Here is a 224343-nt window from a genome sequence, read left to right on the forward strand (position 1 = left end):
GAAGCCTTCCGGATCCTGGCCGGGCGGCCACGGCTGGATCTGCTGATCACCGATTTCCGTCTGCCCGACGACGTGTCCGGCGTGATGATCGCCGAGCCGGCGCTCAAGCTGCGCCCCGACCTCAAGGTCCTCTTCATCAGCGGCTATCCCGCCGAAATCATCGACACCGGTTCGCCGTTGCTGGGCAAGGTCCCGCTGCTGACCAAGCCTTTCTCGCTCGAGCGTCTCCACCTCCAGGTGCAGAAACTGCTCGGCGCCTGATCCTCGCCATCGCCATAGATCGTTTTCCTGCCTGGGCAGTCTATTGATCAGGTGCGACCAGTCCGGTCGCCTCAGGTTGGAGACATCGGCGTCCATGGCTATCAAGCATTTCGATCATCACGAAGCGATCTCGTCTGCCGTTCCGGCTGAACAGGGTTTTGAAGCGGTCATCGCCGTCAAGGCGCGGCGCGATGACGCCCGCCCGACCTTTCACAAGGTCGCTACCGAGCGGCATTTCGATCTGGCCTCGGAAGCGGAAGAAGCCGCTGATGCCGCGCTCAATCGGGTGACGGAAATCGGCGAGAACGATGAGCTTCTCTGGGACGAGCAGGCCGTCTGATGAAGAGAGACCAGGAGCAGGGCGAAGAACCTCGACAGACCCAGGAATCCACTCCGGAAGATCCGGAGCTGAGTCGTGAAGAAGAGGAGGATGTCGGCGAGAGTCAGCTGCCTCGCGCGGTGGTTCTCCACGAGATCATCCGCACCCAGGGTGATCATGAACTGGAGCGGACGATCGCAGCGTTGTTCTGGTCGGCACTAGCGGCCGGTTTGACCATGGGCCTGTCGTTGATGGCGATGGGATTGCTCAATGCCAACCTCCCCGAGGGTGGCTACAGCAAGGTTATTGCCAGCTTTGGCTATTCGGCCGGCTTTCTGGCGGTGATCCTGGCTCGTCAGCAGCTGTTCACCGAAAACACGCTTACGGCAGTCCTGCCGGTGATGAGCGAACCAACGCTGCACAACTTTGGCCGTCTGGCCAGGCTGTGGAGCATCGTGTTGGTGGGCAACCTGATCGGTACCATCCTGGTGGCCTATGTGGTCCTCCACCTGCCGCTGTTCGACGCCAAGACCGACGCGAAATTTCTGGAAATCGGCACCCATGTCATGGAGAACGACGCCTCGGCGATGTTTGCCAAGGGCATAGTGTCGGGCTGGATGATCGCGACCATGGTCTGGATGCTGCCAGCAGCAGAGAACGCCAGGATCTGGATCATCGTGCTCATCACCTACCTGATGGCCCTGGGTGACTTCACCCACATCGTGGTGGGTAGCGTCGAGGTGGCCTATCTGGTCTTCGCAGGTGAGGCGAGCTGGAGCGATTTCCTGCTGACCTTTGCCGGGCCGACCCTGGCCGGCAACATCGTCGGCGGCAGCCTGATCTTCGCGCTGATCAGCCACGCCCAGGTACGCAGTGATACCTGAACGCAAAAGGGCCGGCAAATTGCCGGCCCTTCGCAGTGATCAGGCAGCTGCCGCGATTACTCGTCGTCGTTCAGCTGACCCATGGCGGTGGTGTTGAAGCCACCGTCGACATAGAGGATCTCGCCACTGATGCCCGACGCCAGGTCGGAGCAGAGGAAGGCGCCGGCATTGCCGACTTCGTCGATGGTCACATTGCGACGCAGGGGCGTCTGACGCTCGTTTGCGGCTAGCATCTTGCGGAAGCTCTTGATGCCCGAGGCGGCCAGGGTGCGGATGGGACCGGCGGACACGGCGTTGACGCGGGTGCCTTCCGGGCCGAGGCTGCCGGCCAGGTAACGGACGCCGGCCTCGAGGCTGGCCTTGGCCATGCCCATGACGTTGTAGTTGGGCATGGTGCGCTCGGCGCCCAGGTAGGACAGGGTCAGCAGGCTGCCGTTACGGCCGCGCATCATCTCGCGACCGGCCTTGGCCAGGGCGACAAAGCTGTAGGCGCTGATGTCGTGGGCGATCTTGAAGCCGTCACGGGTGGTCACGGCGGTGAAGTCGCCGTCCAGCTGGTCGCCCGGGGCGAAGCCGACCGAGTGGACGATGCAGTCCAGACCATCCCACTTCTTCGCCAGCTCGGCGAACACGGCTTCGATCTGGGCGTCGTCGGCAACGTCGCAGGGGAAGCACAGCTCGGGATTGGAACCCCAGCCCGCGGCGAATTCTTCGACGCGACCCTTGAGCTTCTCGTTCTGGTAGGTGAAGGCCAGCTCGGCGCCTTCGCGGTGCATGGCCGCGGCGATGCCGGAGGCGATGGACAGCTTGCTGGCGACGCCGACGATGAGAACGCGCTTACCGGCGAGAAATCCCATGGTTTTTTCCTCTTCTGTGTTGATTCCCGGGCAGCAGCCTTGGGCTGAGGTCCGGGTTGGGCAGGGCTCTGCGCAGGTCAGAGCGAGATCTTGGCCTGACTCCGCTAGGGGTCAGGCACGGGTGGGGCGGTAAGGTAGCAGGTCGATACCCGGGACAAAAGCGCTGGTTGACCGCTGCGGTGAGCGGTCGCGCCTCAGTTGAGGAACAGCGTCAGGGTCTGACCGGGGGTCAGGGCGGAGGCGATGCGCGGATTCCAGTCCTGCAGCGCCTGCACGCCGATGTTGTAGCGCTTGGCGATCTGGTAGAGCGAATCGCCGGCCTTGACCCGGTAGTAGGTGGGCGCGGCCTTGGCGGTCTTGGTCGTCTTGGCGGCGGCCTGGGTGGTCTTGACGGTATAGGACGCCGGCATCGCCACGGCGGTGGCGGTGCTGCTGCCCGTGCCGTGCAGCTTCAGGGTCTCGCCGACCTTGAGGCCCCGCTTGCCGAGATCGTTCCAGCGCTTGAGGTCGGCCAGTTCCACCTCGTTGGCCCGGGCGATGGACCAGAGGCTGTCGCCGGTCCGCACCTTGTAGGTCCGCACCACGGGCTCTTCGGCCACGGCGATGGTTTCCAGCGGGGTGGTGGTCTTGCCGGTCTCGCGCCGCGGGATCATCAGTTCCCGGCCTGCGGACAGGCGGCTGCTGCTGCTGAGCTTGTTGAGGGCGGCGAGCTGCTCGACGCTCACGCGATTGCGCTTGGCCACGCTGCGCATGGTATCGCCGCGGCGCACCCGGTATTCCTGCCACTGCACCACGGCGTCGGGGGTGATGTTGGGCAGGGTCGCAACCAGGCGCTTGGCCTTTTCCGCCGGCACCAGCAGGTGCTTGGGGCCGTCCATGGTGACGCGCTGGGTGTAGGCGGGATTCAGGCGATAGAGTTCGTTGGCATCCAGGTCCGCAAGCTCGGCCACCCGGGCCAGGTCCAGGTGCTGCTTGATGTCCACCACTTCGAAGTAGGGCTCGTCCGGGATGGATTCCAGGGCCAGGCCGTAAGCGTCCGGGTTGCGCACGATCTGGGAGACGGCGAGCAGCTTGGGTACGTAGTCCTGGGTTTCCGGCGGCAGCGACGACAGATTCCAGTAGTCGGTGGGCAGGCCAAGCGACTGGTTGCGCTCGATGGCGCGGCTGACCGTGCCTTCGCCGGCGTTGTAGGCGGCCAGCGCCAGCAGCCAGTCGCCGCCGAACATGTCGTGCAGCTTGCTCAGGTAATCCAGGGCGGCATTGGTCGAGGCGGTGATGTCGCGACGACCGTCATAGAAGCGGGTCTGGCGCAGATTGAAGTACTTCCCCGTGGTGGGGATGAACTGCCACAGCCCGGAGGCGGCGCTGCGTGAGAGGGCATTGGGGTTGAAGGAGCTTTCCACCACCGGCAGCAGGGCCAGTTCCAGCGGCATGTTGCGCTCTTCCAGGCGCTCGACGATGTAATGCAGATAGGGCGCACCGCGACTGCAGGACTGCGCAAGGGCGGCTTCGTGGCTGGCGTACCAGAGGCGCTGGCGATCGATGCGCGGGTTGGTGCCGTTGTCGCCGGCGCCCTGCAACTGATAGCCGTCCCGTACCCGGTCCCAGATGTCGCCACTGGTCGCTGCCGCGGTCGGCGCCTTGCGCAGCCATTCCGGCGGGCGCTGGATCTTGCTGGGCGTCATGTGCAGATCGGCCTGGTAGGCACGATTATCGGGCTGCTGATTGCTCTGACAGCCGGCGAGGAAGACGGCGAGGCAGAGCGCCGAGACTTTGAAGGAGGTGGCCAGCACGTCTATTTCGCGGGTTTTCGGCGTCGCTGGCGGCATCGGTCTGGGCTTTCCGGGAGCTGAAGGATGGGCGATTCTAGGAACCGCATCCCGGGGGGTCAAGGAACAACCCCTTGGCCTGTGACCTGTACGACGACCGAAAACCCTGGGTTTCAGCGCTCTGGCAGGATCTGGGCAATAGGTGTCAGAACGTGTCCTTCCAGCCGCGCAAGGCGGCGAAATAGGTATCCTCCGACGCCTCGGCCGGCACCGCGCGTTCTTCCTGCAGGCGTTGGCGCACGCTGCTTTCGCCGGTTCTCAGGAAGGGGTTGATCTGGCGTTCGCGGCCCAGGCTGGAGGGCAGGGTGGGGCGCTGGGTTTCCCTGAGTTGCCGGGTCTCGGCCAGGGCCTCCCGGACCGCGGCATTGTCCGGCTCCACCGCCTCGGCGAAACGCAGGTTGTTCAGGGTGTATTCATGGCCACAGTAGATTTCGGTGGCGTCCGGCAACTCGGCCAGGCGCTGCAGCGAGCCGAGCATCTGGCTGGGCGTGCCTTCGAAGAGGCGGCCACAGCCGGCCGAGAAGAGGGTATCGCCGCTGAACAGCAGGGGCCGCTCGCCAGGGACATGGAAGGCGATATGGCCGGCGGTATGGCCAGGCACGCGCAGGACTTCGAAGCGCGTACCCAGCACCTCCAGTTGCTGGCCGTCGGTCAGCGGCAGATCGACCGCGGCGATGCGTTCGTCGGCTGGCGCGCTGACCCGGGCGCCGCTGCGCTGCTTGAGGGCGGCGATGCCACCGGTGTGGTCGTTATGATGGTGGGTGATCAGGATGTCGGAGAGGCGCCAGTCCGGATGGGCGTCGAGCCAGGCCAGGACGGGGGCGGCATCGCCGGGATCGACCACGACCGCCTGTCTTGTCGCGGCGTCCTTGATCAGCCAGATGTAGTTATCGTTGAAAGCGGGCAGCGGAAGGATGTCGAACATGGATGGGCTCTCTGGTCGGACGGCTGGCCCCTAGGGTAGCAGTCGGTGGAAGGGCTTAGGCTTCAGTATGAGAGGACCAGACGATGCACGATGAATTCTCCGCCCAGGTCGATCCGCGCTGGCTGAAATTGATGAGCTCGGCACGGGAATGGCTGGCCGGCCCGCTGGGCCAGTTGCTGCTGGAGCAGGAGCGGGTGCTGATCGACGAAGAGCTCAAGCGTCACTTCGGCAGCTATCTGATCCATTACGGTCCGCACCCCGAGGCGCCGGCCAATTGCGGCCAGCTCCGCCATGCGGTGCGCATCGGTCCGCCGCTGGGAGATGTCGACATCGTCTGCGAGGAGGGCGCCTGGCCGCTGGGTGAGCACGCCGCCGACGTGGTCCTGCTGCAGCACGGTCTCGATTTCTCCCTGGCGCCCCATCGGCTGTTGCGCGAAGCGGCTCTGAGCGTGCGCCCGGGCGGGCATCTGGTGGTGGTGGGCATCAATCCCTGGAGCCTCTGGGGCATGCGCCATTACCTGGCCCGGGATGCCCTGCGCAAGGCCCGTTGTTTCGGCCCCAGCCGGGTCGGCGACTGGCTCTCGGTACTGGGCTTCGCGCTGGAGAAACGTCGCTTCGGGTGTTATCGTCCGCCGCTTTCATCCCCCAAGTGGCAGCAGCGGCTGGCCTGGATGGAGCAGGGTGAGGCCGAACCCAACTGCGAACAGGCGGCGGGGGCGGGCTTCTATCTGCTGTCGGCGCGCAAGCTGATGTTCGGCCTGCGCCCCGTTCCCCAGGCGCGCAAGGAACCGCGTGGCAAGCTGGTGCCCATGCCGGTGGCCAAGATCAGCCGCCGCGAATCGAGTGAATCCAATGAGTGACGATATCGTCGAGGTCTTTACCGACGGCGCCTGCAAGGGCAATCCCGGCCCGGGCGGCTGGGGTGCCTTGCTGAAATTCAAGGGTGCGGAGCGCGAGCTCTGGGGTGGCGAAGCCAACACCACCAACAACCGCATGGAGCTGATGGCGGCCATCCAGGCGCTGGCGGCGCTCAAGCGCCCCTGCCAGATCCGCCTGACCACCGACTCCGAGTACGTGATGAAGGGCATCACCCAGTGGCTGGTGAACTGGAAGAAGCGCGGCTGGCAGACCGCCGCGCGCCAGCCGGTGAAGAATGCCGAATTGTGGCAGGCCCTGGACGAGCAGGTTCAGCGCCATCAGGTCGAGTGGCGCTGGGTGCGCGGCCATACCGGCCATCCCGAGAACGAGCGGGCCGACCAGTTGGCCAACCGCGGTGTCGATGAAGTCCGGCAGGCCAAGCAGGCCGCCAAGGCGTAACCAGCCAAGAGGTTAGCGATGAGATACGTAGTTCTGGATACCGAAACCACCGGCATGCCGGTGACCGATGGCCATCGAATCATCGAGATCGGTGGGGTGGAGGTCATTGGCCGGCGGCTGACCGGGCGGCACTTCCATGTCTATCTCAATCCGGATCGGCAGATCGACGAAGGCGCCATCGCGGTCCACGGCATCACCGACGAATACGTGGCCGACAAGCCGCGCTTCGCCGAGATCGCCGACAGCTTTTTCGAATTCATCGAAGGCGCCGAACTGGTCATCCACAACGCACCCTTCGACGTGGGCTTCATCAACATGGAGTTCGCCCGGCTGGGCGCCCATCCCGAGCGGGCCGACATCACCAAGCACTGCTCGGTGCTCGACACCCTGGTCATGGCCCGCGGTCGGCATCCCGGGCAGCGCAACAGCCTGGATGCGCTCTGCAAGCGCTATGGCGTAGACAACTCCAACCGCGAGCTGCACGGCGCCCTGCTGGACGCCGAGATCCTCGCCGACGTCTACCTGGCCATGACCGGTGGCCAGACCAGCCTGTCCCTGGCCGCGCACGGCCAGGAAGGCAATGGCGATGGCAACTACGTCATGCCGATCAGGCGGCTGCCGGCCGATCGCCAGCGCACGCGCGTGATCAACGCCAGCAGCGCCGATCTCGATGCCCATGCGGCGCGGATGGCGGCCATCGAGAAGAGCTGTGGCCGGACCCCCCTCTGGCTGGCGGGCGCCGGAGCCGAATAACGCCTTCCTCCCTTCTCCCCAGCGCCCGGTCAGTGCCTGACCGGACGTTCGCGTTCGTCCGAATAAGCTGAAAGACCTCACAATTTTCAGCTATTGTTCAACTAAGATGCTGCAGGCTGGTCATTTGAGCCCGCATGAAGCCTCGAATTTCGAATTGCGCGGAACTTTATTGGTTCCTGAAAATCATATGACGATTCGGAATTATCGCTTCGCTTTTGTGGATTTACAGGTCTAGCGTTCCAGAGCAAGGTTCCCTGGCGTGGCGTGAGGTCGAATCCCCGTCCGCCTGGAATGATTAGTGTGGCCCGGTCAGGAAGACGCAGGTACCTAGGCTCCAGTTGGAATAGCAAGCCTTTCTTCCCGTTTTAAAATGGCGTTGGCGAGGTTGTAATGGCGCAGGAGGCGTAAGGCACTATGGTGACCGGAGCAAGAGCTTTGAGCTTGGTCCGCGAACAGCTGTTCGCGACCATAGAGGAAGCTGAATCCCATCTTGAACGATTCATCGTCGAGCGGCACTGCAGCAGCCTGTTGCAACGCGCGGTCGAGAGTATCGGCCAGATTCGCGGCGCCCTGACGCTGATCGAGCTGGCAGGCGCCCAGTTGCTCGCCCATCAGACGCTGCAGATTGCCAACGACATCCCGGCCGGCGCCGGTCCCGAGCATGACGAGCACCTCATGGCGATCTGCCGTGGGCTGCATGTCCTGCGCCGCTATCTCGAACAGCTGCGCAGCGGCCAGGACGAGATGCCCGAATTGCTGCTGCCGGCGATCAATGCCCTGCGCCTGGCGGGCGGCGAACCCGAACTCCCGGAAAGCTATTTCTTCAGTGTCCGCCTCGACCAGCGCCCGCTGATCAGCGCCACCACGCGCCTTGGCCTGCGCGAGCGTCAGGCCCAGGCACGCCGGATGCGCCAGATGTACCAGGTCGGCCTGCTGGGCTTCCTGCGCGACGTCAATGGCGTAGCCAGTCTGCGCCTGATGGCGCGGGCGCTGGAGCGCTCCGCGGCGCTGCTGCACGATCAGGTCGGCGGCTACCTGCCCTGGGTCGCCGCGGCTACCGTCGAGGGCTTCGCCCAGGGTCGCCTGACTGCCACCCGTGAACGCAAGCAGCTGTTCGCCCGGGTGGATCGCGAATTGCGCCAGATGCTGGGCAACGAATTGCACGAGCCCGCGCGCAGCACTCTCAAGGAGTTGCTGTATCTGCTGGCGCTGGCCGGTGTCGAGGGCGCCCATCCACAGGAAGTCATGAATGCCTACGGTTTCGAGCGACTCGGTTTCACCGACGCCCAGCTCGAAGCCGGCAAGAAGCGTCTCGCCGGTCCGGGCCATGCCGTGATGCATTCGCTGTCGGCCGCCATCCGCGAAGAGCTGGAGACGGTCAAGGACCTGATAGATCTCATCGAAACCGAATTGCGCAACGGCGCCGAGCAGAATCGGCTGCCACGCTCCGACAACTTCTCCCGGCTGTATGTCCAGGTCGGCCTGCTCGGCAAGACGCTGGAGATGGTTGGCCAGGAGAATGCCGGCCAGGTCCTGCAGCAGTGCCTGCCGAATATCTCCCAGTTCCGCGACAAGTCCCTGGTGCTGGACGATCTGGCGCCCCTGGCCGATGCCCTGCTGCTGGTGGAAAGTCTGCTGGGCCAGCCCGAAGGGCAGGGCTCGCTGATCGACGTGCCGCTGGAAGCCGATGGCGTCCAGGTCAGTGTCGCCAATTACCAGCTGGGCGAAGCCCAGGCGCTGTTGCATCGGGAAGCCTACAAGGGCCTGACCGACGCCAAGCGCGCCATCGGTGCCTTCCTCGATTCGCGGGGCGACGCCCTGCACCTGGCCACCGTGCCGGCGCTGCTGGATACCGTCCGCGGGGCGTTGTTCTTCCTGGGCAATCCCCGGGCGGCCGAGCTGGTGCGTGCCTGCACCGGTTACATCCAGCGCTGCCTGATCGAGGGCGGCCAGGCCTGTGAGCCGGCGACCCTCGAGGTGCTGGCGGATGCCCTCAGCAGCATCGAATTCTTTGTCGAAAGCGGTGGCACCGAGAGTCAGGACGGTACCCCGGAAATCCTCGATATCGCCGCGCAAAGCATTCGCGCCCTGGGCTGGACCTCGGCTGCGGCATGAGTGCCTGGCAGCCCGGCTGGTTCCAGACCGCCCAATCCTCTGGCGGTTGGCTGGTCGTCCATAGCGGCCAGGCGTTTCTGACCTCGGGTGCGGACGTGCTCTTCGCCAGCGACGATCCGCGGGTGCAGGGATTCGAAGGAGAGCGCCACGGCCTTGGCCAGTGGCAGGCCCAGCCGGTCACCCTGCTCGAACTGGACACCCCGCCGGACATCGAGGGCTGCGTCTGGCAACCCTTGCGGCCGCTGATGCTGCAATCGCCCCATGCGCTGTTCAAGTTGCTGGGCTATGCCAATCAGATCGGGACCTGGGCACGCCAGCATCGCTTCTGCGGACAGTGCGGTACCCGCACCTTCGCCCTCGATGGCCAGCGCGGCCTCAAATGCCCGAATTGCCAGCTCACCCAATATCCGCGCCTGTCGCCGAGCATGATCGCCCTGGTCACGCGCGGCGACGAGGTACTACTGGCGCGGTCGCCCCGTTTCGCGCCCGGGGTCTTCAGCACCCTGGCCGGCTTCGTCGAGCCGGGCGAGTCGGCGGAGGCCTGCGTGCACCGGGAGATCATGGAAGAGGTGGGCGTTTCGGTCACCAACCTGCGCTATCAGGGCAGCCAGAACTGGCCCTATCCGCATTCCCTGATGCTGGGCTATCACGTCGATTACCTGAGCGGCGACATCCGGTGCCAACCGGATGAAATCGAAGATGCCCGCTGGTTCCACCTGCGCGAGTTGCCGACGCTGCCGCCGGCCTTTTCCATCTCGCGCTTTCTGATCGATTGCTATCGGGTCGAGCGCCTAGGCGGCGCTGAACCAGTGCTGCCAGATTAGCTTGACGGTCAGCGCCAGCACGACGCAGATGAACACCGGGCGGATGAACTTGGCGCCGCCGGCGATGGCGCTGCGCGCGCCCAGGTAGGCCCCGAGGGTCAGCGACAGACCCATGGTCAGCCCCAGCACCCAGAGCACCTGTCCCAGGGCGATGAACATCACCAGGGCGACCCCGTTGCTGACGAAATTCATGGTGCGCGCCACGCCGCTGGCCTTGAGCAGATCCAGGGGATAGAGCAGCAGGCTGCTGACCGTCCAGAAGGCGCCCGTGCCTGGCCCGAACAAGCCGTCGTAGGCACCCAGCGTCAGGCCCTGGGGCCATTGGCGCCGTTGCGGCACGGGCGCATCGCTGAGCACCGGTGCCTTGGGCGTGCCGCCGAACAGCAGATAGAGGGCGCAGCTGAACACCACGACCGGCAGCAGCTGATTGAGGAAGTCCGCGGAGAGATGGTGGGCCACCAGGGCGCCGATCCCCGCACCGAGGGCGGTAGCCAGCAGCGCATGCCGCCACTGACGGGGATGGAACAGCTTGCGGCGGTAGAAGGTGTAGGCGGCGGTAGCGCTGCCAAAGGTCGAGCTGAGCTTGTTGGTGCCGATCGCCAGATGGGGCGGCACGCCGGCCATCAGCAGCGCCGGCACCGTGAGCAGGCCGCCACCGCCGGCGATGGCGTCGATGTAACCGGCGAGGAAGGCGACCCCGGCGAGCAGCGTCAGGGTCATGGGGTCCAGGGCGAATTCGAGCATGAGGGTAGGGCGCCAGGTGGAACGGGGGCGCCATCATGCATCAGACGCGCAGCCGTCACCACCTGCGGGCGACCTCGATCAATCCAGGGCGGGGAAGGGCAATCCGACGTAGTTTTCCGCGAGAGTGGTGCGACCCGCTCTGGAATCGAGCAGCGCCTGGAGTTCGGCGTCCTGCACCCGCTGGGTGAAGGCATCGGTATCCGGAAAACGGTGCAGGGCGGTGGTCATCCACCAGGAGAAGCGCACTGCCGCCCAGATCCGCTTCAGGCAGAGCGCCGAGTAGCGTTCGAGGCAGCTGGCGTCGCCGTTGCGATAGGCGCGTTCCAGCAGCAGGTGCAGATTGCGCACGTCGCCCAGGGCCAGGTTGAGTCCCTTGGCGCCGGTGGGCGGGACGATATGGGCGGCATCGCCGACCAGGAACAGCCGGCCGTATTGCATGGGTTCGACCACATAGCTGCGCAGCGGGGCGATGCTCTTTTCCAGCGAGGGACCGGTCACCAGCTGGGCCGCCGTCTCGGCCGGCAGGCGCGCCTTGAGTTCCGCCCAGAAACGCTCGTCCGACCAATTCTCCACCGCGTCCCCGGCTTCCACCTGCAGGTAGTAACGACTGCGGGTCGCGGACCTCATGCTGCACAGGGCGAAGCCTCGCGGGTGATTGACGTAGATGAGTTCGTCGGCGGCAGGCGGGGTGTCGCTCAGCAAGCCCAGCCAGCCGAAGGGATAGACCCGCTCGTATTCGGTGAGCACGCCGTCCGGGATGCTGCGGCGCGAGACGCCACGGAAGCCGTCGCAGCCGGCGATGTAATCGCAGTCGATGCGCAGCGTCTCACCGGCGACCTGGCAGGTGACATGAGGGCGCTCGCCCTTGAGTTCGTGGGGCTGGACCTCGCTGGCCTGGTAAAAGGTAGGGGCGCCACTGGCCTGGCGGGCGGCCATCAGGTCGCGGGTCACCTCGGTCTGGCCATAGACGGTGACGCAGCGTCCGCCCAGCAGATCGTTCAAGTCCAGTCGCTCGCGCTTGCCGTGGATGGCGAACTCCACGCCTTCATGCACCTGGCCTTCCTGTTCCAGCCGCTCGGCGACGCCGGCCTGGCGTAGCAGATCGACCGTGCCCTGTTCGAGCACGCCGGCACGGATGCGGCTGAGTACGTGGTCGGCGCTCTGGCGCTCGACGATGACGTTGTCGATACCCGAGCGGGTGAGCAGCTGGCCCAGCAGCAGTCCGGAAGGGCCCGCGCCGATGATGACGACTTGGGTGCGCATGGAGTCTGTCCTCTTGTCTGGCGTGAACGCCGTTTATTATGGGGCTCCGGTATTTTTGGACGGTTTCCGCCGGTATCGACAGCGACCTTTGCGATACTTTCTGGTACTTTTCAATGATTCGTGCGGCTATCGCCCAAGGACTGACGATGACCACTGCCTTGCCACCCATCTTCAAGCTGTATGGCGAGGCCCAGGCTTGGCCAGCGCCGGACCTGCTGCACTGCGAAACCATCGAGAGTCGCAGTCGGCTGCATGCCTGGCATATCGAAACCCATCGTCATGCGGATCTCGCGCAGCTGCTCTATGTGCGCCAGGGCGGGGTGCGCCTGCAGCTGGAAGACTGGCAGGGCGAAAGGACCGGGCCGCTGCTGGTGGTGCTGCCGGTGTTGTGCGTGCATGCCTTCGAATTCGAGCCTTCGGTGGAGGGCTTCGTGGTCACCCTGCCGGTGCCTCAGCTGGAGCGCCTGAAGCAGCGCTGCCAGAGAGCCGGGCAGGGACTGTTCCTGGCCGCCGGGTGCCTGGACCTGAGCGGACCCGACGCCCCCTGGATCGACCAGTTGATCGGTCAGCTCGTCGCCGAATACGAGGGCCACAAGCCGGGTCGCGAGGTCATGCTCGAAGCCCTGCTCGACAGCCTGGCGATCTGGCTGTTGCGGCAGCATCGGCCCGAACAGGGCGCGACCCTGCCACGACGCGCCGAACAGCACCTGGGACGCTTTCTGGCGCTGGTGGAGCAGCACTATCGCGAGCACTGGAGCCTGGGGCGCTACGCGGCGGCGCTCGGGATCTCGGGAGTACACCTGAACGGCCTCTGCCGGCAGCTGGCCGGAGCCTCGGCGCTGGCCATCGTGCACCAGCGCCTGCTGCTGGAGGCGCGCCGCACCCTGACCTACACCCAGGCATCGGTGGGCGAGATCGCCGATGCCCTGGGCTTTGCCGATCCGGCCTACTTCGCCCGCTTTTTCCGCCGCGGCACCGGCCAGAGTCCGCTCAGTTATCGCCGTCTTGCGGGCCAACAACCGCCGAGCTGAGGGGCAGGGGATCGGCTGCCAGGGTTTCGCCGACGCGCGTGGCCAGGGCGTCGAGATTGAAGGGCTTGGTGATCAGGGTCATGCCGGGGTCGAGATAGCCTTCCAGGTGGGCCCCCTCGGCATAGCCGGTGGCGAACAGTACCTTGAGACCGGGCCGGCGCTGCCGCGCGATCTCGGCCAGCTGGCGACCGTTCATGCCCGGCAGGCCGACATCGGATAGCAGCAGGTCGATGGGGCGGCCGCTTTCCAGCAACGGCAGCGCGCTGCGCGCGTCTTCGGCCTGCAGGGTCGCGTAGCCCAGTTCGCGCAACAGATCCACCACCATCTGCCGGACCACGGGTTCGTCTTCCACCACCAGCACGGTCTTGCCGGCGCTATGAGCGGTGACCGTAGGGGAGGCTAGCCGCGGCGGTTCCACATCGGCGCCCAGGTAGCGGGGCAGGTAGAGGCCCACGGTTGTGCCCTGGCCGGGCAGGGAATCGAGCCGGACATGCCCCTTGGACTGCTTGGCGTAGCCGTAGATCATCGACAGCCCCAGGCCGGTGCCCTGGCCGATGGGTTTGGTGGTGAAGAAGGGGTCGAAGGCGCGTGCCATGACCTCGGGCGGCATCCCGGTGCCGTTGTCCGCCACCAGCAGCGCCACGTAGTCACCGGCGCTCACGGCGTCCAGGCCATTGCCACTGTCGCTGAGATAGACATTGCGCGTCTCGATGCGGACGGTGCCGCCATGGGGCAGGGCATCGCGGGCATTGATGACCAGATTGAGCAGGGCGCTTTCCAGTTGGTGGGCATCGGTGAGCGCCTGCCAGAGTCCGGCGTCCAGCTCGAGCTGCAGGACGATATCGCCGCGCAGACTGCGTAGCAGCAGCTCCTCCATGGAGCGCACGCAGTCGTTGACGTGAATGGGCTGCAGATCCAGCGCCTGGCGCCGGGAAAAGGCCAGCAACCGCTGGGTGAGGGCGGCCGCGCGCTGGGCGGAGGTCAGCGCCGAGTGCAGATACTGGTCGAATTTGTCCTGGCGACCGGCCTTCTGGTGCCGCTGCAGCATGTCGAGACTGCCCATGATGCCGGTCAGCAGATTGTTGAAGTCGTGGGCGATGCCACCGGTGAGCTGACCCACAGCTTCCATCTTCTGCGCCTGGCGCAACTGCTCCTGCAGCTCCTGCTGCTCGGTGACGTCGCGCCCCACGGCGTAGATCAGCTCGTCTTCGGCGCTGGCGGTCCAGTCGAGGATGCGATAGCTGCCATCGCGGCCACGCAACCGCGCCCTGAGATTGGCCGAGCCCTGCTGGCGGCCCAGGCTGCGCAGGGTATCGAAGACCTGGCGCTGATCGTCGGGATGGATGAGTTCAGTGAGCTGGATGCTGGCCAGATCGGTCTCACGCCGTCCCAGCAGGCGGGTAGCGGCGCTGTTAACCGTCTTTACCTCGCCATCGGCGCGGCAGATCACCATGAGGTCATGGCTGATGCGCCACATCCGGTCACGCTCGCGGGTGCGCAGTTCGATCTGTTGCTCCAGCTCCTGGCGCGAACGGGTGAGGACCTCCCGCGCATCGACGATGCTCTGGATATCGGTGCAGGTGCCGAACCATTGCTCGATGCGGCCCTTGGCGTCACGCACCGGTTGCGCCCGGCCGAGCACCCAGCGGTAGCGCCCGGAGCGATGCCGCAGGCGGTATTCGATGTGGTAGGGCTCGCCGGTGCTGAGGCTGTGGTGCCAGACCTTCCAGGTGCGCTCCTGGTCGTCCGGGTGGAAGACGTTGGCCCAGCCTTCGCCCTCCGTGGAGCCTTCCGGCACTCCGGTGAACTCGTACCAGCGGTTGTTGAAATAGAAGTGGTGGCCATCGGGGCGGGTGGCCCAGACCATCTGGTCGATGGAGTTGATGATGGCGCGCAGCTGCGCCTCGTTGCGGGCCAGCTCCTGAGCCTGGCGGCGATGATTGCTGATGTCGATGAACAATACCGCGAAACGGTCGCCCGGCAGCTTGTGGGCGCGCACCTCGTACCAGTGTTCATGCTGCAGGTGCAGCAGGATGTCGAACTGGGTGAATTCGGCATCGCCGTTCATGAAGTCGACATAGGCGGGCAGCAGATCGGCTTCCAGCTGCGGCAGGGATTCGCGCAGCGTCCGCCCCAGGACCTGATCCAGGGGGATGCCGGTGAGGGTGGCGAAGACCGGATTGACCTCCAGGAAACGGAAATCCTCCATCCGGCCAGCGGCATCGCGGATCGCCTGGGCCATGTAGAAGCCCTCGCGCATGCCGTGGTACAGCTCCTGCAGCCAGAGATCGCGTTCGGTGATGGCGGCTTCGTTGAGCTTGCGCTCGGTGATGTCGTAGCACACGCCCAGATAGCGGCCGCCGCCCTGGCTGGTCATCAGCTGGCCGCGTCGACCGAGCCAGCGCTCCTCGCCGGTGTCGGCACGGCGAATGCGGTATTCGAGATAGTCGAGGGCGTCGTCGTCCGGCGCCGCGGTCAGGGTTCGCAGGCTGGAGACGTCGTCGGGATGCAGCTGCCGGATCAGCTCTTCCAGGGGATAGCTGCGGCGGACCGGCAAGCCCCACAGCTGGCAGAACCCCGAGGACACCAGCAGTCGGGCCTCGCCGGGTAACAGCTCGAAGGTACCGACGCGCCCGACCTCCTGGGCCAGTCGCACCCGCTCCTCGGCTATCAGCTGATCGGTCCTGTCCTGCAGCACATGTACGAAGCCGAGCGGGTCCTCGGCGTCCTTCAGAGCGGTAGTGGCGATCTCCACCCAGCGTGGCGTACCGCCCTGCACCGTGATCCAGCCGGCGCCCTGGCCGTGCTCGTCGACCAGCGCCTGATGCAGGGCGGTGGTCAGGAAGGCGGCGTCCCGACCCGACGTCAGCAGATCAGCGAAGCGCTGGCCCCGGGCTTCGCTGGCCGGCCAGCCACACAGCAGTTCGGCCCCGCGGTTCCAACGCTCGATGCACCCGTCGCGGTCGGTGATGACCAGAGCGTGGGAGGTCAACTGCAAAAGCGCCTGCTGTTCGAGCAGAGAGGTCGACATGCGTGGATTCCATTCAGCGAGCGGGCGTGTGACGGGCGTTACCTAGGCTTCGATACCCTCGCTCAGCTGGACGTTCAAACTGCGCAGGGCATTCCAGTACTCAGGATAGGTCTTGCCGACGCATTCGGGGTCCAGAATGCGGATGCCTGCCACCCTCAGGCCGGCCAGGGCGAAGCACATGGCGATCCGGTGGTCGGCGTGGGTCTCGATCACGGCATCGGTCCGGGTACCGGCCAGGGCAGGATCGGCCGCCACCAGCAGGTCGTCACCCTCGACGCTGGCGAGACCGGCGCGAATGGCGTTGAGGCCGTCGTGCAGGGCCGCCACCCGGTCGCATTCCTTCACGCGCAGATTGGCCAGGCCCACGAAGCGCACGGGGGTTTCGTTGAAGGCTGCCAGGACCGCCAGGGTAGGAATGGCATCCTGCATCTGCGAGCCGTCGATGACCGCCGGCAGCCGAGGGAAGGCGGCGATGTGGTCGAGGGCCTTGGCATCGGGCTGGGTAAAGGCGTCGTCGGCCACCCCCAGGTCGATGGTTCCGCCGGTGAGAGCCTGGGCTGCCCAGAGATAGGTGGCGGCGGAGGCGTCCGGCTCGATGAAGTAGTCCCGTGCGACGTAGCCGGTCGGGGCGACCCGCCAGGTGGCGGCGTCCAGCTGCTCGACCTGGGCGCCGAAGGCGCGCATCGCCTCGACGGTCAGGTCGACATAGCCGCGGGCACCGATGTCGCTGCCGCGCAGGGCGACGTCCACCGGTTCGCTGCCGAGCGCGGCCAGCATCAGCAGGGCGGAGACGTACTGGCTGGACAGGCCGGCATCCACCTCGAAGCGGCGCGCGGTGAGACGGCCCTGGCCGGTAACGGTCACCGGCGGGCAGCCGCTCGGCGCCTCCACCTGGATGCCATTGGCGCTCAGGGTCTCCAGCAGGGGACCGATCGGCCGCTTCTGCATATAGGTGTCACCGGTCAGGGTGACGGCGCCGTCAACGGTGGCCACCGCCGCGGTCAGGAAGCGCACCGCCGTGCCGGCATTGCCGAGAAACAGCGGTGCTTTCGGTTGCTGCAGGCGCCCGGAGCTGGTCACCACGAAGGTAGTGGCGTCGGGTTCGTCGACGGTGACACCCATCTGCCGCAGCGCCTCGGACATGTGCCGGGTGTCATCGCTCTTGAGAGCGCCGGTCAGGCGGCTGGTGCCCTTGGCCAGCGCTGCCAGCAGCAGGGCGCGGTTGGTGATGGACTTGGAACCGGGTGGGGCGACCCGTCCATGTAGCGCGACGTTGGGCGGGGTGACGGTGATGTAGGGTCTGGCGGACATGGGGGCTCCAAGCAACTTCGCGACGGCCACAACGGCGGATCGTAATGGGGGCGCCATGATGCCATTTCAGACCGCCCAGGCCAAAGCACCCGTACTTTAATACCACCCCTATAGGGACCGTGGCTTTCACCTGATACCTCTATTGTCACGAACAGGTCATCAAGGCGGGGTAGTGCTAGCCTTTTTCCGCCAGAGGCCGTTGCCATGTCCCTTATCCGTCCCGATCGTCGTCGCGTTCTGCAAGGCCTGGGTGCCACGCTGCTGTTGCCCGCCCTGGGCCAGCGAACCTGGGCCGCACCGGCAGGGCGCCCGGGAATACCTGATGGGGTCCAGGCGGGGGATGTCACCGGCGGGCAGGCGCTGATCTGGAGTCGGACGGATCGTCCGGCGCGGATGCTGGTGGAGTGGGATACCCAGGAGAGCTTTCGCTCCCTGCGCAAGGCGACGGGTCCCGTCACCACGGCGGCCCAGGACTACACGGCCCGCATCGACCTGGCCGGGCTGCCGGCCGATCAGCGCATCTTCTACCGCGTGCGCTTCGAGGACGTAGACAGCGGCACGCTCAGCGAGCCCGTCATCGGCCACCTGCGCTCGGCGCCCAGCCAGCGCGGCGATATCCGCTTCGTCTGGGGCGGCGACACCGTGGGGCAGGGCTTTGGCATCAATCCCGACATCGGTGGCATGCGCATCTACAACGCCATGCGCGAGCGGCGGCCGGACTTCTTCCTGCACAGTGGCGACACCATCTATGCCGACGGCCCGGTCCCGGCCCAGCTGACGGTGGAAGAGGGCCGCATCTGGCGCAACCTCACCACCGAGGCCAAGAGCAAGGTGGCGGAAACCCTGGACGAATTCCGCGGCAACTATCGTTACAACCTGATGGACGCCCACCTCAAGAGATTCAACGCCGAGGTGCCCCAGGTGTGGCAGTGGGACGACCACGAGACCACCAACAACTGGTCGCCGAGCAAGACGCTGGACGATCGCTACCAGGTCAAGGACATCAATGTCCTGAGCGGTCGGGCCCGCCAGGCCTTCCTGGAATACGCGCCCATGCGGGGCGTCTCGGCCGACGGGGCAGGGCGCATCTATCGACGGATCGCCTATGGCCCCCTGCTGGATGTCTTCGTGCTGGACATGCGCAGCTATCGCGCCGGCAACGACAGCAACCTGGGTAGCGAGGAGGGCGGTCAGGGCGCCTTTCTGGGTCAGGAGCAACTCGACTGGCTGAAGAAGGAGCTGCAGGCGTCCAAGGCGACCTGGAAGGTGATCGCGGCCGATATGCCCATCGGGCTGCAGGTCCCGGATGGCAAGGACGCGCAGGGCCAGGCGCGCTGGGAGGCGATCGCCAACGGCGATCCCGGAGCCCCCAAGGGGCGCGAGCTGGAAACGGCCGACCTGCTGCGCTTCATCGCCCGGCAGGGGATCCGCAACACCGTCTGGCTTACCGCGGACGTGCATTACTGCGCCGCGCACCACTATCACCCGGACAGGGCGGCCTTCCAGGATTTCGAACCCTTCTGGGAATTCGTGGCGGGGCCGCTGAACGCCGGCAGCTTCGGTCCCAACCCGCTGGATGCCACCTTCGGGCCCGAGGTGGTGTTCCAGAAGGCGCCGCCCCAGGCCAACACCTCACCGCTGAGCAACTTTCAATTCTTCGGGGAGGTGGAGATCGACGGCAAGACCGCCGAATTGCAGGTCACCCTCAGGGATCAGGACGGCCGTCCGCAATTTACCCAGAAGCTACAGCCCCTAAATAGCAATACCACCCCTATAGCATAAATACAGTTAGTGATGATCCTCTGCACAGCTATCAAGAAGAGGCCCAAGTTCTTGTAAATGCTACAATCTGGTAGATATCAGGTTGGAGTTGGCCATGCACGAAGACATCAAGAGCGCGTTCGAAGACCTCAAGCGGAGCATCGCCATCTTCAATGAACGCTGGCCCGGGAAGGTGATAGCTGCCCGGGTCTGGCGGCTGCCGCTGCTGGCCCAGCAGCGGGTGCCTGACCACATCGCGGCGGAGTCCTTCGAGGGCAGCGCCGCGGTGGAACTCACCCGCGATGCCTTGCTGGCCTTTCACCTGCAACCCGGCCAGGCACCGGGTACGGTCAGCCGACTGCCCGGTTATATCGCCCTGGCCGAGCCGCTGATGGAGGAGATCCTGGCCATCAATACCTGCAAGGCCGCCTTCAGCGCGGCGATCGAGCAGACACGCCTGGAGCTGGAGCTGGCGCCGGAGGCGCGGCCCCGGATCATGCGCAAGGCCCTGGGGGGCGCCTTCAATACCAAGCAGCTGATCCGCAAGGTGCATGGCTTTCCCGATCCGGTCCGGCAGCTGACCTTTACCTGGGCCGGGCATACCGCGGGAGGAGAGCGGGTCAAGGTGGCCAAGGTGCGCGAGCAACTCAAGACCCTGGCCATGGCCCGCGCCGACCGGGAGCGGATCGCTCTGGATCGCACTCCGGAATGGCAGGAACACCAGGCACTCAATCGCATGGCGGACGATGACATCCTGGTCCGCCACAAGAAGATCGCACCGCATCCGCGGGCGATGCTCTGGTTCGGCGAGGAGAGTCGCTATGACGCCATGATCCACGCGAACCTGCCGGTGTTCGTGGTACCGGCTCAGGACGGCATGCAGGTCGTCGATCTGCGCGACTTCGACCGGACTCAGCGCGGGGCACTGCGACCCGACATCAAGCCGCGTCGCGAGGTGCTGGCCACGCGGTTGCTGTACCTGCCCACCGATAACCCGGAACGGCCCGCCGCCCAGCGCAACAACGAGGCTACGCTCAAGCGCTCGACCTACAGTCGCTGAGCCCCGATGACGTTACCGAGCGGGTGGATGTCGTAACCAGATCCTTCATGGCCGAGTGAAAAGGTAACGAAATCCTCCGCAACAGTTGCCTGCACACCAGCCTCGAATCAGAGAAACCCAGGATTTTCAACGACTTATGAATGTTGGCACGGCGAGTGCTTTATTACTGGCACAAGAACAACAAGATGCGCCGCTAACCGCCCACAACAAGAACAAGACGGCCAAGGCTCGCGAACCGATCATTTTGGAACGCTCCAGAGCAACCAAAGTAATCTGTTCACTTCCCACCTCGTTGGTGGGGCGTACTAAAGATCGATGACGTCGACGTCCGACAACAAAAACAAGAGGACAGCAGACGTACTTGAACAGGGGAGCCTCAGGGCTCCCTTTTTTCATGCCTGCAAAAAAGTCGCTGGAGGGCAGGTAATGGCCCCTGGCACAGCGCTCAGCACTCTGCTCGTGGTCCTCGCAGTACGATTTACCGTCTGGCTTTGGCGCATCGGGCATCCGTGATCTATCGTGAGCGCAGCCCATCCGCCATGGATACCTGTCATGACCCTTGCGAAGACCCTGCCTGCCCATTGGCTGAACGAGCCGACGCGCTGGTCCGATACGGACGGCCTGCTGCATATCAGCACCGATCGCGAGACCGACTTCTGGCAGAAGACCCAATACGGCTTCGAACGTGACAGCGGACATTTCCGGGGTTATGCGGCCGGCGCGGACTTCACCGTGCAGGTGCGGATCACCGGGACCTTTACCGAGCTGTACGACCAGGCCGGCCTGATGGTGCGGCAGGGCAGCGAGCGCTGGTACAAGACCGGGCTCGAGATCAACGATGGCATCGCCCATCTGGGCAGCGTCCTCACCCTGGGGCATTCCGACTGGGCCCTCGGGCCGATGCCGGATGCGGTCAGGGGATTCTGGCTGCGCATGACGCTACACGCCGAGGTGCTGCGCCTCCAGTATTCCCTGGATGGCCAGACCTGGCCGCTGTTGCGGCTGTGCCGCTTCGCGAGCGAAGAGGGCGCGGCGCTGCAGGTCGGGCCCTATTGCTGTTCGCCGCAGCGCGAGGGCCTGGAGGTCAGCTTTGCCGACCTGCAGATCGGGCCGGCGATCGTCAAGGAACTGCACGACCTGAGCTGACCGCGCGGCGATCAGCTCATCCAGTTGCCGCCGTCGACGTTGTAGGTCTGGGCCACCACGAAGTCGCTGTCACTGGACGCCAGGAACAGCGCCATGCCGACCAGGTCCTCGGCGGTTCCCATCCGGCCGTAGGGCACGGCTTCGCCGACCAGGCGCTTCTTCTCGCCCAGCGGTCGTTGCTCGTAATGGGCGAAGAGGGCGTCCACACCTTCCCAATGCTCGCCATCGACCACGCCCGGGGCGATGGCATTGACGTTGATGCGGTGCTTGATGAGGTCGAGGCCGGCCGACTGGGTCAGGCTGATCACCGCCGCCTTGGTCGCGCAATAGACGGCCACCAGGGCTTCGCCGCGGCGACCGGCCTGACTGGCCATGTTGATGATCTTGCCGCCATGCCCCTGGGCGATCATCTGCCGGGCAGCGGCCTGCAGGGTGAACAGGGGACCTGCCACGTTGATGGCGAACAGCCGGTCATAGCTTGCCCGCGAGATCTCGACGATGGGTGCCAAGTCGAACAGGGCGGCATTGTTGACCAGGATGTCGAGCTTGCCGGCAGTAGCGACCACTTGGGCGATGGCCGTGTCGATGGAGGCCTGGTCGGTGACGTCCATGGCCAGGGCGTAGGCACGCTCGCCCAGTTCCTCGGCCGTTTCGCGGGCTCTTTCGATGTTGATGTCGGCGATGGCCACCGTCGCGCCTTCCCTGAGGTAGGCCTGGGCGAAGGCCTTGCCGATCCCGCGCGCGGCGCCGGTGATCAGGGTGCTTTTTCCTTCCAGTCTGTTCATGGTCTTGGCTCCAATCGAGAGAAGCCGACCGCGCGGTCGGCTTCTTGGGGTAGAAAGGGATTACTTGAGATAGCCCGCGCGTTTCATCTCGCGGGTCGTCGAGGTCTGGGCCGCGTTGAGGGCCTGTTCGACGCTCATCTGGCCGGTGAGGGCAGCCGAGAACAGCTTGCCGACCGAGGTGCCGATGGCCTGGAATTCGGGAATGGTCACGTACTGGATGCCGACGTAGGGCACCTGCTTGGCCGAGGGATGGGCCGGGTCGGCGTGCTGCATCATTTCCAGGGTGATCTTGGCGAAGGGCGCAGCGCTCAGGTAGGCCTGGCTGTAGGTGGACTAGCGAGTGCCCGGCGGGACGTTGGAGATGCCGTCCTGCTCGGCCACCAGCTGGATGTATTCCTTGGAAGTCGCCCATGTGATGAAGGTCTTGGCCGCCTCCTTGTGCTTGGCGCTCGCCGGGATCGCCAGCGACCAGGCATACAGCCAGGACGAGCCCTTGTCGGTGACCTCATGGGGCGAGGCGGCGAAGCCGACCTCGTCCGCCACCTTGCTCTGGCTCTTGTCGGTGGTGAAGGAACCGGCGACGCTGGCATCCACCCAGAGCGCGCACTTGCCGCTGTTGAACAGGGCCAGGTTCTCGTTGAAACCGTTGCTGGAAGCCCCGGGCGGGCCGTACTTCTTCATGTTGTCGACATAGAAGTTGGCCGCTGCCGTCCACTCGGGACTCGTCAATTCGGGGTGCCACTGCTCGTCGAACCAGCGCGCGCCGAAGGCGTTGCCCATCAGGCTGAGCAGCGCGACGTTTTCCCCCCAGCCGGCCTTGCCCCTCAGGCAGAGGCCGTATTGCTCCTTGTCCGGCTGGTTGAGCTTGCTGGCGAACGCGGCGAGTTGCGACCAGGTCGGCTTGTCGGGCATCTGCAGGCCGGCGGCCTTGAACAGGTCCTTGCGGTAGTAGGTGACGGTGCTTTCGCCATAGAACGGCAGGGCATAGAGATGGTTGTTGACCGACAGCCCCTGGCGGACCGCCGGGAAGATGTCTTCGACGTCATAGCTGGCAGGCAGGTTGTCGAGCGGCTCCAGCCAGTTCTTGGCCCCCCAGAGCGGGGTTTCGTAGGTGCCGATGGTCAGGACATCGAATTGGCCACCACCGGTAGTGATGTCGGTGGTCAGCCGCTGCCGCAGCACGTTTTCTTCGAGCACCACCCAGTTGAGCTTGATGTCGGGGTGCCGTTGTTCGAACACCTGGGACAGCCGCTGCATGCGCACCATGTCGCTGTTGTTGACGGTGGCAACGGTGACCGATTCGACGGCCTGGGCAACACCGGTCAACCCGAGACCGGCCAACAGCAGCAAGGCGATAGGGCGCTTCATCTTCTTCTCTCCGTGACTGCCACAACGGGCAGCTTGTTGTTGTTATGAATGACTGGCCGCCGATATAAATCTGATCTCGACAGCGCAGCTGGAGAGGATTACAACAGCAGGGCCAAGCCGCTGGCTAACCTGGCACTGACCGATTACCGATACATTTTTGACCTGGATCGCCGAGCGCACCGATGTCAAAAAAGCATCGATAGCCAGGCCGGCCGGTGCGGGCCTACAAGAACAAGCAGAGGTGCATCATGAAGGCGACCGCCTTCCTCGAGGCGCGGCCGGCAGAGCTGGAAGTGATCTTCGCCGCGCCCGACCAGAGCTTTCGCTGGTACGAGCACGACTATCCCTACGCCTTGGCGCGCTGGAATCATCATCCGGAATACGAGATCCACCTGATCCGCCAAGGCAGCGGCCGGCTGCTGGCCGGCGACTATGTCGGGCCCTTTGCCGCAGGTCATGTGGCCATGATCGGGCCGGATCTACCGCACGACTGGATCGGTGATCTACCACCCGGCGAGGTGCTCGCTGGCCGTGACGTGGTCATCCAGTTCAACGGCGAACTGTTGCGCTCGCTGAGCGCCGTGGCGCCGGAACTGGGCGGTTATCTGCCGTTGCTTGAGCAGGCCCGACGCGGGCTGGAGTTCAGCGGCGACACGGCCCGCGAAGCGGCTGCCTTGATCGAGGCGATCGGCCAGGCCCAGGGCGCCGAGCGGCTACTCAGGCTGTTCGCCTTGCTGGGCTTACTGTCCCGGGCGCCGGGAAGCGAGAGGCTCGTCCTGGCCAGTGCCTGTTATGCGCCGGCGCTGGATGCCCGCAGTTCCGCACGGGTACATCAGGCCTTCGACTATCTGCTGAGCGAACTCACCGAGGATATCCGACTGCCGGTGATCGCCAGGCGCGTCGGCATGAGTGAGGCGGGGTTTTCACGCTTTTTCAAGAAGGTCACTGGCCACGGTTTCATCGAACTGGCGCGCAAGCTGCGCATCCAGCGGGCCTGTCGGCTGCTGCTGCAGGCGGAGCTGTCCATCGCCGCCATCTGTTTCGAGGTGGGCTATTCCAATCTGTCCAATTTCAACCGGCATTTCCGCAACGAGACCGGACGGACGCCCAGTCAGTATCGCCAGGAGCAGATCGGAACCCGGCGTCAGCAGCCGCATGGGTGAGGGCGGGCGAGGGTGGTCATGCCCTGGGCCGGTAGGCGCTCATAGAGGTAGGCGTACCTGGCCCTGGAGCGCCAGATACGCCGAACACAGCCTTATTCCGCGCTGGACGGCTTGGCCCAGAGGTTGATGTCGCCTTCGACCGCATGGGTGTCGATCTCGGCCAGTTCCTCGGCGGTAAAGCTCAGGTTGTCTAGGGCCGCGACGTTTTCCACGATCTGTTCGGGCCGACTGGCGCCGATCAGGGCGCTGGTGATGCGCGGATCGCGCAGGGTCCAGGCCAGGGCCAGCTGCGCCAGACTCTGGCCGCGGCGCTTGGCGATGGCATCCAGGGCGCGGACCCGGGCCAGGTTCTCGGCAGACAGATGGCCTTGCTGCAGCGACTGGCCACCGGGCTGATTGACCCGGGCTTCGGCCGGAACGCCATTGAGGTACTTGTCGGTCAGCAAGCCCTGGGCCAGTGGCGTAAAGGCGATCACGCCGCTGCCGATTTCCTCGGTCGCATCCAGCAGATCCTTTTCGATCCAGCGATTGAGCAGGTTGTAGGCCGGCTGGTGGATCAGCAGCGGGATCTTCCAGTCGGCCAACAGCTTGGCCATTTCCCGGGTCTTGGTCCCCGAATAGGAGCTGATGCCGATATAGAGCGCCTTGCCTTGCTGGACCGCGGTGGCCAGGGCGCTGGCGGTTTCCTCCAGTGGCGTGTGTTCGTCGAAACGGTGCGAATAGAAGATGTCGACGTAATCCAGGCCCAGGCGCTTGAGGCTCTGGTCCAGGCTGGCCAGCACGTATTTGCGCGAGCCGCCACCTTGGCCATAGGGCCCGGGCCACATGTCCCAGCCGGCCTTGCTGGAGATGATGAGTTCATCGCGGTAGGCGGCGAAATCTTCGCGCAGCAGCCGACCGAAATTGATCTCGGCGCTGCCATAGGGCGGCCCGTAATTGTTGGCCAGGTCGAAATGATTGATGCCCAGATCGAAGGCGGTGCGCAGCAAGGCGCGCTGACGATCCAGTGGCGTGGTATCGCCGAAGTTGTGCCAGAGGCCCAGCGACAGCGCCGGCAGCACGAGCCCGCTGCGACCCACGCGGCGGTAAGGAATACGGTCGTAGCGATCGGAAGCGGCTTGATAAGCCATTCAAAACTCCTCGGGATGGAATACTTGTTGGAAACCCAGGACATTCGCGCGTGGTGACACAGGCGGAGGCGCGACCATCGGGAAAGAGCTCCGGGAACGGACGCCATCCGATTAAAGCTGTCGGCGCCAGCTTGTACAAACGGCCGCTGCGGAATTTGCGCTGCAGGTGTGCGGTAAGCGGCGATCTGAATCCCTGAAGCAGTCATGTCTGGCAAACTGGCAAGGCGGTAGCGGATTTCAGAAAGCCGCCAGCGTGAAAAGGCAGACACTCGGTGCAGCGCTCCATAACCACAACTTCGCATAATGTATATTATGTTAAATTGGATATGGGCCTAGACTGACAACTGCCCTTTGCCATCCCCTCCAGTCTTTAACCTTATCCCTGATTCGGCCACCTGCTTCGACTCCGGCTTCCCTACCCTGGCCCTGTTGATCAGCGATCAGGATCTCCTTGCATGACGATCCTGAAAACGCGTCCGTTGCGAACGACGCCTTCAGGATCTCTCGACTGATCACCGGCTGCCATCGAGTCCCTAGCTCGCCAACAGCTGCTCCAGTCGCTGCAGGCGCTCCTTGTACACACGCCGTGCGGCCAGCGCGTCTTCCAGGGTTACCGCCACGAATCGCGCCTTCTGGTTGGGCTGCAGCTGGCCGATCAGATCCAGGTCGCTGCTGATGACCGTGCCGATCATGGCGTAGCCGCCACCCGACACGGCGTCTCGGTGCAGGACGATGGGTTCGAGGCCGGCCGGCACCTGGATCGAGCCGATGGGATAACAGCTGTCGACGATATTGGACGGATCCGAGCCGGCGCCAAAGGGTTGTTCGCGCGGCGTGAATTGCAACGGCCGGCCGCCCTTGAATCTGTAGCCGATGCGATCGGCTTCGGAGCCCACTGTCCAGGTATCGGCGAAAAAGGCCTCGGCGGCGTCTGCGGTCAGCCGGTGATGATAGAGCCCCGGCACGACACGCAGGGTCACCTCGCCACCGCAAGCCGGCACCAGGTCGACTGGCAACCGGATGCCAGCCTTGGCGCCTGTCGCTGGGCTTCCGACAGTCAGTTCGTCGCCCGCGGCGAGCCTTCGACCCTGGAAGCCACCGAGGCCGCCCAAGGTGTACGTCGAGCGACTGCCCAGCACCTCGGGCACGGCGAAACCGCCCGCCACGGCCAGATAGCCACGGGCGCCAGCCTTGAGGTAATCGAACTTGAGCACCTGGCCGGCGCGCACGCTGAAGGCTTCGTCCAGTGGCATTTCGGCGCCGTCCAGGCGTGGCGTCATGCGCGCGCCGCTCAGGGCGACCAGGGCGTCTTCGGTAAAGTGCAGCTCCGGGCCGAGCAAGGTGCATTCCAGGGCGGCGGCGCCGGGTGTGTTGCCCACCAGCAGATTGGCTGCGCGCAAGGCGTAGCTGTCCATGGCCCCGGACGGCGGGATGCCCAGGTGGTAGTAGCCTTCGCGACCGAGATCCTGGATCGAGGTGGCCAGGCCGGGTTTGAGTACCTTGATCATGCCGGCTCCTCCATCAGGGTGCGCGGATAGCCACGGGGATCGTCGAGAAAGGCGTCCAGGGAAAAGTCCACCGGACGGATATTCAGGGTGAAGCTACCCTCCTCTACCTCGGCCAGCATCCGGTCGTATTCGGCGCGGTCGATGGCGCGGAAACGGACGATGTCGCCGGGCCGGAAGAACACCATGTGGTCCTGCAGGTAATCTAGGCGCTGGGCCGGCTCGTAGATGGGCGCCGGCGTCACGCCGAACATCTGGTAGCCGCCGGCGCCTCGTACCGAGTAGATGCAGCCGAAGCAGCCGCCGTGGCCGAGGGTCTGCTTGGGCGTGTCGGTGCGGGGTCGCAGGTACTTGGGTACCTGCAGCTGCCGCTCGGCCTCGACCATCTGGAACATGAACGGCAATCCGGCGACGAAGCCCACCATGGAGACGAACCAGGGCGCGCCGCTGTGGGCCTCGATGAAGGCCTCGACATCGGCCAGGCCGTTGATGCGGGCGGCGTATTCCAGATCGGTAGCGGTCGGATCCTGGTGGCGATCGCGAAAGCGCATCAGCGTCTCGTGGGTCCAGGGGTCGTTGTAGAGCACCGGGATCTCGATCAGCCGCGTGGCCAGTTGGCGCTCGGCCACCGCCTGGTCTTCCACGCCCTGGACGGCGGCCAGCAGCCGGTCGGGCGGCAGGACATCGGGATCGAAGCGGATCTGGAAGGAGGCATTGGCCAGGCAGATGTCGTGGATGCCGGGCAGTTGCAGCGCCTGCACCGCACGGGTCATGGCCAGGCCACGGAAAAACGCCTCCAGGGACATGCTTTCGGACAATTCGACGAACAGGTGCTCGTCGCCGCCGAAGCTATAGCGGATCGCAGTCGTCATGCGGGAATCTCCTCGGCCAACCAGTGTTCCAGGGTACCGGTGTCGAAGCGGGCTTCGATCACCCAAGGTTCGTCCAGCAGGCGGCGATGCAGACTGGCGGTAGTAGCCATGCCGGTCAGACGCAACTGGTCCAGCGCCTGGCGAGCACGGGCCAGGGCCTCGCCGCGATCGGCGCCATGGGCGATGAGCTTGGCCAGCAGCGAGTCGTAATAAGGCGGCACTCGGTAGCCTGCATAGAGATGACTGTCGACGCGGATGCCCGGACCCTGCGGCCAGGCGAGCTGCTCGACGGTCCCGGGGCTGGGAAAGAAATTGCGCGCCGGATCTTCGGCGTTGAGTCTCAGCTCGATGGCGGCGCCCTGCAGATGGATGTCTTCCTGGCGCAGCCCCAGGGGTTCACCTCCGGCGATGCGCAACATGGCCTGGACCAGATCGATGCCGGTGACCATCTCGGAGACCGGATGCTCCACCTGGATGCGGGTGTTCATCTCGATGAAGAAGAACTCGCCGCGGGCTTCGTCGAACAGGTATTCCAGGGTGCCGGCGCCCCGATAGCCGAGGCTTTCGGCCAGGCGTACCGCGCTGGCGCAGAGAATCTCGCGCTGGGCAGCGGTAAGGACCGGCGATGGCGCCTCTTCCAGGAGCTTCTGCCGGCGCCGCTGCAGCGAGCATTCGCGCTCGAACAGATGTACGGCGCGCTGGCCATCGCCAAGGATCTGCACCTCTATATGCCGAGCGCGCTCGATGAAGCGCTCCAGATAGAGGGCGCCGCTGCCAAAGGCGGTCTGGGCTTCACGCTGGGCGATGGGAAACTCCCGCGCCAGCTCGGCGGCGTCGCGCGCCAGGCGGATGCCCCGGCCGCCTCCCCCGGCCGATGCCTTGATCAGCAGCGGATAGCCCACCGTCGCGGCTGCCGCTATGGCGGCCTCTATATCGGCCGGTTCGCCGGCAGAGCCCGGTACCACCGGGACGCCAGCCGCCAGCGCGGTGCGCCGCGCCTCGGCCTTGTCGCCCATGCGGCGGATGATGTCACCCGAAGGGCCGACGAATACGGCACCGGCCTCCTCCACCGCATCGGCAAAGGCGGCGTTCTCGGCCAGAAAGCCATAGCCGGGATGCACCGCATCGGCGCCGCTGTCTCGCAAGGCCGTGAGCAGAGCCTCTATATTGAGGTAGCTGCGATCCGCCCGCGCCGGGCCGATCACCACCACGGCATCGGCCTGGCGCGCCGCCAGCGAATCCCGGTCAGCCTCGCTGCAGGCCAGTACCGTCTCGATGTCCAGCGCCTTGGCGGCGCGCAGGATCCGGACGGCGATCTCGCCGCGATTGGCCACCAGCAGACGGCGGATGCCGCCCCCTGTCGTATTCACGAGGCGGCTCCGTTCAGGGTGGCCAGCAACTGACCCGGCTCGACCGGATCCCCGTCCTCGACGGCAAAGGCCGTCAGGGTCCCGGCGACCTCGGCGTGAACCTCGGAGAATTGCTTCATCACCTCGACCAGGCCGATCACGGTGCCGGCGGTGACGGTTTCCCCGACATCCACATAGGGCGCCGCATCGGGCGTGGGTTTGCGATAGAACGTTCCGGGCAGGGGCGAGAGCACCGAATGTTCGGCCATGACGATTCCTCTTCTAGGCAATGTTGTCGGAAAGGCAGGCGTAGCTAAGGGCAGGAGGACCCGGCGTCTTCGCGCCGGTGTCCGCATGGAAAACTAGCCGGCGCCCGGGGCGCGGATGGCGATGCCGGCGGCCTCCAGGCGCTGGCGGATGGCCTGGGCCAGGCCCAGCGCCCCGGGGGTGTCGCTGTGCAGGCAGATGGATTCGAAGGCCACCTCGACCTCGCCTCCCTCCACCGTGGCGACCCGTCCCTGCTGGCAGGCTTTGAGCACCCGGTCGGCCACCGCCTGGGGATCCAGCGCGCCCATGCGCCGGACCAGGACGATGGAGCCGCTGGCGTCGTAGTCCCGGTCGGCATAGAACTCGCGCACCAGGGGCTGGCCCAGCTCGCGACCGACTCGCCAGGTGGCCGAATCGGGCAGACAATAGAGCAGCAGCCCGGGTTCGAGCCGTTGCAGCGTCTCCACCAGCAGCCGGGCCGCCGCCTCGTCCCGGGCCAGGTGCATGAACAGCGCACCATGGGGCTTGAGGTGCTGCAGCCGCAGGCCATGCAGCCGGGCGAATTCACGCAGGGCGCCGAGCTGATAGACGATATCGGCCACCAGTTCGTCGGCAGGCATCTGCAGGGGCCGACGGCCGAACCCCACCAGGTCGCGATAGCCCGGATGGGCGCCGATGGCCACGTTGCGGGCCTTGGCCTGCTGGACAGTGCGCTGCATGAGGCCGGGATCGCCGGCATGGAAGCCGGTGGCGATATTGGCCGAGCTGACCAGGTCGAGCAGTTGGTCGTCCACGCCGTCACCCAGCGTCCAGGCGCCAAAGCCCTCGCCCATGTCGGAATTGAAATCCACCTCGATCATTGCGGTATTCCCTGGCAGCGGTGCGTTGTCCTCGACCTTAGGACTGCCCTGCCCCCTTGGGAAGATTTATTATCCAAAGCCCAGTGTTCGGAAAAATCGATACCTCAGGACAGTCGCCATGGCCCTCACCCTGCGCCAACTCCGTTATTTCACCGCGACGGCAGAACTGGGGCAGATCTCCCAGGCGGCCATCCACCTGAACATTTCCCAGTCGGCGGTAACCAGCGCCATCCAGGAACTGGAGGGCCTGCTGAGCACCAGTCTGTTCGTCCGTTCGGCGCAAGGGATGGCGCTGACCGATGCCGGTCGGCATTTCCTCAACCATGCCTATGGTATTCTGCGCGGCGTCGACGACGCCCTCAGCAGCGCCCTGCCCGATCACCGCGCCAGCGGCGAGTTGCGCATTGCCGCCAGCTATACGGTGATCGGCTACTTCCTCCCCCACCACCTGCAACGCCTGGCACAGCTCTATCCCGAGGTGACGGTGGCGGTACACGAGCAGGAGCGCCAGGCCATCGAAGAGGCGCTGCTGGACAGGCGCATCGACATGGCGGTGGTGCTGACCGCCAACCTGACCCACGAGGACATCGTCTCCGAGACGCTCTTCAATTCCGAACGCCGACTCTGGCTGCCCAGTGGCCATCCCTTGCGCGATCGACCCAACGTCAGCCTGGCGGATGTCGCCCGCGAGCCCTATGTCCTGCTGACCGTCGACGAGGCCGAACAGAGCGCCATGCGCTATTGGCGCCACGCCGGTCATGAGCCCCAGGTGCGGTTGCGTACCAGCTCGGTGGAGGCCGTGCGCAGCATGGTGGCCAACGGCAGCGGTGTCGCCATTCTTTCCGATCTGGTCTATCGACCCTGGTCGCTGGAGGGCAAACGGCTGGAGACCCGCACCCTGGTAGAGCCCATTACGCCCATGAGCGTGGGGCTGGCCTGGCATAGGGAGCATCCGCTGACGCCGGCCATGCAGGCCTTTCGCAGCTACTTCCACAGCGCCTTCCTGGCGCCCCAGCAACTGGGCGCACGACGGTGATTGCAGGGATAAATCCTCACGAACGTAAGGAATCGATCTGCATAACAGCCTGGATAGCTAAAATCCTCACGATCTTGAGGATTGCACCGGCTATCCCTTTGGCGTTAGCCTGATCCTCACGCTCGTGAGGATAAATCATGCAGGTGCTACTCAAGAATGCCGCCGACCTCGGTGCCCTCGTCCGCCAGGCGCGCAAGGCCCAGGCCCTGCGCCAGGACGACGCCGCCGGTAGCCTCGGCGTCAGTGAAAACTTTCTCGGCAAGGTCGAGCGCGGCGGCGAAACCGTCCAGTGGGGCAAGCTGTTCCAGGTACTGGAAGGCCTGGGCGTGCGCCTGATCGTGGATCTGCCCCCCGAGGTGGAAGCCCAGCCGGATACCCGGACACCATGAGGCGTGAACTCCTGGCCTGGATCGACGACCAGCTGGTGGGTCGGCTGGCTGACGAGAACGGTATCTGGTCGTTCCAGTACGAATCCGGTTGGCAGGCCTTCGGACTCTGTCCGCAATTGCCCTTGCAGCCAGAGCCGCTGATCGATGGCAGTTCGCAGCGACCGGTGCAGTGGTACTTCGACAACCTGCTACCCGAGGAAGGCCAGCGGCAACTGCTCGCCCAGGATGCGCGCCTGGAGGCCGCCGATGCCTTCGCCCTGCTCAGCTGGTACGGCGCCGAGTCCGCCGGCTCCCTTACCCTGCTCGCCGAAGGCCAGCGCCTGCCACCGGGGGATCGCCGCCCCCTGAGCGACGCCGACCTCTCCCGACGGATCAAGGCCATGCCGCAGCTGCCACTGACCCACGAGGCGCACAAGCGCATGTCGCTGGCCGGCGCCCAGCACAAGCTGGCGGTGATCCTTGATGAGCAGGGGCTGCAGGAACCCGTGGGCGCCCTGCCCTCGACCCATATCCTCAAGCCGGACCATCCCCACGAGGCCTTCGCCCATTCGGTGATCAACGAATGGTTCACCATGCGCCTGGCGGGTATGGCCGGGCTGATCGTTCCTGCCGTCGAGCGCCGCTACGTACCCGAGCCGGTCTATCTGATCGAGCGCTTCGACCGCGTCCGCACCCCGGGCGGCTGGCAGCGACGCCATGGCATCGACGCCTGCCAGGTGCTGGGGCTGGATCGTCATTTCAAGTACCAGGCAGGCAGCGTGGAGCGGTTGGCCGAGCTGGCACGGCTGTGCGAGGCGCCCGCCGTGACCCGGACGCGGCTGTTCAACTGGCTGGCGTTCAACGTGCTGGTGGGCAATACCGATGCCCATCTGAAGAATCTGGGCTTTCTGGTCTCACCGCGGGGACTCGCCCTGGCGCCCTGCTATGACCTGCTCTGTACGGCGGTATACGAGAGTCGCGCCTTCGACCAGCAGCGCTGGCCGGACGTGACCACCCTCGCCTGGCCGATCCTCGGTGAAAACCGGCTGGCGGCCGTCGACCGCGAGCGATTGCTGGATGCCGCCGAGGTGCTGGGTATCAAGCGCTCGCCGGCCGCCGCCCAGTTGCAACGCCTGCGCCAGCGCCTGCCCTCCCAGGCCCAGCAGTTGCTGGAACAGACCGAGCGGGAGAATCAGGTTCTGGCCGCCACCCGACCGGAGTTGCGGGCAGTGTTCGCCGGCGAGTTGCGCTGCCTGCGGGCGATCAGGGCGCTGATCGCCGAACAGGTCGAGCGGCTGGCCTGACGGCCACCCTTAAAGCGGCAACACCGCCAGCAGGCGCTCGCGTCTGAGCTGCTGTAGGCGGGCGACCAGCTCGCGCGTGGGGGTGCCGCTGGTGAGCCGTTGCAGGCGTTGCCCGGCGACCGATCCCAGCCATTCCAGCTCGTTAACGCCTTCCGGCTCGACCGCCAGCAGCAGGCAGTCACCGCCCAGCCGGGACAACAACCCCACGATCCGGCTGCGTGGACCCTTCGCCAGCCACTCCTCGTGCAACCCGACGGCGTCCTCCAGTTGCAGCACCGGGAGGTCGCTGCAACCGGGCAAGCCGCTGCGCAATTCAGCCGTCACGGCGGGGTCGAGATCGCCATGCAGGATGACCAGCGCCACGGCCGGTCGGAGGTCGTCTACCGCTGTCCAGGGTTGGCTCGTCATGCTGGACCTCCTCGTGACCGGTCGAAGCCTGGGCTCAGGCGAAGGCGTTGTGATAGGCGTTGAGCGCCGGTGCGCCCCCGAGGTGAACATAGAGCACCCGGCTGCCCTTGGCGATCTCGCCACTGCGCGCCATGGCGATCAGCCCGGCCATGGATTTGCCCTCGTAGACCGGGTCGGTGAGCATCCCCTCCATCTGCGCGGTGTAGCGGATGGCCTCGACGGTGGGGCCATCCGGCAAGCCGTAGTCGGGGCCGCAGAAACGCGGCTCGATGATGACGTCTTCGTCGCGGATCTCCTTGTCCAGGCCAATCATCTCGGCGGTGTTACGCGCGATTTTGGTCACCGCGGCGCGGGTCATTGCGGCGTCCGCCGCCGTGTCGATACCGATCAGGCGACGCTCGCGCTCCTGGGCGCGAAAGCCCACCACCATGCCGCCCTGGGTCGAACCGGTGCAGGTGGCCGTGACCACGGTATCGAAGAAGAGGCCCTGGTCGCGTTCCTGCGCCGCCAGCTCGTCGGCGAAATGGGCATAGCCGAGGCCCCCCAGGGGATGGTCCGAGGCGCCGGCGGGAATGGCGTAGGGCTTGCCGCCCTCACGCCGCACCTCGTCCAGGGCGCGCTCCCAGGTGGCTTTCACCGCGGTGGAATAGCCCTCGCCTTCCAACAGCGTCTGGGCGCCCATCAGCCGCGACAGCAGGATGTTGCCGACCTTGTCGTAGACCGGGTCTTCCCACTTGGTCCATTCCTCCTGGACCAGCCGGCACTTCATGCCCAGCACCGCGGCGACGGCGGCGACCTGGCGCGTGTGGTTGGACTGGATGTTGCCGATGGACACCAGGGTATCGCAGCCCTGCGCCAGGGCATCGGCGGCCAGCCATTCCAGCTTGCGCACCTTGTTGCCGCCATAGGCGAGACCGGAGGAGACGTCGTCACGCTTGGCCCAGAGTTCGATACCGAGGTCCTTCGACATGCGCTCCAGCTTGTGCAGGGGCGACGGGAAATAACCGAGCTTGAGGCGGGGAAAACGCTTTTCGAGATCCAGGGACATAGCAGCGACTCCAGTGGTGAGAGAACGCTTTCAATGCTAGGGAAAACGTTGAAAAAGGTGCTTTCGAATGAGCGGTACGAAATCTGCTTTCCTTTTGGCTACCCCGATTTCCTCCCATAGACGTTCTTCCAGAAACCACTTTTCAAGGAGAATCTTTCGATGAGCGAAGCTGCGGAACTCACCTCGGTCGAACGCAAGATCCTGCGCGCCCTGCAACAGGACGGACGGCTCAGCAATGCCGAGCTGGCGCGCCAGGTTTCCCTGAGCCCGAGCGCCTGCTGGAACCACACGCGCAAGCTGTTCGAGAGCGGGGTCATCACCGGTGTCAGGGCCCATGTGGACCCCAAGGCGGTGCAACGGGAGACCGCGGTGCTGGTGGGCGTGGTGCTGGACAGGTCGACCCCCGAATCCTTCCAGGCCTTCGAGGCGGCCGCACGCGCCCTGCCCCCGGTGCTGGAGTGCTACCTGGTGGCCGGCGACGTGGACTACTTCATCAAGCTCAGGGTCAAGGACATCGCGGCTTTCAATCGCCTGCACAGCGAGCGGCTGATCGCCCTGCCCGGCGTGCGCCAGGTGCGCACCTTCTTCGTGCTGAACGAGATCAAGACCGATGGGTTGTTGCCCATCTGATTCGGCGGGTGGCGCCTAGGGAGGGACGGGTACCGCGCGGCGTCCGTTCAGTACACCGTTGCCTGCGTGCTGTTGTTATCAGTGCCGGGCCCTGACAACCCGTTGGCCGTGGTCTCAGCCAAGAGTGCGTACGGGCCGGAACTCAGGTGATCACTCAAGAACTCCAGGCAGACCCTGATCTTCATCGACCCGGAAGCCCGAATCGTGGTGACGGCGGATACGTCAGCCGGCTGGTAATGTTCAGGTAGGACACGGACAAGCGTGCCATTTCTGATGCTCGGCGCCACGTCCCAGGTCGATGCCATGATGATGCCGAATCCTTCATGGGCCCACTCCCGAACGACATCACTGTGATTGGATGCCATTGGCCCTGTCACCTTTACCGACTCAAGGCCATTTGGCCCCTCCAGCCGCCATACACCGAAACTCTGATCCCTGCCACGGAACAATAAACAGTCGTGGCGTTGAAGGTCGCTTAGCGCGGTTGGGCAGCCTCGTTCCTTCAGATAGCTCGGAGCGGCACAGAGAATCCGTTGGCTGTCTGCAATCTTGTGAACAATCAGGTTCTGCTCGTTGACTTCACCCACTCGGATGTCGATGTCGAATTGCTCTGCAACCAAGTCAGTTCGACGGTCAACCAGCTCAAGCCAAACCTCCAACTTGGGGTAGCGTTTCCTGAGCAAGGCCAGAACAGGTGCGATGTGAAAGCGCCCCATCCGTTGGCTCGTGCTGATACGCAGCGTGCCTCTGGGTTCGACGCGGTCACCCAGCGACGTTTCAAGCATTCCATTGACGTTGTCCATGATCGTCTGTGCCCAGACAAGCATCGTCTCGCCATCCTTGGTGATCGAAACCCGCCTGGTTGTCCGGTTGAAAAGCTTGCAGCTCAGCGTCTCCTCCAGCGCCAGAACACGCTTGCTGACGTGAGCGGGAGAGATCCCAAGCTCTGTGCCTGCGGCGCTAAAACTGCCGCGTTTGGCGATCACGGAGAACAGGAGCAGATCCCTCAGGAAGGGATCATTGTTCACTAGTGGAGAATTCTGATTTTCCATGACGGACAATTATGGCATTTGGAGTTGATAGTAGCCTTGATCCTAGCAGATCGAATCGCGCCCCCAATTGCGTCGCGATTTACAACAATAACGCTCGCGAAGATCAAAGCATGTCCAAAATCAGAATTGCGGTAGCCGGTGCCGGCCTCATCGGGCGCCGCCATATCGAACTCATCAAGGCGAGTCCTTCTTGTGAACTGGCAGCGGTTGTCGATCCGCTTGAAATCGATGCCCAATACCTGGATTCACTAGGCGTCACGCACTATGCAGATCTTTCTGCCTGCCTCGCCGAAGACAAGCCTGACGGCGTGATTCTTGCCACACCTAACGCTCTACACGTCGAACAGACCCTGCAATGCATTGAAGCGGGTGTTGCCGCGCTGATCGAGAAGCCGGTGGCGCATAGCGTTGCGGAAGGTAAGCGGTTACTCGCGGTCGCCGACGCAACGGGTGCCAAGCTGCTCGTAGGTCATCATCGGGCGCATAGCCCCATCCTTGCCAAGGCGCGAGAGGTCATACGCGACGACATCCTGGGAGACATCGTTGCTGTCCAAGGCAGCGCTTTATTCTACAAACCAGATGACTACTTCGACGCTGCCATCTGGCGGCGCCAGGAAGGCGGCGGCCCCATTCTGATCAACATGATCCATGAAATAGGCAACTTGCGTTCGCTGTGCGGCGAGATTGTTGCCGTTCAGGCGATGCAGTCCAGCGCAGCGCGCGGGTTTCCCGTCGAAGATACCGTGTGTATCGGCCTGCGCTTTGAGAGTGGAGCCCTCGGTTCCTTCCTGCTTTCCGACAGTTCTGGATGCGCCCGCAGCTGGGAACAAACATCGCAGGAAAACGCGAGCTATCCATCCTACGAAGATGAGGACTGCTACGTCATCAGTGGGAAAAACGGCTCGTTGTCAGTGCCCACTATGCGTCTCAAATACTACCCAAAGGTCGAAGACCGATCCTGGTGGAAGCCCTTCCAAACAGGCATTGCTGGTGTCGAGCGCCACGACCCGCTTGAGATCCAGCTTGAGCACTTCTGCAACGTCATACGAGGCACGGAATCGCCACTGGTTTCTGTGCGCGACGGCCTGCGAAATCTCATCATCACCGAGGCTATCTCAGCAGCCGCGAAGAGCGGCTCGATCATGGAAATCGGCCCTATCTGAGTCTTTGGCATAGCGTCTAGTCATGCGCTGCCTTACGGGTACCACGGCTGTTTTCGCCGCCCTGCCAGATCTATAAAAACAATAACTGGAGCATTCAGTTGACCACGGCAACCGAGACAGAACAGCACCCTACCAAGCAGGCCAGGAAGGCCACCGCGAGTGGTTGGATTGGCTCCGCTTTGGAATGCTACGACCTTTTCATTTATGCCCAAGCAGCAGCATTGATCTTTCCCCAGCTCTTTTTCCCTTCGCCTGATCCGAGCAGCCCTAAACATTGCCAAGAACTGAAGCGGCTCGTCATCAGACCTTTACGGCCAGGGCGAGGATGGTGGCGACCAGCGCCTGGGTGCGCGGAACCAGGGTGTCGAGCACCAGGAATTCGGCATCGGTATGCACCTTGCCACCGACCGGGCCCAGGCCACAGAGGGTGGGCACACCCAGGCTTGCGGTAAAGCCGGAATCGGCGCAACCACCGGTGAACTCCCCCTCCACGCTGAAGCCAAGTGCCTGCGCCTCGCGCTGGTAGAGCGCCAGCAAGTCACGGCTCAGGTGCTCTTCCATGGGCAGGAACAGGCCGGTGATGGTGACGCTGGCCCGGGTTCCCGGCAGCTCTTCTTCGGCGACGATGGCCTCGATGCGCGCCTGCAGTTCGGGCCAGTCGGCCAGGGCGACGAAGCGCACGTCCAGGCGCGCGGTGGCACCGGGCGCGACGGTATTGCTGGAGGTGCCGCCCTCGATGAGGCCGACGTTGGTGGTGATGCCGCGCCCGTAGTCGGTCAGGGCATGCAACTTGATCACCTTGAGCGCCAGGGCCTGGATAGCGCTGGCGCCTTCGGCGTGGTTGACCCCGGAATGAGCCGCCCGCCCGCTGACCTTAATGGTGAGGCTGGCGCCCCCCTTGCGCGCCTTGACCACGTTGCCGCTGACCCGTCCGGGCTCGCAGTTCAGTACCGCCCGGGCCGCGCGCGCCGCGGCTTCCAGATGAGGACGCGCCGTGCCGGAGCCGATCTCCTCGTCACCGGTGTAGAGCACCCGTACCGGGAATGGCAGCTCGCCGGCACGCTTGAGCGCGCGCAAGGCGAAGCAACTCGCCACCAGGCCACCCTTCATGTCCGCGACACCGGGGCCGTAGGCCTGGCGGGCATCCTGGGTGAAGCCGCGGCTGGCCACGGTGCCCGGCGGAAAGACGGTGTCGCGATGGCCCAGCAGCAGCACCGCGGCGCCCGTGGCAGGCCCCACCTGGGCGACGAGGACGTCACCGAAGTCGGTCACCGGCGTCCGGACGACCTCGATGCCATCCTCGGCCAGGGCGGCGGTGAGCACGGCGCCGACGGCATCCACGCCAGCCTTGTCGTAGCTGTTGGAATCGGTATCGACCAGGCGTTGCAGCAGGCGGGTCATCGGCTCGCGCTGGGTGGCGAGCCACTCCAGGGCGGCGGTCTTGGCAAGGGACATCAGCTGCGGCTCCAGCGATCGCCCAGGTCCCAGAACAGCCCGGCCATGAGTTGCAGCCCCTGCCGCACGACCGGGGCCAGGAGATGCTCATTGGGCGCGTGCTGGGAGCAGGCGGGATAGGAATGGGGTACCCAGAGGGTGGGCAGTTCGAGGATGTCGGCAAAGATGTCATTGGGCAAGCCACCGCCGAAATTGGGCAGCAAGGCAGGCTTTTCACCCAGGGTGTGGGTCAGGGACGTCAGGGCCCAGTCCACCCAGGGATTCTCCGGGTCCAGCCGCGAGGCGTGGAGGATCTCGTCCTTGGCACGGGTGACGCGCACCGCGGCGAAACCCCGCTCGGCCAGGTGCGCCTCGATCAGCGGAATGAAGGTCGTACAGTCGCAGCCGGCGACGAAGCGGATCTGGCAGTGGGCACGGGCAGTACCAGGAATGGCATTGACCGGTGCCTCGGGATTGCCGGTGGTGAAGGCCAGCAGTTCGAAGGTGTTCCAGCCGTAGACACGTTCGGCCGGGGTCAGCCCGGGCTCGCCCCAGTGGGGATCGATGGCCGGATCGCCCGGCGCGCCGCCCACCTCGATGTCGGCCAGGGCACGGCGCACCGGTGCGGGCAGCTCGGTGGGCTTGAGCCCCGCGACCTGGATCTGGCCCTGGGCATCCACCAGGCTGGCCAGGGCATGGGCGAGGATGATGCCGGGGTTGGCCAGCAGCCCGCCCCAGTTGCCGGAGTGATGGCCGCCTTCGCGCAGGTCCAGATGCAGGTCGAAGTTGAAGGTGCCCCGGGCACCCAGGAATAGCGTGGGCCTGGATGCCGAGACCCGCGGACCGTCGGAGGCGATGAACAGGTCGGCGGCAAGGGCCTGGCGCTGCTCCTGGCAGAAGGTGCGCAGGCCGACCGAGCCAATCTCCTCGCCCATTTCCAGCAGCAACTTGACGTTGTAGCCCAGGCGTCCGCCGCGCGCGGCGATCACCTGCTCCAGCGCCGCCAGGTTGAGCAGGTGCTGGCCCTTGTTGTCGGCGGTACCGCGGCCGTACCAGCGCTCGCCCTGCTCCACCAGCGTCCAGGGCGCGAGGCCCTCGCGCCAGCGGCTGGCATCGCCGCGCACCACGTCGCCGTGGCCATAGCTGAGCAGGGTCGGCAGCGTCGGGTCCTCGATCCGCTCGGCGATCAGCAAGGGCCCCTTGCCAGCGACCGGGTTGTCCAGCCGGCGACTGGTGAAGCCGAGACTGGCCACGTAGGGGGCGATGAAGTCATCCAGGTAGCGGCCCAGCTCCGCCTGGCGCTCGGGTTCCTGGCTTTCGGTGGGATGGGCCACGGCGGTGGCGAGCCGGGCACGGAAGGCGCCGCTGTCGAAGTGCGCGGCGGCAAGCTCAAGGGCATGGGTACGGCTGGTCATGACGGACTCCGGGGTCAGGCGGGTTCGGGCAGGTGGCAGCGCTTGCTGCCGCCGGGGATGGTTTCGCGTTCCGGATAGCGCTCGGCACAGGGGCCGAAGCAGCGCGGGCAGCGGGGATGGAAGGCGCAGCCGCTGGGCGGCGAGATGGGATTGGGAAAGCTGCCGCCCAGGCCCAGCGCCGGGAGCCCCAGCGCTGGATCGGGGGTGAGCACCGCGTCCAGCAGCGCCCGGGTATAGGGATGCGCCGGCTGGGCGAACAGCGCCGCCCGCTCCCGCTCCTCGACGATCTTGCCGAGGTACATCACCGCCACCCGGTCGGCCAGGTGTTCCACCACCGCCAGGTTGTGGCTGATGAGCAGATAGGTCAGGCCGAATTCTCGCTTGAGTTCCAGCAGCAGATTGAGGATCTGCGCCTGCACCGAGACGTCCAGCGCCGAGGTGGGTTCGTCGCAGATCAGCACGTCCGGGCGCATCACCAGGGCGCGGGCGATGGCCACCCGCTGGCGCTGGCCGCCACTGAGCTGACCGGGGTGGCTGTCGGCCGCGCGGCGCGGCAAGCCCACCACGTCGAGCATCTCCGCGACCCGGCGTTGCTGCTCGGCGGGCGTGCCCAGGCCATGCACCTGGAGCGGCAGCGCCACGATCTGGCGCACCGTCTTGCGCGGATTGAGCGACGAATAAGGATCCTGGAAGATCGGCTGGATGTGCCGGGCCATGCGCTTGCGGTCCACCCCACGCAGGTGCTCGCCACCCACCAGAATGTCGCCGCTGGTGGGCGCCAGCAGCCCCAGCAGCAGCTTGGCCAGGGTGCTCTTGCCGCACCCCGATTCCCCCACCAGCCCCAGGGTCTCGCCGCGATAGAGCCGCAGCGAGATGCCATCCACCGCCTTGAGGGTGGCAGGCGGGCGGAACAGGCCGCGACTCAGGGTGAATTCGCGGCGGATGTCGCACAGCTCCAGGGCGATCTCGCGGCTCATCGCACACCTCCGACCCGGCGCAGGGGTTCGCTGGGCAGGGCGAAATGACAACGCGCCAGGTGCGCGCCCTCCTCCAGCAAGGGCACGCTGTCGGCGCAGGCCGCCACCGCCTGCGGGCATCTGTTGCGAAAGGCGCAGCCGTGCTGCTCGCCGACCAGACTGGGTACCAGGCCGGGAATGGCGCCCAGCGGCTGCCCGGGACGGGTCCGACCCGGTACCGGGATGCTCGCCAGCAGGCCACGGGTATAGGGGTGTCGCGGCGCGGCGAAGAGTTCGGCGGCCGGTGCCTGCTCGACGATCTGGCCGGCATACATCACGGCTACCCGGTCGGCGATGCGCGCTACCAGGCCCAGGTCGTGGGTGATGAAGACAATGGCCGTACCGAATTCCCGCTGCAGGTCGCGCAGCAGGTGCAGGATCTGCGCCTGGATGGTGACGTCCAGCGCCGTGGTGGGTTCGTCGGCGATGATGAGGTCCGGCTCGCAGAGCAGCGCCATGGCGATGACCACCCGCTGGCGCAAGCCGCCGCTGAGCTGGTGCGGATACTGCCGCAGGCGCTCGCCGGCGTTGCTGATGCCGACCTTCTCCAGCATCGCCTCGGCGCGGGCCCAGGCGGCCTTGCGGTCCAGCCTGCGGTGACGCCGCAGCACCTCGGCAAGCTGGTCGCCAATGCTGTAGGCCGGATTGAGGGCGGTCATGGGCTCCTGGAAGATCATCGCCAGGCGATTGCCGCGCAGGTCGCGCATGCCCCTTTCACCCAGGGTCAGCAGGTCGTGCTCGCCCAGCGTCAGGCGCGCCGCCTGGCGCCGGGCCTGGCGCGGCAGGAGGTCCATCAGCGCCAGGGAGGTGAGCGACTTGCCGCAGCCGGATTCGCCCACCAGGCAGAGCATCTCGCCCCGCTCCACCTGCAGGTCCAGGCCGCGCACGGCGTGCAGGGTGTCGTCCCCCAGAGGAATGTCGATGCGCAGGTCTTTAACGTCGAGCAGTGCCATGGTCAGTCCTCCGCTTAGTTGCGCCCGCTGGGCGCGGCCAGATCCCGGATGCCGTCGCCAACCAGGTTGATGGCCAGCACCAGCAGCATCAGGGCGACGCCGGGGATGGCGATCACCCAGGGCGAAAAGAACATGTAGGGCTTGCCTTCGGCGATCATCAGGCCCCAGGACGGCAACGGCGGCTGCACGCCCACGCCGAGAAAGGACAGGGTCGCCTCCAGCAGGATGGCGTGGGCCATCTCCAGGGTGATCACCACGATCAGCGCGCCCAGCAGGTTGGGCAGGATCTCGCCGACGATTACCCGCCAGGGCGAACAGCCCAGGGCCTGGGCAGCGGCGACGTATTCGGCGTCGCGGATCTGCTGCACCGCGGCGCGCACCACCACGGCGAAGCGATCCCACAGCAGGCAGCCGAGCAGGATCACCACCACCTTCAGCGAGCCGCCCACCAGGGAGGCGGCGGCCAGGGCCACCATCACCACCGGCAGGGCCAGGCGAGTGGTCACCAGGTAGCTCACCAGGGCATCGACCTTGCCGCCGTAATAGCCGGCCAATACCCCGAGCAGGGTGCCGATGGCGCCGGAAATGAGCGCCGCGGCCAGGCCGATGAACAGCGAGATGCGGGCGCCATAGAGCAGGCGGGACAGGTAGTCGCGGCCGAGCTTGTCGGTGCCCAGCGGATGGGCCCAGGTGCCCTTGGCCATCCATACCGGTGGTTTCATCCGCTGCATCACGTCCTGGGCATAGGGATCGTGGGGCGCCAGCCAGGGCGCGGCCAGGGCGGCGAACACGATGATGACCAGCAGCACGGCGCCGAGGGCGAAGCCGCGGTGGCCGAACCAGCGGCGCAGCTGGCGACCCAGGGTCGGACGCGGGGGCAGATAGTCGTCGAGCACGAAGGGATTGGCGACGGTCATGGGGCCTCCTAGCGCACGCGAATGCGCGGGTCGAGCAAGGCGTTGAGCAGATCGGCCAGCAGCGTCAGCACGATGTAGATCAACGCGATCAAGAGAACGATGGCCTGCACCACCGGGAAGTCGTTGCGGGCGATGGCGTCCCAGGCCAGTTGCCCGATGCCCTGGAGCGAGAACACCGCCTCGATCACCACCGAGCCGCCCAGCATGAAGCCGAACTCCACCGCGGCCAGGGCCACCACCGGGATCAGCGCATTGCGCAGGGCGTGCTTGAACAGCACCCGCGCCGGACTCAGGCCCTTGGCCCGGGCGGTGCGGATGTAGTCGGCGCCCAGCACGTCGAGCATCCCGGCGCGGGTCAGGCGCATCAGCGAGGGGGTGGCGTAGTAGCCCAGGGCGATCGCCGGCAGGATGAAGTGCTGCCAGCTGGTATTGCCGGACACCGGCAGCCACTTGAGGGTCACGGCGAAGACGACGATCAGCACCAGGGCGAACCAGAAGCTGGGCATCGCCTGGCCAAAGGTCGCCAGAGTCAGCGCCAGGCGGTCGATCCAGGTGTCGCGCTTGACCGCGGCCAGCACCCCGAGCGGGATGGCGATGAGCAGTGCCACCAGCAACGCGATGGCGCCCAGGGTCAGGGTGATGGGCAGGCGGCTGGCGATGAGATCCCGCACCGACTCCTGGAAGAAAAACGACTGGCCCAGGTCCAGCCGCAGCAACTGCCCGACCCACTCGACGTACTGCGTCGCCAGGGGTTTATCGAGTCCATGCTGATGACGCACCACCTCGATCTGTTCGGCGGTGGCCTCGGGGCCGGCGATGGCGGTGGCCAGATCGCCGGACAGGTGCAGCAGGAAGAAACTGATGAGGGAAACGGTAAAGGCCACGGCCAGGGCGATACCCAGGCGGCGCAGGAGGTATGCGGACATGCTCGGCTCCTCGGCGAGAGACGCCCCCGTGCGGGGCGCCGGGACGGATCAGTTCCAGTGGGCCAGGGCGAATCGCGGCAACTCGTCCGGATAGGGCTGGAAGGCCAGGTCCGAGGTGAAGGCATAGTTGATAGAATAGTTGAACACCGGCGCCCAGTAGGCCTGCTCGGCGATCCGCTGCAGCGCCTTGCGGTAGTTCTCCTTGCGCACGGCCGGGTCCATGGCGGTGTCGGCCACCTTGAGCCAGTCGATCACCTGGGGATCCTTGGCCACGTCGTCGGCATTGCCCTTGAAATAGACGCCGGTGGCCGCCGAGGCATCGGCGATGGAGAAGGAGCCCCAGGCGAGAAAGGCCATGGGCACCTTGCCGGCGCGCTGCTGGTCACGCAGCGCGGCGTATTTCAGATAGCGCAGCTTGGCGTCGATGCCCACCGCGCGCAGGTCGCCGATCAGCGCCTCGACCACGTCGCGGTCGCGGTAGGCGAAGATCTCGGTGCTGAAACCGTTGGGGTAGCCGGCGGCCTTGAGCAGCGCCTTGGCCTTGGCCGGGTCGTAGGGGTAGCCCGGCACCGCCTTGGCGTCGCAACCGAATTGCTCCGGATAGCAGGCCACCTGCAGCGGCTGGCTGCCGCCCCCCATGAGCTGACTGGCGATGGCTTTGCGGTTGATCGCGTAGTTGACCGCCTGGCGCACCTCGGCTTTGGCAAAGGGCGAATCCGGGCTGGAGGCGCCCTGGGCATCCATGCTGAGGAAGCCGATCCTCATGCTGGCCCCGCTTTCCACCGTGAGATTGGGCGCGGCCTTGAGTTGCTCGGCCTGGTCCGGCGCCACGCGCCAGGCCCAGTCGATGCCGCCGGTCATGAGTTCGGCGAGTCGGGTTTCGGCGTCGGGAATGACGCGGAACTGGATATGGCCGATGCGTGGCTGCCCCTGGGGGCTGTCCTTGAAGTAGTCGGGATTGCGTTCCAGCGTGACGCCCTGGCCGCTGGTGACCGCGACGATGCGATAGGGCCCGGTTCCCACCGGCTTCTGCGCGAAGCCCGCCAGGCCTACTTTCTGGAAATACTTGCCGGGATAGATGGGCAAGGGATTGGCCAGGTATTCCAGCGCGGCTGGAAACGGCTGCTTGAGGTGCAGGCGGACCTTGTATTCGCCCAGCTTCTCGGCGCTCTTGATCCAGTTGACGTTCTGCTGGGTGACCACCTTGCCCTCGGGCGAGGCCACGTAGTTGAAGGTGAAGACCACGTCATCGGCGGTGAAGGGATCGCCGTTGTGGAAGGTCACGCCCTGGCGCAGATCGAAGTCGAGGGTCAGCGGATCGACCTGCTGCCAGTGGGTGGCCAGCATCGGCTTGTATTCGCCGGTCTGGGGGTCGCGGTAGATCAGGGTGTCCCAGGCCAGGTGGGCGAGGATGACGCCTTCACGGGCATCGTTGTGATAGGGGCTGACGTTTTCGGGTTCGGTGTCGGAGGCGTAGACCAGGGTGTCGTTGGCCTTGCCGGCGAAGGCCTGGCCCTGGGCCAGGAAGAGGGAAAACGCGATGCCACAAGCGAAACCTTTGAGTCCCATGCCGTCTGTCTCCGGGGCGGTGGTTGGTCAAAGGCAGGTCCGCGAAGCGCGGGGAAGGAGTTCTTGCTGAAGCCTGTTATTGGTCTCTTGACCCGACTCTAGGTCTTGCCATCCCATGCCACAAGCAGAATATTTAGATGCAAGCCATGCCTTTTCGGCAAAGGAGGCTCCATGCAGCCCTACGGAATCCAGTCCACCGCCCTGCGCTATTTCCTCGAGGTGGTGCGTTGCGGCTCGATCAGCGAAGCCTCCCAACGGCTCAATGTCGCGGCCAGTGCCGTGAGTCGCCAGATCGCCAAGCTGGAACGCGAACTGGAGACGCCGCTGCTCGAACGCCGTGCTCGCGGGGTGGTGCCCAGCGCCGCTGGCGAGCGTCTGGCGGTGCATGCGCGCAAGGCGCAGCTGGCCAGTGAGCAGGTGGCCGCCGAACTGCGCGGCCTGGCCGACCTGCGCCGCGGCCAGGTGCGCCTGGCCACCACCGAAGGCTTTTCGCTGGACTTTCTGCCCGAGGTGATCGCCGCCTTTCGCCAGGGCTACGCCGGCATCCACTTTTCCCTGGAGGTCTGCGCCCCCGCCGTGGTGACCCGCCGCGTCCAGGAAGGCGATGCCGACCTGGGGCTGACCTTCAGCCTGAGGCCCGAGCCGGATATCCGCGTCGAGGCCACCCTGAGTGGCGCCATAAAGGCGATCGTCGTTCCCGACCACCCGCTCGCCAGCCGCACCGGCCTGGCCCTGGTCGATCTGCAGCCCTATCCCCTGGCGCTGCCGACGCCGGACACCACGATCCGCCAGCTGTTCGACATCTGCTGTGGCGTCCAGGGCCTGTCCTTCGAGCCGGTGCTGGTGAGCAACAACATGCAGGCGCTCTATCGCTTCGCCGCGCTGGGCGCCGGGGTCGGCCTGTTCAGCGAGTTGAGCCTGCGCAGCCGGTTGCGCGAGGGCCAGTTGGTGGCCCTGCCCTTGCTGGACGAGGGCCTGGCGGCGCGGCGGATCGAGTTGCAGAGCATGGCGGGTCGCGAATTGCCACCGGCGGTCAATGCCTTCCGCCACGCGCTGATCGCGGCGCTGGGGCGCTGAGTCAAAGCGGTGCATCAAGCCACTACGATGCACTGCAACGGGGCGGCGCGACCGATAGCGCAGCGCCGTCATGGCAAAGAACCAGCATGGCACGGGGCCTGGAGGCAACTGGCACGCATCTGGCAAAGACCATATCGTGCAGGAGCACCGGTCAGCCGGTTTGATGCACCACAATCTGCAATGGATGACTAGGGTTCCGACTCGCTCGTGCGGGTGTCTGGTCCGAGAGTCGTCGACCTCTGATGGGGTTACACGGCGGGACAAAAGCCCGGGAGACACAGCGCCAGTCGCGTGCTCCTGTCCCGTCGTCCATCCTATTGGAGGTCCCATGCGCCATCCCCTGCTCGCCTCGCTCGTTCTCGGTTGTTCCCTGCTGCTTGGTGCCACCGCTCAGGCGGCGCCGCGCGACGACTTCAAGGTGTGCTGGACGATCTATGCCGGCTGGATGCCCTGGGGCGAAGCCCAGGCCCAGGGCATCATCGACAAGTGGGCCAAGAAATACGGCATCCACGTCGAGGTCGTGCAGCTCAACGACTACGTCGAATCCATCAATCAATACACCACCGGCCAGTTCGATGGTTGCGCCATGACCAACATGGACGCCCTGACCATTCCGGCCGCGGGCGGCGTGGACAGCACGGCGCTGATCGTCAGCGACTACTCCAACGGCAACGACGGCGTGGTGATGAAGGGCAAGGGCAAGACCCTGGCCGACCTCAAGGGCCAGCAGGTCAACCTGGTGCAATTCTCCGTCTCCCACTACCTGCTGGCGCGGGCGCTGCAGAGCGTGGGGCTGAGCGAAAGGGACCTGACCACCGTCAACACCTCGGATGCCGACATGGTGGCCGCCTTCCAGACGCCTGACGTGCGCAACGTGGTGACCTGGAATCCGCTGCTGGCCGAGGTCAAGGCCCAGCCCGACACCACCGAGGTGTTCGATTCCAGCAAGATTCCCGGCGAAATCCTCGACATGCTGGTGGTGAACACCGCCACGCTCAAGGATAACCCCGCCCTGGGCAAGGCGCTGACCGGTGCCTGGTTCGAGATGATGGCACTGATGCAGGCCCACGATGCCAAGGGCAAGGCGGCCCTGGAAGCCATGGCCAAGGCCTCGGGCACCGACCTCGCCGGCTTCCAGGCGCAACTGGACAAGACCCGGCTGTTCACCACGCCCGCCGAGGCCCTGGCCTTCGTCAAGGACCCCGCGCTGCCGACCACCATGCAGCGCATCGCCCACTTCTCCTTCGAACACGGCCTGCTGGGCCAGGGCGCGCCCAGCGCCGAGGCCATCGGCATCGCCTATCCGGGCGGCAAGACCAGCGGGGACGCGGGCAATCTCAAGCTGCGCTTCGATCCGACCTTCGTACAGCTGGCCGCCGACGGCAAGCTCTGAGCCCCGCCGCGAGGACGACGCCCATGCGCTTCATCAATCGGCATCCCGATCGGGGTGGCCGGCTCCTGCTGGTCCTGCTGCCCTTCGCCCTGCTCGCCCTGCTCTATCTGGTGGGCTCGGCCACCCGGCTGGCGGAAAATCCCAACGACAAGCTGCTGCCCAGCGTGGCGCAGATGGCCGATGCGGTGCAGCGCCTGGCCTTTACCGCCGACGTGCGCACCGGGGGTTATCCGTTCTGGCAGGACACCCTGGCCAGCCTGCAACGCCTGGGGCTGGGCCTGGGGATCGCCGCGCTGATCGCCCTGGTGGTGGGCATCGCCGCGGGCAGCCTGCCCCTGGTCGGCGCGCCGCTGTCGCCACTGGTGACGGTGCTCTCGATGATCCCGCCCCTGGCGATCCTGCCGATTCTCTTCATCGTCTTCGGCCTGGGCGAACTGGCCAAGGTGATGCTGATCGTGGTGGGCGTCACCCCGGTGCTGATCCGTGAGCTCGACCAGCGTGCCCGGGAGTTGCCCCGCGAGCTGCTGATCAAGGCCCAGACCCTGGGCGCCAACAGCTGGACGGTGATCCTGCGCCTGGTGTTGCCGCAACTGCTGCCGCGCCTGCTCATCGCCCTGCGGCTGCAGCTGGGCGCCGCCTGGCTGTTTCTCATCGCGGCCGAGGCCATCGCCGCCACCGATGGCCTGGGCTATCGCATCTTTCTGGTGCGGCGCTACCTGGCCATGGACGTGATCCTGCCCTATGTGGCCTGGATCACCCTGCTGGCCTGGCTGCTGGACGCCGGTCTGCGCCTGCTGACGCGACGCACCTTTCCCTGGTACGGGGAGGGTCGCTGATGATCGAGGTCCGCAATCTCTGGCAACGCTACGGCGAGCAGGTGGTGCTCGAAGGCCTCAATCTGCAGGTGCGCGAAGGCGAATTCTGCGCCCTGGTCGGTGCCTCCGGCTGCGGCAAGTCCACCTTCCTGCGTCTGCTGCTCGGTCAGGAGCGCCCCAGCCGGGGCGAGATCCGCATCGATGGTCAGCCGCTGTCAGCGGAACCTGATCCCGAGCGGGGCGTGGTCTTTCAGCGCTATTCGGTCTTTCCCCACCTGAGCGTGCTGGACAACGTCGCCCTGGGCCTGGAATTGCCCAGGTCCCCGCTGCTCGGCCGGCTGCTGGGTACGGCCAAGCGCCAGGCCCGGGAACAGGCCGCCGCCCTGCTCGAGCGCGTCGGCCTGGGCCAGGCGCTGGGCAAGTACCCGGGGCAGCTGTCCGGCGGCATGCAGCAGCGCCTCGCCATCGCCCAGGCGCTGATCGTCCGGCCGCGCATCCTGCTCCTGGACGAGCCCTTCGGCGCCCTCGACCCCGGCATCCGCAAGGACATGCACGCCCTGCTGCTGGAGCTCTGGCACGAGCGCCCGCTCACGGTGTTCATGGTCACCCATGACCTGCACGAGGGCTTCAGCCTGGCCACCCGGGTGCTGGTGTTCGACAAGGTCCGCCAGGACCCGCAAGCCCCCGGTGCCTATGGCGCCCGCATCACCTACGACCTGCCCCTGACCGCCAAGACCCCGCCCGTACATGCGGCCGGGACGCGGCCGGCCCTTATCTGACGAGGTTGCCCATGACTGAAGAACTGCTCTACCAGGAACGCGTCCCCGGCGGCGGTACCGCCTCCTTCATCCTGCGCCGCGGCCAGACCCTGCGCCTGACCGACGTGGAAGGCGGCGCCAATGTCAGCCTGCTGCTGTTCAATGCCGATGACCGCAGCGAGCGGCTGAATCTGCCGGATACCCTCAAGGGCCAGCACACCGCCCGTCTCACCGCCGGACACTGCCTCTATTCCGACATGGGACGGGTGCTGGCGGCCGTGGTGCGCGACACCTGCGGCTGGCACGACAGCTTCGGCGGCGTGGCCAATGCCGCCGAGGTGGCCGAAAAATACGGCGCGGGCCGTTACCAGGAGTTGCGCAACGGCTTCCACCGCAACGGCACCGACAACCTGCTGGTGGAGCTGGCCAAGTGGGGCCTGGGGCTGGAAGACCTGTTGATGACCCTGAATCTGTTCAGCCGGGTGGACGTGGATGCCGAGGGCGCCTTTGCCTTTGTGCCCGGCAACTCCCGCGCCGGCGATCTGGTCGAGCTGTATGCGCCCATGAACACCCTGGTGGTGCTGACCGCCCTGCAGCATCCGCTGGACCCGGATCCAGTCTATGCGCCGCGCCCGGTCGATCTCGCCCAGTTGCGCGCCGCGCCCGAGGTGGCCGATCGCTGCCGCACCTCGCGCCCGGAAAACGAGCGCGCCTTCCAGAACACCGCCCGCTACTTCCTCTGAGACCCCGCCATGAATCTGATCGCCAGCACCAAACGCCCGGAAGATGCCAGCTACCGCGCCGTCCTGCCGGCCGGAGCGCCCTACCTCAAGGAGGTCAAGGCCGGCCAGACCCTGCGCATCCATGACCTGGAAGGCAACCAGGCGGTGGACACCCTCTTCTACGCCGCCGCCAATCCCCAGGAGCGCTACGATCCCCAGCGCACCCTGAGACGCCAGGGCCGGGTCTATCTGTCGACCGGCAGCGTGCTCTATTCCAACCTGGGCAATCCGCTGCTGACCATCGTCGCCGACACCTGTGGCCGCCACGACACCCTGGGCGGCGCCTGTTCCCAGGAGAGCAACACGGTGCGCTACGCCCTGGACCGCCGGCAGATGCACAGCTGCCGCGACAACTTCCTCTGCGCCGGTGGCCATGACGGGCGCCTGGGCAAGCGCGACATCGGCGCCAACATCAACTTCTTCATGAACGTGCCGGTGACCGCGGATGGCGGCCTGACCTTCGCCGATGGCATCTCCGGCGCCGGCAAGTACGTGGAATTGCGCGCCGAGACCGACGTCATCCTGCTGATCTCCAACTGCCCGCAGTTGAACAATCCCTGCAACGGCTGGAATCCCACCCCGGCCGAGGTGCTGCTATGGGACTGACCCGCGTACGCCAGCTCTGGCAGTGGCTGCGGCCGCACCTCTATCGGCTGTGTGAAGTCCGCGCCGGACGCTACGGCTACCGCGGCAAGCGCTAGACGCCGACTGACCCACCGCCCTCGCGCGGCCTCTTGGGGACGACCCCGAGAGCTTTTATCTGGCGGGACGGCCCGCCGCCTTCGAGGACGCCTCGAATGTTCACCACCCTGCTCATCGCCAACCGTGGCGCCATCAGCTGCCGCATCCAGCGCACCCTGCGCGACCTGGGCGTCGCCGCGGTCGCCGTCTACAGCGAAGCCGATCGCGCCAGCCGCCATGTCAGCGAGGCCGACCAGGCCTTCAGCCTGGGCGAAGGCGCCGCCGCGGCCACCTACCTGGACACCGCCAAGCTGCTCGAGGTCGCGCGCCAGAGCGGTGCCCAGGCCATCCACCCCGGCTATGGCTTCCTCTCCGAGAACGCCGCCTTCGCCGAAGCCTGCGAAGCCGCCGGCATCGCCTTCGTCGGTCCCACCCCCGAGCAACTGCGCACCTTTGGACTCAAGCACACGGCGCGAGCCCTGGCGCGCGGCCAGGGCGTACCGCTGCTGGAGGGCACCGAGCTGCTGGAGACCCTGGAGGCGGCCCTGGCGGCCGCGCGTGCGATCGGTTATCCGGTGATGCTCAAGAGCACTGCCGGCGGTGGCGGCATCGGCATGCGCGTGTGCCGCACGGACACTGAACTCGCCGAGGCCTTCGACGCCGTGCGCCGGCTGGGCCAGAACAACTTCAGCGACGCCGGCGTCTTCCTGGAGAAATACATCGAGCGGGCGCGGCACCTGGAGGTGCAGGTGTTCGGCGATGGTCAGGGCGAGGTCCTGGCGCTGGGCGTGCGCGATTGCTCGGTACAGCGCCGCAACCAGAAGGTGCTGGAGGAAACCCCGGCGCCCAACCTGCCGGCCGGCATGGCCGAGGCGCTCTGCGCCGCCGCGCTGGAGCTGGCGCGCGCGGTGCGCTATCGCAGCGCCGGTACCGTGGAGTTCGTCTACGACAGCGCCGCCGACCGTTTCTACTTCCTCGAGGTGAACACCCGGCTGCAGGTCGAGCACGGCGTCACCGAGCAGGTCTGGGGCGTGGACCTGGTGCGCTGGATGATCGAACTGGCCGCCGGCGACCTGCCGCCGCTGGCAACCCTCGCCGCGGGGCTGCGGCCCCAGGGCCATGCCATCCAGGCGCGACTCTATGCCGAAGACCCGGGTCGCGACTTCCAGCCCAGCCCGGGCCTGCTGACCCAGGTCGACTTTCCACCGGCGGATGGCCGGGCGCTGCGCCTGGACACCTGGGTCGAGGCCGGCTGCGAGATCCCGCCCTATTTCGATCCGCTGGTGGCCAAGGTCATCGCCTGGGCCCCGGACCGGGACTCGGCTCGGCAGCGTCTCGACCAGGCCCTGGCCGCAAGCCGGCTCTATGGCGTGGAAACCAACGGCGACTACCTGCGGCAGATCCTCGCCGCCCCGCCCTTCGCCAGCGGCCAGCCCTGGACCCGCTGCCTGGAAGGCCTGACCTACCAGGCCACCACCCTGGAGGTGCTCAGCGCCGGCACCCAGACCACGGTGCAGGACGCCCCCGGGCGCCTCGGCTACTGGTCGGTGGGCATTCCCCCTTCCGGCCCCATGGACGACCGCGCCCTGCGCCTGGGAAATCGCCTGCTCGGTAACGACGGCCGCGCGGCCGCCCTGGAAATCACCCTGGCCGGCCCGACCCTCAGATTCAACACCGAGGCCGTGGTGGCGGTCACCGGCGCGGCGCTGCCGATCCTGCTGGATGACCAGCCCCAGGCCATGGACAGCGTCTTTCGCGTACCCGCGGGTGCCATTCTGCAACTGGGCGCCATCACCGGCGCCGGCGCCCGCAGCTATCTCTGCCTGAAAGGCGGTCTGGACCTGCCCGAATACCTGGGCAGCCGCAGCACCTTCACCCTTGGCCAGTTCGGCGGCCACGGTGGCCGCGCCCTGCGCGCCGGTGACGTGCTGCACCTGCACCCGCTGACCGACGCGCACACGGAGGCCCGGCTACCCGCCGCCCTGACCACCCAGCTCGCCGAGACCCGCACCCTGCGCGTCATCTATGGCCCCCATGGCGCGCCGGACTATTTCAGCCCGGCCTATCTGGAACTCTTTCTCGCCACCGACTGGGAGGTGCACTTCAATTCCAGTCGTACCGGTGTGCGCCTGATCGGGCCCAAGCCGGAATGGACCCGCGAAGACGGCGGCGAAGCCGGTCTGCACCCCTCCAACATCCACGACAATCCCTATGCGGTCGGCGCCGTGGACTTCACCGGCGACATGCCGGTCATCCTCGGACCCGACGGCCCCAGCCTGGGCGGCTTCGTCTGCCCGGTCACGGTGATCGAGGCCGATCTCTGGCAACTGGGCCAGCTCAAGGCCGGCGACCGGGTGCGCTTCCTGCCTGTGGACCTGGCCACCGCACGGCGCCTGCAGCTGGCACGCCTGGCCGAGGAAAGCAGCTTGCAGCCGCAGGCGGAGATCGCCATCGCGCCCGAGCGCGGCGATCCCGTGGTGCTGGACCTGGGCCAGGGCGCCGAGCGCCTGGTGGCGCGGCTTTCCGGGGATACCCATCTGCTGCTGGAGATCGGCCCACCGGAGCTGGACCTCGCCCTGCGCTTTCGCGGCCATGGCCTGATGCAGGCGCTGGCCGCCCTGGCACTGCCCGGGCTGTGCGAGCTCACCCCCGGCATCCGCTCGCTGCAGGTGCACTATCAGCCCGAGGCCCTGCCCCTGGCCGAGTTGCTGGCGGCGGTCAGTCGCTGCTGGCAGGCGCTGGGCGATGCCCAGGACCTGCGGGTACCCTCGCGCATCGTCCATCTGCCGCTGTCCTGGGACGATCCGGCCTGCCGCCTGGCCATCGAGAAATACACCACAACGGTACGCAAGGACGCGCCCTGGTGCCCGAGCAACCTGGAGTTCATCCGCCGGGTGAATGACCTGGAGTCGCTGGAGGCGGTCAAGCGCATCGTCTTCGACGCCAGCTACCTGGTGATGGGCCTCGGCGATGTCTACCTCGGTGCACCGGTGGCCACCCCCCTGGATCCGCGCCATCGGCTGGTCACTACCAAGTACAACCCGGCGCGCACCTGGACCGCGGAAAATTCGGTGGGCATTGGCGGCGCCTATCTGTGCGTCTATGGCATGGAAGGCCCCGGCGGCTACCAGTTCGTCGGGCGCACCCTGCAGATGTGGAATCGCTATCGCGAAGTCGAGGCCTTCCACGGCCAACCCTATCTGCTGCGCTTCTTCGATCAGATCCGCTTTTATGAAGTCTCGGCGGAGGAATTGCTGCGCATCCGCGCCGACTTCCCCCTGGGACGGGTACCCCTGCGCATCGAAGAGAGCGAACTGTCCCTGGCCGACTACCAGGCCTTCCTGGCCCGCGAAGCCGAGGGCATCGCCACCTTTCGCGGGCGTCAGCAGAGCGCCTTCGCCGCGGAGCGGCAACGCTGGATCGACTCCGGCCAGGCGCATTTCGACAGCCAGGAAGCCGCCGTCGAAGCCACCGAAGACGCCCCCCTCGCCAGCCACCAATTGGCCCTGGAAAGTCCGGTGGCCGGCAATCTCTGGCAGGCCCAGGTGCAACCGGGCGATCAGGTGGAAGCCGGCCAGCCGCTGCTGATCCTGGAGTCCATGAAGATGGAAATCCCGCTGCTCGCCCCCTGCAGCGGCCGGATCCACGACCTGCAGGTCCAGCCCGGCTCGCCGATCCGCGCCGGCCAGCGCCTGCTGGTCATCGACAAGACGTGAAGGAAGCCACCATGACATTCGATCTGCGCCTCGACACCCTGAGCGCCGCCTATGCCGCCGGTACCCAGACACCACGAGTCCTCCTCGCTGAACTGCTGGAAAGAGCTGCCCAGCTCAATCCCGAGTACCGGCTGTTCATCCACCTGCTGACCCCGGCCGAGCTGGAGCCCTATCTCGCCGCCCTGGACGACCGCGACCCCGCCGAGCTGCCGCTCTATGGCATCCCCTTCGCCATCAAGGACAACATCGACCTCGCCGGCATCCCCACCACGGCGGCCTGCCCGGCCTATGCCTATGTGCCCGAGCGCTCGGCGACCCTGGTGGAGCAGCTGGTCGCCCTGGGCGCCGTGCCCCTCGGCAAGTGCAATCTCGACCAGTTCGCCACCGGCCTCAACGGCACCCGTTCGCCCTATGGCGCCTGCCGCAACAGCGTCCACCCGGACTATCCTTCCGGCGGCTCCAGTGCCGGGTCGGCCCTGGCCGTGGCCCTGGGCGTCGCCAGCTTCGCCCTGGGCACCGACACCGCCGGGTCGGGGCGCGTACCCGCGGGGCTGAACAACCTGGTGGGCCTCAAGGGCAGCAAGGGATTGCTGTCCACCGCCGGCGTGGTGCCCGCCTGCCAGACCCTGGATTGTGTGACCTTCTTTACCGCCACCGCCGCCGAAGCCAGCACCCTGCTGGCGCTCACCGCCCGCCTCGATCCGCGCGACCCCTACAGCCGCGCCAATCCGCAGTGGAACGACGCCAGTGCCTTCGGCCGCCCGCGGCCCTTTCGCTTCGGCGTCCCGACCCAGCTGGAATTCCTCGGCTGCCCGGAAAGCCCGGCGCTGTTCGCGGCCGCCAAGGCGCAATTGGAAGCCCTGGGTGGCGAAGCCGTGCCGCTGGATCTTGCGCCCTTCCTGGAAGCCGCACGCCTGCTCTATGAGGGCCCCTGGTTGGCCGAGCGCTACAGCGTGGCCGGCGCCCTGATCGAGGCCGAACCGGACGCAGTGCTGCCGGTGATCCGCGCCGTGCTGGAAAAGGCGCCCGGCACCACGGCAGTGGACGCTTTTCGCGCCGGCTATCGCCTTCAGGCATTGAAAGCCCAGTGCGATGCCCTGCTGGCCGAGCTGGATTGCGTGCTCACCCCCACCTATCCACGGCCGGTGACCCTGGCCGAACTGGCCGCCGAGCCGGTCGCCCGCAACGCCGATCTGGGCTACTACACCAACTTCATGAACCTGCTGGACTACGCCGCCGTGGCCGTGCCAGCCGGTGTCATGACCAATGGACTGCCCTGGGGCGTGACGCTGTTCGGCCGGGTCTTCACCGACCAGTACCTGCTGAGCCTGGCCGTGGCCCTGCAGGAAGCCCAGGGCCTACCCCTGGTCGGCGGCGCCCACCCAGGCGCCAGCCTGCCGGCGCGCCCCGCCCGCCATGACCGTGCCCGCCTGGTGGTCTGCGGCGCCCATCTGCAGGGACTGCCCCTCAACGGCCAGCTGCTCGCCCGCGGCGGCCGACGCCTCGCTCTGACCCGGAGCGCGCCGCACTATCGCCTCCACGCCCTGGCCGGCGGCCCGCCGCTCCGTCCCGGCATGGTCCGGGTCGCCGAAGACGGCGCCGCCATCGAGGTGGAAGTCTGGGAGCTGCCCAGCAGCGAACTGGGCAGCTTTCTCACCGGCATCCCCGCCCCGCTCGGCCTGGGCAAGGTGGAACTGGCCGATGGCAGCTGGGAAACCGGCTTCATCTGCGAGCCCTACGGCCTGGCCGGCGCCGAGGACATTACCGCCCATGGTGGGTGGCGGGCGTGGTTGGCAAGTCGCAGCGCCGTTTAGGTCGGGCGACGGGCCAGGCGGCGAAGCCACCGTATCCCAGGACGCGCAGCGCGCCGCTACTAGCCGCCGCTGTGCAAGCGGTGGACGGACGCACCCGTCTGCCGTTCATGAGCTTCTCTCAAGCCGCCATGAGCCGCGGGCGCTAGCCGTACCCGTGGCCGCCTGCTATCTAGGGTGTTCGAAGCCGCTGACCGTTGCTGGGCAGTGGCGCCTCCTCGCTTGAAGATCGAAACACCCTCATGCCTCTCTCCTGCACCGACCGCTACGACCATCCCCTGTCCACCCCTTCCGCCCACGCCGCCGAGCGCTACCAGGCCGGTGTCGACCTGCTGCTGTCGCTCTGGCCCGGGTCAGCCGAGGCGCTCGACGAGGCGATCGCGGCCGATCCTGATTTCGCCCTGGCGCTGGCAGCACGGGCGCGGCTGCAGCTGATCGACAACCAGGCCGGCGCGGCCCGGGAGACCATCGCGCGGGCGCAGCGGCTGGTCGAGCGGCTTGGCACGGAGCGCGAGCGCAGCCATGTCGAGGTCCTGCGGCGACTGATCGGCGGGGAAGGCGCGCGGGCGCTGCAGGGCGCGCTGGAACATGCCGAGCGCTGGCCACGCGACATCCTGATCCTTGGCCTGCCGCTGGGGGCCTTTGGCTTGCTGGCGTTTTCCGGGCGGGCCGATCATAACCAGGCGCGGGTCGACCTCTGCGAACGCCATGCCCGCCATTTCGCCGCGGACGACTGGTGGTTCCTGACCTACCGCGGCTGGTCCCATGGCGAGAACGGCGATGTGGTCCGCGGTCGAGTGCTCACCGAGCGGGCGCTCGAGCTGCGCCGCCACAACGTCAATGCGGCCCATGCCCTGACCCATGTCCTGCACGAATCCGGCGACAGCCAGGCCACGCAGGCCCTGATCGCCGGCTGGCTGCCCGAGTATCCGCGCCACGGCACCCTGCATGGGCATATCGCCTGGCATGGCGCCCTGGTGGCCCTGGAACAGGGTGACAGCCAGGGCGCGCTGGACCTCTATCAGCGCTTCGTGGCGCCGGCGGCGTCCACCGCCGGCCCGCTCAATCGGGTCAGCGACAACGCCTCCTTTCTCTGGCGCCTGGGACTCTATGGCCATGAGGTGCCCGCCGAGCTCTGGCAGGCCACCGCCGCCAGTGCGGAGGGGCTGTTCCAGCAACCGGGACTGGCCTTCGCCGACGTCCATATGGCGCTGATCGCCGCAGCGATCGGGGATCGTCTGGCGGTGGAAGCCCGTATCGCTGGACTGGAAAGCCGCCTGCGCGACGGCGGCCTGGCCGCCGGACCGGTAGTCCCCCTGCTCTGCCGCGCCCTGCTGGCTTTTGCCGAGGAGGACTACCCAGGTTGCGCCCGGCTGCTGGAACCGCTGCGCGGGGACGTCGCCCGCATCGGCGGCAGTGGCGCCCAGCGCGAGGTCATCGAAGACACCCTGCTGGTTGCGCTCATGCGCGCCGGGGAGCACGCCAAGGCGCTCGCCCTGCTGGACGAGCGTCTGCATCGACGGTCCTCGCGGCGGGATGAGCAATGGCGGACGGCATTGGAGAGTCGCAAGCGCGACCGCTAGAGAAGACGAGACCGACGGACTTTATCTGCAGACACAATATTGATATATTTAAATCTGCAGATTGAGGAGCATTGCCATGCTACAGGCGGCCATCGCGAAAGCTGACTTTTCGAAGAGCCAAGGTACCGTTGGCCTCAGGACAGCGCTCAACATCCTCGACAGGTGGCAGGCCTCCAGCGAACAAAGCTGCCGCATCCTGCGTATCTCACGCAGCACCTATGCGCGCGCACTGCAGAAGGATCCGGCGTGGTCGGTCAGCCTGGATACCGATCAATTGCAACGTATCAGCCTGGTCCTGAACATTCATTCCGCCTTGCGCGTGGTCTTCGACAATCCGGAAAACGTCTATGGCTTCGTCGCCATGGGCAACCACAACGACTTCTTCAATGGCCGGTCGCCCCTGGAGATCATGGCCCAGGGCGATATGATCGCCCTGTACGAAACCTTCCGGCGTATCGACGTGCTGCGAGGTGCAGGGTGGTAAAGCTGGAGGATCTGCCGCTGCTCAAGGGCGCGTCTCTGCAGGGACACCGGCTGGTCAACTCCAAGTTTCCACCCATCGCTCTATTCGATGACGTAGCCGATGCCGAAGATTTCGAAACGCTCTACCAGCTCCAGGCGCTGACCAACCCGCGTCTGCAGAACGAGCTGGGACGTCTGGAGCTGATCCCGCGTGACCAGATTCCCTTCGGCATTCCTGGCTGTTCCTATGCAACGGCCCCCTTCACCCACGTCAACCCTGCAGGTTCGCGCTTCAGCGATGGCAGCTTCGGCGTTCTTTATCTTGCCGATCACGCCGATACGGCGCTGGCCGAGGTTCGCCATCACCAGGAAGCCTATTGGTCAAAGGTGCCGACGCTGAAGTACGAGCGCTTCGTCTTCCGCAATCTGACGGTGAGCTTTTCCGACCAGGGACTGCGCGACGCCCTGGTGCTGGACGCCGCCGATCCCATCTATGAGCCCGACGACTATGGTGCGGCGCGCAGCCTGGGCGCCGCCGCCAAACGCACTGGCTGCCCAGGGCTGCGCTATCGCTCGGTACGCCGTGCCGCGGGTCATTGCTGGGCGCTACTGACTCCCCGGCTGGTCACCGCTGTCATCCAGGCGGCGCCGGTCGAGATGATCTGGAACGGCGGCATCATCGCTATCAACCGCATCACCGCCGTGCCGGGCGAGGCTGGCTGACTGCCCTCACGCGTGGGTCAGATACCAGCGCCAGTCCTGCTCGCCCACCTCGGCCATGAATTGCCGGTATTCCGCGCGCTTGATGGCCAGGTACACCTCGACGAAGCGCTCCCCCAATGCCTCCCGGATCCAGCTGGAGCGATCCAGCGCCTGTAGCGCGGTCAGCCAGTCGGTGGGCAGGAAGTCGGTGGCCTGCTCGTAGCCGTTGCCGACAGTGGCCGGCCCCGGGTCGCGTTCGTCACGGATGCCTTCATGGATGGCGGCGAGGATGGCCGCGGCCGCCAGATAGGGATTGGCATCGGCGCCACAGATGCGGTGCTCGATGTGGCGACTGCTGGCCGGACCGCCGGGTACGCGCAGGGACACGCTGCGGTTGTTGACCCCCCAGCTCTTGGCCAGCGGCGCATAGCTGTTGGCCTGGAAGCGGCGGTAGGAGTTGGCGTTGGGACAGAAGATCGCCAGGGCATCCAGCATCCGGTGCTGCATGCCACCGATGGAGTGGCGCAGCAGCGGCGTGCCCTGCGGATCCTCGCTGGCATAGAGGTTGTTGCCCGCGGCATCCGCCAGGCTGACGTGCAGGTGCAGGCCACTGCCGGCCTGGTCGCCGAACGGCTTGGCCATGAAGCAGGCCTGCAGGCCGTGGCGGTTGGCGACCCCCTTGACCAGGCGCTTGTAGCGAATGCCCTCGTCGATGGCCTGAAGGGCATCGACGCGGTGCAGCAGGGTCAATTCGAGCTGGCCGGGGGCGTATTCGGAGATGGCCGTGCGCACCGGCAGGCCCTGCACCTCGCAGGCGGCGTAGAGGTCGTCGAGAAAGGGCTGCAGCTGCTCCAGTTCGTAGACCCCATAGACCTGCGGCGAGCCGGGTCGAACGCCATTCATCTGCAGCGCCGGTTGCGGCCGGCCCTGGGCGTCGCGGGTGCGGTCGAGCAGATAGAACTCCAGCTCCACCGCCATCACCGGCTGGAAGCCGTCGGCCTGCAGCCGCTCGATCACCCGCACCAGGGCATGCCGGGGATCGGCGGGGGTGGCCGGCAGCCCCTGGGTCGGGTGCATGCTCACCTGCACCTGACCGGTCGGGGTGCTGCGCCAGGGTTGCAGGGTCAGGCTGCCGGGCAGCGGATAGGTCCAGCAGTCGACATCGGCGACCTCCCAGACCAGGCCGGTGGCCTCGACGTCTTCCCCCTGCAGGGTCAGCGCCAGGATGGAGCTGGGCAGCGGCCGGCCCTCCTCGTAGATGGCCAGCAATTCGTCACGGTGCAGCAGCTTGCCGCGCGGCACGCCATTGGCGTCGATCAGCATGAGTTCGATGCTGCGCACCTCGGGGTAGGCGGCGAGGAAGTCGCGGGCTTCCTGGGCGTCGGCGAAGTTCATGGCTGACACTCCCGGGCGCCGGGCAACGCCAGGAGCTCGCCAAGAGCCTGGTCGAGGGTGGCCAGCAGGCGGTCGACGTCCGCCGCTTCGAGATCCGGGCAGCACAGGGTCATGTTGTGGAAGGGGGTGATAAGGATGCCCCGGTTGATCAGGTAGAGGTGCAGCGCCTGCTGCAGACTGTCGTGGAAGGCGGCTTCCGCCTCGGCGCCGGTGGTGGGCGGCGTGGCGCAGAACTGGAATTCGCAGCGGGCGCCCAGCTCCGTCACCGACCAGGCCAGGCCATGGCGGGCGATCACCTCGCGCAGGCCGGCGGCCAGTCGCGCCGCCAGCGGCAGCATTCGCGCATAGGCGGCCGGGGTCATGACCTCTTCCAGGCTGACGCGCAGGCAGCGCATGGCCAGGGCATTGGCCGACAGCGTCGTGCCCATGCCGCTGTGCCCATGGCCGTGGCTGGTCTCGCTGGCGTGCTGCTGCGCCAGGCGCATGGCCTGGGCCATCTCGTGGCTGCAGCCATAGGCCGAACAGGGCACGCCACCGGCGATGGGCTTGCCGAAGGTGATGAAGTCCGGCTGGAGATTCCAGGCACGGGTGCAGCCACCGGGACCGGTGGACAGGGTATGGGTCTCGTCGATGATCAGCAGGGTGCCGTACTGCCGGGTCAGGACGCGGACCTGCTCCATGAACCCCGGGGCGGGCAGCACCATGCCGATGTTGGTCATGGCCGGCTCGCAGATCAGCGCGGCGACGTCGCCTTTCGCCAGTGCCGCCTCCAGCGCCGCGAGGTCGTTGAAGGGCACCGCCCGGCTGGTCTCGGCCAGGTTGTGGGCCTGGCCGATCAGGCCGCCGCGGTGCACGGTGCGGCCCTCCTGATGGCGCACCATGACGTCGTCGACGGTGCCGTGGTAGCAGCCGTCGAACACCAGCAGCATCTTGCGATTGGTGATGGCGCGCGCCCAGCGGATGACATAGCGGTTGGCATCGGTGGCGGTGGTCGCTACCTGCCAAAATGGCAGGCCGAAGCGCTCGGCGAGCAGTTCCCCGGCGACCACGGCATCCTCGCCGGGCAGCATGGTGGTGAGTCCGCGGGCGCCCTGCTCGGCCAGGGCCCGGGCGATAGGCGCCGGCGAGTGACCGAACATGCTGCCGGTGTCGCCCAGGCAGAAGTCGATGTATTCGTGGCCATCGACGTCATGGAAGCGCGAGCCCTGGGCATGGCTGACGAACAGCGCACTGGGCATCGACCAGTCGTTCATCCAGTGCATGGGCACACCGCCGAACAGCGAGTGCCGGGCGCGCTCGGCCAGGGCCAGGGACTTGGGATTGCGCGCCAGGAAGCGCTCGCGTTCGGCCGCGACAAAGCTCTGCACGGCGGCTTCGCTGATACCACTGGTGGTCATTTCGGACTCCTCTTGGGGTGGAGGGCGAATCGGCTCGGGCTCAGTGCCCGGCCGAGACGCCGCAATCGATGGCCAGGTCCGCGCCGGTGATGGAGCGGGCGGCGGGTTGGCACAGGAAAAAGGCCAGCTCGGCGACCTCCTCGGGCTGGATGAAGCGCGCCGCTTCACCTTGCGGATACTTGGCCAACAGGTCCTGCAGGTAGGCGGCGGGATTGCCGTCGCCATAGCGCTCGGCCTGAAAGCTCAGCATGGGCGTCGCCACATCGCCGGGGGAGATGCTGTTGCAGCGCACCCCGCTGGGCGCCAGATCCAGGGCCAGGGCCTTGGTCATCAGGGTCACCGCCCCCTTGCTGGCGCAGTAGACGGCGGCATTGCGATTGCCCTGGCGACCGGCATCGCTGCTCAGGTTGACGATGGCGCCCCGGGTGTCCCGCAGCGCGGGAATGGCCGCGGCGCAGAGAAAGAAGCTGGCCTTGAGATTGACGTCCAGCACCAGGTCGAAGTCTTCCTCGCTGAAGGTCTCGGCTGGGCCTTCGCGCCAGGCACCGGCGCAATTGACCAGGGCGTCGAGCCGACCGAGGCGGTCCAGGGCGCTGGCGACCACCTCCCGGCTGGCGCTGGCCTGGCGCAGGTCGGCGGCGTGCTGGCCGGCAAGGCCACCTTCGGCCTCGAGCGCCGCCAGGGCCGCGCCATCGAGATCGGTACCGAAGACCCGCCAGCCGGCCTGCAGAAAGTGCGCACGCACCGCCTGGCCGATGCCCCCCAAAACCCCGCTGATCAGCACGACTGGCTGCATGTCAGGCCCCCTTGTTTTCGATGCGGCTGTTGCCACCGTCCACCACCAGGTATTCCCCGGTGATGTAGCTGGCCTCGGGCGAAGCCAGGAAGGCCACCGCTGCGGCGACCTCGGCGGGACGACCGGCGCGGCCCACGGGCACCCGGGTCGCGGCCTGCAATTCTTCCGGCAGGCTGGAGGCGGTCTCGATCCAGCCGGGCGCCACGGCGTTGACCGTGATGCCCTGCCCGGCCACCTCCAGCGCGAGACTCATGTTCATGCCGACCATGGCCGCCTTGGCCGCGCTGTAGGCCGCGGCCTGTGGAATGCCCGCCCGGGTGCCGGTGGCGGAACTGACATGGACGATGCGGCCATAGCCGTGCGCCTGCATGCCGGGCAACACGGCGCGGGTCAGCAAGAAGGCCGTGGTCAGGTTGCGCGCCAGGGTCAGATTCCAGTCGGCCAGGGTCATCCGCGCCACCTCGACCAGGGGCTCGGGATTGCCCTGCATGGCCATGCCGGCATTGTTGACCAGGATGTCGATACGGCCCCAGTGCGCCTCGGCCCACTGGCAGAACTCGCCAACGGCCGTCTCCTCGGTGAGATCCAGCGCCCGGCCTTCGGCGGTGAAGCCGGCGGCGCGCAACTCCGCCACCCGCTCCGCGATCCGGGCGCTGCTGGCGGTGACAATCAACCGCGCTCCCGCCGCGCCCAGGCGCCGGGCGATCGCCATGCCGATACCGGATTCGCTGCCGGCACCGCTGATCAGGGCCACCTGGCCCGCCATCGACTCGCTCATGTGGCTGTCTCCGTTGTGGTCTGCTGGACTCTAAGCCGGTCTGGCTGATACAAAAAGACGATCGTTATCAGCGAAATTGACAACCATGGCCTTTACCAGCGAAACACTCCGGGTCTTTCTCGCCGTGATCGACGAGGGCTCCTTTTCCGCCGCGGCTCGCGTCCTGGGGCGGGTGCCCTCCGCGGTGAACATGGCGATCTCGCAACTGGAAGCCGAGCTGGACCTGGTGCTGTTCGACCGCGCCACCCGCAAGGCCTTGCCGACCCCCGCCGCGCGCGCCCTCGAACCCCAGGCGCGGCAGGTGGCCAGCCAGCTCACGCTGCTCGACGCCCATGCCCTGCAATTGCACGCAGGCCTTGAGCGGCGCTTCGTGCTGGTGATGGCGCCGGAGTTGCAGACCGGCGCCTGGAGCCGCCCGCTGATGACCCTCGCCGAGGAGTTTCCGGCGCTGGAAATCGAGATCCGCTCGGCCGCCCGCGCCGAGGCGATCCGCCTGCTGCACGAGGGCAGCGTGGACATGGCGCTGATCTTCGAGCGCCCGGGCATCAACGCGCTGGAAGGTTTCGCCGAGGCTGGGAGCCAGTTGCTCACGGCGGTGGCCGCGCCCGGCTATCCCGCCTCCCGCCAGGATCGGCCACTGGGCGAAACGCTGATGGCCGATACCCGCCAGATCGTGGTGGCCGGGGGCGACCGTAATGCCTCGGACCCGCAGATCGTGCTGTCGCAACGGGTCTGGCTGACCGACAGCTACCTGGCGACGCTGGACCTGGTGCAGGCCGGGCTGGGCTGGGCCTATCTGCCCCACCCGCTGGTGCGGCCGCTGATCGCCGCCGGCCTGCTCGAGCAGGTGCAATTCGACAACATGGCCAGCCAGATCCGCCGCTGGATCGACGTCATCTGGATCAAGAATCGCCCCCTGGGCCTGGGCGCGCGCCGCTACCTAGAGTTGTTGCGCGAGCAGATCGGCACCAAGCCGGAATAGCGGCTTCAGCGCCCTTCGGTCAGCCGCTGTAGCAGTTGCGCACGCCGCGCCTGGTCCGCGGCCTCCTTGGCCAGCGCACCGGGCAGCAAGGCTGCGGCCCGCGCGGGCGACAGGACGAACAGGCCATCGTCGTCTCCGAGGGCCAGGTCACCGGGGCAGACGCGGGTCTCGCCGAGCTGGAGTTCGACGTTCAATTCGCCCAGCGCCTCGCCACCCTGGGTGGTGACGGCGCTGATACCGCGATGGAAGACCGGCAGGCCGAGTTGACGAAGCGCCTGGACGTCGGTGATGGCGCCATTCACCACCACACCGGCCAGGCCCTTGATCAGGGCGGCCAGGGTGCGCAATTCGCCCCAGCAGGCGCAGTGGGGATCGCCCACAGCCTCGATCACCAGGACGTCGCCCGGGCGACTGGCGATCAGGGCCTCGCCCGGGCGACTGGCGATCAGGGCCTCGCGCAACAGGGCGCCATGGGGTAAGGGAATGCGCGCCGTCACCACCCGGCCCAGCAGGCGCGTATTGGCCACCACCGGCTTGAGTTCGGGCAGATAGCCCCTGCGCCCGAGATGGCCCAGGGTCGAGGCGGCTACCTCGGCGTAGCCGGCGATCAGCTCGGCCGGCAGCTCGCTCAGGGGGCCGGGCATATGGCCTCCCGGGGACGGATCAGCGGGCAGTTGGTGCAGTATTCGGCAGGCGCCGTGGCCTGGTAGTAGAAGCAGCAGGTGCGCCGGAAGCGAACGGGGCGCCCAAGGGTATTGGCCGTCGCAGGCCGGCGGAACTGCGCCAGCGGATTGGTCTCCAGCCCCAGCTCCGCCGGCGTGGCCGCCAGCAGCCAGGCGAAATCCTCGGCGCAGCGGGCGCGAATGGCCGGATCCTCCAGTTCGGCGAGGCGCCGGTCGTACAGCGAATAGAGCCGCACCGCGACGTTCTCCCAGAGGATGCGGGGCGAGACGCGGCCAACCCGCGCCAGGGTCTCCCAGAGCGGCCGCAGCAGCTCGCCGAACAGGGTGCGGGCCAGCAGTGCTCGGGCCGTGGCGTGATCCTCCAGGGCGGGCAGCGGCCGGGTATCGCTGAGCGGCAGGGCCGATCGCCAGCGCCCCTGGACGTGGCCATCCTCGATCCAGACATTGCCCGGCGTCAGGTCCAGGCACCGGTCATATGCCGACAGGGCCTGGAAGGCCACCCCGGTGGTGAGAAAGCCCAGCCGTTTGGTCAACAGCGACGCCGCGACCCGCCGGGTAGGCGCTGCCATCCGCTCCGCCAGGTCGTCGAGCAACTCGGCGCAGCGTGCGGCGTCCAGCCAGGCGGCCACCGGCTGGCTGTGCTGCCCGTCGCGCTCACTGGCTTCGCGCAGACCGAAGGTGGTGCGTAGCTCGTCCCGCTGGGCGCTGTCGAGGGCCGGCCTCAGGCACATGGCGGTACCTCGCGACCGAAGGGAATGCACAGCGGCGTGCCGAAATAGGGATCGGCGATGATCCGGCATTCCAGGGCGAACACCTCGCGTACCAGGGCTTCCGTCAATACCTCTGCGGGTGCGCCCTGGGCGAAGGCACGACGCTGATGGACGGCGACCAGGTGATCGGCGTAGCGGCAGGCGAGATTGAGATCGTGCAGCACCATGACGATGGTCTTGCCCTCCTCCCGGTTCAGCTGGCGCAGCAGGTCCAGCACCTCGATCTGGTGCGCCAGGTCCAGGTAGGTGGTGGGCTCGTCCAGCAGCAGGCAATCGGTGTCCTGGGCCAGGGTCAGGGCGATCCAGGCGCGCTGGCGCTGACCACCGGAGAGATCGTCCACCGGTCGCTCCGCCAACGCCAGCAGGTCGGTGAGGCGCAGCGCCTTGTCCACCGCCGCGGCATCGTCCGCCGACCATTGGCGCATCCAGTTCTGGTAGGGATAGCGGCCCAGGCTCACCAGTTGCCGCACGCTGATGCCCTCGGGCGCCACCGGGGTCTGTGGCAGGACCGCCAGTTGCCGGGCCAGGGCGGCGGTGGACTGCCGGTGGGTGTCCTGGCCGTCGAGCAGCACCTGGCCCTGGCGCGGTTCCAGCAGCCGGGCGCAGGCCTTGAGCAGGGTGCTCTTGCCGGAGCCGTTGCTGCCGATGAGAACCGAGACACGCCCCGGCGGTAATTCGAGGTCGAGGGCCTCGATGATGGTCTGGGTGCCGTAGCCGAGGGTCAGGCCGCGGCTGGCCAGGGTTGCCATGAAGACTCCTTCAGGGACGCTGCCGGATCAGCAGGTAGAGGAAAAAGGGCGCCCCCAGGGCGGCGACGAAGATGCCGGCCGGCAGATCCAGGGGCAGGAACAGGGTACGACCCAGGAGGTCGGCGAGCATCACCAGCAACGCCCCCGCCAGGGCCGCCATCAGCGCCTGAGCGGCGAAACCCGCGGGCAGCAGGCGGCGGGCGATATGGGGCGCGATGAGGCCGACGAAGGCGATGGCGCCCCCCCAGGCGATGGCCACCCCGGCCAGGGCCACGGCCAGCGCCAGCAAGGTTGCGCGGTGCACCTGCAGGCGCACCCCGAGGCCGCGGGCCAGCTCGTCGTCGAGTTGCGCCAGCACGGCGTGGCGCGCCAGGGTCGCCAGCGGCAACAGCAGGACCAGCCACCACAGCCCCAGGGCGCGCACCTCCGGCCAACTGGCACCATAGACGCTGCCGGTCAGCCAGACGTAGGCGGACAGCGTGGTGGTCAGCGGACTGAACACCAGCAGGAAGGTGGTGGCCGCGGCGAGCATGGCCGACACCCCTACCCCCACCAGCACCAGGCGTAGCGGCGAGGCGCCATGATTCCAGGCCAGGCCATAGACCAGCAGCGCCGCCAGGCCCGCGCCGAGCATCGCGGCCAACGGCAGGCCATGGGGCCCCAGGCTGCCGGCCAGGACCGCCAGATAGAAGACCGCCCCGGCGCTGGCGCCACTGGTGATGCCCAGCAGGTCCGGCGAGGCCAGGGGATTGCGCACCTGGCCCTGCAGCAGCAGGCCGGACACCGCCAGGGCGCTGCCGACCAGGGCCGCCAGCAACGCCCGCGGCAGGCGCAGCTGGGTGACGATGAAACCCAGGCCACCGCCCTGCCGTTCGACCAGCGCGGCGAACACCTGGGCGGGCGTCAACCAGACCTTGCCCAGGCAGAGGCACAGCAGCAAGGCCGCCAGGGCCACCAGCGCGGCGACGGCCAGCCGCCCCAGGGTGGCCGGGGCCAGGCGGCGGGAGAAACGGCCGAGCCGCCAGACGATCTCAGCGGCCATGACGGCCTCCCCGGCGCGCCAGATGGATGAAGAACGGCCCGCCGAACAGCGCGGTCATGATGCCCACGGGCACCTCCTGGGGCAGGATCACCACCCGCGCCAGGCTGTCGGCCAGCACCAGCAGCAGAGCCCCGCCCAGGGCGCAGCCGGGGATCAGCCAGCGATGCTCGTGTCGCGCGCGGGCCAACAGTCCGCGTACCAGGTGCGGCACCATCAGGCCGATGAAGCCGATGTTGCCGGCCAGGGCCACGGCGCTGCCGGCCAGGCAGATCACCAGCACCCCGGCCAGCAGCCGGATCAGGCCGATGGGCTGGCCCAGGCCACGGGCCAGGTCGTCACCGGCGACCAGCACATCGAGCTGCCCGGCCAGGACCCCGGCGGCGGCCAGGGCCAGCAGGCTGAACACCAGCAGGGGCGCAGCCGTGGCCAGGTTGCGCTCTCCCACCGAACCGGCCAGCCAGAACAGCACGCTGTCCAGCCCCTCCTGGTTGATCACTAGCAGCGCCTGGCTGAAGGCGGTGAACAGGGCCGCCAGGGCGGCGCCGGCCAGCACGATGCGCAGCGGTGTCAGGCGCGCCTGACACCGGTTGCCCAGGGTCCAGACAAGGGTGCCGGCCACCGCCGCGCCCAGCAGCGCGCAGAGCACCCAGCCTTCCGTGCTGGACAGGCCCAGCAGGGTGATGCCCAGCACCAGGGCGAAGGTGGCGCCGGCGTTGATGCCGAACAGCCCCGGCGAAGCCAGGGGATTGCGCGTCATGGCCTGCATCAGGGCGCCGGCCACCGCCAGGTTGGCGCCCACCACCAGGGCGACCAGCAGGCGCGTCAGCCGAGTGGTGTTGATCAGGGTTGCATCCAGCCCTAGCGAGGGGTCCTGCACCAGGGCCGCCACTACGCTAGTGGGCGCGATCCAGCGGGCGCCCACCGAGAGACTCAGCACGGCGATCAACGCCAGGGCCAGGGCGAGCAGCAGCAGTCTGAGGGGTGCGCTCATGCGGCCCCCTGTTCGGCCAGGACGCGCTGGATGTCGTCCAGCAGCAGATTCGCCGCCAGTATGCCGCCGCCCAGGCTCCAGGCCACCCCATCGACCCGCCAGACCTGCCCGCGCCGGGGGGCGCTCAGGCGTTGCCAGAGCGGATGCTCGAGCAGACGCTCGTAGTTGCGCTGCACCGCAGCCTGGTCGGCACGCAGGAAGACGAAGAAGACGTCGGCCTCTACCACCGGCAGGCTTTCCCGGGAGGTCAGCTTGATCGAGGGCGCGGCGCTGCCCTGGCTGGCCGCCGGCCAGGCGAAGCCCAGCTCGCTGAGTACCCGGCCGGCGAAGCTGTCGGGCAGATAGCTGCGCAAGTGATCGGCGCGTACATCCAGGACCGCCACCGTCGGCGGCCACTGGGCGCCGTAGTGGCGTTGCAGCGCCTCGCGCAGACGAGCGATGCGCGCCTGCCAGGCCTGCAGCAGGGCCGTGGCGTCCGCTTCACGCCCCGCGGCGGTGCCCAGGGCCAGCAAGGTCTGCTTGAATTCGAAGACCTCCTCCAGCATCACCACCGGGCACAGCTGCTGCAGCAAGGGTGCGATCCGGCCATGGCGAAAGCGCGAGGCGACGATCAGGTCCGGCGCCAGCAGCGCCAGGTCCTCCAGACTCGGCTGGGTTTCCAGGCCCAGCGAAGGCACCCCCGCCAGCGCCGGGCGCAGATAGCGATAGACGGGTTTCTCGCTCCAGGACTCGACCACCCCGCAGGGCCTGAGCCCCAGGGCCACGGCGCTGTCGGTGGCACCCTGGAACAGCGTGGCCACACGGGTTGGCTGCGCCCGGGCCACGCCCGGCGACAGCGCCAGGCCGGTTGCCAGAACGCTGCCGAGTCCGAGGAGCCGGCGGCGGGTCAGAGCTGGGAAAACACTAGGGGGCATGGCTCACCTGATGAAAAGGATTGACCACCCTGCCCTTACCGAACGGCATGCTGCCGGGCCCACCGGCCCGCTCGATCATTGGGCGCAGCAGCCACTTCTGCGGCCAGTCCGGTGCCTCGAACAGCGTCTTCCGGAGCAGTGCCCGAGCCTCGGCGTCGAAGTCCAGGGCCGCGATGCGCTCTTCCAGCACCTCGCGTAGCAGCGTCCAGGCGGCGGTCAGCGGGACAGCGTAGCAGCTCGCGACAGTCTCGAAGATGGCCCTGAGGTTGACCTGGATGCCCAGGGTCTGGAACCAGAACAGCAGGTCACATGGATGCTCGTGATAGAGCGTCTGGGCATGACCGGGCTTGATCCGGTATTGCGGATCGGCCAGCCCCTGGCGCTCCAGCCAGGGCACGTACAGGCGCACGGAGTCGTGGTCGCGTAGCAGCAGGCCCTGGATACGTCCGGCGCGCCAGACCAGCACGGCGTTCTGCCCGTGCACCTCGCCGAGCAGGCCGAGGCGGAACAGCCGCAGGTTGAGATCGATGAAGCTGTGGCACAGCTCACCCAGCAACAACTGGACATTGGCCGGGGTCGGCGCCAGCGCCCGGGCCGCCAGCCAGTCGTCGAAGAAATGCCGACGGCTGCCCGGCAGTGGCGTACCGAGCGCGGCCATGGGCAGCAGGCGGCAATCGGGATCGGCCAGCAGCGCCGCGGGATAGCCGCGCACCATGGCCGAGAGATGCCGCGGTGCCTCGTCGAACAGGGTCGCTGCCGGTGGCATGAAGGCCCACCAGCGAGACTCGTCGCACAGGTGCAGGCTCTCGGCGAGCACCGGGTCCAGGGCCCGCGCCTGCCGCAGCAGGGCCTCGCTGCGCGAGCCGTTGATCATCTTCACCGCCGGCAGGTAGCGCGAGGCGCCCAGGGAATGCACCGCCATGGGCAACTTCAGCTGGTCCACGCCCGTGCCTTCCTCCATCAGCATGGATCGCAGCGACGAGGTCGCGTGGCAGCGTGCGCCGGCAAAGTCCAGCTGCTGGCAGACGCCACTGGCGAAGGCCTCGTCCAGCCGACCCGGCAATCCCTCGGCGAGTTGCCAGGGGTGTACCGGCAGCGCCACATGACTCGCCGCCAGGCCGCGCCGCTGCAATTCGGCCTGCAACTCGGCCAGCGCCGCCGGGGTCAGCAAGTCGGCCGCCGGTCCCTGGGAATCGGCCGCCACACCCTCTCCGCACAGCAGCTGATCGCGGCGCACCGCGACCCAGGCCAGGCGCACGGGTTGGCCGAATTCGGCCTGGTAGCCCTGGTAGTCGGTGTCGCTCAGCCCCAGCTTGGCCTTGGCCAGGGGGTGATAGGGTCGATCCCGCAGGGCCGCCCAGCGTTCCAGTTGCAGGAAGGCGGCCTGGCCGTCGCCCTCCAGCAACGGCCCCGGGACCAGGGGTTGTTCCAGGGACAGCCGGGTCTGCCGCAGACTGGTGGCCAGGGTCTCGCGCAACAGCGCGATGCCCCGCGCCTGCTCGGGATCGGCGGCCGCCTCGGCGAACACCAGGGAGACGAAGGCATCCGGCGTGAGGGTGCTCCAGGCGTCGCCCTGGCGCGCCAAGATCGGCGTACCGGGCACCTTCACCCAGGCCTGGGTGATGCCCGGGCGCACCCGCGCGGCGATGAAACGCTGCTCGCGGGGATCGCAGCAGCACTCCCAGAGGCGCTCCTCCGGGGCCGCTGGTTGCAGGCTGGCGGGATGTTCCGCGGTCGCGGCCGCCAGGGTCACGGCCATGGGGGCGAAGACGTCTTCGGCCAGCAGGCAGTCGAACAGGTCCTGCAGGATCAGGTCGGTGGCGAGGGTCTGAGCGTTCATGGGGATTCTCCGCAGGAATGGGCGGTCAGGCGGGCCTGCAGGGCCCGAAAGGCGATGCCGCGCTCGTCGCCGAGCACGAAGGTGGTGACGCCCCGGGCGCGCCAGAGGTCGAGGTCCTCCGGCTGCCGGGGGATGGCGCAGTAGGGTGTGCCCTGCCGCTGGGCGGCGGCCCAGGTCTGGCGCAGGGCCTCCTGCACCTCGGGATCGGCGAGGCGCCAGGGGTGGCCGAGGGACTGCGACAGGTCCGCCGCCCCTTCGAGCAGCAGGTCCACCCCCGGCACCGCGGCGATTTCCGCCGCCCGGGAGACGCCCGCGGCACTCTCGATCATGGCGACTATAAGGATCTGCGCATTGGCGCGGGTCACGTAGTCGGCCAGGCTGGCTTTGCCGAAGGAGCCCGGACGGCCGGCATTGAGGCTGCGCTCGCCCTCCGGGTGGTATTTGCAGGCGCGCACCGCGGCGGCCAGCACCGCCGGGTCCTCCACGCAGGGCAGCACGATCCCCTGGGCCCCGGCATCGAGCAGGCGCAAGAGGCGCTTGGGCTCGGCGTCCGGCACCCGCACCAGCGGCGTGAGGTCGTAGCTCTCGGCGGTGCGGATCATGTTCTCCAGGGTTTCCGGATTGATCAGCACGTGCTCCATGTCGATGATCACGAAGTCGTAGCCGGCTTCGGCGATCAGCTCGATGCTGGCGGGCGTGGGTAGCGAGGCGAACAGGCCGTGGCTGGGCGTGCCGGCCGCCAGGGCGGCCTTGAGTCGATTGCGCCTCAGCATGCGGCGGGCCGATAGGGATGCAGCGGGTTGGCCACCGCCTTGAAGCGCCGCTCGCCATCGCCCAGCAGGCGCCGCTTGGTCAGCTCCTCCACCTCGAAGGTGGGAGCGAAGACGTCGAACAGCGCATAGCGGTCCCGGTGCTGGGGATGGGCGCGCTGGTAGTCGAGGATGACCGTGGCGGTCGCCCGCCAGAAGTCGGACTCGGCCAGGGCGAAGTGCTGGCGCAGGAACACCGCCAGCTCGCCCAGGGCGATGAAGAAGAAGGCATCGCAGGTGAAGTCGCGCACCGCCGCCACGTCCTCGGTGAGGATGAAGGAATTGCGGTTGATCCGCGCATGACTCGCCGGCAAGGGCTCCAGGGTCGGACGCAATTCCGGGCGCGCCAGGTGGCGCTCGGCGTAGCGCACGCCGTCGTGGAAGTCCTTGAGGGCGATGCGCAGCGGCCAGCCGTCGCGGTGGATCAGCACGATGTTCTGGCCATGGGACTCCATGCCGATGCCTTCGGCATGGAGCATGTGCATGAGGGGCGTCACCGTGACCCTGAGCAGCTGCCGCAGCCAGGCGTCGAGGCCGTGGCGCTCGATCCAGGCGGCGACGAAGGGCCATGGCGCGCCCTGGCCGTAGCGATTCTCCACCTGAGTCAGGCCGTTGAAGGGTACCGCCTGTTCATCCGCGCGCAGATAGGCGTGGATGCTCTCGCGCCAGACGGCGCCGAGGGTACCGTAGACCTGCCCCGCACGGCTGACCGGCAACGCACGACTGTCGTAGGCGGCGCCGGCGATCTCGCCGAGCACCACGAAGTCCAGGTCCCGGGCGGTGGCATCGGTTGCGATCAGCCGCTGCAGCCAGTCGGTGATGAGCGGGCCGTTGAGCACCGTGTGGCGCGCCAGGATGCGGGTGCTGGAGGTATTGGTCAGGCACATCGCCAGCTTGACATAGGGCCGCTCGGGCGCGCTGCGATTGGCCAGGGTGCGGATGGACTGCTGGGCCGCGTACTGGTCGCGGGAGCTGCCCAGGTAAAGCAGCTCGCCGCTCACCAGTTCGGGCTGAAACAGCGCGGCCAGGTGCTGCTCCCACTGCCAGGGATGCACCGGGATCAGCTGGTAGTCGTCCAACGCCCGCCCCTGTTCGCGCCACTCGGCGGCCAGGGCCGTCCAGCGCTCCACCCCGAACTCCGCGGCGATGAAGGCCGGGAAGTCCAGGCGGCGGGAGTGCCCCACCGAGGCCCGCTCGCGTGCCAGGGCCAGCCAGACCAGCTGGATCGGCTCGCCGAATTCCGGTCCGTAGCGGCGATTCTCCGCCAGCGAGAAGCCGATGCGCGACTTGTAGCAGGGGTGGTAGCCATGGGCGTCCATGAAGTGCCGCTCCAGGGCGTCCACGTCCAGCTCGTGCGCCGGGCGTTCAGGACGATAATCCTGACGGCGCGACTGCAGGTCCTTGAGCAGCGTCTGCTCCAGCTCCTGGACGAAGCGCGGCCACAGCGGCGAGTCGCTCTGCTCGCCGAGCAATTCGGCCAGGGTCTCGTGCAGCGTCGGCGCGCGGCTCCCCTGGGCGTCCTGGCGCACCAGGCGCTGCGGATCCAGGCGGATCAGGCCGAAGCTGGCAGCGGCGGGCGCATAGCCCAGGTACTGCACGGGTGTGCCATCGGCGGCGGTACCGGCCAGGCGATACGCTGCCAGCCCCTCGGCCAGCGGCTGGACCTCGGCCTTGAGCACCTCTTCGTAGATCAGCGTCTGCAGCAGCTGCGCCACCACGCGCTGCTCGACCTGGCGATAGAGGGCGGCATCGGCGGGCGACGGCCAGGGCTGCGCGGCAAGTGAAAGCTGAGCGGTCATGAGTACCTCCGAACGGAAAGGGGTTGAGCGGCGGGAAAGCGCCAGGCCCAGGGCAGTGCCAGCAGGATGAACAGGCCGGTGGCGATGAAGGCGTCCTGGATGGCGACGCCGGTGGCGGCCTGGCGCGGGCCCCAGCCGGCCGCGCCGCCCAGGCGCAGTTCCAGCCACAGGGAGGCGGCCACCACGGCCACCGAGGACACCAGGCGCCGGGCGATGTTGTTCATGGCCGCGCCCTGGGTGACCTGGGCATCCGGCAGGCTATTGAGGCCGGCGGTGGTGGCCGGCATGTAGGACAGCCCCAGGCCGACGCCGCGCAGGACCATGAGCGCGCAGATCCAGGCCAGCCCGGCATGGCTGCCGACCACACCGAGGGCCAGGGTGGCCAGGCCGCTGAGCGCCAGGCCGGTGGCGATCACCCCGCGGGGTCCGCGGCGGTCGAGCAGGCGACCGCCGATCTGGCCGAACAGCGCCGCCGCCAGGGCGGTGCAGAGCAGCGCCAGGCCGGTCCAGAGGGCGCTATGGCCCAGCACCAGCTGGACCAGCAGCGGCAGCAGCACCAGGCATTCGAACATGCCCACCGCCTGGACCACGGCGATGATGACGCTGGCCCGATAGCCGCGCAGGGCGAACAGGCGCAGCGGCAGCAGCGGATGGCTGCGCTGCAGCTGCAGCCGGACGAAGGCCAGCAGGCAGAGGAGTCCGGCGCCCAGGGCGAGCAGATTGAGGGGGTCGGCCAGCGCCGCCAGCTCGCGCAGCCGGCCGAGGGTTACCAGCAGCAGCCCCAGGCCACTGGCGATCAGCAGGTAGCCGGCCAGGTCGAAGGGCTTGCGTTCGCGGGGGCCATCCGCGGGCAGCACCACCTGCCCCATGGCCAGGGCCAGCAGGCCCACCGGGACGTTGAGCAGGAACAGGGCGCGCCAGTCGAACACCTCCAGCAGCAGACTGCCGCACAGCGGCCCCACCGCCGGCGCCAGCATCACCGCCCCACCCCACCAGCCGGTCACCCGGCCACGCTCCTCCTTGGGATAGACGGAAAAGATGATGCCCAGCGCCAGGGGAATCATCAGGCCGCTGGCCACCCCCTGGACCATGCGCGCCAGCAGCACGCCGGCGATGGAATCGGCCAGGGCGCCCAGCGCCGAGCCGGCGATGAAGGCCAGCAGCCCGAGGCGATAGAGTCGCCGCCGCCCGATGCGCCCGGCGAGAAAGCCGGTCAGCGGCATGGTGATGCCCATGGCGACCATGAAGCCGGCGACGATCCAGCTGGCCAGCAGCGGCCCCAGGTCGAAGGCGGCGATGAAGGCCGGCAGCGCCGGATTGAGCGCGGTATTGGCCAGGCTGACGGTGACCGTGCCCAGCAGCACGTTCACCGCCACCCAGACCCGCGGGATCGCAACGCTCACGCCGGGACACTCCCGTTGCCGGCGAGGAACAGCTGCCGCGGGCGCGGATGGCAGAGGAAATCCGCGTGGGAGATGTTGTAGCCATAGGCGCCGGCCAGGGGCAGCACCAGCAGGTCGCCGACCCGCACCTCACCCAGCGGCTGGCCGCGGCTGAGGATGTCCTTGGGGGTACAGAGCTGACCCACCACTGTCCAGGCCTTGCCTCCAGTCGCGGTCGCCCGCCCCTCGCGGGGCAGGTGCAGCACCGGATGATCGTGCCCCTGGGCCACCGGCAGGCGGAACTGGTGGGTCCCGCCGCGACAGACCAGGAAGTGCTGGCCGTGGCTGGTCTTGGTATCCAGCACCTCCATGGCGTAGTAGCCGCAGAAGGCCGCGAGGAAACGTCCCGGTTCGAAGCGGATCAGCGGCGGTTGCGCCTGTTCGGCCAAGCGGGCGCGCAGGTGCCCGCACAGCCGCGCCCAGTCGAATCGCCGGCCTTCACGGTAATCCACGCCAATGCCGCCACCGACGTTGAGCCGCACCACGCTTTCCGGGCGCCGGGCCAGGCCGCGCCAGTGCGGCCAGCGCTGCAGATAGAAGTCCAGCAGTTGCAGATGGCGCTCCACCGAGTGCTGGTGCGACAGGGCATGCACATGGAAGCCCTGCAGCTGCAGGTGGCTGGCCGCCTCTACCGCCGCCACCGCGGCGTGCAGATCGGCTTCGTCGAAGCCGAAGGGCGTCGCCGTGCCGGCCATGGCCAAGGTGCTGGTCAGCCCGGCCGGCAATTGCGGATTAATGCGGATGTACACCGGCTGCAGCCGTCCCAGGGAAAGCGCCAGGCGTTGCAGGCGCTGGATCTCGCCGAGGCTCTCCAGGTGGATGGCTTCGACGCCCGCGCTCAGGGCGGTGCGCAGATCGGAATCCAGCTTGCCCGGACCGGAGAAGATGAACGGCTTGCGCTGCGGGCAGGCGGCGAGGCGATCGATCTCGCCACCGGAGGAGATCTCGAAGCCGTGCACCAGCGGCGCCAGGGCCGCCAGGATCGGCGCCTCACTGTTGGCCTTGATGGCGTAGTACAGCTCCACGCCCGGGGGCAATTCGGCCATCAGCGCGGCGACGTGCCGCCGCAGGGCGTCGAGGTCATAGACGAAGGCCGCCAGGGGATCGCCGGACTGCGCCTGGGCCTCCACCAGGGCGGCGCGGACCGCGGCAGGTAGCTCAGCCATGACGCACCTCCGCGCCCCAGGGGCAAGGCAACTGCACGTAGCCGGCGTGGCGATCGGCCTGGGCGGCGAGGCGCACCTTGAGATTGGTCTTGCAGGGAATCGGCTGGCCGGCGATCAGCGCATCCAGCTCGGGCGCGGCGCGTTGCAGGTCCCGGCGGATGGCGATCAGCTCGGCTTCCACCTGCCGCCACAGGCGCGGCGCCAGGTGCGGACGCTCCCAGCTCAGCGCCAGCACCGCCTCGGCGAGGTTGTTGACGAACAGGCAATAGGCGATGCGCCGCCAGCCCTGGTCGCGACTGTAGAGCAACGACTGGCGCACCCGGGGCTGGACGTGGGCGTCCAGGGCCTCGGCGCCGAGGGCATCGGTCAGCTTGATGCCTTCGAAGTCGCGCAGCAGCAGCCGGACGGGTCGGCCGTTGTCATGCACCAGCACGCAATTCTGCAGGTGCGGCTCCAGCACCACGCCGTGCTCGAAGAACAGCCGCAGCACCGGCCCCAGCAGCAGTCGCTGGTAGTCCTGGAACCAGGCCAGCCGGGTTTCGTCGCTGACCGGCTGGCCACCGCAGCGGCTGAGGAAGTCCTGCAGCAACGGCTGCAGGCGGGTGTCGCGGGCGAACAAGGTGCCGGCCAGCAGGCAGCAGTCGGCGCCATGCTCCAGGCAGAAATTCTCGCGCAGGATGGCGCCGGTCTGCTCGCGGAACCAGCGCTCGTCCTCGGCACTGGCGGCCGGCGGAGCCCAGCTCAGGGCACCCGGCTCGCGCACCATGTCCAGCCCCGCCACCCGCCCTTGCAGGCGCTGCATGAGCCGATCGACGATCAGGGTGCTCTGCAGTTCGTACCAGGCGTTCTTGCGCACGCAGTTGGTGATGCGCACGTTGAGCGAGCCCTTGATGAAGAAGGCATGGCCTGGGCGGTACCAGGTGCGCATGGAGGCGGTGGGACTGGCCAGGGCGCCGCTGGCGCCGAGGTCGCGGATCACCCCCTGGCTGACCAGCGCCTGGACCCGGGGATCGCCGAGGAACAGCTGCGCCTGGACCGGGTGCAGCACGATGCGCGCCCGCTCAGGGGCGGCCTGCGCCTGGTCCACGAAGCCCTGCAGCACCTGGGCGTCGCTCAGGCCGTTGCCGGCCACCTGCAACCCGGCGCGGGGCACCTCCAGCACGTGCATGGGGGCGCTGGTGTGCAACTCCGGGGCATAGGCCTCGGCCGGCAGGGGCTCCGGCCAGCGCCGTGCCTTGGGTGCCGGGTGATTGGGATGGCCGAACCACAGGCTCTGCTCGCTGGCCAGGTAGTCGCTGAGCGGCGCGGGATGGCGCGAGACCTGCACGTGGTCGACGATGGCCGCGGTCAGGTGCTGGCTCTGCAGGACCTGCTGCAGCAATTCGCCATTGTGGGCGCCGGCGAGTTCTTCGCAGGCCTCCAGCAGAAAATCGATGAAGGCGGCGAAGTCCGGGCAATGCCAGGCCTGGTTCCCGCGCCGGACATAGATATCGGAGAGATAGCGCTGGCTGCCGAGTTCATCCTGCCGATCGACGACGAGGAAGAACTGGCGGTCGCCGGGAAAGGCGATCAGCAGGGGCACGCCGCCGTCTTGCAACCAGCCGAGATAGTTGGCCGGGGCAATACCGCGCCGGTCTTCCGGCCAGGCATAAGACAGGCACCGTTCCGGCAGGGCGAATTCCTTGATGAGGCAATTCATCAGGGCGTGGGAAGACGCCAGCTCGCTGACGATGCGGGAAAGCAGCGTGGATTCTAGAGAAGTCATGGCAGTGTCCAAGAGGTTGCGCGTCCCTGCGGGCGATCCGGTGTCACGGCACTCGGGTGGTGCCTTGTGCTCAGCCACGGGGCTCGGCCAGGGCCGCCACAAGGGCCGCCTCCAGGCGTTCGAGCAGCACCAGGCAATGGCTTTCCTGGAGGATCAGCGGCGGCAGCAGCCGCACCACGTTGCCGTCCCGGCCGCCGCGTTCGAGCAGCAGTCCCTGGGCGAAACAGTGGCGCTGGATGGCCGCGGCCAGTGCGGGATCGGCCGGCAGGCTGCCGAGCGCATCCGCCGCGCCACCCGCCTCGACGATTTCCAGGCCCAGCATCAGCCCCAGCCCGCGGACATTGCCGATCGCGGGGAAACGCTCGCGTAGCCGCTCCAGATGGCGCCTGAGCCAGCCCCCGAGCTGGGCCGCATGGCTGACCAGGCCGTCGCGCTCGATGACCTCCAGGGTGGCGAGCCCGGTGGCCATGGCCAGCTGGTTGCCGCGGAAGGTGCCGGTATGGCCACCGGGCTCCCAGGCGTCGAATTCACGGCGAATCGCCAGCAGGGCCAGCGGCAGGCCACCGCCCACGGCCTTGGACAGCACCAGGACGTCCGGCTCGATGCCGGCATGCTGGCAGGCGAACAGCGCGCCGGTGCGGCCGAATCCGGTCTGGACCTCGTCGACGATGAGCAGGATGCCGTGCTCCCGGGTGACCTGGCGCAGGGTCCGCAGCCAGGCCACCGGTGCCGGATTGACGCCGCCCTCCCCCTGCACCGCCTCGACGATCACCGCTGCCGGCCGGCAGACGCCGCTTTCCACGTCGCCGAAGAATCTTTCCAGATAGCGCGCCAAGGCCGCGGCGCCCTGCTCGCCGCCCAGCCCCAGCGGGCAGCGGTACTCGTGGGGATAGGGCAAAAATTGCACCCCGGGCATCAGCCCGGCCACCCCCTGCTTGGGCGAGAGATTGCCGGTCACCGCCAGGGCACCGTGGGTCATGCCGTGGTAGCCCCCGGAAAAGGCGACCACGTTGCTGCGTCCGGTGACGCGCTTGGCCAGCTTCAGCGCCGCCTCCACCGCATCGGCACCGGACGGACCGCAGAATTGCAGGCAGTAGTCTTCCGCGCGGCCCGGCAGCAGGCCCAGCAGGCGCTCGCTGAAGGCATCCTTGAGCGGCGTGGTGAGATCCAGGCTGTGCATCGGCAGGCCGCTGCCGAGAAAATCGGTGATGGCCTCGGTGACGGCCGGATGGTTATGCCCCAGGGCCAGGGTGCCGGCTCCGGCCAGGCAATCCAGGTAGGTCTTGCCTTCGACGTCGGTCACCCAGACCCCGGCGGCCTTGGCGATGGCCAGCGGCAGCTTGCGGGGGTAGCTGCGGACCCTGGATTCGAAGCGCGCCTGGCGAGCGAGAAAGAAGGCGTTGTCGGCTGTTGCGGTATCGCGACTGAGGGATGGTTGAAGCATGGCGTCAGACCTCTGGACGTTTATCCTCGTAAACGATAATCAGTTTCATTCTCATCCTTCAACCGCCATTCCCGAAAAAGATCGAGTCTTTGAAGTCGCGCCACTTTCACCAAAATGCGGGCGATAAAGGGCCCGAACGCCCGGCGGGTCCGCCCTTGAAATCACGTGCCAAAACGCCTGATAGGCAGCTGTTCCCGCTCTGTATGCCGCTCACTCCTGCCGATGAATGACGCCTGAGGGGCCACCGTTCTGCCCCCGTTGGCGATGCGCGAAAGTCGCCCCTGCGCCGGGCGGCGACACGCCTTGCGCAAGGACGGATAACGCCTGCTCAGAACGCCAGGGTGGTGGAAAAGACCAGGGTCCGCGGCGTGGAGATGGTCAGGCCCGGTTCGCTGTCGTCCGAGGCGCCGGCGGAGGCCCAGTAGCGCTCGTTCATCACGTTTTCCACCGAGGCACGCAAGGTCACGCGGGTGGCGTCGACCTTGAAGGCGTAGCGCGCCCCCACGTCGAAGCGATGCCAGGCGTCGATTTCCTTGCTGTTGGCCTGGTCCAGGTACTGGGAGCTGGTGTAGATCCCCCGTCCGGTCAGGGTCAGGCCCGGCACCGCCGGGATGTCCAGTTCGGCGCCGAGGTTGGCATTGAGCCTGGGCGTGGCCGGGGCGCGGTTGCCATCGAAGGAGCCGCCGACGGTGTCCTTGAGTTCGCTGTCGATGTACATCAGGCCGCCGAGCACGCGGAAGCCGGCCAGCGGCTCGCCGAAGACGCTCAGCTCCACCCCGTCGTTGACGCGCTTGCCGTTGGGGCCGAAGACGCGGCTGGTGGCATTGGTCTCGTAGGCCGGCTGCTTGATGCGGAAGGCGCTGGCGGTCACGGCCACCGCGCCGAAGTCGTACTTGGCCCCCACTTCCGCCTGGCGGCTGATGAAGGGCGGGAAAATCTCGTCCTCGTTCAGCGCGGTGGACGGCGCGATCTTGCCCTGGCTGAGGCCTTCCATGTAGTTGGCATAGAGCGACAGCCGCTCGGTGGCCTTGAACAGCACGCCCGCCGAGGGCGAGACCTTTTCCTCATCGTAGGCGGTGGGTTGCTTCACGCCGTCGGACCAGTCGTCCACCTTGACCCGCTGCCAGCGGGCACCGAGGGTGACCAGCAGGCGGTCGTCGAAGAAGCCCAGGGTGTCGGCCAGGGCCACGCCACTGAAGCGGTTCTCGGTGTAGTCCTTGCCATCGGAGCGGGTCTGGATGCCCGGCGCGGGCAGGTTACTGGGGTTGTACAGGTTGCTCGGCCCACTGGCGTAGCGCCCGCCGCCGTTCTCGAAGTCCATGTAGAAGTAGTCGGCGCTGACGTTGAGTTCGTGGCTGATTGGTCCGGTCTGCAGCCATTTGCGCGCGCCCAGGTTGGCGGTGCGGACATTCTCGTCGCGGGTGAAATCGCGCGGCTGGACGCTGAAATCGCCGGCGTTGTTAGTGATGGAAACGTTGTGGCGGAGGAAATCGTGATCGCTGCGACGCGCGCCCACGGCGCCATAGACCATCAGCGAGTCGTCGACGTCGAATTCGCCACGCAGGGCGCCGAAGGTGTCCTTGGTCTGGGCGCGGGTCCAGCGCTGGGCATAGTTGTGGCGCACGTCGTCGGCATCGGGTACCCGGGCGTTGGCCCCCACCAGCACCCGCTCCTGGGGCGCGTCGGTGTCGCGCTCGGTGTGGCCCAGATCGAGACCCAGGCGCAGGCGCTCCACGCGATAGTCCAGGCCGAGCACGCCCATCTGGCGATCGACGTGCTGGTGATCCCAGGTGGTGTCGCCCGCTTGCTTGACACCGTTGAAGCGCAGGCCGAAGCGATTGTCCTCGCCGAAGCGACGCCCGATGTCCACGGCCCCGCCCACCTGGCTGTCGGACGCATAGCTGCCGGTGATTTCGGTGATGGGCTGGTCGGTGGCGCGCTTGGGCACCACGTTGATACCCCCGCCGACGCTGCCGCGGGGCGAGATGCCGTTGAGCAGCTGGCTCGGCCCCTTGAGGATATCGACCCGCTCGGCCATCTCCATGTCGATGGAATAGGTCGGCAGCACGCCATAGAGACCGTTGTAGGCCACATCGCTGTTGAACAGGCTGAAACCGCGGATGGTGAATTGCTCGAAGCGCCCACCCGACGGATTGGTGGAGCGCACCGAGGGATCGCTGGCGATCAGGTCGGTCAGGGTGCGGGCCTGGAGATTCTGCACGGTCTGGGCGGTGTAGGACGTCTGGCTGAAGGGCGTGTCCATGAAGTCGCGATGGCCCAGCAACCCCTGGGAGCCTTGCCGCGCGACCTGGCCACCGGCGTAGGGGGCGTCGTCCGCCTGCAGGCTGGAGGCGACGATGGAGGTGCTGGCCAGCTCCTGGACGCCGCTGTCCTGGGGGGCCGGTGCCAGGGTGAAGTCGCGCTCACCCAGCGGCTGCAGCCGCAGCCCCGAGCCGGCCAGCAGCCGGCTGAAGCCCTCCTCCACGCCAAAATCGCCATTGAGGCCAGCGCTGTTGCGCTTACCCACCAGTCCCGGATCCACCGCCAGGTTGACGCCGGACTCGGCGGCGAAGCGCGTCAGTGCCTGGGCGAGACTGCCCGCGGGAATCTCGTAATGTCGGCGGGCCGCCTCCTGGGCCAGGGCCGAAGCGGCCCACCAGGGAGTACCGCTCAACGCCACCAGCAAGCCCGTGCGCAGCAACGGACGCAATACCAACGTCACCATCGAATCCCCCTCCTTTTGGTTGTCCTATGCCGTTAATGACCGACAGGTACGAAAAAGGGGACAGACTTTTTTCAGACGGCGACCGAACGGGGTATCAGGGTCACCCAGAAGCGGGTACGCCACTGCAGTTCCACCGGCAGCGTCGCGGCCAGCAGCGTCAGTACCCGGTCGGTATCGGCCAGCTGAAAGCTGCCGGTGACCCTGAGATTGGCCACCGCGGGATCCCAGCGCAGCAGGCCAGGACGATAGCGACTGAATTGCTGCAGGAATTCGCCCAGGGGCTGGTCCTGGGCGATCAGCACGCCCTGGCGCCAGCTCAGCAGGGTCGGCGAAAACGGCTCGATGGCGCCGATGCCCAGGGTACTCAGGCGCAACTGCTGGCCCTTGCCCAACGCCAGCCCGAGGCCCATCAGCGGCCGCACCTCGACGCTGCCGCTGACCACGCGCACGTCGCAGCCTTCATCGTCCTGCTGCACGCAGACCTCGGCCTGTTCCACCGTCAGGGTGCCGAAGCGGGTATCCAGCGTCAGCGCCTGGGTACCGGGTACGCGCAGCGAGAGCTCGCCGCGCACCAGGGTCAGGCGCCGCCGGGTCTGATCCAGGTCCACGGCGGTCGCGGTATTGAGTTGCAGCAGGCTGCCATCCGCCAGGGTCAGGCTGCGGCGTTCGCCCGTGGCGGTGCTGAGATCGGCGGTCCAGGCGTCCAGCGGCAATTCCCGGCTCAGCCACCAGCCGGTCGGTACCACCACCGCCAGGCCCAGCAACTGGCGCAGGGCGGTACGCCGAGTGCGCTCGGCCGGCTGCAGACTGGCCATGGCCAGCCGCGACGGCACCGCGGCGAAGCGCTGTTGCAGCTGCAGGGCCGCCTGCCAGGCGCGCTCGTGTTCGGGATGGGCCTGGCGCCACGCCTGCAGCTGCTGCCGCTCGCGCTCGCCGGCTGCGCCGGACTCCAGCAGCGCCAGCCATTCCGCGGCCTCGCGGATCGCCCGCCGCCGCCGGTCCTGGCCGCTCAGCACAACTCCGCCAGCAGGCAATGCTCGTAGGCCTGCGCCATGTATCTCTTGATGGTGCGCTCGGAGACGTGCAGGCGTTCGGCGATCTCGCGGTAGGTGAGGTCCTCGAGCTGGCTGAGCAGGAAGGCCCGCCGCACCGCGGCGGGCAGGCCATCGAGCAGCTCGTCCAGCGCCTGCAGGGTTTCCAGCAGCAGCCAACGCTGCTCGGGCGACGGCACGCAGGCTTCGGGCAATGCCATCAGGGCATCGAGGTAGGCCTGCTCGAGGCTTTTGCGCCGCTGGAAATTGATCAGCAGGCGTTTGCCGATGGTCACCAGATAGGCCCGCGGCTCCTGCAGTTCACCGAGCACTTCGGGATGGCGCAACAGCCGCAGAAAGGCTTCCTGGCTGAGATCGGCCGCATCCCATTCGCTGCCCAGCCGCCGGCGCAACCAGGCCTGCAGCCACCCGCTGTGGTCGAGATAGAGCCGATGAAGGTGGCGCGTGGACGCGAGAGCCATATCACTCATGACGGGTGCTACCTGCTCGTCGATGCTTAGATGATATTGATTCTACTTTACATGGATCATCCAGGACCAGTCCGGAGCCGTCTATTCCCTGCGCTTTCGCCCGAAAGCTGGGCAATGGCCAGCATGGGCCTCAGCCCACCAGGCTTTCCGCGGGCGCAGGCGAGAGATCGACGCTCCGGCAATAGTCCATGAACAGCCGCGTCGCCTTGGTCGGTTCGTTGTTGCGCAGGTAGGCCATGATGAAGGTGGAGGCCGGCATGTCGTCGTGGATGTTGACCTGGGCCAGGCGCTTGCCGTCGTAGGTCAGGTCGGTGGTGGGCCGGGTCACCAGCACGGAAAAGCCCAGGCCCTGCCCCACCATGCAGCGCACCATCTCGATGGAGGGCGAGCTGTACGCCACGTTGGGGTGGTAGCCCTTCTCCCTGAAGATGTCGATGAAGTAGTTACGGCTGGGCACCACGTCCAGCAGGATCATGGGCTCGCGACTCAGCTCCTTGAGGGTCACCGCCTTCTTGCCGGCCAGGGGATGGGCGATGGGCAACAGCGCATAGGGCTTGTGCGGTGCATTGAGCTTTTCCTTGGTGATGGAATCACCCAGCTCCAGGTCGTAGAGAAACACCAGGTCGAAGCGTCCGCGGTGCACCCCGTGCATCAATTCGTGCTGCTCGCCATCGTGCAGCTGGATGGTGATCTCGGGATAGAGCCGCTTGAAACCTGCGACCAGCTTGGGCAGATAGAGCGGCGCCGCGGATTCGAAGCAGCCGATGGCCACGGTGCCCGAAACCAGCTCGTTTTCCGCCTTGGCGTTCTGTTCCAGTTCCTGGGACAGCCGCAACAGTTCCTTGGCCTTTTCATAAAGCCGACGGCCACTGGCGGTGAGCGAAACGCCCTGGGCGTGATGGCGAATAAACAACTTCTGCTCGAAACTTTCCTCGAGGTTCTTGATGGCGACGGAGATCGACGGCTGGGATATATGCAGTTGTCGCGCGGCCTCGACGATGCTGTCTTCCTCGACCACCGCGACGAAATAGCGAAGTTGCCTCAGGGTAAAACGCGTCATGGCTCATCCATAGGATAAAACTTTGCAGAACGCATATCTGCATAGCGCAATCTGCTGAAGCGAAAGCCATGCCATCCGCCTGAATGTCACCGCGCGGCCTGTGCTTAGCGGTACTGCACGCGCGGTGGCGTGCCGACGAAAGTCCCTGCCGCACGGGTTAAAACGCACCAAAAGACTGCACTTCGAGTGCTTATGATTGCATCTTGCCCTGCCTTGGGGCGTATAGCGCGCAGAACAAGATGCCGCCTTACACTACTTAGGAAAAGGCTATGCAACGACCTGTAATTTGTTAATTGACGATGAGTCTGGCGGACGCCAATTCTGTTTCTGGCAACAGTGCGAACGCTTCAGGAAAGTTCGCACTTTCTTTGAAATGGCGACGGGCTGGCTCACCATGACTTTCGACTGGAACTACATGTTCAGCCTCATTGGCGACACTCAATTCTGGCTGGCAACCTGGACGGTCATCAAACTCAGCACCCTCACCTGGATCATCAGCATCGCCCTGGGCTTCTTCATCGCCCTGGCGAAACAGTCACGATATCCGGCGCTCAGCCTGCCCGCTCGCGGTTACATCTGGTTCTTTCGCAGCGTGCCGCTGCTGGTGCTGCTGATCTTCATCTACAACCTGCCCCAGGCGCTGCCGGCGACCTCGGTGGTGCTCGCGGATCCCTTCTGGGCCGGCCTGATCGGCCTGGTCATCAGCGAAACGGCCTATGTCGCCGAGATCCACCGCGGCGGCCTGCTGTCGATTCCCAAGGGCCAGGGCGAGGCGGCCCGGGCGCTGGGCCTGCGCTTTCTCGGCACCCAGTGGCGCATCGTCATCCCCCAGGCCCTGCGCGTGGCCCTGCCGTCGCTGGCCAACGAATACATCTCCATCGTCAAGCTCAGCTCGCTGGTCTCGGTGATCTCCCTCACCGAGATCCTGATGGTCGGCCAGCGGCTCTATTCGCAGAACTTCCTGGTCATGGAGACCATGGTGGCGGTGGCCTTCTACTACGTGCTGATCGTCACCCTGTTCGACTTCCTGCTCAAACGCCTGGAGCGCTTTCTCGACGTCACCCAGCGCAAGGTGGTGCGGACCCCCGATGCCCAGGTGCTGGCCCTGGCCAACCAGGCCTCGACCGCCAGCGCCAGGCCGCAGTGGGATGCCGGCACCCCGGCGCTGCAGGCGGCGCGGCTGCACAAGGCCTACAACGACGTCGAGGTGCTGGGTTCGGTCAACCTGCGCATCCAGCCCGGCGAGGTGGTCTCGGTGATCGGCCCATCGGGCTCGGGCAAGACCACCCTGATCCGCCTGCTCAACGGCCTGGAGCAACTGGACAACGGCGAGATCCGCATCAACGGCCAGCCCTTCATCCACCTGCACAAGGACGGCGCCCAGAAGCCCCGCTTCGTCGAGCACAGCGAGCATCGCCTGGACATCGGCATGGTGTTCCAGAGCTTCAACCTCTTTCCCCACCTCACGGTGCTGGACAACCTGCTGCTCGCGCCGCGCTATCACCGCCTGGATGCTCCCGCGGCGCTCAAGCAGCAGGCCTATGCCCTGCTGCACAAGGTCGGGATGCTCGACCACGCCTGGAAGTACCCGCACCAGCTCTCCGGCGGCCAGCAGCAGCGCGTGGCCATCGCCCGGGCGCTGATGATGCGACCGCAGATCATGCTGTTCGACGAGCCCACCTCGGCGCTGGATCCGGAAAAGGTCAACGAGGTGCTGCAGGTGATCGAGGCCCTGGCCCAGGAGGGCATCACCATGGTGATCGTCACCCACGAGATGAACTTCGCCTTCAAGGTCTCGGACCGCATCGTGTTCATGGAAAAGGGCCGCGTGGTCTGCGACGACGCGCCCGCGGTACTGCGTAACGGCCAGCATCCGCGCGTTGAGGCCTTCCTCAAGGACGTGTCCCTGGCTTGACCCCACCCTTGGCTTCTGGAGAACAGAGATGATCGAGCAAGCGCAAATAGACAGCTTCCACCGAGACGGCTACCTGGTGGTCGAGAACCTGCTGACCGCCGACGAGATCGCCACCCTGCAGGCCGATTTCGACGGCTGGGTGGCAGAGAGCCGCAGCCACGCCGAAGCCTGGGGCGAAACCCAGGATGGCCGCGCCCGCTTCGACGTCGAGCTGGACCACCGGCCCGACCACCCTTCCCTGCGCCGGGTCAGCTCGCCCACCGAAATCTCCGCGGCCTATTGCGAGGTCGCACTGTCCTCGCGGATGGCCCAGGTGGCCGCCCAGTTGATCGGCGGCAGCGGCACGAGATTCCACCACAGCAAGATCAATTCGAAGCTGCCGCACACCGCCACCCAGGTGAAGTGGCACCAGGATTTCCTGTTCACGCCCCACAGCAATGATGACGTGGTCACCGCGCTGCTGATGGTGAGCGAGGTGACCCCGGAGAACGGTCCCCTCACCGTCATCCCCGGCAGCCACCGGGGTCCGCTCTGGTCGCACTGGCAGGACGGTCGTTTCACCGGCGCGGTCGACGACAACGTGGTGGCCGAGCATTGCGGCGAGCCCGTGGCCTGCTTTGGCCCGGCCGGCTCGGTGTGCTTCATGCACACCCGCCTGCTGCACGCCTCCAGCCCCAACCAGACCGAGCTGCCGCGCACCCTGTTCATCAGCGTCTACGCCGCCGAGGACGCCTTGCCCTTTGGCGAGAATCCGCTGCCCAGCGAGCACGCCGGGGTGCTGGTGGCCGGTCAGGAAAGCGGGCTGGTGCGCAGCGTGGCCAACAGCGTACGGCTGCCGCAGAAACCGCGCGGCGCGTCCTTCTTCGTCCAGCAGGCCGGGCTCGACCAGGCTGCCGTTTGATCTTTCCTACCGCTCAAGGAGTTTCGCCATGCAAAGATTCAGCAGCGCCTCGCTTCGCATCCTCTCCACCGCCGTACTGGGCGCCAGCCTGGCGCTGGTCTCCAGCCTGGCCTCGGCCGATTTCCTGCAGCCGGGCAAGCTGGTCGCCGGTTCCGACCTGACCTTCTTCCCCTACGAATACGTGCAGGACAACAAGCCGGCCGGCTTCGACATCGAATTCGTCGACGGCCTGGCGAAGTTCATGGGCCGCTCCGTGGAGACGATCGACACCCGCTTCCCCAACCTCATCACCGGGCTGCAGGGTGGCCGCTTCGACATCACCAATTCCTCGATGTACATCACCGCGGACCGCCTCAAGGTGATCGACATGATCCCCTACCTGAAGAGCGGCGAGTCGATCATCGCGCTCAAGGGCAGCAGCTATCAGCCCAAGAAGCCGGAAGACTTCTGCGGCCACAAGATCGGCTCCATGGGCGCCACCTCCTGGCTGCAGCAGCTGCACAAGCTGTCCGACGAGTACTGCGTGAAGAACGGCCTCAAGCCCATCGCCGTGAGCGAATACGGCACCGATCCCCAGACCACCCAGGCACTGCTGTCCAAGGCCGTGGAGGCGCAGATCACCGACGCCGCCGTGGCCCGTGGCCTGGTGGAAAAGCTCGGCAATCGCGTGGTGATCTCCTCGGACACCCTGATCTATCCGGTGCTCAACGGCTTTGGCGTGAAGAAGGGCAACGACGCGGTCAAGACCGCCCTGGTGGATGCGCTCAAGCAATACAGCGCCACTCCGGAGTACGCCGCGCTGCTGAAGAAATACAACTTCCAGGCGCCCACCGAGGCGGACATCGCCGCCCTGATGCCCAAGCCCTGAGTCTTACGGAGTCACGACCATGGCACTTTCTCACGAGGAACGGCTGCGCATCGATCTGGCGGCGACCTTTCGCGTCATCGCCCACCTCGGCATGCACGAAGCCGTCGCCAACCACTTCAGCGCCGCCGTCTCCGCCGACGGCAAGCGCTTCCTGATCAATCCGAAGTGGAAGCACTTCTCGCGCATCCGCGCCAGCGACCTGCTGCTGCTCGATGCGGAGGATCCGCAGGGCGCCGAGCGGCCGGACGTGGATCGGACGGCCTGGTCGATCCACGGGCAGATCCATCGCCTGCTGCCGGAGGCCCGGGTGGTGCTGCACCTGCACCCGGTCTACACCACGGCGGTGGCCTGCCTGGCCAGGCCCGAGGTGCCGCCCATCGACCAGAACACCGCGCGCTACTTCAACCGTATCGCGGTGGACGAACTCTACGGCGGCATGGCCGACACCGAGGCCGAGGGCGCGCGCCTGGCCGGGCTGCTCGACGGCAAGCAACGGCTGCTGATGGGCAATCACGGCGTCATGGTGATCGCCCCCACCATCGGCCAGGCCTTCGACGACATCTGGACCCTGGAGCGGGCCTGCCAGATCCTGGTCACCGCCTGGTCCACCGGCCAGCCGCTCAAGGTGCTGTCCGCCGAGGTCGCCGAAAAGACCGCCCGCGCCTGGGAAGGCATCACCGACTTCTCCGAGCAGCACTTCGCCGAGATGAAAGAACTGATGATCCAGCAGGACTCCTCCGTGCTGGATTGATCGCCGCGGAGCCTCTGCGCTCCGCCTTCCTACTGCTTAGATGACGGCCGCGCCCTGCGGAGCGGCCGAAGGGTACCCTCATGTCCACATTACCGACCACGATCGACACCCTGGTGATAGGCGCTGGCCAAGCCGGCGTCGCCATGAGCGAGCACCTGGGGCGCCTCGGCATCGAGCACCTGGTGCTGGAAAAGAACCGCATCGCCGAAGCCTGGCGCACCGGTCGCTGGGATTCCCTGGTGGCCAACGGTCCGGCCTGGCATGACCGCTTCCCCGGGCTGGAATTCCAGACGCCGCCGGATGGCTTTCCCGGCAAGGACGAGATCGCCGCCTACTTCGAGACCTATGCCCGGCAGATCGGCGCACCCATCCGCACCGGCGTCGCCGTCACCCGGGTGACCCGCCAGGCCGGCCAGGCGGGCTTTCTGGTGGAAACCTCGGCGGGCAGCTTGAATGCCCAGCGGGTGGTGGTGGCCACCGGCCCCTTCCAGAAGCCGGTGATCCCGGCCATCGCACCAACGGACGAGCGGCTCTACCAGATCCACTCCGCCCATTACTTCAATCCCCAGCAACTGCCCGACGGCGCAGTGCTGGTGGTGGGCGCCGGCTCCTCGGGGGTGCAGATCGCCGAGGAATTGCTGCGCGCCGGCAAGCGCGTCTATCTCTCCGTCGGCCCCCACGACCGGCCGCCGCGGGCCTATCGCGGTCGCGACTTCTGCTGGTGGCTGGGCGTGCTCGGCCTGTGGGATACCGAGACCATGCAGCCGGGTCGCGAACACGTGACCATCGCCGTGAGTGGCGCCCGCGGCGGCCATACCGTGGATTTCCGCCGCCTGGCCCAGGCCGGCATGACCCTGGTGGGCCTCACCGACACCTTCACCGACGGTGTCGTGCGCTTCCGCCCGGACCTCAAGCAGAACCTCGACGCCGGCGACGCCAACTACCTGTCCCTGCTCGACGCCGCGGACGCCTATGCCGCCCGCCATGGCCTGGACCTGCCCGAAGAGCCCTCAGCCCGCGAACGGGTGGCGGACGCCGCCTGCATCCGCGAACCGCTCAGGGAACTGGACCTCCAGGCCGCGGGCGTGACCTCGGTGATCTGGGCCACCGGCTACGCCACCGATTTCAGCTGGCTGCAGGTGGATACCTTTGGCGACAACGGCAAGCCCAAACATCAACGCGGGGTTGGCGCCGAGCCGGGCATCTACTTCGTCGGTCTGCCCTGGCTCAGCCGCCGCGGCTCGGCCTTCATCTGGGGCTGCTGGCACGACGCCCGCCATGTGGCCGACCAGATCGCCATCCAGCGTCGCTACCAGGACTACCGCCCGAGCGTCGAGACGACCGTCCAACCCCAGCAGTCGCGCAGCGCCTGACGCCCTTATCGAGATCCGGAGACTCCCCGCATGGCCACCCCGACCCATACCCGCATCCGCATGTTCAACACCAAGGACACCTACCCCAATCAGAGCCTGGACAACGACCTCTGCCAGGCCGTGCGTGCCGGCAACACCGTCTATGTGCGCGGTCAGGTGGGCACCGATTTCGACGGCAAGCTGGTCGGGCTGGGCGATCCCCGCGCCCAGGCCGAGCAGGCGATGAAGAACGTCAAGCAACTGCTGGAAGAAGCCGGCAGCGACCTCAGCCATATCGTCAAGACCACCACCTACCTGACCGATCCGCGCTACCGCGAGCCGGTCTACCAGGAGGTCGGCAAGTGGCTCAAGGGCGTCTTTCCCATCTCTACCGGTCTAGTGGTATCCGCACTGGGGCAGCCCCAGTGGCTGATGGAGATCGACGTCATCGCCGTGATCCCCGACTGAGGCGCCGCCATGACCTTTTCCCTCACCGCCCGCTGCGCCGCCACCGGTCAGTTCGGCATCGCCATCAGTTCGTCGAGCATCGCCGTGGGCGCCCGCTGCCCCTGGCTGCAGCCCGGTGTCGGCGCGGTCAGCTCGCAGAACATCACCCTGCCCGCCCTGGGGCCGCGCACCCTGGAGCGCCTGGCGCAAGGTCTGACACCCGCCGCGGCCCTGGCCGAGAGCCTGGCCGGCGATGGCTACGCCGAGTATCGCCAGGTGACCGTCATCGACGCCCAGGGCCGCAGTGCCCATCACAGCGGTGCCCATACCCTGGGCGTGCACCAGGCCTTGAGCGGCCTGAACTGCGTGGGCGCCGGCAACATGCTGGCCAGCCCCGCGGTGGTAGAGGCGCTGGTGGCAAGCTTCGAAACCAGCCAGGGCACCCTCGCCGAGCGCCTGCTGCTGGCCATGCAGGCGGCGATGGCCGCCGGTGGCGAGGCCGGTCCGGTGCACTCGGCGGCGCTGCTGGTGGTGGGCGAGCCCAGCTGGCCCATCGTCAATCTGCGCGTCGACTGGGCCGAGACCGACCCCATTGGCGAGCTGGCGGCCCTGTGGCGCGCCTATGAACCCCAGTTGCAGGACTATCTCGACCGCGCGGTGCGTCCGGATCTCGCCCCCGGCTACGGCGTGCCGGGAGACGACCGATGAGCGCCAGCCAGGAGTTGCTGGCCCGGCTGGTGGCCTTCGACACCACCAGTCGCGAATCCAACCTGGCACTGATCGACTTCGTCGCCGGCTACCTGGATGGCTTCGGCGTACCCTTTGAGCTGATCCACAACGCCGAGGGCACCAAGGCCAATCTCTTCGCCACCCTGGGGCCGGCGGACGTACCGGGCATCGTGCTCTCGGGGCATACCGACGTGGTGCCGGTGGACGGCCAGGCCTGGACCCGTCCCGCCTTCGCCCTCAGCGAAAGCGCCGGCCGGCTCTATGGCCGCGGCACCGCCGACATGAAGGGCTTTCTGTCCTGCCTGCTGGCGCTGGTGCCCGTGGCCAGCCGCGCGGCCCTGCGCCGCCCGCTGCACCTGGCGCTGTCCTATGACGAGGAAGTTGGCTGCCTGGGCGTGCGTAGCCTGCTGGACCAGCTGGCCCAGCGCCCGGTCAAGCCGCTGCTGTGCCTGATCGGCGAACCCACCGAGCTCAAGCCCGTGCTCGGCCACAAGGGCAAGGTGGCCATGCGCTGCCAGGTGCACGGCGCGGCCTGTCATTCGGCCTATGCGCCCGAGGGCGTCAATGCCGTCGAATACGCCGCGCGTCTGGTCGTCGAACTCGGCCGGCTCGGCGAGGCGCTCAAGGCCTCGGAAGACCAGGATCCACGCTTCGATCCGCCCTTCTCCACGGTGCAGACCGGCCTGATCACCGGCGGCCAGGCGCTGAACATCGTGCCAGAGGACTGCACCTTCGATTTCGAGATCCGCGCCCTGCCCGCCCAGGATCCCTATCAGGTGATCCACCAGCTCCAGGCCCATGCCGAGGCGACGCTGCTGCCGGCCATGCGCGCCATCAGCGGTCAGAGCGCCATCCGCTTTACCGAGCTGTCCAGCTATCCCGGCCTGGATACCGCCGTCGAAAGCGAGGCGGCCGAATGGGTCGCGCAATTCTGTGGCTCCCACGACTTCGGCACGGTGGCCTTCGGCACCGAAGGCGGCCTGTTCGCCGCGGCCGGCATCCCCACCGTCGTCTGCGGCCCTGGCAGCATGGCCCAGGGGCACAAGCCCGACGAATTCGTCACCCAGGCGCAACTGGACGGCTGCGATGCCATGTTGGAGCGGGTGTTGGCCTTCGCCTGCCGCTAGGTCCTGTACGAAATGTGCCTGCGCTCGGTGATGCTTCGTTGAAAAAGGCCTGGATCGCCAGCCCGGTCGCAATGCTCATTTACCGGTCGTAAACTCGAGCGCGAGCCCGGTCCGCTTCCTCAGCCTTTTTCGTGGGGCCGCCTAGGCCTCGCCTGACCTTCGCTCGGCGACTTTTCGTACAGAACCTAACCTGATCATTCCATTTTGCGGAATGCTGAACTGACGAGAAGGCCGATTCCCACGAAAGCTCTCTGACCCCAAGCTGGTAGCACGAATCGGGACCACCCTTGGCCCGATGCCTGCCAGGAGTTGGATCATGAAGCTCTACCACCTGCCGTTATCCGGTCATGCCCATCGCGCCGTGCTGTTCGCCTCGTTGCTGGACCTCGCGCCCGAACTGGTCGAGGTCGACCTCGCGGCCGGCGAGCACCGCACCCCGGCGTTCCTCGCCCTCAACCCCTTCGGCCAGGTGCCGGTGCTGGAGGACGCTGGCGTGATCGTCGCCGACTCCAACGCCATCCTCGTCTACCTGGCGAAGAAACTGGGCCGCACCGACTGGCTGCCGGAAGACCCGGCCGGGGCCGCCGCCGTCCAGCGCTGGCTGTCGGTGGCCGCGGGCGAACTGGCCTATGGCCCGGCAGCGGCGCGGCTGATCACGGTATTCGGTGCCCGCTTGAATCCCGAGGAAGTCATCGCCCGCGCCCACGTCCTTCTGGAGCGACTGGAGGCTCATCTGGCGAACCGCGACTGGCTGGCCGCCGATCACCCGACCATCGCCGACGTCGCCCTCTACAGCTACCTGGCCGGAGCGCCTGAAGGCAACGTGGACCTGGCGCCCTATACCGCTGTGCGGGCGTTCCTGCAGCGGGTGGAAGCGCTGCCGGGCTTCGTGCCCTTTCCGCAGACGGCTGCCGGTCTGCGCGCCTGAAGCAGCGGGATCACCTGCCTTCCCCCACCACGAGGAGCCACCTCGATGAGCACGCCCCTGAACGCCCTGCCCACCTGGCACCCCGGCGAAATCGCCCTGCAGGAGCGCGTCGGCGTCCGCCAGCGGATGGCCGAGGTCGGCCCGCGGGTGATCCGCAGCTTCATGCCCGACCAGCACCGCGCCTTCTACCAGCAACTGCCCTTCCTGGTGCTGGGTAGCGTGGACGCGACCGGCGCGGCCTGGGCGACGATCCTGGAGGGCGCGCCGGGCTTCGTCAGCGCACCGACACCAACGCGGCTGGACATCGCGGCCAGCCTAGCGGCAGGGGATCCGGCCGGCACCGGCCTGGCGGATGGCGCCGCCGTGGGATTGCTGGGCATCGAACTGCACACCCGGCGCCGCAACCGCGTCAACGGCGAGGTCGAGCTGATGCCCCAGGGCCTGCGGCTGACCGTGGACCAGAGCTTCGGCAACTGCCCGCGCTACATCCAGCTGCGCGACCTGCAACCCAACCAACCACCGGATCAGACGCCCGCTCCGGCCGTCGAACCCCTCGAGACGCTGGATGAGGCGGCACGCCAGCTGATCGAAGGGACCGATACCTTCTTCGTCGCCTCCTATGCCGAGCAGGAGGGCCGGCGCCGGGTGGATGTCTCCCACCGCGGCGGCCAGCCGGGCTTCGTCCGGGTGGATGCCGAGGGCGTGCTGACCATTCCCGACTTCAATGGCAACCTGTTCTTCAACACCCTGGGCAACATCGCCGTCAACGGCCAGGCCGGACTGCTGTTCGTCGACGACCAGCGCGGCGATCTGCTGCAGTTGAGCGGCACCGCCGAGGTGCTGTTCGACTCGCCGGAGATCGCCGCCTTCGAGGGCGCCGAACGCCTCTGGACCTTTCGCCCGCAACGTATCGTCCGTCGCCGCGGCACCCTGACCCTGCGCTGGCAGGCGCGGGCCGGGGGCGAGTCGGACAGCAACCAGCTGACCGGCAGCTGGGCGCAGGCGCGCGAGCGCCTGCTGAGCCGTGAACTCGGCAACCGCTGGCGACCCTTGCGCGTCATCCGCATCGTCGAGGAGAGCGTCACCATCCGCTCCTTCCATCTCGCCGCGGCAGACGGCACCGCCTTGCCGCCCGCCCAGGCCGGCCAGTTCCTGCCGGTACGCCTCACTCCAGTCGCCGGCCAGGCCCCGGCGCTGCGTAGCTATAGCCTCTCCAGCGCGCCGGCCGACGGGCACTACCGCATCAGCGTCAAGCGCGAGGGGCTGGTGTCCACCTGGCTGCACGACCGGCTGCGCGAGGGCGATCTGCTCGACACGCGTCCGCCGGCGGGAGAGTTCACCCTGACCGCCGCCGACCAGTCCCTGGTTCTGCTGGCGGCCGGCATCGGCATCACCCCGCTGCTGGCGATGCTCAGGCACCTGGTCCACGAAGGACGCCGGACCCAGCGCCAGCGCCCGATCACCCTCTTCTACGGCGCCCGGTCGAAGGCCGAGCGCGCCTTCGATGCGGAACTGGCCGAATTGGTGGCCACTGCCGGAGGCTCGCTGCGCCTGGTGCGGGCGCTGAGCGATACCCGCGGGGCCGTGGCGGATACCGACTACGAGGTGGCCGGACGGATCGACCTGGGCGTGCTGGGCCGCTTCCTGCCCTTCGGCGATCACACCTTCTACCTCTGCGGCCCGGCGGCCTTCACCCAGGCACTGTACGACGGCCTGCGCGGTTACGGCATCGAGGACACGCGTATCCATGCCGAAGCCTTCGGTCCGGCGGCGCTGCGCCGCAGTCAGCCCCTGGAAGCGGCGGCTCCCGTGCGTCCAGCCGCGGCCACGGACAGCGTGCCGGTGGTCTTCACCGCCTCGCTCAAGGAAGCGCGCTGGACACCCGCGGCAGGCTCGCTGCTGGAACTGGCCGAAGCCCGAGGCCTCGACCCCGCCTTCAGCTGCCGCGAAGGTCATTGCGGCAGCTGCCGGACACGGCTGCTCGGTGGTGCCGTCACCTATGCACGGGAGCCGGTGGCGCGGGTCGCCGACGGCGATGCGTTGCTGTGCTGCGCGGTGCCGTCGGCTGGCACCGACCGCCTGGAACTCGATCTATGATCCGCGCCGCCTGAAGTTGACTACCATGGAGCCTGGTCGACAAGACAGGACGGCGAGGCAGATGGATCGTTGGCAGGCGATGCGCGTGTTCGTGAAGGTGGCGGAAACCGAGAGTTTCGCCCGTACCGCCCGGGAGCTGCACCTGAGCGCACCGGCGGTGACCCGCCTGGTGGCGGCGCTGGAGGAGCTGGTCGGCGCGCGCCTGCTGGTGCGCACCACCCGTTCGGTCAGGCCCACCGAAGCCGGCGCCCGCTACCTGCAGGATTGCCGACGCATCCTCGCCGACATCGCCGAGGCGGAGCTGGCCGCGGCCGGCCACTACGCCAAGCCGGTCGGCACCCTGACCATCACCGCCCCGCTGCTGTTCGGGCAGCTGCACGTGCTGCCGCTGCTGCTGGACTATCTCGAGCGCTATCCGCAGATGCGCGCGCGCACCTTCTTCGTCGACCGGCCGGTGAACATCGTCGAGGAAGGCATGGACGTCGCCCTGCGCATCGGTCACCTGCCCGATTCGGGCTTCACCGCCATCCAGGTCGGGCGCGTGCGCCGGGTGGTCTGCGCCGCCCCCGACTATCTGCAGGCCCAGGGCGTGCCCGCTACCCCTGCCGCGCTGCGTGAGCACCGCATCCTGGTGTCCCACAGCGCCTGGTCATCACCGGAATGGCGCTTTGCCGGTGGGCAACGGGTGAGCGTCGATCCGCTGCTGCACTGCAACACCAACGAGGCCGCCATCAGCGCGGCCAGGGCCGGTCGCGGCCTCACCCGGGTCCTGCACTACCAGATCGCGCCGGCCCTGGCCGAAGGCGCGCTGCAGATCGTTCTCGCCGAGCACGAGGAAGCGCCGCTGCCGATCCACCTCATCTACCCCGAAGGCCGCCAGGCGCCGGCCAAGGTACGGGCCTTCATCGACCTGGCGGTGGCGGCGCTCAGGGACAATCCGCTGTTCGCCTGAACCGCTCAGTGGCCGAGGATCGCCTTGGTCTCCAGGTACTCCTCCAGGCCGTGGACGCCATACTCGCGGCCGTTGCCGGAGCGCTTGTAGCCGCCGAAGGGTGCCCAGGGGTTCCAGGCCGGATAGTTGAGATGGACCTGCCCGGCGCGCAGACGGGCCGCCACCTTGGCGACCTGGTCGGGGTCGCGACCCTGGACGTGGGCGCTGAGGCCATAGCGGCTGTCGTTGGCGATGGCGATGGCCTGCTCGAGCGAGCTGTAGGGCAGCAGGCAGAGCACCGGCCCGAAGATTTCCTCCTGGGCGATGCGCATCCCCGAGGTGACCGCCGAAAACACCGTGGGGCGCGCATAGAAGCCGGTGGTGCAGCCATCCGGGCGCCCCGGTCCGCCGCAGACCAGCCTGGCGCCCTCCGCCAGACCGCTCTCGATCAGCGCCTGCACCCGGGCGAACTGGGCGCCATTGGCCAGCGGGCCGAGGGTCGTCGCGGGCGCCTGGGGGTCACCGACCACGAGGCCCGCCACGGTGGCTGCCGCCAGGCGCTCCACCTCGGTCAACTGGGCCTGAGGCACCAGCATCCGCGTCGGCGCGCTGCAGGATTGGCCGCTGTTGCGGAAGGCCGCCAGCACGCCCTTGGCCACCGCCTCCGGCAGATCGGCATCGGGCAGCAGCAGGTTGGGCGACTTGCCGCCCAGTTCCTGGGTCACGCGCTTGACCGTAAGGGCGGCGGCCTGGGCCACCTGGACCCCGGCGCGATTGGAGCCGGTGATGGAAATCATGTCGACATCGGGATGCTCGGCCAGCGCCGCGCCGACGGTGGGGCCGTCGCCGTTGACCAGGTTGAACACCCCTGCCGGGATCCCTGCGTCATGAACCGCCTGAGCGAACAGCAGGGCGCTCAGCGGCGCCAGCTCGCTGGGCTTGAGCACCACCGTACAGCCGGCGGCCAGCGCCGGCGCGACCTTGGCGGTGATCTGGTAGAGCGGCCAGTTCCAGGGCGTGATGAGCGCGCAGACGCCGATGGGCTCACGCCTGAGACGCAAGGCACCGTCGGCGCGCTCGAAGGCGTAGTCGCTCACCACCTCGCGTGCCACGCGCAGGTGTTCCAGGGCTAGGGGCACCTGCAGGGCCCGGGCCGCGGCGAGGGGCGCACCCATCTCCCGTGAAATCACCTGGGCGAAGGTGTCGGCACGCTGTGCCAGCAGGGTCTGCAGGCGCTCCAGCCGTTGGGCGCGAGCGGCCGGCGTCTGCCCGGACCAGGCGTCGAAGGCGCCGCGGGCGGCCTGCACCGCCTGGTCGACTTCCGCGGCGCCGCCAAGGGCCACCTCGGCGAGCGCGCGTTCGGTCGCGGGATCCGTCACCGTAGCGCGGGCGGCGCCAGGCACCGGCACCCAGCGGCCGGCGAGATAACAGCAGCGGGTCACTTGGGGATCGATCAACGTTTGCAACGAAGGGTCCAGCAGCATGAGGGGAGCTCCCAGATGGCGACGGGCGATCAGTCGGCGCGCGCCAGCGCCTCGATCTCGACGAGATAACCATGGTGCAACTGCGGCACCGGCACCACCGCCCGCACCGGCCGGTGTTCGCCCAGGAATCCGGCATAGAGGCGGTCGAAGGTAGGCCAGTGCTCGATGCCGACAACATAGACGGTCACCTTGAGCAGATCCTGCGGCCCCCGCCCTGCCGCGGCCAGGATGGCGCAGAGGTTGTCCAGGGCGATCTGGGCCTGCTCAGCGAAACTCGCCGCGACCGCATGGCTGCCGTCGGGTCGTACCGGCAGTTGCCCGGATACATGGAGCAGCCCCTGGTAGGCCACCGCCTGGGAATAGTGGCCGCCCGGTAGCGCCGCGGCCGCGGTCTGGATGAAACGCGTATCAGCGGCCATGCAGGCGACTCCAGGGGGTGACCGCGCCGCTGGCGTCCACGGCGTGATAGCGCTCGAACTGGCCGCCGGTGGCGCAGGCATGGTTGGGCAGGATGCGCAGGCGGCTGCCCACCGGGAAGCGCTGCTCCAGATCATCTGGGCAGCCCCCGGCGAAGCTGACGATGCCATGCTCCTGGTTGGCACCGGTCAGCAGGGCCCCTTCGAGCCAGCGGCCGTCCAGGGTGCAGACCTGGCCATAGCCGAAGTCACGCCGCTGCCGCTGGGTGCCCCGGTCGCGACTCAGGGCCATCCAGCCGGCGTCCACCAGCAGCCAACCTTTCTCCACCTGATGGCCAATCACCGTGGTCAGGACGCTCAGCGCCAGATCCTCGGCCTGGCAGATGCCGACGTTATGCATCACCAGGTCCAGGAAGACGTAGACCCCGGCGCGGACCTCGGTAACCCCGGTCAGATCCAGGGCCGACAGCGCCGTGGGCGTCGAGCCGATACTGACCTGCGGACAGGCCAGACCCTGGGCACGCAGCCGCTCGGCCGCCGCCACGCAACAGGCGCGCTCCTGCTCGGCCAGGGCCTGCAGCGCCTGGGGGGCGTCCAGCTCGTAGCTGGAGCCGGCATGGGTAAGCACCCCCGCCAGGCGCATGCCACCCGCGCTCAGCAGCTCGGCGATATGCACCAGCAGGGGATCGTGCGGTTGCAGGCCCGCGCGATGTCCATCGCAGTCGATCTCCAGCCAGACCTCGAAGACTTCGTCGTAGCGCTGGCCGGCCGCGACGATGGCCTGGGCCCCGGCCAGGCTGTCGGTCAGGATGCCTAGCCGGCAACCCTGCCGCCGCAGCGCGCTGACCCGTTCCAACCGCGCCGGGGCGATGGTCACGGCGTAGAGCACGTCGGTGATGCCCAGGGCGAAACAGGCCTCGGCCTCCTGGAGGGTGGAGACGGTCACGCCCTGGGCGCCCGCCGCCAGTTGCCGGCGGATGACCGCCTCGCTCTTGCTGGTCTTCACATGGGGCCGCAGGCGGACGCCGAGGGCGTCCATGCGCGCCTGCATGAGGTGGATGTTGCGCATCATCCGGGCTTCGTCGATGAGCGCGGCAGGGGTATCGAGGGTGAGCAGGGAAAGGGTCATGGCAAGGACTCGACCGGTGGGCAATGGGCGAACTGTAGCCGCCCTTCGTTAACCTGTGATTCAATCCTGCTGATGCATTCCTTTAGTCCAGATTAATGATCGCCATCGAAGACCTGCGCCTGGTGGTACTCCTGGCCCGCTGTGATTCCCTCAGCGCAGCGGCGCGCGCCCTCAACGTCTCGCCGCCCGCGCTCTCCACCCGCCTGCGCAAGCTGGAGGCACGGCTGGGGGTGGCCCTGGCCAATCGCGATGCCCGGCGGCTGAGTCTGACCCCCGACGGCGAGCGCTTCGCCCAGCAATGCAGCGAACTGCTCGAACGCCTGGAGGCCTTGCCCGACACCTTCGCCCGCCAGGATCGGCAGCTGGTGGGCACCCTGCGCCTCGCCGCGCCCTTCGGCTACGGACGCCAGCGCATCGCCCCGCTGCTGGCGCGCTTCGCCGTGTTGCATCCGCAGCTACGCCTGCAACTGGACCTGCGCGAGACCCCCTGGCCCGACCGGCACGACAGCGATGCGGTCATTCATATCGGCGCCATCGACGACAGCTCCTGGATCGCCAAGACCCTGGCCCACAACGAACGCTGGCTGTGCGCCAGTCCGACCTACCTGGAGCAGCACGGCTTGCCGCAGGGGCCCAGGGCGCTGCTGCAGCACCGCTGCATCTGCATCCGTGAGAACGACGAGGACGTGACCCTCTGGCAACTGCGCAACGACCAGGAGCGCCAGACGCTGCGCATCGAACCGGCGCTGCTCACCAACGATGGCAGCGTGGCCCGACGCTGGGCCGAACAGGGTCTGGGCATCGTGCTGCGTTCCCAGTGGGACGTCGCCGATGCCATCGCGCGCGGCACCCTGGTCCGGCTGCTGCCGGAGTGGCGCTTCGACAGCGCGCCCATCACCCTCCTGGTCCCCGCCCGCAAACAGCGCAGTGCCCGCCTCCAGGCGCTGGCCAATTTCCTCGACCTGGCGGTGAAGGGGCTGGACGCGGGCGCTGACCTTCACTAGCGGCCGGCCAGGAAGCCACCGCACAAAGTGCGGCAACGTCGCCGCGAACGCGTTCGGCACCGGTTCACAGCGGTCGATTTCGGCATTCGCCACCGCCACCCCTCCCTAGACTCAGGGCCTGACCTGCCACTGGGAGCGCCACCATGCCGCTGCACCTCGATCTGCGGGATCCCCGCCTGTTCAAAGCTTCCGCCTATGTCGACGGCCACTGGATCGCCGCCGACAACGGCGCCACCTTTGCCGTGGACAACCCCGCCACTGGCGAGACCCTCGCCGAGGTGGCCGCCCTGGAGGCGGTGGAAACCGCCCGCGCCATCGCCGCGGCGGAAGCGGCCTGGCCGGCCTGGCGCGAGCGTCCGGCCGCCGAGCGCGCGGCCCTGCTGGAGCGCTGGCACGCGCTGATGCTGGAGCACCAGGACGACCTGGCCCTGCTGATGACCCTGGAACAGGGCAAGCCACTGGCCGAGGCCCGTGGCGAGATCGCCTATGGCGCCAGCTTCGTCAAATGGTTCGCCGAGGAAGCCCGACGCAGCTTTGGCGATATCCTGCCCGCACCGGCCCGGGATCGCCGGGTGCTGGTGCTGCGGCAACCGGTGGGGGTCGCTGCCGCCATCACCCCGTGGAATTTCCCCAACGCCATGATCACCCGCAAGGCCGCCCCGGCGCTCGCCGCCGGCTGCCCGGTGGTGATCAAGCCCTCGGACCTCACCCCGCTGTCGGCCCTGGCGCTAGCCGAGCTGGCCGATCGCGCCGGCTTTCCGCCCGGCGTATTCAACGTGGTCACCGGGATGCCCGCCGACATCGGCGGTGAACTGACCGGCAATCCGGCGGTGCGCAAGCTGTCCTTTACCGGCTCCACGCGCATCGGCCAGCTGCTGCTGGCGCAGTGCGCGGCCACGGTGAAGCGCACCAGCATGGAACTGGGCGGCAATGCGCCCTTCATCGTCTTCGATGACGCCGACCTGGATCTCGCCATCGCCGGGGTGCTGCAGAGCAAATTCCGCAACGCCGGCCAGACCTGCGTCTGCGCCAACCGCATCCTGGTGCAGGACGGCATCCACGACCGTTTCGCCGAGCGGCTCGCTGCCGAGGTGGCCAAGTTCAAGGTGGGCAACGGCCTGGAGGCCGGCGTGACCCTGGGCCCGCTGATCAATCGCCTGGCGGTGGACAAGGTCGCGCGTCATGTCGACGATGCCCTGACCCAGGGCGCCAAGGCCCTGTTCGGCGGCTTGCCCAGCGGTCGCGACCAGTTCGTCGCCCCCACGGTGCTCACCGGCGCCACGGCGGACATGTTGCTGGCCCGCGAGGAGACCTTCGGCCCGGTGGCGCCGCTGTTCCGCTTCCGCGACGAAGCCGAGGCGCTGGCGCTGGCCAATGCCACGCCCTATGGCCTGGGCGCCTACTACTACACCCAGGACCTGCGCCGCGCCTGGCGTGTCGGCGAGCAGCTGGAATTCGGCATGGTGGCGCTCAACACCGGCACCCTGTCGATGGAGGTCGCGCCCTTCGGGGGAGTGAAGCAATCCGGCCTGGGCCGCGAAGGCTCGCACCTGGGGCTGGACGAGTACCTGGAAGTGAAGGCCTGGCACCTCGGCGGCCTCGACTGAAAGCCACCGGCGGCAGGCAACCGAAAATGCCGCCACCCCCAAGCAAAACAGCCGATCACGATGCCGGGGCCGGCAACTTCAGCGTTACCGACCCTGCGGCCTGCGTAGGCTGGAACTCTCGCCCCTGCCTGGAGTATCGCTGCATGAATTCCGCTGCCAAAGCCACCGACCGCCTGCTGGGTCTTCGCGAACAAGGCGTTCCCCGCGGCATCATCACCGCCCATCCCGTCGTGGTGGCCCGCGCCCAGGGCAGCGAAGTCTGGGACGTGGACGGTCGCCGCTACCTCGATTTCGTCGGCGGCATCGGCGTGCTCAATGTCGGTCACAACCACCCACGGGTGGTGGAGGCCGTGCGCCGTCAGGTCGGGGAGATCTCCCACGCCAGCTTCCAGGTAATGGCCTACGAGCCCTACCTGGAGCTGGCCAATCGTCTCAACACCCTCATCGGCAACGGCGAAGCCTACAAGACGCTGCTGCTGACCTCCGGCGCCGAAGCCGTGGAAAACGCCATCAAGATCGCCCGCGCCCACACCAAAAGGCCCGGGGTGATCGCCTTTCGCGGCGGCTTCCACGGTCGCACCCTGCTCGGCGTGACCCTCACCGGCTTCGCCCAGCCCTACAAGCAGAACTTCGGCCCCTTCCCCGGTGACATCTACCACGCGCCCTACCCCGATGCCTTCCGCGGAGTGGATAGCCAGCAGGCCCTGGCCGGCTTGCGCGAGGTCTTCGCCACCCAGGTCGCGCCCGACCAGGTGGCCGCGATTCTGATCGAACCGGTGCAGGGCGACGGCGGCTTCCGCCCGGCGCCGGTGGAATTCCTCCAGGCGCTGCGCGCCCTCTGCGACCAGCACGGCATCGTGCTGATCGCTGACGAGATCCAGACCGGCTTCGGTCGCACCGGCAGCCTGTTTGCCTTCCAGCAGACCGGCGTCCAGCCCGACCTGGTGACGGTGGCCAAGAGCCTGGCCGGTGGCCTGCCGCTCTCCTCGGTGGTCGGGCGCGCCGCCATCATGGACGCCCCCCTGCCCGGCGGTCTCGGCGGCACCTATGGCGGCAACGCCCTGGCCTGCGCCGCGGCTTTGGCGGTGCTGGACGTATTCGAGGAAGAGGACCTGGTCGCCCGTGGCGTCGCCCTCGGCGAGCAGCTGCGCAGCGGTCTGCTCGCGCTGCAGCAGCGGCATCCACGCATCGGCGAGGTGCGCGGCCGCGGCTTCATGCTGGCGGTGGAGATGGTCGGCGCCGATGGCCACAGCCCGGACGCTGCCCTCGCCCAGCAGGTCATCGACGGCGCCCGCCAGGCGGGCCTGCTGGTGATCAAGTGCGGTGTCGAACGCAACGTCATCCGCTTCCTGGCACCGCTGGTGACCACCGAGGCACAACTGGCCGAAGCCTTGCACATGTTCGGCCAAGCCCTCGCCCAGGCCGGTGCCTGAGGTCGAACGTAACGCCGCCTGGCATCGGCAGAGCGGCGCCAAGGGGAAACCGACCATGAGAATCACGCGTTACCAGGCCATAGGCTTTTCCTGCTACGGCACCCTCGTCGACCGCGAAGGGGGCATCCTCGAAGCCCTGCGCCCCCTTGTGGCGCAGGCGGGCCTCAGCACCCATCCCGACTGGCTGCTCGGCAGCTATCACCGCCTCGCCCGCGAGTTGCGCCAGGCTATGCCCAACGCCAGCCAGACCAGCCTGCACCTGCGTATCCACCAGCGTCTGGCGCAAGAGTTGCAGCAGGAAGCCGACCTGGATGCCAGCGTGGCCTTTGGAAACGCCACGTCGTGCTGGCCGGTGTTCGAGGATGCGCCGGGCGCGCTGCAGTACCTGAGCAAGTTCTATCGATTGGTGTTGCTGGCCTCGCCCGATGACGGCGACGCCGCAGCGGTCACGGCGCGGCTGCCCGAGGTGTTCGCCGCCGTGATCCCCAACCGCGGCGGCGATCTGCGCCTGGCGCTGGACAACACCCTGGAGGAGCTTGGCCTGGCGCGCGGGGATCTGCTGCCGGTAAGAGGCAGCGAACCGGACGACCCCTGGAACCCCTTGGTGGATTTTCCGCTGTGTACCTTGCGCCGTGATCGCTCGCGGCCCTGGAACCTTTCACGGCAGGCCCTGGATGGCACGCGGTGCGAGTACGCGAGTCTCGCCGACCTGGTGCATGCGCATCAGACCGCCCTGCGTGCCTAGCCTGACGTTCACGACTGCGAGGAACGACGATGGACGCCGCAACAAAACTGGACCGCATCGACATCAACATCCTGGTGCAACTGCAGAAGGATGGCCGGATGACCAATGTCAGTCTCGCCGAAGCCGTGGGCCTCTCCCCCAGCCCCTGCCTGCAGCGCGTCAAGCGCCTGGAGGCGGCCGGCTACATCAGCGGCTACGAAGCCCACGTCAACCTCGCCAAGATCGCCAACTCGGTGACGGTCTTCACCGAGGTCACCCTTTCCGACCACAAGCGCGCCGACTTCGTGAAGTTCGAGTCCTTCATCCGCGGGGTCGACGAGATCCTCGAATGCCACCTCATCAGCGGCGGCTACGACTACCTGCTGCGCTTCATGTGCAGCAGCATCGGCCACTACCAGGAGCTGATGGAATCCATCCTCGACCGCAACGTCGGCATCGAGAAGTACTTCAGCTACATCGTCATCAAGTCGCCGGTGGTCAAGAACGCCCTGCCGCTGCGCAGCCTGATCAAGGCCGGCTGACCTCCCTCGCCGCGGCGCTCCGCCAGCATCCCGCTGCCGGAGCGCCCTCTTCTCAGCGCAGGATGCAATACAGCTTGCGCACCCGCTCCCGGCTGTCCCAGGCCATGGCCGTTTCCGCCGGTACCAGCACCGCCTCGCCCGCGTTGACCGTGCAGGGCGCTTCGCCCTCGACCGTGAGGGTCACGGCGCCGGCATAGAGCAGCATCAGCTCGCAGTGGGGATTGCTCACCGCCTTGCGCGTATAGGCCGTGCACTCCCACATCCCGACCCGCAAGGCCCCGCCACCGCTTTCGAACAGGTCGCAGCCGGTGGCCGTGGGCTCGGGACTGAGCAGTACGCTGGCCGCTGGCGGCGGCGAGGGTTCGCGCGGCGCCGAGGGATCCAGCAGCACGGGTGCCTGAGGCATGGGGCCTTCGCTGGCCCGGCCGGGAAAGGCCATGAACAGACGCCGCAATTCGCCGCTGTGACGCCAGCGGCAGCTCAGGCCACGCGGCAAAATGAAGGCATCGCCGGCCTTGAGGTGCAGGGCATTCCCCTCCCATTCCAGCTGCAACTCCCCGGCCTCGATGAGGCTGACTTCCACCCAGGGGTAGTCGTCCAGCCGGCAATCGGCGGAATGGGCGACGGCGCTGCCCATCACATAGCCCAGGTGGCCATCGTGCAGGTGCAATTCGCGGCCGGCGGCCAGGGGATCATCGTGCAGCGGCTGGAGCGCCCGGGGCAGCTGGCGGTCACCGGGCGGCTGGCAATAGTGCAGCAAAGGCATGGCGGATCCTCACGTCGAGAGGCGCGGCAGGGGCGCCGCGGACCCGGCCAGTATCGACTCGCAGGGCACCGGGGTTATGGCGTTTGCGCCCTGGGCCGGCACAGAAGCTGCCGTTTTTCCCAGATGCGGCGCAGTTTCCACCGCACCACCGATCATGGCGGCGGCAGCGGAGAATTCGGGACAAACTACCGCACGCTTGCGCCATCCTTGAGCTTTGCCGGAGACCTCCCCATGACGCTGCTCTACAAGGCCGATCCCGAACGTGGCCAGGCCTGGCGACGCCTGTTCCAGGAACGCGCGCCCGATATCGCCTTCCGCCAGTGGCCGGACGTGGGCAATCCCGAAGAAGTCCGCTATCTGGCCTGCTGGCAACCGCCGGAAGACCTGGCCAACCGCTTTCCCAACCTGGAGGTGCTGTTCGCCACCTCGGCCGGTGTCGACCAGTTCGACCTGAACCTGTTGCCGTCAGCGCTGCCCGTGGTGCGGATGCTGGATCCTGGCATCGTCGCCGGCATGGTGGAGTACGCCACCCTCATGGTGCTGGCGCTGCATCGCCAGTTGCCCCTCTATCTCGACCAGCAGGCCGCGGGACGCTGGCAGGAACATGCCCTGGTAACGGCGAACAACAGACGCGTCGGCGTGCTAGGTCTGGGCCAGATCGGCCAGGCGGTGCTGGAGCGGCTCGCCACCTTCGGCTTCCAGCTCTCGGGCTGGTCGCGCTCGCCCCATGAGCTGCCGGGGGTGCGCTGCCATGCCGGCGCCGAGCAGCTGCCGGCGTTCCTGGCCGATTGCGAGATCCTCATCTGCCTGCTGCCGCTGACCGGGGAGACCCGCGGCCTCCTCGACGCCCGCCTGTTCGCCGCCCTGCCCCGCGGCGCCAGCCTGATCAACCTCGGCCGTGGCGCCCAGCTGGTGGAAGCCGACCTGCTGGCGGCGCTGGACAGCGGTCAGCTGAGCCAGGCGGTGCTGGACGTGGTGGAGCCGGAACCGCCGGCAGCCGACCATCCCTTCTGGCAGCATCCGCGGATCTGGCTGACGCCCCACGTGGGCGCCATGACGGTGCCGGAAACGGCGTTCACCGTGCTGCTGGACAATATCCGCCGCCATCAGCGCGGTGAGCCCATGCAGGGTCTGGTGGATCGCCAGCGGGGCTACTGAAGAGACCGGGTGGCCTCAACCCAGGGCCACCCGCAACCGCCCAAGCAAGGCGTCACAGGCGGCGAGCTGGCTCAGTTCGACATACTCGTCCGGCTTGTGCGCCTGCTCGATGCTGCCCGGACCGCAGACCACCACCGGGGTGTCCAGCCGGCTGGCGAAAAGGCCACCCTCGGTGCCGAAAGCCACCTTGAGCTGGGTAGTGCCCGGCTCGACCAGGGTCTGCAGGAAGCGCACGGCTTCGACGCTGGGATGGGTATCCAGGCCCGGATAGGCGTTGACCGTCTCGATCTCGATGGCGGCCTTGGCCGAGGTTTGCCGTGCCTCCCGGACCAGGCTGTCCGCCGTTTCCTGCAGCGCGGCGACCAGGGTGGCGGGATCGTCCGCCGGCAGGTGACGGATCTCGAAGTCCAGGGTGCAGAGGTTGGGCACGATGTTCAGCGCCTTGCCGCCATCGATCCGCCCGACATGCAGGGTGGTGTAGGGAATGTCGTAGGCCGCGTCGTGGGCGCCCTCTTCCGCCAGGCGCCGCTGGCTGGCGCGCAGGGCGCCGACCAGGTCGCTGGCCAGGTGGATGGCGTTGGCGTGCAGCGGCGCCAGGGAGGAATGGCCCTCCTGGCCATGGCAGTGGGCGCGCAGCGCGGCCTTGCCCTTGTGGCCGAGGGCGACCTGCAGGTCCGTGGGTTCGCCGACGATGCAGAGGAAGGGGCGCACCGGCGCCAGTTCCAACACGTCCAGCAGGCGGCGCACCCCGACACAGCCGATCTCTTCGTCGTGGGACAGGGCCAGTTGCAGCGGTCGCTTCAGGGGCTCACCCCGGGCGGCGGCCAGCAGGGCCACCACGGCGCAGGCGACGAAGCCCTTCATGTCGCAGGCACCGCGCCCATAGATCCGACCGTCCTTCAGGGTCCCCTCGAACGGTGGCAGGGTCCAGGCCTGGCCGGCCACGGGCACCACGTCGGTATGCCCGGAGAGCAGCACGCCGGGCACGTCGCTCGGGCCGACGCTGGCGAAGAGATTGGCCTTGCGCCCGCTCTCGTCGAGCACCAGGCGGCAGGCGATGCCGCCGGCCTCCAGCAGACCCTGCACATGCTGGATCAGCGCCAGGTTGGAGTCGGCGGAAACGGTGGGAAAGCCGATCAGGGTGCGCAGCAGGTCCTGGCTGTTCATCCGGCGAGACTCTCGCTGCGGGGTTGCGCGAAGCGGCCGATGTCGAAGGCCGCCAGCGGCGTTTCGGTACGACCGGTGGCGATCAGCTCGGCCATGGTGTCGCCCACCCCCGGGCCGAGCTGGAAGCCGGCGCCGCAGAAGCCGAAGGCGTAATAGAGACCGTCCACCTGGCTGCTCGGGCCCATGATCGGCAGGTCGTCGGCGATATAGCCTTCCACCCCGCTCCAGGTGCGGATCACGTTGACCCTGGCCAGGGCCGGTGCCAGGCGGCGCAGCTGGGTGAGCTGATTGAGCAGGCCGTGGGGCTCGGCGCGGGCCAGACGGGTGTCCAGATCCGGGCGGGAGCGGAAGCAGCCGCCGAAGATCACGTTGCCGCGCGGGATCTGGCGGAAGTAGATGGTCTCGCTCACCAGCGGCGAAGAGACGCCCACCGCCTCCTTGAAGGCATAGGGCAAGGGCTCGGTGACGCCCATCTGGGGGCCATGGGTCTCGATGGGCACCGGCTCGCCGAACTGGCTCGACAACCGACTGCCCCAGGCTCCGGCGGTGATCAGCAGCCGCGGCGCCTGGTAGCGGCGGCCGTCGGCGGCCTGCACCAGGAAATCGCCATCCGGCTTGGTGACCTGGGTGATTTCCACCCCTTCCTGCAGATTGACGCCCTCGCGCACCGCAGCACGGGCAAAGGCCGGCGCGGCCAGGCGCGGATTGGCGTGGCCATCGTGGGGCGCATAGGAGCCGGCCACCACCTCGGGTCCCAGGTAGGGAAACTTCTCGTGCAGGGCCGCGCCTTCGAGCACCTGCAGATCGAGGGCGGCGGTCTCCGGCGCCCGGGCATACTCGTGCAGCATGGCGATGCGACCGGGATCGTAGACCACCCGCAGATGGCCGCCGGGGATGAATTCCAGGTCATCGCCGATCAGCTCGGGCAGGCGACCCCAGAGGCCGCGGGAGCGGTTGGACAGCGCCACCTGGGTCAGGTAGCGGCCCTGCCGGCGGACGTTGCCGAAATTGGTGCCGCTGGCGAAGCGCCCGACCTGATCGCGCTCCAGCAGGAGCACCGACAGGCCCCGGCGGCGCAGGAAGAAGGCGCTGGCGCTGCCCATGATGCCGGCGCCGACGACGATGACGTCCGCGCGGTTGGCGGTCTGGTTCATGACGAAAGCTCCTCTTCGCTGGTGACGATGCCCAGCGGTAATGGCCGGACCGGTGCCTGGCCGCGCAGGCGGCCAACGGTTTCCACCGGCACCCCGGATTCGGCGGCGATGATCTCGGCGCCGGCCTGGGCGCAATAGCGACCCTGGCAGCGACCCATGCCGACGCGACTGAAGGCCTTGGCCCGATTGGCTTCCTGGGCACCCTTCTCGCGCACCACGGCGCGCAATTCTCCGGCGGTGATGCCCTCGCAGCGGCAGACCACCGCGGTATCCGGCAGGCTGGCCATCTGTTTCGCGGGCCAGGGAAAGGCCTCGGCCAGGCCCAGGCGAAAGCGCTCCTGCACCGTCAGCGCCTCGCGGCAGCGCTCGGCGAGGCCAGCGGGCGGGGTGCGACCAAGATCGGTCAGCACCGCGCAGGCGGCCAGTTGCCCGGCCAGCTCCGCCCCGTCGGCGCCCCGTACCCGGGCGCCATCGCCGGCGGCATAGACCCCCGGCGTGGAGGTGCGGCCGTCGGCATCCAGTTGCAGCACCCATTGGCCAGTGGCGCGCTCGAATTCGAAGGCGCAGCGGGCGAGATCGCCCAACTGGGTCTCGGGGCGCAGGTGATAACCCAGGCCCACGGCGTCGCCCGCCACCTCCTGGCGCAGGCCAGACGCATCGGCGAAGGCCACGCCGCGCACGCCCTGTTCGGCATCGCCGAGGATCTCCAGCGGGGTGACGCCAAAGTGCAGCGGCACCCCGGCGCGCTTGAGCGAGGCCATGAGTTGCACGCCCTTCCAGGCCACGCCCGGGCGGGCCAGCAGTTTGGGTGTGGCCTGGGCGCGCAGGCGCAGCGGCGCGGTGTCGAGGACCGCGGCCACCGTGGCGCCGGCCTGCTGGTATTGGGCGGCGACCAGGTAGAGCAAGGGGCCGCTGCCCAGAAAGATCACCCGCCGGCCAATGGATACCGCCTGGGCCTTGAGGGCGATCTGGGCGCCACCGAGGGTATAGGTACCGGCCAGGTTCCAGCCCGGCACCGGCAGCAGGCGGTCACCGGCCCCGGTGCAGAGCACCAGGGCATCGAAGTCCAGGGTGCGCTGGCGATTGCCCTGCACCGTGTAGAGGGTTCGCTCGTGCAGGTGCCAGGCCAGGGTGTCGGGGCGGTAGTCGAGGCGTCCGCGCACGCCGTCGAAGGTGCGGTGCAGGCTTTCGGCCTTGCCCGCCTCGCTGCCGTAGAGGGTGGCATAGGGACGCTGGAAGCCCTCGGGCTGGCGCCGATAGATCTGGCCGCCGTCGCGGCGATTCTCGTCGATCACCACCGGGGTAATGCCGGCAGCCAGCAGGGTTTCCGCGCAGCGCACGCCGGCCGGACCGGCCCCGACGATGACCACCCGCGGCGGGTTGCCGCCCCCTTTCGTTAGGCCCGATTCCATACCGCCTCCGGTTGCGTGGTGAGGATCTGCAGGCCCTCGCGGACCTCGGTGCCGCAGGCGCGCAGGCGCTCGCCGTCGGCGGTCCAGACCCAGCAATCCTGGCAGGCGCCCATCAGGCAGAAACCGGCGCGGCGCTCGTCGCCGAATTCCGACCGGCGCAGTGCCGGGCCGTTGGCCAGCAAGGCGACCATCAGGGTGTCGCCGGCCAGCGCCGTGACCGGCAGGCCATCGACGCTGAGGCTGACCTGGGGCCGGCCGGTCTCGCCGAGTCGCTGAAAGCGGGAAGTCATGCGCGAACTCCTTGGGTGTGCAGCAGGGCGCCACCCTGCAGGCGCTGCAGGGTCTCGCCATCATGATGACAGAGGATGCGGTTGCCCCCGGCGAGGGTCTGGGGCCGGGGCGGCACCCGGTCGCAGCGGCCTTCGAGCCGTACCGGGCAGCGCTGCAGGAAGCTGCAGAGCCGACCACTGGCGGGCGGCGACGAAACCAGGGGGACCGCCGTGCGGATGGGTTGCTCTTCCAGCCAGCCCTGGCGTAGCGCCGGTACCGAGGCGGTGAGCAACTCGGTGTAGGGATGCAGCGGCGGATGTTGCAGCGTGGTCGGGGTACCCAGCTCCACCGGCTGGCCGGCATAGAGCACCAGCACCTCGTCGCAGAGACTGCGCACCGTGGAGATGTCGTGGCTGATGAACAGATAGGCCAGCCCCAGCTCACGGCGCAATTCGGCGAGCAGATCGAGAATGGCGGCGCCGACCACGGTATCCAGCGCCGAGGTGACCTCGTCGCAGAGGATCAGTTCGGGTTCGGCGGCCAGTGCCCGAGCCAGGTTGACCCTCTGCTTCTGGCCACCGGACAACTCGCCCGGACGCCGGCTGGCGAGGCTGGCCGGGAGTTGCACCCGGTCGAGCAAGTCGCGGACCTTGCGCTGGCGGGTAGCCTTGTCGAAGGCGTGATAGGTCTCCAGCGGACGCATGAGGATGCGCTCCACGCTGTGGGCCGGATTGAGCGCTGTGTCGGCATTCTGGTAGACCAGCTGCACCTGGCGGAACTGCTCGCGGGTGCGGCCGTCCAGACCGGGCGGCAGCCATTCGCCACCCAGGCGTACGCTGCCCTGGGCCGGCGGCAGCAGGCCGGCGATCACCCGCGCCAGGGTCGACTTGCCCGAACCGGATTCGCCGATCACGCCCAGGGCCTGGCCAGCGCCGATGCGCAGGTCGATGCCCTCCAGCACCCGGTAGCGCGGCAGGCCATCGGCGCCGACGGGGCCGTAGCCGGCCACCAGGTCCTTGACCTCCAGCACCGGGGCGGCGGTCTCCACCGTGGGCAGGCCACGTTCCGCCAGGGGTTCCGGCCGGGCCGCGGCCAGCAGGCTGCGGGTGTAGGGATGGCGGGCATTGGCCAGCAGGCGTTCGGTACGGCGATTTTCATAGACCTCGCCGCCATTGAGCACCAGGATGCGATCGGCCATCTGGGCCACCACGGCCAGGTCGTGGGAGACGTAGATGGCGGTCACGCCCCGCTCGCGCACCACCTGCTTGAAGACGCGCAGCACCTCGATCTGGGTGGTGACGTCCAGCGCCGTGGTGGGTTCGTCGAGGATCACCAGGGTCGGATCGGTGATCAGTGCCATGGCCGCCATCAGCCGCTGCAACTGCCCGCCCGAGACCTGGTGCGGATAGCGCTGGCCGATGTGCTCGGGATCCGGCAGCGCCAGCTCCTTGAACAGCTGCAGCGCCCGCGCCTCGGCTTCCCGACGCGTCAGCACGCCATGGATCAGCGCGCTTTCGATGATCTGCTCCATCAGCCGCCGCGACGGATTGAAGGCCGCCGCCGCGCTCTGGGCGATGTAGGCCACGGTGCGGCCACGCAGCCGGCGCAGGCCCGCGGCGTCCAGCTCCAGCACCTGGGTGTCGCCGACGCGGATAGAGCCGCCGGCCAATCGGCAGCCGGCGCGGGCATAGCCGAGCAGCGACAGGGCGATGGTGGTCTTGCCCGAGCCGGATTCTCCGATCAGCGCCAGCACCTCGCCCTTGGCCAGGTTGAAGCCGACGTCCTTGACGATGGTGGTTTCGCTGCCGTCTTCGCCCTGGGCGACCACGCGCAGGTCTTTGACCTCTACCAGCAATTCCATCTCAGCGCCCTCCCCGGCGCCGCGCGCCGAAACGGTCGATGAGCAGGTTGACGCCCACGGTCAGGGTGCCGATGGCCAGCGCCGGCATCAGCACCGCCGGAGCGCCGTCGGCCAGACCGCCGATGTTTTCCCGCACCAGGGAGCCGAGGTCGGCGTTCGGCGGTTGCACGCCGAGGCCGAGAAAGCTCATGCCGCTGAGCAGCAGCACGATGTAGACGAATCTCAGGCCCAGGTCGGTCAGAAGCGGCAGGCGCATGTTGGGCAGCATCTCGCGCAGGGCGATGTACAGCCGGCCTTCGCCACGGGTGCGGGCGACCTGGACGTACTCCAGCTCGGTGAGATTCATCGCCAGGCTGCGGGCGATGCGATAGCAGCCGGGGGCATAGCCCACCACCGCCATGACGATCAGCAGTGGCACCGAGGAGCCGAAGGCCGAGACCATCACCAGCGCCAGCATCTTGCTCGGCAGCGAGATCAGCGCATCGATCAGCCGCGACAGCGGCTCGTCCACCCAGCGTCCGGACAGCGCCGCCAGCAGACCGAGGCCGGTACCCAGGACGCAGGCCAACACCGCCGCCACCAGCGCCAGCCCCACGGTGAAGCGGGCGCCGTCGAGGATGCGACTGAGCACGTCGCGGCCCAGGTAGTCGGTGCCCAGCAGGTGCGCAGGGCTATAGCTGGCCAGCACCGCGCTGTCGCCCAGGGCGCCCGGGTCATAGGGCGCCAGCCAGACGCCGAACAGGGCGATGAACAGCCAGAAGGCCACCAGGACGCCGCCGATGATGCCGGTCAGGGACCAGCGGCTGCGCCGACGGGTCCGCGGCGGTGACAGCTGGGCGTCGAGCGTCTTGCCATCCACCGGCACGACGGACGCGGCACGTACGGGAATCACGGGTCGGGTCATAGCGTTCTCAGCCTCGGATTGGACAGGATGGCGCAGAGGTCCGCCAGGGTCATGAGCACCAGGTAGGCGCAGCAGAACAGCATGGCGCAGGCCTGGATCAGCGGCAGGTCGCGACTGGCGACGCCGTCCACCATCAGCTGGGCGATGCCCGGGTAGTTGAAGATGGTCTCGACGATCACCACCCCGCCCATCAGGTAGGAAAGACTCAGGGCGATGGAATTGGCGATGGGCCCCACGGCATTGGGCAAGGCATGGCGCAGGACGGCGCGCACCGGACCGACGCCCTTGAGCCGGGCCATCTCCACATAGGGACTCTGCAGTTGCTCCACCAGGGCGGCGCGGGTCATCCGCGCCATCTGCGCGACGATCACGCAGCACAGGGTGCCCACCGGCAGCGCATAGGCGCGCAGGAAGTCCAGGGGGCCGTCGATGTCATGGGCGAAGGTCAGCGCCGAGGTCCACTGCAGGTGCACGGCGAAGACCAGCACAGCCAGGGTCGCCACCAGGAATTCCGGCACCGCGACGATGCCCAGGGTAAAGACGTTGAGGGCGCGGTCCAGGCGACCGCCGGCGTTCATCGCCGAGACGATGCCCAGGCCCAGCGCCAGGGGTACCGACACCAGGGCGGTGACCCCGGCCAGCATCAGGGAGCCGCCCAGTCGATCGCCGATCATGGTGGAGATGGGCATCTGGCTGGCCAGCGACTGGCCGAGATCACCATGCAGGAGGCCGCTCAGCCAGTGGACGTAGCGCAGCAGCGCCGGCTGGTCGAGGCCCATCTGGGCCCGCAGCGCGGCGACCTGCTCGGGCAGCGCGAACTGGCCCAGCGCCTGCTGCGCGGCATCGCCCGGCAACAGCGCGGAGACGAAGAACACCAGCAACGAGACGATGAGCAGGGTCAGCAACCCGCCCCCGAGGCGTCTGGCGATGAGGGAAAAGACGGAAAGGTCCAAAGCCACCTCCTGCTTGAGCGTGGAGCGGCGAGCCGGTCGCTGCGGAGCGACTCACCGTGAGGCAACGAGCGTCAGGCCTCCAGCCAGACGTGCTCCGCGAACATGTAACCCATGAAGCCACCGATGGGGATGATTCCGTAGCCACCGAGCTTGGGCGAATGGGCATCGATGGAGCTGGTGAAGATCGGCAGGCCGATGCCGCTGTGCTGGTGGATCAGCAGCTGCATGTCGGCGTACATCTGCTTGCGCTTGGCGACATCCGTCTCGCCGCGGGAGGCCACCAGCAACTGGTCGAACTGTTCGTTCTTCCAGCCGGATTCGTTCCAGGGCGCATCGGACTTGAAGAATTGCGACAGCAGGATGTTGGCGGTGGGCCGGGCGTTGATGTTGCCGAAGCCCAGCGGATCCTTCATCCAGTGGTTGTCCCAGTAGCCGTCGGCGCTGACCCGATTGACCATCAGGTTGAGGCCGGCCTGGCGCGCCGACTGCTGCAGCACCAGGGCCATCTCGTTGGCGTTGTCGGCGGCGGTGGAGGTCACCAGCGGCATCCGTGCGCCGGCGATGCCGGCCTTCTGGAAGAGGAACTTGGCCTTGTCCGGATCGTAGGGCCGCTGGGGCAGATCCGCCGCGTAATAGGGTGTGCCCGGCATGATCGGCTGGTCGTTGCCGATGGTGCCGTAGCCGAGGAACACCGACTTGAGGATCTGCTCGCGGTCGAACAGCAGCTTCATGCCCTCGACCACGTTGGGATCGTTGAACGGCCGGTTGGGAATGCGCATGATCAGGTCGGTGTAGCCACCCGAGGTGTTGGCCACCACCTTGAGCTTGCCGCTCTGCTTGAGGCGCTCGGCGGAGCGCGGATCCACCGACACGGTGAGCTGGACGTCGCCGGCCAGCAGGGCATTGACCCGCGAGGGCTCGTCGCCGATGCCGATCAGCTCGATCTCGTCCAGATAGGGCTTGCCGGACTTCCAGTAGTTTTCGTTGCGCACGCCCACGGTGCGCACGCCCGGCTTGAATTCCTTGACCTTGAAGGGCCCGGTGCCGTTGGCGGTGGAGAAATCCTTGGTGCCGTCGGCGATGATCAGGAACGGCGAGATGGCCAGCACCGCGGGCAGCTCGGAGTTCGGCGACACCAGGCGGATGCGCACCTCGTCGGGGGCCACCGCGGTGACCTCGGCGAACTGGTCGGCCAGGGCCTTGACCTTGGAACCCACCGCCGGGTCCTTGTGGCGCAGCAGCGAGTAGACGACGTCGGCGCTGTCGAAGGTCTTGCCGTTGTGGAATTGCACACCCTGGCGCAGCTTGATCGTCCAGGTCAGGGCGTCCTGGGTATCGAAACTGGTGGCAAGCGCCATCTGGGGTTCGAGGTGGCTGTCGAAGACGGTCAGGCCGTTGTAGAAGAAGTATTGCCGGGCATAGTCGCCGGAGAAAGCGCCGCGGGCCGGATCGAGCGTATCGGCGGTGGACGACCCGGCCGCTGCGGCGCGCACCCGACCGCCACGGCGCGGGGTGCCGGTGACCGCATCTTCTGCCGCGAACGCCTGGCCGTCACGGCCGAGCAGACCACCCACCCCGGTCGCCAGCAACCCGGCGGCGCCCAGCAGGCGCAGCGCATCGCGCCGCGACAGCCCCCGATGCAGGGCTTCGAAGGCCCGAACGCTTTCAGCAGCTCCTATCAGGGGACTTCCAGTCTTTTTCTCGGTCATGTCGGCTCGCTCGTTGGGGGCTCGGTCACCAGTCCGTACACCCCTCCCCGGGCGCACGGCGCTGTCCTCTTGGCCGCCTTGTCATGCGGCCTGGTTCATTACAGCACCGGCCCCTCGCCGATTACCGTCGAATTGCCCCTGCGGCGAGACAGAAAAGACCGTTTTGACCAAGCCGCTCAGCATTGTTTGCGGTGTGCGTCGCGACGGCGCATCAGGGCCCGCCATGCCCGTCTTTGGCGCGCTGGCGCGGCGTTTCGCTTGGGGTGGCGGAGCGCGGTGCGGACCGCGACGGGAGACTGGATGGCTGCGAAAAACCTGCGGTGGCAGCAGGTTCTGCGCAGCGCCGCCGGTTTGCGCCCGCCGGGCTGCGGAAACGCAAAACCGCCCGCGCAGGCACTGCGCGTGGCAGGGCCTGGGCGGGCGGTTGCGGGAGCGACGGCTAGTGCAGGCGATCCTGGACCCGGTAATACAGCCCTACCAGCGGCAGAAACCACGGCTTGCCGAAATGCCCAGGAATGGCGGGCCAATCCAGCACCCGCCAGGGATTGGCCTGGCTGCGCCCTTCCAGCACCTCGGCCATCACCCGGCCCATGTGCACCGACATCTGCACCCCGTGGCCGCTGTAGCCCATGGCGTAGAACAGGCCATCCTGCTCGCCGGCGCGGGGCAGGCGGTCGGCGGTCATGTCCACCAGGCCGCCCCAGCAATAGTCGATGGGCGTCTGGGCCAGGCTGGGAAACAGCTGGCCCAGGGCGTTGCGCAGCACGGCGCCGCTCTTGGCGTCCTGGCGCGGATCGGACAGGGCGAAACGCGCCCGCCCGCCAAAGATCAGCCGGTGATCCGGCGTGGTGCGGAAATAGTTGCCGATGATGCGGCTGGTGACATAGGTGCGCCGATTGGGCAGCAGTTCATCCAGCTGCGCCTTGGGCAGCGGCGCCGTGGCAATGATGAAGCTGCCCACCGAGGCGATGCGGCGGCGAAACCACTGGAAGGGGCCGACGCTGGCGTTGCCCGTGGCCACCAGCACCTGGCGGGCGCGCAACTCGCCCTTGGCGCTGATCACCCGAAAGCTGTCATCGGGCAGGCGCTGCAGATCGCTCACCGCCGCGCCCTCGTATACCTGGGCGCCCCGTCGCACCGCCGCATCGGCCAGCCCTACGCCGAAGCGCCCCATGTGCATCTGGGCACCGTTGTGCTGCAGCAGCCCCCCATGGAAATCATCTGACGCCACCTCGACCCGCACCTGGGCCGCGCTGAGCAATTCGACCTGCGGATCCACCTCCTGGCGGATCAGTTCGCAGGTACGCGCGAGGTTGTCGTAGTGCTGCGGCTTGGCCGCCAGTTTGAGCTTGCCGGCCTTGTGGAAGTCGCAGGCGATGCCTTCTTCGGCGATCACCGCCTCCACGCTGGCCACCGCATCGGCATAGGCCTGGTAGAAGGCCCGGGCCTTTTCGGCGCCCAGGCTGGCGTGCAGGGCCGCGTAGTCCTGGGCGACGCCGGTGTTGCAGTGGCCGCCGTTGCGCCCGGAGGCTTCGCCGATCACCCGACCGGCCTCCAGCACCGCCACGCTGGCACCGCGCCGGCGCAGGGCGACGGCCGCGGAGAGCCCGGTGAAGCCGCCGCCGATGATGGCGACATCCACCTCGCCCGCCACCGGCCCCGGGGTGGCCCCGGTAAAGCCCGGCGCGGTCGCGAGCCAGTAGGAATCGGACGATGCTGGGCCAAGACTCATGGGCAGGCGCTCCGGCAGCTCAGGGGGTTATTCGAGACCGACGACCGCGGCCAGGCCGCCGATGTCCTTGATCTCGGTGTTGCGGTAGAACGGCGTGCTCGGCTCATGGCCGCGATTCACGAACACCTTGTTCTTGATGTTCATGTAGTCGGCCGGAATGAGGTCGTAGCGGAAGCTCGACGACACGTGCAGCACGTCTTCCGGGCCGCAGCCGAGGTTGTCCAGCATGTATTCGAAGGCCTGCAGGCGCGGCTTGTAGGCCTGGCCCTGCTCGGCGGTGAAGACCCGGTGGAAGGGCACGCCCAGCTTGTCGACGTTGGACATGATCTGCTCGTCGGCGGCGTTGGAATAGATCACCAGCGGGATCTTGTCGGCGATCTTGGCCAGGCCCGCGGTCACGTCCGGATGCGGCCCCCAGCTCGGCACCGCCTCGTAGTAGGCATTGGCCTCGGCGTCGGTGAAGGAGATGCCCCAGCGCTTGCAGGTACGCTCCACCGCCGAGTACAGCACTTCCGAATAGGGTTTCCAGGCGCCCAGCACCTCGTCGAAGCGATAGCCGTTGAAGTCCTTGCAGAACTGGTCCATCGCCTCGGCCGGAATGCGGTCGGCGAACATCTCGCGGGCCATGTCGGACATGCGGAAACGGGTCAGGGTGCCGTAGCAGTCGAAGGTGATGTACTTGGGCCGAAAGGCGGTCATGGCAAGAGTCCTTTGACAGGGGTCGTGAGTGAGAGGCCGGGGCGCCAGTGGCATCCCTGGCAAGCATTACAGCACCGGCGGGCCTGACAGTTGTCCGCTTTCAGGCGCCGCGGGAGACAGAAAAAACCGTTTTGGCGGTAGGGCCCAGCATTGTTTGCGGCGACCTCAGGCTTTGGCCGAAAAGTGCCTGCGCTCGGCCATGCTGCGTTAAAAATCATCTCGGAATGCTCATTTACCATTCGTAAACTCCGCTTCCTCGCTGATTTTTGCCTTGCCTGACCATCGCTCAGCGACTTTTCGGCCAAGCCTCAGGAGTGCTCCAGATCGATCAGCACGCTCTTGCTGCGCAGGGTCGCCTCATAGGCGGCGCGGCCCAGGTCCTTGCCGATGCCGGAGCGCTTGTAGCCGCCGGTGGGAATGATCCAGTCGTGGCTGCGGCCATAGCGATTGACCCAGACGGTACCGGCTTCCAGCGCCCGCGTCAGGCGCAACGCCCGGCCGAGATCGGCGGTGTGCACCCCGGCGGCCAGGCCGTAGGTGGGGTGGTCGGCCAGCGCCAGGGCCTCAGCTTCGTCGTCGAACACCTGCACGGTCAGCACCGGGCCAAAGATCTCTTCGCGCACCGCGGGATTGTCGGCCTCGACCCCGGTGATCAGCGTCGGCTGATAGTAGGCGCCGCCCATGCCCTCCTCCAGGGCACCACCAACCAGGATCTCCGCGCCGGCCGCCCGACTGCGCGAGACGATGTCCTGGATGCGCTGGCCCTGGCGGTGGGAAATGATCGGCGCCAGGGTGGCCTCCGCCGACCAGGTCGGCCCCGGGCGCAAGGCGGCGAAGGCCGCCTGGATGCCCTCCAGCATCGGCTCCAGGGCGGCCCGTTGCACCAGCAGCCGCGACCCCGAAACGCACACCTGGCCGGCGTTGCCGGTGATGGCGGCGGCCACGCTGCGGGCGGTACGGGCCAGATCCGGGGCATCGGCGAACACCAGTTGCGGACTCTTGCCGCCCAGCTCCAGGGTCACCGGCTTGGGCCCGCTCTCGGCGCAGGCGGTCATGATGGCGGTACCGGTTCCGGTGGAGCCGGTAAAGGTGACCTTGCCGATGCGCGGATGGCGGCACAGGGCGTCGCCGGTGGTCCGGCCATCGCCCTGGACCACGCTGAGGATGCCGGCCGGCAGACCTGCCAGGACGGCCAATTCAGCCAGGCGCAAAATGGAGAACGGCGTCAGCTCCGACGGCTTGATCACCACGGCATTGCCGGCGGCGAGCGCCGGCGCCATCTTCCAGCCGGCCATGCTCAGGGGGAAATTCCAGGGCGCGACGGCGCCCACCACGCCATAGGGTTCGGTGATCTGCAGCCCCAGGTGACTGGTGGCGGTGGCCGCCACCTCGCCGCCGTGCTTGTCGGCGAATTCGGCGAAGAAGCGGATGCCCTCGGCCACATAGGGGATGTCCCAGGCCAGCACCTCGCGCAGCGGACGGGTCGAACCCACCGCTTCCAGCGGGCCGAGGATCTCGCCGTCGGCTTCGACCAGATCGGCCCAGCGGCGCATCACCCGCGCCCGCTCGCGCGGCGGCCGGCTGGCCCAGTCGCTGGCCTTCCAGGCACGCCAGGTGCCCTCCACCACCTCGTCCACCAGGTCCGCCGAGGCGCACGGCAGACCGCTCTGGAAACCGCCATCGGAAGGCCGGAACACCTCCAGTTCGGCGCGGGCGTCGCGGATGCGCCCCTCGCTGAAATGGGCACAACGAACCGCTATTGCTCTGGGGTCGAACGAGGCCATGGCGCGCTCCGCTAGGGCTGTGGGCTTGGCCCCCATGCTAGGCGCGCGGATCGCCATCTTTTGCCGAACTGGCAGGGGCCTTCGGCGCCGCGCAGTGGCGCGTCCACCCCTCGGCAACCGAATCTGCCGTCGCGGCTTGTTAGGCTGACGCCTGAATCAGCCAGACCCGAATCGGAGCCCTGCCGTGTCCCACGCCATCCTAAGACCCCTGCGCGAAACCGACCTCGCCACCGCTCACCAGCTGTCCCAGGCGCTGCACTGGCCCCATCGCCCGGAAGACTGGCAGTGCCTGTTCCACACCGGCGAAGGCCTGGTGCTGGAAGACGACCAGGGCGTGTTCGGCACCGGGTTCTGCGTGCCCCAGGGCGACTTCGCCACCATTGGCCTGGTGATCGTCGCCGACAGCCACCAGGGCCAGGGCCATGGCCGCCGCCTCATGGACGGCCTGCTGCAACTGGCCGGCAACCGCACGCCCCTGCTGGTCGCCACCCTGCGCGGCGCCCCGCTCTACCGCAGCCAGGGCTTCGATTCCTATGAGCGCATCTATCAGCACCAGGTGGCGAGTCTGCCGGCAATGGCTGAACGTCAGCCACTGGAAGACCAGATCCGTGAGCTGAGTCCGGCAGCGGCGCCGCAGCTGAAGACCCTGGCCCAGGCGGCTACCGGCCTGGACCGCAGCGCCCTGCTGCAGGAATTGCTGCCCCAGGCCGAGCGCATCGTCGGCTTTGAACAGGAGGGCCAGTTGCGCGGCTTCGCCCTGCTGCGCCCCTACGGCCGCGGCCTGTCGGTCGGTCCGGTGATCGCCGAATCCACCGACCAGGCCAAGGCGCTGATCCTCGCCCTGCTGCGCCACGCCGAAGGGCAATACGTGAGATTCGACGTGACGGCCCGCAGCGGTCTCAATCCCTGGCTGAGCGAAATCGGCGTTCCCCAGGTCGATGAGGTCGAGCAGATGGCCCGGGGCAAGGCGCCGCTGTCCCGCGATGGCTTGGATCAGTTCGCGCTGCTGACTCAGGCGCTGGGCTGAGCGACCGCGGCCTCGCGCGAGCGGTATCCCCGTGACAGGCGGCGCGGTCGCCTGACCGCTCTGCTGGGCGAAATCGGCGACCATCCCCTTAACCGTCCAGCCCCGCAGGCGCCCTCAGGGCACAGCCGTCCGCACCGTCAGGCCAGGGTTCCAGACGCTGGCTAGCGTCCTTCATCCGCCCAGCTGGGCCGCTCATTGACGAGGGTTTCCAAGGGATAGCCGCCTTGGCGAAGGGGCTGGCGCAGGACGATGCGGCTGGCAAATTTCTCGATACCGATATTGTCCTCCAGCAGTCGATCCATCAGGGCCTGCAACCAGTTGATGCTCGGCACCACGATCTTGAGCAGATAGTCGTAGCCGCCACTCACGTTGTGGCACTCGACGATCTCCTGATACCGGGTGATTCCGTCTTCAAAGGTGCGAAAGTCGGCAGGTCGATGGCTGCTGAGGGTGACCTCGGAAAAGACGATGACATGACTGCCCACCTTCTCCAGGGCGATATCGGCGTGATAGCCGCGGATCACCCCGGTCTCCTGCAGTCGCTTGGTGCGAAGCAGGCAGGGACTCTCGCTCAGCGATATCGCGGAAGAAAGCTCGACATTCGAACAGCGTCCCTCGCGTTGCAGATACACGAGAATCTTGATATCGAACGCATCGAGGGACGCCGGAGGGTGCATGGGTCTGCCTTGAACGGTGAGCGCTAGACGCGGGGAACTGCAGAGTGCGCTTCGGTCAGCGCCGCGTCGAGCGTCTCTATCACCAGGCCGGCCTGTTCCGCGGTGAGCACCAAGGGGGGGCGAATCTTCAGCACGTTGTGGCCCATGGCGCAGCCGCTGAGCAAGACACCCTTGTCGCGCATCAGATTGACCACCCGGGTCGTCAGCGCTCGATCCGGCTCTCGGGTCAGCCGATCGGACACGAGCTCCACGCCGACGAACATGCCTACCCCCCGCACATCGCCGATGGCCGCGTGCCGGTGGGCGAGCGCCGCGATACCCTCTCGCAGGAGCGTGCCCACCTCGGCGGCATGCTGCACCAGGCGTTCCTTCTCGATCGTGTCGAGCACCGCCAAGGCGGCGGCGCAGGACACGTTATTGCCCCCGAAGGTATTGAAATACCGGGAGTTCCTACCAAACTCGGCGAGGACGTCAGCGGTGGCCAGCAGCCCGGCGACCGGTTGTCCGTTACCCATCGGCTTGCCCAGGGTGACGATATCCGGGATCACACCGTGACGCTGAAAGCCCCACAGGTGCTCGCCGGTCCTGCCAAAGCCCGGCTGGACTTCGTCGGCGATGAAGATACCACCGGCCCGCTTGATGGCCTCGACCGCGCCCTTCAGCAGACCCGCCGGCTCGGGCAGGATGCCATCGCTGGTAAAGATCGAGTCCACGATCAGCGCCGCCGGCTTGATGCCGTGGCGTTGCAGGTCGCGAATCGCCGCTTCGACGTCGCGGGTGAAGCGCTCAGCGACATCCACCGCGCCGGCATGGTAGGCGCGTGGCGCCGGTACCAGCCGCACGTGGGCGCCGAGGTCCACCGTGGCGCCCAGCGACGGCGAGAACTTCGCGACCGCATCGGTGAAGCCGTGATAGGCGGTCTCGGTGACGATCACGCCCGTGCCCCCCGTGCGCACCTGGGCGATCCGATAGGCGACGTCGTTTGCCTCGCTCCCGGTGCAGGTGAGCATGAGGTGCGCCAGCTCGGTCTCGGGCACGGTGGCGAGCAGGCGCTCGGCCAGTTCGAGAATGGTGTCGTGCAGATAACGGGTATTGGTGGCGAGGGTCTGCACCTGCCGGCAGATCGCCTCGGTCACCGTGGGGTGGCAATGGCCGAGCGAGGCGACATTGTTGTAGGCGTCCAGATAGCGGCGGCCCTCCGGATCGATCAGCCAGGCGCCCTCGCCCCGCACGATATGCAGGGGATGCTCGTACATCAGCCGATAGGCCGGCCCGAGCAGGGCGTCGCGGCGTTCGATCAGGGCCGCCGTTGCGGCGTTCAGTTTGACGCGGCCCGGTATGTAGGCGTTGACCATGTTGAGGTCAGGGGTGCTGTTCATGGCGTGGTCCTGTGCATACGTCGGTAAGTAACAGCTCGCGTGCCTGATCTCGAGACAGATCGGCCAGCAAGGTCAGTGCCTCCCACGAGGCCGCGTTGTGGCGCATGATGTAGTCGTAGTTTTCCGGGTAGCGCCTGGCCCGCCACTCCGAGATCAGCACGGTGATCAGGTGACGCGTCGCCATGAGGTCGGCAACGATCTCCTGCTCCCTTTCGTCGAGCGGCAGCGTGGCGTGATAGGCGCCGAGGAATTGCGCGGGGCCCAGGAGTGGATCGGCAGGGCCACTCATGGCAGGGCCGCTCCCGGCAGGGCCACTCATGTGGAAGGCAGCGGCGGTGGCGACCTCGCCCACCAGGGGCGCATGCAGCATGTCGCCGAAGTCTATGACTCCGACGATGCGCTCGTGGTCCTGGGGCGCGGCCAGCACGTTGTAGAGGTGGTAGTCGTTGTGGATGACCTGGGCCCTCAGATGTGGCAACAGCGGCAGCACGTGCCGGTTGAAACGCGCCATGAACGTCCTGACCAGGGCGCGGCGCGGGCCTTCTTCGATGCTATCGACCTTGGCCGCCAGGCGATGGGCCGTGGCAACGTTCCACAGCAGATCGTGGGTCGCGGACGGGTGCTCGAAGTCGCGCAAGGCGAGGTTCAATTCGGCCAGGAAGGTGCCCATCGCTCGGCGCTGGGTAGCGGTACGGCGGGTATCGCGGACCTGCACACCGTCGAGATAGGTCAGCATCCGCACAGAGGTCGCCGATCCGTCCGGGAGCACCAGGGTAGCGTGCGTCTGCCCTTCCAGCGTCCGCACCACCCGAGGTACCGGAAGGCTGGGCGCCACGCAGCAAATATGGTCGAGCGCGGCGATCTGAAAATCCACCACTGCCAGGGATTCGGACGGATTGCTGATCTTGACCACGTAGCGCTCGCCCGCCGCCGTTTCCACACGGCAATTCTGATCCCGCTCACCCAACAGCAGGTCGACCCGGCCATCGATACCGTAGAGACGCCGAACGAGCTGCTGCACCTCGTCCGGCGCGAGGGCCGGTGGCGGCGTCTCCATGGTCGCCGAGACGCCTGGCTGTGCGGTGGCGACCATCACCCCTGCCTCAGCAAGGCGGTCTCGGCGAGGCCTGGCAGACCAAGCAGCCCCGGAAGTTGGCGGATATCGGTCAGGCGCTCGACGCCATAGCCGTCGCAGGCCGGCTCATGCCCGCGGTCGATGAAGGCCCTGGCCATGAAGCCCAGATCCGCAGCCGTCATCAGGTCGTAACGGAAGCTCGAAGAGACATGCATCATGTCCTGCGGCCCGCAGCCCAGTTGCTCGAACATGTACTCGAATACCTGCGCCCTCGGCTTGTAGGCGCGCGCCTCTTCCGCCGTGTAGACCGCGTGAAAATCCGCCTGCAGGTGGGCGACGCTGGCGGGAATCAGATCGACCATGGAGTTCGACAGGATCACCAGCGGTACCTGCGGGGCGATGGCCTTGAGCGTCTCGACGACATGCGGATGCGGCTGCCAGGTGGGCACGGCCTGGTACAGAGCCAGCGCATCGGTCGCGCGATAGTCCACGCCGTGCTTGGCGCAGGCGCGCTGAATGGCGTTTTCCACTACCTCGAAAAAGGGCTTCCAATCGCCCAGGACTTCATCGAGGCGATAGAAACGAAAACTGTCGAGGAAGGCTGGCATCCGCTCGCTCGGCACACGATCCGCGAACAGCCGCTTCGCGGTGGGTCCCATTTCGAAGTTGATGAGCGTGCCATAGCAGTCGAAGCTGATGAATTTCGGCTTGTACGTCATGTGTCGCGAACTCCAGCGCCTGGGTGAGGGGTGATGCCTCAAGCTTAGGGAGTTCGCGCCCGCTGGGATGCTCTACAACAGGGACGCTCAGGCAGATTCCTGCGCAAATCGGCGCCTGCTGGCAGGATCTGCGGGAAGACTTTCCGACGACTCGCCGGTCAACGCCACTCGCACCCCGCCACACGGTTGCAACTGGTACGGGCGCGGTCGCCCTGGGACGTGGAGAAGCGACTGATGACGTTCCAGCCCAGCTGCCGGGTGCGGCCCAGCCAGAGGTTGCCGTCGCTGGTCAGGCCGCTGAAGAACTGCAGTCGTCCCAGGCGGGTGCTGGTCTGCGCCCATGACAGACCCGAAACCGGATCGTAGCCCCGCATCAGGGTGTCGTTGCCCTGGACCGCCACCCCGTACCAACCCCCCTGCCCGTCCTGGCAACGCAACACGAAGGCGCTGCGCACGCAGGTGTTGGCCGGTTTGAGACTGGGAATGGCCGCCTGGACGGCAGGTACCAGCAGCAGAGCCGCGGCCAGCAGGCCGGTACGCAGGAGCGCAGACGAGGTCATGGCGGTAATCGGTCGGGAGCGGGACGCCCAGCATGAGGTAAATCCCGCAGCCCGACCAGCACTGGCGTGCTAGAGCGCCTTGCGACCCAGACTGGACAGGGCCGGCTCGGCCATCGCCACGCCTTCCTGAGCCTCCGGCTCCGAAGCGGGAATTGCCTGGCCATCCAGCGCGGCGTTGAGCCGTCCCATGTCCAACGCTCCCACCCAGCGCGCGATAACCAGCGTGGCTACGCCATTGCCAATGGTATTGGTGATCGCTCGAGCCTCGGACATGAAGCGGTCTACACCCAGTAGCAGCACCATGCCGGCCACCGGGATGGTGCCAAGACTGGCGAGGGTCGCCGCCAGGGTGATGAAACCGGAACCGGTGACGCCGGCCGAACCCTTGGATGTGAGCATCAACACAGCCATGATGATGAGCTGGTCGGTCAGGCTCAGTGGCGTGTTGGTGGCCTGGGCGATGAAGGTCGCGGCGGCGGTGTAGTAGATGGCCTGGCCGTCCGGGTTGAAGGTCAGGCCGGAGGGGATGACCATGCCGGCCACCGGCTTCGAACAGCCGGCGTTTTCCATCTTGCGGATCATCTGTGGCAGCACCGATTCCGACGAACTGGTGCCCAGCACGGTGAACAGCTCTTCCTTGAGGTACCTGAGCAGCTTCCACAGGCTGAAGCCGGCGACGCGGCAGATCGGGCCCAGCACCAGGGCGACGAACAGGATGCAAGTAATGTAGAAGCAGGCCATCAGCTTGCCCAGGGAGAACAGCGAGCCGAAGCCGTACTTGCCGATGGTGAAGGCGATGGCGCCAAAGGCCCCCAGCGGCGCCAGGCGCATCACGATGTTGACGATGCCGAACATGCCGTGCATCAGGCTATCGAGGGTGCGGATGATCGGCTTGCCCTTGTCGCCACAGCGCGCCAGGGCCACGCCGAGCAGGATGGAGAACAACAGGATCTGCAGGATGTTGCCCTTGGCGAAGGCATCCCCGAGGGTGTTGGGGATGATCTGCATCATGAAGGCGATGAAGGATTCATGCTTGGCGGCCTCGGTGTAGCTGGCGATGGCGGAACTGTCGAGGGTGGCTGGATCGATGTTCATGCCAGCGCCGGGCTTGAAGGTATCGACCACTACCAGCCCGACGATCAGCGCCAGGGTCGAGACCACCTCGAAGTAGATGAAGGCGCGGATGCCCACCCGGCCCAGCTCCTTCATGTCGTTCATCTTGGCGATACCGGTGACCACGGTAAGGAAGATCACCGGCGCGAGCAGCATCTTGATCAGCTTGATGAAGGCATCGCCGATGGGTTTGAGCGAGGTGGCGAAGTCCGGATAAAAGACGCCGAGCAAGGCGCCAGCAATGACCGCGATGACGACCTGGACGTAGAGTTTTCCGAGTAGGCGCTTCATGGGATATCCATTGTTGTTCTTGTAATGGAAGCGACCGCGCCGGCGGGCGGTCGCCCGTGAAAGTGCTGAGGCCTTCCCACCCGCTGGCTCGCCGCGGGTGGGAACGCCGAGCTAGCGGGCGATCAGCTCCAGCACGGCGTCGGTGACCTGGCGCGTGGTGGCCGTACCGCCCAGGTCTGGCGTGTGCAGGCCGCTGGCGGTGACCTCCTCGATGGCTCGCATCAGGTGGGCACTGGCCTCGCGCTCGCCAAGGTGGTCGAGCATCAGCGCCGCGGTCCAGAAGGTAGCGATAGGGTTGGCGACGCCCTTGCCGGTGATGTCGAAGGCTGAGCCGTGGATGGGCTCGAACATCGAGGGAAAGCTCCGGTCGGGGTTGAGATTGGCGGTAGGCGCGATACCCAGGCTGCCGGAGAGCGCTGCAGCCAGATCCGAGAGGATGTCGGCGTGGAGGTTGGTGGCGACAATCACGTCCAGGTTGCCGGGCTTGAGCACCATGGTGGTGGTCACCGCATCCACCAGCTCACGGGTAGTGCGCACGTCCGGATAATCCTTGGCCACCTCGGCGAACACCTCGTCCCACAACACCATGCCGTGGCGTTGGGCGTTAGACTTGGTGACCAGCGTCAGGTGCTTGGCCGGGCGGCTGCGGGCCAATTCGAAGGCGAATCTATGGATACGCTCGACGCCAACGCGGGTGAAGGTGGAGACCTCGGTGGCTACCTCGATGGGCAACCCCTGGTGGACCCGACCACCGCTGCCGGAGTATTCGCCCTCGGAATTCTCCCGCACGATCACCCAGTCAATGGCCTGCCCGTTGGTCAGCGGACTTTTAACCCCGGGTAACACCCGCGCCGGCCGCACGTTGGCGTATTGGTCGAAGCCCTGGCAGATCGGCAGCCGCAGGCCCCAGAGGGAAATATGATCCGGCACCTTCTGGCTTCCTACCGCGCCGAAAAAGATGGCATCGGCCTGCTTGATCTCGTCCAGCCCCCCTTCCGGGATGTAGTGACCATGCTGCAGGTAGTACTCCGAATCCCAGGGGTAGTGGCTGACATCAAAGGCGAAACTGCCCAGGCGCCTGGCCAGGCCTTCGAGGACCTCGAGGCCGGCGGCAATGACTTCGACCCCGATACCGTCTCCGGGAATGGCTGCGATCTTGTAGTTCTTCATGGCTGGGCCCTGTGCTCTGGTTCGTTGGATGAGACGCCGACTGGCAGCGCTGGGCCGAGTATAGGTAGTGAAACCTGAGCTAAGATTCACCTGAACTCATCACTTACGTGAACTGAGGTTGATAATGAGTCGTCCCCAGGATTTGACCTTTTTTCACCAACTGGCCCAGCAGGGCAACCTGGCCGCCACGGCTCGCGAGCTGGGCATCACGCCCTCTGCAATCAGTAAACGACTGACCGCACTGGAAAAACGGCTAGGCGTTCGGCTCGTCAACCGGACCACTCGCTCCCTGGGTCTCACGCCCGAGGGTGAGCTTTATTTCCGCCATGCCGGACGCATTCTCGGTGATATCGAAGCAGTGGAAGACATGGTCGCCAGTCGCCGGAGCCAGCCCAAAGGCCTGCTGAGGATCAACGCTTCCCTGGGCTTTGGCAGACGCTACATAGGCCCGGCTCTGGCAGCCTTCATCGACCGCTACCCGGAGGTGGAGACCCAACTGCTGCTCAGCGACCATCCCATGGAACTGGCTGCCCATGGTCTGGACCTGGGCATCCGCTTCGGCGTGGCCCCGGATGCGGGCTATCACGCCCGACGCATCGCCAGCAATCGCCGATTGCTCTGCGCCTCACCGCTTTATCTGGAGCGCTACGGTGCACCGCAACGGTTGCAGGATCTGGCAACGCACAACTGCATCTTCCTGCGACAGAACGACAGCATCCACGGCGTCTGGGAGTTTCTCGAAGGGTCGCGCACCCGCAGCATCAAGGTCCGCAGCAACCTGAGCTGCAACGATGGTGAGGTGGCGCTGAACTGGGCACTCGAGGGCCGCGGCATCCTGCTTCGGGCGGAATGGGACATCGCCCGCTACGTGCGTAGCGGGCGGCTACGTCGGGTTCTGGAGGACGCCAGACCGCCTTCGGCAGATGTTTATGCGGTCTATTCCGAACACCATCACCTATCGGCCAAGGTGCGCCACTTCATCGACTTCCTGGTGGAACGCTTTCAGCGTATCGACCACCTCGAAGACCCGGCCAGCGAAGTCGACTGATCGCTCTCAGCTCTGCGCCGCCTGCCACAGCCGACCGATATTGCGAGCGGTGCGTTCCAGCAGCCCCTCGGCCTGGGCCAGGGCCTCTTCCAGGCTGAGCGGGCCCGGTACCAGACTGAAGGCAGCGGCGAGGCCCTGTTGATAGAGGGCGTCGTAGCCTTCGCCCAGCGAGCCAGCCACGGCCACCACCGGTACGCCGTGGCGCTGGGCCAGGCGCAGGACGCCCGCCGGGGTCTTGCCCCTCAGGGTCTGGCCGTCCAGCCGCCCTTCCCCGGTCACCGCCAGATCGGCGCCCTGCAGGGCTTCTTCCAGACCTACCAGCTCCGCGACCACCTCGATGCCGGGGCGAAAGGTGGCCTGGAGAAAGGCCAGGGCGGCAAAGCCGACCCCACCGGCGGCGCCGGCACCCGGTTGCTCGCTGACATCACGGCCCAGGGTCGCGGCGGTAACCGTGGCGAAATGCGCCAGGGCCGCGTCCAGCTCCCGCACCTGCTCGGGGGAGGCGCCCTTCTGCGGCCCGAAGATCTGGCTGGCTCCCTGGGGACCACAGAGCGGATTGTCGACGTCGGCGGCGATGACCACCTCCACCGCCGCCAGGCGCGGATGCAGGTACGTCAGGTCCAGGCTGGCCAGGGAGGCCAGCGCCGCACCGCCCGGTGCCAGCGCTTGGCCCTGCCCGTCCAGCAGCCGGACGCCCAGGGCCTGGAGCACGCCCGCGCCGCCGTCGTTGGTGGCGCTGCCGCCGATGGCCAGCACCAGGCGCTCGGCGCCGGCATCCAGGGCGGCGCGCAGGAGCTCGCCGGTCCCGTGGGAGGTGGCGACCCGCACGTCGCGGCGGGCCCTGGGTACCAGTTCCAGACCGCTGGCGCTGGCCATCTCGACGAAGGCGGTGCGCTGCTCGGCCAGCCAGCCCCAGCGGGCGGTCACGAGTTCGCCCAGGGGACCGGTCACCCGCGCCTCGCGCACCTCGCCGCCCGTCGCGGCGAGTACGGCATCCAGGGTGCCTTCGCCGCCGTCCCCCAGGGGGCACTCGATGACCTCAGCCTCGGGTAGGGCCTGGCGCAGGCCGCGGGCCAGGGCGCTGGCGACACCGGCGGCGGACAGGCTTTCCTTGAAGGAATCGGGAGCGATGACGATTTTCATGGGGCGATTCTCCGTTGTTATGCGCCGAGTGTTTCCTGGATCGGGCACGGCAGCAACAGGACAGACGCCCAGTCTCGACAGGTCAGGACTGTGAATTCGCCCAGCCCTGATCCCATAGCAGCAAGGCGCAATACAGTTCGGCGGCGTCGGCGAAACGGCGTGGATCCCGTCCGGTCAGCGCCTGGATCCGCTCCAGTCGATGCCGCAGCCCATTGCGATGCAGCCCCAGCGCCTCGGCGCAGGCCTGGGGGCTGGCGTCCTGAGCGAACCAGCTGCGCAGCGTCGCCAGCAGCTGGCCGTCGCGATCGGCGCGGCGCAGTCTTGCCAGCGGTTCCAGCAGCCAGGCGCCGCGCGCGCACTCGGCCTGGCCCTGCAGCCAGGTCGGCAGGGCCAGATCGTCCAGCGTCACCCGGATGAGCTCAGGCCGCAGGCGCCGGGTTACTGCCAGCAGGTCCAGCGCCCGCCGGGTCGTCTCGGCCAGCCCCGTCCAGGGTCGCGGCTCGGGGATCCAGGCGCTGCGCTGCAACGACCAGCCCTGCCCCGGCAGTTCCTCCAGCAGCGCCTCGGGCGCTTGCGCGCCGGGTCGATACCACAGCCATTGCCGCTCTTCATGGGGCAGGCACCAGCTATGGACGCTGCGCTGCTGCGCCCAGTCGCCAAAACCCGGCGCCGGCACGGCGAATTCCAGCAGCAGCACGTCCCGCGGCAGGGCTGGCTTCAGCCCGAGCAGCGTGGCATGGCGCCCCAGTTCGGGTGCGGCCCCGGGCGCGAGCAGCTGCCGCAGCAGCGGCGTGGTCATGCGCGCGGTCGCGGGCGGCTGCCCTGCCGCCTGTTCGATGAGCATTTCCGCGGTCAGGCGCAGGAGTTCGGCGGGCAGGCGCAACTGCTCGGCGTCCTCCCCGGACACGCCGAGCACGCCGACCAGTTCGCCCTGGTGATACAGCGGCAGATTGATACCGGCCTGGGCCCCCGCCAATCCCGCGGCAGCGCTGGCATCCAATGCCACCGCGCGGCCTTCGGCGATGACCTGCCGCGCCCCCGCATGGTGGCTGAACAGCCGCGCCGGATCGCCCGAGCCGATGATCAACCCGGACGCATCCATGACATTGACGTTGCCGGGCAGGATGCGCATGGCGCGTTCGACGATTTCCTGCGCCAGGGTCTGGCTCAGCTCCATGGCCACCTCGGAGGTTGAAGGACGCCGGCATGGCGCGCCGTCACCTTAGAGGCGCCTCCATCGCTGGGCAAGCCGGTGGAGTTACGGGAGGGGCTATTCCGAGGTGCTCAGCACGCCACGGCGCACCTGGTCGCGCTCGATGGATTCGAACAGGGCCTTGAAGTTGCCCTCGCCAAAGCCGGTATCGCCCTTGCGCTGGATGAATTCAAAGAACACCGGCCCCAGCAGCGTCTGGGAGAAGATCTGCAGCAGCAGGCGACGCTCCCCACCCTCGGAGGTACCGTCGAGCAGGATGCCGCGGGCTTTCAGCTCTTCCACCGGTTCGCCATGGTTGGGCACCCGGCCTTCGAGCATCTCGTAGTAGGTCTCCGGCGGCGCGGTCATGAAGCGGGTACCAAAGGCCTTGAGCCGATCCCAGGTGGCCACCAGGTCATCGGTGAGAAAGGCCACGTGCTGGATGCCCTCGCCGTTGAACTGCATGAGGAATTCCTCGATCTGCCCGGCCCCCTTGGAGGATTCCTCGTTGAGCGGGATACGCACCAGGCCGTCCGGCGCGGTCATGGCCTTGGAGGTCAGCCCGGTGTACTCGCCCTTGATGTCGAAGTAGCGCAACTCGCGGAAATTGAACAGTCGCTCGTAGAAGTCGGCCCAGTAGGCCATGCGCCCGCGATAGACGTTGTGGGTCAGGTGATCGATCACCTTGAGACCAGCCCCCACCGGCTTGCGCTCGACTCCCTCCAGGAACACGAAGTCGATGTCGTAGATGGAGCTGCCCTCCTCGTAGCGATCGATGAGGTACAGCGGCGCGCCGCCGATACCCTTGATCGCCGGCAGGCGCAATTCCATCGGCCCGGTGGGCATGTCCACCGCCTGGGCGCCCAGCTCCAGCGCCTTGGCATAGGCGTGGTGGGAGTCGCGGCAGCGAAAGGCCATGCCGCAGACCGAGGGGCCGTGTTCGGCGGCGAAATAGGCGGCATGGCCGGTCTTTTCGCGATTGACGATGGCGTTGATGTCGCCCTGGCGAAACAGCACCACGTCCTTGGATCGGTGGTTGGCGACGTGAGTGAAGCCCAGGCTTTCCAGCACGGGTTCGATGACGTTGGGCGTGGGCGAGGCGAATTCGATGAACTCGAAACCCATGAGGCCCATGGGATTTTCAAACAGATCGGCCATGATTGGCTCCTTGACGGGTGACGTGACGGACGTTGCCGATAACGCGGGCTAGCAACCCGTCAAGGGCGGCGCGCAGGAAATGCCACGCACGCTGCGCGCCAGGAAATCACCCAGGATGAGCTGACAGCCGAGCAGCTTCATGAGGCCACCCGCACCGGGGCATCGGGCTGCGCCTCGGGGTGTGCCTGCTGGAAGGCCGGATGCGCGCCAGCCAGGGCCTCTACCCGCTGGACGCGTGGATAGGACGCCAGGTCCACCTGGAAACGCCGCGCCGCATAGAGTTGGGGCAGCAGATAGACATCCGCCAGCCCCACCTCACCGAAACAGAAGCCACTGGAGCCGATCTGCGCCTCCACCGCCGCCAGGCCCTCACCGATCCAGTGCGAGATCCAGTCGAGCACGGCCGGCTCTTCCAGGCCCAGCCCGCGCAGGCGGTTGAGCACCGAGACGTTGTGCAGCGGATGGACATCGCAGGCGATCAGGGCGGCGACACCCCGATGGCGGGCGCGCAGCAGCGGATCGGCCGGCAGCAAGGGCACGGCCGGATAGCGCTCTTCCAGGTATTCGAGGATAGCGGGCGACTGGATCAGCACCTCGCCGCTGTCGAGGCGCAGGCTGGGCAGCCGCCCCTGGGCATTGAGCGCCCGGTAGGGCGGCTGGTGCTGCGCGCCCGACAGCAGATTGACCGGTACGGCTCGGTAGTCCAACCCCTTCAGCGCCAGAGCCAGGCGGACCCGATAGGACGAGGTGGAACGGTAATAGGTGAAGAGGTCCATCGACACTGCCCCGCGCTTGCCTGTCGGCTTCTTATTATGCGTAAGCTGATTACGTTAAGTGGAATCTGCGCCGGCCCGGATGGCTTGTCAATGCCGCCTGGGTCGGCCAATACCCGCTCGCCTAGTCGGCCGCCACTACCCGACCGCGACATTCGCCGAAGCCGATCGTGGGCAGCCCGGGCCGCTGGCAGCGCGCCCGGAGGATGACCTCATCACCGTCTTCCAGAAAGGTACGGGTCTCGCCGCCTGGCAGCTGCAGCGGCTGCTTGCCGCCCTGGGTGAGCTCCAGCAGGCTGCCGCAGCTGTCGGCGTCCGGCCCGGACAGGGTGCCCGAACCAAAGAAGTCGCCGGGCTGCAGGGCGCAGCCATTGACGGTGTGATGGGCCACCATCTGCGCCACCGTCCAGTACATGTTCAGGGTGTTGCTCAGGGCGATCCGCTGGGCGGGGTGCCCCTGCTCCGCCATGCGCGGCGTGCGCAGCAGCACTTCCAGCTCGATGTCCAGGGCCCCCTGGGCCTGGTCATGCTCGTCGTACAGATAGGGCAAGGGCTGGGGATCCCCGGCGGGTCGTGCCGGCTGCGCCTGGCGATAAGGGGCCAGGGCTTCCGCGGTGACGACCCACGGCGACAGGGTGCTGGCGAAACTCTTCGACAGGAAGGGCCCCAGGGGCTGGTATTCCCAGGCCTGGATATCCCGCGCCGACCAGTCGTTGAGCAGGCAGAAGCCGGCGATATGCTCGGCGGCGTCACCGATGGCGATGGACTCGCCCTGGGCGTTGCCCGGACCGATCCAGATGCCCAGCTCCAGTTCGTAGTCCAGCCGCCGACAGGGGCCGAAGACCGGGGCGTCCTGTCCGGGCGGCAGCGTCTGGCCCTTGGGTCGCCGGAACGCCTCGCCGGATACCCCAAGGGTCGAGGCGCGGCCGTGGTAGGCGATGGGCACGTGCTTGTAGTTGGGCAGCAGCGGATTGTCCGGACGGAACAGCCGGCCGATCTGGGTGGCGTGGTGGATGCCGACATAGAAGTCGGTGTAGTCGCCGACCCGCGCGGGCAGGTGCATCCGGCAGGCGCTCTGGGGCACCAGCAGGTGTTCGCCCAGCTCCTCGAGGTGCTCGCGTTGCGGATGGTCGGCGCGCAGCAGCGCCTGCACGGCCTGGCGCAAGGCGATCCGCGCCGGCCGGCCGGCGGCGAAGAAGGCATTGAGCGTCTCCCGGGCGGCCAGTTCGGCGGCCCGCTGGGCTTCGCCACGGAACAGCCCGGCTTCGAGGGCGAAGCCCAGGTCGAGGATGAAGTCACCCACCGCCACGCCGCCCCGGGGCGTCTCCTCGCCGCGACTGAACACACCCAGCGGCAGGTTGTGCAGGGAAAAATCCGCATGGCCGTTGGCCGAGGCCACCCAGCTGGGCGATTCGTGGGTCATGCCGATTCTCCCGCGCCGGGCGCGACAAAGGTCTTGGTGAGGCCTGCCCAGCAGGCGTCGTAGTCGGGCTGCAGCAGCGGCGAGGCCAGGGCGTGACGGGTCGGCCGCAGGACACGGCCGGTTTCGAACATGAAGGCCATGGTGTTCTCGATCCTGTGCGGCCGCAGATCGGCGGCGATGGCGTTCCGGGTGGACACCTCGTCCGGGCCATGGGCGCTCATGCAGCTGTGCAGGGAGGCGCCGCCCGGCGCGAAGCCATCGGCCTTGGCGTCGTAGGCGCCCTGGATCAGGCCCATGAATTCGTTCATCAGGTTGCGATGGAACCAGGGCGGCCTGAAGGTGTTTTCCGCGACCATCCAGCGTGGCGGAAAGATCACGAAGTCGATATTGGCCACCCCTTCGCTGGCGCCCGGGGCCGTCAGCACGGTGAAGATCGACGGATCGGGATGATCGAAACTCACCGTACCCAGGGTATTGAAGCGGCGCAGGTCGTATTTGTAGGGCACGTTGTTGCCATGCCAGGCGACCACGTCCAGCGGCGAGTGATCCAGCTCGGTCTCCCAGAGTTCGCCGAGGAATTTCTGCACCAGCCGGAAGGGTCCCTCCAGATCCTCGAAGCGGGCCACGGGTGCCTGGAAATCCCGCGGATTGGCCAGACCGTTGCTGCCGATCGGCCCCAGCTCGGGCAGCCGCAGGGATCGCCCGTGGTTTTCGCAGACATAACCCCGTATCGGTTCGCCCGCCGCTACCTCGACGCGGAATTTCAGGCCGCGTGGAATCACCGCGATCTCCAGCGGTTCGAGGCGCAGCAGGCCCAACTCGGTCACCAGCTCCAGGCGTCCCTGCTCAGGCACGATCAGCAATTCCCCGTCGACGTCGTAGAAGACGCCGGTCATGCTGGCATTGGCGGCATAGCGATAGAGGCTGACGCCTTCGGCCTGATCGGCTGCGGCGGTGGCGACGATCCGCTCCAGGCCGGCGAGAAAATCGGTGGCGACTGCCGGGATCGGCAAGGGATTCCAGCGCAGGCGATTGGGCGTGGGGGCGCCCAGTTCCGCGCCGGTCAGCTGGACGGTGCAGCGCTGAAAGCGGCCGTGGGCGGCCGACGGCCGGAGCCGATACAGCCAGGAGCGTCGGGCCTCGTGGCGCGGCACGGTAAAGGCCGTGCCGGAGAGTTGCTCGGCATAGAGGCCGAAGGGCGCGCGTTGCGGCGAGTTCTGCCCGATGGGCAGGGCACCCGGCAGCGCCTCGGAGCTGAAGTGATTGCCAAAGCCGGACTGGTAGCTCACTGGCGGTGCTACTTGTTCTTGTTGGTTCAACGGGGCCACCCATTATGCGTAACAGGTTTACGCAAAAAGTAAATTGAACCTGGCGGAGCGTCAAGCTATAACGCTGCCTTTCCACGGCGAGCGAATCGATGACAGACATTCCCGAAGCAGCACCCCCACGGCGGCAGAAGGTGCAGGCGGCCGAGGTCGGCACCGATATCCTCAAAGCCCTCGCCGAGCTGGCACCCTCCACGTCCCTGTCGCGCCTGGCCAGCCACCTGGACATGCCCGCCAGCAAGGTGCATCGCTACCTGCAGGCGCTGATCGCCAGCGGTTTCGCCGAGCAGGATCCACGAACCAATCACTACGGACTCGGCCAGGCCGCCCTCTTCGTCGGTCTGGCCGCCCTGGGTCGACTGGATGTAGTGAAGCTGGCGGCGCCGGTTCTGGCGGACCTGCGCGACGAGGTCGGCGAGACCTGCTTTCTAGCGGTCTGGGGCAACAAGGGCCCGACGGTGGTGCTGGTGGAACAGGCGGTGCGCGCCGTCACCCTGGTGACCCAGGTCGGTTCGGTGCTGCCGCTACTGGGCTCGTCCACCGGCCTGGTGTTCAACACCTTCCTGCCGGATGCCGAGACCGCGGCGTTGCGTGCGGAAGAGTTGCGCCAACCGGCTGCGCCCAGCGCCGCGACCCTGGCGGAGGCCGCGCGCCAGCTAAGGGAAACCCATATCCAGCCGGTGCACGGCCTGCTGATGGCGGGGGTCAATGCCCTCTCCGCGCCACTGCTAGGAGCCGGCGGCCGGCTGGCCGGCGTCCTGACCGTGGTCGGTGCCGCGCCAGGCTTCCAGGCCGAGGTCGAAAGCGCCGCCGCGCTGCATCTGCGGGCAGCCGCCCAGGCCATCAGCGGGCGGCTGGGTGGAAAGCTCTGACGATTGGCGTCGCAGTGCAGCCGTCAGGAGCGCCAATGGTCGCGGCGGCGCTCCGCTTGATCCTTTCTACCCTCCATTCGGCTAAAGGATCCCCCAGACTGGCCGTTTGCCATTAAGCTTACTGTTAGCGCGTTTATCATTGGCGCACTGCTTTATGGTGATCCCTTCATGACTGCTCTTTCCTATCGTGATCGCAACCAGGCTCTCAACGACTCCCTGGGCAAATTCTGGCAGGTCGCCAAACCCGTGGTTCAGGCGGCCATGGCCATTCATGTGGCGTTGCTGGTCGTTTTCATCCTGCTCGACCAGATCCTGATGGCCTGGGCCAACGTGCTCAGCATCGCCGCCTACGTGGGCTGTCTGGCCGCCCTGCGCCAGCGGCGCTATCGCATCGCCAGCCTGACCATGAGTTGCGAGATCGTCGCCCACGCCTGGATCGCCACTTGGCAACTAGGCTGGGACAGCAACTTCCACTACTACGTGCTGTGCATCCTGCCGATCGTCATCTACAACTACCGCACCGCGCCGATCCGCCATCTGCTGCTGGTCTCCGGCATCCTGGTGACCCTGGCGGGCGGCTATCTGCTGCACCCACCCGCCACCCTCGCGCCGCTGGCGATGAAGCTGTTCGGCACCATCAACATCATCAGCGCCCTGGGGCTGCTGCTCTACGGCACCGGTGCCTCCTTCCACCACAGCACCAAGATGCAGCTGGACCTGTTGCACTCCGCCAGCCACGACAGCCTCACCAACCTCTACAACCGGCGGCGGATTCTCGACCAGGCGGAAAAGCACAGTGGCGTGAGTGGCAGCCTCATCCTCTTCGACGTCGATCACTTCAAGCACATCAACGACCGCTTCGGCCACGACTGCGGCGATCTGGTGCTGCAGGGGATCGCCGACGTCATCCGCCGCGAGGTGCGCCATTCCGATCTGGCGGCGCGCTGGGGTGGCGAGGAATTCCTGGTGCTGCTGCCCCAGGCGCGAACCGAGGTGGCCTGGGGCGTGGCGGAACGCATCCGCCAGCGCCTGACCGAGGTCACCGAATCACTCGAACGCGGTCCCGCGCGGGTCACGGCCACCCTGGCGGTCTGCGAGATTCGCGACTGCGAAGCCTTCGCCAGCGCCCTGGAGCGCGCCGACCAGGCGCTCTACCGGGGCAAACAGGAAGGCCGCGACCGGGTGATGCTGGCGGCCTGAGCCCCCGGCCGCCCTAGACCACGAAGCGCTGCAGGGCACCGTGCAGATCGGCGGCCAGGGCGGACAGCTGCTGGCTGCTGGCACTGGTCTGCTGGGCGCCGGCGGCGGTCTGGTTCGCCGCGTCGCGGATCAGCGTCAGATTGCGATCGACCGCCGCCGTGGTAGCCGTCTGCTCTTCGGTGGCCGCGGCGATGGCGTCATTACGCTGGCCGATGGCGGTGATGGCCTGGGTGATGCCTTCCAGCACCTGCCAGGTGGCCTGGGCCTGGTCGCGGGTATGGCTGGCCTGGAGGCGACTCTGATCCAGGGCGATCACCGTCTTCTCGCTGACCTGCTGCATGCCGCCGATCAGGCCTTCGATCTCGCGGGTGGAGTCGCCCGTACGGCTGGCCAGCCCACGCACCTCGTCGGCCACCACGGCAAAGCCACGCCCGGCTTCCCCGGCACGGGCCGCCTCGATGGCGGCGTTGAGCGCCAGCAGGTTGGTCTGCTCGGCGACGTTGCGGATGACGTCGAGCATCTTGCTGATGCCCTTGGACTGCGCGGCCAGCTGGTCCGCCTGGTTGGCCGCATCGTCCACATTGCCCACCAGCTGGGTGATGGCGGCCAGCGTCTGCTTGACCTGCGCCTGTCCCTGCTTGGCCTGATCGACGCAGCGCTGCGATTCGGCAGAGGTGGAGGTCGCGTGCTCGCACACCGCCTGGACCGCCTGATTGAGCTGGGTGACGGCATTGGCCGCATGCTGGATATCGGTCGTCTGCTGCTCCAGGTTGCGGCAGCTGTCATCCATCACGGCGCTCACCTGGGTCGAGGCCGAGGCCAACTGCTCGGAGGCATTGCCGGTGTGGGCCAGCACCTCGCGCAGATTGCCCTGCATGCGCTCCAGCGCCAGCAGCAGCATGGCCGCCTCGTCGCGTCCCTGGGGCTGGATGTTCTGCCGCAGGTCACCCGCGGCGATGCCGCCGGAGATGTCCAGGGCCTGGCGCAGCGGCTGCACCACGCTGCGGGTCAGGCGCCAGGCCAGCAGCAGCAGAAGCAGAATGGCACCACCTATGACCGACCAGACGATGGCGCGGGCCTGGACGAACTGGGCGTTGGCCACCTCCTTGGCCTGGGCGGCGCCCTGCTTGTTCAATTCGCGCAGGAGTTGCACCTGCATGTCCATCAGATCGCCCTTGAGGCCGACCACGGTATCCAGCTGTACCCGCGCGGCCGGGATCTGCTGCTGCTCGATCAGCCGCACCTCCTCGCGCAGTCCTTCCACGAAGGGCTGGTAGGCGTCGTGCAACGCCTTGATCGAGTCGCCCTCGGTCGCGTCGGTGACGACCGGCGCATAATCCCGGAACAGCTGGTCGGTCTCGTTGACCAGTTGCTCCAGGGTGACGCGGCTCATGGCCACGGCGCCCGGATCCTCGGCATTGAGCAGCACCACCGAGGCCTGGTTGCGCAACTTGCCGAGGTTGATCGCCAGGGAATCGGCAATGGCGATACTGGGCAGCCAGTCCTGCTCCATGCTCAGGGCCTGTCGGCGCAGCTGCTGCATTTCCCACAGCGAAAAGCTGCCCAGCCCGGCGAGCAGCACGGCGGCAAAAGTAAAGGAACACAGCATCCGCGGGCCGGTCTTGAGCGTTCGCAACCAGGAGCGGCGGGACAGACGGCGAAAGGGGGCAAGGATACGAAGCATGGGGGCGTCACTGCATGAAGACGGTCAAGCACAGGAGCCTAGGCAAGCAAGATGTCGGACTGATTACAAAATGCCTTCATCCAGATAAATCTGACGATTGCGGCAAAAGATAACTGGGGCTAAGGTCCGCCCCTCTGTCCGCCAACCTGCCCGCCGCTGTCATGACTACCCCTACCGCCAAGGCTTCGTCCTTCCAGATCCTGTTGCTCGGCATCGCCCAGATCCTCGTCTGGGGTGGCTCCTTTTTCATTCTGGCGGTGCTCGCCGATCCGGTGGTCCGGGAAACCGGCTGGTCCCGGCAGTGGGTCTATGGCGGACTTTCCCTCGGGGTGCTGGTGTCCGGCCTGCTGGCACCGGCGTGCGGCCGCCTGATCGCCCGCCAGGGGGGCCGCACCTTGCTGTCGCTGAGTGGTATGGGAGTGGCGGCCGGGCTGGTACTGATGGCCAGCGCCCAGCAGTTGCCGGTGTTTCTGCTCGCCTGGGTGGTGATGGGCATCGGCATGGCCGCGGGTCTGTACGATGCGCTGTTCGCCACCCTGGGCACCTGCTACGGCACCCAGGCCCGTTCGGCCATCAGCGGTATCACCCTGGTATCGGGCTTCTGCACCGCCATCACCTGGCCCGTTGCCGCCTTCCTGGTCAGTCACCTCGGCTGGCGCGGTGCCTGCCTGGCCTATGCGGCCGTCCTGTTGCTGACGATCTGGCCGCTCTATCGCCGCGCCCTGCCCGCGCCGGTCCTCGTCACCCAGGCACCCCGGACCGGCCAGGCGGCATCGGCCGTGCCGGTCAACCGGGCGCTCTACAGCGTGCTCACGGCACTCTTCACCCTGGGCGCGATGCTGATGACGGCCATTTCCGTCCAGCTGATCACCCTGCTGCAGGGGCTCGGCTACAGCCTGGCGAGTGCGGTGGCGCTGAGCACCTGCCTGGGGCCGAGCCAGGTGGCCTCGCGGATCATCGACCTGCTCAACCGCAACGGCCACCCGCTGTGGACGGCCCTGGCCTCGGTGGTCTGCACGGCCGCCGGCCTGCTGCTGGTGACCCTGGGGCCTGGCCTGGTCTGGGTGACGGTCGTGGGTCTGGTGATCTTCGGTGCGGGCAATGGCCTGCGGGCGATCATTCGGGGCGCCCTGCCGCTGGCGCTCTGGAATCCGGCGGAATACGCCACCGTCCTGGGCCGCATGGCGCGCCCGGCGCTACTCGGCCAGGCGGCCACGCCCCTGCTCTGCGGCTATGTGCTGGAACATCACGGCCCCCAGGCGGTGCTGGCCCTGCTCTGCATGCTGGCGCTGATCAACGTGGCCCTGGTCGCCTGGCTATTCAGGGCGCTGTTCGGCCGTGCCCCGGCCTAGTCGCAGGCGATTTCCAGAGGGACCAGGCGCAGCTTGATACCGGTGCGGCGCAGGGTAAGGATATCGCCCTCGCGCTGTCCGACCTCGTCGCCCAGGGTACTGCGCAGCGTCTCGCCGAGCAGTCGCGCATAGGTCCGTGGGTCCTCACCCTGACAGCTCTCGGCGATATGCAGCTCGCCCTGGAGCAACTTGCCGGCCGTGCGCCCGCTGGTGAGATCCACAAGCAGGTAATCCTGGTCGGGCTGATAGTTGAAGGTCATGCGAATTCCCCGGCGACTGTAGCCATGGGAACCGATCAGGGCGGGTTGGTTCAGGACGTCGGGTTGCCTTCCTCGTCCAGGCGGTTGCGCAACATGACCAGGGTCTCGCGCAGATCGTCCAGCCCGGCATCGCCCAGCGCGCAGACCTGCCGCACCCGGCTGTTGACGCCGTTGGCCTGGTCACGCAGCGAGCGACCCGCTGGCGTCAGTTCGATCGACAGGTTGCGCTCGTCCTCGGCACTGCGCCGGCGCGTGACCAGCCCGGCCGCTTCCAGGCGCTTGACCACGGGGGTCAGGGCACCGGAATCCTGCCGCAGTCGATTGGACAGTTCCTTGAGCGTGAGGCCGTCATGCTCCCAGAGCACCAGCATGATCAGGTACTGCGGGAAGGTCAGGCCCATGCTCTCCAGCAGGGGTTTGTAGAGTTGCGTCATCGCCAGCGAAGCCGAATACAGGGAAAAGCACAGTTGCTGGTCAAGGAGCAGTGGATCTTTGGCTGTCATGGGATCTGCCATTACAAAACGTGAAAAGAGTGGAAGGTGCAAGTGCCCCAACGCGAGCCGAAAGGCCGCCTGGCGTGAGTTCGGTTGCCGGAAACATCCGGTAACTGGCACTGGATTCCGATACCACAGGATGCCACAGTGAGCGGCTGGACATAAATAATAAGGGTAATACCTGCATGGCCGTTTCCTCTGCCACGCCAGCCATTCCTGGCGAAACCCCCACCGCCGCCTTGCCCGGCGCCTCGCCGATGGTGGCGGGCATTCTGGCCTCCTGTGCTCTGGCACACCTGATCAACGACCTGATCCAGTCCGTCCTGCCCTCGATCTATCCCATGCTCAAGGATAGTTATGGTCTGACGTTTACCCAGATCGGTCTGATCACCCTGGCCTTCCAGATCACCGCCTCGCTGCTGCAACCCTGGATCGGCTTCCATACCGACCGCCATCCTAAACCCTATCTGCTGCCCGCCGGCATGGTCTGTACCCTGATTGGTGTACTGCTGCTCGCCTTTGTCGGCAGCTTTCCCGCGATCCTGGCCGCCTCGGCGCTGATCGGCGTCGGCTCCTCGACCTTCCACCCGGAAACCTCGCGGGTAGCGCGCCTGGCGTCGGGCGGTCGCTTCGGCCTGGCGCAATCCACCTTCCAGGTCGGCGGCAACGCCGGCACCGCCATCGGCCCCCTGCTGGCCGCCGCCATCGTCATTCCCTATGGCCAGACGCATGTCGCCTGGTTCGCGCTCTTCGCGCTGTTCGCCATCGGCGTGCAGTACGGACTATCGCGCTGGTATCGCAATCACCTGCGCAGCGCCAAGGGGCGCAAGGCCGCCGCGGTCAGCCATGGCCTGTCGCGCGGTCGGGTGACCTTCGCGCTGATCGTGCTGGCGCTGCTGGTGTTCTCCAAGTACATCTACATGGCCAGCATCACCAGCTATTTCACCTTCTATCTCATCGAGCGCTTCGGCCTCTCGGTCGCCAGCTCCCAACTGCACCTCTTCCTCTTCCTAGGTGCGGTCGCGGCCGGTACCTTCTTCGGCGGCCCCATCGGCGATCGCATCGGCCGCAAGGCGGTCATCTGGTTCTCGATTCTGGGCGCGGCGCCCTTCACCCTCGCCCTTCCCTACGTCGACCTGTTCTGGACCAGCGTGCTCAGCGTCATCATCGGCTTCATCCTGGCCTCGGCCTTTTCGGCGATCGTGGTGTACGCCCAGGAACTGGTCCCGGGCAACGTGGGCATGATCGCCGGCATCTTCTTCGGCCTGATGTTCGGCGTCAGTGCCATCGCCGCCGCGGGCCTGGGCAACCTCGCGGACCACCACGGCATCGAATACGTCTACCAGCTGTGCTCCTACATGCCGCTGCTCGGGATCCTCACCCTCCTGCTGCCCTCCACCCGCCGCAAGGCGGCCTGAGGTGCAGGCCACGGGAGCGCAAGGCTCCCGTGGCGAAGCGCTGCGCCACCCGCTACGCTGGCCGCCCCTGAGCCTTTCGCCGAGTCGCGATGAAGAGTCCCCTGCACTACCTGGTCCGTTATCCTTCCGCCAACCTGCTGTTCATCCAGCTCCTCGGCCTGCTGCTCTACCCGCTGGTGGAACAGGAAGAGCATGGCCGCGCCATCATCGGCGCCTTCGGCATCATCGTCCTGGCCACCGCCCTGCGCATGGTGCGACGCAGTCCGACCATCCAGTGGCTGGGGTTCATCCTCGCCGGCTGCATCCTGGTGCTCACGGTGCTGGTGGAATGGCACGGCAATCCCCACCTGGTGGTATCCCTGGCCATTCTTGACTCGGTCTTCTACTTCTATGCGGCAGGTAGTCTCATCGCCTACATGATGGAAGACCAGCGCGCGACCACCGATGAACTCTTTGCCGTGGGTGCGACCTTCACCCTGCTGGCCTGGGCCTTCGCCCACGCCTACTCGGCCTGTCAGATCCTGCAGCCCAACAGCTTCACCGCGGCCAACGACCCCCTGGCTGCGCGGACCTGGACCGAGCTGCTCTATGTCAGCTTCGCCATCCTCTCCGGCGTCGGCCTGAGCGATATCTATCCGATCAAGCCGATGGCGCGCTCGCTGGTGATGCTCGGCCAATTCTCCGGCGTCATGTACATCGCCCTGGTGGTGACGCGACTGGTCACCCTGACGGTGCGCAGCCGCTAGCCGAATCGCGCGAGGCTGAAGCTGTCGAGATCGATGTCGCTGCGCCCGGTGGTCACCCGCTGGGCGAGCGCCTCGCCCAGCGCCGCCGAATGCTTGAAACCATGCCCCGAGCAGGCGCTGACCACGGTCACGCCCGGCAGCGCCGGATGTTCGTCGACGATGAATCCGAAGTCGGGTGTCACGGTGTAGGCGCAGACCGCGCTGCGCACCGCCCGGTCTGCAAGACCGCCAACCCACCTTCCCACTTGATCACTGAACAGCTTGCTCGATTCTTCCGGGTGAATCGACCGATCAATGCCTATTGGGGTGGTATTATTCTGGTACTGCTCCGTGGCAACCTTGACGGCGTTTTCGCCTGGCAAGGGAGGAAAGCCGTAGAAGAGATCGCTGTCACCACTGCCATGGGCGAGGATGAAGCTGGGTGAATCCGCCGGAAAGAGCCCGGGCCTGGCGACTTCGAACCAGTGCAGCGTCTGCCGACAGACGCGCAGCAGCCGGTCGAAAGGTGCGCCCAGCAATTCAGCGCTCCACATGCCGGCAGCGACGATGACCCGCTTCGCCCGCCAGCGCCCTTGCGCCGAATGCAGCAATACGCCCTGCTCGTCCGCTTCCAGGCGCTCGATGACGGTATCGGTATGGACCTGGGCGCCCCTTTGGCGCGCCCCGTCCAGTTGCGCCTGGATACAGGCTTCCGGATAGAGATAACCGCCGCCTGGTTCGAAATAGCCCAGGGCATCGTCTGCCACGCGAAATTGCGGAAAGCGCTGGCGAATGGCGACGCCGTCCCAGGCTTCATGAGGGATCCCGTACTGGCGCGCCAGCTCCAGGGTGGCCCGGGTGAAATCCGGGCGGCCATGATGGGAGGTCGCCGTCGCGGTGGCGGTCATGATCAGCACCCCGCATTGCTCGAACAGCCGGACGCCCCGCTCCGCCTCCAGCTCGCGCCAGAGGTGCTGCGAACGGATCGCCAGCGGTACATAGGCCGCGCCCTCGCCCACGGCCTGGCGGGTGATGCGGGTGGCGCCGTGGCTGGAGCCCAGGTCGTGGGGCGGCGCATAGCGATCGATGCCCGCGACCCGGACCCCACGCTTCGCCAGCTGGTAGAGCGTGGCCGCCCCCATGGCGCCCAGGCCCAGGACAATGACGTCATGAGTCGCGCTGGTCATCTTATCCCCTGCTCTTTTTCGCTTATCGAGCGGCGAACGCTAGCAGGGCGAGCTGTCCAGGGCCAAGGGCGGAGTCAGCAATGGGCGGTCATCGTCTCCATCAAGTGTTCGCGCGAAAGGAGTCGAACGGTAGAAGTTCACCCCGCACAGGGGTGGTATTGAGTGATGAACGATGCAGGGCCGGGTAGCGACGAGGACGGTTCCGGCCCATCGTGCTATGCGTGGTGCCGCCTCAACCACCAGGTGAAGAGTCCGGTTGCCGGACTCTTCACTTGGTCACCCTCCCCGACCTCAGGTCATGCCCAACCAGTTCGGCAAGGCCAAGGACAGATAAGGCACATAGGTCACCAGGATGAGGAAGGCCAGCATCACCAGCAGCCAGGGGGAAACGGCCCGGATGGTCGTGGTGAGCGGCATGCCGGTCACCGCTGAGGTGACGAACAGATTGAGGCCCGTCGGCGGCGTGATCAGCCCGATCTCCATGTTGACCACCATGATGATCCCCAAATGGATCGGATCGATCCCGAGCTGCACGGCGATCGGGAACAGGATGGGGGCCAGGATCAGGATGATCGCCGACGGCTCCATGAAGGTGCCCGCGATCAGCAGCACGATGTTCACCACGATCAGGAATTCCATCGGCGAGAAGCCCTGGTCCACCACCCAGCGGGTGATCGACTGGGGAATCTGCTCGGTGGTCAAAACATGAGCGAAGAGCATGGCGTTGGCGATGATGAACATCAGCACCACGGACAGCTTGGCCGCGTCGATCAGCACCCGATGGCACTGCCGCAGCTGCATGTCCTTGTGCACGAAGACCGCGACGATGGCCGCATAGATCGCCGAGACCGCCGCCGCTTCCGTGGGCGTGAACATGCCGGAATAGATGCCGCCAAGGATGATCACGATCAGCATCAAGCCCCAGATGGCGCGCCGTCCGGTCCGCAGCACCTCCTTGAAGGAAGCTCGCGGTAGCGCCGGAATGTTCTTGATGCGGGCGATGATGTAGATGGTCACCATCAGCACCAGGCCCAGCAGCAACCCCGGCACCACCCCCGCCATGAACAGCTTGCCCACCGAGGATTCGGTGGCCGTCGCATAGACCACCATGACGATGGAGGGCGGGATGAGGATCCCCAGGGTGCCGGCATTGCAGACGATGCCGGCGGCGAATTCGCGCTTGTAGCCCGAACGGACCATGCCGGCGATGACGATGGAGCCCACCGCGGCCACGGTGGCTGGCGACGATCCGCAGAGGGCGGCGAACAGCATGCAGGCCAGGATCGCGGCGATGGCCAAGCCGCCCCGGATATGGCCGACGCAGGCGTTGGCGAACTCGATCAGCCGATGAGCCACACCGCCCGTGGTCATGAAGGCTCCGGCCAGGAGAAAGAACGGGATCGCCATCAGGGTGTAGTGCTCGCTGGTCTCGAACAGCTTGATGGCCAGCGAGCGCACCGAGTCGTTGCTGAACAGCAGGATGGTGAGGGCACCGGAAAGCCCCAGGGAAACGGCCACAGGAATGCCGATGAACATGAGGGCGAACAGCGCCAGGAACAGGAAGGTAATGGTCATGGCTGGCGCTCCGTGCCGTGCTGGCCGTCGACGAGTCGGAGGGCATCCTCGGCTTCGCTATGGCCCCCGAAGCCGCTCTGCTCGTTGCGCAGAATGCGCAGGAACACCTCGACGAAGCGGATGAGCATCAGGGCGAAGCCGATCGGCACGATCATGACGATATGCCACTGACGCAGACCGAAGCGGTCGAGATCCTCGGCGCCGATGTTGGCGTTCATCAGCGCCGCCACCCATTGTTGGCTGGAATAGGTCATCAGTCCGCAATAGAAGATACAGATGCCGACCGCCAGCAAGGCCACCGCCTTGCGCAAGGCGGGTGGAAAGGTCTTGACCAACAGATCGACCCCCAGGTGAGCGCCGATGCGCACGCCCCAGGCCAGACCGATAAAGATCAGCCAGCCGAACACCGCCTTGGTCAGGGCGATGCTCCAGGTCATTTCCTGGGAGACGAAGAGCAGGCCGTCCCCCATGGCCAACAGGGGTTCTTCTAGGAAGGCGCTGCGATCGGCCAGATAATAGAAAACGGCGTATACGTTGTTGACCACCACGTAGACGAAGGTGATCAGGGTCATGACCGCCAGCAGGAAGGCGACGAGCGCTTCCTCCAGCCGGCACCAGAGACGGGTCACGGCAGACATACGAACCTCCAACAGGCACTGACAGGGGGCGAAAGAAGGACGCGCTCGCGGAGCTTCAGCTGGCCTTGTTGGCGTTGACGGCTGCCTCGATCACCTCGCTGCCGATCTCTCCTTCGAACTTCTTCCAGACCGGCTGCATGGCCTTGCGCCACTCCTCGCGTTGCGCGGGAGTCAGTTCGATGATCTCGCTGGTGCCGGCTTTGGCGATGGCGCCGCGAGCCTCGTCATTGAGTGCCTTGGCCTGACGGTTCACCTCCAGGGTGACCTCGCCCATCACCTTGTTGAGCTCGGTGCGCACGTCCTCGGGCAAGCCCTGCCAGAACGTGGTGTTGGTGATCACCATGTAGTCGATCAGGCCGTGGTTGGACTCGGTGAAATAGGGCTGGACCTCATGGATCTTCTGGCTGAAGTAGTTGGACCAGGTGTTTTCCGTGCCATTGACGACCCCGGTCTGCAGGCCCTGATACACCTCGGCGAAACTCATCTTGCGCGGCGCGGCGCGCAAGGCCTTGAACTGCTCATCGAGGACGGCGGAGGCCTGGACCCGGAACTTCAGACCGCGGGCATCCCTGGGTTCACGCAGCGGCTTGTTGGCCGAGAGGACCTTGAGGCCGTTGTGCCAATAGGCCAGACCGGTGATGCCCTTGCCCTCCATGCTGGTCAGCAGCGCCTTGCCCTGGGGCCCGGCCTGAAAGCGGTCGACCGCCGCCATGTCATCGAACAGGAAGGGCAGATCGAAGACCTGCACCGCCTTGGCGTAATGCTCGAATTTGGCCAGCGAGGGGGCGAGCATCTGGACGTCGCCCAGCAGCAGGGCCTCCATCTCCTTGCCGTCGCCGAACAGCGAGGAGTTGGGGTACACCTCCACCTTCACCCGGCCGGGCAGGCGCTCTTCCGCCAGCTTCTTGAACAGCACGGCCCCCTGCCCCTTTGGCGTGTGCTCGGCGACCACATGGGCGAACTTGATGGTGATGGGCGCTTCATCCGCCGCGTACAGCGAACCGGCGAAGGAAAACACGGCGGCACAGAACAGCGTCTTGAACGGAAACGTGGGCATGGCGACACCTCATCTTGTTTTTGTAATCAGGTCGGGTTATTAAACGCGCCCCCTCCACGGGGCGGAATTCAGCATTGCCCAACAGGGCCTTCAGCTCCGCCTAACACGGGAGCCGCCTTTTCCAGGCGTCCGAGCAGACGGCGCGCGCGCCCTATCACGGGCGCATCGATCATCTTTCCGTCGACGACGAAGACCCCCTGCTCGTCCTGACTCGCTGCGATCACCCGCTGCGCCCAGTCGATTTCCGTGGCCGTCGGCGCCAGGGCGCCATGCACCACGGCGACCTGGCGGGGATGAATGCACAACAGCCCGGCGAAACCCTGGTCACGGGCACTGGCGGTGGCCGCCGCCAGCCCGGTCAGGTCATCGATGGCCGGAAAAACGCTGTCCAGGGGTGCGGGCAACCCGGCCAGTCGGCCTTCCAGCAGGAGTCGAAAGCGTGCCTGGTCCAGCAGCCGTTCCGCTGCCGCGGTACCGCTTTCCAAGCCAAGATCCAGGCCCAGATCCAGGCCACCGAGCACCAGGCGCTCCACCCCGGCAGCCCCGGCGATCTCCTTGAGTCGATCCAGACCCCGGGCGCTCTCGATGATCGGCCAGACGGGCAAGCCCGTCTGGCCATGGACGCGCTCGACCTGGGCGGCGCTTTCCGCCTTGGGCAGGACGATTCCGCGCACCTGCCCCAGGCGTTGGCACAGCGCCAGGTCGTCGCCATGCGCCGGGTGGGCGGCGGCATTGATGCGGATCCAGACCCGGAAGTCAGGCGCGGCGAGCAGTGCCTGTTCGAGGGCGTCACGTGCAGCTGTCTTGGCGGCTTCGGCGACCGCATCCTCCAGGTCCACGATCACCACATCGGCACCACTCGCCAGGGCCTTGCCGATTCGCTCCGGGCGCGTCGCCGGGACGAACAGGGCGGAGCGAGGATCGGCGGGAAGCGTGTCGGCGCCGGGGATCATGACGCACCTCGCTGGGGCGCCGCGGCCAGGGCTACGGGGTCATACCCCAGCTCCTGCAACACCGCTTCGGTGTGCTCGCCCAGCGCGGGAATCGGATCCATCCGCGGCTCGAAGGCACTGTTGCTCGCCGGTGGCAACAGGACGGGCAAGGGACCGGCCGGGCTGCCCACCTCACGCCAGCGATCGCGCTCGCGCAGCTGGGGATGCGCCCAGACCGCCGCCATGTCATTCACCTGGGCATTGGCGATCTGCGCCCGCTCCAGACGGGCGATGACCTCTGCGGTCTCGAGCTGGGCGAACGCTTCGACGATCAGGTCGCGCAGCGCGCCGCGATTCGCCGAGCGTTTGAAGTTGGCGGAAAATCGCGGATCCGTGGCCAGCTCCGGTTGCAACAGCACCTGCTCGCAGAAGAGCTGCCACTCCCGCTCGTTCTGCAGGCCCAGCATCACCGTGCCGCCATCGCCCGCGGGAAAGGGCCCGTAGGGGTAGATGGTGGAATGGGCGGCGCCGGCGCGTGCGGGCGGCGGCATGCCGGCATAGGCGTAATACAGCGGATAGCCCATCCACTCCACCAGGCTCTCCAGCATGCTGACCTCGACGCGACTGCCCTCCCCCGTCCGCTCCCGCAACAGCAGCGCCGACAGGATGCCACTGTAGGCATACATGCCGGCCGCGATGTCGGCGATGGAGCAGCCTGCCTTGGCCAGCTGGTCATCGTCAGGTCCCCCCGTCACCGAGAGAAAACCCGCCTCGCTCTGAATCAACAGGTCGTAGGCTTTCTTGCGTTCATAGCTGCCACCGCCGCCATAGCCGGACACGTCGCAGACGATCAGCCGAGGAAAGCGCGCGTGCAGGACGTCGAAATCCAGCCCCAGCCGACTGGCCGCGCCCGGCGCCAGGTTCTGCAAGAGGACGTCCGCCTTGGCGAGCAGCCCGTCCAGCACGGCGAGGGCGTCGTCCTGTTTGAGATCCAGGGCCACGCTCTCCTTGGAGCGATTGGTCCAGACGAAGTGGGAGGCGAGTCCGGCGACACGCTCGTCGTAGCCGCGGGCGAAATCGCCACTGCCCGGCCGCTCGATCTTGATGACGCGGGCGCCCAGGTCGGCCAGTTGCCGGGAGCAGAACGGCGCCGCGATCGCATGTTCGAGACTCACGACCGTGATGCCATCCAGAGGACGAGGTTTTTCGACAGCCATCTTGGTTCACTCCAGGTCAGGTGAAGCAGTAGAGATCCACGCACTCGCGCAGCCGCCAGGCCTGGCTGATGAGGGCCTCGGCATCGGCGGGCGTGCGCTTGCCGGCGAAAGCGACCAGCCGGCGGAATTTGTCTTCCAGTTCAGCCCTGTCGAGGGTATTGCCGGGATCGCCCTTGGGCTCGTCGATCCGTCCCTGCAGAACAGCGCCCTGGCGGGTCGTCACCTCGACCCTGCCCAGCCAACGCTGGGGATAGGCGGCGTCGACCTCGGGGTCCAGCCGCATGCCGACGCGTGCGCGGAAGGCCGCGACCGCGGGATCGTTCAGCGCGGCAGTCGCGAAATCACCCAGTTGCGCCTGGCCGTGGACGGCGATCAACCCCAGTACCGTGCCCATGGAAAACTTCGCCTGGTGCACGGTACGCGGCACCTCGACGCGACCGAGCACGTCCAGGGCGCCCTGGTGGACCCGCGCCGTCACCTGGGCGATGTCGTCGGGCGCCAGGCGTTCGCGCTGCATCAGGTCCAACAGGGCATCGGCCGCAGGGTGGGTATGGCGGCAGGACGCATGGAACTTGAAGGAGGTTTCCAGCAAGGCCCAGCGCTGCCCCAGGCGATCGCTCAACCGGCGGGCGTCGGCGTCAGTGGAGAGACCGGCGGCCAGGCCCTGCTCGCCCTCCAGGATGTTGCGCGCACCGGTCAACCCCTGCGCTGTGAGATAAGCCGCCAGCAGCCCATCCGCCGCCGCCTTGGCGGTATGCAGCTGCTTGGAATCCGCCGCGTCGCGCAGGAACTCCCAGAGCCCTGCCGCCTGGGTGCCCGCGTTGCCGAGCACCTGGATGAACTGCTCCCGGTCGAAGTCCAGCAGCTTGCCCACCGCCACCGCCGCGGCCAGGGTGCCCACGGTGGCCGTGGTATGGAAGATCCGATAGTGCGAGCGCCCGAGGAATTCTCCGATGCGGATACCCGCCTCATAGCCGGCAACCGCCGCGAGGATCAACTCCTGTCCGCTCTTTCCCAGGTCCTGGGCCGCGGCCAGTGCGGCGGAAAAGACCACCGTGGCCGGATGCAGCACCGAGCTGTTGTGCAGATCATCCTGCTCCACCAGATGAGAGGCGGCGCCATTGACCAGCGCGGCGAAGTAGGCTGAGGTGCCGTAGGGCGCGACCAGTACCCGGGCACGCCCCTCGGTGGGACCCATGCTCTGCGCATAGGCATGGAACAGCGGTATGGGATGGCTGCCATCGCTGGCCAGCGCGGAGCCCAGCCAGTCGAGAAACAGCTCTTCGGTCCGCGTCACGACGCTGGCCGGCAGATCCGCATAGGCCAGCTCGCCGAGAAAGGCCGCCAGACGTTCGGTATGGGTCATGGCGGTCGCCCTAGAAGGAGCGTGGCAGTTCGAGCAGGTGCTCGGCCACGTAGGAAAGAATGAGGTTGGTGGAGATCGGGGCGACCTGGTACAGGCGCGTCTCGCGAAACTTGCGCTCGACGTCGTACTCGGTGGCGAAGCCGAAGCCTCCGTGCGTCTGCAGACAGGCGTTGGCCGCCTCCCAGCTGGCCTTGGCCGCCAGGTACTTGGCCATGTTGGCCGCCGCGCCGGCGTTTTCGCCGCGGTCGTACAGGTCGCAGGCGTGCCAGCGCATCAGATCCGCGGCTTCGATTTCGATATGGGCCTCGGCGATGGGAAACTGCACGCCCTGGTTCTGCCCGATGGGGCGACCGAACACCACCCGGTCGCGGGCATAGTGACGGGCCTTGTCGACGAACCAACGGCCATCACCGATGCATTCCGCGGCGATCAGGGTGCGTTCGGCATTGAGACCGTCGAGGATGTAGCGAAACCCCTTGCCCTCCTCCCCGATGAGGTTGCTGGCAGGAATTTCCAGCTCGTCGAAGAACAGCTCGTTGGTTTCGTGATTGACCATGTTGGGGATGGGCCGAACGGTCAGCCCCTTGCCGATGGCCTCGCGCAGATCCACCAGAAAGATCGACATCCCCTCGGACTTGCGCTGGACGGCTTCCAGCGGCGTGGTCCGCGCCAGCAGGATCATCAGATCGGAATGCTGCACCCGGGAGATCCACACCTTCTGCCCATTGATCACATAGCGATCGCCCCTGCGCACTGCCGTGGTCTTGATCTTGGTGGTATCGGTGCCGGTGGTGGGCTCGGTGACGCCCATGGACTGGAGGCGCAGCTCACCGCTGGCCAGCCGTGGCAGATAGGCGCTCTTCTGCTCGTCGCTGCCGTTTCGCAGCAGGGTGAACATGTTGTACATCTGCCCATGGATGGTCCCGGAATTGCCGCCGCAGCGATTCACCTCCTCCAGAATGATGGAGGCCTCGGCCAGGCCCAGCCCCGAGCCGCCATAGACTTCCGGAATCATGGCGGACAGCCAGCCCGCCTCGGTCATCGCCTGGACGAAGTCCTGGGGAAAGCCCTTCTGCTCATCAATGTGGCGCCAGTACTCGGCCGGGAAGCCGGCGCAAAGGCCACGGACGCCGTCGCGAATGGCGGCGAATTCTTCTTGTCGTTCGTCCAGCATGGGAGTTTCTCTCTTGTCGTTATAGGGGCACCGCTGTCACTCGAATCGCAGCTGAGCCACCTGGGCTGCACCGTCGCCATTTCCAGCCCACAGCTCCGCCTCGCCGGGCGCGATGACCTGACCACTGAGCGTGAAGGGAGCGGGCGCGATCAGCGGACGAACGCCGCGATAGCTGAACTGCCGTATCCGCGCGGTCGGATGAGCGCGACGGAAGCTGCGCAGCGACAGGGTCGCGATGAGCGGGCCATGGACGACCAGACCGGCATAGCCCTCCTGCTGGGTCGCGTAGGGCCAGTCGTAGTGGATGCGATGACCGTTGAAGGTCACCGCCGAATAGCGGAACAACAACGTCGGTTCGGGTACCACCGACTCCGCCCAGCTGCCGAGCGCGATGGCTTCGCCGCTGCCGGCCTTGGGCGCACCGGGCTCGCGATAGACCAGGTCCTGCTCTTCGCGCAGCACCAGTTCGTCCTGTTGGAAATAACGGTGCTCCACGGTCACGAACAGCAGGCTGCCGCTACGGCCCGCCTTCTCCTCGACGCGCAGCAGCGTCGAGACGCAGCGCGCCCGCTCGCCAACGTGCAGCTCGCCGAGAAAGTCCAGGCGCCCGCCTGCCCACATGCGATTACGCCCTTCCGCCGGCGGCAGGAAGGTACCGCGCGCCGCATGCCCATCGGGCCCGAGCTGGGCCCCTGCCACCGGGTTGTCAAAGAAGGCCCAGTGCCAGAGCGGCGGCAGCGCCTCGCCCGCCGCCAATGGCGGTTCATCGAAGGTGTGGGCGATGCGCGCTACCTGGCGTTGCCCCAGAAAATCCTCTGTTTCGAGGGTTCTTCCCACCCAGGCAGTGGCTGGCGTCGCGTTCATGCTTGACTCCCATCGATAGGCTCATCGCCAGCTTGCGGGGAGTTGTTTCGTTCTGTGAATTTACATTTGCGTAAGCCGGCATTCGGCTAGGCTGAACGCCAAAAAACGCACGGAGCACGCGAGCATGCATTTCGACCTGGCTGACCTGCGGCTTTTCATCCATATCGCCGAGTCGCCCAGCCTGACCCAGGGCGCACGCCGCGCGGCCCTGTCGCCGGCCGCCGCCAGCGCGCGAGTGAAGGCCCTCGAAAGCCAGTTCGGCATTCGCCTGCTCTACCGTGACAGTCGTGGCGTCGAGCTCACGCCAGCGGGCCAGCGCCTGCTGCAGCATGCCCGTCTCATCATGCGCCAGGTCGACTTTCTCAAAGGCGAATTCACCGAGTACCGCAGTGATGCCACCGGCCATATCCGCATCTTCGCCAACACGACCGCGGTCACCGAGTTCCTCCCCGGATTGCTCGCCGTCTATCTCGCGGATCGCCCGGGCGTGACGGTGGATCTACAGGAGCGCCTCAATCGTGACATCGTCAGGGGGGTGATCGACGGGGCAGCGGATCTGGGCATCACCGCCGGACTGATCGAAGCGAGCAATCTGCAGATCCTGCCCTACAGCATGGATCGCCTGACGCTGGTCGTGCCCACCGGGCATCCCCTGGCCAGCCAGCCCCAGGTCACCTTGCGGGAGACCCTGGACTATCAGCACATCTGTCTGCGCGAGGGCACCAGCCTGCTGAATTTCCTGCGGGATCAGGTGGAACGTCTCGGTGCCACTCTGAATCTGCGTATCCAGCTCTCCAGCTTCGAGGCCGTGTGCCGCATGGTCGAAGCCAAGGTGGGCATCGGCATCCTGCCCGAATCCGCCGCTCGGCATCATGGCCGAAGCATGGCGATTCGGACGGTGAGGATCGAGGAACCCTGGGCGGTTCGCGAGCGAAACATTCTGGTCAGGGATCTGGAGGCACTCCCGGAAAGCGTCCGCGCCCTAGTCAGGCTCCTGCAGGATTCCGCAGAGGATCCTGACGTCTCAAGACATCCGTGAGCGCGCGCCCTACCTCAGGCGCCGTCAGGCTTCCCAGACTGCGGCTGGGGTCCGAATTGGCAGCCCTGCTCCATCGGCCCTTCTGAACGGCCCGGCATCGCAACGATCTGGCTTGGTTTCGCCTTGATTACCCAGGCAGGGAGAATCACTCCCAAAGCGATCCAATACATAGGGGTGGTATTATTTAGCGGCAGGCAGATATCAATGAAGGCTGACCGGCCGGGAGATGGTTGGGAGGCCTTGCGTCAGCACCGGGATGCCTGGGTGCATCCACGGCTCGCCAGGCGAAACGTCGACCCAGCTCGCGATAGCCGGAAAACACGAAGCCTCCGCTGCGCGCCTGATAGGCACTGCGCCTGGCGCGGTAGACCCGCGGAATCAGATACCAGGGCAAGCCCGGCAGATCGTGGTGGACCAGGTGCAGGGTATTGTTGAGAAACAGCCAGCGCAGCGCCCCGCCGCTCTCGTTGAGCACGCACCTTTGCGCCGGATCCAGCGCCGGGCGGTGTTCGTAGAAGGACCTGATCAGCGCTAGGGCCAGCGCCGGCCAGGCCACCCCCAGCACATAGACCGCCAGGGGCATGCCAGACAGCCCATGGATCGCCAGGAGCAGCCCTGTGCAGAGTGTCAGGTGGATCAGCCAGACACCCTGCACGCCCCGCTCGCCACGCCGGCAGCGGCGCACTTCGAACTCCAGCATGCCGTGCAGCGACAGCACCGGTCCCACCAGGACACGGCCGAGCAAGGTCTTGTCCAGCCAGAGCAACGCCCGTCCGGCCTGCCCTCTTCGCTCCCAGACCTCGCCATCCACATAGCGGCTCTCGGGATCGAGGTCCGGGTCGGTGAGGTTCTCGCGCCGATGGTGCGCCAGATGGCTGTCCCGATAGAGCGGAAAGGGAAACCAGAGGCCGAGGGGTGGATAGGCCAGCAGGGCATTAACCCTGGGCCAGCGCGTGGGATGACCGTGGATCAACTCGTGCTGCAGCGACTGGTGCAGCACGACGACCAGAATCAGCGGTGGCAGGGTCCAGTAGCCAAGCAGCGGCCAGGCCAGGACGAGCAGGAGCCAGCTTGCGTAGACCCCTGCGACCAGCCCCCAGGTAGGCCATTCGCTGCGGGCGGTGAACGTATGCAGGAGCAATTTGACCAGGCGGCGATGCCGCGTATCGAGATAGACAGTCACCACAGGGCCCTGATAGCCAGAAATCAAAGCCGACCTTAGAAAAAGAGCATCCCGAAGTGTAATATCGTTAAGGCATTACTTCATGAACAAGTGGTTGTCCGCTGACTTCAGCCATGCAATGGCTCGATATTCAACGTCTTGCCGCGATAATTCCGCAGCCCATCTAACGATCATTCAAGCGACCAATAAAATCATAAGCTTATAAAAATTATCCACACCAAGACCCAACTGTTGCGGGAACAACACTTCTGGCAAGGAATAATTCGAGACATATCCTTAGCACTTTTGAAAACTGGCCAATGGCTCGAAGTGCCTTCTAGACTTGAGCCAACTCTGCACTTGTCAAAGTCCGCCATGTTTTTATCCAGCAAGATGCTCCGTACGGGTGAACCTGCACCCACTTCCCCGATAAGGACTCATGCGAGGCCGGCGGGCAGGCAGCAAGACGAATGGGCTCCGTCCACCCGATACCGTCCCGCAGCGCCGGTAGCGGTCCTGAAAACCTTGGGCCGCCGTCTGCTGGCGGCCATCGCCCTGATCGGCCGCACCCGCGCCGCCCAGGCCGAGATGGCCCGTCTCGGTCTCGCCCGTACCGAATCTCTCCCGACAGCATTAGAAGGATCTCCATTCCCATGAGCATCATTTCCGCAGGCTGGGGCGCCGGCCCTTCCGCGCGCCATGCCGACCTCTCCGCGCGCTTTCAGCCGCTGTTCCAGCGCATCCGCGCGGGCGCCATCGAACGCGAGGTGCAGCGGCGGCTGCCGGTCGAAGAGCTGGACTGGCTGAAGGCGGCGGGCTTCACCGCCCTGCGGCTGCCGGTCGAGCACGGCGGCGCAGGCGTCACCCTGCCGGAACTGTTCGCCCTGCTCATCGAACTGGGCGAGGCGGATTCCAATCTGGTCCAGGCCCTGCGCGGCCACATGGGCTTTGTCGAGGGCCTGCTCAACAGCGACGACCCGGCGCGCCGCAGCCGCTGGTTCGCGCGCATCGCTGCCGGCGAGACAATAGGTCCGGCGTCCAGCGAAGTCGGCGATGCCCGGCGCGCCGAGTTCAGCACCCGCGTACGCCGTGAGGGCGACACCCTGCTGCTATCCGGTACCAAGTTCTATACCACCGGTTCGCTCTATGCCGACTGGATCGACGTGGGCGCCACCAACGAGGCCGGCACCCGCGTCATGGTCACCGTCCGCCGCGACGCCCCCGGCGTCGAGGTGGTCGATGACTGGAATGGCTTCGGCCAGACCCTGACCGCCAGCGGCACGGCGACCTTCAGCAATGTACGGGTAGAGCCTGCGGACGTGGTGGCGGTGGGCGAGCGCTTCCGCTATTCGCCCGGCTTCTTTCAGGTCTTTCACCTCGCCAACCTGGCGGGCCTGGGACGGGCCATGAGCAGCGAGGTAGCGGCCGCGGTCGCCGCTCGCACCCGCACCTTCACCATCGGCAACGCCGACCGTGTCAGCCAGGATCCCCAGGTGCTGGCCGTGGTAGGCCAGGTACGCAGCGCGGCCTACTGCGCCGGGGTGATTGCCCTGAAGAACGCCGAGGCCTTGCAGCGGGTGCATGCCCTCAGGCAGACGGACGACCAGGCCGCCGAGGATCGCGCGGTGGCGCTGGCCGAACTGGAAGTCTGCCAATCGCTCAATGTGGTGACGGACCTGATCATCGAGGCCTCCGGACGCCTGTTCGACGCCCTGGGCGCCTCGGCCACGCTGAGACCCCAGGGGCTGGATCGCTTCTGGCGCAATGCCCGCACCCTCGCCTCCCACAATCCGCGCATCTACAAGGATCGAATCGTCGGCGACTTCGCGGTCAACGGCACCCCGCCGCCGCCGCAGTGGAAGATCGGCGTCGCCTAGGCCGCCGAACCGGCCGCAAACCCCGACGAGAGCCGCCCTGCCCGGCTGGCCGCCGCCCCCGGCGATGCTTTAAGCTCGCCGGCCTTACCCCCTGGAGCGGTGTCATGGAAAGGTCTCGCAGCAATCGTCAGGCCATGTGGAAGGCCATCAAGGATCCGCGCTTCATCCCGGTCGCGGTGGCGGCCGTGTGCATCGTGCTGTTCTTCGTATTCGGGCTGATCGACGTCCTGGGCAACTGATCTTCCGCCGGGACGCCGGCCTATCCCTGCTGCGGACAGGCCATCATCCCTGCTCGCCCGGCCCGCGGGGACGGTCACCCAGGATGGTCGCCCGGTGCATCACGCGCCGCTGCGGACGATAGTCGTCACAGGCGTAGTGCTGGGTGATGCGGTTGTCCCAGAAGGCCAGATCGCCCGCCTGCCACTGCCAGCGCACCTGGAATTCAGGTCGGGCGGCATGGGCGAACAGCAATTGCAGCAGCGCCTCGCTCTCGGCTTCTGCCAGCTCGACGATCCGGGTGGTGAAGCCGGCGCTGACGAACAGCCCCTTGACCCCGGTCTCCGGGTGCACCCTCACCACCGGATGACGCACCGGCGGGTTGGCCGCGCGTGCCGCATTGAAACGCTGCAAGCCTTCCGGCGTCTGGCCGAAGCGCTCCAGCGGAAAGGATTTGCTCAGGTCGTGCCAGGCACTGAGACCGTCGAGCAGCCCGCGAAGCGGTGCGGACAGCGCCGCATAGGCCGCGGAATTGCTCGCCCAGAGGGTATCGCCGCCATAGGCAGGCACCTGGCGGGCGCTGAGCAGCGACCCCAGCGGCGGCGTCTGGATGAAGGTCACATCCGTATGCCAGAGCGCGTTGTCCCTCAGGTCGTTCAACTCGGTATCCAGTACCAGGATTTCCGGCTGCTCGGGATGCTTGGGATAGATCGGGTGGATGTGCAGATCGCCGAAATGAGCCGCCACGTCCCGTTGCTGGCGTGGCGTCAGCAACTGGTCACGCAGAAACAGCACCTGATGCTCCAGCAGCCCCTAGTGGAGTGCCGTGTGGCTGGCGGCGTCCAGGGGCTCGCGCAGATCCAGGCCATGGACGCGTGCCCCGAGGGCGGGGCTCAGACGTTCGAAGGTAAGGGGCATGGACGTCTCCCTACTGCCAGCCGGCATAGCGCCGCTGCAGGGCGCGCAGGCCCAGTTCGATGGACAGGGCGATGCTGGCGATCAGCAGGATGCCCACCACCACCACGTCGGTGGCCATGAACTGGGCGGCCGATTGCACCATGAAGCCCAGGCCCCGATTGGCCGCGATCAACTCAGCGGCCACCAGGGTCGACCAGCCCACCCCCAGGGCGATCCGCAGGCCGGTGAGGATGTCGGGCAAGGCACTGGGCAGGATGACGTGCCGCACCACCTGCCCTCGCGAGGCGCCCAGGCAGCGCACTGCCTGGCGTCGCGCCGGATCGACCCGGCGCACCCCACCCACGGTGGCGATCAGCAAGGGCGCGAACAACGCCAGATAGATCAGCAGCACCTTGGACAGCTCGCCGATGCCGAACCAGATCACCATCAGCGGCAGGTAGGCCAGCGGTGGAATCGGCCGATAGAACTCCACCAGGGGGTCCAGCGCGGCGTTCAGGGTCGGGTTGAGGCCCATGGCGATGCCCAGGGGTACCGCGGTCAGCACGGCCGCCAGTAGCGCCGCCAGCACCCGCAGCAGGCTGGTGCCCAGGTGCTGCCAGAGGCTGGCATCCAGATAGCCGTCGGCGAGCAGTCCCTGCAGAGCGACCAGCAGTTGTTCGGGCGACGGCAGGAACAGGGTATCCACCCAACCCAGATGGGTCGCGCTCCACCAGAGCGTCGCCACGCCTGCCAGGGTGCCCAGCGCTGCCACTCGGCGGCGGTCCAGGTGCAGTCGACGGCGTTCCCGGGTATCGCGCAGGGAGGTTGTCAGGGTGTCAGAGGACATGATCGGGAGACTCCTGCAGAAAGAGGTCGAGCAACTCCTGGCGCAGCTCGGTGAAAAGGGGATCGGCCTTGATCGCGCGGACGGGCTCCCCCGCCAGATAGCGGCGGGCGAAAGGCACCTCCAGACGGCGGACGATGCGCGCGGGCGGTCCGTCCAGCACCAGCAGCTCGGTCGCCAGAAACAGCGCCTCGTCGACGCTGTGGGTGATGAGGAACAGACCCTTGCCGGTGCGCTTCCATACGTCCAGCAGCAGCACCTGCATGCGTTCCCGGGTCAGGGCGTCGAGGGCGCCAAAGGGTTCGTCGAGCAGCAGGAAATCCGGATCCACCGCCAAAGCGCGGGCCAGGCCCAGGCGTTGGCGCTGGCCACCCGAGAGTTCGCCGATGGCGTGCTCGGCATGCTGCGGTAGCCCCACCAGCTCGAGCATCTCGCGGGCCCTGGCCTCGCGCTCGGCACGACCCAGCCCGCGCAGGCGCAGGCCCAGGGCGACGTTGTCGAGCGCATTGAGCCAGGGCATCAGGGCGTCGTCCTGGAACACCACGCCGCGTTCGCCGCCCGGCCCTGCCAGGGTCCGGCCATCGAGCTGCACGCGCCCTTCATCCAGCGATTGAAAACCGGCGAGCACGTTGAGCAGGCTGGATTTGCCACAGCCGGACGGACCCAGGACGACCAGGGAGGCGCCCTTCTCCACCGCGAGGTCGAGACGCTGCAGGATCGGTTGACGACGGCCACGGCGGACGAATCCGAGGCTGGCCTGTTCCAGGGTGAGTCGACTCATGACCGGCTCCTGTCGGCTGGGAAAAAAAGCCCCTCCGGAGAGGGGCGAATCGTGGCGTGAAGGGGATCGCTATTGGGCCTTGCGGACGTATTCGGCGCTGACATAGGGCGAGTAGTCGTCCAGCACCGTGGGAATGCGCTTCTGTTCCTTGAGGAATTCGGCGGTGCGGGCGATGGCCTTGGCCGTGCCGCCACCGAGCAGATCGGGCCCGAGTTGCGCCTGGGCATCCGGATAACGTGAGCCGGCCAGTAATTCGGGGATGTCCGCGGCATCGGCGCCGGTCAGGCGAGCGATCTTCCTGGCCTGCTCGGACTGCGCCTCCCATGCCTTGCCATGGGCCTGGTAGTCGGCGAAGGCCTGCAAGGTGACCTTGGCGTACTGGGCGATGACCTCGGGATGCTTTTCGGCGAAGTCCTTGCGCGCCACCCAGACCTCGAAGGTCGGCGCACCCCAGCTGCCCACCTGGGCGGCATCGGCGAGCACCTTGCCGTTCTTCTTGATCTCGCCCAGCGCGGGTGACCAGACGAAGGCGCCATCGATATCACCGCGGCGCCAGGCAGCAGCGGTCTCGGTGGGATTGAGGTTGACGATCTTGACCTTGGTGGGATCCACGCCCCAGTGCTTGAGGGCTCCCAGCAGGCTGTAGTGGGAGGTGGAGACGAAGGGCGTGGCGATGGTCTTGCCGACCAGTTGCTCGGGTCTGTCGATCCCGCTGCCATCGCGTACGACCAGGGCTTCGGCGGAATCGATTTGCGCGGAGACGAGGAAGGTCACCAGCGGCAGCTTGCGGGAGGTGGCCGCCGCCAGCGGGCTGGAGCCGAGATTGCCGATCTGCACGTCACCCGACGCCAGCGCGGCGACGACCTCGGGACCGCTGTTGAAACGGCGCCAGTCGATCTTCTGGCCAATCGCCTGATCGTAGCGGCCATCGGCCTGGGCGACCTTGGAGGGATCGACACCGGTCTGGTAGCCGACCACCAGATCGGCAGCGGTCGCCTGCACCGCGAGCGTTGCCAGGCCTGCAGCCAGCGCCAGGGATTTGAACAGCAAATTCATGAAGGCCTCCTTGTCGGCAGGCACGCCGGAGCGCGCCCTCGGCATCGACTCGATGCCTGTCGGAGGCCAAGCTAAAGGATCTAAGTATCGTCAGATAAATAACGAAAAGGAATCAGCTTAAGCAGGATGCTGGACGGTTGCGGACAGCGCCCGCTTCCACCACAAAGGAGAGTACGACCTGGAACCAGGCCGCAGAAGGCAGCAATCAGCCCTTGCGCTGATTGAGGAAGCGGAAGCAGCCGGCCAGCAGGTCGTCGAAGCGCCAGGGCTTGGGCAGGTAGTAGATGTCCGGGGCGCGCTCGGGCTGCAGCTCTTCGAAATAGCCCGAAGAGACGATGATGGGCAGACCCGGCAGCTGCTGCTTGACGCGGCGCGCCAGCTCCAGGCCGTCGATGGCACCCGGCATACGGACGTCGGTGATCAGCAGATCAGGCGTCGGACGTGCACTCGACAGGTATTCCCAGGCTTGATCCGCGGTGCCGAAGGTGTGCACCTGAAAGCCTTCGCCTTCGAGCACCTCTTCCATCAGCCCGAGCAACATGTTCTCGTCTTCGACGACCACTACCACTGGTTTCATAAATCCGTCTCGATCTCCGCAGGTCCGCCATCTGACTGGACGTATCTCGTTGGGGCGCGAATTCTACTCCTATCCGGCGTCCGCTGCGCACTCTCCTCTGAGCTTAGACGCGAGGTGCGACATCCTGCCCCACTGATCGACAGAAAAAAGCCAGCACCGCGCAACAGGCATCCCACCTATCGGGGTGGTATTACCACCCTGGGACCGTTTGCCGGACATTCGGGGAACCGTGGCGAAGCCCCTCAGTCGGAAAACAGGTGTCTCGAAAGGCTCCCCGCGGTTCCGGCGCGTCAGCTTTTCTGGATCACGGGGAGCCGTCTGCCTGAGGAAATTGCGCATGACGGCCATCGACTGGACGGGTTGGCTCAACGCCCCCTGGATCACCACGCTGATCGCGGCGGGGGTCGCCCTGCTGATCAGCAGCGTCGCCCTGACCCTGGCGTTCGCGGCCATCCGCCGCCTGGCCAATCCCTTCCTGCTGGCGCGCAACCTGGTCAGGTATGCCGAGAAGCCCGCGCGCCTGGCCGTGCCGCTGGTGGTGTTGCAAGGTGTCTGGAATTCCGCACCCGATGCCCTGCCGCTGTTGCGTGCCGTACAGCACCTCACCGGTCTGCTGAGCATCGCCGCCTTTACCTGGCTGGGCCTCCGGGCGGTCAAGGCCGTCGGCGCGACCATCGCCCTGCGCAATCCCGTGGATGTGGCGGACAACCTGCGGGCCAGGCGGATCCAGACGCAGAATCGGGTGCTGGTGCGCAGCCTCAGCTTCATCGTCCTGCTGGTGGGCATCGCCCTGATGCTGATGACCTTCCCGGCGGTTCGCCAGGTGGGTGCGAGCCTGCTTGCCTCGGCCGGGGTCGCGGGCCTGGTCGCGGGTATCGCTGCGCGACCGGTCCTGGGCAATCTCATCGCCGGCCTGCAGATCGCCGTGACCCAGCCGATCCGGCTGGACGATGTGGTCATCGTCGAGGGCGAATGGGGCCGGGTGGAAGAGATCACCGGCACCTACGTGGTGGTCCGCATCTGGGACGACCGCCGGCTGGTGGTCCCGCTGCAATACTTCATCGAGACGCCCTTCCAGAACTGGACGCGCTCGTCTTCCAGCCTGATCGGGTCAGTCTTCATATGGGTTGACTATTCCCTACCCCTGGCACCCATCCGCACCGAATTGGAACGCGCCTGTGCCGAGGTGCCCCATTTGTGGGATGGCCGTGTCTGCGTACTGCAGGTGACCGATGCGTCTCACGATTCCATCCAGCTGCGCGTACTGGTGAGTTCGGGTGATTCCTCCAAGAACTGGGACCTGCGCTGCTTCGTGCGCGAGCGGCTGATCACCTACATCAATCGCGAATTCCCCCTCTGCCTGCCCAAGCTGCGGACCGAACTGGGACGCCGCGACGTCCACCCCGCGCCACTATCCGACGAAAGGCAAGAGCCGGTCGTTCGTCAGCCAGAAGTCTGATTTTTCGGCCAATTGTCGCGATCAGGTGACCATCAAGCGGTTCACCTGGCGGTTATTCACAGGTGCCGGCCCGAACCGCGACGGCTTTCGGGCATGCATCTGGCAATACGAAGCAAGACCGCAACATTCGAGCGGGAAACTTGTGACGTTGTCCGTGAGTCAGTGCGAGAGCAATCTGGAAATCCGCGAAGCAGTTCTCGCCCAGATCCAGACATCTCAAGAAGAGGTGACCGGCAAAAAGGCTGTAGCAGCTCGGCTGTAGGCGTTTTTGAACCAGGAGCATCGAGCTTCAGGAAAGAAGCAATCAGGTAAACCTCAGTCTCGAACTTGCTGCATTGGGAGCGCACCATGGCAAATGCCGTCGTGGGGAAATTTGGGGCTCTGGAGCCCGTTGAAACTGCCACTCGCACCACCAGATCCAGCTCTCTCCGCAAGCGCACGGACGAGCCTCAGCTGACGCTGAGCTCCGTCGTCGAAAGTCGTAAACGCATTCTTTTCGTGACTCCGGAAATTTCCGACTTCGTCAAGGCCGGTGGCCTGGGCGAGGTATCAGGCGCCCTGCCGCGCGCCCTCGCCGCCTCCCACGACGTCCGGGTATTGATCCCCGGCTATCGTCAGGTGATGGCCGCGATCAAGGATCGCGTGCAGATGGTCGGCCGCATCGCCGCCCGCGCCGCCATGCCGGCCTGCGAGATCGGTCGCGTCAATCTGGAAGACGGCCTGGTCGTCTATGTGCTGATCTGCCCCGAACTCTATGAGCGCCCGGGCAACCCCTATGGCGACCTGAACGGTGCCGACTGGGCCGACAACCACATCCGCTTCGGTCGCCTGGCCAGCGCTGCCGCCGACTTCGCCCTGGGCGACGCCTCCATTCGCTGGGTGCCGGACCTGCTGCACCTCAACGACTGGCAGACCGGCCTCGCCGCTGGCTACCTGCGCTGGAAGGGTGCCAGCACCCCGTGCCTGACCACCATCCACAACCTGGCGTACCAGGGCCTGTTCCCGGCTTCGGTCATGGCCGATCTGGACATTCCCGCCCACGCCTTCCAGATGGAGGGCCTGGAGTTCTGGGGCAAGGTGTCCTTTCTCAAGGCCGGTCTGGTCTATGCCGACCACATCACCACGGTCAGCCACACCTACGCCCAGGAAATCACCACCGCGGAATTCGGTTGCGGCCTCGAAGGCCTGCTGCAGGTCAAGGCCCGCGACGGCAAGCTGACCGGCCTGCTCAATGGCATCGACGATGGCTGGAGTGCCTGCAGCGACCCGCACCTGTGCCAGCAATTCACCGAATCGGACTGGGACGGCAAGGCGGTCAACGCCGCGCGCATTCGCGAGGAATTCGGCCTGGAGCCCTCCAACGGCCCGCTGTTCGCAGTGGTCTCCCGACTGGTCCAGCAGAAAGGCATCGACCTGACCATCGAGGCGGCCGATCACATCGTCGCCCGCGGTGGCCAGCTGATGATCATCGGTTGCGGCGAGCCGCACATCGAGCGCCAGGTACGGGCCCTGGCCCTGCGCCATCCCGGTCGCGTCAGTGCCCACATCGGCTTCTGCGAGACCGAAGCACGGCGGATGTACGCCGGGAGCGACTTTTTGCTGATGCCCTCGCGCTTCGAGCCGTGCGGTCTGAGCCAGATGTACGCCCAGCGCTTCGCCTCCCTGCCGATCGCCACCCGCACCGGTGGCCTGGCCGACAGCATCGAGGACGGCACCACCGGCTTCCTGTTCGCCCCGCTGTCGCTGGAAAACTACATCAGCGCCATCGACCGCGCCCTGGGTGTGTTCGAACGTCAGGACCTCTTGCTGGCCATGCGTCATCGCGCCATGCAGGGCCCGTTCTTTTGGTCCGAATGCGCCAAGCCCTATGCCTCGCTGTACCTCGATCTGCTCCAGACCACCGCTCACCAGGAGCGTCAGCTCGGCGCCTGAGGCGCAACCTGACTACCAAGCGCTTTTCCCTCGCCAAAAGGCCGACGAAAAGCGCTTTCCCCGCCTAACTTTGCGCAACTCTCACCGGTCATAACAGCAACTGCGGCCAACTGGGCCGCAGCGTCTTTTCTGCCGTCCGGTTTCGGGAGTTCTCTATCCATGACTGATATTTCGCGCGACGCAGCCGCGGTGACCGGGGGCTATGCCTGGCAGACCCGTGCCGGTGCCACTCTGGTGAACAAGGAACGCACCCTCTTCCACTTCTGGGCGCCCAGCGCCGACGCCGTGTCGGTGGTCCTGGAAGGTGGCATGACCCTTCCCATGGAAGCCGAGCAAGACGGCTGGTTCGCGGTGGAGGCCCAATGCGGTGCCGGCACCCGTTATCGCTACCAGATCAAGGACCTGCTGGTCCCCGACCCGGCCTCCCGCGCCCAGGCCGGCGATGTGCACGAGCCGAGCATCGTCATCGACCCGACCACCTACCACTGGCAGACCGTCGAGTGGCAGGGCCGTCCCTGGCACGAGAGCGTCATCTATGAATTGCACGTCGGCACCCTGGGTGGCTTCGCCGGCGTCGAGAAGCTGGTGCCGCGCCTGGCGGCACTGGGCGTCACCGCCATCGAGCTGATGCCGCTGTCGGAATTTCCCGGCGATCGCAACTGGGGCTATGACGGCGTGCTGCCCTATGCGGTGGAAGCCTCCTATGGCACCCCGGACGACCTCAAGTCGCTGATCGACACCGCCCACGGCCATGGCGTCATGGTCTACCTGGACGTGGTCTACAACCACTTCGGACCGGACGGCAACTACCTGCACGCCTATGCCGAGCGCTTCTTCCGCGAAGACATCCATACGCCCTGGGGCGCGGCCATCGATTTCCGCCAGGACGCGGTACGCCGCTACTTCATCGACAACGCCCTGATGTGGCTGATGGAGTATCGCTTCGACGGCCTCAGATTCGATGCCGTCCACGCCATCAACGACAAGGGCTTCCTCGAAGAGATGGCCGAGGAGATCCGCAGCACCGTCGAGCCGGGTCGCCACATCCACCTGATGCTGGAGAACGAGGACAACACGGCCACGCTGCTGGGTGGCAAGCACTACAACGCGCAGTGGGCGGACGATTGGCACAACGTCATCCACCCCATGCTGACCGACGAGAACGAAGGCTACTACCAGGACTTCACCGAGGACGCCACGGCCAAGCTGGTGCGCTGTCTGGGCGAGGGCTTCATCTACCAGGGCGAGCAGACCCGCCATGGCAAGGCCCGTGGTGAACCCAGCAAGGACCTGCCGGCCTCGGCGTTCGTCATCTTCCTGCAGAACCACGATCAGGTCGGCAACCGCGCCTTCGGTGAACGCCTGACCCGTCTGGCGCCCGAGCCGGCGCTAAAGGCCGCCACTGCCCTGCTGCTGCTCAGCCCGATGATTCCGCTGCTGTTCATCGGTGAGGAATGGGGCAGCCGCCAACCCTTCCTGTTCTTCACCAGCCACAACGACGAGCTGGCCGAGCTGGTCCGCGACGGCCGTCGCAACGAATTCAAGGACTTCGATTTCTTCACCAGCGAAGAGCATCGCCAGCAGATCCCCGACCCGAACGCCGCCAAGACCTTCGAAGATTCCAAGCCCAATTTCGGCGAGGCCGATCAGCCCGATCACGCCGCCTGGCTGGGGCTGTATCGCGAGCTGCTGGAAATCCGCCGCCGCGAACTCTTCCCGCGCCTGGAAGGTGCCCGCCCCATGGGCGCCGAAGCCCTGGCCGAGCGCGCCGTGCGGGCACGCTGGAGTCTTGCCGACGGTAGCCGCCTGACCATCGAACTCAACCTGAGCGACAAGGCCGTGCCGGTGGACGAGGCTCCCCAGGGCGAGCTGCTGCACAGCAGTGACGCCAGCGCTACGCCGACCCGCCAGGACGGCACCCTGGCCGCTCATTCGGCACTGGTCTGGCTGGAGAAAAAGGCATGAGTGGCGATCGTCTGGAACAACTAGCGGAGGCCGCGGGCATCGCCATCGAATGGACCGCCTACGACGGCAAGCGCCAACGGGTGAGCCCCGAAGCCCTGCGCAATCTGCTCAAGGCCATCGAGTTACCGGCGGACAGCGACAACGAGATCGACAGCAGCCTGCGCAAGCTGGCCGAGGTGGGCGACAAGGACCATCTGCCGCCGCTCATCACTGCCGTGGTCGGCAAGCCGGTCGGGGCGCCGGACCAGTTCAAGCGTGGCGTCCGCTACCAGGTTCAGCTGGAAGACGGCGAGCGTCTGGACGGTCAGGTCGACGACCGCGGACAGCTGGCGCCGATCAGCGCCGCCGGTTATCACCGGGCCGAGGTCGATGGCGAAGCCCTGACCCTGGCCGTTGCCCCGGAACGCTGCTTCACCATCGCCGACGCCACCGGTAACGAGCAGGCCCGTCTCTGGGGGCTGGCCGTGCAGCTCTACAGCCTCAGGCGCGAAGGGGGCAGCGGCGCCGGCGATCTGCAGGGCCTGGTGCATTTCGCCAAGGCTGCGGGCAGCAAGGGCGCCGACGCCCTGGCCATCAGTCCGTTGCACGCCATGTTCAGCGCCGACGGCAGTCGCTACAGCCCCTACTCGCCGTCGAGTCGGGTGTTCTTCAACGTGCTCTATGCCGCGCCGGAGCTGGTCCTGGGTGCCGAGCCCGTACGCCAGGCCATGCAGCGCGCCGGCCTGCAGGCCGAAGCCGAGCGCCTGGAGCAACTGGAACTGATCGACTGGCCGGCCCTGGCCAGGCTGCGGCTTAGGCTGCTGCGTACCCTGCACCTGGATTTCCGCACCGCTGGCGGTGAGCTGCGCGAGCGCTTCGAGGCCTTCCGCCGCGACGGTGGCGACGCCCTGGAAAACCATTGCCGCTTCGAAGCCCTGCACGCCTCCTTCACCCAGGGCGATGCCTCGCCCAGCTGGCAGCATTGGCCCCAGCAGTATCGCGATCCCAAGAATCCGGCCGTGGCCGAATTCGCCGAACGCCATGCCCAGGACGTGGAGTTCTATGCCTTCACCCAGTGGCTGGCCAGTGAAGGACTGTCGGCGGCCCAGGCGCAGTGCCGCGAAGCAGGCATGAAGATCGGCCTGATCGCCGACATCGCCGTAGGCGCCGACGGTGGCGGCAGCCAGGCCTGGAGTCGCCAGGAAGAGCTGCTGGCCTCGGTCACCGTGGGTTGTCCGCCGGATCTGCTCAACCAGAAGGGCCAGGGCTGGGGCATTTCCGCCTTCTCCCCCACCGGCATGGTCAAGCATGGCTTTCGCGCCTTCATCGAGATGCTCAGGGCCAACTTCGCCCATGCCGGCGGCGTGCGCATCGACCATGTGATGGGGCTGCAGCGCCTCTGGCTGGTGCCCGAGGGTGCTTCCCCGGCCGACGGTGCCTATCTCTCCTATCCCATCGACGACCTGCTGCGGCTGGTGGCGCTGGAATCCTGGCGCTATCGCTGCGTGGTCATGGGTGAAGACCTGGGCACCGTACCCGAGGGCTTTCGCGAGCGGCTGGCCGAGCGCGCCATCATGGGCATGCAGGTGCTGTTGTTCGAGCGCGATGGCGACGCCTTCAAGCCGGCCGCGCAGTGGTCGGACACGGCCATGGGCATGCCCACCACCCACGACCTGCCGACCCTCACCGGCTGGTGGCAGGGTCGCGACGCCGATTGGCAGGAAGAACTCGGACTGCTGCCCGACGGCACCTCGCGCCAGGACCGTCTCGACGAGCGTGCCAAGGATCGTCAGCAGCTGGCCAAGGTGCTGGAACTGGACGACACCCGGGAAAGCAATGTCGAGTCCGCCGTCGATGCCGCCATCGACTTCATCGGCCGAACCCCGGCGCCGCTGATCATCCTGCCGGTGGAAGATGCCCTGGGTCAGCTGGAACAGGCCAACCTGCCCGGCACCACCAACGAACACCCCAACTGGCTGCGCCGCTGGGATGACCCCGCCGAGCGCCTGCTGGATGCCGCTACCCCTGAACGACGCCTACGCGTGCTGAGCACTGCTCGTAACAATCCGGAGAACACTCGATGAGTCGCTTGCGCGCTACCGTACGCCTGCAGTTCCACAAGGACTTCACCTTCGACGACGCCCTGCCCCTGGTGGAGTACTACGCCAAGCTGGGCATCAGTCACTTCTATGCCTCGCCCATTACCACCGCGCGCGCCGGTTCCGTGCACGGCTATGACGTGGTCGATCCGACCCGGGTCAACCCGGAGCTGGGCGGCGAAGAGGCGCTGCGGCGCCTGGTCGCCCGCCTGCGCGAACACGGCATGGGCCTGATCGCCGACTTCGTGCCCAACCACACCAACGTGGGCGGCTCGGAGAACGCCTGGTGGCTGGACATCCTCGAATGGGGTCGCCAGAGCCGCTACGCGGGCTTCTACGACATCAACTGGTACGGGCCCGACCCGGATCTGCAGGGCCAGGTGCTGCTGCCCTTCCTCGGTGACGCCTATGGCAACGTGCTGCAGGCCGGCGAACTCAAGCTGGTATTCGACGCCGAGCAAGGCGCCTTCCGCGTCGAGTACTACGCCCACCACTTTCCGATCAATCCGGGTACCTACGGCCAGATCCTGCGCGAGAGCGACCTGCCCCAGCTGAGTCTGTTCGCCGATGCCTTCTCGGCACGGGCCAAGGACCTGGAAGAAGCCCGTGGCGCCCAGCGCCAACTGGCCGATGCCGCCAAGGACCCCGCCGTCGCCGCCGCCATCGACAAGGCGGTCGCCGCCTTCGACGGTAGCCAGGCCGCCAACCAGGAGCGGCTGCACGCCCTGCTGGAGAGTCAGCACTATCGCCTGGCCAGCTGGCGCACCGCCTCGGACGACATCAACTGGCGGCGCTTCTTCGACATCACCGAACTGGGCGGCCTGCGCATGGAGCGCCACGAGGTGTTCGAAGAAACCCATTCGCTGATCTTCCGCCTGATCAGCGAAGGCCTGCTCGACGGCCTGCGCCTGGATCACATCGATGGCCTGGCCAATCCGCGCGCCTATTGCCGCAAGCTGCGCCGTCGCGTCGACGACCTCTGCGCCAGCCGCACCGGCGGCGCGCCGGAGGACGGCTTCCCCATCTACATCGAGAAGATCCTCGCCGAAGGCGAGCAGCTGCGGGAAGGCTGGGGCATCGACGGCACCACCGGCTACGAATTCATGAACGAGGTGTCGGCGGTGCAACATGCCGCCAGTGGCGAAGCCCCGCTGCGCCAGTTCTGGGCCGAGCGGACCGGTCGTACCGAGGACTTCCTCGAAGAGGTGCGGGAAGCGCGCCGCCTGGTGCTCACCACCGCGCTGAACAGCGAGTTCGAATCGGCCGTGCATACCCTGCACCTGCTGGCGCAGCAGGATTGGCGCACCCGCGACACCAGCCAGGGCGCCATCCGCCGGGTGTTGCTGGAGCTGATCGTGCAGTTCAAGGTCTATCGCACCTACGCCGGCGCGGCGGGCTTCGTCGGCAACGACGCCCAGTGGTTCGATACCGCACTGGAAGCTGCTCGCCCCCACGTCAGCGAGGCGGAGCAACCGCTGCTGGAACAGCTGCGCGCCTGGCTGGGTGGCGACGCCCCGCGTCACAAGCCCGTGGGCAGCGTGGCCCGCCGCGAGCAGCGTCGTGCCATCACCAAGTTCCAGCAACTCACCTCGCCGATCGCCGCCAAGGCGGTGGAAGACACGGCCTGCTATCGCTCCGCGCCGCTGCTGTCGCGCAATGACGTGGGCTTTGATCCACAGCATTTCGCCCAGCCGGTCAGTGCCTTCCACCAGGCCAGCGGTTGGCGCGCCGAGCACTTCCCACGCAACATGCTGACCACCGCGACCCACGACCACAAGCGTGGCGAAGACACCCGCGCGCGCCTGGCAGTGGTCTCGGAACGCCCGGACGCCTACATCGCCCAGGCCACCCGCTGGATGGAACAGGCCGCACCGTTGCGCGGCCAGTGGAACGACGCGCCGGCGCCGACGCCGGGCGATGAACTGATGCTCTACCAGACCCTGCTCGCCAGCTGGCCGCTGCAGCTCCAGGCCGATGACCAGAAGGGTCTGGAGGCCTATCTGGAGCGGCTGCTGCAGTGGCAGGAAAAGGCCCTGCGCGAGGAGAAGCTGGAGTCCGATTGGTGGGCGCCGAATGGCGACTACGAGGCGGCCTGCAAGGCCTTCCTGGAAGGTCTGCTCACCAACGATAAGTACCGCGCCCTGCGCGGCGAGATCGTCACCGCGGTCCGCGAACTCGCTCCGGCCGGTGCGCTGAACGGCCTGGTGCAGATGCTACTGCGCAATACCGCGCCCGGCGTGCCCGACCTCTATCAGGGCGGTGAATTCTGGGACTTCAGCCTGGTGGAGCCCGACAACCGCCGTGCCGTGGACTATGCCCCGCGGCAGCAGGCGCTGACCAAGAACGCTTCCGTCGAGGCTGCCCTGGATGCCTGGCAGAACGGCGAGATCAAGCAACAGGTCTTGGCTGCCGTGCTCCAACTGCGCAAGCAGCAGCCGCAGCTGTTCACCGAAGGTCGCTACCTGCCCCTGACCGTAGTGGGCGCCCATGCCGATCAGGTGCTGGCGTTCGCCCGTACCTGGGAGCAACAGGCGGTGATCGTCATCGTGCCGGTGCATGCCTCCGACCTCATGCAGAACGATGGAAATCTCCGCTTTTCCGCAGAGGCCTGGCAGGACACCCGGATAAAACTTCCGGAAACCTTGTCCATGTACCGTTTTGGGGAAACTTTTGCCCCGGCATCTGTCCATGACCAGAAGAAAGAGCTTTCTGTCGGCGAGGTTCTGGCACGTTTTCCGCTTGGATTGCTCAGCACACAAGACATCACTCAAGGAGCCGCACCGCAATGACCCAAAAAGACGAACGCATCCAGCAGCTCGCCTATCAGATCTGGGAGTCCGAAGGACGGCCGGCCCACGAACATGATCGCCACTGGGAGATGGCGACTCGACTGTACGAAGCCGAACAGGAAGGCGTGGCCAAGAAGACCGCGGCCAAGAAGCCTCGCGCGACCAAGGCTGCGGCAGCGAGCGCGGACAAGCCCGTCGCCAGCAAGCCCCGCACCACCGGCAAGACCAAGAGTGGCAGCGAGAAGGCCGCTACCGAAGCCGCAGCGGCCGGTGAGTCGGTAACCGAGAAGGTGGAATCGGCGGCCAAGAAGGTTGCCTCCAAGGTCAAGCAGGCGGTCAAGCCCAGTGCAGGCAAGACCGGCGCGAGCAAGACCACCGCCAGCAAGGCCAAGGCCGATGCCAACGTCGACGCAACCGGCGTAGGCGTGGCGCCGGCCACGCCGAAGAAGCCGCGCGCGTCCCGCGCCAAGGCGGCCACGACCAAGCCCGCCGCCACCGAGTGATGTGATGTTTCGGCCTGGCCGTCCGGCCAGGCCTTCCCCCCGCCGCCTCGCTGCGGTGTCTGCGTTATCGCTGTTTTCCTGATTTTTTCCTGAAAAAACAACGCTTTGTCGGTTCGCCATCAGGGCTCGGAACTGCGCTGCGTCGGGCCTTTCATATGCAGGTAGCCGGATCTGTATCGATTCAGCCACCGGCAGGTATTGAGAGCCGAGTCAGAGCTACTTCCTTCCTAGCTATCCCGAGAGCGTCGAAATGACTTCAACCGAGTCCAACAAGCCGTTAACCGAAGCGACCACTTTCATCAGCAAGTCCAAGTCTCGTGTTCGTGAAGGGCTGCCCTACCCCCTGGGCGCCACCTGGGACGGCTCCGGCGTGAACTTCGCCATCTTTTCCGCCAACGCCACCAAGGTGGAACTCTGTCTCTTCGACGACGAAGGCAAGGAAGAAATCGAGCGTATCGAACTGCCGGAATTCACCAACGAGATCTGGCACGGCTATCTGCCCGACGCCCGTCCCGGCACCCTCTACGGCTATCGCGTGCATGGCCCGTACGAGCCGCAGAATGGCCATCGTTTCAACCACAACAAGCTGCTGATCGATCCATATGCCAAGCAGATCGTGGGCGAGCTGGAGTGGAACGACGCCCTGTTCGGCTACACCATCGGCCACCCCGATGGCGACCTGTCCTTCGACGAGCGTGACAGCGCGCCCTTCATGCCGCGCTGCCGCGTCATCGACCCCGCCTTCACCTGGGGCAACACCACCCACCCGCGCGTGCCGCGTGATCGCACCGTGTTCTACGAGACCCACGTCCGTGGCTACACCATGCAGCACCCGGCCGTACCGGAAAGCGCCCGCGGTACCTTTTCCGGTCTGCAGGAGAGCGAGGTCATCGACTACATCAAGTCGCTCGGCATTACCTCCGTCGAACTGATGCCGATCCACTACTTCCTCGATGACAACCACCTCTTGGAAAAGGGCCTGAGAAATTTCTGGGGCTACAACACCCTAGCCTTCTTCGCCCCGCACTCGCGCTACATGGCCAGCCAGTCCATCGGCGAATTCAAGGTGATGGTCGCGCGCATGCACAACGCCGGGCTCGAGGTCATCCTCGACGTGGTCTACAACCACACCGCCGAAGGCAACGAGATGGGCCCGACCCTCTCGCTCAAGGGCATCGACAACGCCAACTACTACCGCCTGATGCCCGATGATGCGCGCTACTACATCAACGACACCGGCACCGGCAACACCCTGAACATGAGCCACCCCTGCGTGCTGCAGATGGTGACCGACTCGCTGCGCTACTGGGCCACCGAGATGGGCGTGGACGGCTTCCGCTTCGACCTGGCCACCATCCTGGGTCGCGAGCCGGACGGCTTCGACGAGGGCGGTGGCTTCCTGCACGCCTGCCGTCAGGACCCGATCCTGGCCGAGACCAAGCTCATCGCCGAACCCTGGGACTGCGGCCCTGGCGGCTATCAGGTGGGCAACTTCCCCCCCGGCTGGATGGAGTGGAACGACACCTTCCGCGACACCGCCCGTGCCTTCTGGAAGGGTGACGAGGACAAGATCGGCGACTTCGCGAAGATCTTCCTGGGCTCCGGCGACAAGTTCAATCGTCGCGGTCGCAAGCCCTATTCGTCCGTGAACTTCGTGACCGCTCACGATGGCTTCACCCTGGCCGATACCGTGTCGTACAACGACAAGCACAACGAGGCCAACGGCGAAGACAACAACGACGGTCACTCCCACAACCTGTCGTGGAACTGTGGTGCCGAAGGCGAGACGGACGATCCGGAAATCATCGAGCTGCGCTATCGCCAAATGCGCAACCTGCTGGCCACCCTCTTCCTCTCCCAGGGCACGCCGATGCTACTGGCCGGCGACGAATTCGCCCGGACCCAGGGCGGCAACAACAACGCCTACTGCCAGGACAGCGAGATCGGCTGGGTCAACTGGGAGATCAGCGAGAAGAGCGCCGAACTGCAGGAATACGTGCGCAACCTGATCGACCTGCGTCGTCGCTATCCGCTGCTGCGTCGTAGCCGCTTCTTCACCGGCGCCTACAACGAGGAACTGGGCGTCAAGGACGTCACCTGGCTGCAACCCGGTGGCACCGAGATGGGCGACGAGCAATGGCAGGACGGCAGCAACAAGTGCATGGGCATCCTGCTCGATGGCCGGGCCCAGCCGACCGGCATTCGACGCAAGGGCGCGGATACCTCGCTGCTGATTCTGGTCAATGCTCATTATGACGTGGTGGATTTCACCCTGCCGGAAGTCCCCATGGGCGAGCATTGGTCCCTGCAGCTGGATACCAATCAGCCCGACCTGGATGCCGGCGACGTCTTCAATTTCGGAGACACCTATCAGGTCACCGGACGCTCGGTATTGCTGTTCGAGCTGACCCAGACCAAGCGGAGGAAGCGCCAGGCATGACGGACGCGCAACAGGGTTTTTCGTTCAAGGTCCTGACCATCAACACGCACAAGGGCTTCACGTCCTTCAACCGCAAGTTCATCTTGCCGGAATTGCGCGAGGCGGTGCGGACGGTGTCAGCGGACATTGTCTTCTTGCAGGAGGTGTTGGGTACCCACGAAAAGCACCCGTTGCGCTTCGAGAACTGGCCGGCGGCGCCGCAGTACGAGTTCCTGGCCGATTCCATGTGGACCGATTTCGCCTACGGGCGAAATGCGGTCTACCCGGATGGCCATCACGGTAATGCGGTGCTGTCGAAGTTTCCCATCGTCAGTTACGACAACTTCGACATTTCCATCGCCGGACCGGAAAAGCGCGGGATGCTGCACTGCGTCCTGCGTGTTCCGGATCAGGATGTGGATCTGCACGTGATCTGCGTGCACCTGGGATTGCGGGAAAAGCACCGCCAGATGCAGATGAAGCTGATCTGCGAACACATCAATTCCCTGCCCAGCGACGCTCCCGTCGTGGTGGCGGGGGATTTCAACGACTGGCGCCAGAAGGCCAACGACATCCTTGGCCAGGGCGCGGGCCTCGAAGAGGTGTTCATGAAGACCGCGGGGCGCCTGCCCAAGACCTTCCCGGCAAAGCGTCCCCTGCTCTGCCTGGATCGCATCTATACCCGTAACGTCAGTGTCGGGCGCCCACAGGTGCTGGGCAATCAGCCGTGGTCGCACCTTTCCGACCACGCTCCCCTGGCTGCGGACTTCCACCTATGAACTTCGAATGGCGGGACGGAAACCGCATCGCCTTGCTGGAAAACGGCGAGGACTTCTTTCCACGGGTCTTCGAGGCGATCCGCGAAGCCGAGCGCGAGGTGATCATCGAGACCTTCATCCTCTTTTACGACAAGGTCGGCAAGGCCTTGCAGGAGGAGTTGGTCGCGGCGGCCAAGCGCGGTGTCCAGGTGGACATCACCGTGGATGCCTACGGCTCGCCGGACCTGCCGCAGGCCTTCATCGACGAGATGGTCCATGCCGGGGTGCGCTTTCGCTACTACGATCCGCGCCCCCTGCTTATGGGCATGAGGACCAACCTCTTCCGCCGCCTACATCGCAAGATCGTGGTGGTGGACGCCCGCCTGGGTTTCATCGGCGGCATCAACTATTCCGCCGAGCACCTGGGCGACTTCGGGCCCGAGGCCAAGCAGGATTATGCCGTCGAGGTCGAAGGCCCCATCGTCGATGACATCCACCGCTTCGCCCGCGACGCCATCAACTCCCCCGAGGAAACCCACCGTTGGTGGGGCAAGCGTTCGCAAAAGCCGGCCGACAATCGCAATCCCGGCAATGCCCAGGCGCTGCTGGTGTTCCGCGACAACGACGAGCACCGCGCCGATATCGAAAAGCACTACCTGGAGATGCTGCGCAACGCCAAGCGCGAGGTGGTGATCGCCAATGCCTATTTCTTCCCCGGCTATCGGCTGCTCAGGGAGATGCGCAATGCGGCGCAACGCGGCGTCCGCGTGGTGCTGATCGTCCAGGGCGAACCGGACATGGCCATCGTCAAGGTCGGCGCCCAGATGCTCTACAACTACCTGGTCAAGGCCGGGGTGGAGATCTACGAATATTGCCTGCGCCCCCTGCACGGCAAGGTGGCGACCATGGACGAGCATTGGTCCACCGTGGGTTCGAGCAACCTCGACCCCCTGAGTCTCTCGCTCAATCTCGAATGCAACCTGATCTTCCACGACCATGCCTTCAACCGTGAATTGCGCGGTCGCCTGGAAACCCTGATCCAGAATCACTGCGAGCACGTCGACAGCAGCAAGGTGCCCAAGCGCACCTACTGGCACCTGGCCAAGACGATGCTGGTCTTTCACTTCCTGCGCCACTTTCCCGCCTGGGTCGGCTGGCTGCCCGGTCATACCCCTAAGATCGAACTGGTGAGTCCGCCGGTGCAGCCCGAGCTCGAAACCCAGGACCGGGTCGATTCCTCGATCTCAAGGTATCCGCAACGATGAGCAGCCACAGCGACACCCTGGACCACGCCGACGACGAGGCGGACCAGCAGGCCGCCGACAAACCGCATAACAAGCACTGGGTCCTGGCCAAGAAGATTCTCACTTGGGTGTTCCTGATCGCGGTGGTGGTGCTGCTGGTGATATATGCCCGCAAGGTCGACTGGGGCGAAGTCTGGAAGGTCTTCACCGGCTACAAGTGGACCACCCTGGCCATGGCCGGTGGCCTGGTGGTGCTGTCCTACATCATGTATGGCTGCTACGACCTGATCGGGCGCGCCTATTGCGGCCACAAGCTGGTCAAGCGCCAGGTGTTCCTGGTGTCCTTCATCTGCTACGCCTTCACCCTGACCCTGAGCACCTGGGTCGGCGGCATCGGCATGAGGTATCGCCTCTACTCGCGGCTGGGCCTGTCCAGCGGCACCATCACCCGGATCTTTTCCCTGAGCATCGCCACCAACTGGCTGGGATATGTCCTGCTCGCCGGCGGCATCTTCGTCAGCGGCGTGGTGGACATGCCGCCCAACTGGTTCGTCGGTGATACCACGCTGCGACTGATCGGCTTTGGTCTGCTGGCCTTCATCGTCTTCTACCTGGGCGTCTGCGCCTTCGCCAAGCAGCGCGAATGGACGGTGCGCAAGCAGCGCCTCGCCCTGCCCTCGCTGCGCATGGCCTGTCTGCAGCTGCTGGTGTCCTCGATCAACTGGATGGCCATGGCCGCCATCGTCTACCTGTTCCTGGGCCGCCAGGTGGACTATCTGCATGTACTCGGCGTCCTGCTGCTGTCCAGCATCGCCATGGTCATCGTGCATATCCCGGCCGGGGTCGGGGTGCTGGAGACGGTGTTCATCGCCCTGCTGGCCAACGACGGCCTCTCCCAGGGCAAGATCATCGCCGCCCTGCTCGGCTACCGGACGCTGTACTTCATCGTCCCGTTGCTGATCGCCGCCGTGCTCTACTTCGCCCTGGAGAGCCGCGCCAAGAAGCTCAAGGTCAGCAACGACCGCCGCGAAGAGCGCAAGCAGCAGGAAAAGCACGCCACCTAGGACGTGCCCTATCTGTTATTGGGCTGGTGCATGGAAATCAGCCGGTAGAACAGCACACGCCCGCCCTCGGTGGCGGGACCTTCCCCATCGCGCAAGCGGGCGCCCGCCTTGAAATACAGGTGATGACTGCTCCAGGCGCTGTCCAGTTGCAGACCCAGGTCTCCGTTGCGCGAACCAGCGCCATGGGCACGTACCGTGAGCACCCCGGTACGCGCCAGCTTGATGTCATAGCTGAAGCGACTGTTGAGCGGTAGATGCTCCAGCAGGATGACGTCCTTGGGACTGTCGGTGGGGCTTTCCCGCAACCGGGCGATGAGCTGGCCCTGTTCGACCTGCCCCTTGGCAGTGGCCGCGCTTTCCACGCGGTAGACCAGTTGCAACAGGGCCTGGGACGCTTCAGGCGCGGCGGTCTGGTCCTCGATCTGGCTGATGATGACCTCGGGGCGTGAGGGCACCTGCTGCACCGCCGCTTCGGCCTGCAGCAGGGCATCGGCCTCGCGATACTTCCAGGCATAGGCGCTGCCGTCCGGACGCGTTTCGCGCAACTCGGTGGCGGGATAGCTGTTGAAGGGTTGCGGAGTACCGGTCACGGGGACCCAGAACAGCAGCGACCCTCCCTCACCACGCATGAGATAGGGGCTGCGAAAGGCGCTGCTGTTGAGTTCGGCGGTCTGTACCTGGGCCACGGGCATGGGTACGGGAACCGTCAGATTCCATTCGGCGAGATCGATCATGGTGCTCTCGGTTGCCAGATGCCTGACAAGCATCGCCCAGAACGGGGATGCCTGTCAGCGCAGCGCGTCCCTTGCGGGACGCTCCCGGATCAGCCCTGCGGCTTGAACACCAGCACACCGAGGGGTGGCAACTGCAGATTCAGCGAGGCCGGCTGACCATGGGCGCCGATCTCCTCGGCGTTCACCCCACCGCCGTTGCCCAGGTTGGAACCACCGTAGCGCTCGGCGTCGCTGTTGAAGATCTCCTGCCAATGGCCCAGCGAGGGCACGCCCACCCGGTAGTCATGCCGCGGTACTGGCGTGAAGTTGGCGATCACCAGCAAGGGCCGCTGCTGAGCATCCTTGCGCAACCAGGCGAAGACGCTGTTGCCATTGTCGTCGCCGACCACCCAGTCGAAACCCTCGGGCAGGTGATCGCGCTCGTGCAGTGCCGGCTCATTGCGATAGAGCTGGTTGAGATCGGCCAGCAATTGCTGCACACCGCGGTGGGTGCCGTGCTCCAGGAGGAACCAGTCCAGCTCGCGGTCATGACTCCACTCGCGCCACTGGCCGAACTCGCAGCCCATGAACAACAGCTTCTTGCCCGGGTGGGTCCACATGAAGCTCAGGTAGGTACGCAGGTTGGCGAACTTCTGCCAGACGTCCCCTGGCATCTTCTCGATCATCGAGCCCTTGCCGTGCACCACCTCGTCGTGGGAAATGGGCAGCATGAAGCGCTCGGACCAGGCGTACACCAGGCCAAAGGTCATCTGATGGTGATGGTACTGGCGATAGACCGGATCCTCTTCCACATAGTGGAGGGTGTCGTTCATCCAGCCCATGTTCCACTTGAAGTCGAAGCCCAGGCCGCCTTCACTGACCGGTGCGCTCACACCCGGCCAGGACGTGGATTCCTCGGCGATCACCAGCGCACCCGGCGCCTCTTCGTGGACCACCTCGTTGAGGTGACGCAGGAAGGCGATGGTTTCCAGGTTCTCGCGACCGCCATGGATGTTGGGGATCCACTCGCCGTGCTTGCGCGAATAGTCGCGGTAGAGCATGGAAGCCACGGCATCCACCCGCAGGCCGTCGATGTGGAAGTGCTTGAGCCAGTGCATGGCCGAGGCCAGCATGAAGCCGTGCACCTCATGGCGCCCCAGGTTGTAGATGTAGGTGTTCCAGTCCTGGTGGAAGCCTTCGAAGGGATGCTCGTATTCGTACAGGGCGGTGCCGTCGAAGCGAGCCAGGCCGTGTTCGTCGGTGGGGAAATGCGCCGGCACCCAGTCGAGGATGACACCGATGTCGGCCTGGTGGCAGGCGTCGACGAAGGCGGCGAAATCCGCCGGGGTACCGAAGCGCGAGGTGGGCGCGAACTGGCCGAGCGGCTGGTAGCCCCAGGAACCGCTGAAGGGATGTTCCATGATCGGCAACAGCTCGATATGGGTGAAGCCCATCTCGCGGACATAGGGAATCAGGCGCTCGGCCAGTTCCCGCCAGTTGTACTGGCGCCCCTCGTCACCGCCTTCGCGGCGCCAGGACCCGGCGTGCAGTTCATAGACCGAGATCGGCGCTTCCACACCCTGCAGTTCGCGGCGGCGGGCCATCCAGTCCTGGTCGTGCCAGGTGAAGGGCCTGTTGTCGGCCACCACCGAGGCGGTGCGCGGCGGCAATTCCGCGGCCAGGGCGATGGGATCGGCCTTGAGCGGCAGTACGCCGTGCTGGCCGAGGATCTCGTACTTGTAGGAAGTACCGACCGGCAGGCGCGGCACGAACAGCTCCCAGACGCCGCTGTTGGCGCGCAGGCGCATGGGCAGCCGGCGGCCGTCCCAGCTGTTGAAGTCGCCGACCACCGAGACGCGGCGGGCATTGGGGGCCCAGACCGCGAAGCGCACGCCCTCCACGCCGTCGACCTGGCAGCGCTGGGCGCCAAAGGTCTCGCCGAGGTTGCGGTGGCGGCCTTCGTTGAACAGATAGAGGTCGGTCTCCCCCAGCAGGAGACCGAAGGAATAGGGATCCTCGGTCTCCTGCACGCCGCTGGGCCAACGGATGATCAGCTTGTAGGGCGCGGCGTATTCCAGCCGCGCGACGAACAGCCCGGGCACCCGCCCCGGCTGCATCTGGGCCAGAGGCCGACCGCTGACGCGATCGACCAGCTCCACGCCCAGGGCGTTGGGCAGGAAGGCGCGGACGATCACGCCCTCGCCATCGGGATGGGGACCGAGCACGGCGAAGGGATTGCCGTGCTCGCCGCGGGCCAGCGACTCGGCTTCGGCAGCCGAGAGCCGGGCGTCGTCCAGGGGAGCGACGGGAGCGGTGTTGTGATCGGTCATGCGCGGGCTCCGGACAAGAGGGTCTCGACGATGGCAGCGACGCCACGTAGCGGGATGTTGATCCAGGTGGGTCGGTTGGCAGCCTCGTAGCCTATCTCATACACCGCCTTCTCCAGGCTGTAGAGATCCAGCGCCGCCTGCTCGCCGCGCTCGCCCCACTGGTGGCCGATACCGGCCGCCGCAGCGCGATAGCCTTCCAGGAAGGCCGCGTAGGAGGCATTGCGATAGGTCTCCGCCGCCTTGGCACGCAGCTGCAGATGCTCTTCCGAGGTATCGGCGCCGGCGTTGCTCGACTGGGTGACCATGGCCGCCGCGTAGTCGAAGGAGCGCAGCACCCCGGCGACGTCCTTGTGCGGACCGTACTTGCCGCGCCGCTCTTCCAGCGACCGCGCCGGCTCGCCTTCGAAGTCGATGAGGATAGCGTCGTCCTGGGCCACCAGCACCTGACCCAGGTGCAGATCGCCATGGACGCGGATGCGCAGACCGCCTTCGACATCCGCGGCCAGGGCCTCGATGCGCTTGGCCAGGGCTTCGCGCTTACCGACCAGACCCTGCAGCAGCTCCTTGCCGGTGGCATCGAGCTTGTCGCTCATGCCCTGCAGGGTGTCCAGGGCACCGTCCACCTGGACGCGAACGCGGTGCGCCAGCTCCTTGGCCGCCTGGGCGTCCACGGTTTCCGGCGCGAAGGCCGCGTCTTCGGTGGGCTGCGCCAGCACCAGGTGCATCTCGCCCAGGCGCTTGCCCAGCACGCCGGCGAAGGCCGCCAGATCGCCCATGGCGGTGAACTCGTTCTCCACGTCGGAGATGCCGCCGCTGAGCAGATCGCGGGTGACGCGATCCAGACCGTCCAGACTCCAGGTCCAGGCATCGCCCTGGTTGTGGATGTGCTGCTGCACCAGCATCAGCACGTGCGGGGTGACATCCGGCGCGATGCGCTGGGCCACGGCATGGGTCGCGGCGATGTTGGCGAAGCCGGCCTGGGCCAGGTAGCGCCCCATCTCCACTTCCGGATGGATGCCCGGCGCCACCTTGCGGATCAGCTTGAGCATCAGGTGGTCGCCGACGATCAGCGAGCTGTTGGACTGCTCGACGCCCAGGTGCTTGATCTCGATGTCCGGATCCAGCGCGAAGTCCTCGAGCTGGTCATAGACCTCGAAGCTCAGCTCGCCGGACGGCGAAGCGATCTTGGCGCCCTTGCGGAAGGCGTCGAACACGCCATGGACGAAGCTGGTCAGGGCGAAGGCATCGGTCACCAGGCCCACGCGCCGCACGTGGCGGATGCGCGACAGGGCCAGCTGGGTGGCCAGCGGACTGCAGTGCTGGTCCTCTTCGGCGAGGAAGCCCAGGGGCAGTGCATAGCGCTCTTCGCCCTTGGCATTGGTCACCACCACCTCGCTGAACATCACCGGCAGCTTGGGCGTGTTGATCTGGGCCGCGTAGTCTAGCCGCACGCTGGTGATGGCTTCGTCCTTGGAACCGAACCAGCGCCGCTTGGGCAGATAGACCGGCAGCACCTCTTCGAAGATGCGGCGCGGCTCGCCCTCCAGCAATTCCTGCAGGTGCCGCTTGATGACCACCGTCTGGTAGTCGGGCATCGGCGCCGGCGGCTCGGTGTGCCAGGCAGGCATCTGCTCGTTGCCGGCCAGGTAGAACCAGTAGAAGCCATAGGGCGGCAGGGTCAGCATGTAGGGCAGCTGGCCGATGGGCGGGAAGGCGCTGCCGCCGATCATTTCCACCGGCACCTGACCGGCGAAGCTGGACAGGTCCAGTTCCACCGCCTGGGCGGCGCGGGAGACGTTGGCCACGCAGAGGATGGTCTCATGTTCGCCCTGGGCGTTGGTGAAGTCGCGCAGGTAGGCCAGGATGCGTCTGTTGGTGGGCGACAGCATCTTCAGGGTGCCGCGACCGAAGGCCTTCTGCTGCTTGCGCACGGCCAGCATGCGCCGCGTCCAGTTGAGCAACGAATGGGGATCGCGGGACTGGGCCTCGACGTTGATCGCCTGGTAGCCATAGAGCGGATCCATGATCGACGGCAGCACCAGGCTGGCTGGGTCGGCGCGGGAGAAGCCGCCGTTGCGGTCGACCGACCACTGCATCGGGGTACGCACGCCGTCGCGGTCGCCCAGGTGGATGTTGTCACCCATGCCGATTTCGTCGCCGTAGTACATCGTCGGGGTGCCGGGCATCGACAGCAGCAGGCTGTTGAGCAGCTCGATACGCCGACGGTCGCGCTCCAGCAGGGGCGCCAGACGGCGCCGGATGCCGAGGTTGATGCGCGCGCGGCGATCCGAGGCGTAGTAGTTCCACAGATAGTCCCGCTCGCGGTCGGTCACCATCTCCAGGGTCAGTTCGTCGTGGTTGCGCAGAAAGATCGACCACTGGCAGTTGGCCGGGATCTCCGGGGTCTGGCGCAGGATGTCGGTGATGGGGAAGCGGTCTTCTTGGGCGATGGCCATGTACATCCGCGGCATCAGCGGGAAGTGGAAGGCCATGTGGCATTCGTCGCCATCGCCGAAGTACAGCTGGGTGTCTTCCGGCCACTGATTGGCCTCGGCCAGCAGCATGCGGTCGGGATAGTTGGCGTCGATCTCGGCGCGGATTTCCTTGAGTACCGCGTGGGTCTCGGGCAGGTTCTCGTTGTTGGTGCCGTCGCGTTCCACCAGGTAGGGGATGGCGTCCAGACGCAGGCCGTCGACCCCCATGTCCAGCCAGTACCTCATGATGGAGATCACCGCCTTCATCACCTGGGGATTGTCGAAGTTCAGGTCGGGCTGGTGCGAATAGAAGCGGTGCCAGAAGTACTGGCCGGCGACCGGGTCCCAGGTCCAGTTGGACTTCTCGGTGTCGAGGAAGATGATGCGGGTGCCGTCGTACTTCTGGTCGTCATCGGACCAGACGTAGAAGTTGCGTGCCGCCGAACCCTTCTTGGCGCGGCGGGCGCGCTGGAACCAGGGGTGCTGGTCGGAGGTGTGGTTGATGACCAGTTCGGTGATCACCCGCAGGCCACGGGCATGGGCCTCGGCGATGAACCTCTTGGCATCGGCCATGGTGCCGTAGTCAGGGTGGATGCCGCGGTATTCGGCGATGTCGTAGCCGTCGTCGCGCCGCGGCGAGGGATAGAACGGCAGCAGCCAGATGGTGTTGACGCCCAGGCTGGCGATGTAGTCGAGCTTCTCGATCAGGCCGGGAAAGTCGCCGATGCCATCGTTGTTGGAGTCGAAGAACGACTTCACGTGCACTTGATAGATGACCGCGTCCTTGTACCAGAGCGGATCGTCGATGAAGGCAGCGGGTTTGCGGGAGCGAGCTTTATTGGGTTTTGCCATGTCGTCAGGTCCTTAACAGGGCGTCTGAATCGAATGCGTGTACCGGTCGTCCTTGCCGCCCGGCAGTGATGACGGCCGGGCCAGGCGGTGCGGATCTGTCCGCACCGCCTGGCCCGTGCCGCCCGAGGTAGCGCTAGTGGCCCGCCTGGATGCGCCAGATGCCGAAGGGCATCGACGGCTCTAGGCGCGTCCACTGGGTCTTGCCGTGCCAGGCCCAGCGGTGCCCGGTCATGAGGTCCTCGCCGTAGGTGGTGGCGTGGTCGTCGAGACCCAGCTCCCACAGCGGCAGTTCGAAGTGGCCTTCCTGGGCGTTGAAGGGATCCAGGTTGACGGCGATCAGGATGAAGTTGCCCAGGTCGTCGGTGCGCTTGCCGAAATAAAGGATCTGGTCGTTCCAGCAGTTGTAGATCTTCAGCCCCAGGTGGGTCTGCAACGCCGGGTTCTGCCGGCGGATGCGGTTGAGCTGGGCGATCTCGCCCATAATGTTGCCGGGGGCGTAGAAGTCGCGCGGGCGCAGCTCGTATTTCTCCGAATCCAGGTACTCCTCTTTGCCCGGCGTGAGCGGCGCGCCCTCGCAGAGTTCGAAGCCGGCGTACATGCCCCACAGGCCGGAGCCCATGGTGGCCAGGGCGGCGCGGATTAGGAAGCCGGGCCGGCCGCTGGTCTGCAGGAAGCCCGGGTTGATGTCCGGCGTGTTGACGAAGAAGTTCGGCCGGTAGCAGTCACGTAGCGGGGCTTCGTTGAGCTGGGTGAAGTATTCAGTCAGCTCGGCCTTGGTGTTGCGCCAGGTGAAGTAGGTGTAGCTCTGGCTGTAACCGACCTTGCCCAGGCGCGCCATCATGGCCGGCTTGGTAAAGGCCTCGGCGAGAAACATGACATCGGCGTCACGACCGCGGATGTCGGCGATCAGCCACTCCCAGAACGGCAGCGGCTTGGTGTGGGGGTTGTCGACGCGGAAGATTTTCACGCCCTGCTCCACCCAATGCCAGACCACGTCGCGCAGCGCCAGCCAGAGATCCGGCACGGCATCCTTGGCATAGAAATCGACGTTGACGATGTCCTGGTACTTCTTCGGCGGATTCTCCGCATAGCGCATCGAGCCGTCCGGCCGCCAGGAGAACCAGCCCGGATGCTCCTTGAGCCAGGGGTGATCCGGCGAACACTGAATGGCGAAGTCCAGGGCGATCTCCAGGCCATGGTCGGCAGCGGCCGCCACCAGGGCGCGGAAGTCGTCCAGGGTACCCAGCTCGGGATGCACGGCGTCATGGCCGCCATCCGGGCTGCCGATGGCATAGGGACTACCCGGCTGGTCCGCGCCCGCCCCCAGGGTGTTGTTCTTGCCCTTGCGGTGAGCCAGGCCGATCGGATGGATCGGCGGGAAATACAGCACATCGAAGCCCATGTCGCGCACGCGCGGCAATTCGCCGATCACGTTGCGGAAGGTGCCGTGACGCTGGGGGTCGTCGGTGATGGAGCGCGGAAAGAGTTCGTACCAGCTGGCGAATTCGGCGCGCAGGCGCTCGATGTCCAGCGGGTATTCGATGCTGTGGGTCAGGTGGACATAGGCATCCACCGACGCCATGGCCTGGCTGGCCTCGCCGGCCAGGAGCACGGCGACCTTGTCGCCCTCGCTGCCGGCCTGGTCCAGCCGCTGCAGCAGCGCCTCCAGGGGACCGCGCTGCTCGCCTTCGGCGCGGGACAGGGCTTGCTCCACATGGATGCGGCCCTCCTGCAATTCCAGGTTCAGCCCGACACCCGCGGCGTATTTCTTCTCGATTTCGTAGCGATAGGTGCCCCAGACGTCCCACCAGGCCTGGACCACGAATTCGTAGCGACCCACCGCGGGCGGAGTGAAGCGGCCGCGCCAGAGATCGTTGGTTTCCAGGGTCAAGGGAGCCTGTTGCCAGTTCTCCTCGCCCTCCTGACGCCAGAGCACGCTGGCCGCCAGCTTGTCGTGGCCATCGGCGAAGATCTTGGCGGTCACCTCGACAACGCGCCCGGCGATGCCTTTGGCGGCGAACTGGCCATTGTCCACGGCCGGCGTGACCGACTCTATGGCGATGCGCGGGGTCTGGGCAGCGGTAGCGGGATCGAGGGAAAGCGTGGAAAAAGAACCGGGGAGATCGGTGTTCGACATCGAGCCTGACTCCATCTTGGGACGCGTGAAAGGTCGCAACGCGCAAGCGCTGCGACCTTGGTCATGAACCCGCTACTGCTTGGCTTGCCGCCAAAGAGGCCCGGCTGGCCGAACCCCTCAAGGGAATCGGTAACCCGTAGTGACACCCCTAGGGATGCCACTCCAGACAGCCGCGGCTCTACTGCAACCGGAAGCACTCACGCGGGTGTGTCTGAAAGAGTCTGAGCGCCGACGACGCGCAAAAGTTCAGCCAAATTGCAATGAACAACAGGCACGTAAAAGCGGCCTAAACCCATAAATATCAGTTACTTAAAGTAAATAAATGAAGCTGTTTCTAACTTAGCGACCAGCGCTACGGTGCTTGTTGAAGAGCACCGAAGCACAAGCCGGAGTAAGGATCGCCCTCAAGCCTATATTCGATAAATCACTTGAGCTACGAGCTATAACCCCATGATTTCACTTATAAGGCGTATAGGGGAGATCGCGTTTGTGCGCGCTACGCCGGTAGGTATTGAGAATGATCTCCAGCGTGGCCGGGCTCACCGCCTTGCCTTCCAGGAAATCGTCGATCTCGGCGTAGGTGATGCCAAAGGCATCTTCATCGGCCTTGCCGGGCGACAGGGATTCCAGATCGGCGGTCGGCACCTTGTGCACCAGCTCGTTGGGGGCGCCCAGCCACTCGGCCACCGCCCGCACCCGCCGCTTGTTGAGACCATGCAGAGGCGTGAGATCGCAGGCGCCATCGCCGAATTTGGTATAGAAGCCCATCAGGGCTTCCGCCGCGTGGTCAGTGCCTATCACCAGACCCCGGCGCGCGCCGGCCACCGCGTACTGGGCGATCATGCGCTGGCGCGCCTTGATGTTGCCCAGCGTGAAATCCTCGTGCAGTTCGTCATCGAAGGCCACGCGGGCTTCGCGCACCGAGGCGAGCATGGCGTCGCTGGCCGGCTTGATGTTGACGGTGTGGGTCTCGTCGGGCTGGATGAATTGCAGGGCGCGCTGGGCATCCGCCTCGTCGCGCTGCACGCCATAGGGCAGGCGCATGGCGATGAACCTCAGGCGCGCATTGCCGCTCTCCTCGCGCGCCCGCTCCACCGCCAGCTGGGCCAGGCGACCGGCCGTGGAGGAATCCACGCCGCCACTGATGCCCAGCACATAGCTTTCCTGGCGGCTGTTCAGCAGATAGTCCTTGAGAAACTGGATGCGACGCTCAGCTTCCTCGGCCGGATCGAAATGCTCGGGTACCTGCAGGGCCTGGATGATGTCGCGCTGAAGGGCTTCGGTCATCGGGCGTTCTCCTCTGATTCGCGTTCGAGACGTTGATGATAGGGCACCACGGCGCCGAGGCTGTGCCGGGCCGCCGCCAGCTGCACGGCCTCACGGTCGCCGGAAAAATGCTGGGTTTCAGAATAGAGCACGATGTCGTCACCGACGCGGTAGCCCCAGGCAAAACATACGGTCCCCTGGGGAATGCCGTCCGCCCCGCCCGGTCCGGCCAGCCCGGTATTGGCGATGGCCACCTGGGCCGGACTGTCGCGCAGGGCGCCAGCAACCATCTCCCGCGCCACTTCCTCGCTGGTGAGGTTGTGCCGCTCGATGGTTTCCGGCCTGACGCCCAGCAGGCGCTGCTTGGCCTCGGGCGAATAGACGACGTAACCGGATTCAATGCAGCTGCCGCTGCCGGGTATCTCGGACAACAATCCCACCACCTTGCCGGCCGTGCAGGATTCGGCCGTGGTGAGTTGCAGTTCGCGGGTCTTGAGATAGTCCAGCATGGACTCGATTTTGTTCATGAGTGCGTGTCCCCAAAAGCAGTTCTCCTCCGTTGGAAGAACGGCGAAATGGGGAAGTTCTCGGGTCAGTTGCCGGGTATTTTCCAGGTCGGCGGGCGTGTCGACGTCGCGATGGATACCGGCGTCCGCGATCTCCCGCTCTAGTACCGAACCCTCGCGCAGGAGCCGTTTCGCTCCCTCGTCGCCCGCGAGTTCGCCCAGCGCAGCGGCAAAATTCCGACCAAAGAGCACGGGATGGCCGCGCCGGCCCTGGTAAGCAGGGACGACGATGCGCCCGGGATGATGCAGCTCCAGCAGCTGGCGGGCCGTGGCGGGCTGCACGAAGGGCATGTCGCCCAGGGCGACCAGCCAGCCGGACGCCTCGGGCGTCCTTCGCACGGCCGCGGCCAGGCTGTCGCCCATGCCGGTGGTGGGCAGGCTGAGTACCGCCAGGCCTTCCTGCCGCGCCAGCGCGGCGCGCCAGGGGGCGCTGTCCGAGACCACGGCCAGGCACGGCAGACCCAGGCCTCGCCACAGTCGAAAGGTCGCCTGCAACACCGTCAGCTCGGACGGACCGGGCAAGATGGCCTGCAGCTTGTCGCCTCCGCCGGCGGCGCGGAACCGGCTTCCGGCGCCCGCCGCGAGGATCAGCACCTGAACGCCGGGCATCCCTAGGCGACCTGCTCCACCGCAACCAGGGCGCGCTTCTTCTGGGTCAGGGCGATGCCGTTCTTGACCGCCACCACCTCCGCCAGCAGCGACAGGGCGATCTCTGGTGGCGTATGGCTGCCGATGTGCAGGCCGATGGGACCGTGCAGGCGATTGATCGCCGCCACCGGCACCTCCAGCTGCAGCAGCCGCTCCCGCCGCCGGTCGTTGTTGCGCAGCGAACCCAGGGCGCCAACGTAGAAGGCGTCGGATTGCAGCGCCGTCAGCAGCGCCAGGTCATCCAGGCGCGGATCGTGGGTCAGGGCCACCACCGCGGTGCGCTCGTCCGGGCGGATCGCCAGCACGGCATCGTCCGGCATGCCCGGGATGAAACGCGCCTGGCGCGTCTCCCAGCCCTGGCGGAATTCCTCGCGGGGATCGCAAACCAGCACCTCGAAATCGAGCATGGCGGCCATGTCGGCGACATAGAGCGACAGCTGACCGGCGCCGATCAGCAGCAGCCGCCAACGCGGTCCGTGTACCAGGCGCAGGCAGTGCTCGTCCAGGGCGACCGGCTCGTCGCGGGTGGTGCTGGAGATCCGCACCTTGCCGGTGGCCAGGTCCAGCTCGCGCAGGGCCAGTTCGTGGTCGTCACACCGTTGCAGCAGTTGCTCGACCCAGCGCCAGTCACCGACCTGCTCCTGGACCAGGCGCAGGGTGCCCCCGCAGGGCAGTCCGAAGCGGGCGGCTTCGTCACCCGAGACGCCATAGGTGATGACCTCCGGACGCTCGCCAGCGAACTGGCCGGCGTGCAGCCGGGCGATCAGGTCGTCCTCGATGCAGCCACCCGACACGGAGCCGCATACCTGGCCGTCGTCACGCAGGGCCAGCATGGCGCCCGGCGGCCGCGGCGAGCTGCCCCAGGTCTGGACCACGGTGAACAGGCTGACGCCATGCCCTGCCCGTCGCCAGGCCAGGGTCATGCGCAAAACTTCTTGATCGACACTGTCCACGCCCTGCTCCTCTCTACCTTGCACCTGCGACGGCAAAATCGTCGTTCCGGGGGTAGAACCCAACAGCGGAGCGGGGTTCCCCAGGGCGGAACCCGGTGGATCGCCGGCCTATCCATAGGGGACACCCCAAGAGGAGAACGTCCATGCCCCGCTCGATCTGGAAAGGCGCCGTCAGCTTCGGCCTGGTGCACATCCCCGTGTCGGTCGTCTCGGCTACCCGGCAATCGGGCATCGACTTCGACTGGCTGGATGAACGCAGCCTCGACCCGGTGGGTTACAAGCGCATCAACAAGACCACCGGCAAGGAGGTGCCCAGCGAACACATCGTCAAGGGCATCGAGCACGGCAAGGGCAAGTACGTGGTGCTCAGCGAAGACGAGATCCACAACGCCCTGCCCGAGGCCACCCGCACCATCGACATCCTCACCTTCGTCGAGGCGCGAGAGATCTCCATCCTGCACTTCGAGAAGCCCTACTACCTGGCGCCGGACAAGAACGGCGAAAAGGTCTATGCCCTGCTTCGCGACACCCTGAGCGCCGCCGGCAAGGTGGGCGTGGCCAACCTGGTGATGCACTCCAAGCAGCACCTGGCGGTGATCATGCCGCTGGGCGATGCCCTGGTGCTCAACACCCTGCGCTGGGCCGACGAAGTGCGGTCCGCAGAAGACGTCGGGCTCGAGGGGCTGGACGCCAAGGTCAGCAAGAAGGAAGTGGACATGGCCCAGCGCCTGGTGGACGACATGACCGAGCAATGGGACCCGGAGCAGTACCACGACACCTTCAAGGACAACGTCATGGCGCTGGTGGAGCGCAAGCTCAAGGACGGCAAGCTCGAAGCCGTCGCCGAGGAGCCCGAAGCCGAGGACAGCGGCGCCGACGTCATCGACCTCACCGAATTGCTGCGCCGCAGCCTGGGTGGCAAGAAGGACAAGGCCAAGGAGGCGCCCAAGTCCAAGAGCTCCGGCCGTTCGACCACCCGGCGTAGCCCTGCCGCCAGCCGCACCCGCAAGGCCAAGTGAGGAGCGCCGCCATGGCCAGCTCGACCAGCGAATACAACCGCAAGCGCAACTTCGACATCACCGCCGAGCCGCGTGACGAGGGCAGCTCCCGCCGGCGCAAGGCCAAGGGGGCCCTGACTTTCGTCATCCAGAAGCACGACGCGCGCCGCCTGCACTACGACTTCCGCCTGGAGCTGGATGGCACCCTCAAGAGCTGGGCGGTGCCCAAGGGTCCCAGCCTCGATCCCGGCGAAAAGCGCCTGGCGGTGCAGGTGGAGGATCACCCCCTCGCCTACGGCAGTTTCGAAGGCAGCATTCCCGAAGGCCAGTACGGCGCCGGCGATGTCATCGTCTGGGATCGTGGCGAGTGGGAGGCGGATGGCGATGCCGCCGAAGGCTATGCCGCGGGCAAGCTCAAGTTCGAACTCAGGGGTGAAAAGCTGCGCGGTCACTGGACCCTGGTGCGCACCCGGCTGCAGGGCCACAGCGACAAGCCGCAGTGGCTCTTGATCAAGGAGCGCGACGACCAGGCCCGCGACACCGCCGACTACGAGGTGACCGCTGCCGAACCCGACAGCGTGCTGAGCGACAAGACCCTGCCTCGGCTGGCGCAGTCCAAGGCCAAGGGCAAAACCTCCGCCAAAGCCAAGGCGACCAAAACGCCGACCCGCCAGCCCACCGCCAAGGCGCGCAAGGCCAAGCTGCCCGAGATCCTGGAAGCCCAGCTGGCCACCCTGGTCGACAGTCCGCCGGCCGGCGACTGGCTGTACGAGGTGAAATACGACGGCTATCGGCTGCTCGCCCATATCGAGGGCGGCGAGGTGCGCCTCTTCACCCGCAGCGGCAACGACTGGACCGAGCGCCTGCCAGAGCAGGCCAGGGCCCTGGCCGCGCTGGGCCTGGAAAACGCCTGGCTGGACGGCGAGATCGTGGTCAACGACGCCCAAGGCGTCTCCAGCTTCCAGGCGCTGCAGAATGCCTTCGAGACTGGCAAGGCGACCCGCATCACCTATTACCTGTTCGACCTGCCCTATCTCAATGGCGCGGACCTGCGCGAGGTGCCGGTCGAGCAACGCCGCGAGTTGCTCGGCAAGCTGCTGGCAGAGAGCAACGACAGCGAGCTGCTGCGCTTCTCCGCCGCCTTCGAGGTGCCGGCCGATCGCATCCTGGCCAGTGCCTGCGAACTCGGGCTCGAAGGGGTCATCGGCAAGCGCCTGGGTAGCCCCTACCGTTCGCGGCGCAACAAGGACTGGATCAAGCTCAAGTGCGCCCACCGCCAGGAATTCATCATCGTCGGCTATACCCCGCCCAAGGGCGGCCGCCAGCACCTGGGCGCGCTCCTGGTGGCGCTGCACGATGACCAGGGCCAGCTGCACTATGCCGGCAAGGTCGGTACCGGCTTCACCGCGGCCGTGCTCAAGCAGCTGCACGCCCGCTTCCAGCCGCTGATCGTCGATCAGCCGCCGGTGGTGGATCCGCCCAGGGGCGCCGCCTATCGCGAAGTGACCTGGCTGCGGCCCGAGCAGCTGTGCGAGATCGCCTATGCCGAGCTGACCCAGGACCGCATCGTCCGCCAGGGCGTCTTCCACGGCCTGCGCGACGACAAGCCGGCCGAGGGCATCGGCCTGGAAGAGGCGACACAAGCCCGCGAGGCCGAGGCGCCGCGCCCGTCCGCCGCACGCCGCCCGTCTGCGGGCAAGCAGCAGGACGCCACCGTCGCCGGGGTGCGCATCAGCCATCCCGAACGGGTCATCGACGAGGCCAGCGGCGCACGCAAGCTCGACATCGCGGGCTATTACGCCGCCGTCGCCGACTGGATCCTGCCGCACCTGGCCGACCGACCCGTGGCCCTGGTCCGGACGCCCGAGGGTATCGCCGGCGAGCAGATCTTCCAGAAGCACAAGCAGACCCTGGCGATCCCCCATATCCGCGAACTCGATCCGGCACTGGATCCGGGGCATGCGCCGCTGATGGTCATCGACAGTCGCGAGGCCCTCATCGGCGCGGCCCAGATGGGCACGGTGGAACTCCATACCTGGAACGCCACCGCCGACCGCATCGACCGGCCCGACCGCTTCATTCTCGATCTCGACCCTGATCCCGCCCTGCCCTGGTCGCGCATGCTGGAGGCGACGGGGCTGGTGCTGACCCTGCTCGACGAGCTGGAGCTGCAGGCCTTCGTCAAGACCAGCGGCGGTCGCGGCCTGCACCTGGTGGTGCCGCTGGATCGGCGCCAGGACTGGGACACCGTCAAGGCCTTCGCCCAGGCGGCGGCCCAGCACCTGGCCAACACCCTGCCCAAGCTCTTCGCCGCCAAGATGGGCGCCCAGAATCGCCAGGGGAAGATCTTCGTCGACTACCTGCGCAATCGCCATGGCGCCACCACGGTCAGCGCCTTTTCCCTGCGCGCCCGTCCCCACCTCGGCGTTTCGGTACCCATCGCCCGGGATGAGCTGGCGGCCCTGGAGGCCAGCGACCAATGGCGCTTCGACTCCCTGCTGGAACGCCTCGAAGGGCTCAAGGACGACCCCTGGGCCGGGTATGCCGAGATACGCCAGAGCCTTACCGCAGCGCGGCGCAAGCGGCTCGGCGTAGCGTAGCGATGCGCCTGCCGTCGGCAAGCGTACCGCCTAAGCGAAACCCCTTATCGCTGCCCGTGGTCTGCACTAACGAGCGCTGTCGTGGACAGCGCCGTCGCCAGCCACGGGATGGAGCCGATGTCGATCGATCTGGATAGCCTCCAGGACACCCTGGACGAGTGGGCCTATGACGAGGTCACTCCCGCACTGCTGCAACACCGACTCCAGATTCTCAACCAGCGCGGTCTCGACCGCCTGCCGTTGCCCGGCCAGGGTCAGACCCTGGACCGTTGGCGCGCCCTGGCCCAGGTCGCCCATCATGACCTGGGCCTGGTCAAGCTGTACGAAGGCCACACCGATGCCCTGGCCATCCTGAGCGAACTGGAGGGCTACGCTCCGCCCGAAAGCCTCTGGGGCGTCTGGGCCGCCGAGCCGCCCGATGCCCGCCTGCTGGTGCGCTACAGCGCCGACGGCGTGGTCACCCTGCACGGCCGGAAGTCCTGGTGCTCCGGCGCCTCCCTGGTCAGTCACGCCCTGGTCACCGCCTGGATGGACGATCATCCGATGCTGGTGGCGGTGGAAATGAAGCAACCCGGCGTCGAAGTCACCCAGGACGGCTGGCGGGCCATCGGCATGCAGCACACGGGTAGCGTCGACGTGCTGTTCGACGGGGCCGCCGGCGTGCTGGTCGGGGCCCCCGGTCGCTACCTGCACCGCCCCGGCTTCTGGCATGGCGGCGGCGGTATCGCCGCCTGCTGGTATGGCTCCGCCACCGCCCTGGCCGATACCCTGCGCGCTCACTGCAAGCGTCATCGCGAACCCCATGCCCTCGCTCACCTGGGCCATGTGGACGCCGCCCTGCTCGGCGCCGCCACTGCACTGCGCCAGGCCGCCGAGTGGCTGGACCTCAACCCCGAGGCGGACGCCCGTTATCCCGTCTGCCAGCTGCGGGCCCTGGTCGAGCAGTGTGCCGAAATCGTCATCCGCCATACCGGCCGCGCCTTTGGCGCCGCGCCGCTGTGCCGCGACGCCTATTGCGCCCGCCACATGGCGGACCTCCCCGTCTACCTGCGCCAGAGTCACGCCGAACGCGACCTGGCGGTGCTGGGTGACCTCAATCTGCTGGAGGGTGCCCCTTGGCAACTGTAGGCGATCGTCAGATTCAAGGAGCTGGCACCGCGCCCGAGGCGTGGCTGCAGTGGTCCGGCTTCGCCGAGATGCCGGCAATCGAGGCCTCGCAACTGGTCCCGCCCGGCCATCGCGCCGTAGTCGTCGCCCCGCACCCGGACGACGAGATCCTCGGCTGCGGCGGCCTGCTCTGCCAGTTGGGTGAGCTGGGGCGTCGTCTGGCACTGGTGGCGGTCACCGACGGCGATGGCAGCCATCCGCAATCCACCCTCTGGCCGGCCACCCGCCTGCGCAATACCCGTCCACTGGAGACCCGCGAAGCCCTGCGCCGCCTGCATCTGGAGCGCGCCACCGTGACCCGCCTGGCGATACCGGATGGCCAGGTGAGCGAGCAGGAAGCCGCCCTGCAGCAGCGGCTGGTGGAAATCCTTACGCCGGAAGACGTGGTTTTCGCCACCTGGCGATTGGATGGCCATCCCGATCACGAGGCGACCGGCCGCGCCGCCGTGGAAGCCTGCCGCCTGCGCGGGGCCCGCTGCATCGAGGTGCCGGTCTGGACCTGGCACTGGGCCGCCCCGGGCGATCCACGCGTGCCCTGGGAACGGGCGCGGCGCCTGGAACTGGAGGAAGACGTCCTGGCGCTGAAGAAGCGCGCGGTGAATGCCTTCGGCAGTCAGCTGACCGAGGACACGAGCACGGGACAGGGACCCATCCTGCCGCCTGCGGTAGTGGCCCGTCTCACCCGTGCCTGGGAGGTCTATCTGACGTGACCGTCTCCATGAGCTATTTCGATTCGCTGTACGCCAGCAGCGACGATCCCTGGGACTACCGCCATCGCTGGTACGAAGCGCGCAAGCGCGATCTGACCCTGGCCATGTTGCCGCACCGTCGTTACAGCCACGGCTACGAGCCTGGCTGCTCCACCGGTGAGTTGTCCCGGCGGCTGGCCGAGCGTTGCGAGCGGCTGCTGGTCAGCGACGGCAATGCCTCCGCGGTCGCCACCGCTCGCGAGCGCCTGGCCGATCAGGCTCATGTCGAGGTGCATCACCTGCTGCTGCCGGACGCCTGGCCGGCCGGCGCCTTCGATCTCATCGTCATCAGCGAGATCGGCTACTACCTCGGCGAGCCCGGCCTGGCTGCCCTCTTGGATCGCGCCCACAGCGCGCTGCTGCCCGGAGGGGTACTGCTCGGCTGTCACTGGCGCCATCCCATCGAAGGCTGCGCCCTGACCGGCGACCAGGTTCATGAGCGCATGGCCGCCCTGCCCGGCCTGCATCGCCTGAGCCACCTCGAAGAATCCGATTTCCTCCTCACCCTCTGGTCTTCCGACCCCACCTCCGTCGCCCGCCGGGAGCAGCTTCTATGATAGGTGCCGTGATACCCGCCCATAACGAAGAGCAACACGTCGAACGCTGCCTGCAATCGGTCCTGCGCGCCGCGCGGCATCCGGCCTTGCTAGGTGAACCCGTCGAGGTCGTCATCGTGCTGGACAGCTGCACCGACGGCACCGCCGACATCGTTCGCCGGCTGCCGGTCACTGCCCTGGAAGTCTGGGCCTGCAACGTCGGCCTGACCCGGGCGACCGGCGCCGCCCACCTGATCCAGCTCGGCGCCCGCTGGCTGGCCTGCACCGATGCCGACTCAGAGGTGGCGCCGGACTGGTTCGCCGCCCAGCTCGCCTATGGCGCCGATGCCGTCTGTGGCGTGGTGGAGGTGGACGACTGGACCCCGCATTCCCCCGGCCTCAGGGCTCGCTACGAGGCGGCCTATCACGACCACGAAGGCCATCAGCATATCCATGGCGCCAACTTCGGCATCTCCACGGCAGCCTATCTCCAGGCCGGCGGCTTTCCGTCCATGACGGTGGACGAGGACGTGACCCTGGTTACCGCGCTCCAGACCCAGGGTGCGCGTATCGCCTGGAGCAACAGCGTGCGGGTGCGCACCAGCTCGCGCCTGGACTGCCGGGCCCGCGGCGGTTTCGGCGACTACCTGAGCCTGCTCGGCGCCACTGCCTGACTAAACGCCCAGGGCGAAGGCCCCGGGCGTCGCGCCGAATTGCCGGCGAAAGGCGGCGATGAAGGCCGATGGGGAGTTGTAGCCGCAATCCAGCGCCACCTCCGTCACCGCAGCGCCCTGTTCCAGGCGTTCCAGGGCGCTGATCAGGCGCAACCGCTGGCGCCAGGTTCTGAAGGTCAACTCGGTATCGCGCAGGAACGCCCGGCTCAGTGTCTTTTCCGAGGCGCCCAGCACCCCCGACCACTGCGCCAGGGTGCGATCGTCCGACGGATTGGCCGCCAGGGCCTCGCACAGCAGGCGCAGCCGGCCATCCTGGGGCGCCGGCAGCGACAGCCCGACCTCGGGTGCCGCCTGCAACTGATCCAGCATCACCGACACCAGCCTTCCCTCGGGTCCCGCCTCGTCATATTCCCGGGCGAAGCCGCTGAAGGTCTTGATCAATTCGCGGATCAGCGGACTCACCGCCACCACCCGACACCGCTCGCCCACATAGGGCGCCGCCTCGGCCCCGACATAGAGGCTGCGCATCTCCGCCCTGGGCGAGGAGCGCACCTGATGCTCGACATCGGCGGCGATCCACACCGCCCGCTGCGGCGGTGCCACATAGCTGCCCTCGGCGGTGGTCACCGTGAGCACCCCCTTGATGGCATAGGACAGCTGGCCCCAGGGATGCCGGTGCCAGGGTGTCCAGGCCGGTTGGGCCAGGGACTCCACCCGGGCATAGAGGCGCCGCGGCAGGTGCGCGAGTTCGGGCACGGGGCGTTCGACCGCAGACTGTCCGTTTGACGACATCATTGGGGCTTTTCGCGTTAGTCGGCTAGGTCAGGAGACGATAGCCTTGGGGCTATCCGCAGACAACCCGAGAGAGACCATGGCTCGTCCCCGCCTGATGCCCGACAATTTCACGCTGCTGCTGGTCGCCACGGTGATCCTGGCCAGCGTGCTGCCCTGCCAGGGCCTCGCCGCCCAGATCGCCAACGTGGTGACCAACATCGCCATCGGCCTGCTGTTCTTCCTGCACGGCGCCAAGCTGTCGCGCCAGGCGCTGGTGGCCGGCATCACCCATTGGCGCCTGCACCTCCTGGTGTTCGCCTTCACCTTCGTCAGCTTTCCGCTGCTGGGCTGGGCGCTGCAGCCGCTGCTGGCCCCGCTGGTGACGCCGGAGCTCTATCTCGGCGTGCTGTTCATGTGCGCCCTGCCGGCCACGGTGCAGTCGTCCATCGCCTTCGTCTCCATGGCCCGCGGCAATGTCTCGGCCGCGGTCTGCAGTGCGTCCCTGTCAAGCCTGCTCGGGATCTTCCTCACCCCACTGCTGGTCCGGCTGCTGCTCGACGCCCACGGCGGCTCGGACGGCCAGAGCACCCTGGATGCCATCGTCAAGATCTGCGTCCAGCTGCTGCTGCCCTTCGTCGCCGGCCAGCTGCTGCGTCCGGTGATCGGCCACTGGGTGGATCGCCACAAGGGCAAGCTCAAGTTCGTCGACCAGGGGTCCATCCTGCTGGTGGTCTACACCGCCTTCAGCGCCGCGGTCATCGAAGGCCTGTGGCGCGAGACGCCGATCCTGTCGCTGGTGGGCCTGGTGTTCATCTGCGCCACCCTGCTGACCCTGGTCCTGCTCGCCACGCGCTACAGCGCCCGGCTGCTGGGCATGAGCAAGGAAGACGAGATCACCGTGGTCTTCTGCGGCTCCAAGAAGAGCCTGGCCACGGGGGTGCCCATGGCCAAGGTGCTGTTCGCCGGCAGTACCATGGGTCCGGTGCTGCTGCCGATCATGCTGTTCCACCAGATCCAGCTGATGGTCTGCGCGGTGTTGGCGCAGCGCTACGCCAGGCGCGAGACGGTGGAGGCCGCGCCCGTGGCGGCGGCCCCCGTGGCGAAGTGATCCCCGCGGTGGCGAGGCGCCCGTCTAGCGCGCCTCGTCCTCGCGAACCGGCTTGCGCATGGTGACCCACTCTTCCGCGGCGGTGGGATGGATGCCCAGGGTGTCGTCGAAGCAGGCCTTGGTCGCGCCCGCCTTGAGGGCGATGGCCAGGCACTGGATCTGCTCGCCGGCATCCGGCCCCACCATGTGGCAGCCCAGCACCTGGTCGCTGTCGGCATCCACCACCAGCTTCATCAGGGTGCGCTCCTGGACATCGGTCAGGCTGAGCTTGGTCGGCCGGAAGCTGCTCTGGAAGATCTTCAGCCGATGGCCACGCTCACGCGCCTCTTCTTCGCTCAGGCCGATGCTCGCCAGATTGGGCAGGCTGAAGACCGCGCTGGCGATCAGGTCGTAGTTCAGCGGGCGATAGCTGTCGGGATCGAACAGATGGCGCGCCAGGGTCATGCCCTCGGCCAGGGCCACCGGGGTCAGCTGCACCCGGCCGATGACGTCGCCGATGGCGTAGATCGAAGGCTCCGCGGTCTGGAAGGTCTCGCCGACCTCGATGAAGCCCCGGTCGTCCAGGGCGACACCGGTGTTTTCCAGGCCCAGGTCGTCCAGCATCGGTCGGCGGCCGGTGGCATAGAAGACGCAATCGGCGTCCAGCATCCGACCGTCCTTGAGTGTCACCTGCAGGCTGCCATCGGCGGCCTTGTCGATCCGCGCCACATCGGCATTGAATTGCAGGTCATGGCCGCGCTTCTGCATCTCGTCGCGCAGGTGCTCGCGCACGCCCCGGTCGAAGCCGCGCAGGAACAGCTCCCGGCGATACAGCAGGGTCGTCTTGGCGCCGAGCCCCTGGAAGATCGAGGCGAATTCCACGGCAATGTAGCCGCCCCCCACCACCACCACCCGCTTGGGCAGCTCCGGCAGGTAGAAGGCCTCGTTGGAGGTGATGGCATGCTCGCGGCCGGGGAAGTCCGGCACGTCCGGCCAGCCACCGGTGGCGATGAGGATGCGCTCGCAGCGATAGCGCTGGCCTTCCACCTCCACGGTATGGGGATCGAGGATGCGGGCATGGGCTTCCAGCAAGGTCACCCCGCTGTTGACCAGCAAGGCCCGATAGATGCCGTTCAGCCGGCGGATCTCGTGGTCCTTGCTGGCGACCAGGGTGTTCCAGTCGAAGGCCGGAACCTCGGCATCCCAGCCATAGCCACGGGCCTGGCGGAATTCATCGCGAAAGGAGGCGCCGTAGATGAAGTATTTCTTGGGCATGCAGCCCACGTTCACACAGGTCCCGCCGAGGTAACGGCTTTCCGCCACCGCCACCCGGGCACCGAAGTCGGCCGCGAAGCGCGCGGCCCGTACCCCGCCCGAACCGGCGCCGATCACGAAGAGGTCGAAATCATAGGTCGTCATGGAGCTCTCTCTTTTTGCTGCTGGCGACCAGCATAACGCAAGGCCACCCTGGGCAGCGGCCCGGCTGGCCAACCGCCAGAAACGACAAGGCCACCCGCAGGTGGCCTGGTCGACTGCACGTCAGGCTTACAGCGCCTTGTACAGATTCTCGAAGCAGAAGTTGGTGGCTTCGACGAAGCCTTCCGCGCTGCCGCAGTCGAAACGCTGACCCTTGAATTTGTAGGCCAGAACGCAACCGTCCTGGGCCTGCTTCATCAGGGCGTCGGTGATCTGGATCTCGCCACCCTTGCCCGGCTCGGTCTGCTCGATCAGGTCGAAGATGTCCGGGGTCAGAATGTAGCGGCCGATGATCGCCAGGTTGGAGGGAGCGTCTTCCGGCTTCGGCTTCTCGACCATGTTGTTCACGCGGTAGATGTCGTCACGGATCATCTCGCCGGCGATCACACCGTACTTGTTGGTCTCGTTGGCCGGGACTTCCTGGATGGCCACGATGGAGCAGCGGAACTGGTTGTACAGCTTGACCATCTGCTTGAGGACGCTGTCGCCTTCCAGGTTCAGGCAGAGGTCGTCCGCCAGGACCACGGCGAAGGGCTCGTCACCGATCAGCGGGCGGCCGGTCAGGATGGCGTGGCCCAGGCCCTTCATCTCCACCTGACGGGTGTAGGAGAAGGTGCAGTTGTCGATCAGCTTGCGAATGCCGACCAGGTACTTTTCCTTGTCGGTGTTCTTGATCTGGCTTTCCAGCTCATAGCTGATGTCGAAGTGGTCTTCCAGCGAGCGCTTGCCACGACCGGTAACGATCCCGATCTGATGCAGGCCAGCCTCCAGAGCTTCCTCCACGGCGTACTGCACCAGCGGCTTGTTCACAATGGGCAGCATTTCCTTGGGCATGGCTTTGGTCGCAGGGAGAAAACGAGTGCCATAGCCGGCTGCCGGAAACAGACATTTGGTGATCATGGGAGTCCTTTGATCTGTACGTGAAGGCAAAACGAACGGCGGTCTATCCAGCCGCTTGTCGCATACAATGCCCGAAGCGCGCGACGCTGGAAATAGCCAGGCATGGGCGCTCTGTGGACGTGCGGATACGACTCCAGGATTGCCTTCCGGTTCTGCGCAAAGCCGCAAAGAACTGCTATCGTCCAAAGTTTGGAACCAGCGTCACGACTCCGCGGATAGATCTCGACATGAAGAAATGGATGCTCCCGTTGCTGTGTGTTTCCCTCGCCGGCTGCTCCCTGGGCGGTCATCACGAGGCGGCGGAAACGCGGCCGCTCAGCGCGGAACAGACCACCCTGCTGCGCCAGAACGACCTCTTGCAGGCCAAGCTGCTGGTCCTGGGTGGCAGCGAAGAACAGCTCAAGCTCGCGGATGCCCTGCTGCTGCGCAATGGTGGAACCAGTGCCGATGGCGAAGTGGAGTTCTATCGCGCGGTGATCGCTATCAAGCAGGGTCCGCAGACCGATGACGTCCTGGAATTGCTGAACGCGTCCGCTGATCATCGCTATCCGCTGGCCTATGCCCTGCTCTATCGCATGTACACCGATCCCTTCCTGGTGCCCGAGGCCGACCCGATTCAGGCGCAGACCTACAAGAGCGCCTACGGAGAGCTCGCGGTGGCCAAGAGTGGCTATCCGTCCTTCGACAAGGCCGTGGAAGTCACCCGCCAGCTGGCGCCCTGAACCCGCCTCTCTAGTCGGCCGCTTTGCGGCCGTTCACAGTCTGGCGCTGGCGAATGAGCAGCCGTTGACCTTTCCTGGATGTGAATGATGTCAACTGGCCGCATGACGGTAGCATCGAGCCTCTACCGTCCGCCGCCCAGAGCCATCTCCATGTCCTCGCTTGGCAAGCTGTCACCCGATATCGTTGCCGTCCGGACCGTGACGCAGCGGCTCGTCCTGCTGCTGATCGGGTTCTTCGCGCTGGCCATCCTGCTGACGCGGCTGCCGACCTTCATCAACGCCGCCAGCGGCGAGACCTGGCAGATCCGCGGCGGCCAGATTCCGCTGATGCAGTATCCCGCCATGCCGGAGCGCAGCGTGGTCGCCAACCGCCAGCTGATCGCCATGCTCAAACCGGGCGATCGCATCCTGGTCCTGGACAGCGCCCCCTTTCGCCCCTGGAAGAAGATCATGCTGATCGGCGAAGACAGCCGCATCGGCTGGATCCGCGTCACCCCGGCCCTGGGCGCGATCCGTCTGGAGTGACGCCGGGACCGGCGCGGCTCGACAGCAGGCGCATGACCCGGGTGTCATGCCAGCGATACCAGCGCGCCTGACCCAGCCGCTGCGCCTGCCGATGTTCCGGATGGGCGCCCCAGGCCGCGACCGCGGCCTCATCGGTCCAGTAGGACAGGGTAATGCCCAGGCCATCGGTGCCCCGCACCGATTCCATGCCCAGAAAGCCTGGCTGCGCCTGCGCCAGCTCCACCATGCGCGCGGCCATGGCCTCATAGTCGGGATCGACGTCGGCGCGTTGCGAGATGAAGGCGATCACCACACAGTCCTCGGGCAATTCCGGCCGCTTCATGGCAGCACGCTCCGAGCGGCGATCATCGCCTCCAGCCAGGCGCGCACCACCGCGGGAACCCGGCCGGCCAGCGCCTCGCGCTCCGGCTGATAGAGGGTGCCGAAATAACAGGGATGGGTTGTCAGTTCGAAGGCAGCGGGTAGTCCTTCTTCATCCCAGGCGAGTACGCGCCAGCCGGCGTCGAGCAAAGCCGGCAGATAGGCGGGATTCACCCCGAAGCGACAGCGATAGGTGGCCTCGACCCGTTCGGCGCCGGCCGCCTCCGCCAGGCGCGACCCTGGCAGCAGTCGGAGTTGATTCTGCACCTCGATGCGGGCGCAGCTCAGGGGCGTGAGCACCGCGCGGCTGGCCGACGGATCGTCTTCACCGTGGGCGGCGTCCGTCCAGCCCAGCACGGACTGGACGTACCCCAGCAACGCGTACTGCAGCCCGCCACAGGTCCCGAGAAAGGGAATCCGCTGTTCGCGCGCCGTGCGCAGAGTCGCCAGCACCCCTTCGCGATGGCGATAGGGACTCCCGGGTAGGCACCAGAGGCCGTCGCAGCCGCCAAGGGCGCCATCGGCCTCGACCGTCGGCAGCCAGCGTGTCCGCAGCGTGACACCCAGCGCCGTGGCGGTCAGCGCCAGGGCCTGGGGGATGGCCTGGTGGGCCACGATGGAAGGGTCCTGGTCTCCCAGGAGCACGATTTCGTACGACGTCATGACGGACACCTGCAGGCGTGGAAGGTCCGACCGACTCTAGGCCCTTGGGGCCGTGGTTTTAATAGGCGTCGCGGACAGCAGCCCTTGCGTCCCTGCCCTGTCGGTCACGGCCGCCTTTCGCCAGGCGCAAGGAAACGCCCGGTACAGCGGCTGTACCGGGCGCCGGATACCAGACGATCAGGGTGCCGGATTGGGCTGGTCGACGTGGATGGCTTCGATGGCGGCCAGGGTTTCCTGATCCAGCACCAGCTCGCTGCTCGCCAGATTGCTTTCCAGCTGGGCGAGCGAGGTGGCGCCGATGATGTTGCTGGTCACGAAGGGCCGACTGGTGACGAAGGCCAGGGCCATCTGCGCCGGATCCAGGCCGCGCTCCCGGGCCAGTTCGACGTAGGCCTGGGCAGCCCGTTGCGTCTGAGGATTGCTGTAGCGCTGGAAGCGTTCGAACAGGGTCAGTCGCGCCCCTTCCGGACGGGCGCCGTTCAGGTACTTGCCCGCGAGCACACCGAAGGCCAGCGGCGAATAGGCCAGCAAGCCGACCTGCTCGCGGATGGCCTGCTCGGCCAGACCCACCTCGAAGCTGCGATTGAGCAGATTGTAGGGATTCTGAATGGAGACCACCCGCGGCCAGCCGCGCGTCTCGCTCAGGTGCAGGAAGCGTTGCACGCCCCAGGGCGTTTCGTTGGACAGGCCGACATGGCGGACCTTGCCTGCCTTCACCAGGCCGTCGAGGGCCTCCAGGGTCTCCTCGATGGGTGTGAAGTCGGCATCGTTGTGCACATAGCCCAGCTGACCGAAGTAATTGGTCCGCCGATCCGGCCAGTGCAGCTGGTAGAGATCCAGGTAGTCGGTGTTGAGTCGCTTGAGACTGGCCTCCAGCGCGGCAGTGAGATTGGCCTTGGTAAAGGCCAGGCCACCGTCGCGGATGTAGTCCATGTCGCGGCCAGGACCGGCCGCCTTGCTGGCCAGCACCCAGTCGGCGCGGTCGCCGTGCTGGCGGAAATAGTTGCCGATGATGGTCTCGGTGCGGGTGTAGGTCTCGGCGCGCGGCGGCACCGGGTACATCTCGGCGGTATCCAGCAGGTTGACGCCGGCCGTCTTGGCGACCCGGATCTGCTCGAAGGCTTCTGCCTCGGTGTTCTGCTCGCCCCAGGTCATGGTACCCAGGGAAATGGCGCTCACCTTCAGCTCGGTTCGGCCCAAGGATCGATAGTGCATGGCAAGCCTCTTTCGCGGTTTAAACCGCAACGTTAGCAGGACTCCCAAGCGCAGCCCAACTCGTCTGACGACTTGAACTATCGTCCGCTTGCCGATGCCCTCCCCTTGAGGCGACAGCCCAGGCTGCTCGCTGCTAGGGAAGACGCCCATCTACCCAAGCGGGTGCCCGTAGAGGACCGACGCGACACTCCGGAGTGCACATCATGAAAGCTGTGGTTTACCAGGGCCCACGCGACGTCGCGGTCAAGAACGTAGCCGATGCCCGCATCGAAAAACCCACCGACGTCCTCGTCAGGATCACCACCACCAACATCTGCGGTTCCGACCTGCACATGTACGAAGGCCGCACCAGCTTCGAAAGTGGCCGGGTCTTCGGCCATGAGAATCTCGGCGAGGTGGTCGAGGTCGGTCTCGGCGTCGATCGCATCAAGGTTGGCGACCGGGTCTGCCTGCCCTTCAACATCGGCTGCGGATTCTGCGAGAACTGCGAGCGCGGGCTGACCGGTTTCTGCCTCACCGCCAACCCGGGCGTCGCCGGTGCGGCCTACGGCTTCGCCGACATGGGCCCCTACCAGGGTGGCCAGGCGGAGTTGCTGCGGGTGCCCTACGCCGACTTCAACTGCCTGGTACTGCCCGAAGATGCCGCGGAACGCGAAGACGACTACGTGATGCTGTCCGACATCTTTCCCACCGGCTGGCATGCCACCGAGCTGGCCGGTCTGCGCCCGGGCGAATCCATCGCCATCTATGGCGCGGGCCCGGTCGGCCTCATGGCTGCCCACTCCGCCATGATCCGTGGCGCCTCCGAGGTCTATGTGGTCGACGACCAGCCGGATCGCCTGGCACTGGCGGAAAAGCTCGGCGCCAAGGCCATCCACGCCAAGGAAGGCGATGCGGTGGAGCAACTGCTCAACCTCACCCATGGGCGCGGGACCGATCGCGGTTGCGAGTGCGTCGGCTACCAGTGCTGCGATCACCACGGGCACGAAGCCAATCACCTCACCATGAACAACCTGGTGGCCTCGACCCGCGCCACCGGTGGTATCGGGGTGGTCGGGGTGTTCGTGCCCCAGGACCCGGGCGGCCGGAACGACCTGGCCAAGCAAGGCAAGATGGCCTTCGACTTCGGCAACTTCTGGTTCAAGGGCCAGCAGATCCGCACCGGCCAGGCCAACGTCAAGAATTACAACCGTGAGCTGGCGCGGTTGATCCATGCAGGCAAGGCGCGACCCTCGCAGATCATTTCCCACCGCCTGAACCTGACCGAAGCACCGGACGCCTATCGGCATTTCGATGCGCGGGACGATGGCTGGACCAAGGTAGTGCTCAAGCCGGCCGCTTGAGTCTCTTTAGCCTGGAAGGGAACGCTCCCGGACGAGCGACTCCCTTCCATGTACCGACGCTCGCTGGTGATAGGCGCCCTGTTTGGGCTAGGATGGCGCCGCCCCGAATTCCGGGGCCTGGGTTCCCTCACCCCAGGCACTTTCAAAAAGGCCCTCTCATGCTCGCACGTCTCGATTCCGCGCGCCGCACGGCGGTCGCCGCGCTCGTCGCCTTCCATATCCTCATCATCATCGCCAGCAACTACCTGGTGCAGTTACCGCTGCAACTGTTCGGCTGGCACACCACCTGGGGCGCCTTCAGCTTTCCCTTCATCTTTCTCGCCACCGACCTCACCGTGCGGCTGATGGGCAAGGCGCCCGCCCGCCAGGTGATCGCCCGGGTAATGATTCCTGCCCTGGTGGTTTCCTATGGGGTCTCGGTGCTGTTCCAGGACGGCAGTTTCCAGGGCTGGGCGGCGCTGGCCGCGGTCAACATCTTCGTGCTGCGCATCTCCCTGGCCAGCTTCTGTGCCTATGTGCTCGGCCAACTGCTCGATATCCAGGTGTTCGACCGCCTGCGGCGCTCGCGCCACTGGTGGCTGGCGCCCACGGTCTCGACCCTGTTCGGCAACGCTCTCGACACCCTGGCCTTCTTTTCCATCGCCTTCTGGCGCAGCGACAACCCCTTCATGGCCAGTCACTGGCCGGAGATCGCCCTGGTCGACTACGGCGTCAAGCTGACGGTCAGCCTGCTGCTCTTCGTTCCGCTCTATGGCGTGCTGCTGCGTTCGCTGGTGCCCCAGGCCTGGGCGCGGCGTCCGGACCTCGCCTGAGGGCAGGATTGCCGCCAGGCGCGGCTTGGCCCTAGAGTGATGCCCCCTTCAATTGCCTCGGGTTCCGCCATGCTCGCCACCGCCCTCGCCCGCTTTCCGCGCCTGACGCTGCAACCCTCGGTGACCCCGCTGGAGGTCCTGCCGCGGCTGTCGGCGGAGCTGGGCCGACCGGTCTACTGCAAGCGCGACGACACCACCAGCCTGGCCCTGGGCGGCAATAAGGTGCGCAAGCTGGAATACCTGGTCGCCTCGGCGCTGGCCGCCGGCGCCGACACCCTGCTGACCGCCGGCGCCATCCAGTCCAACCATGTGCGCCAGACCGCCGCCGTCGCCGCGCAACAGGGCCTGGCCTGCGTCGCCCTGCTGGAAAATCCCATCGCCACCGCGGACCCCGGCTACCTGCACGGCGGCAACCGCCTCCTGCTCGAACTCTTCGGCGCCGAGATCAGAGCCGTCGCGGCGCTCGATGATCCGTTGCGCCAGCTGGAAGCCGAAGCCGAGTGCCTGCGCCAGCAAGGGCGCAAGCCCTGGGTGATCCCCATTGGCGGCTCCAGCGCCCTGGGCGCCCTCGGCTACGTCCGTGCGGCCCTGGAACTCGACGCTCAGCTGCAGGAGCTGCAGTTGCAACCCGCAGCCGTCATCCTCGCCTCCGGCAGTGCCGGCACCCAGGCCGGGCTGGACCTGGCCCTTCATCATCTGCGGCCAGAGCTGCCGGTGATCGGCGTCACCGTTTCCCGCACCCAGGCCGAGCAGCTGCCCAGGGTCGCCCTGCTGCGGCAGCAGCTGGCCGAGCTGTTGGGCATTGCTCTACCCGAGAATCCTCCGCTCCTGCGTGACGGCTACTTCGGCCCGCGCTATGGCGAGCCCAATCCCGGCACCCTGGCCGCCATCCGCCGCCTCGGCCGGCTCGAAGGCCTGGTGCTGGATCCGGTCTACACCGGCAAGGCCATGGCGGGCCTGCTGGATATGGTCGCCAGCGGGGACCTCCCACCCGGCCCCCTAATATTCCTGCACACCGGCGGCGCCCCGGGCACCTTCGCCTATGGCGACTGGTTGGCGTGATCGGCTAGCCAAGCCACAGGACGATGGCATAACGTCAGCAGTTTTCGGACTTGGGATGTCAGAACAGACACCCCCATAGTGGCGCACCCTCATAACCACAAGGATCTCTTCCATGCGCAAACCCCTCCCCCAGCGTCTGCTCCGTAGCGCCGCCCTGTTGGTCGCCCTGGGCCTGGCCCACCAGGCCACCGCCCAGGCCGAAGACCTCCTGCAGATCGTCAAGCAGCGCGGCGAACTGATCGTCGGCCTGGAGGGCACCTATCCGCCCTTCAGCTTCCAGAACGAACAGGGCCAGCTGACCGGCTTCGAAGTGGACTTCGCCAAGGCCCTGGCCAAGGAACTGGGCGTCGACGCCAAGATCCAGCCCGGCAAATGGGATGGCCTGCTCGCCGCCCTGGAATCCCGGCGTCTGGACGTGGTGATCAACCAGGTCACCATCAGCGACGAGCGCAAGAAGAAATACGATTTCTCCACCCCCTACACCGTCTCCGGCATCCAGGCCCTGGTGCGCAAGGACGACGTCGACAGCATCAAGACCGCCGCCGACCTCGCCGGCAAGAAGGTCGGCGTCGGCCTGGGCACCAACTACGAGCAATGGCTGCGCCAGAACGTACCCAAGGCGGACGTGCGCACCTACGAAGACGATCCGACCAAGTACCAGGATCTGCGCGTCGGCCGCATCGACGCCATCCTCGTCGACCGCCTGGCCGCCCTGGAACTGCTGTCCAAGACCAAGGACAAGCTGGCCCTGGCCGGTGAGCCCTTCAGCCGCCAGGAGTCGGGTATCGCCGAACGCAAGGGTGATCCGCAATTCCATGCCGCGGTCGACCAGGCCATCGCCAAGCTTCGAGCCGATGGCACCCTGGCCAAGATCTCCGAGAAGTGGTTCAAGGCCGACGTCACCCAATGAGCGACACGCTACAGCTCCTGCTCGATTCGCTGCCCTTCCTGCTGAAGGGCGCGATCTGGACCGTGGTCCTGAGCCTCGGCGGCATGTTCTTCGGCCTGCTGCTGGGCTTCGGCCTGGCCCTGCTGCGCCGCTCGCCGAGCCTGCCGCTGCGTAGCCTGGCGCGGCTGTACATCTCGTTCTTCCGGGGTACGCCGCTGCTGGTGCAGCTGTTCGTCATCTACTACGGCCTGCCCGAACTGGGCCTGCAGCTCGATCCGCTGCCGGCCGCCCTGATCGGCTTTTCGCTGAACATGGCCGCCTACACCGCGGAGATCATCCGCTCGGCCATCGGCGCCATCGACCGCGGTCAGTGGGAAGCCGCCGCCAGCATCGGCATGACGCCGCTGCAGACCCTGAGGCGCGCCATCCTGCCCCAGGCGCTGCGCATCGCCCTGCCGCCACTGGGCAACAGCTTCATCTCGCTGGTCAAGGACACCTCGCTGGCGGCCACCATCCAGGTGCCGGAGCTGTTCCGCCAGGCCCAGCTGATCACCGCCCGCACCTTCGAGATCTTCAGCCTCTACCTGGCCGCGGCACTGCTCTACTGGGTCCTGGCCAGCCTGCTGTCCACCCTGCAGAACCGCCTCGAACGGCACTACGGGCGCCACATCAATGAACGAGGTCAGTCATGATCGAGGTGCAGGGGCTCTCCAAGTCCTTCCGGCAGCAGACGGTGCTGCAGTCCATCGACCTTGAGGTGGCCCAGGGGGAGGTGGTCGCGATCATCGGCCCCAGCGGTTCGGGCAAGACCACCCTGCTGCGCTGCCTCAATCTGCTGGAGACCCCGGAGGCCGGCAGCATCCGCCTGGGCGACCTGCGCATCGACGCCAGCCGACCGCTCAAGGGCCAGCAGCACGCCATCCGCCAGCTGCGCCAGCGCATGGGCTTCGTCTTCCAGAACTTCAATCTGTTTCCCCATCGCACCGCGCTGGAGAACGTGATCGAGGGCCCCATCATCGTCCAGGGCGAGGCGCGCGACACGGCCATCGCCCAGGGCCGTGAATGGCTGGCCAAGGTCGGCTTGGCCGACAAGGCCGATAGCTATCCCGGACAGCTATCGGGTGGCCAGCAGCAGCGGGTCGCCATCGCCCGGGCACTGGCCATGCGTCCCCAGGCCATCCTCTTCGATGAACCCACCTCGGCGCTGGATCCCGAGCGGGTCGGCGAGGTGCTGGAGACCATTCGCGGGCTGGCCCAGGAGGGTCGTACCCTGGTCATCGTCACCCACGAGATGGCCTTCGCGCGTGACGTCGCCCACCGGGTGCTGTTCATGGACGGCGGCCGCATCGTCGAACAGGGTCCGGCGGCCGAGTTGTTCAATCGGCCGCGTGAAGAACGCACCCGGCGCTTCCTGGCCAAGTTCGTTCGTGACAACGCCGCCGACTACTCCTGAGCCAGACCGGCGCAGCCCTGCAGGCTGGCCTGGCTGACGTTGCTGTTGGCCGGCACGCCATGGGTCAGCCAGACGTTGCCGCCTATGGTCGAGCCCTGGCCGATGGTGATGCGCCCGAGGATGGTCGCCCCGGCATAGATCACCACATCGTCCTCGACGATCGGATGGCGCGGGTGGCCCTTCTTGAGGTTGCCCTCGGCATCGGCCGGGAAGCGCTTGGCGCCCAGGGTCACCGCCTGGTAGATGCGTACCCGGTCGCCGATGATGCAGGTCTCGCCGATCACCACACCGGTGCCATGGTCGATGAAGAAGCCCTCGCCGATCTGGGCACCCGGGTGGATGTCGATCCCGGTCGCCGAGTGCGCCCGCTCGCTGACCATCCGCGCCAGCAACGGCAGGCCGCTGCGATAGAAGTGATGGGCGATGCGGTGATGGATCATGGCGTAGATGCCCGGGTAGCAGAGCAGCACCTCGTCCACGCTGCGCGCGGCGGGATCGCCCTGGTAGGCGGCGATCACGTCGGTGTCCAGCAGGCGCCGCAGATCCGGCAGGGCCAGGGCGAAGGCCTGCACCAGCCGACGGGCCTCGTCGGCGCGATTGACGCCGTTCTCCCCACGCTGCTTGGCGAAATAGTCCAGTTCCAGCTTCGCCTGGATCACCAGGGCATTGAGCGCCCGCTCCAGTTCGAAACCGACATAGAAGTCCTCGCTTTCCTGGCGCAGCTGATCCGGCCCCAGGCGCAGCGGAAAGAGCGCGCCGCTGAGGGATTCGATCACGCTGGCCATGACGCTGCGCGAGGGCAGCTCGCGGCCGCTGAACTCGCGGAAACGCCCATGGGTCTCGCGCCATTGGCTGCGCGCCTCATGCAGTTCCCCGACGATGCGCCCGAGTTGCCAGTCGTTGCCGCCCGTGGATTGCCCGTTAAGTTCGCTCATAAGTCATCTATCCAGTTACCAGGCTGACGAGGATAAAGTATCCGCCGATCCCTGACAGCCCACGTCGCGCCGGGCGCGGTAAGCTGTCGTCCTTTGCCCATCAAGGAGCGCCACCCATGATCGCCTCCCCGCTGGTCACCGCTGCCTGGCTGCAGGAGCAACTCGGCCGTCCGGATCTGCTGATCCTCGATGCCAGTCTCTACCTGCCCAACGAACCCCAGATCGCCGACGAGACCTATCGGCAGCAGCACATCCCCGGCGCCCTGCGCTTCGATATCGAACACTTCTCCGATCCGGACACCGCGCTGCCGCACATGGTCCCCAGCGCGGGACGCTTCGCCCGGCTGGCCGGCGAACTGGGCGTCACCCCGGAGACCACCCTGGTCGTCTACGACCAGAAGGGCCTGTTCTCCGCCGCCCGGGGCTGGTGGCTGTTCCGCCTGTTCGGCCATGACCAGGTGATGGTGCTCGATGGCGGCCTGCCGCTCTGGCGTGAACAGGGCCTGCCGCTGGAGACCGGTGAAAACCTGCCCAACCCGCAGCCGCCCTACCCCGTCATCTTCAACAATCGCCTGCTCTGCGGCCTGGGCGATGTGCAGACCGCGCTCAGCGTGGGCCAGACCCAGGTGCTCGACGCGCGTGGCGCCAAGCGCTTCACCGGCGAGGTAGCGGAGCCGCGCCCGGGCGTCGCCTCAGGGCATATGCCCGGCAGCCAGAATCTGTCCTACGACAGCCTGCTGACAAAAGATGGCACCCTGCTGCCACCCCAGGAGTTGCGCCAGCGCTTCCAGGCCCTGGGCATCGACGGCCTGCATCCGGTGATCACCAGTTGCGGCAGTGGCGTCACCGCCGCGGTCCTGCTGCTCGCCTTGAGCGTCGCCGGCCTGCCGGATGGTCGGCTCTACGACGGCTCCTGGAGCGAATGGGGTCAGCATCCGGCCACGACCAAGGCGCTGGGCCCGGCCTGAGCCGAGCTAAGCCGCTGATTTCATTAAATACCTGTAGTATCCGATAGAGACGCCCAATCGCCGACATCGCCTTTAACAATGAGGTGAATCGTCAAAATGCGATTAGTATGCGTCCTATCGATTTCAACCCTGACTTAAACCCATCAAGGAGTCATCAATGTCCCTGATCAACACCGAAGTGAAGCCTTTCACCGCGACCGCCTACCACAACGGCAAATTCGTCCAGGTGACCGAGGCCGATCTGAAGGGCAAGTGGTCCGCCATCGTGTTCTACCCGGCCGACTTCACCTTCGTGTGCCCCACCGAGCTGGAAGACCTTGCTGACCTGTACCCCGAGTTCCAGAAGCTGGGCGTAGAGATCTACGGCGTGTCCTGCGACACCCACTTCGCGCACAAGGCCTGGCACGACACCTCGGAAGCCATCAAGAAGGTCAACTACCCGCTGGTAGGTGATCCCACCGCTCGCCTGGCACGCAACTTCGAAGTGCTGATCGAAGAAGAAGGCCTGGCCCTGCGCGGCACCTTCCTGATCAATCCGGAAGGCCAGATCAAGCTGTGCGAAATCCACGACAACGGCATCGGCCGTGACGCCAGCGAACTGCTGCGCAAGGTCCGCGCCGCCCAGTACGTCGCCAACCACCCGGGCGAAGTCTGCCCCGCCAAGTGGAAAGAAGGCGAAGCGACCCTGACCCCCTCGCTGGACCTGGTCGGCAAGATCTAACACCCGCCTGATCTAGCCCGAGCGCCCGGGCGCCTTGCCCGCGCGCTCTTTTTTTGCCCATTTTTTACGGAAGCCACGTCGCCATGTTGGACGCCAATCTGAAAGCCCAGCTCAAGACCTACCTCGAACGCGTCACGCGCCCCATCGAGATCGTCGCGTCCCTCGACGATGGCGCGAAGTCCCGTGAAATGCACAGCCTGCTGCAGGATATCGCCAGCCTGTCCGATCAGGTCAGCCTCAGCACCGACGGCACCGATGCCCGTCGCCCCTCCTTCGCCCTGCTGACCCCCGGTCAGAACATCGACCTGCGCTTCGCCGGTCTGCCCATGGGCCACGAATTCACTTCCCTGGTCCTGGCCCTGCTGCAGGTGGGCGGTCATCCGTCCAAGGCCAGCCAGGACGTCATCGAGCAGGTCAAGGCGCTCGACGGCGACTACCAGTTCGAAACCTATTTCTCCCTCTCCTGCCAGAACTGCCCGGACGTGGTGCAGGCCCTGAACCTCATGGCCGTGCTCAATCCCCGGGTCAAGCACGTCGCCGTCGACGGCGCCCTGTTCCAGGACGAGGTCGAGCGCCGCCAGATCATGGCCGTGCCCAGTGTCTACCTGAACGGCGAACCCTTCGGCCAGGGCCGCATGGGTCTGGAAGAGATCGTCGCCAAGCTCGACACCGGCGCCGCCGCCCGCTCCGCCGACAAGCTCAACGCCAAGGACGCCTTCGACGTCCTGGTCATCGGGGGTGGCCCGGCTGGCGCTGCCGCTGCCGTCTATGCCGCACGCAAGGGCATCCGTACCGGCGTCGCCGCCGAGCGTTTCGGCGGCCAGGTACTGGACACCCTGGCCATCGAGAACTTCATCTCCATCAAGGAGACCGAAGGGCCGAAGCTGGCCATGGCGCTGGAAGAGCACGTCAAGCAGTACGAAGTCGACATCATGAACCTGCAGCGCGCCGAGCAGCTGATTCCGGCCCACGAAGCCGGCGGCCTGCACGAAGTCCGCTTCACCGATGGCGGCTCGCTCAAGGCCAAGACGCTGATCCTGGCCACCGGCGCTCGCTGGCGCGAGATGAACGTTCCCGGTGAGCGGGAATACCGCAACCGCGGCGTGGCCTACTGCCCGCACTGCGATGGCCCCCTGTTCAAGGGCAAGCGCGTCGCCGTGATCGGTGGCGGCAACTCGGGTGTCGAGGCGGCCATCGACCTCGCCGGCATCGTCGCCCAGGTCACCCTGATCGAGTACGACGGCCAGCTGCGTGCCGACGCCGTGCTGCAGCGCAAGCTGTTCAGCCTGCCCAACGTGACCGTCATCACCAGCGCCCTCACCAGCGAAGTCAAGGGCGACGGCCAGAAGGTCAACGGCCTGGTCTACAAGGATCGCAACTCCAGCGAGTTCCACCACCTCGACCTGGAAGGCGTCTTCGTGCAGATCGGCCTGGTGCCCAACACCGACTGGCTCAAGGGTACCGTCGAGCTGTCGCCGCGCGGCGAGATCGAAGTGGACGCCCGCTGCCAGACCTCCCTGCCCGGCGTCTTCGCCGCGGGCGACGTCACCACCGTGCCTTACAAGCAGATCGTCATCGCCCTGGGCGAAGGCGCCAAGGCCTCCCTGGCCGCCTTCGATCACCTGATCCGCACCAGCGCCTGATCGATCTCACGCCCCCTTTCCCGCCCGGCATCTGCTGGGCTTTTTTTCGTCCGCCGTTTTCTGCGTCCACCTTGGCATGTTTCTCGCTGCGACCTAACCAGGCGTCATAAAGATGGGCACGAACGGTCTAGGAGTTCCTCCCGGACTTTCGTTAGGATCTCAGGGCCGGGTTCCTGAACCTGGCAGCTTCAGCGGTAGAGGACCAGGCGGCATATGCACAGACAGATTCCTTCCAGCATCCACGATTCCTATCCCCCCAAGCTCGCACCCGCCACGCCGCTCACCCCTCCCGAGCTGGTGGCCTCCCTGGAAGCCACCCTGGCTCAACGCCAACCCGGCCCGGTCTGGCTGTTCGCCTACGGCTCGCTGATCTGGCGCCCCGAGTGCCCCGCCGTCGCCGTGCGCCGGGCGCGGGTGCACGGCTACCACCGCGGTCTCTATCTCTGGTCCCAGCTGCATCGCGGTACCCCCGAGCAACCCGGCCTGGTACTGGGTCTGGATCGCGGCGGCTCCTGCTCGGGCTTCGCCTACCAGTTGCCGGATGACCAGCTGGACGACCACCTGCTGGCCCTCTGGAAGCGCGAGATGCCCGATGGGTCCTACCGCCCCCGCTGGCTGCAATGCCACCTGGAAGACGGCAGCAAGGTGCAGGCGCTCGGTTTCGTGCTGAAGCGCAATCTGCCCTGCTACGCCGGCAGCCTGCCCGATGACATCCTCAATCGCGTCCTGACCGAGGCCTGCGGCCATTTCGGCACCACCCTGGAATACGTCGAGCGCACCATCACGGCGCTCAGGGCCCACGCCATGCCCGATCGCAACCTGGAAGCCCTGCTGCAGCGCTATCGCAGCGCCCCGCTGCTGGAGGCCATGCAGGGATGAAGCAACGTCAGATCAACCCCCACAAGCTGCTGCTCAGCAAATGGACGGCCGTCCAGCCACGCGAACGGCAAAAGCACTTCATCGTCACCCGGGTCCATACCCCGGAAGTCGAGACCGACCCCATCTCGCAGATAGATCTGCAAGCCGTTCTCACTCGTCGTACCTGGACGCTGGACTGGCACGAGTTGCAGGATGCAGAATGCTGGCTGCAAGGCTGGCAATGAAACTCCGAAAGCAGGGCCGGGATTTTGCGACTAGCATCGCGATATGACGGCACTTTTCTGCAAAGGTGAAACCCTGTAGCAGCCAATGCTGTCACAGTGCCACCTTTGAACAGGAAGCTTTTCCGGATGACCCTCTATGTCGAACTCGCCAGCGCCTTCAACACCCTCAAAGGCGGATTCGAGCCGTTGCGCTGCGTGATCTCCACGCGTGATCAGCGCGCCTACGATGTCGAGGTCTTTTCCCGCAGCGGTCAGTCGGTACTGAACCGCCCTATCGCCCGCACCGAGTTGCTCGACGCGGCCATGCTCGAAGCCTTCATCCTCGACAGCCGCTCACGTATCGAGCGCGATGCGGATGAAACGCCCTACTGGACGATTCCCTCCTAAACGAAAAAGGCCACTCGAACAGGAGTGGCCTTTTCATTTGGATGGTGCCCGAGGCCGGAATCGAACCGGCACGACGGTTAAGTCGAGGGATTTTAAGTCCCTTGTGTCTACCAGTTTCACCACTCGGGCAGAACCGAACCCTCAGACAAGCGGATTCGTAAAACCTGATCCAGTATTCATACATCCCTGGATGATGAAAAGCCCCGTAGACCTGGGATCTACGGGGCTCTCAATAGTGGAGGCCGAGGTCGGAATCGAACCGGCGTACACGGATTTGCAATCCGCTGCATGACCACTCTGCCACCCGGCCTCAAACCTGAATGTCTTGCGACACTCATGTAAAACATGGAGCGGGAAACGAGACTCGAACTCGCGACCCCGACCTTGGCAAGGTCGTGCTCTACCAACTGAGCTATTCCCGCTTGGTGACGGGCGCCATTCTATCTGAGCCACCCTTCATGTCAAGCCATTGATTCAAAAAACTTATTTCTTTTTCTCGGCGCTCATCAGATGCGGCCACGCCGCCATCAGATAGGTGCACATGGACCACAGGGTCAGGGCTGCTGCGACGATGAGCAACGCATAACCACTGATGACCCAGAAGGTCATCTGCGGCGGGTTGGCCAACAGGATGACCAGCGCCAGCATCTGCGCCGCCGTCTTCCACTTGCCCAGATTGGACACCGCGACCTGGGCCCGGGCGCCCAGCTCGGCCATCCACTCCCGCAGCGCCGATACCACGATCTCACGACCGACGATGATGACGGCAGGCAGTGTCAGCCAGGCATTGGCATGCTCCTGCACCAGCAACACCAGGGCCACGGCGACAATGAGCTTGTCTGCTACCGGATCCAGGAAGGCTCCGAAGGGCGTGCTCTGCCCCAGGCGCCGAGCCAGATAACCATCCAGCCAGTCGGTTGCACAGGCGATGGCGAAGATGGTGCTGGCGGTCCAGTAACTCCAGTGGACTGGCAGATAGAACAGGATGACAAAGAGCGGAATGAGGAAGACGCGCAGTACGGTAAGCAGATTTGGAATATTCATTGGCGCGGCTGTTGGTGAACGTGAGGCGATTCTACTCGCTGTGCAAGGCCGCATAAATCTGCTCGGCCAGCTTTTTGCTAATGCTTGGCGCTTTGGCGATCTCTTCGATACTCGCACGCTGCAGCTCACGGAGTCCGCCAAAGTGCTTGAGAAGCTCCTGCCGCCGCTTGGGCCCGATTCCGGCAACCTCCTCCAGCGATGACGTGCGGCGCGCCTTGCCGCGGCGTGCACGGTGTCCGGTGATGGCGAATCGGTGCGCCTCGTCGCGAATCTGCTGAATGAGATGCAGCGCGGGCGAATGAGCCGGCAAGGTGAACTCGTTGGACGGATCGTCCAGATAGAGGACCTCGAGACCCGGCTTGCGGGTGACGCCCTTGGCGACCCCCAGCAGGACCAAGTCCGGCACCGCCAACTCCCTGAGCACCTCACGGGCCATGGCCAACTGGCCCTTGCCGCCATCCACCAGCAGGATGTCAGGCAGCTTGCCCTCGCCCGCCTTGAGCCGGCTGAAGCGGCGGGTCAACGCCTGATGCATGGCGGCATAGTCATCGCCTGCGGTTACACCCTCGATGTTGTAACGACGATAATCCGACTTGAGCGGTCCTTCCGGCCCGAAGACCACGCAGGACGCCACGGTCGCCTCGCCACTGGAATGACTGATATCGAAACACTCCAGCCGCTGAGGCGGTTCCGGCAGATCCAGCGCCTGCACCAGGGCATCGAAACGCACCCCCATGTGCTGCCGATTGGCCAGTCGGGTATTCAGCGCCTGCTCCGCATTGGTTACCGCCAACTGCTGCCAGCGGGCTCGGGTCCCCCGGACGCGATGAGCGATGACCAGCTGCCGCTTGTGAACCTCGGCAAAGGCATCGATCAGGGTAGCGAAGTCCTCGTGGACGGAATTCACGATGATCTCGTCCGGCAGATCCCGCTCCAGGTAGGCGAGGTAGTACTGCTCCAGGAAGGCGGCCAGCACTTCGCTGGAATCCTCCTCAATCCCTACCTCCGGGAAGAAATTCTTGCTGCCCAGCACTCGCCCGCCGCGTACGCTGACCAGGTGCACACAGGCACCGCCCGGATTGACGAGCGCGGCGATGACATCGACATCACCGGTGCCTCCCTCGATGCTCTGCTGATCCTGAACGCGTCGCACCAGGGCCACCTGATCACGCAACTCCGCTGCCCGCTCGAACTGCAGATTGACCGAGGCGCTTTCCATCTTGGCTTGCAGCTCTTCCGCCAGGGCATTGCTACGCCCTTCTAGAAACATGGCCGAATGACGGACGTCCTCGCCATATTCCTGCTCGCTGACGAGCGCCACGCAGGGGCCCTTGCATCTCTTGATCTGATACTGCAGGCAGGGCCGCGTACGATTGCGAAAGTAGTTGTCATCGCATTGCCGTACCTGAAAGGCTTTCTGCAGCAGATTGAGACTTTCGCGGATGGCACCGGCGCTGGGATAAGGACCGAAGTAGCGCCCCTTCCCTCTCTTCTCTCCACGGTGAATGGTCAGTCGCGGATACTGATCCTCAGTTGAGAGATAGACATAGGGGTAGGACTTATCATCCCTCAACAGGATGTTGTAGGGCGGGCGCCACTGCTTGATGAGATTCTGTTCCAGCAGGAGCGCTTCGGTCTCGTTGCCGGTGATGGTGGTCTCGATCTGAGCGATCTTGGACACCATGGAAGCCGTCTTGGGTGCCAAGCCGGTCTTTCTGAAATAGCTGGAAAGTCGGTTCTTGAGATTCTTGGCCTTACCAACATAGAGGAGCTTGCCGCCCTCATCGAACATCCGATATACACCCGGACGTCCACTGCAACCGGATAGAAAGGCTGCAGCATCGAAAGATTGACTCATATCAACTCGTTGCATCTACCATGCCGTGGCGAACAGCCAACATGGCTAGTTCGACATCGCTGGTAATCGATAATTTCTCGAAGATCCGATAGCGATAGGTGTTGACGGTCTTGGGCGACAAACAGAGCTTGTCGGAAATGACCTGGACTTTCTGGCAGCCCGCGATCATCAGCGCGATCTGAATCTCTCGCTCGGACAGCTGATCGAAGGGCGACGCTTCGGCCTTGGACTGAAAGGGTTTCAAGGCCAGCTGCTGGGCGATCTGCGCACTGATGTAACGTCGACCGGCGAAGGCCTGCTTGATGGCGGTGATCATCTCTTCGATGTCCGCACCCTTGGTCAGATACCCTGCAGCACCCGCCTGGAGCAGACGCGTCGGAAAAGGATCTTCCTCGCAGGCCGTGACGACCACCACCTTCAGGTCGGGTCGGCTGCGCAGGAGCTTGCGGGTAGCTTCCAGCCCACCGATACCGGGCATCCGGACGTCCATCAGGACTACATCCGGCTCGAGCTCACGGGCCAGCATCAGTGCATTTTCGCCACTGTCTGCCTGGCCGACGACCTGGATTCCTGCCACATCCGCCAACATCCGTACGATGCCGGTACGAACAAGATCATGATCGTCGACAACTAGCACCTTGATCAAAATCGAATCCCCTTCGCTTGCGCTTTCATCGCTTGCGTCACCTAAACAACTATCCGCTGGCCCTACCCGTTAAGGAATAGGATCCTAGGCTACGCTATAAATTTGATTGGTCATGCAAAGAAAAAAGGGGTACGACGCTTCGCACCCCTTGCCTGCCGGCCTTAGGCCATTGGGCATTGTATACCGAAAAGAGCTGGAGAAATGAAGCAGATCGGAATCATTCCCGGTCAGGTTACCAATGGTTCGCCGAGGTGTTGGCTCAACCCGCAAGATCCAGGCCTGATCGTCGAAGGCCTCCCCGCTCCCCTGCGCGCCACCCTGATAGCCCGCAAATCCTGAACCCAAAAAGCCCGGCATCTGCCGGGCTTTTTCTTGCTCGCATAACGCTACGGCAGGTTGGGTTGAGCGCAGCGACGCCCAACATTCAGCTGATCGCGGCCATGGGCCGCTCCTACGGCATGCCTCCTTGTAGGAGCGGCCGCACCGGCGGATCGCCACGGCCGCAACAGACCGGCGCAGCCGGGCGGTTGTGGCTCTTGTGCTCTTTGCGGAGTGTCAGCAGCACACATCTGGCAGGCCCTGCGCCAACCTCTCCGCCACTCCGCTCCTGGTCCCCTCTCCCCCCGGGAGAGGGCTAGGGTGAGGGCAACCTCAGCTACGCAGCCTCAGGCCTTCGCTGGCCGATCATCTGCTCCCAGCGCCTAGGCATGCTGACGTCCGACCAAACTTTTCCCGCCCCAAAGACAACACCCCCGCCAGTGTGAACTGAGCGGGGGTGCTGGGTGTTAGGCGCTTGACGATGACCTACTCTCACATGGGGAAGCCCCACACTACCATCGGCGATGCATCGTTTCACTTCTGAGTTCGGGAAGGGATCAGGTGGTTCCAATGCTCTATGTTCGTCAAGCAATTCGGTTGGCTGGCCAGGTGATGGAGCTGCCTGGCTGGCCCAATTGGGTCTGTGATCGAAGTAGACGTGTCGTCTTGGGGTCTTGCGAACCCACGCGCCCGTTTTCGGCGTCGTCTTCCTCACGCTCTGACACGCGGTCAGATTGTTTGGGTGTTATATGGTCAAGCCTCACGGGCAATTAGTATCGGTTAGCTCAACGCCTCACAGCGCTTACACACCCGACCTATCAACGTCGTAGTCTTCGACGGCCCTTCAGGAAGCTCAAGGCTCCAGTGAGATCTCATCTTGAGGCAAGTTTCCCGCTTAGATGCTTTCAGCGGTTATCTCTTCCGAACATAGCTACCCGGCAATGCCACTGGCGTGACAACCGGAACACCAGAGGTTCGTCCACTCCGGTCCTCTCGTACTAGGAGCAGCCCCTCTCAAATCTCAAACGTCCACGGCAGATAGGGACCGAACTGTCTCACGACGTTCTAAACCCAGCTCGCGTACCACTTTAAATGGCGAACAGCCATACCCTTGGGACCGGCTTCAGCCCCAGGATGTGATGAGCCGACATCGAGGTGCCAAACACCGCCGTCGATATGAACTCTTGGGCGGTATCAGCCTGTTATCCCCGGAGTACCTTTTATCCGTTGAGCGATGGCCCTTCCATACAGAACCACCGGATCACTAAGACCTACTTTCGTACCTGCTCGACGTGTCTGTCTCGCAGTCAAGCGCGCTTTTGCCTTTATACTCTGCGACCGATTTCCGACCGGTCTGAGCGCACCTTCGTACTCCTCCGTTACTCTTTAGGAGGAGACCGCCCCAGTCAAACTGCCCACCATACACTGTCCTCGATCCGGATAACGGACCAGAGTTAGAACCTCAAGGTTGCCAGGGTGGTATTTCAAGGATGGCTCCACGCAGACTGGCGTCCACGCTTCAAAGCCTCCCACCTATCCTACACAAGCAAGCTCAAAGTCCAGTGCAAAGCTACAGTAAAGGTTCACGGGGTCTTTCCGTCTAGCCGCGGATACACTGCATCTTCACAGCGATTTCAATTTCACTGAGTCTCGGGTGGAGACAGCGCCGCCATCGTTACGCCATTCGTGCAGGTCGGAACTTACCCGACAAGGAATTTCGCTACCTTAGGACCGTTATAGTTACGGCCGCCGTTTACCGGGGCTTCGATCAAGAGCTTCGCTTGCGCTAACCCCATCAATTAACCTTCCGGCACCGGGCAGGCGTCACACCCTATACGTCCACTTTCGTGTTTGCAGAGTGCTGTGTTTTTAATAAACAGTCGCAGCGGCCTGGTATCTTCGACCGGCATGAGCTTACGGGGTAAACCCTTCACCCTCACCGGCGCACCTTCTCCCGAAGTTACGGTGCCATTTTGCCTAGTTCCTTCACCCGAGTTCTCTCAAGCGCCTTGGTATTCTCTACCCGACCACCTGTGTCGGTTTGGGGTACGGTTCCTAGTTACCTGAAGCTTAGAGGCTTTTCTTGGAAGCATGGCATCAACCACTTCTCCTTCTAAAAGAAGGATCGTCATCAGCTCTCGGCCTAGACCGTCCGGATTTACCTAAACGATCAGCCTACCACCTTAAACTTGGACAACCAACGCCAAGCTGGCCTAGCCTTCTCCGTCCCCCCATCGCAGTAACTAGAAGTACGGG

General features: G+C 66.5%; 195 protein-coding genes, 3 tRNA genes, 2 rRNA genes, 5 pseudogenes and 1 riboswitch (2 of these 206 cut by a window edge). Of the genes and pseudogenes, 89 read left to right on the plus strand and 116 right to left on the minus strand.

Annotated elements, in window-relative coordinates; all coding sequences use genetic code 11:
• From ACZ5R1_RS11750 to ACZ5R1_RS11760, 3 genes are all read left to right on the plus strand, one after another.
• Positions 1-261 carry the 3' portion of a response regulator gene (locus ACZ5R1_RS11750; protein WP_085982650.1) on the plus strand. The gene continues 123 nt to the left of window position 1, outside the view, so only the last 261 of its 384 coding nucleotides appear in the window; its start codon lies off the left edge, out of view; its stop codon occupies positions 259-261.
• Between the two features lie 94 nt (positions 262-355).
• Positions 356-601, plus strand: coding sequence for a hypothetical protein (locus ACZ5R1_RS11755; RefSeq protein WP_027599369.1), 246 nt, complete (start codon positions 356-358; stop codon positions 599-601).
• On the plus strand, positions 601-1464 hold the full coding sequence (locus ACZ5R1_RS11760) for a formate/nitrite transporter family protein (RefSeq protein ID WP_037007038.1): 864 nt from the start codon (positions 601-603) through the stop codon (positions 1462-1464). Before ACZ5R1_RS11755 ends, ACZ5R1_RS11760 begins: the two co-directional genes overlap by 1 nt.
• Positions 1465-1520: 56 nt before the next feature.
• On the opposite strand, the gene fabI is transcribed toward ACZ5R1_RS11760, so the two are convergent.
• From fabI to gloB, 3 genes are all read right to left on the minus strand, one after another.
• Positions 1521-2321 carry an enoyl-ACP reductase FabI gene (gene fabI, locus ACZ5R1_RS11765; RefSeq protein WP_027599367.1) on the minus strand — a complete coding sequence of 267 codons (801 nt, stop codon included), beginning with the start codon at positions 2319-2321 and terminating at the stop codon, positions 1521-1523.
• A gap of 194 nt (positions 2322-2515) precedes the next feature.
• The gene (locus ACZ5R1_RS11770; protein ID WP_027599366.1) at positions 2516-4150 is read right to left on the minus strand and encodes a lytic transglycosylase domain-containing protein; all 1635 of its coding nucleotides are present in this window, start codon (positions 4148-4150) and stop codon (positions 2516-2518) included.
• Positions 4151-4295: 145 nt separating this feature from the next.
• The gene (gene gloB / locus ACZ5R1_RS11775) at positions 4296-5075 is read right to left on the minus strand and encodes a hydroxyacylglutathione hydrolase (protein ID WP_464712286.1); all 780 of its coding nucleotides are present in this window, start codon (positions 5073-5075) and stop codon (positions 4296-4298) included.
• 83 nt (positions 5076-5158) lie between these two features.
• Here gloB and ACZ5R1_RS11780 point away from each other — a divergent pair, with 83 nt between their 5' ends.
• The 5 genes from ACZ5R1_RS11780 to nudC all read left to right on the plus strand — a co-directional run bounded on the left by ACZ5R1_RS11780 (position 5159) and on the right by nudC (position 10084).
• Positions 5159-5935, plus strand: coding sequence for a methyltransferase domain-containing protein (locus ACZ5R1_RS11780; RefSeq protein WP_007161712.1), 777 nt, complete (start codon positions 5159-5161; stop codon positions 5933-5935).
• Complete coding sequence (gene rnhA / locus ACZ5R1_RS11785) at positions 5928-6392, plus strand: ribonuclease HI (protein WP_007161713.1); 465 nt, start codon at positions 5928-5930, stop codon at positions 6390-6392. Before ACZ5R1_RS11780 ends, rnhA begins: the two co-directional genes overlap by 8 nt.
• 18 nt (positions 6393-6410) lie before the next feature.
• Positions 6411-7145 (plus strand): DNA polymerase III subunit epsilon, encoded by a 735-nt coding sequence (dnaQ, locus tag ACZ5R1_RS11790; RefSeq protein WP_464712287.1) that lies wholly within the window; start codon positions 6411-6413, stop codon positions 7143-7145.
• Between the two features lie 414 nt (positions 7146-7559).
• Entirely contained in the window at positions 7560-9260 is a 1701-nt protein-coding gene (locus tag ACZ5R1_RS11795; protein WP_027602279.1) for a hypothetical protein, read from the plus strand.
• Positions 9257-10084, plus strand: coding sequence for an NAD(+) diphosphatase (nudC, locus tag ACZ5R1_RS11800; RefSeq protein ID WP_464712288.1), 828 nt, complete (start codon positions 9257-9259; stop codon positions 10082-10084). The genes ACZ5R1_RS11795 and nudC overlap by 4 nt, the downstream gene beginning before the upstream one ends.
• Here nudC and ACZ5R1_RS11805 read toward each other — a convergent pair.
• Positions 10052-10828: a TSUP family transporter gene (locus tag ACZ5R1_RS11805; RefSeq protein ID WP_007161717.1), complete on the minus strand. Its 777-nt coding sequence runs from the start codon at positions 10826-10828 to the stop codon at positions 10052-10054. The genes nudC and ACZ5R1_RS11805 overlap by 33 nt on opposite strands.
• A gap of 78 nt (positions 10829-10906) precedes the next feature.
• A complete protein-coding gene (pobA, locus tag ACZ5R1_RS11810; RefSeq protein WP_464712289.1) occupies positions 10907-12091 on the minus strand; it encodes a 4-hydroxybenzoate 3-monooxygenase in 1185 nt (394 codons plus the stop codon).
• 146 nt (positions 12092-12237) lie between these two features.
• Here pobA and ACZ5R1_RS11815 point away from each other — a divergent pair, with 146 nt between their 5' ends.
• The gene (locus tag ACZ5R1_RS11815; protein WP_037007914.1) at positions 12238-13122 is read left to right on the plus strand and encodes a helix-turn-helix domain-containing protein; all 885 of its coding nucleotides are present in this window, start codon (positions 12238-12240) and stop codon (positions 13120-13122) included.
• On the opposite strand, the gene ACZ5R1_RS11820 is transcribed toward ACZ5R1_RS11815, so the two are convergent.
• On the minus strand, positions 13082-16153 hold the full coding sequence (locus tag ACZ5R1_RS11820) for a hybrid sensor histidine kinase/response regulator (RefSeq protein WP_077172814.1): 3072 nt from the start codon (positions 16151-16153) through the stop codon (positions 13082-13084). The two genes, ACZ5R1_RS11815 and ACZ5R1_RS11820, sit on opposite strands and share 41 nt — an antisense overlap.
• 42 nt (positions 16154-16195) lie before the next feature.
• A complete protein-coding gene (locus ACZ5R1_RS11825) occupies positions 16196-17464 on the minus strand; it encodes a 3-phosphoshikimate 1-carboxyvinyltransferase (RefSeq protein ID WP_464712290.1) in 1269 nt (422 codons plus the stop codon).
• Positions 17465-17668: 204 nt separating this feature from the next.
• Here ACZ5R1_RS11825 and ACZ5R1_RS11830 point away from each other — a divergent pair, with 204 nt between their 5' ends.
• The 3 genes from ACZ5R1_RS11830 (at position 17669) to ACZ5R1_RS11840 (ending at position 21431) form a co-directional block, all read left to right on the plus strand.
• Entirely contained in the window at positions 17669-19246 is a 1578-nt protein-coding gene (locus ACZ5R1_RS11830; protein ID WP_464712291.1) for an alkaline phosphatase D family protein, read from the plus strand.
• Between the two features lie 94 nt (positions 19247-19340).
• Positions 19341-20285 carry a DNA replication terminus site-binding protein gene (locus ACZ5R1_RS11835; RefSeq protein ID WP_017640218.1) on the plus strand — a complete coding sequence of 315 codons (945 nt, stop codon included), beginning with the start codon at positions 19341-19343 and terminating at the stop codon, positions 20283-20285.
• 552 nt (positions 20286-20837) lie between these two features.
• The gene (locus ACZ5R1_RS11840) at positions 20838-21431 is read left to right on the plus strand and encodes a DUF1349 domain-containing protein (RefSeq protein WP_464712292.1); all 594 of its coding nucleotides are present in this window, start codon (positions 20838-20840) and stop codon (positions 21429-21431) included.
• 11 nt (positions 21432-21442) lie between these two features.
• On the opposite strand, the gene ACZ5R1_RS11845 is transcribed toward ACZ5R1_RS11840, so the two are convergent.
• On the minus strand, positions 21443-22216 hold the full coding sequence (locus ACZ5R1_RS11845; RefSeq protein ID WP_077172817.1) for an L-iditol 2-dehydrogenase: 774 nt from the start codon (positions 22214-22216) through the stop codon (positions 21443-21445).
• Between the two features lie 60 nt (positions 22217-22276).
• Positions 22277-23584 (minus strand): annotated as a pseudogene (locus tag ACZ5R1_RS11850) (ABC transporter substrate-binding protein).
• A 248-nt stretch (positions 23585-23832) separates the two neighbouring features.
• Here ACZ5R1_RS11850 and ACZ5R1_RS11855 point away from each other — a divergent pair.
• Positions 23833-24747 (plus strand): AraC family transcriptional regulator, encoded by a 915-nt coding sequence (locus tag ACZ5R1_RS11855; protein WP_464712293.1) that lies wholly within the window; start codon positions 23833-23835, stop codon positions 24745-24747.
• A 92-nt stretch (positions 24748-24839) separates the two neighbouring features.
• Here ACZ5R1_RS11855 and mgrA read toward each other — a convergent pair whose 3' ends face one another.
• The 6 genes from mgrA to ACZ5R1_RS11885 all read right to left on the minus strand — a co-directional run bounded on the left by mgrA (position 24840) and on the right by ACZ5R1_RS11885 (position 30730).
• Positions 24840-25877 (minus strand): L-glyceraldehyde 3-phosphate reductase, encoded by a 1038-nt coding sequence (gene mgrA, locus ACZ5R1_RS11860; protein ID WP_007161728.1) that lies wholly within the window; start codon positions 25875-25877, stop codon positions 24840-24842.
• 533 nt (positions 25878-26410) lie between these two features.
• Positions 26411-27385 (minus strand): 5-oxoprolinase subunit C family protein, encoded by a 975-nt coding sequence (locus ACZ5R1_RS11865; RefSeq protein ID WP_044341875.1) that lies wholly within the window; start codon positions 27383-27385, stop codon positions 26411-26413.
• The gene (locus tag ACZ5R1_RS11870) at positions 27382-28254 is read right to left on the minus strand and encodes a 5-oxoprolinase subunit B family protein (protein WP_027602292.1); all 873 of its coding nucleotides are present in this window, start codon (positions 28252-28254) and stop codon (positions 27382-27384) included. The genes ACZ5R1_RS11865 and ACZ5R1_RS11870 overlap by 4 nt, the downstream gene beginning before the upstream one ends.
• Positions 28251-29624, minus strand: coding sequence for an acetyl-CoA carboxylase biotin carboxylase subunit (locus ACZ5R1_RS11875; protein ID WP_464712294.1), 1374 nt, complete (start codon positions 29622-29624; stop codon positions 28251-28253). The genes ACZ5R1_RS11870 and ACZ5R1_RS11875 overlap by 4 nt, the downstream gene beginning before the upstream one ends.
• Entirely contained in the window at positions 29621-29872 is a 252-nt protein-coding gene (locus ACZ5R1_RS11880) for an acetyl-CoA carboxylase (RefSeq protein ID WP_027599349.1), read from the minus strand. Before ACZ5R1_RS11880 ends, ACZ5R1_RS11875 begins: the two co-directional genes overlap by 4 nt.
• 93 nt (positions 29873-29965) lie before the next feature.
• Positions 29966-30730, minus strand: a complete 765-nt coding sequence (locus ACZ5R1_RS11885) for a 5-oxoprolinase subunit PxpA (RefSeq protein ID WP_144944995.1) — start codon at positions 30728-30730, stop codon at positions 29966-29968.
• A gap of 118 nt (positions 30731-30848) precedes the next feature.
• On the opposite strand from ACZ5R1_RS11885, the gene ACZ5R1_RS11890 reads away from it, so the two are divergent.
• The 3 genes from ACZ5R1_RS11890 (at position 30849) to ACZ5R1_RS11900 (ending at position 33438) form a co-directional block, all read left to right on the plus strand.
• A complete protein-coding gene (locus tag ACZ5R1_RS11890) occupies positions 30849-31766 on the plus strand; it encodes a LysR family transcriptional regulator (protein ID WP_464712295.1) in 918 nt (305 codons plus the stop codon).
• 137 nt (positions 31767-31903) lie between these two features.
• Positions 31904-32155 (plus strand): helix-turn-helix domain-containing protein, encoded by a 252-nt coding sequence (locus tag ACZ5R1_RS11895; RefSeq protein ID WP_007161735.1) that lies wholly within the window; start codon positions 31904-31906, stop codon positions 32153-32155.
• Positions 32152-33438 carry a HipA domain-containing protein gene (locus tag ACZ5R1_RS11900; RefSeq protein ID WP_288504636.1) on the plus strand — a complete coding sequence of 429 codons (1287 nt, stop codon included), beginning with the start codon at positions 32152-32154 and terminating at the stop codon, positions 33436-33438. Before ACZ5R1_RS11895 ends, ACZ5R1_RS11900 begins: the two co-directional genes overlap by 4 nt.
• Before the next feature lie 9 nt (positions 33439-33447).
• Here the strand turns inward: ACZ5R1_RS11900 and ACZ5R1_RS11905 are convergent, their stop codons facing one another.
• Both ACZ5R1_RS11905 and ACZ5R1_RS11910 read right to left on the minus strand, forming a co-directional pair.
• A complete protein-coding gene (locus tag ACZ5R1_RS11905) occupies positions 33448-33846 on the minus strand; it encodes a hypothetical protein (RefSeq protein ID WP_144953931.1) in 399 nt (132 codons plus the stop codon).
• 34 nt (positions 33847-33880) lie between these two features.
• Entirely contained in the window at positions 33881-34894 is a 1014-nt protein-coding gene (locus tag ACZ5R1_RS11910) for a 1-aminocyclopropane-1-carboxylate deaminase (RefSeq protein WP_144945001.1), read from the minus strand.
• A 159-nt stretch (positions 34895-35053) separates the two neighbouring features.
• Here ACZ5R1_RS11910 and ACZ5R1_RS11915 point away from each other — a divergent pair, with 159 nt between their 5' ends.
• Positions 35054-35524, plus strand: a complete 471-nt coding sequence (locus tag ACZ5R1_RS11915; RefSeq protein ID WP_007161739.1) for an Lrp/AsnC family transcriptional regulator — start codon at positions 35054-35056, stop codon at positions 35522-35524.
• Positions 35525-35571: 47 nt separating this feature from the next.
• Here the strand turns inward: ACZ5R1_RS11915 and ACZ5R1_RS11920 are convergent, their stop codons facing one another.
• Positions 35572-36552: a LysR family transcriptional regulator gene (locus ACZ5R1_RS11920; protein WP_464712296.1), complete on the minus strand. Its 981-nt coding sequence runs from the start codon at positions 36550-36552 to the stop codon at positions 35572-35574.
• A 134-nt stretch (positions 36553-36686) separates the two neighbouring features.
• Here ACZ5R1_RS11920 and ACZ5R1_RS11925 point away from each other — a divergent pair, with 134 nt between their 5' ends.
• Positions 36687-37739 carry a Gfo/Idh/MocA family protein gene (locus tag ACZ5R1_RS11925; protein ID WP_278388152.1) on the plus strand — a complete coding sequence of 351 codons (1053 nt, stop codon included), beginning with the start codon at positions 36687-36689 and terminating at the stop codon, positions 37737-37739.
• A gap of 98 nt (positions 37740-37837) precedes the next feature.
• A pseudogene (locus ACZ5R1_RS11930) lies at positions 37838-37999 on the plus strand (MFS transporter); the annotation flags it as partial.
• Positions 38000-38039: 40 nt separating this feature from the next.
• On the opposite strand, the gene ACZ5R1_RS11935 reads toward ACZ5R1_RS11930, so the two are convergent.
• Genes ACZ5R1_RS11935 through ACZ5R1_RS11965 form a run of 7 tightly spaced genes read right to left on the minus strand, consistent with a single transcriptional unit; the run spans position 38040 to position 45969 of the window.
• Complete coding sequence (locus ACZ5R1_RS11935) at positions 38040-39194, minus strand: M20 family metallopeptidase (RefSeq protein WP_464712297.1); 1155 nt, start codon at positions 39192-39194, stop codon at positions 38040-38042.
• Positions 39194-40588 (minus strand): M20 family metallopeptidase, encoded by a 1395-nt coding sequence (locus tag ACZ5R1_RS11940; RefSeq protein WP_042134126.1) that lies wholly within the window; start codon positions 40586-40588, stop codon positions 39194-39196. Before ACZ5R1_RS11940 ends, ACZ5R1_RS11935 begins: the two co-directional genes overlap by 1 nt.
• A 14-nt stretch (positions 40589-40602) precedes the next feature.
• Positions 40603-41565 (minus strand): ABC transporter ATP-binding protein, encoded by a 963-nt coding sequence (locus ACZ5R1_RS11945; protein WP_464712298.1) that lies wholly within the window; start codon positions 41563-41565, stop codon positions 40603-40605.
• Positions 41562-42557 (minus strand): ABC transporter ATP-binding protein, encoded by a 996-nt coding sequence (locus ACZ5R1_RS11950; protein ID WP_027602318.1) that lies wholly within the window; start codon positions 42555-42557, stop codon positions 41562-41564. Before ACZ5R1_RS11950 ends, ACZ5R1_RS11945 begins: the two co-directional genes overlap by 4 nt.
• 14 nt (positions 42558-42571) lie before the next feature.
• Positions 42572-43474 carry an ABC transporter permease gene (locus ACZ5R1_RS11955; RefSeq protein ID WP_007161746.1) on the minus strand — a complete coding sequence of 301 codons (903 nt, stop codon included), beginning with the start codon at positions 43472-43474 and terminating at the stop codon, positions 42572-42574.
• An 8-nt stretch (positions 43475-43482) separates the two neighbouring features.
• Positions 43483-44400 (minus strand): ABC transporter permease, encoded by a 918-nt coding sequence (locus ACZ5R1_RS11960; protein ID WP_007161747.1) that lies wholly within the window; start codon positions 44398-44400, stop codon positions 43483-43485.
• Between the two features lie 48 nt (positions 44401-44448).
• Entirely contained in the window at positions 44449-45969 is a 1521-nt protein-coding gene (locus tag ACZ5R1_RS11965; protein ID WP_027602319.1) for an ABC transporter substrate-binding protein, read from the minus strand.
• Positions 45970-46140: 171 nt separating this feature from the next.
• On the opposite strand from ACZ5R1_RS11965, the gene ACZ5R1_RS11970 reads away from it, so the two are divergent.
• The 11 genes from ACZ5R1_RS11970 to ACZ5R1_RS12020 all read left to right on the plus strand — a co-directional run bounded on the left by ACZ5R1_RS11970 (position 46141) and on the right by ACZ5R1_RS12020 (position 59770).
• Positions 46141-47046 carry a LysR family transcriptional regulator gene (locus ACZ5R1_RS11970; protein WP_027599337.1) on the plus strand — a complete coding sequence of 302 codons (906 nt, stop codon included), beginning with the start codon at positions 46141-46143 and terminating at the stop codon, positions 47044-47046.
• 177 nt (positions 47047-47223) lie between these two features.
• Positions 47224-47323, plus strand: a riboswitch (guanidine-I (ykkC/yxkD leader).
• Between the two features lie 51 nt (positions 47324-47374).
• Complete coding sequence (locus tag ACZ5R1_RS11975; RefSeq protein ID WP_044341863.1) at positions 47375-48439, plus strand: putative urea ABC transporter substrate-binding protein; 1065 nt, start codon at positions 47375-47377, stop codon at positions 48437-48439.
• Positions 48440-48462: 23 nt separating this feature from the next.
• Positions 48463-49275 (plus strand): ABC transporter permease, encoded by an 813-nt coding sequence (locus ACZ5R1_RS11980; RefSeq protein ID WP_464712299.1) that lies wholly within the window; start codon positions 48463-48465, stop codon positions 49273-49275.
• Positions 49275-50033, plus strand: coding sequence for an ABC transporter ATP-binding protein (locus ACZ5R1_RS11985; RefSeq protein WP_027602321.1), 759 nt, complete (start codon positions 49275-49277; stop codon positions 50031-50033). The genes ACZ5R1_RS11980 and ACZ5R1_RS11985 overlap by 1 nt, the downstream gene beginning before the upstream one ends.
• An 11-nt stretch (positions 50034-50044) precedes the next feature.
• Positions 50045-50755 (plus strand): urea amidolyase associated protein UAAP1, encoded by a 711-nt coding sequence (locus ACZ5R1_RS11990; RefSeq protein ID WP_464712300.1) that lies wholly within the window; start codon positions 50045-50047, stop codon positions 50753-50755.
• 9 nt (positions 50756-50764) lie between these two features.
• On the plus strand, positions 50765-51400 hold the full coding sequence (locus ACZ5R1_RS11995; protein ID WP_027599332.1) for an urea amidolyase associated protein UAAP2: 636 nt from the start codon (positions 50765-50767) through the stop codon (positions 51398-51400).
• Positions 51401-51591: 191 nt separating this feature from the next.
• Positions 51592-55191, plus strand: a complete 3600-nt coding sequence (gene uca / locus ACZ5R1_RS12000) for an urea carboxylase (protein WP_464712301.1) — start codon at positions 51592-51594, stop codon at positions 55189-55191.
• Between the two features lie 11 nt (positions 55192-55202).
• Positions 55203-57005, plus strand: coding sequence for an allophanate hydrolase (gene atzF, locus ACZ5R1_RS12005; protein WP_464712302.1), 1803 nt, complete (start codon positions 55203-55205; stop codon positions 57003-57005).
• A 239-nt stretch (positions 57006-57244) separates the two neighbouring features.
• The gene (locus ACZ5R1_RS12010) at positions 57245-58585 is read left to right on the plus strand and encodes a tetratricopeptide repeat protein (protein ID WP_464712303.1); all 1341 of its coding nucleotides are present in this window, start codon (positions 57245-57247) and stop codon (positions 58583-58585) included.
• A 76-nt stretch (positions 58586-58661) separates the two neighbouring features.
• Entirely contained in the window at positions 58662-59069 is a 408-nt protein-coding gene (locus tag ACZ5R1_RS12015) for an antitoxin Xre-like helix-turn-helix domain-containing protein (RefSeq protein WP_278896125.1), read from the plus strand.
• Positions 59063-59770 carry an RES family NAD+ phosphorylase gene (locus ACZ5R1_RS12020; protein WP_278896124.1) on the plus strand — a complete coding sequence of 236 codons (708 nt, stop codon included), beginning with the start codon at positions 59063-59065 and terminating at the stop codon, positions 59768-59770. The genes ACZ5R1_RS12015 and ACZ5R1_RS12020 overlap by 7 nt, the downstream gene beginning before the upstream one ends.
• Positions 59771-59776: 6 nt before the next feature.
• Here the strand turns inward: ACZ5R1_RS12020 and ACZ5R1_RS12025 are convergent, their stop codons facing one another.
• The 4 genes from ACZ5R1_RS12025 to ACZ5R1_RS12040 are packed head-to-tail and all read right to left on the minus strand — an operon-like array spanning position 59777 to position 64115.
• Positions 59777-61144, minus strand: coding sequence for a glutamine synthetase family protein (locus ACZ5R1_RS12025; RefSeq protein ID WP_464712304.1), 1368 nt, complete (start codon positions 61142-61144; stop codon positions 59777-59779).
• Positions 61141-62541, minus strand: a complete 1401-nt coding sequence (locus ACZ5R1_RS12030; protein ID WP_278896122.1) for an aspartate aminotransferase family protein — start codon at positions 62539-62541, stop codon at positions 61141-61143. The genes ACZ5R1_RS12025 and ACZ5R1_RS12030 overlap by 4 nt, the downstream gene beginning before the upstream one ends.
• A 40-nt stretch (positions 62542-62581) precedes the next feature.
• Positions 62582-63337: an SDR family NAD(P)-dependent oxidoreductase gene (locus ACZ5R1_RS12035; protein WP_278896121.1), complete on the minus strand. Its 756-nt coding sequence runs from the start codon at positions 63335-63337 to the stop codon at positions 62582-62584.
• Between the two features lies 1 nt (position 63338).
• Positions 63339-64115 (minus strand): SDR family NAD(P)-dependent oxidoreductase, encoded by a 777-nt coding sequence (locus ACZ5R1_RS12040; RefSeq protein WP_464712305.1) that lies wholly within the window; start codon positions 64113-64115, stop codon positions 63339-63341.
• A gap of 85 nt (positions 64116-64200) precedes the next feature.
• Here ACZ5R1_RS12040 and ACZ5R1_RS12045 point away from each other — a divergent pair, with 85 nt between their 5' ends.
• Positions 64201-65097 (plus strand): LysR family transcriptional regulator, encoded by an 897-nt coding sequence (locus ACZ5R1_RS12045; protein ID WP_144958645.1) that lies wholly within the window; start codon positions 64201-64203, stop codon positions 65095-65097.
• Between the two features lie 5 nt (positions 65098-65102).
• On the opposite strand, the gene ACZ5R1_RS12050 is transcribed toward ACZ5R1_RS12045, so the two are convergent.
• The 17 genes from ACZ5R1_RS12050 to ACZ5R1_RS12130 form a co-directional block, all read right to left on the minus strand.
• Complete coding sequence (locus ACZ5R1_RS12050; RefSeq protein WP_464712306.1) at positions 65103-65741, minus strand: RraA family protein; 639 nt, start codon at positions 65739-65741, stop codon at positions 65103-65105.
• Positions 65726-66511: an IucA/IucC family C-terminal-domain containing protein gene (locus tag ACZ5R1_RS12055; RefSeq protein WP_464712307.1), complete on the minus strand. Its 786-nt coding sequence runs from the start codon at positions 66509-66511 to the stop codon at positions 65726-65728. Before ACZ5R1_RS12055 ends, ACZ5R1_RS12050 begins: the two co-directional genes overlap by 16 nt.
• Positions 66502-67299, minus strand: coding sequence for an ABC transporter ATP-binding protein (locus tag ACZ5R1_RS12060; protein WP_464712308.1), 798 nt, complete (start codon positions 67297-67299; stop codon positions 66502-66504). The genes ACZ5R1_RS12055 and ACZ5R1_RS12060 overlap by 10 nt, the downstream gene beginning before the upstream one ends.
• 10 nt (positions 67300-67309) lie before the next feature.
• A complete protein-coding gene (locus ACZ5R1_RS12065) occupies positions 67310-68341 on the minus strand; it encodes a FecCD family ABC transporter permease (protein WP_464712309.1) in 1032 nt (343 codons plus the stop codon).
• A complete protein-coding gene (locus ACZ5R1_RS12070; RefSeq protein ID WP_464712310.1) occupies positions 68331-69332 on the minus strand; it encodes a FecCD family ABC transporter permease in 1002 nt (333 codons plus the stop codon). The genes ACZ5R1_RS12065 and ACZ5R1_RS12070 overlap by 11 nt, the downstream gene beginning before the upstream one ends.
• A complete protein-coding gene (locus ACZ5R1_RS12075) occupies positions 69329-70246 on the minus strand; it encodes an ABC transporter substrate-binding protein (protein WP_464712311.1) in 918 nt (305 codons plus the stop codon). The genes ACZ5R1_RS12070 and ACZ5R1_RS12075 overlap by 4 nt, the downstream gene beginning before the upstream one ends.
• Positions 70236-72086 carry an IucA/IucC family protein gene (locus ACZ5R1_RS12080; protein ID WP_464712312.1) on the minus strand — a complete coding sequence of 617 codons (1851 nt, stop codon included), beginning with the start codon at positions 72084-72086 and terminating at the stop codon, positions 70236-70238. Before ACZ5R1_RS12080 ends, ACZ5R1_RS12075 begins: the two co-directional genes overlap by 11 nt.
• Positions 72083-72859 (minus strand): HpcH/HpaI aldolase family protein, encoded by a 777-nt coding sequence (locus ACZ5R1_RS12085; RefSeq protein ID WP_464712313.1) that lies wholly within the window; start codon positions 72857-72859, stop codon positions 72083-72085. Before ACZ5R1_RS12085 ends, ACZ5R1_RS12080 begins: the two co-directional genes overlap by 4 nt.
• On the minus strand, positions 72853-74694 hold the full coding sequence (locus tag ACZ5R1_RS12090; protein ID WP_464712314.1) for an IucA/IucC family protein: 1842 nt from the start codon (positions 74692-74694) through the stop codon (positions 72853-72855). The genes ACZ5R1_RS12085 and ACZ5R1_RS12090 overlap by 7 nt, the downstream gene beginning before the upstream one ends.
• Positions 74691-76097: a DHA2 family efflux MFS transporter permease subunit gene (locus tag ACZ5R1_RS12095; protein ID WP_278895908.1), complete on the minus strand. Its 1407-nt coding sequence runs from the start codon at positions 76095-76097 to the stop codon at positions 74691-74693. Before ACZ5R1_RS12095 ends, ACZ5R1_RS12090 begins: the two co-directional genes overlap by 4 nt.
• Positions 76094-77302, minus strand: a complete 1209-nt coding sequence (locus tag ACZ5R1_RS12100) for a type III PLP-dependent enzyme (protein ID WP_074583667.1) — start codon at positions 77300-77302, stop codon at positions 76094-76096. The genes ACZ5R1_RS12095 and ACZ5R1_RS12100 overlap by 4 nt, the downstream gene beginning before the upstream one ends.
• On the minus strand, positions 77295-79067 hold the full coding sequence (locus ACZ5R1_RS12105) for an IucA/IucC family protein (protein ID WP_074583666.1): 1773 nt from the start codon (positions 79065-79067) through the stop codon (positions 77295-77297). The genes ACZ5R1_RS12100 and ACZ5R1_RS12105 overlap by 8 nt, the downstream gene beginning before the upstream one ends.
• Positions 79068-79137: 70 nt before the next feature.
• Positions 79138-80511 carry a diaminobutyrate--2-oxoglutarate transaminase gene (locus ACZ5R1_RS12110; protein WP_464712315.1) on the minus strand — a complete coding sequence of 458 codons (1374 nt, stop codon included), beginning with the start codon at positions 80509-80511 and terminating at the stop codon, positions 79138-79140.
• Positions 80512-80839: 328 nt separating this feature from the next.
• Positions 80840-83236, minus strand: coding sequence for a TonB-dependent siderophore receptor (locus ACZ5R1_RS12115; protein ID WP_464712316.1), 2397 nt, complete (start codon positions 83234-83236; stop codon positions 80840-80842).
• A 71-nt stretch (positions 83237-83307) separates the two neighbouring features.
• A complete protein-coding gene (locus ACZ5R1_RS12120; protein WP_074583663.1) occupies positions 83308-84252 on the minus strand; it encodes a FecR domain-containing protein in 945 nt (314 codons plus the stop codon).
• Positions 84246-84758 (minus strand): sigma-70 family RNA polymerase sigma factor, encoded by a 513-nt coding sequence (locus ACZ5R1_RS12125; RefSeq protein WP_074583662.1) that lies wholly within the window; start codon positions 84756-84758, stop codon positions 84246-84248. Before ACZ5R1_RS12125 ends, ACZ5R1_RS12120 begins: the two co-directional genes overlap by 7 nt.
• Positions 84759-84888: 130 nt before the next feature.
• Entirely contained in the window at positions 84889-85818 is a 930-nt protein-coding gene (locus ACZ5R1_RS12130; RefSeq protein WP_074583661.1) for a LysR family transcriptional regulator, read from the minus strand.
• 394 nt (positions 85819-86212) lie between these two features.
• Here ACZ5R1_RS12130 and ACZ5R1_RS12135 point away from each other — a divergent pair, with 394 nt between their 5' ends.
• The 11 genes from ACZ5R1_RS12135 to ACZ5R1_RS12185 all read left to right on the plus strand — a co-directional run bounded on the left by ACZ5R1_RS12135 (position 86213) and on the right by ACZ5R1_RS12185 (position 97885).
• Positions 86213-87733 carry an amino acid ABC transporter permease/ATP-binding protein gene (locus ACZ5R1_RS12135; protein ID WP_115945798.1) on the plus strand — a complete coding sequence of 507 codons (1521 nt, stop codon included), beginning with the start codon at positions 86213-86215 and terminating at the stop codon, positions 87731-87733.
• A 28-nt stretch (positions 87734-87761) separates the two neighbouring features.
• Positions 87762-88634 carry a phytanoyl-CoA dioxygenase family protein gene (locus ACZ5R1_RS12140; RefSeq protein ID WP_044341839.1) on the plus strand — a complete coding sequence of 291 codons (873 nt, stop codon included), beginning with the start codon at positions 87762-87764 and terminating at the stop codon, positions 88632-88634.
• 28 nt (positions 88635-88662) lie between these two features.
• On the plus strand, positions 88663-89502 hold the full coding sequence (locus ACZ5R1_RS12145; RefSeq protein WP_108581766.1) for an ABC transporter substrate-binding protein: 840 nt from the start codon (positions 88663-88665) through the stop codon (positions 89500-89502).
• Between the two features lie 19 nt (positions 89503-89521).
• Positions 89522-90253, plus strand: a complete 732-nt coding sequence (locus ACZ5R1_RS12150) for a class II aldolase and adducin N-terminal domain-containing protein (RefSeq protein WP_108581767.1) — start codon at positions 89522-89524, stop codon at positions 90251-90253.
• A gap of 80 nt (positions 90254-90333) precedes the next feature.
• Positions 90334-91626, plus strand: a complete 1293-nt coding sequence (locus ACZ5R1_RS12155) for a flavin-containing monooxygenase (RefSeq protein ID WP_044341837.1) — start codon at positions 90334-90336, stop codon at positions 91624-91626.
• A 30-nt stretch (positions 91627-91656) separates the two neighbouring features.
• The gene (locus ACZ5R1_RS12160; protein ID WP_027599302.1) at positions 91657-92073 is read left to right on the plus strand and encodes a RidA family protein; all 417 of its coding nucleotides are present in this window, start codon (positions 91657-91659) and stop codon (positions 92071-92073) included.
• A gap of 9 nt (positions 92074-92082) precedes the next feature.
• A complete protein-coding gene (locus ACZ5R1_RS12165; RefSeq protein WP_464712317.1) occupies positions 92083-92760 on the plus strand; it encodes a DUF1028 domain-containing protein in 678 nt (225 codons plus the stop codon).
• Positions 92757-93908 (plus strand): acetylornithine deacetylase, encoded by a 1152-nt coding sequence (gene argE / locus ACZ5R1_RS12170; RefSeq protein WP_464712318.1) that lies wholly within the window; start codon positions 92757-92759, stop codon positions 93906-93908. Before ACZ5R1_RS12165 ends, argE (ACZ5R1_RS12170) begins: the two co-directional genes overlap by 4 nt.
• 316 nt (positions 93909-94224) lie before the next feature.
• A complete protein-coding gene (locus ACZ5R1_RS12175; protein WP_464712319.1) occupies positions 94225-94836 on the plus strand; it encodes a glutathione S-transferase family protein in 612 nt (203 codons plus the stop codon).
• A 45-nt stretch (positions 94837-94881) separates the two neighbouring features.
• Positions 94882-96933, plus strand: a complete 2052-nt coding sequence (locus ACZ5R1_RS12180) for a 2Fe-2S iron-sulfur cluster-binding protein (RefSeq protein ID WP_464712320.1) — start codon at positions 94882-94884, stop codon at positions 96931-96933.
• Positions 96934-96994: 61 nt separating this feature from the next.
• Positions 96995-97885: a LysR family transcriptional regulator gene (locus ACZ5R1_RS12185; RefSeq protein ID WP_181085477.1), complete on the plus strand. Its 891-nt coding sequence runs from the start codon at positions 96995-96997 to the stop codon at positions 97883-97885.
• Between the two features lie 5 nt (positions 97886-97890).
• On the opposite strand, the gene ACZ5R1_RS12190 is transcribed toward ACZ5R1_RS12185, so the two are convergent.
• From ACZ5R1_RS12190 to ACZ5R1_RS12200, 3 genes are read right to left on the minus strand one after another with little or no spacing between them, the layout of a single operon-like run.
• Positions 97891-99348: an aldehyde dehydrogenase family protein gene (locus ACZ5R1_RS12190; RefSeq protein WP_464712321.1), complete on the minus strand. Its 1458-nt coding sequence runs from the start codon at positions 99346-99348 to the stop codon at positions 97891-97893.
• Positions 99349-99377: 29 nt separating this feature from the next.
• Positions 99378-99767: a RidA family protein gene (locus ACZ5R1_RS12195; protein WP_464712322.1), complete on the minus strand. Its 390-nt coding sequence runs from the start codon at positions 99765-99767 to the stop codon at positions 99378-99380.
• Positions 99757-100893, minus strand: a complete 1137-nt coding sequence (locus ACZ5R1_RS12200) for a DSD1 family PLP-dependent enzyme (RefSeq protein ID WP_464712323.1) — start codon at positions 100891-100893, stop codon at positions 99757-99759. The genes ACZ5R1_RS12195 and ACZ5R1_RS12200 overlap by 11 nt, the downstream gene beginning before the upstream one ends.
• Before the next feature lie 95 nt (positions 100894-100988).
• On the opposite strand from ACZ5R1_RS12200, the gene ACZ5R1_RS12205 reads away from it, so the two are divergent.
• From ACZ5R1_RS12205 to ACZ5R1_RS12225, 5 genes are all read left to right on the plus strand, one after another.
• Positions 100989-101897 (plus strand): LysR family transcriptional regulator, encoded by a 909-nt coding sequence (locus ACZ5R1_RS12205; RefSeq protein WP_288474590.1) that lies wholly within the window; start codon positions 100989-100991, stop codon positions 101895-101897.
• Between the two features lie 143 nt (positions 101898-102040).
• Entirely contained in the window at positions 102041-103504 is a 1464-nt protein-coding gene (locus tag ACZ5R1_RS12210) for an NAD-dependent succinate-semialdehyde dehydrogenase (protein ID WP_340248823.1), read from the plus strand.
• Positions 103505-103647: 143 nt separating this feature from the next.
• Complete coding sequence (gabT, locus tag ACZ5R1_RS12215) at positions 103648-104937, plus strand: 4-aminobutyrate--2-oxoglutarate transaminase (protein WP_464712324.1); 1290 nt, start codon at positions 103648-103650, stop codon at positions 104935-104937.
• Positions 104938-104992: 55 nt separating this feature from the next.
• Entirely contained in the window at positions 104993-105682 is a 690-nt protein-coding gene (locus ACZ5R1_RS12220) for an HAD family hydrolase (protein ID WP_288438033.1), read from the plus strand.
• 29 nt (positions 105683-105711) lie between these two features.
• Positions 105712-106203 (plus strand): Lrp/AsnC family transcriptional regulator, encoded by a 492-nt coding sequence (locus ACZ5R1_RS12225; RefSeq protein WP_007161776.1) that lies wholly within the window; start codon positions 105712-105714, stop codon positions 106201-106203.
• 52 nt (positions 106204-106255) lie between these two features.
• Here ACZ5R1_RS12225 and ACZ5R1_RS12230 read toward each other — a convergent pair whose 3' ends face one another.
• On the minus strand, positions 106256-106969 hold the full coding sequence (locus ACZ5R1_RS12230) for a cupin domain-containing protein (protein WP_464712325.1): 714 nt from the start codon (positions 106967-106969) through the stop codon (positions 106256-106258).
• A 231-nt stretch (positions 106970-107200) separates the two neighbouring features.
• On the opposite strand from ACZ5R1_RS12230, the gene ACZ5R1_RS12235 reads away from it, so the two are divergent.
• Positions 107201-108127, plus strand: coding sequence for a 2-hydroxyacid dehydrogenase (locus ACZ5R1_RS12235; protein ID WP_278894181.1), 927 nt, complete (start codon positions 107201-107203; stop codon positions 108125-108127).
• 15 nt (positions 108128-108142) lie between these two features.
• On the opposite strand, the gene argE (ACZ5R1_RS12240) is transcribed toward ACZ5R1_RS12235, so the two are convergent.
• The 11 genes from argE (ACZ5R1_RS12240) to ACZ5R1_RS12290 form a co-directional block, all read right to left on the minus strand.
• Entirely contained in the window at positions 108143-109294 is a 1152-nt protein-coding gene (gene argE / locus ACZ5R1_RS12240; RefSeq protein ID WP_464712326.1) for an acetylornithine deacetylase, read from the minus strand.
• Complete coding sequence (locus tag ACZ5R1_RS12245) at positions 109291-110448, minus strand: NAD(P)/FAD-dependent oxidoreductase (RefSeq protein WP_278388880.1); 1158 nt, start codon at positions 110446-110448, stop codon at positions 109291-109293. The genes argE (ACZ5R1_RS12240) and ACZ5R1_RS12245 overlap by 4 nt, the downstream gene beginning before the upstream one ends.
• The gene (locus tag ACZ5R1_RS12250) at positions 110445-111860 is read right to left on the minus strand and encodes an FAD/NAD(P)-dependent oxidoreductase (protein ID WP_464712327.1); all 1416 of its coding nucleotides are present in this window, start codon (positions 111858-111860) and stop codon (positions 110445-110447) included. The genes ACZ5R1_RS12245 and ACZ5R1_RS12250 overlap by 4 nt, the downstream gene beginning before the upstream one ends.
• Complete coding sequence (locus tag ACZ5R1_RS12255; RefSeq protein ID WP_027599284.1) at positions 111845-112150, minus strand: (2Fe-2S)-binding protein; 306 nt, start codon at positions 112148-112150, stop codon at positions 111845-111847. The genes ACZ5R1_RS12250 and ACZ5R1_RS12255 overlap by 16 nt, the downstream gene beginning before the upstream one ends.
• Positions 112147-113991, minus strand: a complete 1845-nt coding sequence (locus ACZ5R1_RS12260; RefSeq protein ID WP_464712328.1) for an ABC transporter ATP-binding protein — start codon at positions 113989-113991, stop codon at positions 112147-112149. Before ACZ5R1_RS12260 ends, ACZ5R1_RS12255 begins: the two co-directional genes overlap by 4 nt.
• 1 nt (position 113992) lies before the next feature.
• Positions 113993-114895: an ABC transporter permease gene (locus tag ACZ5R1_RS12265; protein WP_074583644.1), complete on the minus strand. Its 903-nt coding sequence runs from the start codon at positions 114893-114895 to the stop codon at positions 113993-113995.
• Positions 114892-115848: an ABC transporter permease gene (locus ACZ5R1_RS12270; protein WP_027602371.1), complete on the minus strand. Its 957-nt coding sequence runs from the start codon at positions 115846-115848 to the stop codon at positions 114892-114894. The genes ACZ5R1_RS12265 and ACZ5R1_RS12270 overlap by 4 nt, the downstream gene beginning before the upstream one ends.
• 71 nt (positions 115849-115919) lie before the next feature.
• Positions 115920-117557, minus strand: a complete 1638-nt coding sequence (locus tag ACZ5R1_RS12275) for an ABC transporter substrate-binding protein (protein ID WP_027602372.1) — start codon at positions 117555-117557, stop codon at positions 115920-115922.
• 439 nt (positions 117558-117996) lie between these two features.
• Positions 117997-119289, minus strand: a complete 1293-nt coding sequence (locus ACZ5R1_RS12280; RefSeq protein ID WP_044341816.1) for an NAD(P)/FAD-dependent oxidoreductase — start codon at positions 119287-119289, stop codon at positions 117997-117999.
• Positions 119290-119316: 27 nt separating this feature from the next.
• Positions 119317-119988 (minus strand): haloacid dehalogenase type II, encoded by a 672-nt coding sequence (locus tag ACZ5R1_RS12285; RefSeq protein ID WP_027599278.1) that lies wholly within the window; start codon positions 119986-119988, stop codon positions 119317-119319.
• Between the two features lie 308 nt (positions 119989-120296).
• Entirely contained in the window at positions 120297-121772 is a 1476-nt protein-coding gene (locus ACZ5R1_RS12290; RefSeq protein ID WP_044341815.1) for an aldehyde dehydrogenase family protein, read from the minus strand.
• 184 nt (positions 121773-121956) lie between these two features.
• Between ACZ5R1_RS12290 and ACZ5R1_RS12295 the strand changes: the two genes are divergently transcribed.
• Positions 121957-122799 carry a GNAT family N-acetyltransferase gene (locus ACZ5R1_RS12295; protein ID WP_377708549.1) on the plus strand — a complete coding sequence of 281 codons (843 nt, stop codon included), beginning with the start codon at positions 121957-121959 and terminating at the stop codon, positions 122797-122799.
• Positions 122800-122960: 161 nt separating this feature from the next.
• Here ACZ5R1_RS12295 and ACZ5R1_RS12300 read toward each other — a convergent pair whose 3' ends face one another.
• From ACZ5R1_RS12300 to ACZ5R1_RS12330, 7 genes are all read right to left on the minus strand, one after another.
• Positions 122961-123476 carry an Lrp/AsnC family transcriptional regulator gene (locus tag ACZ5R1_RS12300; protein ID WP_267407421.1) on the minus strand — a complete coding sequence of 172 codons (516 nt, stop codon included), beginning with the start codon at positions 123474-123476 and terminating at the stop codon, positions 122961-122963.
• A 23-nt stretch (positions 123477-123499) separates the two neighbouring features.
• Positions 123500-124855, minus strand: a complete 1356-nt coding sequence (locus ACZ5R1_RS12305; RefSeq protein WP_077172866.1) for an aspartate aminotransferase family protein — start codon at positions 124853-124855, stop codon at positions 123500-123502.
• Entirely contained in the window at positions 124839-125948 is a 1110-nt protein-coding gene (locus ACZ5R1_RS12310) for a phosphotransferase (protein ID WP_464712329.1), read from the minus strand. Before ACZ5R1_RS12310 ends, ACZ5R1_RS12305 begins: the two co-directional genes overlap by 17 nt.
• A complete protein-coding gene (locus ACZ5R1_RS12315) occupies positions 125948-126649 on the minus strand; it encodes a haloacid dehalogenase type II (RefSeq protein WP_288462479.1) in 702 nt (233 codons plus the stop codon). Before ACZ5R1_RS12315 ends, ACZ5R1_RS12310 begins: the two co-directional genes overlap by 1 nt.
• Before the next feature lie 158 nt (positions 126650-126807).
• Positions 126808-127209, minus strand: a complete 402-nt coding sequence (locus ACZ5R1_RS12320; protein ID WP_027599272.1) for a hypothetical protein — start codon at positions 127207-127209, stop codon at positions 126808-126810.
• A 69-nt stretch (positions 127210-127278) separates the two neighbouring features.
• Positions 127279-128613 carry a dicarboxylate/amino acid:cation symporter gene (locus tag ACZ5R1_RS12325; RefSeq protein ID WP_027599271.1) on the minus strand — a complete coding sequence of 445 codons (1335 nt, stop codon included), beginning with the start codon at positions 128611-128613 and terminating at the stop codon, positions 127279-127281.
• 111 nt (positions 128614-128724) lie between these two features.
• Entirely contained in the window at positions 128725-129783 is a 1059-nt protein-coding gene (locus ACZ5R1_RS12330; protein WP_042134281.1) for a tartrate dehydrogenase, read from the minus strand.
• Between the two features lie 124 nt (positions 129784-129907).
• On the opposite strand from ACZ5R1_RS12330, the gene ACZ5R1_RS12335 reads away from it, so the two are divergent.
• Positions 129908-130831 carry a LysR family transcriptional regulator gene (locus tag ACZ5R1_RS12335; protein ID WP_027599269.1) on the plus strand — a complete coding sequence of 308 codons (924 nt, stop codon included), beginning with the start codon at positions 129908-129910 and terminating at the stop codon, positions 130829-130831.
• 6 nt (positions 130832-130837) lie between these two features.
• On the opposite strand, the gene ACZ5R1_RS12340 is transcribed toward ACZ5R1_RS12335, so the two are convergent.
• The 6 genes from ACZ5R1_RS12340 to hmgA all read right to left on the minus strand — a co-directional run bounded on the left by ACZ5R1_RS12340 (position 130838) and on the right by hmgA (position 137809).
• Positions 130838-131974, minus strand: a complete 1137-nt coding sequence (locus tag ACZ5R1_RS12340) for a glycerate kinase (RefSeq protein WP_464712330.1) — start codon at positions 131972-131974, stop codon at positions 130838-130840.
• Between the two features lie 82 nt (positions 131975-132056).
• Positions 132057-133151: a CdaR family transcriptional regulator gene (locus ACZ5R1_RS12345; RefSeq protein ID WP_464712331.1), complete on the minus strand. Its 1095-nt coding sequence runs from the start codon at positions 133149-133151 to the stop codon at positions 132057-132059.
• A 93-nt stretch (positions 133152-133244) separates the two neighbouring features.
• Positions 133245-134324, minus strand: a complete 1080-nt coding sequence (gene hppD / locus ACZ5R1_RS12350; RefSeq protein WP_044341808.1) for a 4-hydroxyphenylpyruvate dioxygenase — start codon at positions 134322-134324, stop codon at positions 133245-133247.
• 137 nt (positions 134325-134461) lie between these two features.
• The gene (gene maiA / locus ACZ5R1_RS12355; RefSeq protein ID WP_464712332.1) at positions 134462-135100 is read right to left on the minus strand and encodes a maleylacetoacetate isomerase; all 639 of its coding nucleotides are present in this window, start codon (positions 135098-135100) and stop codon (positions 134462-134464) included.
• 121 nt (positions 135101-135221) lie between these two features.
• Positions 135222-136520 (minus strand): fumarylacetoacetase, encoded by a 1299-nt coding sequence (fahA, locus tag ACZ5R1_RS12360; protein ID WP_464712333.1) that lies wholly within the window; start codon positions 136518-136520, stop codon positions 135222-135224.
• A complete protein-coding gene (gene hmgA / locus ACZ5R1_RS12365) occupies positions 136517-137809 on the minus strand; it encodes a homogentisate 1,2-dioxygenase (protein ID WP_464712334.1) in 1293 nt (430 codons plus the stop codon). The genes fahA and hmgA overlap by 4 nt, the downstream gene beginning before the upstream one ends.
• A 128-nt stretch (positions 137810-137937) precedes the next feature.
• On the opposite strand from hmgA, the gene ACZ5R1_RS12370 reads away from it, so the two are divergent.
• Together ACZ5R1_RS12370 and ACZ5R1_RS12375 are read left to right on the plus strand one after the other, a co-directional pair.
• Positions 137938-138717 carry an IclR family transcriptional regulator gene (locus ACZ5R1_RS12370; RefSeq protein ID WP_074583634.1) on the plus strand — a complete coding sequence of 260 codons (780 nt, stop codon included), beginning with the start codon at positions 137938-137940 and terminating at the stop codon, positions 138715-138717.
• Positions 138718-138885: 168 nt separating this feature from the next.
• Entirely contained in the window at positions 138886-139917 is a 1032-nt protein-coding gene (locus ACZ5R1_RS12375) for a GGDEF domain-containing protein (protein WP_042134297.1), read from the plus strand.
• Between the two features lie 13 nt (positions 139918-139930).
• Here ACZ5R1_RS12375 and ACZ5R1_RS12380 read toward each other — a convergent pair whose 3' ends face one another.
• Positions 139931-140818, minus strand: a complete 888-nt coding sequence (locus ACZ5R1_RS12380; protein WP_420030757.1) for a methyl-accepting chemotaxis protein — start codon at positions 140816-140818, stop codon at positions 139931-139933.
• Between the two features lie 15 nt (positions 140819-140833).
• A pseudogene (locus ACZ5R1_RS12385) lies at positions 140834-141601 on the minus strand (MCP four helix bundle domain-containing protein); the annotation flags it as partial.
• Positions 141602-141762: 161 nt separating this feature from the next.
• Here ACZ5R1_RS12385 and ACZ5R1_RS12390 point away from each other — a divergent pair.
• Positions 141763-142953 carry an MFS transporter gene (locus ACZ5R1_RS12390; protein ID WP_464712335.1) on the plus strand — a complete coding sequence of 397 codons (1191 nt, stop codon included), beginning with the start codon at positions 141763-141765 and terminating at the stop codon, positions 142951-142953.
• Here ACZ5R1_RS12390 and ACZ5R1_RS12395 read toward each other — a convergent pair.
• Together ACZ5R1_RS12395 and ACZ5R1_RS12400 are read right to left on the minus strand one after the other, a co-directional pair.
• Positions 142950-143213, minus strand: coding sequence for a hypothetical protein (locus ACZ5R1_RS12395; protein ID WP_027599258.1), 264 nt, complete (start codon positions 143211-143213; stop codon positions 142950-142952). The two genes, ACZ5R1_RS12390 and ACZ5R1_RS12395, sit on opposite strands and share 4 nt — an antisense overlap.
• Before the next feature lie 50 nt (positions 143214-143263).
• Positions 143264-143716, minus strand: a complete 453-nt coding sequence (locus tag ACZ5R1_RS12400; protein ID WP_007161805.1) for a MarR family winged helix-turn-helix transcriptional regulator — start codon at positions 143714-143716, stop codon at positions 143264-143266.
• A gap of 176 nt (positions 143717-143892) precedes the next feature.
• Between ACZ5R1_RS12400 and ACZ5R1_RS12405 the strand changes: the two genes are divergently transcribed.
• Positions 143893-145125 carry an MFS transporter gene (locus ACZ5R1_RS12405; RefSeq protein ID WP_377708568.1) on the plus strand — a complete coding sequence of 411 codons (1233 nt, stop codon included), beginning with the start codon at positions 143893-143895 and terminating at the stop codon, positions 145123-145125.
• A gap of 89 nt (positions 145126-145214) precedes the next feature.
• Positions 145215-145871: an ion channel gene (locus ACZ5R1_RS12410; protein ID WP_027602391.1), complete on the plus strand. Its 657-nt coding sequence runs from the start codon at positions 145215-145217 to the stop codon at positions 145869-145871.
• Here ACZ5R1_RS12410 and solA read toward each other — a convergent pair.
• The 9 genes from solA to ACZ5R1_RS12455 form a co-directional block, all read right to left on the minus strand.
• A complete protein-coding gene (gene solA / locus ACZ5R1_RS12415) occupies positions 145868-147037 on the minus strand; it encodes an N-methyl-L-tryptophan oxidase (protein WP_464712336.1) in 1170 nt (389 codons plus the stop codon). The genes ACZ5R1_RS12410 and solA overlap by 4 nt on opposite strands.
• 291 nt (positions 147038-147328) lie before the next feature.
• Positions 147329-148612: a C4-dicarboxylate TRAP transporter large permease protein DctM gene (gene dctM / locus ACZ5R1_RS12420; RefSeq protein ID WP_027599254.1), complete on the minus strand. Its 1284-nt coding sequence runs from the start codon at positions 148610-148612 to the stop codon at positions 147329-147331.
• Entirely contained in the window at positions 148609-149250 is a 642-nt protein-coding gene (locus ACZ5R1_RS12425) for a TRAP transporter small permease (protein WP_027599253.1), read from the minus strand. Before ACZ5R1_RS12425 ends, dctM begins: the two co-directional genes overlap by 4 nt.
• Positions 149251-149305: 55 nt before the next feature.
• Positions 149306-150307, minus strand: a complete 1002-nt coding sequence (locus ACZ5R1_RS12430; RefSeq protein WP_027602393.1) for a TRAP transporter substrate-binding protein — start codon at positions 150305-150307, stop codon at positions 149306-149308.
• Positions 150308-150375: 68 nt separating this feature from the next.
• On the minus strand, positions 150376-151260 hold the full coding sequence (locus tag ACZ5R1_RS12435; RefSeq protein ID WP_181085513.1) for an HpcH/HpaI aldolase/citrate lyase family protein: 885 nt from the start codon (positions 151258-151260) through the stop codon (positions 150376-150378).
• Complete coding sequence (locus ACZ5R1_RS12440) at positions 151257-152456, minus strand: CaiB/BaiF CoA transferase family protein (protein ID WP_464712337.1); 1200 nt, start codon at positions 152454-152456, stop codon at positions 151257-151259. Before ACZ5R1_RS12440 ends, ACZ5R1_RS12435 begins: the two co-directional genes overlap by 4 nt.
• A 16-nt stretch (positions 152457-152472) precedes the next feature.
• Positions 152473-153822 (minus strand): MmgE/PrpD family protein, encoded by a 1350-nt coding sequence (locus tag ACZ5R1_RS12445; RefSeq protein WP_464712338.1) that lies wholly within the window; start codon positions 153820-153822, stop codon positions 152473-152475.
• Positions 153823-153832: 10 nt separating this feature from the next.
• Positions 153833-154996 carry an acyl-CoA dehydrogenase family protein gene (locus tag ACZ5R1_RS12450; RefSeq protein WP_464712339.1) on the minus strand — a complete coding sequence of 388 codons (1164 nt, stop codon included), beginning with the start codon at positions 154994-154996 and terminating at the stop codon, positions 153833-153835.
• Between the two features lie 36 nt (positions 154997-155032).
• Positions 155033-155860 (minus strand): HTD2 family dehydratase, encoded by an 828-nt coding sequence (locus tag ACZ5R1_RS12455; protein WP_464712340.1) that lies wholly within the window; start codon positions 155858-155860, stop codon positions 155033-155035.
• 124 nt (positions 155861-155984) lie between these two features.
• On the opposite strand from ACZ5R1_RS12455, the gene ACZ5R1_RS12460 reads away from it, so the two are divergent.
• Positions 155985-156899, plus strand: a complete 915-nt coding sequence (locus tag ACZ5R1_RS12460; protein WP_464712341.1) for a LysR substrate-binding domain-containing protein — start codon at positions 155985-155987, stop codon at positions 156897-156899.
• Positions 156900-157083: 184 nt separating this feature from the next.
• Here the strand turns inward: ACZ5R1_RS12460 and ACZ5R1_RS12465 are convergent, their stop codons facing one another.
• Positions 157084-158082: a fatty acid desaturase gene (locus ACZ5R1_RS12465; protein WP_288462797.1), complete on the minus strand. Its 999-nt coding sequence runs from the start codon at positions 158080-158082 to the stop codon at positions 157084-157086.
• A 632-nt stretch (positions 158083-158714) separates the two neighbouring features.
• Between ACZ5R1_RS12465 and ACZ5R1_RS12470 the strand changes: the two genes are divergently transcribed.
• A complete protein-coding gene (locus ACZ5R1_RS12470) occupies positions 158715-159938 on the plus strand; it encodes an acyl-CoA dehydrogenase family protein (protein ID WP_464712342.1) in 1224 nt (407 codons plus the stop codon).
• 104 nt (positions 159939-160042) lie between these two features.
• Positions 160043-160177, plus strand: a complete 135-nt coding sequence (locus ACZ5R1_RS12475; RefSeq protein WP_255211796.1) for a hypothetical protein — start codon at positions 160043-160045, stop codon at positions 160175-160177.
• A gap of 43 nt (positions 160178-160220) precedes the next feature.
• On the opposite strand, the pseudogene tauD reads toward ACZ5R1_RS12475, so the two are convergent.
• The 5 genes and pseudogenes from tauD to ACZ5R1_RS12500 form a co-directional block, all read right to left on the minus strand.
• Positions 160221-161072 (minus strand): annotated as a pseudogene (gene tauD, locus ACZ5R1_RS12480) (taurine dioxygenase).
• Between the two features lie 10 nt (positions 161073-161082).
• Positions 161083-161898: a taurine ABC transporter permease TauC gene (gene tauC, locus ACZ5R1_RS12485; protein WP_077172885.1), complete on the minus strand. Its 816-nt coding sequence runs from the start codon at positions 161896-161898 to the stop codon at positions 161083-161085.
• Positions 161888-162676, minus strand: coding sequence for a taurine ABC transporter ATP-binding protein (locus ACZ5R1_RS12490; protein WP_288436863.1), 789 nt, complete (start codon positions 162674-162676; stop codon positions 161888-161890). Before ACZ5R1_RS12490 ends, tauC begins: the two co-directional genes overlap by 11 nt.
• A 69-nt stretch (positions 162677-162745) precedes the next feature.
• Complete coding sequence (tauA, locus tag ACZ5R1_RS12495; RefSeq protein ID WP_464712343.1) at positions 162746-163732, minus strand: taurine ABC transporter substrate-binding protein; 987 nt, start codon at positions 163730-163732, stop codon at positions 162746-162748.
• A gap of 205 nt (positions 163733-163937) precedes the next feature.
• Positions 163938-164309 carry a response regulator gene (locus ACZ5R1_RS12500; protein WP_027599241.1) on the minus strand — a complete coding sequence of 124 codons (372 nt, stop codon included), beginning with the start codon at positions 164307-164309 and terminating at the stop codon, positions 163938-163940.
• Between the two features lie 337 nt (positions 164310-164646).
• On the opposite strand from ACZ5R1_RS12500, the gene ACZ5R1_RS12505 reads away from it, so the two are divergent.
• The 10 genes from ACZ5R1_RS12505 to ACZ5R1_RS12550 all read left to right on the plus strand — a co-directional run bounded on the left by ACZ5R1_RS12505 (position 164647) and on the right by ACZ5R1_RS12550 (position 180520).
• Complete coding sequence (locus ACZ5R1_RS12505) at positions 164647-165768, plus strand: mechanosensitive ion channel family protein (RefSeq protein ID WP_144958542.1); 1122 nt, start codon at positions 164647-164649, stop codon at positions 165766-165768.
• A 348-nt stretch (positions 165769-166116) separates the two neighbouring features.
• Positions 166117-167700 (plus strand): glycogen synthase GlgA, encoded by a 1584-nt coding sequence (glgA, locus tag ACZ5R1_RS12510; protein ID WP_051398771.1) that lies wholly within the window; start codon positions 166117-166119, stop codon positions 167698-167700.
• 159 nt (positions 167701-167859) lie between these two features.
• Positions 167860-169665, plus strand: a complete 1806-nt coding sequence (gene treZ, locus ACZ5R1_RS12515) for a malto-oligosyltrehalose trehalohydrolase (protein ID WP_082066376.1) — start codon at positions 167860-167862, stop codon at positions 169663-169665.
• Positions 169662-171728: a 4-alpha-glucanotransferase gene (malQ, locus tag ACZ5R1_RS12520; RefSeq protein ID WP_464712344.1), complete on the plus strand. Its 2067-nt coding sequence runs from the start codon at positions 169662-169664 to the stop codon at positions 171726-171728. Before treZ ends, malQ begins: the two co-directional genes overlap by 4 nt.
• Positions 171725-174532 (plus strand): malto-oligosyltrehalose synthase, encoded by a 2808-nt coding sequence (gene treY / locus ACZ5R1_RS12525; protein ID WP_314582369.1) that lies wholly within the window; start codon positions 171725-171727, stop codon positions 174530-174532. The genes malQ and treY overlap by 4 nt, the downstream gene beginning before the upstream one ends.
• Positions 174529-175035 carry a DUF2934 domain-containing protein gene (locus ACZ5R1_RS12530; RefSeq protein ID WP_044341786.1) on the plus strand — a complete coding sequence of 169 codons (507 nt, stop codon included), beginning with the start codon at positions 174529-174531 and terminating at the stop codon, positions 175033-175035. Before treY ends, ACZ5R1_RS12530 begins: the two co-directional genes overlap by 4 nt.
• A gap of 250 nt (positions 175036-175285) precedes the next feature.
• Positions 175286-177475: a glycogen debranching protein GlgX gene (glgX, locus tag ACZ5R1_RS12535; RefSeq protein WP_223855432.1), complete on the plus strand. Its 2190-nt coding sequence runs from the start codon at positions 175286-175288 to the stop codon at positions 177473-177475.
• On the plus strand, positions 177472-178233 hold the full coding sequence (locus tag ACZ5R1_RS12540; protein WP_278389081.1) for an endonuclease/exonuclease/phosphatase family protein: 762 nt from the start codon (positions 177472-177474) through the stop codon (positions 178231-178233). The genes glgX and ACZ5R1_RS12540 overlap by 4 nt, the downstream gene beginning before the upstream one ends.
• Complete coding sequence (gene clsB, locus ACZ5R1_RS12545) at positions 178230-179477, plus strand: cardiolipin synthase ClsB (protein WP_027602410.1); 1248 nt, start codon at positions 178230-178232, stop codon at positions 179475-179477. The genes ACZ5R1_RS12540 and clsB overlap by 4 nt, the downstream gene beginning before the upstream one ends.
• Positions 179474-180520: a lysylphosphatidylglycerol synthase transmembrane domain-containing protein gene (locus ACZ5R1_RS12550; RefSeq protein ID WP_144958536.1), complete on the plus strand. Its 1047-nt coding sequence runs from the start codon at positions 179474-179476 to the stop codon at positions 180518-180520. The genes clsB and ACZ5R1_RS12550 overlap by 4 nt, the downstream gene beginning before the upstream one ends.
• 8 nt (positions 180521-180528) lie before the next feature.
• On the opposite strand, the gene ACZ5R1_RS12555 is transcribed toward ACZ5R1_RS12550, so the two are convergent.
• The 8 genes and pseudogenes from ACZ5R1_RS12555 to ACZ5R1_RS12590 form a co-directional block, all read right to left on the minus strand.
• Positions 180529-181254, minus strand: a complete 726-nt coding sequence (locus ACZ5R1_RS12555; RefSeq protein ID WP_027599231.1) for a polysaccharide lyase family 7 protein — start codon at positions 181252-181254, stop codon at positions 180529-180531.
• Between the two features lie 89 nt (positions 181255-181343).
• Positions 181344-183563 (minus strand): 1,4-alpha-glucan branching protein GlgB, encoded by a 2220-nt coding sequence (gene glgB, locus ACZ5R1_RS12560; RefSeq protein WP_288473668.1) that lies wholly within the window; start codon positions 183561-183563, stop codon positions 181344-181346.
• Positions 183560-186889 carry a maltose alpha-D-glucosyltransferase gene (gene treS / locus ACZ5R1_RS12565; RefSeq protein WP_464712345.1) on the minus strand — a complete coding sequence of 1110 codons (3330 nt, stop codon included), beginning with the start codon at positions 186887-186889 and terminating at the stop codon, positions 183560-183562. The genes glgB and treS overlap by 4 nt, the downstream gene beginning before the upstream one ends.
• A 133-nt stretch (positions 186890-187022) precedes the next feature.
• On the minus strand, positions 187023-189026 hold the full coding sequence (locus ACZ5R1_RS12570; protein ID WP_077172894.1) for an alpha-1,4-glucan--maltose-1-phosphate maltosyltransferase: 2004 nt from the start codon (positions 189024-189026) through the stop codon (positions 187023-187025).
• A gap of 456 nt (positions 189027-189482) precedes the next feature.
• Positions 189483-190313 carry an ammonia-dependent NAD(+) synthetase gene (nadE, locus tag ACZ5R1_RS12575; RefSeq protein ID WP_295517438.1) on the minus strand — a complete coding sequence of 277 codons (831 nt, stop codon included), beginning with the start codon at positions 190311-190313 and terminating at the stop codon, positions 189483-189485.
• The gene (locus ACZ5R1_RS12580) at positions 190310-190819 is read right to left on the minus strand and encodes a CinA family protein (RefSeq protein WP_288473146.1); all 510 of its coding nucleotides are present in this window, start codon (positions 190817-190819) and stop codon (positions 190310-190312) included. The genes nadE and ACZ5R1_RS12580 overlap by 4 nt, the downstream gene beginning before the upstream one ends.
• Positions 190820-191032: 213 nt before the next feature.
• Positions 191033-191467 (minus strand): annotated as a pseudogene (locus ACZ5R1_RS12585) (nucleotidyltransferase family protein); the annotation flags it as partial.
• Between the two features lie 2 nt (positions 191468-191469).
• Positions 191470-192459 (minus strand): XdhC family protein, encoded by a 990-nt coding sequence (locus ACZ5R1_RS12590; RefSeq protein WP_027602416.1) that lies wholly within the window; start codon positions 192457-192459, stop codon positions 191470-191472.
• A 143-nt stretch (positions 192460-192602) separates the two neighbouring features.
• On the opposite strand from ACZ5R1_RS12590, the gene ku reads away from it, so the two are divergent.
• The 6 genes from ku to ACZ5R1_RS12620 all read left to right on the plus strand — a co-directional run bounded on the left by ku (position 192603) and on the right by ACZ5R1_RS12620 (position 199183).
• Entirely contained in the window at positions 192603-193478 is an 876-nt protein-coding gene (gene ku, locus ACZ5R1_RS12595) for a non-homologous end joining protein Ku (RefSeq protein WP_027602417.1), read from the plus strand.
• Positions 193479-193489: 11 nt separating this feature from the next.
• Positions 193490-196057 (plus strand): DNA ligase D, encoded by a 2568-nt coding sequence (gene ligD, locus ACZ5R1_RS12600; protein WP_464712346.1) that lies wholly within the window; start codon positions 193490-193492, stop codon positions 196055-196057.
• Positions 196058-196174: 117 nt separating this feature from the next.
• A complete protein-coding gene (locus ACZ5R1_RS12605) occupies positions 196175-197185 on the plus strand; it encodes an acyl-CoA dehydrogenase (protein WP_376781447.1) in 1011 nt (336 codons plus the stop codon).
• Complete coding sequence (locus ACZ5R1_RS12610; RefSeq protein WP_288449964.1) at positions 197173-197934, plus strand: PIG-L deacetylase family protein; 762 nt, start codon at positions 197173-197175, stop codon at positions 197932-197934. The genes ACZ5R1_RS12605 and ACZ5R1_RS12610 overlap by 13 nt, the downstream gene beginning before the upstream one ends.
• Positions 197935-197942: 8 nt before the next feature.
• Entirely contained in the window at positions 197943-198530 is a 588-nt protein-coding gene (locus ACZ5R1_RS12615; protein WP_077173015.1) for a class I SAM-dependent methyltransferase, read from the plus strand.
• On the plus strand, positions 198527-199183 hold the full coding sequence (locus tag ACZ5R1_RS12620; RefSeq protein WP_288474455.1) for a glycosyltransferase family 2 protein: 657 nt from the start codon (positions 198527-198529) through the stop codon (positions 199181-199183). The genes ACZ5R1_RS12615 and ACZ5R1_RS12620 overlap by 4 nt, the downstream gene beginning before the upstream one ends.
• Here the strand turns inward: ACZ5R1_RS12620 and ACZ5R1_RS12625 are convergent, their stop codons facing one another.
• Positions 199184-199978: an AraC family transcriptional regulator gene (locus ACZ5R1_RS12625; protein WP_007161837.1), complete on the minus strand. Its 795-nt coding sequence runs from the start codon at positions 199976-199978 to the stop codon at positions 199184-199186.
• Positions 199979-200054: 76 nt separating this feature from the next.
• On the opposite strand from ACZ5R1_RS12625, the gene ACZ5R1_RS12630 reads away from it, so the two are divergent.
• Positions 200055-201065 carry a bile acid:sodium symporter family protein gene (locus ACZ5R1_RS12630; protein WP_027599217.1) on the plus strand — a complete coding sequence of 337 codons (1011 nt, stop codon included), beginning with the start codon at positions 200055-200057 and terminating at the stop codon, positions 201063-201065.
• 24 nt (positions 201066-201089) lie between these two features.
• Here ACZ5R1_RS12630 and gorA read toward each other — a convergent pair whose 3' ends face one another.
• A complete protein-coding gene (gorA, locus tag ACZ5R1_RS12635) occupies positions 201090-202463 on the minus strand; it encodes a glutathione-disulfide reductase (RefSeq protein WP_144945151.1) in 1374 nt (457 codons plus the stop codon).
• A gap of 126 nt (positions 202464-202589) precedes the next feature.
• On the minus strand, positions 202590-203420 hold the full coding sequence (galU, locus tag ACZ5R1_RS12640) for a UTP--glucose-1-phosphate uridylyltransferase GalU (RefSeq protein WP_007161840.1): 831 nt from the start codon (positions 203418-203420) through the stop codon (positions 202590-202592).
• Positions 203421-203659: 239 nt separating this feature from the next.
• Here galU and ACZ5R1_RS12645 point away from each other — a divergent pair, with 239 nt between their 5' ends.
• Both ACZ5R1_RS12645 and ACZ5R1_RS12650 read left to right on the plus strand, forming a co-directional pair.
• On the plus strand, positions 203660-204142 hold the full coding sequence (locus ACZ5R1_RS12645) for a hypothetical protein (protein ID WP_223855430.1): 483 nt from the start codon (positions 203660-203662) through the stop codon (positions 204140-204142).
• Between the two features lie 150 nt (positions 204143-204292).
• Positions 204293-204667: a hypothetical protein gene (locus ACZ5R1_RS12650; protein WP_288474267.1), complete on the plus strand. Its 375-nt coding sequence runs from the start codon at positions 204293-204295 to the stop codon at positions 204665-204667.
• On the opposite strand, the gene ACZ5R1_RS12655 is transcribed toward ACZ5R1_RS12650, so the two are convergent.
• From ACZ5R1_RS12655 to ACZ5R1_RS12665, 3 genes are all read right to left on the minus strand, one after another.
• Positions 204633-204989, minus strand: coding sequence for an antibiotic biosynthesis monooxygenase family protein (locus ACZ5R1_RS12655; RefSeq protein ID WP_278896474.1), 357 nt, complete (start codon positions 204987-204989; stop codon positions 204633-204635). The two genes, ACZ5R1_RS12650 and ACZ5R1_RS12655, sit on opposite strands and share 35 nt — an antisense overlap.
• Positions 204986-205690 (minus strand): CTP synthase C-terminal region-related (seleno)protein, encoded by a 705-nt coding sequence (locus ACZ5R1_RS12660; RefSeq protein WP_288474262.1) that lies wholly within the window; start codon positions 205688-205690, stop codon positions 204986-204988. The genes ACZ5R1_RS12655 and ACZ5R1_RS12660 overlap by 4 nt, the downstream gene beginning before the upstream one ends.
• Before the next feature lie 177 nt (positions 205691-205867).
• Positions 205868-206905, minus strand: coding sequence for an NADP(H)-dependent aldo-keto reductase (locus tag ACZ5R1_RS12665; RefSeq protein WP_288476533.1), 1038 nt, complete (start codon positions 206903-206905; stop codon positions 205868-205870).
• Positions 206906-207108: 203 nt separating this feature from the next.
• Between ACZ5R1_RS12665 and ACZ5R1_RS12670 the strand changes: the two genes are divergently transcribed.
• From ACZ5R1_RS12670 to tcyN, 6 genes are all read left to right on the plus strand, one after another.
• Entirely contained in the window at positions 207109-208248 is a 1140-nt protein-coding gene (locus ACZ5R1_RS12670) for a glutathione-independent formaldehyde dehydrogenase (RefSeq protein WP_288474255.1), read from the plus strand.
• Positions 208249-208406: 158 nt separating this feature from the next.
• Complete coding sequence (locus ACZ5R1_RS12675; protein ID WP_464712347.1) at positions 208407-209060, plus strand: 7-cyano-7-deazaguanine/7-aminomethyl-7-deazaguanine transporter; 654 nt, start codon at positions 208407-208409, stop codon at positions 209058-209060.
• A gap of 69 nt (positions 209061-209129) precedes the next feature.
• On the plus strand, positions 209130-210122 hold the full coding sequence (locus tag ACZ5R1_RS12680; protein WP_288474251.1) for a D-cysteine desulfhydrase: 993 nt from the start codon (positions 209130-209132) through the stop codon (positions 210120-210122).
• A gap of 112 nt (positions 210123-210234) precedes the next feature.
• Complete coding sequence (gene tcyJ / locus ACZ5R1_RS12685) at positions 210235-211032, plus strand: cystine ABC transporter substrate-binding protein (RefSeq protein ID WP_288474249.1); 798 nt, start codon at positions 210235-210237, stop codon at positions 211030-211032.
• Positions 211029-211703 carry a cystine ABC transporter permease gene (tcyL, locus tag ACZ5R1_RS12690; protein WP_027599207.1) on the plus strand — a complete coding sequence of 225 codons (675 nt, stop codon included), beginning with the start codon at positions 211029-211031 and terminating at the stop codon, positions 211701-211703. The genes tcyJ and tcyL overlap by 4 nt, the downstream gene beginning before the upstream one ends.
• The gene (gene tcyN / locus ACZ5R1_RS12695) at positions 211700-212464 is read left to right on the plus strand and encodes an L-cystine ABC transporter ATP-binding protein TcyN (RefSeq protein WP_042134373.1); all 765 of its coding nucleotides are present in this window, start codon (positions 211700-211702) and stop codon (positions 212462-212464) included. Before tcyL ends, tcyN begins: the two co-directional genes overlap by 4 nt.
• On the opposite strand, the gene epsC is transcribed toward tcyN, so the two are convergent.
• Positions 212455-213399 carry a serine O-acetyltransferase EpsC gene (gene epsC / locus ACZ5R1_RS12700; protein ID WP_007161852.1) on the minus strand — a complete coding sequence of 315 codons (945 nt, stop codon included), beginning with the start codon at positions 213397-213399 and terminating at the stop codon, positions 212455-212457. The genes tcyN and epsC overlap by 10 nt on opposite strands.
• 116 nt (positions 213400-213515) lie before the next feature.
• On the opposite strand from epsC, the gene sseA reads away from it, so the two are divergent.
• The 6 genes from sseA to ACZ5R1_RS12730 all read left to right on the plus strand — a co-directional run bounded on the left by sseA (position 213516) and on the right by ACZ5R1_RS12730 (position 218221).
• Positions 213516-214367: a 3-mercaptopyruvate sulfurtransferase gene (sseA, locus tag ACZ5R1_RS12705; RefSeq protein WP_464712348.1), complete on the plus strand. Its 852-nt coding sequence runs from the start codon at positions 213516-213518 to the stop codon at positions 214365-214367.
• A 157-nt stretch (positions 214368-214524) separates the two neighbouring features.
• Positions 214525-215088, plus strand: a complete 564-nt coding sequence (ahpC, locus tag ACZ5R1_RS12710) for an alkyl hydroperoxide reductase subunit C (protein WP_007161854.1) — start codon at positions 214525-214527, stop codon at positions 215086-215088.
• A gap of 83 nt (positions 215089-215171) precedes the next feature.
• A complete protein-coding gene (gene ahpF / locus ACZ5R1_RS12715; protein ID WP_027599204.1) occupies positions 215172-216731 on the plus strand; it encodes an alkyl hydroperoxide reductase subunit F in 1560 nt (519 codons plus the stop codon).
• Between the two features lie 213 nt (positions 216732-216944).
• Positions 216945-217610 carry a gamma-glutamylcyclotransferase gene (locus ACZ5R1_RS12720; protein ID WP_042134379.1) on the plus strand — a complete coding sequence of 222 codons (666 nt, stop codon included), beginning with the start codon at positions 216945-216947 and terminating at the stop codon, positions 217608-217610.
• On the plus strand, positions 217607-217834 hold the full coding sequence (locus tag ACZ5R1_RS12725) for a TIGR02450 family Trp-rich protein (RefSeq protein ID WP_007161857.1): 228 nt from the start codon (positions 217607-217609) through the stop codon (positions 217832-217834). Before ACZ5R1_RS12720 ends, ACZ5R1_RS12725 begins: the two co-directional genes overlap by 4 nt.
• Positions 217835-217960: 126 nt before the next feature.
• On the plus strand, positions 217961-218221 hold the full coding sequence (locus ACZ5R1_RS12730) for a hypothetical protein (protein WP_007161858.1): 261 nt from the start codon (positions 217961-217963) through the stop codon (positions 218219-218221).
• Positions 218222-218263: 42 nt separating this feature from the next.
• Here the strand turns inward: ACZ5R1_RS12730 and ACZ5R1_RS12735 are convergent.
• The 8 genes from ACZ5R1_RS12735 to ACZ5R1_RS12770 form a co-directional block, all read right to left on the minus strand.
• Positions 218264-218350: transfer RNA gene (locus ACZ5R1_RS12735), tRNA-Leu, on the minus strand.
• A gap of 107 nt (positions 218351-218457) precedes the next feature.
• Positions 218458-218531: transfer RNA gene (locus ACZ5R1_RS12740), tRNA-Cys, on the minus strand.
• A gap of 36 nt (positions 218532-218567) precedes the next feature.
• A tRNA-Gly gene (locus ACZ5R1_RS12745) sits at positions 218568-218643 on the minus strand.
• A 61-nt stretch (positions 218644-218704) separates the two neighbouring features.
• Positions 218705-219265, minus strand: coding sequence for a CDP-diacylglycerol--glycerol-3-phosphate 3-phosphatidyltransferase (gene pgsA / locus ACZ5R1_RS12750; protein ID WP_007161859.1), 561 nt, complete (start codon positions 219263-219265; stop codon positions 218705-218707).
• A 31-nt stretch (positions 219266-219296) separates the two neighbouring features.
• Positions 219297-221123: an excinuclease ABC subunit UvrC gene (gene uvrC, locus ACZ5R1_RS12755; RefSeq protein ID WP_027599190.1), complete on the minus strand. Its 1827-nt coding sequence runs from the start codon at positions 221121-221123 to the stop codon at positions 219297-219299.
• 1 nt (position 221124) lies between these two features.
• Positions 221125-221769, minus strand: a complete 645-nt coding sequence (gacA, locus tag ACZ5R1_RS12760; protein ID WP_027599189.1) for a response regulator transcription factor GacA — start codon at positions 221767-221769, stop codon at positions 221125-221127.
• A gap of 791 nt (positions 221770-222560) precedes the next feature.
• A 5S ribosomal RNA gene (gene rrf / locus ACZ5R1_RS12765) occupies positions 222561-222676 on the minus strand.
• Positions 222677-222836: 160 nt separating this feature from the next.
• A 23S ribosomal RNA gene (locus tag ACZ5R1_RS12770) occupies positions 222837-224343 on the minus strand; it runs 1386 nt beyond the window's last position.

The sequence above is a fragment of the Pseudomonas sp. Pso3 genome (assembly GCF_055393275.1).

Bases quoted from the DNA above. Each gene is read 5' to 3' on its own strand.
- ACZ5R1_RS11755 (WP_027599369.1), top strand. From the start codon at position 356: ATGGCTATCAAGCATTTCGATCATCACGAAGCGATCTCGTCTGCCGTT.
- maiA (WP_464712332.1), bottom strand. From the start codon at position 135,100: ATGGACCTCTTCACCTATTACCGTTCCACCTCGTCCTATCGGGTCCGC.
- ACZ5R1_RS12335 (WP_027599269.1), top strand. From the start codon at position 129,908: ATGAGTCGTCCCCAGGATTTGACCTTTTTTCACCAACTGGCCCAGCAG.
- atzF (WP_464712302.1), top strand. From the start codon at position 55,203: ATGACATTCGATCTGCGCCTCGACACCCTGAGCGCCGCCTATGCCGCC.
- ACZ5R1_RS11960 (WP_007161747.1), bottom strand. From the start codon at position 44,400: ATGTCCGCATACCTCCTGCGCCGCCTGGGTATCGCCCTGGCCGTGGCC.
- pgsA (WP_007161859.1), bottom strand. From the start codon at position 219,265: ATGAATATTCCAAATCTGCTTACCGTACTGCGCGTCTTCCTCATTCCG.
- ACZ5R1_RS11885 (WP_144944995.1), bottom strand. From the start codon at position 30,730: ATGATCGAGGTGGATTTCAATTCCGACATGGGCGAGGGCTTTGGCGCC.
- nudC (WP_464712288.1), top strand. From the start codon at position 9,257: ATGAGTGCCTGGCAGCCCGGCTGGTTCCAGACCGCCCAATCCTCTGGC.
- ACZ5R1_RS12405 (WP_377708568.1), top strand. From the start codon at position 143,893: ATGGCCGTTTCCTCTGCCACGCCAGCCATTCCTGGCGAAACCCCCACC.
- ACZ5R1_RS11900 (WP_288504636.1), top strand. From the start codon at position 32,152: ATGAGGCGTGAACTCCTGGCCTGGATCGACGACCAGCTGGTGGGTCGG.
- glgX (WP_223855432.1), top strand. From the start codon at position 175,286: ATGACTTCAACCGAGTCCAACAAGCCGTTAACCGAAGCGACCACTTTC.
- ACZ5R1_RS11820 (WP_077172814.1), bottom strand. From the start codon at position 16,153: ATGTCGACCTCTCTGCTCGAACAGCAGGCGCTTTTGCAGTTGACCTCC.
- ACZ5R1_RS11855 (WP_464712293.1), top strand. From the start codon at position 23,833: ATGAAGGCGACCGCCTTCCTCGAGGCGCGGCCGGCAGAGCTGGAAGTG.
- ACZ5R1_RS12325 (WP_027599271.1), bottom strand. From the start codon at position 128,613: ATGAAGCGCCTACTCGGAAAACTCTACGTCCAGGTCGTCATCGCGGTC.
- ACZ5R1_RS12190 (WP_464712321.1), bottom strand. From the start codon at position 99,348: ATGCTGCTGGACCCTTCGTTGCAAACGTTGATCGATCCCCAAGTGACC.
- treY (WP_314582369.1), top strand. From the start codon at position 171,725: ATGAGTCGCTTGCGCGCTACCGTACGCCTGCAGTTCCACAAGGACTTC.
- tcyN (WP_042134373.1), top strand. From the start codon at position 211,700: ATGATCGAGGTGCAGGGGCTCTCCAAGTCCTTCCGGCAGCAGACGGTG.
- ACZ5R1_RS12345 (WP_464712331.1), bottom strand. From the start codon at position 133,151: ATGGAGCTGAGCCAGACCCTGGCGCAGGAAATCGTCGAACGCGCCATG.
- ACZ5R1_RS12245 (WP_278388880.1), bottom strand. From the start codon at position 110,448: ATGAACCAGACCGCCAACCGCGCGGACGTCATCGTCGTCGGCGCCGGC.
- ACZ5R1_RS12400 (WP_007161805.1), bottom strand. From the start codon at position 143,716: ATGACAGCCAAAGATCCACTGCTCCTTGACCAGCAACTGTGCTTTTCC.
- ACZ5R1_RS11865 (WP_044341875.1), bottom strand. From the start codon at position 27,385: ATGATCAAGGTACTCAAACCCGGCCTGGCCACCTCGATCCAGGATCTC.
- ACZ5R1_RS11805 (WP_007161717.1), bottom strand. From the start codon at position 10,828: ATGCTCGAATTCGCCCTGGACCCCATGACCCTGACGCTGCTCGCCGGG.
- ACZ5R1_RS11915 (WP_007161739.1), top strand. From the start codon at position 35,054: ATGAGCGAAGCTGCGGAACTCACCTCGGTCGAACGCAAGATCCTGCGC.
- argE (WP_464712326.1), bottom strand. From the start codon at position 109,294: ATGAACAGCCAGGACCTGCTGCGCACCCTGATCGGCTTTCCCACCGTT.
- tauA (WP_464712343.1), bottom strand. From the start codon at position 163,732: ATGAATTTGCTGTTCAAATCCCTGGCGCTGGCTGCAGGCCTGGCAACG.
- ACZ5R1_RS12130 (WP_074583661.1), bottom strand. From the start codon at position 85,818: ATGACGCGTTTTACCCTGAGGCAACTTCGCTATTTCGTCGCGGTGGTC.
- ACZ5R1_RS11870 (WP_027602292.1), bottom strand. From the start codon at position 28,254: ATGACGACTGCGATCCGCTATAGCTTCGGCGGCGACGAGCACCTGTTC.
- ACZ5R1_RS12570 (WP_077172894.1), bottom strand. From the start codon at position 189,026: ATGTCGAACACCGATCTCCCCGGTTCTTTTTCCACGCTTTCCCTCGAT.
- ACZ5R1_RS12145 (WP_108581766.1), top strand. From the start codon at position 88,663: ATGCAAAGATTCAGCAGCGCCTCGCTTCGCATCCTCTCCACCGCCGTA.
- ACZ5R1_RS12540 (WP_278389081.1), top strand. From the start codon at position 177,472: ATGACGGACGCGCAACAGGGTTTTTCGTTCAAGGTCCTGACCATCAAC.
- ACZ5R1_RS12315 (WP_288462479.1), bottom strand. From the start codon at position 126,649: ATGACGTACAAGCCGAAATTCATCAGCTTCGACTGCTATGGCACGCTC.
- ACZ5R1_RS12450 (WP_464712339.1), bottom strand. From the start codon at position 154,996: ATGCTGGACGAACGACAAGAAGAATTCGCCGCCATTCGCGACGGCGTC.
- ACZ5R1_RS12155 (WP_044341837.1), top strand. From the start codon at position 90,334: ATGTCCACATTACCGACCACGATCGACACCCTGGTGATAGGCGCTGGC.
- ACZ5R1_RS12665 (WP_288476533.1), bottom strand. From the start codon at position 206,905: ATGCACTATCGATCCTTGGGCCGAACCGAGCTGAAGGTGAGCGCCATT.
- ACZ5R1_RS11835 (WP_017640218.1), top strand. From the start codon at position 19,341: ATGCACGAAGACATCAAGAGCGCGTTCGAAGACCTCAAGCGGAGCATC.
- rnhA (WP_007161713.1), top strand. From the start codon at position 5,928: ATGAGTGACGATATCGTCGAGGTCTTTACCGACGGCGCCTGCAAGGGC.
- ACZ5R1_RS12135 (WP_115945798.1), top strand. From the start codon at position 86,213: ATGACTTTCGACTGGAACTACATGTTCAGCCTCATTGGCGACACTCAA.
- ACZ5R1_RS12235 (WP_278894181.1), top strand. From the start codon at position 107,201: ATGACGCTGCTCTACAAGGCCGATCCCGAACGTGGCCAGGCCTGGCGA.
- ACZ5R1_RS12660 (WP_288474262.1), bottom strand. From the start codon at position 205,690: ATGACGTCGTACGAAATCGTGCTCCTGGGAGACCAGGACCCTTCCATC.
- ACZ5R1_RS12340 (WP_464712330.1), bottom strand. From the start codon at position 131,974: ATGAAAATCGTCATCGCTCCCGATTCCTTCAAGGAAAGCCTGTCCGCC.
- ACZ5R1_RS12015 (WP_278896125.1), top strand. From the start codon at position 58,662: ATGCTACAGGCGGCCATCGCGAAAGCTGACTTTTCGAAGAGCCAAGGT.
- tauC (WP_077172885.1), bottom strand. From the start codon at position 161,898: ATGTCCTCTGACACCCTGACAACCTCCCTGCGCGATACCCGGGAACGC.
- ACZ5R1_RS12620 (WP_288474455.1), top strand. From the start codon at position 198,527: ATGATAGGTGCCGTGATACCCGCCCATAACGAAGAGCAACACGTCGAA.
- ACZ5R1_RS12475 (WP_255211796.1), top strand. From the start codon at position 160,043: ATGGAAAGGTCTCGCAGCAATCGTCAGGCCATGTGGAAGGCCATCAAG.
- ACZ5R1_RS12090 (WP_464712314.1), bottom strand. From the start codon at position 74,694: ATGACCGCTCAGCTTTCACTTGCCGCGCAGCCCTGGCCGTCGCCCGCC.
- ACZ5R1_RS11935 (WP_464712297.1), bottom strand. From the start codon at position 39,194: ATGTCCCTTGCCAAGACCGCCGCCCTGGAGTGGCTCGCCACCCAGCGC.
- ACZ5R1_RS12680 (WP_288474251.1), top strand. From the start codon at position 209,130: ATGCTCGCCACCGCCCTCGCCCGCTTTCCGCGCCTGACGCTGCAACCC.
- ACZ5R1_RS12060 (WP_464712308.1), bottom strand. From the start codon at position 67,299: ATGGCAACCCTGGCCAGCCGCGGCCTGACCCTCGGCTACGGCACCCAG.
- ACZ5R1_RS12330 (WP_042134281.1), bottom strand. From the start codon at position 129,783: ATGAAGAACTACAAGATCGCAGCCATTCCCGGAGACGGTATCGGGGTC.
- ACZ5R1_RS11880 (WP_027599349.1), bottom strand. From the start codon at position 29,872: ATGGCCGAACATTCGGTGCTCTCGCCCCTGCCCGGAACGTTCTATCGC.
- ACZ5R1_RS12125 (WP_074583662.1), bottom strand. From the start codon at position 84,758: ATGAGTGATATGGCTCTCGCGTCCACGCGCCACCTTCATCGGCTCTAT.
- ACZ5R1_RS12070 (WP_464712310.1), bottom strand. From the start codon at position 69,332: ATGAGCGCACCCCTCAGACTGCTGCTGCTCGCCCTGGCCCTGGCGTTG.
- ACZ5R1_RS12630 (WP_027599217.1), top strand. From the start codon at position 200,055: ATGGCTCGTCCCCGCCTGATGCCCGACAATTTCACGCTGCTGCTGGTC.
- clsB (WP_027602410.1), top strand. From the start codon at position 178,230: ATGAACTTCGAATGGCGGGACGGAAACCGCATCGCCTTGCTGGAAAAC.
- ACZ5R1_RS12140 (WP_044341839.1), top strand. From the start codon at position 87,762: ATGATCGAGCAAGCGCAAATAGACAGCTTCCACCGAGACGGCTACCTG.
- ACZ5R1_RS12550 (WP_144958536.1), top strand. From the start codon at position 179,474: ATGAGCAGCCACAGCGACACCCTGGACCACGCCGACGACGAGGCGGAC.
- ACZ5R1_RS12500 (WP_027599241.1), bottom strand. From the start codon at position 164,309: ATGAAACCAGTGGTAGTGGTCGTCGAAGACGAGAACATGTTGCTCGGG.
- ACZ5R1_RS12225 (WP_007161776.1), top strand. From the start codon at position 105,712: ATGGACGCCGCAACAAAACTGGACCGCATCGACATCAACATCCTGGTG.
- ACZ5R1_RS12175 (WP_464712319.1), top strand. From the start codon at position 94,225: ATGAAGCTCTACCACCTGCCGTTATCCGGTCATGCCCATCGCGCCGTG.
- ACZ5R1_RS12435 (WP_181085513.1), bottom strand. From the start codon at position 151,260: ATGATCCCCGGCGCCGACACGCTTCCCGCCGATCCTCGCTCCGCCCTG.
- mgrA (WP_007161728.1), bottom strand. From the start codon at position 25,877: ATGGCTTATCAAGCCGCTTCCGATCGCTACGACCGTATTCCTTACCGC.
- ACZ5R1_RS12110 (WP_464712315.1), bottom strand. From the start codon at position 80,511: ATGCTTCAACCATCCCTCAGTCGCGATACCGCAACAGCCGACAACGCC.
- ACZ5R1_RS11780 (WP_007161712.1), top strand. From the start codon at position 5,159: ATGCACGATGAATTCTCCGCCCAGGTCGATCCGCGCTGGCTGAAATTG.
- ahpC (WP_007161854.1), top strand. From the start codon at position 214,525: ATGTCCCTGATCAACACCGAAGTGAAGCCTTTCACCGCGACCGCCTAC.
- ACZ5R1_RS12370 (WP_074583634.1), top strand. From the start codon at position 137,938: ATGACAGACATTCCCGAAGCAGCACCCCCACGGCGGCAGAAGGTGCAG.
- ACZ5R1_RS12210 (WP_340248823.1), top strand. From the start codon at position 102,041: ATGCCGCTGCACCTCGATCTGCGGGATCCCCGCCTGTTCAAAGCTTCC.
- ACZ5R1_RS12580 (WP_288473146.1), bottom strand. From the start codon at position 190,819: ATGAACAAAATCGAGTCCATGCTGGACTATCTCAAGACCCGCGAACTG.
- ACZ5R1_RS12160 (WP_027599302.1), top strand. From the start codon at position 91,657: ATGGCCACCCCGACCCATACCCGCATCCGCATGTTCAACACCAAGGAC.
- ACZ5R1_RS12375 (WP_042134297.1), top strand. From the start codon at position 138,886: ATGACTGCTCTTTCCTATCGTGATCGCAACCAGGCTCTCAACGACTCC.
- ACZ5R1_RS12050 (WP_464712306.1), bottom strand. From the start codon at position 65,741: ATGCCCGGCCCCCTGAGCGAGCTGCCGGCCGAGCTGATCGCCGGCTAC.
- ACZ5R1_RS11830 (WP_464712291.1), top strand. From the start codon at position 17,669: ATGTCCCTTATCCGTCCCGATCGTCGTCGCGTTCTGCAAGGCCTGGGT.
- uvrC (WP_027599190.1), bottom strand. From the start codon at position 221,123: ATGAGTCAATCTTTCGATGCTGCAGCCTTTCTATCCGGTTGCAGTGGA.
- glgB (WP_288473668.1), bottom strand. From the start codon at position 183,563: ATGACCGATCACAACACCGCTCCCGTCGCTCCCCTGGACGACGCCCGG.
- ACZ5R1_RS12445 (WP_464712338.1), bottom strand. From the start codon at position 153,822: ATGACCCATACCGAACGTCTGGCGGCCTTTCTCGGCGAGCTGGCCTAT.
- ACZ5R1_RS12440 (WP_464712337.1), bottom strand. From the start codon at position 152,456: ATGGCTGTCGAAAAACCTCGTCCTCTGGATGGCATCACGGTCGTGAGT.
- solA (WP_464712336.1), bottom strand. From the start codon at position 147,037: ATGACCAGCGCGACTCATGACGTCATTGTCCTGGGCCTGGGCGCCATG.
- ACZ5R1_RS12410 (WP_027602391.1), top strand. From the start codon at position 145,215: ATGAAGAGTCCCCTGCACTACCTGGTCCGTTATCCTTCCGCCAACCTG.
- ACZ5R1_RS11940 (WP_042134126.1), bottom strand. From the start codon at position 40,588: ATGACCAGCCGTACCCATGCCCTTGAGCTTGCCGCCGCGCACTTCGAC.
- ACZ5R1_RS12430 (WP_027602393.1), bottom strand. From the start codon at position 150,307: ATGCCCACGTTTCCGTTCAAGACGCTGTTCTGTGCCGCCGTGTTTTCC.
- ACZ5R1_RS12650 (WP_288474267.1), top strand. From the start codon at position 204,293: ATGTCCTCGCTTGGCAAGCTGTCACCCGATATCGTTGCCGTCCGGACC.
- ACZ5R1_RS12255 (WP_027599284.1), bottom strand. From the start codon at position 112,150: ATGACTTCCCGCTTTCAGCGACTCGGCGAGACCGGCCGGCCCCAGGTC.
- ACZ5R1_RS11985 (WP_027602321.1), top strand. From the start codon at position 49,275: ATGATCGAGGTCCGCAATCTCTGGCAACGCTACGGCGAGCAGGTGGTG.
- ACZ5R1_RS12230 (WP_464712325.1), bottom strand. From the start codon at position 106,969: ATGCCTTTGCTGCACTATTGCCAGCCGCCCGGTGACCGCCAGCTGCCC.
- ACZ5R1_RS12310 (WP_464712329.1), bottom strand. From the start codon at position 125,948: ATGGTCGCCACCGCACAGCCAGGCGTCTCGGCGACCATGGAGACGCCG.
- ACZ5R1_RS12080 (WP_464712312.1), bottom strand. From the start codon at position 72,086: ATGAACGCTCAGACCCTCGCCACCGACCTGATCCTGCAGGACCTGTTC.
- ACZ5R1_RS12275 (WP_027602372.1), bottom strand. From the start codon at position 117,557: ATGACCGAGAAAAAGACTGGAAGTCCCCTGATAGGAGCTGCTGAAAGC.
- ACZ5R1_RS11980 (WP_464712299.1), top strand. From the start codon at position 48,463: ATGCGCTTCATCAATCGGCATCCCGATCGGGGTGGCCGGCTCCTGCTG.
- ACZ5R1_RS11925 (WP_278388152.1), top strand. From the start codon at position 36,687: ATGTCCAAAATCAGAATTGCGGTAGCCGGTGCCGGCCTCATCGGGCGC.
- ACZ5R1_RS11890 (WP_464712295.1), top strand. From the start codon at position 30,849: ATGGCCCTCACCCTGCGCCAACTCCGTTATTTCACCGCGACGGCAGAA.
- glgA (WP_051398771.1), top strand. From the start codon at position 166,117: ATGGCAAATGCCGTCGTGGGGAAATTTGGGGCTCTGGAGCCCGTTGAA.
- fahA (WP_464712333.1), bottom strand. From the start codon at position 136,520: ATGACCCACGAATCGCCCAGCTGGGTGGCCTCGGCCAACGGCCATGCG.
- gabT (WP_464712324.1), top strand. From the start codon at position 103,648: ATGAATTCCGCTGCCAAAGCCACCGACCGCCTGCTGGGTCTTCGCGAA.
- ACZ5R1_RS12010 (WP_464712303.1), top strand. From the start codon at position 57,245: ATGCCTCTCTCCTGCACCGACCGCTACGACCATCCCCTGTCCACCCCT.
- epsC (WP_007161852.1), bottom strand. From the start codon at position 213,399: ATGAGCGAACTTAACGGGCAATCCACGGGCGGCAACGACTGGCAACTC.
- ACZ5R1_RS12260 (WP_464712328.1), bottom strand. From the start codon at position 113,991: ATGGAATTGCTGGTAGAGGTCAAAGACCTGCGCGTGGTCGCCCAGGGC.
- ACZ5R1_RS12615 (WP_077173015.1), top strand. From the start codon at position 197,943: ATGAGCTATTTCGATTCGCTGTACGCCAGCAGCGACGATCCCTGGGAC.
- ACZ5R1_RS12265 (WP_074583644.1), bottom strand. From the start codon at position 114,895: ATGACCCGACCCGTGATTCCCGTACGTGCCGCGTCCGTCGTGCCGGTG.
- ACZ5R1_RS12390 (WP_464712335.1), top strand. From the start codon at position 141,763: ATGACTACCCCTACCGCCAAGGCTTCGTCCTTCCAGATCCTGTTGCTC.
- ACZ5R1_RS12300 (WP_267407421.1), bottom strand. From the start codon at position 123,476: ATGCACCCTCCGGCGTCCCTCGATGCGTTCGATATCAAGATTCTCGTG.
- malQ (WP_464712344.1), top strand. From the start codon at position 169,662: ATGAGTGGCGATCGTCTGGAACAACTAGCGGAGGCCGCGGGCATCGCC.
- ACZ5R1_RS12195 (WP_464712322.1), bottom strand. From the start codon at position 99,767: ATGGCCGCTGATACGCGTTTCATCCAGACCGCGGCCGCGGCGCTACCG.
- ACZ5R1_RS12320 (WP_027599272.1), bottom strand. From the start codon at position 127,209: ATGACCTCGTCTGCGCTCCTGCGTACCGGCCTGCTGGCCGCGGCTCTG.
- ACZ5R1_RS12670 (WP_288474255.1), top strand. From the start codon at position 207,109: ATGAAAGCTGTGGTTTACCAGGGCCCACGCGACGTCGCGGTCAAGAAC.
- ACZ5R1_RS12425 (WP_027599253.1), bottom strand. From the start codon at position 149,250: ATGTCTGCCGTGACCCGTCTCTGGTGCCGGCTGGAGGAAGCGCTCGTC.
- ACZ5R1_RS12645 (WP_223855430.1), top strand. From the start codon at position 203,660: ATGCTCCCGTTGCTGTGTGTTTCCCTCGCCGGCTGCTCCCTGGGCGGT.
- ACZ5R1_RS12035 (WP_278896121.1), bottom strand. From the start codon at position 63,337: ATGCAGCCAGTCGTGCTGATCAGCGGGGTTTTGGGGGGCATCGGCCAG.
- ACZ5R1_RS12280 (WP_044341816.1), bottom strand. From the start codon at position 119,289: ATGAGTCTTGGCCCAGCATCGTCCGATTCCTACTGGCTCGCGACCGCG.
- treS (WP_464712345.1), bottom strand. From the start codon at position 186,889: ATGGCAAAACCCAATAAAGCTCGCTCCCGCAAACCCGCTGCCTTCATC.
- ACZ5R1_RS12555 (WP_027599231.1), bottom strand. From the start codon at position 181,254: ATGATCGATCTCGCCGAATGGAATCTGACGGTTCCCGTACCCATGCCC.
- ACZ5R1_RS12720 (WP_042134379.1), top strand. From the start codon at position 216,945: ATGCACAGACAGATTCCTTCCAGCATCCACGATTCCTATCCCCCCAAG.
- ACZ5R1_RS12285 (WP_027599278.1), bottom strand. From the start codon at position 119,988: ATGACCGCCTTTCGGCCCAAGTACATCACCTTCGACTGCTACGGCACC.
- ACZ5R1_RS11770 (WP_027599366.1), bottom strand. From the start codon at position 4,150: ATGCCGCCAGCGACGCCGAAAACCCGCGAAATAGACGTGCTGGCCACC.
- galU (WP_007161840.1), bottom strand. From the start codon at position 203,420: ATGATCACCAAATGTCTGTTTCCGGCAGCCGGCTATGGCACTCGTTTT.
- ACZ5R1_RS12725 (WP_007161857.1), top strand. From the start codon at position 217,607: ATGAAGCAACGTCAGATCAACCCCCACAAGCTGCTGCTCAGCAAATGG.
- ku (WP_027602417.1), top strand. From the start codon at position 192,603: ATGCCCCGCTCGATCTGGAAAGGCGCCGTCAGCTTCGGCCTGGTGCAC.
- ACZ5R1_RS12085 (WP_464712313.1), bottom strand. From the start codon at position 72,859: ATGCTGAGGCGCAATCGACTCAAGGCCGCCCTGGCGGCCGGCACGCCC.
- ACZ5R1_RS11970 (WP_027599337.1), top strand. From the start codon at position 46,141: ATGCAGCCCTACGGAATCCAGTCCACCGCCCTGCGCTATTTCCTCGAG.
- ACZ5R1_RS11845 (WP_077172817.1), bottom strand. From the start codon at position 22,216: ATGAACAGACTGGAAGGAAAAAGCACCCTGATCACCGGCGCCGCGCGC.
- ACZ5R1_RS12075 (WP_464712311.1), bottom strand. From the start codon at position 70,246: ATGCCCCCTAGTGTTTTCCCAGCTCTGACCCGCCGCCGGCTCCTCGGA.
- uca (WP_464712301.1), top strand. From the start codon at position 51,592: ATGTTCACCACCCTGCTCATCGCCAACCGTGGCGCCATCAGCTGCCGC.
- ACZ5R1_RS12530 (WP_044341786.1), top strand. From the start codon at position 174,529: ATGACCCAAAAAGACGAACGCATCCAGCAGCTCGCCTATCAGATCTGG.
- ACZ5R1_RS11910 (WP_144945001.1), bottom strand. From the start codon at position 34,894: ATGTCCCTGGATCTCGAAAAGCGTTTTCCCCGCCTCAAGCTCGGTTAT.
- ACZ5R1_RS12470 (WP_464712342.1), top strand. From the start codon at position 158,715: ATGAGCATCATTTCCGCAGGCTGGGGCGCCGGCCCTTCCGCGCGCCAT.
- dnaQ (WP_464712287.1), top strand. From the start codon at position 6,411: ATGAGATACGTAGTTCTGGATACCGAAACCACCGGCATGCCGGTGACC.
- sseA (WP_464712348.1), top strand. From the start codon at position 213,516: ATGATCGCCTCCCCGCTGGTCACCGCTGCCTGGCTGCAGGAGCAACTC.
- ACZ5R1_RS12305 (WP_077172866.1), bottom strand. From the start codon at position 124,855: ATGAACAGCACCCCTGACCTCAACATGGTCAACGCCTACATACCGGGC.
- ACZ5R1_RS11965 (WP_027602319.1), bottom strand. From the start codon at position 45,969: ATGGGACTCAAAGGTTTCGCTTGTGGCATCGCGTTTTCCCTCTTCCTG.
- ACZ5R1_RS12455 (WP_464712340.1), bottom strand. From the start codon at position 155,860: ATGAACGCGACGCCAGCCACTGCCTGGGTGGGAAGAACCCTCGAAACA.
- ACZ5R1_RS12290 (WP_044341815.1), bottom strand. From the start codon at position 121,772: ATGGCCTCGTTCGACCCCAGAGCAATAGCGGTTCGTTGTGCCCATTTC.
- ACZ5R1_RS12055 (WP_464712307.1), bottom strand. From the start codon at position 66,511: ATGTGCCTGAGGCCGGCCCTCGACAGCGCCCAGCGGGACGAGCTACGC.
- treZ (WP_082066376.1), top strand. From the start codon at position 167,860: ATGACTGATATTTCGCGCGACGCAGCCGCGGTGACCGGGGGCTATGCC.
- ACZ5R1_RS11990 (WP_464712300.1), top strand. From the start codon at position 50,045: ATGACTGAAGAACTGCTCTACCAGGAACGCGTCCCCGGCGGCGGTACC.
- ACZ5R1_RS12675 (WP_464712347.1), top strand. From the start codon at position 208,407: ATGCTCGCACGTCTCGATTCCGCGCGCCGCACGGCGGTCGCCGCGCTC.
- ACZ5R1_RS12730 (WP_007161858.1), top strand. From the start codon at position 217,961: ATGACCCTCTATGTCGAACTCGCCAGCGCCTTCAACACCCTCAAAGGC.
- ahpF (WP_027599204.1), top strand. From the start codon at position 215,172: ATGTTGGACGCCAATCTGAAAGCCCAGCTCAAGACCTACCTCGAACGC.
- dctM (WP_027599254.1), bottom strand. From the start codon at position 148,612: ATGACCATTACCTTCCTGTTCCTGGCGCTGTTCGCCCTCATGTTCATC.
- ACZ5R1_RS11840 (WP_464712292.1), top strand. From the start codon at position 20,838: ATGACCCTTGCGAAGACCCTGCCTGCCCATTGGCTGAACGAGCCGACG.
- ACZ5R1_RS12200 (WP_464712323.1), bottom strand. From the start codon at position 100,893: ATGACCCTTTCCCTGCTCACCCTCGATACCCCTGCCGCGCTCATCGAC.
- ACZ5R1_RS12115 (WP_464712316.1), bottom strand. From the start codon at position 83,236: ATGGTGACGTTGGTATTGCGTCCGTTGCTGCGCACGGGCTTGCTGGTG.
- ACZ5R1_RS11950 (WP_027602318.1), bottom strand. From the start codon at position 42,557: ATGGCACTGCTCGACGTTAAAGACCTGCGCATCGACATTCCTCTGGGG.
- fabI (WP_027599367.1), bottom strand. From the start codon at position 2,321: ATGGGATTTCTCGCCGGTAAGCGCGTTCTCATCGTCGGCGTCGCCAGC.
- ACZ5R1_RS11760 (WP_037007038.1), top strand. From the start codon at position 601: ATGAAGAGAGACCAGGAGCAGGGCGAAGAACCTCGACAGACCCAGGAA.
- ligD (WP_464712346.1), top strand. From the start codon at position 193,490: ATGGCCAGCTCGACCAGCGAATACAACCGCAAGCGCAACTTCGACATC.
- ACZ5R1_RS12165 (WP_464712317.1), top strand. From the start codon at position 92,083: ATGACCTTTTCCCTCACCGCCCGCTGCGCCGCCACCGGTCAGTTCGGC.
- ACZ5R1_RS11895 (WP_007161735.1), top strand. From the start codon at position 31,904: ATGCAGGTGCTACTCAAGAATGCCGCCGACCTCGGTGCCCTCGTCCGC.
- tcyJ (WP_288474249.1), top strand. From the start codon at position 210,235: ATGCGCAAACCCCTCCCCCAGCGTCTGCTCCGTAGCGCCGCCCTGTTG.
- ACZ5R1_RS12505 (WP_144958542.1), top strand. From the start codon at position 164,647: ATGACGGCCATCGACTGGACGGGTTGGCTCAACGCCCCCTGGATCACC.
- ACZ5R1_RS12380 (WP_420030757.1), bottom strand. From the start codon at position 140,818: ATGCTGCTGCTGGCGCTGGAGCGCATGCAGGGCAATCTGCGCGAGGTG.
- nadE (WP_295517438.1), bottom strand. From the start codon at position 190,313: ATGACCGAAGCCCTTCAGCGCGACATCATCCAGGCCCTGCAGGTACCC.
- gloB (WP_464712286.1), bottom strand. From the start codon at position 5,075: ATGTTCGACATCCTTCCGCTGCCCGCTTTCAACGATAACTACATCTGG.
- ACZ5R1_RS12185 (WP_181085477.1), top strand. From the start codon at position 96,995: ATGGATCGTTGGCAGGCGATGCGCGTGTTCGTGAAGGTGGCGGAAACC.
- ACZ5R1_RS12625 (WP_007161837.1), bottom strand. From the start codon at position 199,978: ATGATGTCGTCAAACGGACAGTCTGCGGTCGAACGCCCCGTGCCCGAA.
- ACZ5R1_RS12040 (WP_464712305.1), bottom strand. From the start codon at position 64,115: ATGAGCGAGTCGATGGCGGGCCAGGTGGCCCTGATCAGCGGTGCCGGC.
- ACZ5R1_RS12150 (WP_108581767.1), top strand. From the start codon at position 89,522: ATGGCACTTTCTCACGAGGAACGGCTGCGCATCGATCTGGCGGCGACC.
- ACZ5R1_RS12100 (WP_074583667.1), bottom strand. From the start codon at position 77,302: ATGGCTGAGCTACCTGCCGCGGTCCGCGCCGCCCTGGTGGAGGCCCAG.
- ACZ5R1_RS11955 (WP_007161746.1), bottom strand. From the start codon at position 43,474: ATGACCGTCGCCAATCCCTTCGTGCTCGACGACTATCTGCCCCCGCGT.
- ACZ5R1_RS12460 (WP_464712341.1), top strand. From the start codon at position 155,985: ATGCATTTCGACCTGGCTGACCTGCGGCTTTTCATCCATATCGCCGAG.
- gorA (WP_144945151.1), bottom strand. From the start codon at position 202,463: ATGACGACCTATGATTTCGACCTCTTCGTGATCGGCGCCGGTTCGGGC.
- ACZ5R1_RS12655 (WP_278896474.1), bottom strand. From the start codon at position 204,989: ATGAAGCGGCCGGAATTGCCCGAGGACTGTGTGGTGATCGCCTTCATC.
- ACZ5R1_RS12490 (WP_288436863.1), bottom strand. From the start codon at position 162,676: ATGAGTCGACTCACCCTGGAACAGGCCAGCCTCGGATTCGTCCGCCGT.
- ACZ5R1_RS11905 (WP_144953931.1), bottom strand. From the start codon at position 33,846: ATGACGAGCCAACCCTGGACAGCGGTAGACGACCTCCGACCGGCCGTG.
- ACZ5R1_RS12205 (WP_288474590.1), top strand. From the start codon at position 100,989: ATGATCGCCATCGAAGACCTGCGCCTGGTGGTACTCCTGGCCCGCTGT.
- ACZ5R1_RS12025 (WP_464712304.1), bottom strand. From the start codon at position 61,144: ATGAACTTCGCCGACGCCCAGGAAGCCCGCGACTTCCTCGCCGCCTAC.
- ACZ5R1_RS12605 (WP_376781447.1), top strand. From the start codon at position 196,175: ATGTCGATCGATCTGGATAGCCTCCAGGACACCCTGGACGAGTGGGCC.
- pobA (WP_464712289.1), bottom strand. From the start codon at position 12,091: ATGCGCACCCAAGTCGTCATCATCGGCGCGGGCCCTTCCGGACTGCTG.
- ACZ5R1_RS12395 (WP_027599258.1), bottom strand. From the start codon at position 143,213: ATGACCTTCAACTATCAGCCCGACCAGGATTACCTGCTTGTGGATCTC.
- hppD (WP_044341808.1), bottom strand. From the start codon at position 134,324: ATGGCCGATCTGTTTGAAAATCCCATGGGCCTCATGGGTTTCGAGTTC.
- tcyL (WP_027599207.1), top strand. From the start codon at position 211,029: ATGAGCGACACGCTACAGCTCCTGCTCGATTCGCTGCCCTTCCTGCTG.
- ACZ5R1_RS11825 (WP_464712290.1), bottom strand. From the start codon at position 17,464: ATGTCCGCCAGACCCTACATCACCGTCACCCCGCCCAACGTCGCGCTA.
- ACZ5R1_RS12220 (WP_288438033.1), top strand. From the start codon at position 104,993: ATGAGAATCACGCGTTACCAGGCCATAGGCTTTTCCTGCTACGGCACC.
- ACZ5R1_RS11995 (WP_027599332.1), top strand. From the start codon at position 50,765: ATGAATCTGATCGCCAGCACCAAACGCCCGGAAGATGCCAGCTACCGC.
- ACZ5R1_RS12250 (WP_464712327.1), bottom strand. From the start codon at position 111,860: ATGGAATCGGGCCTAACGAAAGGGGGCGGCAACCCGCCGCGGGTGGTC.
- ACZ5R1_RS11975 (WP_044341863.1), top strand. From the start codon at position 47,375: ATGCGCCATCCCCTGCTCGCCTCGCTCGTTCTCGGTTGTTCCCTGCTG.
- ACZ5R1_RS11795 (WP_027602279.1), top strand. From the start codon at position 7,560: ATGGTGACCGGAGCAAGAGCTTTGAGCTTGGTCCGCGAACAGCTGTTC.
- argE (WP_464712318.1), top strand. From the start codon at position 92,757: ATGAGCGCCAGCCAGGAGTTGCTGGCCCGGCTGGTGGCCTTCGACACC.
- ACZ5R1_RS12030 (WP_278896122.1), bottom strand. From the start codon at position 62,541: ATGACCACCAGTGGTATCAGCGAAGCCGCCGTGCAGAGCTTTGTCGCG.
- ACZ5R1_RS11815 (WP_037007914.1), top strand. From the start codon at position 12,238: ATGACCACTGCCTTGCCACCCATCTTCAAGCTGTATGGCGAGGCCCAG.
- ACZ5R1_RS12065 (WP_464712309.1), bottom strand. From the start codon at position 68,341: ATGGCCGCTGAGATCGTCTGGCGGCTCGGCCGTTTCTCCCGCCGCCTG.
- ACZ5R1_RS12045 (WP_144958645.1), top strand. From the start codon at position 64,201: ATGGCCTTTACCAGCGAAACACTCCGGGTCTTTCTCGCCGTGATCGAC.
- ACZ5R1_RS11945 (WP_464712298.1), bottom strand. From the start codon at position 41,565: ATGAGCCGCGAGATCGCCCTGGAGCTGTGCGACATCCGCCGCGAATTC.
- ACZ5R1_RS12105 (WP_074583666.1), bottom strand. From the start codon at position 79,067: ATGACTTCTCTAGAATCCACGCTGCTTTCCCGCATCGTCAGCGAGCTG.
- ACZ5R1_RS12180 (WP_464712320.1), top strand. From the start codon at position 94,882: ATGAGCACGCCCCTGAACGCCCTGCCCACCTGGCACCCCGGCGAAATC.